At 59.2% G+C, this 226,975-nt stretch carries 217 protein-coding genes, 3 tRNA genes and 1 riboswitch (2 of these 221 running past the window's edge); of the genes, 106 read left to right on the top strand and 114 right to left on the bottom strand.

The window, feature by feature from the left end; all coding sequences use genetic code 11:
- A protein-coding gene (locus ACR3E0_RS11210; RefSeq protein ID WP_480478851.1) for a PAS domain-containing protein crosses the window boundary here: on the bottom strand, nucleotides 1–657 show its 5' portion. The gene continues 24 nt to the left of window position 1, outside the view; the window shows 657 of its 681 coding nt (coding positions 1–657); its start codon is at nucleotides 655–657; its stop codon lies beyond the left edge, outside the window.
- 238 nt (nucleotides 658–895) lie between these two features.
- Between ACR3E0_RS11210 and ACR3E0_RS11215 the strand changes: the two genes are divergently transcribed.
- The 12 genes from ACR3E0_RS11215 to ACR3E0_RS11270 all read left to right on the top strand — a co-directional run bounded on the left by ACR3E0_RS11215 (nucleotide 896) and on the right by ACR3E0_RS11270 (nucleotide 12,643).
- Nucleotides 896–1,786 carry a YicC/YloC family endoribonuclease gene (locus tag ACR3E0_RS11215; RefSeq protein ID WP_480478853.1) on the top strand — a complete coding sequence of 297 codons (891 nt, stop codon included), beginning with the start codon at nucleotides 896–898 and terminating at the stop codon, nucleotides 1,784–1,786.
- 16 nt (nucleotides 1,787–1,802) lie between these two features.
- The gene (gmk, locus tag ACR3E0_RS11220) at nucleotides 1,803–2,444 is read left to right on the top strand and encodes a guanylate kinase (protein WP_480478854.1); all 642 of its coding nucleotides are present in this window, start codon (nucleotides 1,803–1,805) and stop codon (nucleotides 2,442–2,444) included.
- The gene (locus tag ACR3E0_RS11225; protein ID WP_480478855.1) at nucleotides 2,441–2,965 is read left to right on the top strand and encodes a gamma carbonic anhydrase family protein; all 525 of its coding nucleotides are present in this window, start codon (nucleotides 2,441–2,443) and stop codon (nucleotides 2,963–2,965) included. Before gmk ends, ACR3E0_RS11225 begins: the two co-directional genes overlap by 4 nt.
- Before the next feature lie 28 nt (nucleotides 2,966–2,993).
- Nucleotides 2,994–4,040 carry an ATP-binding protein gene (locus ACR3E0_RS11230; protein ID WP_480478856.1) on the top strand — a complete coding sequence of 349 codons (1,047 nt, stop codon included), beginning with the start codon at nucleotides 2,994–2,996 and terminating at the stop codon, nucleotides 4,038–4,040.
- Between the two features lie 193 nt (nucleotides 4,041–4,233).
- Entirely contained in the window at nucleotides 4,234–5,274 is a 1,041-nt protein-coding gene (locus ACR3E0_RS11235; RefSeq protein ID WP_480478857.1) for a substrate-binding domain-containing protein, read from the top strand.
- Nucleotides 5,275–5,363: 89 nt separating this feature from the next.
- Nucleotides 5,364–6,836, top strand: coding sequence for a phosphate ABC transporter permease subunit PstC (gene pstC / locus ACR3E0_RS11240; RefSeq protein WP_480478858.1), 1,473 nt, complete (start codon nucleotides 5,364–5,366; stop codon nucleotides 6,834–6,836).
- The gene (gene pstA / locus ACR3E0_RS11245) at nucleotides 6,833–8,164 is read left to right on the top strand and encodes a phosphate ABC transporter permease PstA (protein WP_480478859.1); all 1,332 of its coding nucleotides are present in this window, start codon (nucleotides 6,833–6,835) and stop codon (nucleotides 8,162–8,164) included. Before pstC ends, pstA begins: the two co-directional genes overlap by 4 nt.
- A 15-nt stretch (nucleotides 8,165–8,179) precedes the next feature.
- Complete coding sequence (gene pstB / locus ACR3E0_RS11250; RefSeq protein ID WP_480478860.1) at nucleotides 8,180–8,977, top strand: phosphate ABC transporter ATP-binding protein PstB; 798 nt, start codon at nucleotides 8,180–8,182, stop codon at nucleotides 8,975–8,977.
- A 16-nt stretch (nucleotides 8,978–8,993) separates the two neighbouring features.
- On the top strand, nucleotides 8,994–9,704 hold the full coding sequence (gene phoU, locus ACR3E0_RS11255) for a phosphate signaling complex protein PhoU (RefSeq protein WP_480478861.1): 711 nt from the start codon (nucleotides 8,994–8,996) through the stop codon (nucleotides 9,702–9,704).
- A gap of 12 nt (nucleotides 9,705–9,716) precedes the next feature.
- Nucleotides 9,717–10,406, top strand: a complete 690-nt coding sequence (phoB, locus tag ACR3E0_RS11260) for a phosphate regulon transcriptional regulator PhoB (protein WP_170430534.1) — start codon at nucleotides 9,717–9,719, stop codon at nucleotides 10,404–10,406.
- A gap of 133 nt (nucleotides 10,407–10,539) precedes the next feature.
- Entirely contained in the window at nucleotides 10,540–11,769 is a 1,230-nt protein-coding gene (locus ACR3E0_RS11265) for an acyl-CoA dehydrogenase (protein WP_480478862.1), read from the top strand.
- Between the two features lie 106 nt (nucleotides 11,770–11,875).
- Nucleotides 11,876–12,643 (top strand): SDR family oxidoreductase, encoded by a 768-nt coding sequence (locus tag ACR3E0_RS11270; protein WP_480478863.1) that lies wholly within the window; start codon nucleotides 11,876–11,878, stop codon nucleotides 12,641–12,643.
- Here the strand turns inward: ACR3E0_RS11270 and ACR3E0_RS11275 are convergent.
- On the bottom strand, nucleotides 12,640–13,509 hold the full coding sequence (locus ACR3E0_RS11275; protein WP_480478864.1) for an acyl-CoA thioesterase: 870 nt from the start codon (nucleotides 13,507–13,509) through the stop codon (nucleotides 12,640–12,642). The two genes, ACR3E0_RS11270 and ACR3E0_RS11275, sit on opposite strands and share 4 nt — an antisense overlap.
- A gap of 49 nt (nucleotides 13,510–13,558) precedes the next feature.
- Nucleotides 13,559–14,791, bottom strand: a complete 1,233-nt coding sequence (locus tag ACR3E0_RS11280) for a serine hydrolase domain-containing protein (protein ID WP_480478866.1) — start codon at nucleotides 14,789–14,791, stop codon at nucleotides 13,559–13,561.
- Between the two features lie 203 nt (nucleotides 14,792–14,994).
- Here ACR3E0_RS11280 and ACR3E0_RS11285 point away from each other — a divergent pair, with 203 nt between their 5' ends.
- The gene (locus ACR3E0_RS11285) at nucleotides 14,995–15,600 is read left to right on the top strand and encodes a DsbA family protein (protein WP_480478867.1); all 606 of its coding nucleotides are present in this window, start codon (nucleotides 14,995–14,997) and stop codon (nucleotides 15,598–15,600) included.
- A 45-nt stretch (nucleotides 15,601–15,645) separates the two neighbouring features.
- Here ACR3E0_RS11285 and ACR3E0_RS11290 read toward each other — a convergent pair whose 3' ends face one another.
- Together ACR3E0_RS11290 and ACR3E0_RS11295 are read right to left on the bottom strand one after the other, a co-directional pair.
- Entirely contained in the window at nucleotides 15,646–16,671 is a 1,026-nt protein-coding gene (locus ACR3E0_RS11290) for a phosphotransferase family protein (protein WP_480478868.1), read from the bottom strand.
- A gap of 14 nt (nucleotides 16,672–16,685) precedes the next feature.
- The gene (locus ACR3E0_RS11295) at nucleotides 16,686–17,504 is read right to left on the bottom strand and encodes an SDR family NAD(P)-dependent oxidoreductase (protein ID WP_480478869.1); all 819 of its coding nucleotides are present in this window, start codon (nucleotides 17,502–17,504) and stop codon (nucleotides 16,686–16,688) included.
- A gap of 167 nt (nucleotides 17,505–17,671) precedes the next feature.
- Here ACR3E0_RS11295 and ACR3E0_RS11300 point away from each other — a divergent pair, with 167 nt between their 5' ends.
- The 3 genes from ACR3E0_RS11300 (at nucleotide 17,672) to ACR3E0_RS11310 (ending at nucleotide 20,001) form a co-directional block, all read left to right on the top strand.
- Nucleotides 17,672–18,673: an NADPH:quinone oxidoreductase family protein gene (locus ACR3E0_RS11300; RefSeq protein WP_480478870.1), complete on the top strand. Its 1,002-nt coding sequence runs from the start codon at nucleotides 17,672–17,674 to the stop codon at nucleotides 18,671–18,673.
- A gap of 126 nt (nucleotides 18,674–18,799) precedes the next feature.
- Complete coding sequence (gene aroQ, locus ACR3E0_RS11305) at nucleotides 18,800–19,249, top strand: type II 3-dehydroquinate dehydratase (protein ID WP_480478871.1); 450 nt, start codon at nucleotides 18,800–18,802, stop codon at nucleotides 19,247–19,249.
- Nucleotides 19,246–20,001 carry a LuxR family transcriptional regulator gene (locus tag ACR3E0_RS11310; RefSeq protein ID WP_480478872.1) on the top strand — a complete coding sequence of 252 codons (756 nt, stop codon included), beginning with the start codon at nucleotides 19,246–19,248 and terminating at the stop codon, nucleotides 19,999–20,001. Before aroQ ends, ACR3E0_RS11310 begins: the two co-directional genes overlap by 4 nt.
- Before the next feature lie 371 nt (nucleotides 20,002–20,372).
- Here the strand turns inward: ACR3E0_RS11310 and tsf are convergent, their stop codons facing one another.
- From tsf to ACR3E0_RS11335, 5 genes are all read right to left on the bottom strand, one after another.
- Nucleotides 20,373–21,248 carry a translation elongation factor Ts gene (tsf, locus tag ACR3E0_RS11315; protein WP_480478873.1) on the bottom strand — a complete coding sequence of 292 codons (876 nt, stop codon included), beginning with the start codon at nucleotides 21,246–21,248 and terminating at the stop codon, nucleotides 20,373–20,375.
- A 77-nt stretch (nucleotides 21,249–21,325) separates the two neighbouring features.
- Complete coding sequence (gene rpsB, locus ACR3E0_RS11320) at nucleotides 21,326–22,144, bottom strand: 30S ribosomal protein S2 (protein ID WP_480478874.1); 819 nt, start codon at nucleotides 22,142–22,144, stop codon at nucleotides 21,326–21,328.
- A 168-nt stretch (nucleotides 22,145–22,312) separates the two neighbouring features.
- Entirely contained in the window at nucleotides 22,313–23,149 is an 837-nt protein-coding gene (olsA, locus tag ACR3E0_RS11325; RefSeq protein WP_480478875.1) for a lyso-ornithine lipid O-acyltransferase, read from the bottom strand.
- A 4-nt stretch (nucleotides 23,150–23,153) separates the two neighbouring features.
- On the bottom strand, nucleotides 23,154–23,909 hold the full coding sequence (gene olsB / locus ACR3E0_RS11330; protein WP_480478876.1) for an L-ornithine N(alpha)-acyltransferase: 756 nt from the start codon (nucleotides 23,907–23,909) through the stop codon (nucleotides 23,154–23,156).
- Nucleotides 23,910–24,018: 109 nt separating this feature from the next.
- A complete protein-coding gene (locus tag ACR3E0_RS11335) occupies nucleotides 24,019–24,201 on the bottom strand; it encodes a DUF3553 domain-containing protein (protein ID WP_480478877.1) in 183 nt (60 codons plus the stop codon).
- Between the two features lie 46 nt (nucleotides 24,202–24,247).
- Between ACR3E0_RS11335 and ACR3E0_RS11340 the strand changes: the two genes are divergently transcribed.
- Complete coding sequence (locus ACR3E0_RS11340) at nucleotides 24,248–24,844, top strand: histidine phosphotransferase family protein (RefSeq protein WP_480478878.1); 597 nt, start codon at nucleotides 24,248–24,250, stop codon at nucleotides 24,842–24,844.
- Here ACR3E0_RS11340 and ACR3E0_RS11345 read toward each other — a convergent pair.
- The 9 genes from ACR3E0_RS11345 to ACR3E0_RS11385 form a co-directional block, all read right to left on the bottom strand.
- The gene (locus ACR3E0_RS11345) at nucleotides 24,841–26,103 is read right to left on the bottom strand and encodes a glutamate-5-semialdehyde dehydrogenase (RefSeq protein ID WP_480478879.1); all 1,263 of its coding nucleotides are present in this window, start codon (nucleotides 26,101–26,103) and stop codon (nucleotides 24,841–24,843) included. The two genes, ACR3E0_RS11340 and ACR3E0_RS11345, sit on opposite strands and share 4 nt — an antisense overlap.
- A 45-nt stretch (nucleotides 26,104–26,148) precedes the next feature.
- Nucleotides 26,149–27,255 (bottom strand): glutamate 5-kinase, encoded by a 1,107-nt coding sequence (gene proB, locus ACR3E0_RS11350; protein ID WP_480478880.1) that lies wholly within the window; start codon nucleotides 27,253–27,255, stop codon nucleotides 26,149–26,151.
- Nucleotides 27,243–28,277 carry a GTPase ObgE gene (gene obgE / locus ACR3E0_RS11355; protein WP_480478881.1) on the bottom strand — a complete coding sequence of 345 codons (1,035 nt, stop codon included), beginning with the start codon at nucleotides 28,275–28,277 and terminating at the stop codon, nucleotides 27,243–27,245. The genes proB and obgE overlap by 13 nt, the downstream gene beginning before the upstream one ends.
- 37 nt (nucleotides 28,278–28,314) lie before the next feature.
- On the bottom strand, nucleotides 28,315–28,851 hold the full coding sequence (locus ACR3E0_RS11360) for a GNAT family N-acetyltransferase (RefSeq protein ID WP_480478882.1): 537 nt from the start codon (nucleotides 28,849–28,851) through the stop codon (nucleotides 28,315–28,317).
- Entirely contained in the window at nucleotides 28,848–29,456 is a 609-nt protein-coding gene (locus tag ACR3E0_RS11365) for a LysE family translocator (protein ID WP_480478884.1), read from the bottom strand. Before ACR3E0_RS11365 ends, ACR3E0_RS11360 begins: the two co-directional genes overlap by 4 nt.
- A 96-nt stretch (nucleotides 29,457–29,552) precedes the next feature.
- The gene (gene rpmA / locus ACR3E0_RS11370) at nucleotides 29,553–29,822 is read right to left on the bottom strand and encodes a 50S ribosomal protein L27 (RefSeq protein WP_010440093.1); all 270 of its coding nucleotides are present in this window, start codon (nucleotides 29,820–29,822) and stop codon (nucleotides 29,553–29,555) included.
- Nucleotides 29,823–29,833: 11 nt separating this feature from the next.
- Nucleotides 29,834–30,466, bottom strand: a complete 633-nt coding sequence (locus ACR3E0_RS11375) for a 50S ribosomal protein L21 (RefSeq protein WP_480478885.1) — start codon at nucleotides 30,464–30,466, stop codon at nucleotides 29,834–29,836.
- A 219-nt stretch (nucleotides 30,467–30,685) separates the two neighbouring features.
- Nucleotides 30,686–31,486, bottom strand: a complete 801-nt coding sequence (locus ACR3E0_RS11380) for a DUF2059 domain-containing protein (protein WP_480478886.1) — start codon at nucleotides 31,484–31,486, stop codon at nucleotides 30,686–30,688.
- Entirely contained in the window at nucleotides 31,486–32,328 is an 843-nt protein-coding gene (locus tag ACR3E0_RS11385; protein WP_480478887.1) for a DUF2059 domain-containing protein, read from the bottom strand. The genes ACR3E0_RS11380 and ACR3E0_RS11385 overlap by 1 nt, the downstream gene beginning before the upstream one ends.
- A 123-nt stretch (nucleotides 32,329–32,451) precedes the next feature.
- Here ACR3E0_RS11385 and ACR3E0_RS11390 point away from each other — a divergent pair.
- From ACR3E0_RS11390 to ACR3E0_RS11410, 5 genes are all read left to right on the top strand, one after another.
- Nucleotides 32,452–32,541: transfer RNA gene (locus tag ACR3E0_RS11390), tRNA-Ser, on the top strand.
- A gap of 560 nt (nucleotides 32,542–33,101) precedes the next feature.
- Nucleotides 33,102–33,431: a hypothetical protein gene (locus tag ACR3E0_RS11395; protein WP_480478888.1), complete on the top strand. Its 330-nt coding sequence runs from the start codon at nucleotides 33,102–33,104 to the stop codon at nucleotides 33,429–33,431.
- 186 nt (nucleotides 33,432–33,617) lie between these two features.
- Nucleotides 33,618–34,628, top strand: a complete 1,011-nt coding sequence (locus ACR3E0_RS11400; protein WP_480478889.1) for a branched-chain amino acid ABC transporter permease — start codon at nucleotides 33,618–33,620, stop codon at nucleotides 34,626–34,628.
- Nucleotides 34,625–35,938: a branched-chain amino acid ABC transporter permease gene (locus ACR3E0_RS11405; protein ID WP_480478890.1), complete on the top strand. Its 1,314-nt coding sequence runs from the start codon at nucleotides 34,625–34,627 to the stop codon at nucleotides 35,936–35,938. The genes ACR3E0_RS11400 and ACR3E0_RS11405 overlap by 4 nt, the downstream gene beginning before the upstream one ends.
- Nucleotides 35,939–36,129: 191 nt before the next feature.
- Nucleotides 36,130–36,381, top strand: a complete 252-nt coding sequence (locus tag ACR3E0_RS11410) for a hypothetical protein (RefSeq protein WP_480478892.1) — start codon at nucleotides 36,130–36,132, stop codon at nucleotides 36,379–36,381.
- 17 nt (nucleotides 36,382–36,398) lie between these two features.
- Here the strand turns inward: ACR3E0_RS11410 and ACR3E0_RS11415 are convergent, their stop codons facing one another.
- Nucleotides 36,399–37,946: a helicase HerA-like domain-containing protein gene (locus ACR3E0_RS11415; protein ID WP_480478894.1), complete on the bottom strand. Its 1,548-nt coding sequence runs from the start codon at nucleotides 37,944–37,946 to the stop codon at nucleotides 36,399–36,401.
- Nucleotides 37,947–38,394: 448 nt separating this feature from the next.
- Here ACR3E0_RS11415 and ACR3E0_RS11420 point away from each other — a divergent pair, with 448 nt between their 5' ends.
- Nucleotides 38,395–38,973 (top strand): invasion associated locus B family protein, encoded by a 579-nt coding sequence (locus ACR3E0_RS11420; protein WP_480478895.1) that lies wholly within the window; start codon nucleotides 38,395–38,397, stop codon nucleotides 38,971–38,973.
- 59 nt (nucleotides 38,974–39,032) lie between these two features.
- Here ACR3E0_RS11420 and ACR3E0_RS11425 read toward each other — a convergent pair whose 3' ends face one another.
- From ACR3E0_RS11425 to ACR3E0_RS11440, 4 genes are read right to left on the bottom strand one after another with little or no spacing between them, the layout of a single operon-like run.
- Nucleotides 39,033–40,241 carry a beta-ketoacyl-[acyl-carrier-protein] synthase family protein gene (locus ACR3E0_RS11425; RefSeq protein ID WP_480478896.1) on the bottom strand — a complete coding sequence of 403 codons (1,209 nt, stop codon included), beginning with the start codon at nucleotides 40,239–40,241 and terminating at the stop codon, nucleotides 39,033–39,035.
- A 9-nt stretch (nucleotides 40,242–40,250) separates the two neighbouring features.
- A complete protein-coding gene (locus ACR3E0_RS11430; RefSeq protein ID WP_480478897.1) occupies nucleotides 40,251–40,508 on the bottom strand; it encodes an acyl carrier protein in 258 nt (85 codons plus the stop codon).
- Between the two features lie 32 nt (nucleotides 40,509–40,540).
- A complete protein-coding gene (gene lpxD, locus ACR3E0_RS11435) occupies nucleotides 40,541–41,632 on the bottom strand; it encodes a UDP-3-O-(3-hydroxymyristoyl)glucosamine N-acyltransferase (protein WP_480478899.1) in 1,092 nt (363 codons plus the stop codon).
- 35 nt (nucleotides 41,633–41,667) lie between these two features.
- Nucleotides 41,668–43,278 (bottom strand): L,D-transpeptidase family protein, encoded by a 1,611-nt coding sequence (locus ACR3E0_RS11440; protein WP_480478901.1) that lies wholly within the window; start codon nucleotides 43,276–43,278, stop codon nucleotides 41,668–41,670.
- Between the two features lie 355 nt (nucleotides 43,279–43,633).
- Between ACR3E0_RS11440 and mepK the strand changes: the two genes are divergently transcribed.
- Nucleotides 43,634–44,203 (top strand): peptidoglycan L,D-endopeptidase MepK, encoded by a 570-nt coding sequence (gene mepK, locus ACR3E0_RS11445; RefSeq protein ID WP_480478902.1) that lies wholly within the window; start codon nucleotides 43,634–43,636, stop codon nucleotides 44,201–44,203.
- Between the two features lie 369 nt (nucleotides 44,204–44,572).
- On the opposite strand, the gene ACR3E0_RS11450 is transcribed toward mepK, so the two are convergent.
- From ACR3E0_RS11450 to ACR3E0_RS11460, 3 genes are read right to left on the bottom strand one after another with little or no spacing between them, the layout of a single operon-like run.
- Nucleotides 44,573–45,847: an NAD(P)/FAD-dependent oxidoreductase gene (locus tag ACR3E0_RS11450; protein WP_480478903.1), complete on the bottom strand. Its 1,275-nt coding sequence runs from the start codon at nucleotides 45,845–45,847 to the stop codon at nucleotides 44,573–44,575.
- On the bottom strand, nucleotides 45,840–46,415 hold the full coding sequence (locus ACR3E0_RS11455; protein WP_480478904.1) for a hypothetical protein: 576 nt from the start codon (nucleotides 46,413–46,415) through the stop codon (nucleotides 45,840–45,842). The genes ACR3E0_RS11450 and ACR3E0_RS11455 overlap by 8 nt, the downstream gene beginning before the upstream one ends.
- Nucleotides 46,406–46,858 (bottom strand): hypothetical protein, encoded by a 453-nt coding sequence (locus tag ACR3E0_RS11460; protein ID WP_480478905.1) that lies wholly within the window; start codon nucleotides 46,856–46,858, stop codon nucleotides 46,406–46,408. The genes ACR3E0_RS11455 and ACR3E0_RS11460 overlap by 10 nt, the downstream gene beginning before the upstream one ends.
- A 261-nt stretch (nucleotides 46,859–47,119) precedes the next feature.
- On the opposite strand from ACR3E0_RS11460, the gene ACR3E0_RS11465 reads away from it, so the two are divergent.
- Nucleotides 47,120–47,731, top strand: coding sequence for a TetR/AcrR family transcriptional regulator (locus ACR3E0_RS11465; protein ID WP_480478906.1), 612 nt, complete (start codon nucleotides 47,120–47,122; stop codon nucleotides 47,729–47,731).
- Between the two features lie 432 nt (nucleotides 47,732–48,163).
- Nucleotides 48,164–48,487 carry a DUF2834 domain-containing protein gene (locus tag ACR3E0_RS11470; protein WP_480478907.1) on the top strand — a complete coding sequence of 108 codons (324 nt, stop codon included), beginning with the start codon at nucleotides 48,164–48,166 and terminating at the stop codon, nucleotides 48,485–48,487.
- Here the strand turns inward: ACR3E0_RS11470 and ACR3E0_RS11475 are convergent.
- The 12 genes from ACR3E0_RS11475 to pyrH all read right to left on the bottom strand — a co-directional run bounded on the left by ACR3E0_RS11475 (nucleotide 48,484) and on the right by pyrH (nucleotide 60,388).
- Nucleotides 48,484–48,924, bottom strand: a complete 441-nt coding sequence (locus ACR3E0_RS11475; protein ID WP_480478908.1) for a MaoC/PaaZ C-terminal domain-containing protein — start codon at nucleotides 48,922–48,924, stop codon at nucleotides 48,484–48,486. The two genes, ACR3E0_RS11470 and ACR3E0_RS11475, sit on opposite strands and share 4 nt — an antisense overlap.
- Nucleotides 48,917–49,324, bottom strand: coding sequence for a DUF2000 family protein (locus tag ACR3E0_RS11480; protein ID WP_480478909.1), 408 nt, complete (start codon nucleotides 49,322–49,324; stop codon nucleotides 48,917–48,919). Before ACR3E0_RS11480 ends, ACR3E0_RS11475 begins: the two co-directional genes overlap by 8 nt.
- Complete coding sequence (locus tag ACR3E0_RS11485; protein WP_480478910.1) at nucleotides 49,324–49,758, bottom strand: MarR family winged helix-turn-helix transcriptional regulator; 435 nt, start codon at nucleotides 49,756–49,758, stop codon at nucleotides 49,324–49,326. Before ACR3E0_RS11485 ends, ACR3E0_RS11480 begins: the two co-directional genes overlap by 1 nt.
- A 252-nt stretch (nucleotides 49,759–50,010) precedes the next feature.
- Nucleotides 50,011–50,100, bottom strand: a tRNA-Ser gene (locus ACR3E0_RS11490).
- Between the two features lie 156 nt (nucleotides 50,101–50,256).
- Nucleotides 50,257–52,692 (bottom strand): DUF3772 domain-containing protein, encoded by a 2,436-nt coding sequence (locus tag ACR3E0_RS11495; protein WP_480478911.1) that lies wholly within the window; start codon nucleotides 52,690–52,692, stop codon nucleotides 50,257–50,259.
- Entirely contained in the window at nucleotides 52,692–53,726 is a 1,035-nt protein-coding gene (locus ACR3E0_RS11500) for a cysteine synthase A (RefSeq protein ID WP_480478913.1), read from the bottom strand. The genes ACR3E0_RS11495 and ACR3E0_RS11500 overlap by 1 nt, the downstream gene beginning before the upstream one ends.
- Nucleotides 53,727–53,794: 68 nt before the next feature.
- Nucleotides 53,795–54,910: an NUDIX domain-containing protein gene (locus ACR3E0_RS11505; RefSeq protein WP_480478915.1), complete on the bottom strand. Its 1,116-nt coding sequence runs from the start codon at nucleotides 54,908–54,910 to the stop codon at nucleotides 53,795–53,797.
- A 30-nt stretch (nucleotides 54,911–54,940) separates the two neighbouring features.
- On the bottom strand, nucleotides 54,941–55,381 hold the full coding sequence (locus ACR3E0_RS11510; RefSeq protein WP_480478917.1) for a TrgA family protein: 441 nt from the start codon (nucleotides 55,379–55,381) through the stop codon (nucleotides 54,941–54,943).
- Between the two features lie 16 nt (nucleotides 55,382–55,397).
- Entirely contained in the window at nucleotides 55,398–56,606 is a 1,209-nt protein-coding gene (locus ACR3E0_RS11515; RefSeq protein ID WP_480478918.1) for a class I SAM-dependent methyltransferase, read from the bottom strand.
- A gap of 69 nt (nucleotides 56,607–56,675) precedes the next feature.
- A complete protein-coding gene (locus ACR3E0_RS11520) occupies nucleotides 56,676–58,100 on the bottom strand; it encodes a cryptochrome/photolyase family protein (RefSeq protein ID WP_480478920.1) in 1,425 nt (474 codons plus the stop codon).
- Between the two features lie 48 nt (nucleotides 58,101–58,148).
- Complete coding sequence (locus ACR3E0_RS11525) at nucleotides 58,149–59,375, bottom strand: aminotransferase class V-fold PLP-dependent enzyme (RefSeq protein ID WP_480478922.1); 1,227 nt, start codon at nucleotides 59,373–59,375, stop codon at nucleotides 58,149–58,151.
- 260 nt (nucleotides 59,376–59,635) lie between these two features.
- Nucleotides 59,636–60,388, bottom strand: a complete 753-nt coding sequence (gene pyrH, locus ACR3E0_RS11530) for a UMP kinase (RefSeq protein WP_480478923.1) — start codon at nucleotides 60,386–60,388, stop codon at nucleotides 59,636–59,638.
- A 97-nt stretch (nucleotides 60,389–60,485) separates the two neighbouring features.
- On the opposite strand from pyrH, the gene miaA reads away from it, so the two are divergent.
- The 5 genes from miaA (at nucleotide 60,486) to ACR3E0_RS11555 (ending at nucleotide 68,224) form a co-directional block, all read left to right on the top strand.
- Nucleotides 60,486–61,379 (top strand): tRNA (adenosine(37)-N6)-dimethylallyltransferase MiaA, encoded by an 894-nt coding sequence (miaA, locus tag ACR3E0_RS11535; protein WP_480478924.1) that lies wholly within the window; start codon nucleotides 60,486–60,488, stop codon nucleotides 61,377–61,379.
- Nucleotides 61,380–61,728: 349 nt separating this feature from the next.
- Nucleotides 61,729–63,399, top strand: a complete 1,671-nt coding sequence (locus ACR3E0_RS11540) for an ABC transporter substrate-binding protein (RefSeq protein WP_480478925.1) — start codon at nucleotides 61,729–61,731, stop codon at nucleotides 63,397–63,399.
- A gap of 121 nt (nucleotides 63,400–63,520) precedes the next feature.
- Entirely contained in the window at nucleotides 63,521–64,567 is a 1,047-nt protein-coding gene (locus ACR3E0_RS11545) for an ABC transporter permease (RefSeq protein ID WP_480478927.1), read from the top strand.
- A 12-nt stretch (nucleotides 64,568–64,579) separates the two neighbouring features.
- A complete protein-coding gene (locus ACR3E0_RS11550) occupies nucleotides 64,580–66,043 on the top strand; it encodes an ABC transporter permease (RefSeq protein WP_480478929.1) in 1,464 nt (487 codons plus the stop codon).
- A 93-nt stretch (nucleotides 66,044–66,136) separates the two neighbouring features.
- Nucleotides 66,137–68,224 (top strand): dipeptide ABC transporter ATP-binding protein, encoded by a 2,088-nt coding sequence (locus ACR3E0_RS11555; RefSeq protein WP_480478930.1) that lies wholly within the window; start codon nucleotides 66,137–66,139, stop codon nucleotides 68,222–68,224.
- Between the two features lie 107 nt (nucleotides 68,225–68,331).
- Here the strand turns inward: ACR3E0_RS11555 and ACR3E0_RS11560 are convergent, their stop codons facing one another.
- Nucleotides 68,332–68,910, bottom strand: a complete 579-nt coding sequence (locus tag ACR3E0_RS11560; protein WP_480478931.1) for a lytic transglycosylase domain-containing protein — start codon at nucleotides 68,908–68,910, stop codon at nucleotides 68,332–68,334.
- Between the two features lie 205 nt (nucleotides 68,911–69,115).
- Between ACR3E0_RS11560 and ssb the strand changes: the two genes are divergently transcribed.
- Nucleotides 69,116–69,607: a single-stranded DNA-binding protein gene (gene ssb, locus ACR3E0_RS11565; RefSeq protein ID WP_480478932.1), complete on the top strand. Its 492-nt coding sequence runs from the start codon at nucleotides 69,116–69,118 to the stop codon at nucleotides 69,605–69,607.
- A gap of 18 nt (nucleotides 69,608–69,625) precedes the next feature.
- Entirely contained in the window at nucleotides 69,626–70,696 is a 1,071-nt protein-coding gene (locus ACR3E0_RS11570; protein ID WP_480478933.1) for a site-2 protease family protein, read from the top strand.
- 12 nt (nucleotides 70,697–70,708) lie between these two features.
- Here ACR3E0_RS11570 and aroB read toward each other — a convergent pair whose 3' ends face one another.
- Together aroB and ACR3E0_RS11580 are read right to left on the bottom strand one after the other, a co-directional pair.
- Nucleotides 70,709–71,821 (bottom strand): 3-dehydroquinate synthase, encoded by a 1,113-nt coding sequence (gene aroB / locus ACR3E0_RS11575; RefSeq protein ID WP_480478935.1) that lies wholly within the window; start codon nucleotides 71,819–71,821, stop codon nucleotides 70,709–70,711.
- Entirely contained in the window at nucleotides 71,822–72,409 is a 588-nt protein-coding gene (locus ACR3E0_RS11580; protein WP_480478937.1) for a shikimate kinase, read from the bottom strand.
- Nucleotides 72,410–72,488: 79 nt separating this feature from the next.
- Between ACR3E0_RS11580 and ACR3E0_RS11585 the strand changes: the two genes are divergently transcribed.
- The 9 genes from ACR3E0_RS11585 (at nucleotide 72,489) to ACR3E0_RS11625 (ending at nucleotide 84,121) form a co-directional block, all read left to right on the top strand.
- Complete coding sequence (locus ACR3E0_RS11585) at nucleotides 72,489–72,638, top strand: hypothetical protein (RefSeq protein ID WP_480478938.1); 150 nt, start codon at nucleotides 72,489–72,491, stop codon at nucleotides 72,636–72,638.
- Nucleotides 72,628–74,148, top strand: a complete 1,521-nt coding sequence (locus ACR3E0_RS11590) for a hypothetical protein (RefSeq protein ID WP_480478939.1) — start codon at nucleotides 72,628–72,630, stop codon at nucleotides 74,146–74,148. The genes ACR3E0_RS11585 and ACR3E0_RS11590 overlap by 11 nt, the downstream gene beginning before the upstream one ends.
- A gap of 2 nt (nucleotides 74,149–74,150) precedes the next feature.
- Entirely contained in the window at nucleotides 74,151–75,107 is a 957-nt protein-coding gene (locus ACR3E0_RS11595; protein ID WP_480478941.1) for a site-specific tyrosine recombinase XerD, read from the top strand.
- A gap of 63 nt (nucleotides 75,108–75,170) precedes the next feature.
- The gene (locus ACR3E0_RS11600) at nucleotides 75,171–76,478 is read left to right on the top strand and encodes an HlyC/CorC family transporter (RefSeq protein WP_480478943.1); all 1,308 of its coding nucleotides are present in this window, start codon (nucleotides 75,171–75,173) and stop codon (nucleotides 76,476–76,478) included.
- A gap of 182 nt (nucleotides 76,479–76,660) precedes the next feature.
- Nucleotides 76,661–79,078 (top strand): GcvT family protein, encoded by a 2,418-nt coding sequence (locus ACR3E0_RS11605; protein ID WP_480478945.1) that lies wholly within the window; start codon nucleotides 76,661–76,663, stop codon nucleotides 79,076–79,078.
- A 31-nt stretch (nucleotides 79,079–79,109) separates the two neighbouring features.
- Nucleotides 79,110–79,709 (top strand): nucleotidyltransferase family protein, encoded by a 600-nt coding sequence (locus ACR3E0_RS11610; protein WP_480478947.1) that lies wholly within the window; start codon nucleotides 79,110–79,112, stop codon nucleotides 79,707–79,709.
- Between the two features lie 750 nt (nucleotides 79,710–80,459).
- A complete protein-coding gene (locus tag ACR3E0_RS11615) occupies nucleotides 80,460–81,896 on the top strand; it encodes a Do family serine endopeptidase (protein WP_480478949.1) in 1,437 nt (478 codons plus the stop codon).
- 181 nt (nucleotides 81,897–82,077) lie between these two features.
- On the top strand, nucleotides 82,078–82,758 hold the full coding sequence (locus ACR3E0_RS11620) for a response regulator transcription factor (RefSeq protein WP_480478950.1): 681 nt from the start codon (nucleotides 82,078–82,080) through the stop codon (nucleotides 82,756–82,758).
- Nucleotides 82,751–84,121 carry a sensor histidine kinase gene (locus ACR3E0_RS11625; protein ID WP_480478952.1) on the top strand — a complete coding sequence of 457 codons (1,371 nt, stop codon included), beginning with the start codon at nucleotides 82,751–82,753 and terminating at the stop codon, nucleotides 84,119–84,121. Before ACR3E0_RS11620 ends, ACR3E0_RS11625 begins: the two co-directional genes overlap by 8 nt.
- Here the strand turns inward: ACR3E0_RS11625 and ACR3E0_RS11630 are convergent.
- Genes ACR3E0_RS11630 through ACR3E0_RS11645 form a run of 4 tightly spaced genes read right to left on the bottom strand, consistent with a single transcriptional unit; the run spans nucleotide 84,118 to nucleotide 87,043 of the window.
- Nucleotides 84,118–84,585, bottom strand: a complete 468-nt coding sequence (locus ACR3E0_RS11630; protein ID WP_480478954.1) for a CYTH domain-containing protein — start codon at nucleotides 84,583–84,585, stop codon at nucleotides 84,118–84,120. The two genes, ACR3E0_RS11625 and ACR3E0_RS11630, sit on opposite strands and share 4 nt — an antisense overlap.
- Entirely contained in the window at nucleotides 84,582–85,337 is a 756-nt protein-coding gene (locus ACR3E0_RS11635; RefSeq protein WP_480478955.1) for a ParA family protein, read from the bottom strand. The genes ACR3E0_RS11630 and ACR3E0_RS11635 overlap by 4 nt, the downstream gene beginning before the upstream one ends.
- Before the next feature lie 3 nt (nucleotides 85,338–85,340).
- Entirely contained in the window at nucleotides 85,341–86,861 is a 1,521-nt protein-coding gene (locus ACR3E0_RS11640) for a CHAD domain-containing protein (RefSeq protein ID WP_480478957.1), read from the bottom strand.
- Entirely contained in the window at nucleotides 86,858–87,043 is a 186-nt protein-coding gene (locus ACR3E0_RS11645) for a hypothetical protein (RefSeq protein ID WP_480478958.1), read from the bottom strand. The genes ACR3E0_RS11640 and ACR3E0_RS11645 overlap by 4 nt, the downstream gene beginning before the upstream one ends.
- A 124-nt stretch (nucleotides 87,044–87,167) precedes the next feature.
- Between ACR3E0_RS11645 and ACR3E0_RS11650 the strand changes: the two genes are divergently transcribed.
- Nucleotides 87,168–87,515, top strand: coding sequence for a TfoX/Sxy family protein (locus ACR3E0_RS11650; protein ID WP_480478959.1), 348 nt, complete (start codon nucleotides 87,168–87,170; stop codon nucleotides 87,513–87,515).
- Nucleotides 87,516–87,580: 65 nt separating this feature from the next.
- On the opposite strand, the gene ndk is transcribed toward ACR3E0_RS11650, so the two are convergent.
- Nucleotides 87,581–88,003, bottom strand: coding sequence for a nucleoside-diphosphate kinase (gene ndk / locus ACR3E0_RS11655; protein WP_008757405.1), 423 nt, complete (start codon nucleotides 88,001–88,003; stop codon nucleotides 87,581–87,583).
- Nucleotides 88,004–88,120: 117 nt separating this feature from the next.
- Nucleotides 88,121–89,323, bottom strand: coding sequence for a multidrug effflux MFS transporter (locus tag ACR3E0_RS11660; protein WP_480478960.1), 1,203 nt, complete (start codon nucleotides 89,321–89,323; stop codon nucleotides 88,121–88,123).
- A gap of 106 nt (nucleotides 89,324–89,429) precedes the next feature.
- Between ACR3E0_RS11660 and ACR3E0_RS11665 the strand changes: the two genes are divergently transcribed.
- From ACR3E0_RS11665 to ACR3E0_RS11710, 10 genes are all read left to right on the top strand, one after another.
- Complete coding sequence (locus tag ACR3E0_RS11665) at nucleotides 89,430–91,283, top strand: ABC-F family ATP-binding cassette domain-containing protein (RefSeq protein WP_480478961.1); 1,854 nt, start codon at nucleotides 89,430–89,432, stop codon at nucleotides 91,281–91,283.
- Entirely contained in the window at nucleotides 91,280–91,900 is a 621-nt protein-coding gene (locus tag ACR3E0_RS11670) for a MarC family protein (protein ID WP_480478963.1), read from the top strand. Before ACR3E0_RS11665 ends, ACR3E0_RS11670 begins: the two co-directional genes overlap by 4 nt.
- Before the next feature lie 42 nt (nucleotides 91,901–91,942).
- Nucleotides 91,943–92,524: a retropepsin-like aspartic protease family protein gene (locus ACR3E0_RS11675; protein WP_480478964.1), complete on the top strand. Its 582-nt coding sequence runs from the start codon at nucleotides 91,943–91,945 to the stop codon at nucleotides 92,522–92,524.
- 48 nt (nucleotides 92,525–92,572) lie between these two features.
- Nucleotides 92,573–93,193, top strand: a complete 621-nt coding sequence (locus tag ACR3E0_RS11680; protein ID WP_480478965.1) for an ImuA family protein — start codon at nucleotides 92,573–92,575, stop codon at nucleotides 93,191–93,193.
- Nucleotides 93,194–93,255: 62 nt separating this feature from the next.
- Nucleotides 93,256–94,470 carry an MFS transporter gene (locus ACR3E0_RS11685; RefSeq protein WP_480478966.1) on the top strand — a complete coding sequence of 405 codons (1,215 nt, stop codon included), beginning with the start codon at nucleotides 93,256–93,258 and terminating at the stop codon, nucleotides 94,468–94,470.
- A complete protein-coding gene (locus ACR3E0_RS11690; RefSeq protein ID WP_480478967.1) occupies nucleotides 94,467–95,063 on the top strand; it encodes a YceI family protein in 597 nt (198 codons plus the stop codon). The genes ACR3E0_RS11685 and ACR3E0_RS11690 overlap by 4 nt, the downstream gene beginning before the upstream one ends.
- A gap of 80 nt (nucleotides 95,064–95,143) precedes the next feature.
- Nucleotides 95,144–96,367 carry an MFS transporter gene (locus ACR3E0_RS11695; RefSeq protein ID WP_480478968.1) on the top strand — a complete coding sequence of 408 codons (1,224 nt, stop codon included), beginning with the start codon at nucleotides 95,144–95,146 and terminating at the stop codon, nucleotides 96,365–96,367.
- 117 nt (nucleotides 96,368–96,484) lie between these two features.
- Nucleotides 96,485–98,203: a methionine--tRNA ligase gene (metG, locus tag ACR3E0_RS11700; RefSeq protein WP_480478969.1), complete on the top strand. Its 1,719-nt coding sequence runs from the start codon at nucleotides 96,485–96,487 to the stop codon at nucleotides 98,201–98,203.
- A 291-nt stretch (nucleotides 98,204–98,494) separates the two neighbouring features.
- On the top strand, nucleotides 98,495–99,673 hold the full coding sequence (locus tag ACR3E0_RS11705) for an efflux RND transporter periplasmic adaptor subunit (RefSeq protein ID WP_480478970.1): 1,179 nt from the start codon (nucleotides 98,495–98,497) through the stop codon (nucleotides 99,671–99,673).
- A 3-nt stretch (nucleotides 99,674–99,676) separates the two neighbouring features.
- Nucleotides 99,677–102,814: an efflux RND transporter permease subunit gene (locus ACR3E0_RS11710; RefSeq protein WP_480478971.1), complete on the top strand. Its 3,138-nt coding sequence runs from the start codon at nucleotides 99,677–99,679 to the stop codon at nucleotides 102,812–102,814.
- Nucleotides 102,815–102,885: 71 nt separating this feature from the next.
- Here ACR3E0_RS11710 and ACR3E0_RS11715 read toward each other — a convergent pair whose 3' ends face one another.
- Both ACR3E0_RS11715 and glpD read right to left on the bottom strand, forming a co-directional pair.
- Nucleotides 102,886–103,341 (bottom strand): DUF2087 domain-containing protein, encoded by a 456-nt coding sequence (locus ACR3E0_RS11715; protein ID WP_480481021.1) that lies wholly within the window; start codon nucleotides 103,339–103,341, stop codon nucleotides 102,886–102,888.
- A gap of 300 nt (nucleotides 103,342–103,641) precedes the next feature.
- Nucleotides 103,642–105,231: a glycerol-3-phosphate dehydrogenase gene (gene glpD / locus ACR3E0_RS11720; protein ID WP_480478972.1), complete on the bottom strand. Its 1,590-nt coding sequence runs from the start codon at nucleotides 105,229–105,231 to the stop codon at nucleotides 103,642–103,644.
- A 271-nt stretch (nucleotides 105,232–105,502) separates the two neighbouring features.
- On the opposite strand from glpD, the gene ACR3E0_RS11725 reads away from it, so the two are divergent.
- The 6 genes from ACR3E0_RS11725 (at nucleotide 105,503) to ACR3E0_RS11750 (ending at nucleotide 110,248) form a co-directional block, all read left to right on the top strand.
- Nucleotides 105,503–106,264, top strand: a complete 762-nt coding sequence (locus tag ACR3E0_RS11725) for a DeoR/GlpR family DNA-binding transcription regulator (protein ID WP_480478973.1) — start codon at nucleotides 105,503–105,505, stop codon at nucleotides 106,262–106,264.
- Nucleotides 106,265–106,381: 117 nt separating this feature from the next.
- Nucleotides 106,382–106,537 (top strand): DUF5993 family protein, encoded by a 156-nt coding sequence (locus ACR3E0_RS11730; protein ID WP_480478975.1) that lies wholly within the window; start codon nucleotides 106,382–106,384, stop codon nucleotides 106,535–106,537.
- A 9-nt stretch (nucleotides 106,538–106,546) separates the two neighbouring features.
- On the top strand, nucleotides 106,547–107,116 hold the full coding sequence (locus ACR3E0_RS11735; protein ID WP_480478976.1) for a disulfide bond formation protein B: 570 nt from the start codon (nucleotides 106,547–106,549) through the stop codon (nucleotides 107,114–107,116).
- Nucleotides 107,117–107,150: 34 nt separating this feature from the next.
- Nucleotides 107,151–107,507, top strand: coding sequence for a DUF3302 domain-containing protein (locus tag ACR3E0_RS11740; RefSeq protein ID WP_480478977.1), 357 nt, complete (start codon nucleotides 107,151–107,153; stop codon nucleotides 107,505–107,507).
- A 21-nt stretch (nucleotides 107,508–107,528) separates the two neighbouring features.
- Nucleotides 107,529–108,674, top strand: a complete 1,146-nt coding sequence (locus ACR3E0_RS11745) for an HlyD family secretion protein (protein WP_480478979.1) — start codon at nucleotides 107,529–107,531, stop codon at nucleotides 108,672–108,674.
- Nucleotides 108,675–108,685: 11 nt separating this feature from the next.
- The gene (locus ACR3E0_RS11750) at nucleotides 108,686–110,248 is read left to right on the top strand and encodes an efflux transporter outer membrane subunit (RefSeq protein ID WP_480478981.1); all 1,563 of its coding nucleotides are present in this window, start codon (nucleotides 108,686–108,688) and stop codon (nucleotides 110,246–110,248) included.
- A 3-nt stretch (nucleotides 110,249–110,251) separates the two neighbouring features.
- On the opposite strand, the gene mprF is transcribed toward ACR3E0_RS11750, so the two are convergent.
- Together mprF and ACR3E0_RS11760 are read right to left on the bottom strand one after the other, a co-directional pair.
- Complete coding sequence (mprF, locus tag ACR3E0_RS11755) at nucleotides 110,252–112,861, bottom strand: bifunctional lysylphosphatidylglycerol flippase/synthetase MprF (RefSeq protein ID WP_480478983.1); 2,610 nt, start codon at nucleotides 112,859–112,861, stop codon at nucleotides 110,252–110,254.
- A 143-nt stretch (nucleotides 112,862–113,004) separates the two neighbouring features.
- Nucleotides 113,005–113,433 (bottom strand): Lrp/AsnC family transcriptional regulator, encoded by a 429-nt coding sequence (locus ACR3E0_RS11760; protein ID WP_170430034.1) that lies wholly within the window; start codon nucleotides 113,431–113,433, stop codon nucleotides 113,005–113,007.
- An 86-nt stretch (nucleotides 113,434–113,519) separates the two neighbouring features.
- On the opposite strand from ACR3E0_RS11760, the gene rocF reads away from it, so the two are divergent.
- The 3 genes from rocF to ACR3E0_RS11775 are packed head-to-tail and all read left to right on the top strand — an operon-like array spanning nucleotide 113,520 to nucleotide 116,410.
- On the top strand, nucleotides 113,520–114,440 hold the full coding sequence (gene rocF / locus ACR3E0_RS11765; RefSeq protein ID WP_480478984.1) for an arginase: 921 nt from the start codon (nucleotides 113,520–113,522) through the stop codon (nucleotides 114,438–114,440).
- On the top strand, nucleotides 114,440–115,360 hold the full coding sequence (gene ctlX / locus ACR3E0_RS11770) for a citrulline utilization hydrolase CtlX (protein ID WP_480478986.1): 921 nt from the start codon (nucleotides 114,440–114,442) through the stop codon (nucleotides 115,358–115,360). The genes rocF and ctlX overlap by 1 nt, the downstream gene beginning before the upstream one ends.
- Nucleotides 115,361–115,369: 9 nt before the next feature.
- A complete protein-coding gene (locus tag ACR3E0_RS11775) occupies nucleotides 115,370–116,410 on the top strand; it encodes an ornithine cyclodeaminase (protein WP_480478988.1) in 1,041 nt (346 codons plus the stop codon).
- Nucleotides 116,411–116,460: 50 nt separating this feature from the next.
- On the opposite strand, the gene ACR3E0_RS11780 is transcribed toward ACR3E0_RS11775, so the two are convergent.
- The 3 genes from ACR3E0_RS11780 to dctP form a co-directional block, all read right to left on the bottom strand.
- On the bottom strand, nucleotides 116,461–117,864 hold the full coding sequence (locus ACR3E0_RS11780; protein ID WP_480478989.1) for a TRAP transporter large permease: 1,404 nt from the start codon (nucleotides 117,862–117,864) through the stop codon (nucleotides 116,461–116,463).
- A gap of 3 nt (nucleotides 117,865–117,867) precedes the next feature.
- Nucleotides 117,868–118,497 (bottom strand): TRAP transporter small permease subunit, encoded by a 630-nt coding sequence (locus tag ACR3E0_RS11785; protein WP_480478990.1) that lies wholly within the window; start codon nucleotides 118,495–118,497, stop codon nucleotides 117,868–117,870.
- Between the two features lie 62 nt (nucleotides 118,498–118,559).
- Nucleotides 118,560–119,576 carry a TRAP transporter substrate-binding protein DctP gene (gene dctP / locus ACR3E0_RS11790; RefSeq protein ID WP_480478991.1) on the bottom strand — a complete coding sequence of 339 codons (1,017 nt, stop codon included), beginning with the start codon at nucleotides 119,574–119,576 and terminating at the stop codon, nucleotides 118,560–118,562.
- Nucleotides 119,577–120,002: 426 nt separating this feature from the next.
- On the opposite strand from dctP, the gene acs reads away from it, so the two are divergent.
- The 8 genes from acs (at nucleotide 120,003) to ACR3E0_RS11830 (ending at nucleotide 129,451) form a co-directional block, all read left to right on the top strand.
- A complete protein-coding gene (gene acs, locus ACR3E0_RS11795; protein ID WP_480478992.1) occupies nucleotides 120,003–121,967 on the top strand; it encodes an acetate--CoA ligase in 1,965 nt (654 codons plus the stop codon).
- 7 nt (nucleotides 121,968–121,974) lie between these two features.
- Entirely contained in the window at nucleotides 121,975–122,658 is a 684-nt protein-coding gene (locus tag ACR3E0_RS11800) for an adenylate kinase (protein ID WP_480478994.1), read from the top strand.
- 185 nt (nucleotides 122,659–122,843) lie between these two features.
- A complete protein-coding gene (locus ACR3E0_RS11805; RefSeq protein ID WP_480478995.1) occupies nucleotides 122,844–123,128 on the top strand; it encodes a DUF4212 domain-containing protein in 285 nt (94 codons plus the stop codon).
- Between the two features lie 16 nt (nucleotides 123,129–123,144).
- Nucleotides 123,145–124,929 carry a sodium:solute symporter family protein gene (locus tag ACR3E0_RS11810; RefSeq protein ID WP_480478996.1) on the top strand — a complete coding sequence of 595 codons (1,785 nt, stop codon included), beginning with the start codon at nucleotides 123,145–123,147 and terminating at the stop codon, nucleotides 124,927–124,929.
- A gap of 109 nt (nucleotides 124,930–125,038) precedes the next feature.
- On the top strand, nucleotides 125,039–126,862 hold the full coding sequence (locus tag ACR3E0_RS11815) for a DUF294 nucleotidyltransferase-like domain-containing protein (RefSeq protein ID WP_480478997.1): 1,824 nt from the start codon (nucleotides 125,039–125,041) through the stop codon (nucleotides 126,860–126,862).
- A 66-nt stretch (nucleotides 126,863–126,928) separates the two neighbouring features.
- Entirely contained in the window at nucleotides 126,929–127,447 is a 519-nt protein-coding gene (locus ACR3E0_RS11820) for a hypothetical protein (protein WP_480478999.1), read from the top strand.
- Between the two features lie 2 nt (nucleotides 127,448–127,449).
- Entirely contained in the window at nucleotides 127,450–128,862 is a 1,413-nt protein-coding gene (locus ACR3E0_RS11825; RefSeq protein ID WP_480479001.1) for a 3'-5' exonuclease, read from the top strand.
- 88 nt (nucleotides 128,863–128,950) lie between these two features.
- Entirely contained in the window at nucleotides 128,951–129,451 is a 501-nt protein-coding gene (locus ACR3E0_RS11830; protein WP_480479002.1) for a flavin reductase family protein, read from the top strand.
- A gap of 90 nt (nucleotides 129,452–129,541) precedes the next feature.
- Here the strand turns inward: ACR3E0_RS11830 and ACR3E0_RS11835 are convergent, their stop codons facing one another.
- Nucleotides 129,542–130,603 carry an Mrp/NBP35 family ATP-binding protein gene (locus tag ACR3E0_RS11835; RefSeq protein ID WP_480479003.1) on the bottom strand — a complete coding sequence of 354 codons (1,062 nt, stop codon included), beginning with the start codon at nucleotides 130,601–130,603 and terminating at the stop codon, nucleotides 129,542–129,544.
- A gap of 527 nt (nucleotides 130,604–131,130) precedes the next feature.
- Here ACR3E0_RS11835 and ACR3E0_RS11840 point away from each other — a divergent pair.
- Nucleotides 131,131–132,003: a substrate-binding domain-containing protein gene (locus ACR3E0_RS11840; RefSeq protein ID WP_480479004.1), complete on the top strand. Its 873-nt coding sequence runs from the start codon at nucleotides 131,131–131,133 to the stop codon at nucleotides 132,001–132,003.
- Nucleotides 132,004–132,017: 14 nt separating this feature from the next.
- Here the strand turns inward: ACR3E0_RS11840 and ACR3E0_RS11845 are convergent, their stop codons facing one another.
- From ACR3E0_RS11845 to ACR3E0_RS11890, 10 genes are all read right to left on the bottom strand, one after another.
- Nucleotides 132,018–132,833 (bottom strand): ABC transporter substrate-binding protein, encoded by an 816-nt coding sequence (locus ACR3E0_RS11845; RefSeq protein WP_480479005.1) that lies wholly within the window; start codon nucleotides 132,831–132,833, stop codon nucleotides 132,018–132,020.
- Between the two features lie 20 nt (nucleotides 132,834–132,853).
- Entirely contained in the window at nucleotides 132,854–133,588 is a 735-nt protein-coding gene (locus ACR3E0_RS11850) for an ATP-binding cassette domain-containing protein (protein WP_480479006.1), read from the bottom strand.
- A complete protein-coding gene (locus tag ACR3E0_RS11855) occupies nucleotides 133,581–134,294 on the bottom strand; it encodes an ABC transporter permease (protein WP_480479007.1) in 714 nt (237 codons plus the stop codon). Before ACR3E0_RS11855 ends, ACR3E0_RS11850 begins: the two co-directional genes overlap by 8 nt.
- Before the next feature lie 149 nt (nucleotides 134,295–134,443).
- The gene (locus ACR3E0_RS11860) at nucleotides 134,444–135,433 is read right to left on the bottom strand and encodes an ABC transporter substrate-binding protein (protein WP_480479008.1); all 990 of its coding nucleotides are present in this window, start codon (nucleotides 135,431–135,433) and stop codon (nucleotides 134,444–134,446) included.
- 64 nt (nucleotides 135,434–135,497) lie between these two features.
- Entirely contained in the window at nucleotides 135,498–136,343 is an 846-nt protein-coding gene (locus ACR3E0_RS11865) for an ABC transporter permease (protein ID WP_480479009.1), read from the bottom strand.
- Complete coding sequence (locus ACR3E0_RS11870) at nucleotides 136,340–137,257, bottom strand: ABC transporter permease (protein WP_480479010.1); 918 nt, start codon at nucleotides 137,255–137,257, stop codon at nucleotides 136,340–136,342. The genes ACR3E0_RS11865 and ACR3E0_RS11870 overlap by 4 nt, the downstream gene beginning before the upstream one ends.
- A complete protein-coding gene (locus tag ACR3E0_RS11875; protein ID WP_480479011.1) occupies nucleotides 137,254–137,685 on the bottom strand; it encodes a GNAT family N-acetyltransferase in 432 nt (143 codons plus the stop codon). The genes ACR3E0_RS11870 and ACR3E0_RS11875 overlap by 4 nt, the downstream gene beginning before the upstream one ends.
- Complete coding sequence (locus ACR3E0_RS11880; RefSeq protein WP_480479012.1) at nucleotides 137,685–138,482, bottom strand: ABC transporter ATP-binding protein; 798 nt, start codon at nucleotides 138,480–138,482, stop codon at nucleotides 137,685–137,687. The genes ACR3E0_RS11875 and ACR3E0_RS11880 overlap by 1 nt, the downstream gene beginning before the upstream one ends.
- A gap of 54 nt (nucleotides 138,483–138,536) precedes the next feature.
- The gene (hydA, locus tag ACR3E0_RS11885) at nucleotides 138,537–139,991 is read right to left on the bottom strand and encodes a dihydropyrimidinase (RefSeq protein ID WP_480479013.1); all 1,455 of its coding nucleotides are present in this window, start codon (nucleotides 139,989–139,991) and stop codon (nucleotides 138,537–138,539) included.
- A gap of 92 nt (nucleotides 139,992–140,083) precedes the next feature.
- Nucleotides 140,084–141,334: a Zn-dependent hydrolase gene (locus tag ACR3E0_RS11890; protein ID WP_480479015.1), complete on the bottom strand. Its 1,251-nt coding sequence runs from the start codon at nucleotides 141,332–141,334 to the stop codon at nucleotides 140,084–140,086.
- Nucleotides 141,335–141,504: 170 nt separating this feature from the next.
- Between ACR3E0_RS11890 and ACR3E0_RS11895 the strand changes: the two genes are divergently transcribed.
- Entirely contained in the window at nucleotides 141,505–142,113 is a 609-nt protein-coding gene (locus ACR3E0_RS11895; RefSeq protein ID WP_480479017.1) for a TetR family transcriptional regulator C-terminal domain-containing protein, read from the top strand.
- Between the two features lie 45 nt (nucleotides 142,114–142,158).
- Here ACR3E0_RS11895 and preA read toward each other — a convergent pair whose 3' ends face one another.
- From preA to ACR3E0_RS11915, 4 genes are all read right to left on the bottom strand, one after another.
- Nucleotides 142,159–143,463, bottom strand: a complete 1,305-nt coding sequence (gene preA, locus ACR3E0_RS11900) for an NAD-dependent dihydropyrimidine dehydrogenase subunit PreA (RefSeq protein WP_480479019.1) — start codon at nucleotides 143,461–143,463, stop codon at nucleotides 142,159–142,161.
- Nucleotides 143,464–143,480: 17 nt separating this feature from the next.
- Nucleotides 143,481–144,317, bottom strand: a complete 837-nt coding sequence (locus ACR3E0_RS11905; RefSeq protein WP_480479020.1) for a methyltransferase domain-containing protein — start codon at nucleotides 144,315–144,317, stop codon at nucleotides 143,481–143,483.
- A 43-nt stretch (nucleotides 144,318–144,360) separates the two neighbouring features.
- Entirely contained in the window at nucleotides 144,361–145,695 is a 1,335-nt protein-coding gene (locus tag ACR3E0_RS11910; RefSeq protein ID WP_480479022.1) for an NAD(P)-dependent oxidoreductase, read from the bottom strand.
- Nucleotides 145,696–145,854: 159 nt separating this feature from the next.
- On the bottom strand, nucleotides 145,855–146,487 hold the full coding sequence (locus tag ACR3E0_RS11915) for a cupin domain-containing protein (protein ID WP_480479024.1): 633 nt from the start codon (nucleotides 146,485–146,487) through the stop codon (nucleotides 145,855–145,857).
- Between the two features lie 153 nt (nucleotides 146,488–146,640).
- Here ACR3E0_RS11915 and ACR3E0_RS11920 point away from each other — a divergent pair, with 153 nt between their 5' ends.
- From ACR3E0_RS11920 to ACR3E0_RS11930, 3 genes are all read left to right on the top strand, one after another.
- Complete coding sequence (locus ACR3E0_RS11920; RefSeq protein ID WP_480479025.1) at nucleotides 146,641–147,636, top strand: hypothetical protein; 996 nt, start codon at nucleotides 146,641–146,643, stop codon at nucleotides 147,634–147,636.
- 72 nt (nucleotides 147,637–147,708) lie between these two features.
- On the top strand, nucleotides 147,709–149,001 hold the full coding sequence (locus ACR3E0_RS11925) for an O-acetylhomoserine aminocarboxypropyltransferase/cysteine synthase family protein (RefSeq protein ID WP_480479026.1): 1,293 nt from the start codon (nucleotides 147,709–147,711) through the stop codon (nucleotides 148,999–149,001).
- 2 nt (nucleotides 149,002–149,003) lie between these two features.
- Nucleotides 149,004–149,714: a GNAT family N-acetyltransferase gene (locus ACR3E0_RS11930; protein WP_480479027.1), complete on the top strand. Its 711-nt coding sequence runs from the start codon at nucleotides 149,004–149,006 to the stop codon at nucleotides 149,712–149,714.
- A 2-nt stretch (nucleotides 149,715–149,716) separates the two neighbouring features.
- Here ACR3E0_RS11930 and ACR3E0_RS11935 read toward each other — a convergent pair whose 3' ends face one another.
- Nucleotides 149,717–150,382, bottom strand: a complete 666-nt coding sequence (locus ACR3E0_RS11935) for an SIMPL domain-containing protein (protein WP_480479028.1) — start codon at nucleotides 150,380–150,382, stop codon at nucleotides 149,717–149,719.
- A gap of 194 nt (nucleotides 150,383–150,576) precedes the next feature.
- Here ACR3E0_RS11935 and ACR3E0_RS11940 point away from each other — a divergent pair, with 194 nt between their 5' ends.
- Together ACR3E0_RS11940 and ACR3E0_RS11945 are read left to right on the top strand one after the other, a co-directional pair.
- Nucleotides 150,577–152,670, top strand: a complete 2,094-nt coding sequence (locus ACR3E0_RS11940; RefSeq protein WP_480479029.1) for a hypothetical protein — start codon at nucleotides 150,577–150,579, stop codon at nucleotides 152,668–152,670.
- On the top strand, nucleotides 152,663–153,292 hold the full coding sequence (locus ACR3E0_RS11945; RefSeq protein WP_480479031.1) for a class I SAM-dependent methyltransferase: 630 nt from the start codon (nucleotides 152,663–152,665) through the stop codon (nucleotides 153,290–153,292). The genes ACR3E0_RS11940 and ACR3E0_RS11945 overlap by 8 nt, the downstream gene beginning before the upstream one ends.
- 14 nt (nucleotides 153,293–153,306) lie before the next feature.
- Here the strand turns inward: ACR3E0_RS11945 and hppD are convergent, their stop codons facing one another.
- On the bottom strand, nucleotides 153,307–154,404 hold the full coding sequence (hppD, locus tag ACR3E0_RS11950) for a 4-hydroxyphenylpyruvate dioxygenase (protein WP_480479032.1): 1,098 nt from the start codon (nucleotides 154,402–154,404) through the stop codon (nucleotides 153,307–153,309).
- Nucleotides 154,405–154,550: 146 nt separating this feature from the next.
- Here hppD and ACR3E0_RS11955 point away from each other — a divergent pair, with 146 nt between their 5' ends.
- On the top strand, nucleotides 154,551–155,006 hold the full coding sequence (locus ACR3E0_RS11955; RefSeq protein ID WP_480479033.1) for an Lrp/AsnC family transcriptional regulator: 456 nt from the start codon (nucleotides 154,551–154,553) through the stop codon (nucleotides 155,004–155,006).
- A 19-nt stretch (nucleotides 155,007–155,025) separates the two neighbouring features.
- Complete coding sequence (locus ACR3E0_RS11960; protein WP_480479034.1) at nucleotides 155,026–156,906, top strand: monovalent cation:proton antiporter-2 (CPA2) family protein; 1,881 nt, start codon at nucleotides 155,026–155,028, stop codon at nucleotides 156,904–156,906.
- Nucleotides 156,907–156,937: 31 nt separating this feature from the next.
- Here ACR3E0_RS11960 and cobT read toward each other — a convergent pair whose 3' ends face one another.
- The gene (gene cobT / locus ACR3E0_RS11965; RefSeq protein WP_480479036.1) at nucleotides 156,938–157,948 is read right to left on the bottom strand and encodes a nicotinate-nucleotide--dimethylbenzimidazole phosphoribosyltransferase; all 1,011 of its coding nucleotides are present in this window, start codon (nucleotides 157,946–157,948) and stop codon (nucleotides 156,938–156,940) included.
- Nucleotides 157,949–158,027: 79 nt separating this feature from the next.
- Here cobT and cobS point away from each other — a divergent pair, with 79 nt between their 5' ends.
- The gene (gene cobS, locus ACR3E0_RS11970) at nucleotides 158,028–158,792 is read left to right on the top strand and encodes an adenosylcobinamide-GDP ribazoletransferase (RefSeq protein ID WP_480479038.1); all 765 of its coding nucleotides are present in this window, start codon (nucleotides 158,028–158,030) and stop codon (nucleotides 158,790–158,792) included.
- A gap of 154 nt (nucleotides 158,793–158,946) precedes the next feature.
- Here cobS and ACR3E0_RS11975 read toward each other — a convergent pair whose 3' ends face one another.
- The 5 genes from ACR3E0_RS11975 to ACR3E0_RS11995 all read right to left on the bottom strand — a co-directional run bounded on the left by ACR3E0_RS11975 (nucleotide 158,947) and on the right by ACR3E0_RS11995 (nucleotide 163,957).
- The gene (locus tag ACR3E0_RS11975; protein ID WP_480479040.1) at nucleotides 158,947–159,462 is read right to left on the bottom strand and encodes a CarD family transcriptional regulator; all 516 of its coding nucleotides are present in this window, start codon (nucleotides 159,460–159,462) and stop codon (nucleotides 158,947–158,949) included.
- Nucleotides 159,463–159,746: 284 nt separating this feature from the next.
- On the bottom strand, nucleotides 159,747–160,085 hold the full coding sequence (gene fdxA, locus ACR3E0_RS11980; RefSeq protein ID WP_480479041.1) for a ferredoxin FdxA: 339 nt from the start codon (nucleotides 160,083–160,085) through the stop codon (nucleotides 159,747–159,749).
- A 65-nt stretch (nucleotides 160,086–160,150) separates the two neighbouring features.
- A complete protein-coding gene (locus ACR3E0_RS11985; RefSeq protein WP_480479042.1) occupies nucleotides 160,151–160,522 on the bottom strand; it encodes an RNA-binding S4 domain-containing protein in 372 nt (123 codons plus the stop codon).
- Nucleotides 160,523–160,528: 6 nt separating this feature from the next.
- Nucleotides 160,529–163,369: a helicase-related protein gene (locus ACR3E0_RS11990; RefSeq protein WP_480479044.1), complete on the bottom strand. Its 2,841-nt coding sequence runs from the start codon at nucleotides 163,367–163,369 to the stop codon at nucleotides 160,529–160,531.
- Between the two features lie 18 nt (nucleotides 163,370–163,387).
- Nucleotides 163,388–163,957 (bottom strand): tetratricopeptide repeat protein, encoded by a 570-nt coding sequence (locus ACR3E0_RS11995; RefSeq protein WP_480479046.1) that lies wholly within the window; start codon nucleotides 163,955–163,957, stop codon nucleotides 163,388–163,390.
- 69 nt (nucleotides 163,958–164,026) lie between these two features.
- Between ACR3E0_RS11995 and ACR3E0_RS12000 the strand changes: the two genes are divergently transcribed.
- The 5 genes from ACR3E0_RS12000 (at nucleotide 164,027) to ACR3E0_RS12020 (ending at nucleotide 169,473) form a co-directional block, all read left to right on the top strand.
- Nucleotides 164,027–164,317 (top strand): SCP2 sterol-binding domain-containing protein, encoded by a 291-nt coding sequence (locus ACR3E0_RS12000; RefSeq protein WP_480479048.1) that lies wholly within the window; start codon nucleotides 164,027–164,029, stop codon nucleotides 164,315–164,317.
- The gene (locus tag ACR3E0_RS12005) at nucleotides 164,317–165,294 is read left to right on the top strand and encodes an alpha/beta fold hydrolase (protein ID WP_480479049.1); all 978 of its coding nucleotides are present in this window, start codon (nucleotides 164,317–164,319) and stop codon (nucleotides 165,292–165,294) included. Before ACR3E0_RS12000 ends, ACR3E0_RS12005 begins: the two co-directional genes overlap by 1 nt.
- Before the next feature lie 62 nt (nucleotides 165,295–165,356).
- Complete coding sequence (locus ACR3E0_RS12010; protein ID WP_480479050.1) at nucleotides 165,357–167,177, top strand: M3 family oligoendopeptidase; 1,821 nt, start codon at nucleotides 165,357–165,359, stop codon at nucleotides 167,175–167,177.
- Nucleotides 167,178–167,355: 178 nt separating this feature from the next.
- Nucleotides 167,356–168,228: a tyrosine-type recombinase/integrase gene (locus ACR3E0_RS12015; protein WP_480479051.1), complete on the top strand. Its 873-nt coding sequence runs from the start codon at nucleotides 167,356–167,358 to the stop codon at nucleotides 168,226–168,228.
- A gap of 9 nt (nucleotides 168,229–168,237) precedes the next feature.
- On the top strand, nucleotides 168,238–169,473 hold the full coding sequence (locus ACR3E0_RS12020) for an IS91 family transposase (protein ID WP_480479052.1): 1,236 nt from the start codon (nucleotides 168,238–168,240) through the stop codon (nucleotides 169,471–169,473).
- 399 nt (nucleotides 169,474–169,872) lie between these two features.
- On the opposite strand, the gene ACR3E0_RS12025 is transcribed toward ACR3E0_RS12020, so the two are convergent.
- The 3 genes from ACR3E0_RS12025 to ACR3E0_RS12035 form a co-directional block, all read right to left on the bottom strand.
- Entirely contained in the window at nucleotides 169,873–170,859 is a 987-nt protein-coding gene (locus ACR3E0_RS12025; RefSeq protein ID WP_480479053.1) for a hypothetical protein, read from the bottom strand.
- A gap of 185 nt (nucleotides 170,860–171,044) precedes the next feature.
- Nucleotides 171,045–171,314 carry a DksA/TraR family C4-type zinc finger protein gene (locus ACR3E0_RS12030; protein ID WP_480479054.1) on the bottom strand — a complete coding sequence of 90 codons (270 nt, stop codon included), beginning with the start codon at nucleotides 171,312–171,314 and terminating at the stop codon, nucleotides 171,045–171,047.
- A 58-nt stretch (nucleotides 171,315–171,372) separates the two neighbouring features.
- Nucleotides 171,373–172,347, bottom strand: a complete 975-nt coding sequence (locus ACR3E0_RS12035) for a Gfo/Idh/MocA family protein (protein WP_480479055.1) — start codon at nucleotides 172,345–172,347, stop codon at nucleotides 171,373–171,375.
- 148 nt (nucleotides 172,348–172,495) lie between these two features.
- Between ACR3E0_RS12035 and ACR3E0_RS12040 the strand changes: the two genes are divergently transcribed.
- Complete coding sequence (locus ACR3E0_RS12040) at nucleotides 172,496–173,674, top strand: dipeptidase (protein WP_480479056.1); 1,179 nt, start codon at nucleotides 172,496–172,498, stop codon at nucleotides 173,672–173,674.
- 58 nt (nucleotides 173,675–173,732) lie between these two features.
- Here ACR3E0_RS12040 and rpoH read toward each other — a convergent pair whose 3' ends face one another.
- Together rpoH and ACR3E0_RS12050 are read right to left on the bottom strand one after the other, a co-directional pair.
- Nucleotides 173,733–174,629, bottom strand: coding sequence for an RNA polymerase sigma factor RpoH (rpoH, locus tag ACR3E0_RS12045; protein WP_480479057.1), 897 nt, complete (start codon nucleotides 174,627–174,629; stop codon nucleotides 173,733–173,735).
- A 142-nt stretch (nucleotides 174,630–174,771) separates the two neighbouring features.
- On the bottom strand, nucleotides 174,772–175,809 hold the full coding sequence (locus ACR3E0_RS12050; RefSeq protein ID WP_480479058.1) for an RluA family pseudouridine synthase: 1,038 nt from the start codon (nucleotides 175,807–175,809) through the stop codon (nucleotides 174,772–174,774).
- Here ACR3E0_RS12050 and ACR3E0_RS12055 point away from each other — a divergent pair.
- The gene (locus tag ACR3E0_RS12055) at nucleotides 175,808–176,110 is read left to right on the top strand and encodes a DUF6476 family protein (RefSeq protein ID WP_480479059.1); all 303 of its coding nucleotides are present in this window, start codon (nucleotides 175,808–175,810) and stop codon (nucleotides 176,108–176,110) included. The genes ACR3E0_RS12050 and ACR3E0_RS12055 overlap by 2 nt on opposite strands.
- Nucleotides 176,111–176,180: 70 nt before the next feature.
- Here the strand turns inward: ACR3E0_RS12055 and ACR3E0_RS12060 are convergent, their stop codons facing one another.
- The 6 genes from ACR3E0_RS12060 to ACR3E0_RS12085 all read right to left on the bottom strand — a co-directional run bounded on the left by ACR3E0_RS12060 (nucleotide 176,181) and on the right by ACR3E0_RS12085 (nucleotide 182,903).
- Nucleotides 176,181–176,747 carry a hypothetical protein gene (locus ACR3E0_RS12060; protein WP_480479060.1) on the bottom strand — a complete coding sequence of 189 codons (567 nt, stop codon included), beginning with the start codon at nucleotides 176,745–176,747 and terminating at the stop codon, nucleotides 176,181–176,183.
- 377 nt (nucleotides 176,748–177,124) lie between these two features.
- Entirely contained in the window at nucleotides 177,125–178,060 is a 936-nt protein-coding gene (locus ACR3E0_RS12065) for a glycosyltransferase family 2 protein (protein ID WP_480479061.1), read from the bottom strand.
- A 158-nt stretch (nucleotides 178,061–178,218) separates the two neighbouring features.
- The gene (locus ACR3E0_RS12070) at nucleotides 178,219–180,213 is read right to left on the bottom strand and encodes a hypothetical protein (protein ID WP_480479062.1); all 1,995 of its coding nucleotides are present in this window, start codon (nucleotides 180,211–180,213) and stop codon (nucleotides 178,219–178,221) included.
- Nucleotides 180,210–181,148 (bottom strand): hypothetical protein, encoded by a 939-nt coding sequence (locus tag ACR3E0_RS12075; RefSeq protein WP_480479063.1) that lies wholly within the window; start codon nucleotides 181,146–181,148, stop codon nucleotides 180,210–180,212. The genes ACR3E0_RS12070 and ACR3E0_RS12075 overlap by 4 nt, the downstream gene beginning before the upstream one ends.
- Before the next feature lie 8 nt (nucleotides 181,149–181,156).
- The gene (locus ACR3E0_RS12080) at nucleotides 181,157–182,140 is read right to left on the bottom strand and encodes a glycosyltransferase family 2 protein (protein ID WP_480479064.1); all 984 of its coding nucleotides are present in this window, start codon (nucleotides 182,138–182,140) and stop codon (nucleotides 181,157–181,159) included.
- Between the two features lie 553 nt (nucleotides 182,141–182,693).
- The gene (locus ACR3E0_RS12085) at nucleotides 182,694–182,903 is read right to left on the bottom strand and encodes a thermonuclease family protein (protein ID WP_480479065.1); all 210 of its coding nucleotides are present in this window, start codon (nucleotides 182,901–182,903) and stop codon (nucleotides 182,694–182,696) included.
- 154 nt (nucleotides 182,904–183,057) lie between these two features.
- Between ACR3E0_RS12085 and ACR3E0_RS12090 the strand changes: the two genes are divergently transcribed.
- Nucleotides 183,058–183,815, top strand: a protein-coding gene (locus ACR3E0_RS12090; protein ID WP_480475693.1) for an IS5 family transposase whose coding sequence is annotated in 2 segments (ribosomal slippage) — nucleotides 183,058–183,379 and nucleotides 183,379–183,815 — 759 coding nt in all. Because the reading frame shifts where the segments join, the coding sequence is not laid out codon by codon here.
- Here the strand turns inward: ACR3E0_RS12090 and ACR3E0_RS12095 are convergent.
- Both ACR3E0_RS12095 and ACR3E0_RS12100 read right to left on the bottom strand, forming a co-directional pair.
- On the bottom strand, nucleotides 183,799–184,182 hold the full coding sequence (locus ACR3E0_RS12095; protein WP_480479066.1) for an invasion associated locus B family protein: 384 nt from the start codon (nucleotides 184,180–184,182) through the stop codon (nucleotides 183,799–183,801). The two genes, ACR3E0_RS12090 and ACR3E0_RS12095, sit on opposite strands and share 17 nt — an antisense overlap.
- A gap of 494 nt (nucleotides 184,183–184,676) precedes the next feature.
- Nucleotides 184,677–185,009, bottom strand: a complete 333-nt coding sequence (locus ACR3E0_RS12100) for a Nif11-like leader peptide family RiPP precursor (protein WP_480479067.1) — start codon at nucleotides 185,007–185,009, stop codon at nucleotides 184,677–184,679.
- A 568-nt stretch (nucleotides 185,010–185,577) separates the two neighbouring features.
- Here ACR3E0_RS12100 and ACR3E0_RS12105 point away from each other — a divergent pair.
- On the top strand, nucleotides 185,578–185,931 hold the full coding sequence (locus ACR3E0_RS12105; RefSeq protein WP_480479068.1) for a hypothetical protein: 354 nt from the start codon (nucleotides 185,578–185,580) through the stop codon (nucleotides 185,929–185,931).
- Between the two features lie 156 nt (nucleotides 185,932–186,087).
- Here ACR3E0_RS12105 and ACR3E0_RS12110 read toward each other — a convergent pair.
- Nucleotides 186,088–186,174: transfer RNA gene (locus ACR3E0_RS12110), tRNA-Leu, on the bottom strand.
- Nucleotides 186,175–186,315: 141 nt separating this feature from the next.
- Between ACR3E0_RS12110 and ACR3E0_RS12115 the strand changes: the two genes are divergently transcribed.
- Complete coding sequence (locus tag ACR3E0_RS12115) at nucleotides 186,316–186,975, top strand: DsbA family oxidoreductase (RefSeq protein WP_480479069.1); 660 nt, start codon at nucleotides 186,316–186,318, stop codon at nucleotides 186,973–186,975.
- A gap of 38 nt (nucleotides 186,976–187,013) precedes the next feature.
- Nucleotides 187,014–187,685, top strand: coding sequence for a lipoyl(octanoyl) transferase LipB (gene lipB / locus ACR3E0_RS12120; RefSeq protein ID WP_480479070.1), 672 nt, complete (start codon nucleotides 187,014–187,016; stop codon nucleotides 187,683–187,685).
- Between the two features lie 302 nt (nucleotides 187,686–187,987).
- Here lipB and ACR3E0_RS12125 read toward each other — a convergent pair whose 3' ends face one another.
- Entirely contained in the window at nucleotides 187,988–188,923 is a 936-nt protein-coding gene (locus tag ACR3E0_RS12125; RefSeq protein WP_480479071.1) for a cation diffusion facilitator family transporter, read from the bottom strand.
- A 144-nt stretch (nucleotides 188,924–189,067) separates the two neighbouring features.
- Nucleotides 189,068–189,487 (bottom strand): HIT family protein, encoded by a 420-nt coding sequence (locus ACR3E0_RS12130; RefSeq protein ID WP_480479072.1) that lies wholly within the window; start codon nucleotides 189,485–189,487, stop codon nucleotides 189,068–189,070.
- A gap of 303 nt (nucleotides 189,488–189,790) precedes the next feature.
- On the opposite strand from ACR3E0_RS12130, the gene ctaD reads away from it, so the two are divergent.
- The 3 genes from ctaD (at nucleotide 189,791) to ACR3E0_RS12145 (ending at nucleotide 192,741) form a co-directional block, all read left to right on the top strand.
- Nucleotides 189,791–191,449 (top strand): cytochrome c oxidase subunit I, encoded by a 1,659-nt coding sequence (gene ctaD, locus ACR3E0_RS12135; RefSeq protein ID WP_480479073.1) that lies wholly within the window; start codon nucleotides 189,791–189,793, stop codon nucleotides 191,447–191,449.
- 157 nt (nucleotides 191,450–191,606) lie between these two features.
- Nucleotides 191,607–192,206 carry a DsbA family protein gene (locus ACR3E0_RS12140; protein WP_480479074.1) on the top strand — a complete coding sequence of 200 codons (600 nt, stop codon included), beginning with the start codon at nucleotides 191,607–191,609 and terminating at the stop codon, nucleotides 192,204–192,206.
- 43 nt (nucleotides 192,207–192,249) lie between these two features.
- Nucleotides 192,250–192,741, top strand: coding sequence for a DUF2244 domain-containing protein (locus tag ACR3E0_RS12145; protein ID WP_480479075.1), 492 nt, complete (start codon nucleotides 192,250–192,252; stop codon nucleotides 192,739–192,741).
- A gap of 25 nt (nucleotides 192,742–192,766) precedes the next feature.
- Here the strand turns inward: ACR3E0_RS12145 and ACR3E0_RS12150 are convergent, their stop codons facing one another.
- The gene (locus ACR3E0_RS12150) at nucleotides 192,767–193,252 is read right to left on the bottom strand and encodes a GatB/YqeY domain-containing protein (RefSeq protein ID WP_480479076.1); all 486 of its coding nucleotides are present in this window, start codon (nucleotides 193,250–193,252) and stop codon (nucleotides 192,767–192,769) included.
- A 183-nt stretch (nucleotides 193,253–193,435) separates the two neighbouring features.
- Here ACR3E0_RS12150 and carA point away from each other — a divergent pair, with 183 nt between their 5' ends.
- Both carA and ACR3E0_RS12160 read left to right on the top strand, forming a co-directional pair.
- The gene (gene carA, locus ACR3E0_RS12155; RefSeq protein ID WP_480481023.1) at nucleotides 193,436–194,602 is read left to right on the top strand and encodes a glutamine-hydrolyzing carbamoyl-phosphate synthase small subunit; all 1,167 of its coding nucleotides are present in this window, start codon (nucleotides 193,436–193,438) and stop codon (nucleotides 194,600–194,602) included.
- Between the two features lie 83 nt (nucleotides 194,603–194,685).
- The gene (locus ACR3E0_RS12160; RefSeq protein ID WP_480479077.1) at nucleotides 194,686–196,566 is read left to right on the top strand and encodes a glycosyltransferase; all 1,881 of its coding nucleotides are present in this window, start codon (nucleotides 194,686–194,688) and stop codon (nucleotides 196,564–196,566) included.
- 3 nt (nucleotides 196,567–196,569) lie between these two features.
- On the opposite strand, the gene ACR3E0_RS12165 is transcribed toward ACR3E0_RS12160, so the two are convergent.
- On the bottom strand, nucleotides 196,570–197,217 hold the full coding sequence (locus ACR3E0_RS12165; RefSeq protein WP_480479078.1) for a GntR family transcriptional regulator: 648 nt from the start codon (nucleotides 197,215–197,217) through the stop codon (nucleotides 196,570–196,572).
- Between the two features lie 99 nt (nucleotides 197,218–197,316).
- On the opposite strand from ACR3E0_RS12165, the gene ACR3E0_RS12170 reads away from it, so the two are divergent.
- The 3 genes from ACR3E0_RS12170 to ACR3E0_RS12180 all read left to right on the top strand — a co-directional run bounded on the left by ACR3E0_RS12170 (nucleotide 197,317) and on the right by ACR3E0_RS12180 (nucleotide 199,567).
- Complete coding sequence (locus ACR3E0_RS12170) at nucleotides 197,317–197,961, top strand: pyrimidine 5'-nucleotidase (protein WP_480479079.1); 645 nt, start codon at nucleotides 197,317–197,319, stop codon at nucleotides 197,959–197,961.
- A gap of 86 nt (nucleotides 197,962–198,047) precedes the next feature.
- A complete protein-coding gene (locus tag ACR3E0_RS12175; protein ID WP_480479080.1) occupies nucleotides 198,048–198,296 on the top strand; it encodes a hypothetical protein in 249 nt (82 codons plus the stop codon).
- Between the two features lie 74 nt (nucleotides 198,297–198,370).
- Nucleotides 198,371–199,567, top strand: a complete 1,197-nt coding sequence (locus ACR3E0_RS12180) for a UbiH/UbiF family hydroxylase (RefSeq protein WP_480479081.1) — start codon at nucleotides 198,371–198,373, stop codon at nucleotides 199,565–199,567.
- A gap of 14 nt (nucleotides 199,568–199,581) precedes the next feature.
- Here the strand turns inward: ACR3E0_RS12180 and ACR3E0_RS12185 are convergent, their stop codons facing one another.
- On the bottom strand, nucleotides 199,582–200,709 hold the full coding sequence (locus ACR3E0_RS12185; RefSeq protein ID WP_480479082.1) for an aminotransferase class V-fold PLP-dependent enzyme: 1,128 nt from the start codon (nucleotides 200,707–200,709) through the stop codon (nucleotides 199,582–199,584).
- Nucleotides 200,710–200,942: 233 nt separating this feature from the next.
- Here ACR3E0_RS12185 and ACR3E0_RS12190 point away from each other — a divergent pair, with 233 nt between their 5' ends.
- On the top strand, nucleotides 200,943–201,644 hold the full coding sequence (locus ACR3E0_RS12190) for a GntR family transcriptional regulator (RefSeq protein WP_480479083.1): 702 nt from the start codon (nucleotides 200,943–200,945) through the stop codon (nucleotides 201,642–201,644).
- 4 nt (nucleotides 201,645–201,648) lie between these two features.
- Here ACR3E0_RS12190 and ACR3E0_RS12195 read toward each other — a convergent pair whose 3' ends face one another.
- Both ACR3E0_RS12195 and ACR3E0_RS12200 read right to left on the bottom strand, forming a co-directional pair.
- Nucleotides 201,649–202,107, bottom strand: a complete 459-nt coding sequence (locus ACR3E0_RS12195) for an Lrp/AsnC family transcriptional regulator (protein WP_480479084.1) — start codon at nucleotides 202,105–202,107, stop codon at nucleotides 201,649–201,651.
- Nucleotides 202,104–202,559, bottom strand: coding sequence for an Lrp/AsnC family transcriptional regulator (locus tag ACR3E0_RS12200; RefSeq protein ID WP_480479085.1), 456 nt, complete (start codon nucleotides 202,557–202,559; stop codon nucleotides 202,104–202,106). Before ACR3E0_RS12200 ends, ACR3E0_RS12195 begins: the two co-directional genes overlap by 4 nt.
- 132 nt (nucleotides 202,560–202,691) lie before the next feature.
- Here ACR3E0_RS12200 and ilvC point away from each other — a divergent pair, with 132 nt between their 5' ends.
- Nucleotides 202,692–203,714: a ketol-acid reductoisomerase gene (gene ilvC / locus ACR3E0_RS12205; protein WP_480479086.1), complete on the top strand. Its 1,023-nt coding sequence runs from the start codon at nucleotides 202,692–202,694 to the stop codon at nucleotides 203,712–203,714.
- 46 nt (nucleotides 203,715–203,760) lie between these two features.
- Here ilvC and ACR3E0_RS12210 read toward each other — a convergent pair whose 3' ends face one another.
- Together ACR3E0_RS12210 and ACR3E0_RS12215 are read right to left on the bottom strand one after the other, a co-directional pair.
- Complete coding sequence (locus ACR3E0_RS12210; protein ID WP_480479087.1) at nucleotides 203,761–204,216, bottom strand: SRPBCC family protein; 456 nt, start codon at nucleotides 204,214–204,216, stop codon at nucleotides 203,761–203,763.
- Nucleotides 204,213–204,524 carry an ArsR/SmtB family transcription factor gene (locus ACR3E0_RS12215; protein ID WP_480479089.1) on the bottom strand — a complete coding sequence of 104 codons (312 nt, stop codon included), beginning with the start codon at nucleotides 204,522–204,524 and terminating at the stop codon, nucleotides 204,213–204,215. The genes ACR3E0_RS12210 and ACR3E0_RS12215 overlap by 4 nt, the downstream gene beginning before the upstream one ends.
- 78 nt (nucleotides 204,525–204,602) lie before the next feature.
- Here ACR3E0_RS12215 and ACR3E0_RS12220 point away from each other — a divergent pair, with 78 nt between their 5' ends.
- The gene (locus ACR3E0_RS12220) at nucleotides 204,603–205,505 is read left to right on the top strand and encodes a DMT family transporter (protein WP_480479091.1); all 903 of its coding nucleotides are present in this window, start codon (nucleotides 204,603–204,605) and stop codon (nucleotides 205,503–205,505) included.
- On the opposite strand, the gene glmM is transcribed toward ACR3E0_RS12220, so the two are convergent.
- From glmM to ACR3E0_RS12260, 8 genes are all read right to left on the bottom strand, one after another.
- Nucleotides 205,502–206,848, bottom strand: a complete 1,347-nt coding sequence (glmM, locus tag ACR3E0_RS12225; RefSeq protein ID WP_480479093.1) for a phosphoglucosamine mutase — start codon at nucleotides 206,846–206,848, stop codon at nucleotides 205,502–205,504. The two genes, ACR3E0_RS12220 and glmM, sit on opposite strands and share 4 nt — an antisense overlap.
- A 33-nt stretch (nucleotides 206,849–206,881) precedes the next feature.
- Complete coding sequence (folP, locus tag ACR3E0_RS12230; protein WP_480479094.1) at nucleotides 206,882–207,880, bottom strand: dihydropteroate synthase; 999 nt, start codon at nucleotides 207,878–207,880, stop codon at nucleotides 206,882–206,884.
- Nucleotides 207,877–208,797, bottom strand: coding sequence for a dihydroneopterin aldolase (locus ACR3E0_RS12235; RefSeq protein ID WP_480479095.1), 921 nt, complete (start codon nucleotides 208,795–208,797; stop codon nucleotides 207,877–207,879). The genes folP and ACR3E0_RS12235 overlap by 4 nt, the downstream gene beginning before the upstream one ends.
- Nucleotides 208,798–208,926: 129 nt before the next feature.
- Entirely contained in the window at nucleotides 208,927–209,568 is a 642-nt protein-coding gene (locus ACR3E0_RS12240; protein ID WP_480479096.1) for a cell wall hydrolase, read from the bottom strand.
- A 187-nt stretch (nucleotides 209,569–209,755) separates the two neighbouring features.
- On the bottom strand, nucleotides 209,756–212,317 hold the full coding sequence (locus ACR3E0_RS12245) for a putative PEP-binding protein (protein WP_480479097.1): 2,562 nt from the start codon (nucleotides 212,315–212,317) through the stop codon (nucleotides 209,756–209,758).
- Nucleotides 212,318–212,364: 47 nt separating this feature from the next.
- A complete protein-coding gene (gene glyS / locus ACR3E0_RS12250) occupies nucleotides 212,365–214,584 on the bottom strand; it encodes a glycine--tRNA ligase subunit beta (RefSeq protein WP_480479098.1) in 2,220 nt (739 codons plus the stop codon).
- Between the two features lie 9 nt (nucleotides 214,585–214,593).
- Nucleotides 214,594–215,808: a sodium/glutamate symporter gene (gene gltS / locus ACR3E0_RS12255; protein ID WP_480479099.1), complete on the bottom strand. Its 1,215-nt coding sequence runs from the start codon at nucleotides 215,806–215,808 to the stop codon at nucleotides 214,594–214,596.
- A gap of 7 nt (nucleotides 215,809–215,815) precedes the next feature.
- Complete coding sequence (locus ACR3E0_RS12260) at nucleotides 215,816–216,340, bottom strand: DUF6446 family protein (protein WP_480479100.1); 525 nt, start codon at nucleotides 216,338–216,340, stop codon at nucleotides 215,816–215,818.
- Between the two features lie 91 nt (nucleotides 216,341–216,431).
- Between ACR3E0_RS12260 and ACR3E0_RS12265 the strand changes: the two genes are divergently transcribed.
- On the top strand, nucleotides 216,432–217,064 hold the full coding sequence (locus ACR3E0_RS12265; RefSeq protein ID WP_480479101.1) for a MarC family protein: 633 nt from the start codon (nucleotides 216,432–216,434) through the stop codon (nucleotides 217,062–217,064).
- A gap of 8 nt (nucleotides 217,065–217,072) precedes the next feature.
- On the opposite strand, the gene ACR3E0_RS12270 is transcribed toward ACR3E0_RS12265, so the two are convergent.
- Nucleotides 217,073–218,002: a glycine--tRNA ligase subunit alpha gene (locus ACR3E0_RS12270; protein ID WP_480479102.1), complete on the bottom strand. Its 930-nt coding sequence runs from the start codon at nucleotides 218,000–218,002 to the stop codon at nucleotides 217,073–217,075.
- 206 nt (nucleotides 218,003–218,208) lie between these two features.
- Between ACR3E0_RS12270 and ACR3E0_RS12275 the strand changes: the two genes are divergently transcribed.
- Nucleotides 218,209–219,948, top strand: coding sequence for a serine protease (locus tag ACR3E0_RS12275; protein WP_480479103.1), 1,740 nt, complete (start codon nucleotides 218,209–218,211; stop codon nucleotides 219,946–219,948).
- A gap of 61 nt (nucleotides 219,949–220,009) precedes the next feature.
- Here ACR3E0_RS12275 and ACR3E0_RS12280 read toward each other — a convergent pair whose 3' ends face one another.
- Nucleotides 220,010–221,584 (bottom strand): thiamine pyrophosphate-binding protein, encoded by a 1,575-nt coding sequence (locus ACR3E0_RS12280; RefSeq protein WP_480479104.1) that lies wholly within the window; start codon nucleotides 221,582–221,584, stop codon nucleotides 220,010–220,012.
- Nucleotides 221,584–223,032: a TrkH family potassium uptake protein gene (locus ACR3E0_RS12285; RefSeq protein WP_480479105.1), complete on the bottom strand. Its 1,449-nt coding sequence runs from the start codon at nucleotides 223,030–223,032 to the stop codon at nucleotides 221,584–221,586. Before ACR3E0_RS12285 ends, ACR3E0_RS12280 begins: the two co-directional genes overlap by 1 nt.
- A 41-nt stretch (nucleotides 223,033–223,073) precedes the next feature.
- Between ACR3E0_RS12285 and ACR3E0_RS12290 the strand changes: the two genes are divergently transcribed.
- On the top strand, nucleotides 223,074–223,769 hold the full coding sequence (locus ACR3E0_RS12290; protein ID WP_480479106.1) for a hypothetical protein: 696 nt from the start codon (nucleotides 223,074–223,076) through the stop codon (nucleotides 223,767–223,769).
- Between the two features lie 313 nt (nucleotides 223,770–224,082).
- Here ACR3E0_RS12290 and folE2 read toward each other — a convergent pair whose 3' ends face one another.
- Both folE2 and metZ read right to left on the bottom strand, forming a co-directional pair.
- Complete coding sequence (gene folE2 / locus ACR3E0_RS12295) at nucleotides 224,083–225,186, bottom strand: GTP cyclohydrolase FolE2 (RefSeq protein WP_480479107.1); 1,104 nt, start codon at nucleotides 225,184–225,186, stop codon at nucleotides 224,083–224,085.
- Between the two features lie 282 nt (nucleotides 225,187–225,468).
- Nucleotides 225,469–226,659 (bottom strand): O-succinylhomoserine sulfhydrylase, encoded by a 1,191-nt coding sequence (gene metZ / locus ACR3E0_RS12300; protein WP_480479108.1) that lies wholly within the window; start codon nucleotides 226,657–226,659, stop codon nucleotides 225,469–225,471.
- Nucleotides 226,660–226,722: 63 nt separating this feature from the next.
- Nucleotides 226,723–226,800, bottom strand: a riboswitch (SAM riboswitch).
- Between the two features lie 136 nt (nucleotides 226,801–226,936).
- Here metZ and ACR3E0_RS12305 point away from each other — a divergent pair.
- Nucleotides 226,937–226,975 carry the start of an alpha/beta fold hydrolase gene (locus tag ACR3E0_RS12305; protein WP_480479109.1) on the top strand. The gene runs 897 nt beyond the window's last position, so 39 of the gene's 936 nt are visible here — the first part of the coding sequence; the start codon lies at nucleotides 226,937–226,939; the stop codon falls past the right edge of the window.

The raw sequence follows: 226,975 nt of genomic DNA on the forward strand, positions 1-226,975 counted from the left end.
GCGCAGATGTCGGGCGGGCCGGTTGAAGTCGCTTTGATCCTCGGCAAATCCGGCGATTTCCTGTGCGGTGGGGCGCGACGGCGTCTGAATGTCAGACACAGCCCGAACACGTTGATCCGCCAGACCAAAACGGCGCGGCGTTGCACCGATGGGACCGTCACTGACCATCACACCCAGAACACGGCTGACATCGCCCAGATCGCTTTTCAAGGGCAACAGGATCATTCGGGCCTGTAGGCGCGCACGGCTCAGACTACCGCCAGACACCAGACCCAGTTCGGCGATGGCTGGTGTGGCAAAGACCTGTTCCAGAACATCCTTCAGGTCCGACCGGGCGCTCGGATCGAAAAAGGCCGTCACGGGCATGCCCCGCACCTCCATCCCGGCGAGTTTGTTCAGATGGCTACCGGCCAGCCGAAACCGGGCCAGGCCGGGGGCGATACGCTCCAGAATGAACGTGTATTGCAGAACATTCTCAAGACCGCGCGGGTCGACCTGCGACCGTGACGGGACCCCGTCGCCTTTTAGCAAAGCGGTCCAATATGCCTCGGCCTGACGGATCGGAGAGAGGCTGCGCCCACTGTCAAAGCGATCCATTGCAACGATCTTTCCAAATCCTGACCCGGAACCAGTTCCGAAAAAGGTCTTCATCTCCATCACCCTTACGTCAATCAGCCGCGATTTTTCTAAAATTCGATCTATAGGCGCTACTTGCGGCCCGATCCCCTTTGCCGAGGCCAGATTGACACGGGTTAAGACAATTTTGGAGTAATTCTTTAACGAATGGTTAACTTCTGCGGAACAGTCGAAGCGTCAGCAAAGTCTTGCCCTGCACCGGTCAATGGCATTAGGTGCGGCAGGCGGGCAACATGAAGGCAGCGAAGAAAGGGCAGTGATGATCAGATCCATGACCGGATTCGCCTCGGGGAAGGGGTCATTTGGGCCGCACAGCTGGGCATGGGAACTGCGCAGCGTGAACGGCAAGGGCCTGGACATGCGCCTGAGGGTCCCGGAATGGCTGACCGGATTGGAAGCCGCCCTGAGAGGGACGCTGTCAAAATCCCTGAGCCGGGGCAACGTGACCCTGTCGCTGCGGCTGAGCCGCGAGGAAACCGCCGTCGAACTGGAATTGAACGAGACCGCGATGGCGGCTGCGCTGGATGCGCTGGTGCGAACACAGGAGCTGGCGGCGGCCCACGGCGTCACCCTCGCGCCGTCGCGCGCAACCGATCTGCTGGCGATGAAGGGCATTATGGATGCGGGCACAGACTCGGATGATCCGGCGCCTTTGGTTGCACAGTTGACGGCCGAGTTCGACGGGCTCCTGTCGGCGTTTCTCGACATGCGGCGATCCGAGGGCGCGGCACTGGCCGGCGTTCTGGGTGCTCAACTGGATCAGGTTGCCGTTCTGACAGCCCAAGCCGCCGATCTGGCGGAACAGCGCAAGGACAACATGGCCGAAGCCTTGCGCGTGAACCTTGCGCGGGTGCTGGACAACGCGCAGGGCGCCGATCCCGACCGGGTGGCGCAGGAACTGGCCCTGATCGCCGTCAAGGCGGATATCACCGAAGAGATCGACCGCCTGACCGCCCATGTTGCAGCCGCACGCGAGTTGCTGGCGCAGGACGGACCGGTTGGCCGCAAGCTTGATTTCCTGATGCAGGAGTTCAACCGCGAAACCAACACCTTGTGTTCGAAGGCGCAAAGCCCCGATCTGACCTCTGTCGGGCTGGACCTCAAAGCGGTGATCGATCAGATGCGCGAGCAGGTGCAAAACGTTGAATAGATATGGGAATAATAAGATGGCGGATCGCCGGGGCCTACTCATCATTTTGTCATCCCCGTCCGGGGCGGGCAAATCCACGTTGGCCCGTCGGCTGATGGACTGGGATACCGATCTGGAGTTTTCCGTGTCGGCCACCACCCGCGCGCCGCGACCGGGCGAGGAAGAGGGGCGCGAATACTACTTTTTGACGGAAGATGCGTTCAAACAGCAGGTGACTGACGGGCAGATGCTGGAACATGCACATGTTTTCGGTAACTTCTACGGTTCACCCGTCGCACCGGTGCGCGAGTCGATCAACGGCGGTCGGGATGTTCTGTTCGATGTGGACTGGCAGGGTGATCTGCAAATCCGGAACTCGGACCTTGGCAAACATGCTTTGTCGATCTTCATTTTGCCGCCCTCGATCCCGGAACTGCGCCGCCGGTTGGAAACCCGCGGTCAGGACAGTGAGGATGTAATCGCCAAGCGCATGCTCAAAAGCTGGGATGAGATCAGCCATTGGGGGTACTATGATTATGTCCTGGTCAATGACGATCTGGATGCCACCGAGGAAAAGCTGAAAACAATCGTCAGCGCCGAGCGGATGCGCCGGATCCAGCAACCGACGTTGCAGGATCACGTCCGTAAGCTGCAGAATGAATTTGAGGGATTGTCATGACCGTTTACGCCCTGGGCAACCATACACCGGAGATCCACGACGACACCTGGGTCGCGCCGGATGCCAATCTGATCGGCCGGGTCGTTCTGGAAGAAGGGGCCTCGGTCTGGTTTGGTTGCACAATCCGCGCGGATCACGAAGAAATTCGGGTGGGTGCGGGCAGCAATGTCCAGGAAAACTGCGTCATGCATATCGATCTGGGCTATCCACTGACCATCGGAGCCAATTGCACCATCGGTCACAAGGTCATGCTGCACGGGTGCACGATCGGCGAAAACTCTCTGATCGGCATGGGCGCCATTGTTCTGAATGGCGCCAGAATTGGTAAGAACTGCCTGATCGGCGCGGGGGCCCTGATCACGGAAGGCAAGGAAATTCCGGACAATTCCCTGGTCATGGGATCGCCCGGCAAGGTGGTCCGACAACTGGATGCGGCGGCGGCGCAAAAAATCACGCTCAGCGCGTTGCACTATCAGGAAAACATGCGCAAGTTTCGCGAAACTTTGACACGGGTTTCCTGACACACCCGGGCTAACAGAGTGCCAGACCATGCCAGAAGACCTGCTTGCTGAGTTTGTTTCGGCTATCCCCATGCCAGCATTGGTGGTGGACCAGACCGAGCGGATTATTTCCGCCAACACCGACGCGAAGACTCTGCTGGGTCAGAACATTCAGGGCCGTCATTTCGCCACCATACTGCGGCAACCGCAGGTGATCGAGGCGATGGAGCAGAGCCTGCGGACCAAAGGACCGTCAAAAACCCGGCACCTGTCAAACGATGGCGCGCAGGACACAACTTTTGAGGTGAATTGCCGGTACATGAGCGGCATCGGTGCCGTGTCCGGAGGCGCTGTCATCGCCATTTTTCAGGACGTCACGCAACTGGAACAGGCCGGTCAGATGCGGCGGGATTTTGTGGCCAATGTCAGCCATGAATTGCGCACGCCGCTGACTGCATTGATGGGGTTCATCGAAACCCTGCGCGGCCCGGCCCGCGATGACGCCCCTGCGCGGGAACGGTTTCTGCAGATCATGACCGAAGAGGCCAACCGGATGAATCGTCTGGTCGGCGATCTTTTGTCGCTGAACCGGGTGGAAAGCGAAGAGCGTGTGCGCCCCAAAGAGCAGCTGGAGTTGACGGGGCTGTTGCAATCAACCCTGAATTCTCTGCGGCCATTGGCCGAAGATGCGAAGGTGATCCTGTCAATGACTGCGCCGCAGGGTCCGGTCTCGTTGACCGGCGACGGCGATCAGTTGCGTCAGGTTTTCACCAATCTGATCGAGAATGCCATCAAGTACGGCGGCAGCGGCGGCGGCGTCGAGGTGCGCGTGACCTCATCGGAACGGGACACCGCGATGCGCGGACCCGCCGTCCGGGTTCAGGTTATCGACAAGGGTCCGGGCATTGATGCGGTTCATCTGCCGCGCCTCACCGAGCGATTCTATCGGGCGGACAGCCACCGCTCGCACGCGTTGGGAGGGACCGGGCTGGGATTGGCGATCGTGAAACATATCGTAAACCGGCACCGCGGGCGGTTGCGCGTCGAAAGCGACCTCGGCAAAGGGTCGGTTTTCACTGTCATTCTGCCGCGTTAGCCCCTCGGACTGCGGAGCAGGAAACGCGCCTGCCACTCCGATGGACCAAGGCTGACGGGTGGTAAACCAACCTAATTCTTCGGTTGTCATAATACTGTTACACAAGTGTCACAAAAGGCTTACGCGCAATCCATAGGGGTGCGCAGGATCATCATGGGGGTGATCAGAGTGTACTTCTTCAGGGAGACTGAAAATGTCCTTTGTAAAACTGTCGGCCTCGGCTCTTGCCATCGCTGCCGTTTCGGCCACAACCGCTGCTGCGCGTGATCAGGTTCAGGTTGCCGGTTCGTCGACCGTGCTGCCTTATGCATCGATCGTTGCGGAACTGTTCGGTGAAAACACCGATTTCCCGACACCCGTTGTTGAATCGGGCGGCTCGTCCGCCGGCCTGAAGCGTTTCTGCGAAGGCGTTGGCGAAAACACCATCGACGTCGCAAACGCGTCGCGCGCAATCCGCGAAAAAGAAATCAAGGCCTGTGCCGAAAACGGCGTGACCGACATCATGGAAGTGCGCATTGGCTATGACGGCATTGTTTTCGCAAGCCAGCAGACCGGCCCCGCCTTCACCGCGTTCGAGCCGGCAGACATTTACAATGCCATCGGCGCCAAAGTCATGAAAGATGGCGCTTTGGCCGACAACAGCTACAACAACTGGGCCGAGTTCAATGGCGACCTGCCGGATGTTGAAATCGCGATGTTCATCCCGGGCACCAAGCACGGCACCCGCGAAGTCTTTGAGGACAAGGTTCTGCTGGCCGGTTGCGAAACCACCGGTGCCATGCAAGCCATGATGGACGGCGGCATGAGCGAAGATGACGCCGAAGATGCGTGCCTGGACGTCCGTACAGATGGCAAGTCGGTCGACATCGACGGTGACTACACCGAAACCCTGGCCCGTATCGACACCAACCCGAACGGGATCGGCGTGTTTGGTCTGGCGTTCTACGAGAACAACACCGACAAGCTGAAAGTGGCCACGATGGGCGGTATCGCACCGTCGACCGAGACCATCGCATCGGGTGAGTACCCCGTTTCGCGTCCACTGTTCTTCTACGTCAAGAAAGCGCATATCGGTGTGATCCCCGGCCTGAAGGAATACGCGCAGTTCTTCGTTGCTGACGAGATTGCAGGCGGTTCGGGCCCGCTGGCCAACTATGGCCTGGTGGCCGATCCGGAACTGGCCATGACCCAGGACGCGATTGCCAACGAAAAGACCATGGGTTCGGGCAGCTGATCCGCGCACTGGTCTGACATGTCGGGGGCGGGTCACAGTTCCGCCCCCATCTCTCTTTTGAATTCCCAAACCAGACCTACGAGGGCGAAATGCCGATACTCTGGCTAGTTCTGATCGTCTTTGCGATCGCGGCAACCGGTTATCTGCTGGGGCGGTCGCGCGCGATTCAAAGTGCCGGAGGCGAAAGCCGGGACCTGCATTCCTTGCCGAATTTCTACGGTGCAAACGTGGCGCTGAAGACAATGGTGCCGGCTGTAGGTCTGCTGATCCTGTGGCTGCTCGTGCAGCCGCTTTATGTGAATTCTCAGATTTCCGACATGATCCCCGAGTCTTCCATCCAAGAAGGCTCATCCCTCAGCCTTGTCATGGCGGAGGTGCGCCGCACCGCATCGGGTCTGGACAATGCCGTCGCGCAGGGAAGCATTCCGGAAGACGTTGCACGGAGCGCGCGCGCGGACGTGACCGACATGACCCAGCGCCTCAAGGATGCCGGGCAGGTCGTCACCTCAAGCATTACACAACCGGTACTGCGTGCAGCCCAGAGCTATCGGGTCATGACTGCGACTGGCTACTCGATCATGTCGATTGCCGTGATTGTCGTGGCTTTGGCCGGTGCGGTGTTCAGCTGGTTCCAAACGCACTCGGACTACCGTGCGCGCAACGTCGTGGAGCAGGGCGTACGCATCATTCTTCTGGGCGCTGCGTCAATCGCCATCCTCACAACCGTTGGAATTATTCTGTCGCTGGTCTTCAATACGTGGGAATTCTTCAAGCTTTATCCCGCGCGCGACTTCTTTTTCGGCCTCACATGGTCACCGAGTTTCTCGGGCCGCGGCGGGTCATCCGCACTAGGTATCATCCCGCTGCTTTGGGGCACACTTTACATCTCCATCGTCGCCCTTCTTGTCGCCGTCCCGATTGGCCTGTTCGCAGCGATCTACCTGAGCGAATACGCGTCGCCCCGCGTGCGCGCCTTTGCCAAGCCGCTGCTGGAGGTGCTGGCCGGGATCCCGACCATCGTCTACGGCCTGTTTGCGCTGCTGACCGTCGGACCATTGTTGCTGGGCATATTTGGCGATGACGGGTTCGGCTGGATGAAGGCGGGCACCGCCGTGATGACGGCGGGGCTGGTGATGGGGATCATGCTCATCCCGTTTGTGTCTTCACTGTCGGACGACATTATCAATGCCGTTCCGCAGGCCATGCGCGACGGATCCTACGGTCTTGGTGCCACGCAGTCCGAAACCATCCGGCAGGTTGTCCTGCCGGCCGCCTTGCCGGGTATTGTCGGCGCGATCCTTCTGGCCGCATCGCGGGCGATAGGGGAGACTATGATCGTGGTTCTTGGGGCAGGGGCCGCCGCCCGCCTCAGCCTCAACCCGTTCGAAGCCATGACAACCGTCACCGCAAAGATCGTCAGCCAGCTGACGGGCGACGCTGATTTCGCCTCACCCGAGGCGCTTGTGGCCTTTGCGCTTGGCATGACCCTTTTCATCGTGACATTGGGCCTGAACGTCTTTGCCCTTTACATCGTGCGTAAGTACCGGGAGCAATACGAATGACCGACGCCAGTATGCAAAACCCGGAAACGGGCCGCCGTTCTGTCTCTCTCACCGCTGCTGACGCCCGCACCCGCAAGCGTGCCAAGGCTGAAAAGCGTTTTCGCGCCTATGGTGTTGTCGCGATCGCGACCGGGTTGTTCTTTCTGATCGTGCTCTTTGCGTCGATCCTGTCCGAAGGTATCCCGGCCTTTACCCGAACTGTGGTGAGCGTTGAATTCACCCTGACGGAACCGCAACAGGAAGAAGCCGAAGGACAGTTGTTCAAGACCAAAGCCTACTCCGATATGTTTATCACGGCGCTCAAGCAGGAACTGGGCGAGCGGGGACTTAATGTTGAGTTCGATGAGGCCGCCATCGAGCGTCTCTTGGGCAAGGTCGGCGGGACCATTCGGACATTCTACAGCCAAAACCCGCAAATGCTGGGGCAACCCGTGGAATTCGATCTGGCAGCTTCCAGCCGGGTGGACGGGTATTTCAAGGGTCGCGTGACCCGCGACACCATGCAGGACAGCAGATTCCTGCAAAAAAGCGATCTGGATCTTGTTGACGCGCTGAAAGAAGCCGGGGTGATCAAGCAGGAGTTCAACTGGCCCTTTATCACAGGCACCGATTCCGGCGTGGACAATCCGGGTGGCGCGGGCATCGGGGCCTCGGTCATCGGATCGTTCTTCATGATGCTGGTTGTCCTCGGCCTGTCGCTGCCAATCGGCGTAGCCGCTTCGATCTACCTTGAAGAGTTCGCCCCGCAGAACCGCTTTACCGATCTGATCGAAGTGAATATTTCGAACCTGGCAGCCGTGCCGTCCATCGTGTTCGGCATCCTTGGCCTGGCGGTCTTCATCCAGTTCATGCACCTGCCGCAATCCGCACCGCTGGTCGGGGGTCTGGTTCTGACACTGATGACCCTGCCGACAATCATTATTTCGACCCGTGCCTCGCTCAAGGCCGTCCCGCCGTCGATCCGCGACGCGGCGCTTGGGGTAGGGGCCTCGAAAATGCAGGCGGTGTTCCATCATGTCTTGCCGCTGGCCGCACCGGGCATTCTGACCGGTACGATCATCGGTCTGGCCCAGGCCCTGGGTGAAACGGCGCCCTTGCTGCTGATCGGTATGGTCGGGTTTGTCGCCCGGGGCTATCCGGACGGCTTTCTGGCGGGATTCACCGAACCCAACTCGGCCATGCCCGCACAGATCTATACATGGGCATCACGCGCCGATGTCGGATTCTATGAAAAAGCGTGGGGCGGGATCATCATTCTTTTGATCTTCCTGCTCACCATGAACATTATTGCAATCATCCTACGCCGCCGCTTTGAGCGCCGCTGGTAACAGGAGGGCATACAAATGAACGTCATGTCGCGAGTGGAGAGAGAAGTGGACACCAACGAAATAAAGCTGGAATGCCGTGACTGCCAAGTCTACTACGGCGACACTCACGCCATCAAAGATGTGAATGTCGACATCGAAGACAAGACAGTCACCGCATTCATCGGCCCGTCCGGCTGCGGCAAGTCCACATTTTTGCGTTGTCTGAACCGCATGAACGACACGATTGACGTCGCTCGTGTCGAAGGCTCGTTCAAACTGGATGGCGAGAACATCTACGATAAACGGGTCGACCCTGTGCAACTGCGCGCCAAGGTCGGCATGGTGTTTCAAAAACCCAACCCGTTCCCGAAATCGATCTATGACAACGTCGCCTATGGCCCGCGCATTCACGGTCTGGCGCGGAACAAGGCGGAACTTGACGAGATCGTCGAGAAATCTCTGCGACGCGGGGCGATTTGGGATGAGGTCAAGGATCGCATGGATTCGCCGGGAACCGGCCTGTCGGGCGGACAGCAGCAGCGCTTGTGCATCGCCCGCGCGGTTGCAACCGAACCAGAGGTTCTGTTGATGGACGAACCCTGTTCGGCGCTCGACCCGATCGCAACGGCGCAGGTCGAAGAACTGATCGACGAATTGCGCGCCCGGTACTCGGTCGTGATCGTCACACACTCGATGCAGCAAGCCGCACGTGTCAGTCAGAAAACCGCGTTCTTTCACCTTGGCAACCTTGTCGAGTTCGGGGAGACGGGGCAGATTTTCACCAACCCTTCGGACCCTCGTACGGAAAGCTACATCACCGGCCGGATCGGCTGAGCACAGGTATCCAGATATGACCGACAAAAGCGAACAACATATTGCATCCGTTTTCGATCGCGATCTCGAAGCGATTCAGGCCCATATCATGAAGATGGGTGGTTTGGTCGAAGCCGCCATCATGTCCGCCGCGCGTTCGCTTGAAACGCGCGACGAAGAACTGGCGCAAGAGGTACGTCAGGGTGACAAGGCCATCGACGCGCTTGAGGACGTCATCAATGAAGAAACCGCGCGTCTGATCGCTCTGCGCGCGCCGACGGCAAGCGACCTTCGCCTTGTGCTTACGGTTCTTAAGGTCTCAGCAAACCTGGAACGGATTGGCGACTATTCCAAGAACATCGCAAAGCGGACCACGGTTCTGGTGAACGCCGGTGAAATCACCGGCAGCGCAGCAGCCCTGCGCCGCATGGCGCGTGAGGTTGAGATCATGCTGCGCGACGCTCTGGACGCTTACATCCAGCGTGACGCGGAACTGGCCGCCGATGTGATTGAACGCGACGAAGAAGTTGACCAGATGTACAATGGTCTGTTCCGGGAATTCCTGACCTTCATGGCCGAGGATCCGCGCAACATCTCCGCCTGTATGCACCTGCATTTCATCGCCAAGAACATCGAGCGCATGGGGGACCATGTGACGGCGATTGCCGAGCAGGTGGTGTACTTGGTCACCGGCGAACGGCCCAGCGACCCGAGACCCAAAGCCGACAGCACGTCGCAAACCGTCTAGGAGGCAACGACCATGTCCGCAGATCAGCCGACTGTACTGGTTGTCGAGGATGAACTGGCCCAACGCGAAGTGCTGGCCTACAATCTGGAAGCCGAGGGGTTCCGCGTATCCAAGGCCGGCAGCGGCGATGAGGCGATGTTGCTAGTGGACGAAGACAGCCCCGACATCATCGTTCTGGACTGGATGATGCCCAATCTCAGCGGTATCGAAGTCTGCCGGCGACTGAAAACCCGCCCCGATACCCGCTCGATTCCGATCATCATGTTATCTGCTCGTTCGGAAGAGGTCGACAAGGTGCGCGGGCTGGAAACCGGGGCGGATGACTATGTGGTCAAGCCGTACTCGGTGGTTGAACTGATGGCACGGGTGCGGACCCAGTTACGCCGCGTGCGCCCGGCCACGGTCGGTCTGCGTCTGGAGTTTGACGACATCATCCTGGACTCCGAAACCCACAAGGTCAGCCGTGACAGCAAACCCTTGAAGCTCGGCCCAACCGAATTCCGGCTGCTGAGCACGTTCATGGAAAAGCCCGGTCGGGTCTGGAGCCGCGAGCAGTTGCTGGATCGGGTCTGGGGCCGCGACATTTATGTTGATACGCGCACCGTCGACGTGCATATCGGGCGTTTGCGCAAGGCTCTGACGCAGCATGGCGGCGAAGACCCGGTGCGCACCGTCCGCGGCGCCGGATACGCATTGGGGTGATGTCCACAGGGTAGGGCGCTTGCGCCAGTACCCACCCTATGAGCTTTACTCATAGTCCGGTGCCAAACTCTTGCTGTTCATCGTCGGCGGCCCACATTAGGTTGCAGCAACGCTGACAGCCCGGAGATGTCCCATGAATGCCCCCGAGACCAAGCCGACATTGCGCGCCAAGGATGCACCCGATCTGGGCAAGTTCGCGTGGGAGGATCCGTTCCGCCTGTCCGACCAGCTGAGCGAAGACGAACGCATGATTGCCGACAGCGCCCGGGCCTATGCGCAGGAAAAGCTGCAGCCGCGTGTTACCGAAGCGTTCCAGAACGAGGAAACCGACCCGGACATCTTTCGCGAGATGGGCGATATGGGGCTGCTGGGCACGACAATCCCCGAGGCCTATGGGGGAATCGGCGCGGGCTATGTCGCTTATGGTCTGGTAGCACGCGAAGTTGAGCGTGTGGATTCCGGCTATCGATCGATGATGTCGGTCCAAAGCTCTCTGGTCATGTATCCGATCTATGCCTATGGCAGCGAGGAACAGCGCCGCAAGTATCTGCCCAAACTGGCCAGCGGTGAATGGATCGGATGTTTTGGCCTGACTGAACCGGATGCAGGCTCGGACCCCGCCGGCATGAAGACCCGGGCCGAAAAGATCGACGGCGGGTACCGGTTGACCGGCAGCAAGATGTGGATCTCGAATTCACCGATTGCCGATGTGTTCGTGGTTTGGGCCAAATCGGACGCCCATGACGGCAAAATCCGAGGCTTTGTACTGGACAAAGGCCTCAAGGGTCTGAGTGCGCCGAAAATCGAGAACAAACTGAGCCTGCGCGCCTCGATCACAGGTGAGATCGTGCTGGACGGAGTTGAAGTGGGCGAGGGTGCCTTGCTGCCGCATGTGCAGGGCCTCAAGGGACCGTTCGGGTGCCTGAACCGCGCACGATACGGGATCAGTTGGGGTGTTATGGGCGCAGCGGAATGCTGTTGGCATGCATCGCGTCAATATGGGTTGGATCGCAAGCAGTTTGATCGGCCACTGGCGCAGACACAGCTGTTTCAGCGCAAACTGGCCGATATGCAGACCGAGATCGCTCTGGGCCTGCAAGGCAGCCTGCGTGTTGGCCGTCTGATGGACCAGGCCGAGGCCGCACCGGAAATGGTTTCCATCGTCAAACGCAACAATTGCGGTAAGGCGCTGGATATCGCGCGCATGGCCCGCGACATGCATGGCGGCAATGGTATCTCGCTCGAATTTCAGGTGATCCGCCATATGGTCAACCTGGAGACCGTCAACACTTATGAAGGTACGCATGACGTACACGCGTTGATCCTGGGACGGGCGCAGACCGGGTTGCAGGCCTTCTACTGATTAACGCGTAATTGGTATTATGGTAATTAAATAGTAACTCAAGGCGTTTCACATTTGAAGCCAATGGCTTACCGTGTGTAGCTGGGATAGCGATTTGGAACGATAAATGGACCTGAAAGACAAAACTGTCGTCGTCACCGGTGCAGCCCATGGTATTGGTCAGGGTTTGGCAGAACGATTTGCACGTGAAGGCGCGCGTGTCGTATGTGCTGATATTGATGACGCCCGTGCGTCCGCCGTGGCCGATGCGATTGGCGGACAGGTCACGCATTGTGACGTCTCCAGCGAAAATGACATCAAGGCTCTGATCGACCATGTCGAAGGGTCTATCGGTCCGATCGATCTGTTTTGCGCAAATGCCGGAATTCTCACCTTGGGCGGTCTGGATGTGCCCGATGCAGATTGGGATCGTATCTGGAAGATCAACGTAATGTCGCATGTCTGGACTGCGCGACATCTAGTGCCTCGAATGATTGCACGCGGCGGCGGCTATATCCTGACGACTGCATCGGCTGCCGGATTGCTGAACCAACCCGGCGCGGCGCCTTACGGCGTGACCAAGCATGCCGCCGTTGGATTTGCCGAGTGGCTGTCCCTGACATACGGGCATCACGGGCTGCGCGTTTCGGTTTTGTGCCCGCAAGCGGTGCGCTCGGAAATGACCCGTGGGCATGAGACATCTGTAGCCGCAATTGACGGAATGCTGGAGCCAGAAGACGTGGCGCAAGCCTGCGTGGATGCGATCCGCGAGGAACGATTTCTCGTTCTGCCGCATCCACAGGTCCTGGACTATATGCGGCTGAAGTCGGAAGATTACGACCGCTGGTTGGGCGGAATGCGTAAGCTAAATCAAATATTTGTCGAAGGCAGCTAAAGTCGTTTCTGCGCCTTTCGCATCAGACCTTCCTGTGCGACGGATGCAACAAGAAGACCGTCTTGGGTATAGATCGATCCGCGATTGAAATTGCGTCCCTGCCCCGTCCACGGCGAATCCATTGCGTAAAGATGCCAATTCTCAAAATGAACCGGTGCGTGAAACCAGATTGCGTGATCCAGACTCGCGCCGTTGACCTGACCGGTAAACCAGCTCAGTCCGTGCGGGCGCATCCCGGAACTCATGAGGTTCATGTCCGAGGCATAGGCCAGCAGCAAGTGTTGGGTCTTGGCGTCGGCGGATGCAGCGGCCCCCATCCGAAACCAGATCTTGTTGCGATCATCAGAAATGGCCGGATTGAACGGGTCGAGGTGATCGACTTCACGCACTTCGATCGGGCGTTCACGGACCAGTTCAGGGCGCATCTTTTCGGGAACACGCTCCAGATACGTCTTCCTCAGCTCCGCGCGTGCCGGATAGTGTTCTGGCGCTTTCAATTCCGGCATCGGATGTTGATGCTCCCAGCCTTCGTCCTGAACGTGAAAGGATGCGGACATGTTCAGGATCTGTTTTCCGTGCTGGATTGCAACCACTCGGCGCGTTGTGAAAGAACCTCCATCCCGGGCTCTATCAACTTGATAAATAACGGGAATAGTAGGGTCTCCTGGGCGAATGAAATAGGCATGCAGGGAATGGCACAGCCTGTCGTCCACCGTTCGGTAAGCCGCCGCCAGCGCCTGCGCAATGACCTGCCCGCCGAAGATGCGCGTGGGCGTTTCGCCCCCCGATCCGGTACCCCGAAACAAGTCAACCTCCAGACGCTCTATGTCCAGAAGATCAAGAAGAATGCGTTCGGCGTCAGTCATAGGTCGCTCTCCGGATGGGCTCATATACGGGGTATCAGCGGCGCCGGGATCATTCAATCAGTGCACCCAGAACAAGGGCCTTGAGTTCGGCCCGCGACGGATAGGAACTGGACGGCGACAACTGCGTGAAGAACACCGCACTCAGGTCGTTTTGGTGATCGATCCAGAAAAAGGTCGAGGCCATGCCGCCCCAACTGAAATCTCCCACCGACCCCGGAACACGCACCCTGCCCGGGTTCAGCACGACCGACCCGCCCAGTCCAAAACCAACACCTTCCATCGGTTGTTCCGCAAAACTTTGCGGGCCCATCGATGCAATGTCGCCGGGTAAGTGATTGATCATCATGAAATCTACGGTCCTAGTGCCCAGCAGGCGATGGCCGTTTCCGAGGCCGCGATTGCGCAGCATCTCGGCAAACTTCGCGTAATCGTCGATTGTGCTGATCAGGCCTCCACCGCCCGAAAATGTCGTGGCGGTTTCAAACGGAGAGGCTCCGGCATAATCCACAAGGCGCAACGTATCGGAGCCCAATTGCGCTGAATTCAGATCCATCGCGTCGCCTGCAAGTGGTGTGTACAAAGAGGCGAACCGATCCCCTGCCCCGGCTGGAACTCTGAACCCGGTTTCCTGCAGACCCAGCGGCGAAAAGATTTCTTGCTGAAAAAACCGGTCCAGTGTTTGACCGGACACAACCTCGATCACACGTCCCAGAACATCGGTGCTGACCGAGTATTCCCAGCGGGTTCCAGGTTGGAAGGCCAGTGGTAGCCGTGCCAATTCGTCGACACGATCCGCCAGAAGCCCCTGATTTGGCTTGAATAACACATCACGCTCGTCCATCGCCTCGGGCAAGAGGCCCGGATTGAACGGATAGCTGAACCCGCTGGTATGCGTCAGCAATTGGTGCAGCGTCGGCGACGGGGCGTCTTCGGTCTGCTCAAGATGTTCGGCATCGGGGATCAGGGCCTGCATGGTCTGAAAGGCAGGCAGGAACTCGGACAGGGGCGCATCCAGATGAAACAGGCCGCGTTCGGCCAGCATCATCAGGGCAACAGATGTGACCGGTTTGGTCATCGAGTAGATTCGAACAAGCGTATCCCGCTCAAACGGCAGGTTGTTTTCGATGCTGCGCTGGCCACACGCGTAGAAGAACGGCTCTTTGCCCTTGTGTTTCACCAACAGCGCACTGCCCGCATACTTCCTCTGTTCCACATACCGGTCCATCCAGGGACGGATGCGGTTCAGTCGTGCGCGGTCCAGTGTCAGCTCACTTTGGAACATTGCTTGTCAAACCTCCTGTGACCCTTGGCAATTTTGGTGGCTTGATCGCTGAAACAAAAGAGAAAACTGCGCATGTCTGCCGGTATTTCCTGTAGGGCGATTACCGTCGGCACAGATGTCTTCGGGCTGTTAGACTGTGTGTGTTACAGATTCGCTGTTTGTCAGTTGCCGCACATCCATTGTTATCTCGCCCGGAGGACCCCATGGCGCAAAGCATCGAGTTTGTTTACGACTTTTGCAGCCCGAACGCCTTTCTGGCCTACAAGGTGCTGCCCGACCTTGCCGCGCGCCACAAGGCGCCGATCAATTTCGTGCCGGTCTTGCTGCCAGTGGTGTTTAAGGCGACCAACAATCAAAGCCCGTTTCAGGCGTTTTCCGAAAACCGACAGAAGACAGCCTATCTGACCCACGATCTCCATCGCTTTGCGCGTCGACGGGGCGTGAGCTTTCACATGAGCCCGCATTTCCCGGTGAATACGAAATTTGCCATGCGAGGCGCTTTGTTTGCGTCAGGAAAACCATGGGAAAGCAAGTATATAAACGCCGTATTTGATGCGATCTGGGTGCATGGACAAAAGGTGGATGAGTTGAGCATTCTGTCAGACATTTTGCATGAAAACGAATTGCCGGTTCGAAAAATACGCGAAGCTATTGGCAACGCGGACACAAAACAAAAGCTCAAGGAACAGACCAAGGCTGCCGTGAGGCGCGGTGTCTTTGGGGTTCCGAGCCTGTTTCTGGGCAACGAAATGTTCTTTGGCAAGAACAGCATGACGAACCTGGAGCTTGAACTGGCCAGCGCCTCGTGACAGAGAAAACTGTTCAAAGACAAATGAATACCGGCTGTGGCTGAACTATCCTTTCAGCGCAGCCAGCCCGTATTGCGCAAAGACGGGAACATAGGCGCCGAAGGCCTGCGCCCGTTTTGGATCGGACGCGTTACCATCCAGGGCGCGCTTGTAGACGCCTTGCAAAATCCCGGCCATCCGGAAGAAGTTGAACGCCAGATAGAACCCGAAATTGTCGATTCCTGACAGACCACGCCGGTCGCAATACTGATCGATAAAAGCCTGATCGCTGGGCAGGCCCAGGCTTTGCCGGTCTATTCCGGCCAACCCGCGCCCCTCTTTTCCCGGTGGCATTTGCCACTGCATGATTACTGCGGCCAAATCCGCATATGGATGCCCGATTGTGGACAGTTCCCAGTCCAGCACGCCGATGCAATTGGCTCCGTCCGGTTCGAACATCAGGTTGTCGATACGGTAATCGCCATGCACCAGCGTTCTCTGACCGTCGTCGGCCGGAATCGACGTTTCGAGCGCTGCGATCAACGCGTCCATATCCCCGATTTTTGCAGTTTCTGACGCCCTGTATTGCTTGGTCCAACGCGAAATTTGACGCTCAAAGTAGTTTCCAGTGGGTCCGTAATCTGACAAGCCAACCGCGTCGATATCCACCATATGCAGCTCAGCCAGCACCCGGTTCATCTCGTCCAGTACGGCGGTGCGGACTTCGTTGGTTTCACCTTTCATGGTGGGTTCCATAAAAACCCGACCCCTCAAGTGCTCCATCACGTAAAAGGCGGACCCTATGACATCGTCATCCTCGCACAGCAGCAGCATTTCCGGAACCGGAACACTGCTGCCCGCAAGCGCGTGTTGGACGCGGAACTCGCGATCAACCGCGTGGGCCGATTTCAACAACACCCCGGCGGGTTTGCGGCGCAGGACATAGGACTTACTGGGCGTGCGCAGTTCGAATGTCGGGTTGGATTGGCCGATCGCGAACTTGGTCGCCGCCAACGGCCCCTGATAACCGCTCAAATGCGCGCTGAGATAAGCGTCTATGGCAGCCACGTCCAAAGAGGTCTTGTCGGTCATGCGCCCAGTTCCGCTCAGAAGGCTTCGGCAAAGATATTGCCAGCCGTCACAACATTGATACCACCGGACACCGGGATGACGGCCCCGGTCACGTAGGCTCCGCCCTGTCCGCATAGAAACAGCATGCACCCGGCAATATCCTCGTCTCGCCCGACGCGCCCCAACGGCACTGATTTCCCGACCTTGTCGCGCGTGCCCTCGTCTGCCGTGGCAAACGCCGTCATGCGCGAGACGAACGGCCCCGGGGCCAGTGCATTGACCGTAACGTGGTACGGCGCCAGTTCCTGGGCCATGATCTTGGTCAGGTGCAAAACCGCCGCTTTGGAGGCGGAATAGCTGTAGGCGCCATCACCCATCGGGACCTCGCCCATGACCGAGCCGACATTGACCACGCGTGCCGGGTCTTCCAGCGTGCCGGATTTCATCAGCAATGGCAGCAGCCGCTGGGTCAATTCGAATATCCCGGCGACATTAACGGACATCACTTTTTCCCAGGCTTCATAAGGAAACTGACCCATCGGCGCGCCCCAGGTCACGCCCGAGTTGTTCATAAGGATATCCAGCCGCTCGGTACGCGCGTTGATCTCAACGACCAGTGCCTCGATCCCGTCTTTGTTTCCGATATCTCCAGCGAACCCTTCTGCGTGTCCCGGTGCATCCAGCGCGTTCAATTCGGCAGCGACGGCTGCGCAGGCGTCGCCCTTGCGCGACGCGATCAGAACATGCGCGCCGGCCCGGACCAGAGCTTCGGCCGCCATCCGGCCGATCCCTGTGGCACCACCCGTCACCAGCGCGGTTTTTCCCTCAAGCGAAAAGAGAGTGTCGGGTGTCATGATCTGCTCCTCATACGTTGTGCGGGTTCCGGTGCGACTGACTGGCGTGGATCGCCTGTCTGATCTGAAACCTGCCGTTGCGGGACTTTCCCGTCCCCGCCGTTGACATCGCACGATCCTGCACCAAGAGTTCCTCCTTACCGAATAACAGGGACAACAGGCTCAACATGCAAGCGTTACTCAGCGTCGCCCCGGGTGGGCCGGAAACACTGGAACTGACCACCCTGCCCGATCCTGAGCCCGGCAAGGGTGAGCTGCTGATCGGCGTTAAGGCAGCAGGCGTCAATTTCCCCGACACATTGATCATCCGGGACCTCTACCAGATGAAACCTCCCCGGCCTTTTGCGCCCGGCGGTGAAATCGCCGGAGAAGTGCTGGCCCTTGGTGAAGGGGTCAGCGGTTTTGAAATCGGTGATCGCATCTTGGCTCTGACAGGCTCCGGAGGGTTTGCAACCCATCTCAAGATCCCCGCAGCGACAGCCATCAAATTCCCTGACACGATGCCGTTCGAAGACGCGGCGTGTTTCCTGTTCACCTATGGGACATCCTACCACGCGCTCAAGGATCGTGCGGCCCTTCAACCGGGCGAGACCCTGCTGGTTTTGGGCGCAGCCGGTGGCGTGGGGTCTGCCGCCATCGAATTGGGCAAGGCCATGGGCGCACGTGTCATTGCCGCGGTCTCTTCCGCTGAAAAGGCCGAGTTTTGCCGTAATATCGGTGCGGATGACACCATCCTCTATCCCCGGGATTTGGACAAGGACGCGCAAAAGGCTTTCGCCAGCGAAATCAAAGCCATCGCAGGTCGAAATGGCGTGGATGTGGTTTATGATGCTGTTGGCGGTCCGTGCGCGGAACCTGCCCTGCGCAGCATGGCGTGGAAGGGGCGCTATCTGGTCGTCGGGTTTCCGGCGGGCATTCCCAATATCCCGCTTAACCTGCCTCTGCTCAAAGGATGTCAGATCGTGGGTGTTTTCTGGGGCGCGTCTGTCTTCAGGGATCCGAAGGGACACGCCGAAAACGTCGGGGAATTGTTCGATTTGTACGAAACAGCACAAATCAAACCGCGCGTTTCCGTGCGCTATCCATTGCACCGGGCACCCGAGGCGCTTGAGCTTTTGTCCCAACGCTCTGCTCTCGGTAAGGTTGTATTGATCATGGAAGAGCACTAAACAGCCTGTCGAGGCGCCGGGCGAGGTTCAGAAGCGCACGGGAAACGCCCCAATATATAGTGGCAATGTCAGGTGGACAGAGCCGCCGAATCGCGTCTATGAACCTGTGATGGGGATTGTAAAGATATGCGCAACGTACTGGTATTGAATGGACCCAACCTGAATCTGCTTGGTACGCGGCAACCCGACGTCTATGGCGCCACCACCTTGCAGATGATCGAGGACATGTGCGTCGAGCACGGCGCGTCGATCGGGCTGCAGGTGTCTCATCTTCAGTCCAATCACGAGGGCGCGCTGGTGGATGCGATTCACGCGGCGCGTGGTGCTCAGGACGGCCTGGTTCTGAATGCCGGTGCCTTTACCCACACCTCCGTTGCCCTCATGGACGCCATCGCCTCGGTGGAGTTGCCGGTTGTCGAGGTTCACCTGTCCAACATCCATGCGCGAGAGGAATTCCGCCACAAGTCCTTTGTTGCGCCTGTTGCACTGGGTCAGATTTGCGGGTTTGGCGCGCAGGGCTATGTTCTGGCCCTCGGCGCGCTGGCCGCGCATTTCAAGGCGGGAGATGCGGCATGAAGCTAAAGGAATACCTGCATTTCGTAGGCTACGCCAAGTCGCTGGAAGAACTCTGGGATGCGCATTGCCGCCAGATGGCGACGTTTGGCTTTGACCGGCTGCTCTATGGCTACACGCAGTATCGGACCGCCACTTCGCTGGGTGATCCCGAGGACTTCGTGATTCTGACCAATCATTCCCGCGCCTATATGGACGGGTTTCTTGGCGATGGCCTTTATTTTCATGCGCCCATGCTGAAATGGGCGCTCGAGCACGAAGGCGCCGCCAGCTGGAAAATGATCCAGGATATGCGGGCCAGTGGAACCCTGACCGCACAGGAACAGAGAGTTCGCGATTTCAACGAATCCAAGGGGGTCGTGGCGGGTTACACGATCAGCTTCAACTCCGTTTCCATGCGGTCCAAGGGCGCAATTTCCCTGTCGGCCAAGAACAACCGCAGCCAGGATGACGTGGATGCCATCTGGGACAAGCATGGCGAAGACATTCTGTTGATGAACAATGTCGCGCATCTGAAGATTCTCACGCTGCCCTATCACCCGCCCAACCGCGCGCTGACGAAACGGCAGCGGGAGGCGCTGGAATGGGTTGGAGATGGCAAAACCACACAGGACATCGCCGTGCTGATGGGGCTGACATCGGCGACCGTGGAAAAACATCTCAGGCTCGCCCGCGAGGCCTTGTCGGTTGAGACCACGGCGCAGGCCGTTCTGAAGGCGTCCCTACAAAACCAGATGTTTGTCATGGAAGCCTGATGCGCAGGAGTTGACGCTAAACTGCGCCACTTTACCTAGGGTAAGGAATACATGACTTTCCAAATCCGGGGTGAAAATTGCAGAGTGGTTACGTTCCGTGAGTGGTGGCTTTAGCCAGGGAACATACGGTTGGATCTTTGCAATAACAGAGCTCTCCAATCACTCTGACACTGGGGCGCCTATTCGTCCGCGTCCCTTGGTCGGAAATTTGGGGGGCCTCGACCATCCCCATCATGCGGGGCCCTCCATCCTATCCACGTTTGTCGGAAAGCAGCGCTTTCACCCTTGGCACGACGTGAAAAAACCGGCCACGCGTCGCGCAGCCGGTTTGACTTGGTTGGTCTGAAATTCTAGCGAAGCCGATTCTGGCCTTAGCCCTGAGCGGCCTTTGCTACTTCGGCGGCGAAGTCTTCTTTTTCGACCACGATGCCTTCACCAACTTCGAGACGGACAAAGCCAGTGATCGTTGCGCCCGCTTCTTTGGCTGCCGCTTCGACAGTCAGGTCCGGGTTCACGACAAAAGCCTGGTTCAGAAGGGTCGATTCGGCGACGAATTTCTTCATGCGGCCTTCGATCATCTTTTCGATCACCTGCTCCGGCTTGCCGGATTCGCGGGCGATGTCCATCTGAACCTGCTTTTCCTTTTCGACAACAGCCGGATCCATGTCGGCTTCGGACAAGGCCGCCGGGTTCACAGCGGCGATGTGCATCGCGACCTGCTTGCCGATGGCCTCATCGCCGCCCGACAGAGCAACCAGAACGCCGATTTTGCCCATGCCGTTGGTGGCTGCGTTGTGGACATAGGACACAACGGTATCGCCCGACAGTTTCGACATGCGGCGCACCGACATGTTCTCGCCAATCGTGGCGATCTTGTCGGTCAGAGTGTCTGCAACGGTCTTGCCACCCAAATCGGCGGCCAGCAGAGCGTCAACATCGGCGACGCCTTCGGCTGCGTAAGCGATCTTACCAACCATTTCCTGGAATTCGGCGTTTTTCGCGACAAAATCGGTTTCCGAGTTCACCTCGACAGCCACGCCGTTGCCGCCGTCAACGTGGACCGCGACCAGACCTTCGGCCGCGGTACGGCCTGATTTCTTGGCCGCTTTGGCCAGTCCTTTGGTGCGCAGCCAGTCAACGGCTTCGTCCATGTTTCCGCCGGTTTCGGTCAACGCTTTTTTCGCGTCCATCATGCCTGCGCCGGTTGTGTCGCGCAGTTCTTTCACCATTGCTGCTGTGATTGCCATCTTTTGGCTCTCCTCAATTCAAACGGATTTGGGGCAGGTCATACCCTGCCCCATATGTCATTTACGTGACGGGCAGCTTACGCTTCGGCTTTGACTTCCGGCGCAGCTTCGGCTTCCGGCGCGGCGTCTTCTGCGGGTGCTTCTTCGGCCACGGCCTCTTCAACCGGAGCTTCTTCGAATTCACCCAGATCGACACCTGCCGCACCCAGTTGCGCGGTCATACCGTCCAGAGCGGCACGCGCTGCCAGATCGCAGTAGAGCGAGATCGCACGGGCTGCGTCGTCGTTGCCCGGGATGATGTAATCCACACCATCGGGCGAGCAATTGGTGTCGACAACGGCCACAACCGGGATGCCCAGCTTGTTGGCTTCAGCGATGGCCAGTGCTTCTTTCTTGACGTCGATGACGAACAGCAGGTCCGGAACGCCGCCCATTTCGCGGATACCGCCCAGCGATGCCTGAAGCTTACCCTGGTCCCGTTCCATGCCCAGACGCTCTTTCTTGGTCAGGCCTTCGGCACCCGATTCCATCGCTTCGTCGATCTGGTTCAGACGATTGATCGACTGGGAAACGGTTTTCCAGTTGGTCAGCGTGCCACCCAGCCAGCGGTGGTTCATGTAGTACTGAGCCGACTTTTCAGCCGCTTCCGCGATCGGCTGAGCCGCCTGACGCTTGGTACCGACGAACAGAATGCGGCCACCTTTTGCGACGGTGTCACGAACGGCCTGCAGCGCCTGATCCAGCATAGGAACGGTCTGGGTCAGGTCCATGATGTGGATGCCATTGCGCGAGCCGTAGATGAACGGGCCCATGCGGGGATTCCAACGCTGTGTCTGGTGACCAAAGTGAACGCCAGCTTCCAGCAGCTGACGCATGGTGAACTCGGGAAGAGCCATGCTATGTTTTCCTTTTCCGGTTTACGCCTCGGCGGGGGTGAAAGAAGCGGATGCTCCAACCGGTGGTCCTGATGAGGATGTCTCCCTCAAAAAGCCCAAACCCCGCCTGCGGGTTTGAATGGCGCGCGTATACGGCAGGATTTGGGGACGCGCAAGGGCGAAACGCCCTTAAATTTCAAGCTTTGCCAAGGCATGCGCATGGCGCACGGCTGCTTCACAATGTTCCGCCAGAGCCTTGCGGCTGTCAAAGTCGCTGACCTTGGCGGGTTCGTGATAAATCAGCTCCACCCAGCCTTGCCGGCTTGCGCCGAGTGTCTTGAGCAAATGCGGTCCGAATTCCATGTCCCCCCACCAGCCATAGAACCTGTCCGGCTGTCCCTTGGGGGCGTGAAAGACCACCGAGACGGGCTGGACATACATGAACTCGCGCAGCTCATCTGCGAAGAACGCGGCAAAGAGGCTTGTTTTAAAAGGTAAAACACGCAGGCCGTCTGTTGATGTCCCCTCGGGAAAGAACAGCAGTTTGTGGCCCGCCTTCAGGCGTTCTTCAAAGACCTCTGTCTGCTCCTTGGCCTTTTTGCGATCCCGTTCGATAAACACGGTCCCGGTTGCACGCGCCAACCAGCCGATTCCGGGCCAGCCTGCGACCTCGGCTTTGGATACGAAATAGATGCGTTTCCGGGCATTCAGGGCAAAGATATCCAGCCAGGAAGAGTGATTGGCAACAACAGCACCGCGTTCGTGCATCAAAGTGCCTGAGGTGCGATAACCCATTCCGAGTATTCTGAATGCATTGCGGCAGACAAACTGCGTGATGAACGGCGTGACGGGCCTGCGCACACCGAAAAGCGGCAACTCGACCAGCCGAACTGTCAGCAGCAAAACCAGACCGCCAAAGACCAGAAGAGCCAGCGGCAGGCCGCGCACCACAGTCAGGACCCAGCCCCAAACGCCTAGCTCAAGCGGGTCAGGTGCATCCTCACTGTTCCAAAGCGGGTCACTCACAGGATCAGGCCCCACTGTATATTCGTTTTTGGCGGTCGTTCATGCGGGCTGTATCCAGGATCAGGCAGATATCCGTTGTGTTAAACGCATGATCGATGAACGCCCCCTCACCCACGAAACCGCCCAGACGCAGATACGCCTTGATCAAAGCGGGCACCTGCACCATAGCGGCGCGGCGGTCTAACGCGTCGGGGGCAACAAGGTTCATCGACTGAAACACATCGGGTTGCGCCTGGACCCGCAAGTCCGGCGGCGCAAGGTGATTGTGATGCAGCATCGACAAGGGCTGTGCCAACGCCTGTACATCTGTTCCATGAAAACTGGCGACACCGAACAATACTTCGATGTCGCGCTCGGCAACATAGGCCGCCAGACCATTCCAGAGATGATACATCGCCGTGCCGCCGCGATAGTTGCGGTGTAGACAGGATCGTCCCAACTCCAACAGCTTGCGACCGCTGGTTTTGAGGACGGTCAGATCGTACTCGTCTTCGGAATAAAACTGGCCGAGTTCGGCGGCACGATCGCCTGGCAACAGCCTGTAAACGCCCACAGCTTCGCCGGTTGCATCGTCATAGGCCAGCATGTGGTCGAAATACGGATCGAACCTGTCCTGTTCCAGACCGGCCTCATGATCCACCATATCCCCGCCGCCGCCCAACTCCTTGACGAACACCTCGTAACGCAGCCGCTGGGCGGCGCGCAGGTCATCCTCGGTTTCGGCGAGTCGGATTGTGAACGAAGGGCCAGCGTCTGCCATGTCCGGAATGTCGTTCCTTTTGTTTTGTGGGCGGCAGATATCGCAGTTCTTCTGCCATTGGCAACATCATCTCCTGAGGTCGGATCCGTTAACCTTTCCTAAACCAGTTTCACGGATCAAAGACCGGCATCAGGGCGATGCGCGTCCCGTCAATCACCACTTTTCCCTGCTCGCGAAAGTTCACGGTGATTTTGCCTGCGATGTTGGACTGAACCTGTCCGACACCCCAATCGGGGAAATCCGGGTGACGGACAAGCATCCCCGGTGCAAGAATGGCATTCAGGTCTGTCATACGGTGGCTCCGGTCCTACATTTGGCAGATACATCAGGAGGTACGCATGGGCGCATCAGACGTCAACCTGGCCGAGTTGATCGGTTCCCGGATCTGCCACGATCTGATCAGCCCGATCGGTGCCATCACCAACGGGCTGGAGCTGCTGGACATGGTCGGTGCCGTGCAGGGCCCCGAGATGGAACTGATCTCGGGCAGTGTGGGCAGCGCCGGTGCGCGCATACGCTTTTTCCGCGTTGCGTTCGGCTCGTCCAGCGACCAACCTCTGGGCCGGTCCGAAGTGGCCGAACTGCTGAAAGATATCGAATGTGCGGGACGGGTGCGGGTCAACTGGAACCTGACCGAGGCTGTTCCGCGCAATCAGGTGAAACTGGCGTTTCTGGCACTGATGTGCTGCGAAAGCGCAATGCCCTTGGGGGGCGAAGTGGACATCGCGGCGCAGGGCGACAAGTGGATCGTGACGGGCCGGGCCGACAGACTGAACCTGGACAGCGATCTTTGGAAACACGTGGCCACAGGCCGGTTTCCCAAAAAGATATCTCCGGCACAGGTGCAATTTGCACTGTTGCCTGACACGGCCAGCGCGATGGGGCGGCGTGTTGCGGTAGAGACCAACTCGACCCGCGTCACCCTTCGGTTCTAGGCGCGGGTCGTACCGTCTCCGCGTACGAGGTATTTGAAACTGGTCAGTTGCGCCGCGCCAACCGGCCCGCGCGCGTGCATTTTGCCAGTGGCAATCCCGATTTCAGCGCCCATGCCAAATTCCCCGCCATCCGCGAACTGGGTTGACGCGTTGTGCATCAGAATGGCGCTGTCCAACCGTTCAAAGAACCGGGCCGCAGCCGTTGCATCCTCGGTCATAATGCAATCGGTGTGGTTCGAGCCGTAGCGCTGAATATGGGCAATAGCCGCGTCGATATCGGCGACGGGTTTTGCCGCGATGACGCTGTCTAGGAATTCCTTGCCCCAGTCCTCGTCACTGGCAGAGACCGTGCCATCGACCGCCAGAGGACCCAGGGCGTGAACCTCGACACCGGCGGCCAACAAGGCAGAGACCACATCGCGCCCGAGCGTTTCCGCCACCTCCTGATGGACCAAAAGGCATTCGGCGGCGCCGCAGATGCCGGTGCGGCGGGTCTTGGCGTTCAGGACAACGTCCAGCGTTTTCTGCGGATCGGCTGCCTTGTCGATGTAGATGTGAACGATGCCTTCGAGATGTGCAAACACCGGCACCCGTGCCTCGCGCTGCACCAGACCCACCAGCCCTTTTCCCCCGCGCGGAACGATCACATCGACCGAGTCCGTCATGGTCAGCAATTCCTGTACGGCGGCCCGGTCACGGGTCGGTACTAGCTGGATGGCATCTTCGGGCAGGTTCGCCGCCTTCAGGCCTTCGACCAGGCAGGCGTGAATGGCGGTTGAGGAATGAAAGCTCTCTGACCCGCCCCGCAGGATTACCGCGTTGCCGGACTTCAGGCAAAGCGCACCCGCATCCGCGGTCACATTGGGGCGGCTCTCATAGATCACACCGATGACGCCCAAGGGGGTCCGGACGCGTTGAATGTGCAACCCGGTCGGCATGTCCCACTCCGCAAGCACCTCTCCCACCGGATCGGGCTGATCCGCGACAGTCCGCAACCCGTCGACCATGCCCTGTACGCGCGTCTCGTCCAACATCAGACGGTCCATCATCGCAGGGTTCAGACCCTTTTCCCGACCGAAGTCCAGATCCTTTTTGTTGGCGTCAACGATCCGGGATCGATTGTCCCAGACCGCGTCGGCCGCCGCAATCAGGGCGGCATGCTTACGCTCGGCACTCGCAAAGGCCAGATCGCGCGACGCTGCTTTGGCACGGGTCCCGATATCCGCCATCAGGGCGGGGATGTTATTAAAGTCCTTCATGTCACGTGCCTTCCAGATCGGTATGTTGTCCTATGACAGCCACAGTTATAGCGCCAGATCGTCCCGATGGACCAGCGCGGCCCGTCCAGGATAGCCCAACGTCGCCTCGATTTCCGAGGATTTGCGGCCCTTGATGGCATCCGCCTCCTGCGCGGTATACCGGCTGAGCCCCTGCGCAAGACGCCGGGCACTCGGGTCCAGGATCGCGACCGGATCCCCCCGACCGAAGTCACCGCTTACCTCGACGATACCCGCAGGCAGCAGGCTTTTGCCGTTGGCAAGGGCCCGTGCGGCGCCTTCGTCCACCGTGATTTCACCCCTGGGTTTCATGGCCGAGATCCAGCGTTTGCGCGCCGCATGTGGATCAAGCGTGGCCGTGAACCAGGTGCAGTTTCCACCATTTTCAAGCATTTTCAGGGGATTGTCTGGCGATCCTTCGGTGATCGCCATGGCGCAACCCGCCGCCGTGGCCATCTTGGCCGCCAGCAACTTGGTCTTCATGCCACCTTTGGACAGACCCGAACCGGCGTCGCCCGCCATGGCCTCGATCTCGGGCGTGATGCGGTCGATGACTTCATATCGTTTCGCGGACGCATCCTCGTTGGGGTTTCCCGAATAGAACCCGTCCACATCCGACAGCAGGATCAGTTGATCTGCCCCGACAGTCACCGCGATCTGGGCGGCCAGCCGGTCATTATCCCCATACCGGATTTCGTCTGTTGCCACCGTGTCGTTCTCGTTCACGATGGGAACAACCTTCAGCGACAACAAGGTTTCCAGCGTCGAGCGGGAGTTCAGATATCGCCGCCGATCCGCGCTGTCCTCCAACGTGACCAGCACCTGCGCGGTGGTGATGTCATGCGGTGTCAGCGCTTCCTCATAGGCGCGCGCCAGCCGGATCTGACCGACGGCAGCAGCGGCCTGCGATTGTTCGAGCGGCAGGGTGTCCGTGGGCAGGTTCAGAACACCGCGCCCGAGCGCAATGGAACCGGACGAGACAAGGATGACATCCGTTCCCTGCCCTTTCAGCCAGGCGACGTCCTGCGCCAGAGATTGCAGCCATTTGGACCGCAGCAACCCGGTCTCTCGATCGACCAACAGCGCCGATCCGATTTTGACAACCAGTCGCCGCGCTGTGGTCAGGGTTGCCACGAGGTTGCCTCCGCAGCGGGTTTCTGGCGCAGCCGGTCTTCGTCGATCCGGGTACGCAGGGCACGCAGAACCTCGGTCACACCCTGATGTGACACGCCGGACATGGTCATGACAGGGTCGCCGGCGGCCTCTTGCAACTCGGCCCTGGCGAGTTCCAATTCGTCCGCATCCAGCGCGTCGGCCTTGTTCAGCACGGTTATCCGCGGCTTTTCGGCCAATGCGCCGCCATAGGCTTCCAACTCGTGAATGATCGTACGGTAGTCTTCGGCGACGGTCTGGGAGGTCCCATCAACCAGATGCAGAAGCACGGCGCACCGTTCCACGTGACCCAGAAACCGGTCCCCGATTCCGCGCCCTTCATGTGCGCCTTCGATCAATCCGGGGATGTCGGCCACGACGAATTCAACATTGTCGACGCCAACAACACCAAGATTGGGATGCAGCGTTGTAAAGGGGTAGTCCGCAATCTTGGGGCGTGCGTTGGATGTCGCCGCCAGAAACGTGGATTTGCCCGCATTCGGCATGCCCAACAGTCCGACATCCGCGATCAGCTTCAGCCGCAACCAGATCGTGCGGTCTATGCCTGCCTGTCCCGGATTGGCGCGGCGCGGCGCCTGGTTGGTCGGAGATTTGAAATGCAGGTTTCCAAACCCGCCATTGCCGCCCCTGGCCAGCAGAACACGTTCGCCCACCTGCGTCAGGTCGGCGATCACCGTCTCTTCGTCTTCGTCCAGAATTTCCGTGCCCACGGGCACACGCAGGATGATGTCGTCGCCATCCTTGCCCGTGCGTTGCTGGCCGCGCCCGGGCTGGCCGTTCTTGGCAAAGAAATGCTGCTGATAGCGAAAGTCGATCAGGGTGTTCAGCCCGTCCACGACCTCGGCCCAGACGGACCCGCCCTTGCCACCATCCCCGCCATCGGGGCCGCCATATTCGATGTATTTTTCGCGCCGAAAGCTGACGCAGCCGCTACCGCCGGCCCCGGACCGGATGTAGACCTTTGCAAGATCGAGAAATTTCATGTCTGTCCCCTACTGCAAAGGTCCCATCGGCCACAAGTCAGAGTTTCTTACTATAGGTCCAGGTGGGCACATTCGCATCGCGCGCCACCGAATAGCTCTCGGCGTCACCCAGATATTCGAACCCGCAATGGGTCAGGACCCGGGCCGAGGCCGGGTTGTCCTGAAACACGCTGGCAAACATGGTCGCGTTTTCCAGCGGGTTCGCCTTGACCAGCATCTCCACAGCCAACGACGCGATCCCCGTGTTCCAGTAAAGCGGAGCGACCCAATAGCCGACCTCGGACTGGTTGCGATCCAGCCGTTTGAGCGAGATCAGGCCTATCAGTTCCGGGCCACCGTCCTTGGTGGCGTCCATGACCCAAACGTCCTCGTCCCGCTCGTCCGCCATCGACCGGGTGACAAACGCCTCGGTCGAACCTGGTGGCAGGGGGTGCGCAATACTTGTCGTCATGCGCGCAACGCGCTCATCGCCTGCATAATGTTCGATGAGACCCAAATCCGACCGGCGCAACGGGCGCAGGTCGAACCGCTCGGTTTCAATGACCGGCTGGTTTATTATTGTCTCAAGTTTCATGAATGCGTTCCTCCTCCGAACAACACAAAAAGTACGGATGCAACAGTGAGACTCGCTAACGTCCACATCAGATATTTTTCCACCGGCCGTCCTTCAACCGCATGGGCGATTCTATCGCCTGCAAATGTCCAGATCGGGTGAAGAACCACCTGACAAATCAACAAACATGCAGCGATTGTGATCGTCGCCTCAAACGACGGCGTTCCCGCTGCGACAAAGCCGGTGAACCCGGCAATGATCATCGCCCAGGCCTTGGGATTGAGGGGGTGAACAACCAATCCGGCCCAAAAGCCCGGCGCCTCCCCCTGGTCCTGTTGCCGGGACAAGCGCGTATTGGCGATTTTCCACGCCAACCACATGATATAGGCCGCCGAGGCATATTTCAGCACCGCGAACACCGCAGGTGCCTGCTCCGCCAGCTGCAACAAGCCAAAGCCCACGGGCCAGATGATCAGTTGCTTTCCCAGAATAACCCCGCCGACAAACGGCAATGCCGCCCGGAACCCGTAACGCGCACCGGTTCCCAGCAGGACCATGTTCGCCGGTCCCGGCGTACCGACCTGAGAGGCGGCAAAGATCAGGAAACTTGTGGTTGCGACTGTCATCTGAACGTTCGATCAAAACTGCGTTAAAACGAGAAAGGGGACCGGCACTTTGTGCCGGTCCCCCATGAATTTTTCTTAAACCTTCTGGGTTTCGGCTTACTCTGCGGCCTCCGCCACTGGCAGGACCGAAATAAAGGTGCGGTTCTTAAGTCCCTTGTGGAACTTCACGGCGCCATCGACAGTTGCAAAGATGGTGTGATCCTTGCCCATGCCCACGCCTTCGCCCGGCCAGAACTTGGTGCCGCGCTGACGCACGATGATGTTGCCTGCGATGGCCGCCTGACCACCATAGAGTTTCACGCCAAGGCGGCGACCTGCTGAGTCGCGACCGTTACGGGAGGAACCGCCAGCTTTCTTATGTGCCATTCTCTCTCTCCTTAGCCTTTGGCCAGCTCTTTGGCCTGCTCAACCCATTCGGGTTTCACTTTGACCGTTTCGATAGCAGCAATCTGCTCGTCCGACAAGGCGGCCAGAGCGGCAAAGCTCTCGATACCAGCCTCGGCCAGCTTCTTGGCAGCGGCAGGGCCGACGCCTGTCAGCGCCGTCAGATCGTCAGCAGCCGCCGCGGCGGGTGCTGCTGCTTTTGGTTCCGCTTTTGCCTTGGGTTCCGCTGCCTTGGCAGGCTTTTTTGCCGCCGGAGCAGCTTCGCCAGCCGGAGCCGAACCGGTTGCAGCCTTGATGCCCGACTTGTCAGCGCCAGACGACAGGATGTCGGTGATCTTGACCAGAGTCAGCTTCTGACGGTGGCCAACGGTGCGCTTCGAGCTGTGCTTACGACGACGCTTGACGAACTTGATGACCTTGTCACCTTTGATCTGTTCGATCACTTCGGCCTGAACGCCGGCGCCTTCGACGAACGGTGCACCAACAACCGGAGCGTCCCCGCCCAGCATCAGAACATCGTTGAATTGAACTGTTTCACCTGCGTCGGCAGCCAGCTTTTCAACACGGAGCATATCGCCCGCCTGAACCTTGTACTGCTTGCCGCCAGTCTTGAGGACCGCAAACATGCGTCTTTCCTTTTCATACCCGCGTTCTGTGGTCCCCTTACGGGTGTTTTGGCCCCAACAAATAGGGAAGCCACCTCGAACAGCGCGCCCTTTTCGGGCTGTGTGACTGACCCCTGACTATTCCTCTGGGGTCAAATAATAACGAGACCCGGCGCGGAAAACCGGCCGGGATGGGCGCTTATCCATAGATTGCGGGGGAAAGTCAACAGCAAAGCCGCGCTAAAGTTCGGACCCGTTCAGAACCATTGCCACCGCCTCGCCCAGCCGGAAAGAAATGCCGTCAAACATCCGGTCAAACCCGTCAAACAGGGCCGCGTTCAGAGCCTTGCCCGTCTCGGTGCGGGAAAACGCGATATTCTCGCGCATCTGCGCCTCTTCCAGAGGACGATAAGCCATCAGCAGAAAGGAATAGAGCCATGAGGTCGTCTCGGCAGTCATGTCGTCCTTGCGCGACAACAGCTCGGCCAGCAAGGCGCCCTCATCCGTCATCGCCTCGTGATCCAATCCCCGAAAAAAGTTGTAATCCGCGCTCAGCGCGCCCTGCACATTCTGTTCGATCAGGTTGTTGACCTGAATGTACTCGTCGACCAGTTCATACAGAACGGAATCGCGCGCGAGACCGGCATAGGCATCCCGTGCCATCTCTTCGATGGCCTCATCCGAAATCGCCTGACGCGCCGAGTTTTCCAGCTCGATAATCGTCTGGCCCAGTTCACTTTCAAAGAACAGGATGGCCTGATCCAGTTGCGCTTCTGTCAGACCTTGTTGAAACGCCTCTGTGACCCGCTCGCGCATCCAGAACGTGTCGTAGATATCCTCCACCTGCGCCTCGAAAAAGGCACCGCCGGTGTTGCTGAGCATCGTTTCGTCCAGTTCGAGGCGCTGATCCTGACCTTCGTTTGCCAGGATATCCATCACCTCGGACAGGCGCATCGCCTGCGCCAGCTGCTCTACCTTTTCATTGGCAAAAAGCGGCGATCCAAAAATCAAAAACGCTGATAAGAGCGCAACCAGACGCATCATATATCCTGCGCCGGGTGCAGTTCAGCCATTCGGGCCGCCAGAACCTCGAACCGCATCGCCATGATCTCGTACTGAATGGCGTTCAGCAACTCGTAGACCTCTTGCATCAAGGGTTGTTCCAGCGCCTCGGTATAGGCGTCGATATCCGCATCCGAAAAGTCCTGATACGTATAGGCCGCCCCAGCCAGTGCCGACAGTTGCAGCGACTGGCGCATGCCCGCTTCGTTGCGCTTCATCATCATGCGTATATCGTCTGCCTCAAGCTGCAGGTCGATCACCCCGGACGCGCTGGCGGCCAGCAGAAACCGCAACTGGATCTCCTGCAGTGCACGCAGCGCGGTGTCGCTGGAATCGATCGCGCGGTTCATCCGCTTGAAACTCTCGACCCGCTGCGATCCATCCTGAATCAGGCCGGCGATGATCTCCTGCCCTTCCCGTTGCTTTGCCTCATCATCTTCGATCATGTGGGACGCGTTTTCCGCCACAACCAGACGTTGCCCCAGATCCGAGGCGTAGAAATCGACGGCATGTGTGAGGGCCTCTTCGCTCAGCGTCTGTTCCAGAATCGAAACGGCTGTTTCATGCATGCCTTCGGTGTCGAAAACCTCTTCGGTCAGGCGGGTCCAGTCTGATCCGAACCCGTCCGGGTCGATGCCCAGCATCTGCGGGGCTGAGCCCGAGGCAAGCGCGATGCTTTCCAGGGCCACGTCAAATCCCGTTGTGGTCAAAAACGCCTCGATCCTGTCCCGGTTGGCCGCGGCAGGCTGTGACGGGATCAGGACAAGCGCCAAAACCGGCACCAGAAACGAAAGGGCGAAACGCTGAGCAAAATGGGTCATACATATCAGCCTAGGTGTTTTGTGCCCGCAGGCAATGGAAAATCCGGGCTTTCTGCCATTCGGGAATTTTCTGCTTGCGCCCCTGCCCGTTCATCACTAAATCCCGCCTGCACAGACCCCCGCGGAGAGGTGCCGGAGTGGTCGAACGGGGCGGTCTCGAAAACCGTTGTGGGTGCAAGCCCACCCAGGGTTCGAATCCCTGTCTCTCCGCCATCAAATATACGCCGGTAAGCGCCTGCCCCAACTCCTGGAACAATAGCGACAACTATAGGGCCGGAAAACGGATTCCCCGCATACATCCTAGCATCGAGGAAGGCCGCTTGAGCGCAAGGGTTCTGTAGCTCGAGGTATCCTTCATCGCAAATTTGATCAGGGCTTGAGCAGAGCGCGCCGGTGACCTTTTCATCGAAGTTGATTGTCCAACTCCAATCGCAGGATGATAAACGTCTCAACAGTGTGCATGGTCCCCTACAGGTGCCCTCATCAACTTTGTCGACATTGTGTCGGCTCAAACACTGCATGCAATGAGCGCCATGTCAGTTTGCAGGCTTAATTATATGTTTTTTATATACAACTTTGACTTTGGCGCGGGGCAAACGCGCAAGACCGTCAAGCTAAAGAATGACATTGCTCGGCTGTAATGCCGTCACATTGAACCCCTATCGGCTGATCTCAGGAAGATGACCGCAACTGGGTGTCCGTCACAAAAAATACATGGCGCTCCGGTTGATCCTCCGCCCCAAAAAACCAAGACAGAGATCAGGACAAAACCGATGAAAAAATGGATGTGCGCGGCCGTCGCCACCTTATGTGCCACGGCTGCAATCGCAGAAGGACGCCACTTCGTCTGCATCTCCGATCAGGACGGCAGCGAGGTCCGCCTCAGTCGCGCGCCGGTCGGCGATACCGGCAGCATCGCGACCAAGGATATCTCGGGCGATGCAATTGTTCTCAACGGCCTCGGGAACATGACTTTTGTGCACATCAAAGACCAGAATGTCATGACCTTTGTCGTTCATATCGAGGACATGACCTATGACCTGTCGATCAAGGGTCCTCATGCGGGAACGGATCACGGAAAATGCACAGAAGTTGACGTTTGATCGGCTGCTCTGTCCGGTGGATCCGCCCGCCGGGCAGCTTTCATGTCTCACTAAGTGACCGGTAGGCGGACCGGACCGCGAAGCGGCTGTTTTTCTGTGCAGATGCCCCAAAAAAGACGGCGCAAAATGTTGTGTCTTCTCACGCCGCTATGCCATAAAGCCGCACCCGGACAGTGAGAAGAATTCATGGATCTACTGAACGCGCTTGTTGCGCTTGCGAATTTTGTGATCGTGCCTGCGGTGGCCTATGGCAGTCAGCTGGCCTTGGGGGCGCTGGGCGTCACGCTGATCTATGGCATCCTGCGGTTTTCCAACTTTGCCCATGGCGACACGATGGCCTTCGGCGCGATGATCGCGGTTCTTGTCACTTGGGGGCTGCAAGCCGCCGGGATCGGCTTTGGTCCACTGCCCACCGCCCTGCTCGCCCTGCCCTTTGCGATCCTGGGATGCATCATCCTGGTTCTGATCACCGACCGGTTCGTCTATCGGTTCTACCGCGAACAAAAGGCCAAACCCGTCATTCTGGTGATCGTGTCGATGGGCGTCATGTTCATCATGAACGGCCTCGTCCGGTTCATCATCGGACCGGATGACCAAAGGTTTTCGGACGGCGCACGATTTCTGATTTCGGCACGTGATTTCAGGGCCCTGACCGGTCTGAGCGAAGGGCTCGCCATCCGCACGTCGCAGGTCATCACCGTGGTTGTTGCCGTGGCCGCGGTGGCGCTGCTGTTCTGGTTTCTCAACAAGACGCGCACCGGGAAATCGATGCGGGCTTATTCCGACAATGAGGATCTGGCCCTGCTGTCCGGGATCAACCCGGAACGTGTGGTGATGATCACCTGGATCATCGTGGCAGCCTTGGCAACGACTGCGGGCGTACTGTACGGGTTGGACAAAAGCTTTAAACCCTTCGTATATTTCCAGCTGCTGCTGCCCATCTTCGCCTCAGCCATTGTGGGCGGTCTTGGCAACCCGATAGGTGCCATTGCCGGCGGCTTCATCATCGCCTTTTCCGAGGTCACGATCACCTATGCCTGGAAGAAGGTTCTGACCTATGTCGCGCCGGAAAACCTCGCGCCGTCGGGGCTGGTTCAGTTCCTGTCCACCGATTACAAATTTGCCGTCAGCTTTGTCATCCTGCTGATCGTGCTTCTGTTCAAGCCCACGGGACTGTTCAAAGGGAAAGTGATATGAGCGAGCCCGTCAAGAATACGCTGCTGTTCGGTGTCGTTGGCTGCCTGATCCTCCTGACAGGTTTCACACAAAGCTGGAATGCCGCCATCCTGATCCTCAACATGGGGCTGATATCGGCGATCATGGCCATCGGTGTGAACCTGCAATGGGGCTTTGCGGGTCTCTTCAACGTGGGTGTGATGGGATTTGTCGCGCTGGGCGGTCTGGCGGTTGTTCTGGTGTCCACGCCGCCTACGCAGGGTGCCTGGGCTGCGGGCGGATATGGTGTTGTTCTGGCGCTGTTGCTGGGCGCAGCAACCGTGGTAGCGGCCGTGCTGGTCACGCAAAAGATGCCCAAAGGGCGCCTGCGCTCCTTTTCCACGATTGGTGTTCTGATCGCCGGGTTTTTTATCTATCGCGCAATTTTTGACCCAAGCGTCGCCGCGGTCGAGGCGATCAACCCTGCGGTCGAGGGCAACCTTGGTGGCCTGAACCTGCCAGTCTTACTGGCCTGGCCAGCAGGCGGCTTGCTTGCGGCTGGTGCCGCATGGCTGATCGGTAAAACCGCACTGGGTCTGCGCTCGGACTATCTGGCCATTGCCACGCTGGGCATTGCAGAGATCATCATCGCCGTTCTCAAGAACGAAGATTGGCTCGCGCGTGGGGTTAAAAACGTCTACGGCATACCGCGCCCTGCCCCCGTGGTTGGGTATGAGATCGAGTTGCAGAACGATCCGGGCTTTATTGCCCGCGCGGACTGGCTGGGCCTTGATCCGATCACCGCCTCGACCCTTTCGGTCAAGCTGGGCTATTCGGTGCTGTTCCTGGCCGTTTTGCTGATCCTGCTGTGGATGGCACAAAAAGCACTCAAGAGCCCGTGGGGCAGGATGATGCGCGCCATTCGCGACAACGAGGTCGCAGCCGAGGCGATGGGCAAGGACGTCACCCGCCGTCACTTGCAAATCTTCGTACTGGGCTCTGCCATCTGCGGGATCGCAGGCGCGATGATGACCACGCTGGACGGGCAATTGACCCCCAGCGCCTATCAGCCCTTGCGCTTTACCTTCCTTGTCTGGGTCATGGTGATCGTGGGCGGATCCGGCAATAATTTCGGAGCGGTTCTGGGGGCTTTTGTGATCTGGTTCTTGTGGGTTCAGGTCGAGCCCATTGGCCTGTGGTTGATGAACCTGATTACCATTGGAATGCCGGATGGCAGTGCGCTCAAGGCGCATCTGATCGACAGCGCCGCGCATATGCGCCTGTTCACGATGGGTCTGATCCTGCTGATTGTCCTCAGATTCAGCCCAAGAGGGCTAATCCCGGAGAAATAGGCAGAAATCTTCTCAAATCTTGGAGCCACGCGCAGGTAATGGCGTGGTTTCTTGATTCAAAAGTGCATTCTGAATACACGGATTCACCGCCCTGACGTTTCGGGCGGTGTGTTGTCGGCTGTACGTCACCAACTCTGCAGCCGTTTTGTAACGATTTTTCGCACTCACCAGTAAGAGTACTTGTAGAAACTATGAAAACACCACTCGCCAAAGCAATCGTCTTGCTGCCAGCTTTTGCCGCGTTGTCAGCTTGTATTCCGACACCGGAAGAACTGGAAACCACACCCGTGAAGGTTCAGACGCCTCAAGGCGTCGTCACCTGCCAGCTCTACCGACAGGATCGCGTCAGCTGGGACCGCGCCATCGATTTCCCGGCCACCAAGATGTCAGTGCCGCAGGCCGACCGGTATTGTCAGGAAGAAGGCCGACGCCGTCTCAAGTAACCGGATGGGGTGCTTGTCTAGCGCGCGCGGAACAGTCCACCGAGAATACCGCGCACGATCCGGCGCCCCGTGGTGCCTTTCAGTTCCTTGATGACGGCAGCGCTCATCGCGGTGGCAAACGTGTCCTTTTTCCGCACGGCACGTGCCGATGATCGCCCAACCCGACCGCCGGAGTACCTGCGGGCAGAGGCATATTCGCGCTCCATCGGTGTTTGCTGTTCCAGCACGTCTTCCGCCTCGGCGGCTTCGGCCTCTTTGGCGGCGGCCTCTGCACGGGCCTGCAGGATCTCGAAAGCTGATTTCCGATCTGTCAGTGTGTTGTATTTTGCGGCCATTGGCGACGCGTTCAGAACCGCCTGCCGCTCTGTATCGGTGATTGGCCCCAGCTGAGACCCCGGTGGTCTGATCAACGTCCGTTCGACGATACCGGGCACACCCTTTTTCTGCAGCATCGAGGTAACGGCCTCGCCAACACCGACCTCCCGGATTGCAACCTCGGTGTCGAAGGCGGGGTTTTCGCGATAGGTTTCCGCCGCCAGACGCAGGTTCTTGCGGTCCCGGGCGGTGAAGGCGCGCAGGGCATGCTGAACGCGATTGCCCAGTTGGCCCAGGATGTCCTCGGGAATATCCGCCGGGTTCTGGGTGATGAAGTAAACCCCGACACCTTTTGACCGGATCAGGCGGGCAACCTGCTCGACCTTGTCAACCAGCACCTTGGGCGCGTCCTCGAACAGAAGATGGGCCTCGTCAAAAAAGAACACAAGCTTGGGTTTTTCCGGATCGCCAACCTCCGGCAGTTCCTCGAACAGCTCGCTGAGCAACCACAACAGGAACGTCGCGTAGAGGCGCGGCGAGCCCATCAGCCTGTCCGACGCGAGGATGTTGATCATACCCTGCCCGGCCGCGTCGGTTCGCATCAGATCGCCCAGATCCAGCGCCGGCTCTCCGAACAGCTTGGTACCACCCTGGTTTTCCAGAACCAACAACCGCCGCTGAATAGCGCCGATCGACGCCGTGGACACGTTGCCATATCGCAGCGACAATTGCGTCCGGTTCTCACCGATCCAGACCAGTAGGGCCTGAAGATCCTTGAGATCCAGCAGCGGCATCCCCTCTTCATCGGCCACGCGGAAGGCAATGTTCAGAATACCCTCCTGCGCTTCGCTCAGCTCCATCAAACGCGACAGAAGCAAGGGGCCCATTTCGGTCACGGTGGTGCGCACCGGATGCCCCTGCTCGCCGAACAGATCCCAGAACGTGACCGGCGCGGCCGCGTAGGCGAAATCGGAAAATCCGATGCGGTTTGCCCTGTCCAGAAAGGCGTCGTGTAATTTGTGTGTTTCGCTGCCTGCCAGCGCCAGCCCGGACAGATCCCCTTTGACATCCGACAGGAACACCGGAACACCGGCCTTGGAAAATCCTTCTGCCAGGATTTGCAGCGTGACGGTTTTACCCGTGCCCGTGGCACCGGCGATGAGCCCGTGGCGGTTTGCGTATTTCAAGCTCAAAGACTGGGGCTGACCGTAACCTTCGCCACCACCGCCCAGGAAAACACCGTTACTCATCTATGACCTGCCTCTTTTTCACCGATCCGCTGCAAGCATACAAAGTTAACCTTTGATTGCGATAGTCTATTCGCTTCGGCGCGGTTCCGGCTGTGACGGAGCTGACTTCCTCCCTGTCGACTGGCCGTGCCTTCGGGCACGGCTTTTTTCCGGTTTTCATGTGTGAAAACGAACTGATGAGTACATTAATAATTCAGGTTAGCAGTTGACCGCTGCGCCCCCCTCTCGTAACGTTTGCGCACAAATAAGTCGGCCGGTCCGACGGGGAGAAAAATTTGGGAAAGGGAGCTGCTCCACCAGCTCCCTTTTTCTTGTCTCAAACCGCTTGAAATCAGCCTTGGCGGCAACAATCCGTTCACTTTCGAAACCGCATACCGCTTAGTGCCTGACAGCGGGCGCGAAGGGTGGTAGACGAAGCAAAAAGATCAATCACCAGACCGAGGCATTCATGATCAAGAAACTCCTCTCGTTAAACACGCTGGCTGCCGTGCTGATGTGCGGCGCTGTCAGCGCCCAGGAAACTCAGACACCCGAGGCAGACACCGGGCTCGACCTTGGTGAGACTGGCCCCCGTGTCGGAGAACAGTTTGTCAAAGACACGTCCGGCGACTGGGAAGTATCCTGCATCAAGGCCGAAGACGGCGAAGACCCCTGCGCGATTGTTCAGATCCTGAACGGAGAACAGGGGGATCCGATTGCCGAAGTGTCGATCGGCAAACTGCCAGCAGGTGGCGCTGCAGTCGCATGGGCAAATGTGATCGTTCCACTGGAGACGCTGTTGCAGGCACAACTGGCCCTGTCCATCGATGGCGCGCCGCGCAAACTGTACAATTACCACCACTGCGTTCCCGTCGGATGCGTGGCTCAGCTGGGTTTGAGCCAGGGCGATATCGACGCCATGAAGGGTGGATCAAAGGCGGTGTTTTCGCTGGTTCCGGCCCGCTTTCCCGACCAGGTTCTGGAAATGGAAATGTCTTTGTCGGGGTTCACCGCAGGATTTGACGCGCTCTCCGTTAACGTGAACTAAGACCTACTTACCGGTGCGATTGGCCGCCGCGACGGCGCGGTGGCCAACACCCTGTCCCCTTATACCTTTTTCAATGCCAAAACGGCATTCAAGCCGCCAAACGCAAAGGCGTTGCTGAGCGCGACATCGACCTTGGCCTCGCGCGCTTCGTTGGGAACCACGTCCAATGCGCATTCGGGATCGGGTTCTTCATACCCGATGGTCGGCGCTATGACCCCGTCCCGCAGCGCCATGAGGCAGGCCAGCAGCTCAACAGCACCGGTCCCACCGATCAAGTGGCCATGCATGGACTTGGTCGAGGAGATCATAAGGTCATCGGCATGTGGCCCAAAGACATCCGCAACCGCTGCACATTCCGTTTTGTCATTGGCGGCCGTGCCGGTGCCGTGCGCGTTGATATAGCACACGTCGCTGGCATTCAGCCTGGCATCGGCCAAAGCCCCTGACATGGCGCGGGCGGCCCCCTGCTTGCTGGGCATGACGATGTCCGCGGCATCCGATGACATGGCGAATCCGACAACCTCGCACAGAATCTCGGCACCGCGAGCCCGGGCACGTTCGTATTCTTCGAACACAAAGATCCCGGCCCCTTCGCCCTGCACCATACCATTGCGGTTGGCGCTGAACGGGCGGCAGGCATCCTTGGACATGACCCGCAAGCCTTCCCAGGCCTTGACGCCGCCAAAGCACAGCATGGATTCTGCCCCACCCGTGATCATGGCCGGCGCAGCGCCGCTGCGCACCATCTGAAAAGCCAGCGCCATGGCGTGGTTTGATGAAGCACAAGCAGTCGAGACCGTAAAGCTGGGGCCTTTGAGATTGTGTTCCATCGACACATGGCTGGCGGCGGCATTGTTCATCAGCTTTGGCACAACAAAGGGATGCACCCTGTTTTTGCCGTCCTCGTAGACCGAACGGTAATTGTCGTCCCAAGTGGACACACCACCGCCCGCCGTGCCCAGGACAACACCCGACCGCGCGGCCATATCGCCGTGAAACTCGATCCCGGATTGTTCGATCGCTTCCTTAGCGGCTGTTAGCGTGAATTGGGTAAACCGGTCATAAAGCGTCATCTGCTGGCGGTTGAACCTGCCTTCCGCCTCGAACCCCCGCACCTGGCCGCCGATCTTGATTGTCAGACGGTCGACATCGCGAAACTCCAACTCGGAAATGCCGCAACGACCCTCACGCATGGCCTCGAGCGTATCGGGAACCGAATGGCCCAGCGAGTTGATGGTGCCGGCCCCGGTAATGACAACACGTTTCATGAGCGCGGGTCAGACCTTTTCCGACACAAGCTTTTCGATACCGGCGATGATCGCGGCCACATTGGAAATGTCGAAATCATTGGCCTGCGGTTCGTTTGCGTTGAAGGGGACTGTGATGTCGAACTCTTCTTCGATGGCAAAGATGCTCTCGACCAGACCCAGGCTGTCGATGCCCAGATCCTCCAGTGTGCTGTCCGGTGTCACATCTGATGGCTCCAGCACGGCCTGCTCTGCAATGATTGCGATGACGCGGTCGCTGATGCTCATATCGATCCCCTGATTGTCGGTTTGCGGATGATTTAATCACTCGGAGGCTGTTTGAAAACAGCCTTTTTCAACGCCTCGACGTCACGCGCCAGACGCGGCAGACGGCGTTGTGCCTTGTAGATATCCGTGTGGCTGTCCATTTTGATACCGGGATAGCCCATGATGACACGGCCGGCAGGTACGTTGGACAGAATCTTGGTGCCGCCACCTGAAATCACGCCGTCGCCGATAAAGATATTGTCCACCACGCCGGTCTGGCCACCCAGCACCACGTTGTTGCCAATCTCGACGGACCCGGACACGCCGGTTTGACCGCACAGCAGACAATCCTGTCCGACGCGGGTGTTGTGCCCCACATGCACAAGGTTATCCAGTTTGGACCCGTTGCCGATACAGGTGTTGCGGATCGTGCCGTTGTCGACCGTGCAATTCGAGCCGACCTCGACATCATCGCCGATTTCAACGGCACCCAGAGAGTGAATACGCAACCAGCTTTGCGCCTTGGCCTCGCCCTGGTCACCCAAAGTCTTGCGGGCGTTTTCCGCCCCCGAGACCTCGGGGGTGACATAGCTGAAACCATCGCCACCGATGCGCGCCCCCGGCTGCGCGATAAAGCGCGCGCCGATCTGGGCACGTGCGCCGATACTCACCATCTCCCGCAGGACGGCGTTTCCTCCCAGAACTGCGTCCATGCCGATCACACAATGTGCCCCGATTGTCGAACCGGCGCTGATGCGGACCCGCGCCCCGACAACGGCCAACGGCCCGATGGATACGTCCGCCCCGATCTCAGCGGTCGGATCAACGATGGCAGAAGGATGGATGCCCGGCTCGACCCCCTGCCCGCGATCCAGCATCGCAGTGATCCCGGCCATGGCCATGCGCGGACGCTGAACAAAAATGGCAGCGCGCAGCCCCAGAGCCTGCCAATCCGCGCCGTCCCACAAAACCGCAGCCCGCGCGTCACCCGCTGAAAGCGCTTCGGCGTATTTCGGAGACATCGCCATCGCCAGATCCGTTGGCCCGGCATCGGCGGGCTCGGCCGCACGCACGATTGTCAGATCGGCCTCGCCCTGGCACTCAGCGCCCAGAGCGTCGGCGATCTGCTGTAATGTATACTGCATGGCGGGCTTCCTTTTGGCAGGATTTGCCCCCGTGATTACCCCTGAACGTCGGGCAGGACCACCCCCGCCTTTTGCAGGGCCTCCCAAATCTTGCGGTCCCGGTCATAGACGTCACGGCGGTACTGCACATCACCCTTGGGTCCGATATAGGCTGTCCGGTAAATCAGGTGCACCGGAACCGGCTGATCAAGATTGACCTTGGTTTCCTTGCCGGTTTTCAGAACACGATGGAAGAACGCCTTGGGGTCCTCTTCCTGCTTGGCCAGCAGCGCATAAGCAAAGTCAAACGGATCCGCCAGCCGAATACACCCGTGCGAGAATGCCCGGACTTCGCGCGCGAACAGGTTTTTCTGCGGTGTATCATGCAGATAGATGTTGTACTTGTTTGGGAACATGAACTTTACCAGACCCAGCGCATTGCGGCTGCTGGGCGGTTGGCGCATCGCAAATGGGAAGTTGCGCGCGGTGAACTGGGTAAAATCCACGGCCCCGCGATTGACCTGTCGGCCGGTGCGATCCGTGATCTGGATGTGCCCGACCGCGTTGGGGTTGGCCTGCAGCTGGGGCAGATATTCCTTGGTGATGATCGAGCGTGGCACATACCAGCTGGGATTGATCACCATATGCTCCATCTCATCCGAGAATTCCGGGCTGCGACGATCATGTGTGTTTTTCCCGATCACGGCGCGGGTCTCGAACGTCACCAGACCGTCATCGACGATCTTGGCCGAGAAATCGGCCTGGTTGACCAGGACATGACGTTCACCCCGGTCCCGCGGCAACCAGCGCTCGCGCTCGAGCGCGACATAGACAGCTTTCAACCGATCTGAGGCAGGCCGATTGAGCTCTGCAATGGTTCCTTGCCCGGCCACGCCGTCGGGTTCCAGCCCGTGATCTGTCTGAAACGCCTGCACGGCTGCCAGCAAGGTTTCATCAAACTCGGGGCTGGCCGTTGGTCTGAGGTAACCCATCGAAACCAGCCGGTTGCGTAGTTTGATGACATTGGACCCGGCATCGCCATATTCCAGCTTCGCCACGGGGACGGTCGACCCCCAGCCGCCTTGCGCGACCAGTGCTTCCAGCGCCAGTTTCTGCTTCATCAGCGCGCGGTACTGCCGGGTCTGGGGCGCGATCTGATCGAGATATGTCGCCCCCTCACCGGTCACAAGCGCCTGCAAATGCGCGGCATCACTGCGGCGCTCGACAGCTCTTACCAGACCTTTGTCAATGCTGGCCGGACGCAATGTGCCGGAATACAGATCGTCGGCGTATTGCACGAACACACGGCTCAACTCTGCCTCAACCACGCCCATATCCCGCACGGACCGCGCCTGCTGCATCTGATCGACAAGCGCCTGAACATCATAGCGGGTCGCCGGCAAACCGTGCCGATGGGTGTTGGATATGGCCGCGATCAGAGCGGCGCGTCGTTGCTTATGCTCTGGCGTGGACCCCACCCAGATCGGCGAAAATCCGTTTGTTCGGTAGAATTCGGCAATTTCGGACGAGGCCGGAATGGTTTCCGCGACGGCCATCTGAAAGGCTGTGCTGGGGGACGCGTCGGACGTGGTGTTCGCAATTGCGCTTGTTGCCGCGAAACAGGCGGCAAACAGGATACTGGTACTGGTCCGAAAAACAGAGAGCATGGGATGACCTTGGTTAATCAATGACTTGCGCAGATGGGGTTGCGTTGAACAAATATGGAATTAGCGCTATGCCCTTGTCTATTCACAAATTCCTTACCTGTTCCCTAAAATCGAAGGCTGATGCGCGATTGCATCGACGCGGTGACACAAAAACCGCAATTTCCGAAAAACATGCATTGCTGCATCAGTTGCGCAAAAAACTGCCGAAAATTCCCCCTTGAAAACATGAATACGAAAGACTTCTTGGCCGCCGAATCCGTTTGTGCCATAAATTCGCCATCTGGGATGGGAAATAATTAAGACAGTGCACGTAACATCGTGTGCAGGCAGGATACAGTACGGGACGAAACACGAAATGACCAAGAGCAGTACTTCGGGGTTGACCCGGCGTGCCCTATTGGGGGCATTTGCAGCAACAGCGGTGACAGCGGCACCGACCTATTCCAAAGCAGCAGGATTCCTTCGCGGCGGCGGCGACATCCGCCGTATTCGCATGTATTCCGGTCGGACCGGCGAGCGGATCGATATGATCTACTGGGTCGATGGCAAGTACATCAAGGATGCCGTCAAAGAAGTTAACCATTTCATGCGCGACTGGCGGACGGATCAGGTCAAATCCATGGATCTGCGGGCGGTCGACATCATGGCGGCGGCACACAACATGCTGGACGTGAGCGAGCCCTACATGCTGCTGTCCGGTTACCGGTCCCCCCAGACAAACGCGATGCTGCGATCGAGATCCCGTCGCGTCGCCAGAAACTCTCTGCACATGCAAGGTCAGGCGGCTGATCTGCGTCTGTCTTCCAGGTCAGTGTCACAGGTGGCCAAAGCGGCCATGGCGTGCCGCGCTGGCGGCGTCGGTCAGTATTACCGCTCAAACTTTGTGCACATGGATTGCGGCGTCATCCGCTCATGGCGCGGCTGAGGCCTGCCCTTCACCCTGAACTGCCCTTGCCTCCAGGTCCTGAAAGTACTCGGGACCGTATGTGATTTGCGATCGGTCTCTTAAACGTTCGAATATAACACAGCCCACACACAATCCCGCGCTTCAGGCTGCCGCTGACGACGCACTCCAATTGCAGATCAAACCCACCTGCGCCGGGATGCAGATAACGCCAAGTCAGTGCCGTACGAACGATGCAGGGAGCAGACTCAGCAGAAAAACTGCTTCGCCTGTTGTTCTCCTCTGTTCAGACCATAAAGGCGGAATCCGTGACGCCCCGCCGGTTTGATAGGGTTGACGCACCCATGATAATGGCGGTCGCGACCATCGGATCCGCCCCTGGATCGGTCTTCAAAGGCTCTTGAATAGCTGGTTGGCCGCCAAGGCGGCTTGCATGGCACCGCGCCGCACCCCGCGTGCGAATACCGGCTTCATTTCGGTGACCGGCACCGGTAGCATCTCTTCATCGGCCCCGGTCAAAAGCTCTGCCATGGCGCGGCCGAACATAACGCCGGCCGTGATGCCCAGGCCATTGTAGCCCGTGGGCACATAAAGCCCCGATGCCGGCCGATGGATGCGATAAATATGGTCGGGCGTGAGCGCGAGTTGCCCGGACCAGATTTCCTCCATCCGGACCTTTCCAAGTTGTGGAAACAGACGTTGGATCGTGCGCTGCGCCCAGCGGCTTGACACCCCCGACAGGCCGCCAATGGCCGGACCAACCGACCCTATGATAAGCCTGTCGTGATCATCCCGGCGTACTGAAAACAGAAGGAACCCCACAACCACAAGGGCCTGCCGTCCCGGCAGAACCACATCGGCATCAGGGCCCAGCGGAACGGTTGCGACCTGGAAATAGTCGACCGTGCTGAAGGTCTGCTTCAACCCCGGCAACAGATCGTCGGTGTAGGCGTTGGTGCCGATGACAACATGTTTTGCGGTCAAAACGCCCCTGCCGGTTTCCACCTTCCAGACATCGCCGTGACGGTGCAGCTTATGGGCGGTCACGCCGGTCGAGATCGTTGCTCCGGCGCTGACGGCAACACGGGCAAGCCCGCGGGCAAACCCCATAGGATTGATGGTACCACCCCGGCGGTCGAGCAGCGCGCCACGATACGTGCCTCCACCGATCATCTGCGCTGTCTGCTCTTTCGTCAGCAATTCAACGGGTGCCCCAAGCCTGTCCCAATCGCCAAATCTACGTTTGATTTCCGCAAAGGCAGTGGACGAGCTGGTTGTGGTCAACAGACCATTTCTGTGCGGTTCACAGCGGATCTGGTGCTTTTCGATCAGGTTGAACACATAGTCGGGCATATCCGCCATTTGCCTGGACAGGGCGGCCCCCTTGGCATTGCCAAGCCGACCCTGCAGTTGTTTCAACGGCAGCGGAGATTCTGGGGTGACCTGACCGCCATTTCTGCCAGACCCGCCATAGCCGATTTGCTGCGCTTCCAGCAGGTGACAGTCCAGTCCCTTTTCAGCGGCATGCAATGCCGTTGACAGGCCCGTGTAGCCACCGCCAATAATCACAAGGTCGCAGGTACGATCACCCTGCATTTCGCTCTCATACGGGCTTTCGGCCGACGATTTATCCCACAGAGAGATGTTTTCTCGCTGGTCAGTCACTGGCATCACCAAGGGTAACCGGCAGCGCGGTTGGCGCATGCAGCCCGGGCGCGAGGGCCCCAAGTGTCGTTATAGCTTGAACCATCCGCGCGGCGGTCGCCGGATAGGGATCGGGCGGCGGGGTGATCAGCACCTCCATCTCGCTTTCGTCACCGCCGGTTAGGCGCAGCTCCAGCGGCTTGGCCTCACTGGATGCCAACTGGCGCGACACGATGTTCGCCATCACCAACCAATCCAACCTTACACGCTCTTCTCCGTCAGCGATGACGGCGACCTCCATCCGAGCGCCTTCGATCTGGCCGGGGCGCACCCCGATGTCGCCTACCATTATGGCCTCTTCTGCCAGCAGGTATTTGCTGCGCGATTCAAGAGCGTAGCCTGTCAGGCCGAGCGCTTGGGCGAGCATGCACGCGCACTCCGCAAGCGGCCGATCACCGCCGGGTGCGCCCGTCCGCGTGGTGCCGACTCCCAGCTCGTCACGCAGGACACCACGGCCCCAGCCGGAGATATCCATCAACTGCCGACCCCGCACCGAGACGGGTGCCGCGATCCCGGTGCTTAAAAGCAAGGGCAGAACATCGAACCACAGACCCGGGAACGCCCCCGCGCTGACGATGCGTGCCCGGCCGCGGCCGCGCGCCCGGCAAGACGCTGCTGAATATCCTCCTTGAGCCCCTCCTGAAGCGCGAGATGCGCATGGGTAAAGAAACAGGGGTCAACGATGTCGACGCCCGCCTCGATACAGGCGTCCATCACCTCAATATGGCGCTCATCCGCCATGCCGACATAGGCAACCAGATCGAACGCCCCGGAACTGACAGCGGATTCGAAATCGTCCCTCACGGTCACCCCGATCGGATCACCGCTCGTCAGGGTTCCCAGGTCTTGGCCGACCCGTGCGGGAACGTGATCGAACGCAGCCGCTATCACGTGCGGGCTGTACTGAAGCTCCCTGACAAGGCACCCCGCCGTGCGACCGGTTCCGTATATAGCGACTAGTCTTTTGTGCATGTTGTCCTCCTTCCTCAGATTGCTTCCTCGTTCAGACGGGCGGCATCGCGACGCCATGCCGATGGGCTGGTGGCATCGGTCAGCCAAGCCCAGGGAGATCTCTTTGGGCGCCGTGACGGGTGCTGTTCTCGTCATCCTCGCGGGCGCAGTTGGCCAGCACCGTTCCGTGATTGTCACGACTTCGAGAAATACTCTGGCTGCCTCACCAGCTGTCCATAGAGACAGTGTTGATTTATTGAGCGAGAGTCAATAAGATTCCTCATGGCTAAACCCAAGGGACGTAACCAGGATCTGTTTGACGCCACGCATGAGGCATTGCTGCGCGCGGCGCGCACCTTGTTCATCGAACATGGCTTCGACGCGGTCACGACGCAGATGATCGCCGCCAAAGCCAAGGTTTCGCAGGGCACGATCTTTCACCATTTCAAGACCAAGCGAGACCTCTTCATCGCCGTCTACAACCCGTTTCAGTTGGAATTCCTTGCGCAGATCGAAACCGCCGCTGCACAAGCCCACTCTCTCGAAGATCGCTTTGATCGGATTTGGCGCGCTTATCTTGCTTCGACCGACGACGAGGGCCTGCGCCGCATGGTGCTTCTGGACGGTCCACGGGTTATCGGCCTTGAGAATGTACGGGCCCATGATCGCGAAACTGTCTTCGCCTTCTTCACGAAAGAGATTGTCTCTTTGAAGGAGGCCGGCGTCATCGCGACGACGTCGCCGCGCGCCACCGCTGTTCTTTTTATTGGCGCTCTTGATCAGGCCGCGTTCGAGATCGCAGACTTTCCCGAAGACCTTGAACTGAGGCAACAGCTTATTGACGCGATCACCTCTCTCGTTGAGCGGCTGAAGATCAAGGCGGCTGCGTCATAAGCGCCATACGAATCCCATAGATTTGGCAGCTTCCCGGACCCGTGTTGCTTAGCAACATAAGTGCGAAGGTTATTCGCCCCCGTTGCTACGATGACATGATCACCCAGTGCACCGCGCTCGCCTGTGTTTCAGGATATTGCGCAGATGTACTGCGGCGGGTGACGGCCAAGACCGCGGAACGACTGTTGGCGATGGCGGGGTTGAAACTGCCAATGAGTTCGACGGCACCTGTATGCCTTTCAGTTCATCTTGTTCTGCCTAAGTGGGATCACTTCGGCCACGTTCCAGAACTCACAATGCGCTGCTTTCAGGTGCCCATAATGAGACCCGTCAACCTGGGCCGGCTCCGGCAAACAGTGGCATTGGTTCCATGCGATCAGTATACCCGACGTGAGGATTGGCTCAAAGGCAGTACGCGGGAAGGAAAGATCAATGAGGACCTTTTATCTGGCGATGTGCGCGATTGGGACGGTCCTACCATGGACGTTCTTCGGAGCGTTCTTCATCGGTCAAGGCTTTGACATCCCGTTGTTTGTCCGATCGCTGTTCGCGAATGGTCCTGCAGCCGGTTTCTCAATCGATGTGATGCTCTCCATCGGCGTCTTCTGGGTCTGGTCGTTCCTTGACGCGCGCGAGACCGGTACGCGGCCTTGGTGGGTTATGCTGCCGGCGGGGTGTTTCGTTGGCCTCTCGCTGGCGCTCCCGCTCTATCTCTACCTGCGCGTCAATGCGCGACGGGCGACACAGTCGGCTTAGGGCAGCAGCATCCGCCATTGCTGCCTGACGAGGATGTCGCCAGAGGCGGCATCCATGGTCTCCACAGTGGCAAGGCCATATTGCCCGCCTGCGCTGCGGTTTCGTGTCTCGTCAAGCGTGATACGCGCGGCGATCTCCGTATCCGGGCGGGTTGGCTTCAGGAAACGTATGTTGCTGATCTCGACACCGATAAGCGGCGTGTCCCCAAAGGGCTGGGCCTCGACCACAAGGCGCATGGTCAGCGACAGCACATGCCAGCCGCTTGCGGCCAGACCGCCAAAGACCGATGCCTGCGCAGCGGTCGCATCGAGATGCATGGGCTGTGGGTCATATTGGCGTGCAAAGGCAGTGATGTCGGCTTCGCTGATATGCGCCCTGCCCGTCACGCGCGACGTGCCCGGCGCAAGCGCGCCCGTCTGACGCACCTTATCAGCCATGCATCTTCGCGCCCTTGGTGATCTTGTCGACGATCTTCCTGTCCGCTCTCAGCGCGACACCAACCGTGTTATCTTCATCCGCGCCGTGTTCGGCGAACACCGCGCGGTTGGCCGTGTCATGGCCGGTCGCGAACATCTCTTCAATGTAGACGGCCGTTTCGACGCCCCGCTCATTGGCCCGATTGCGGACATTTTTCAGCACATTCGCCGCACCGGACAACACGATGACCGGCTGAACCGACAATGCACAATGGGTCCGGCCGCCCTGGTCACGATAGGGTGCACCGATGATGTCGGGATGGGTCGCGGCGATGCCGCTCATCAGAAAGGCCGTGACATTCAGCTTCTGCCACATCTCCATATCGTCGCGCAGGATAATGGCGATTTTCGTCTCAAACATCAGAGCGTCCTGTGATCGAGTGTCAGCTTGGAGAGGTCTGACAGGCTTTGGCGCACATCTTCGGCTGTCGCGGCCAGCCTTGCATCGACCTCGGTGTTGAAGGCATCCATCGCCGCCTGCATCTCCGGCAGGCGCACCCGGCCAAGATCGGTCAGGACCAGGCGGTAGGCGCGCCGGTCGCCCGGAACGGGCGTGCGCCGCAACAGATCCAGCTTTTCAAGGCGGTCGATCACACCGACGATGGTCGCGCTGTCAATGGACAGACCCGCGCCGATCTCACTGGCGGTGGCGTCCTTGGTTTCAAACGCCATCTGCAAGACGGCGAACTGGATTGGTGTGACGCCAAACTCCACCAAACGCTCTCGCGACAGCCTCGCGATTGTCTTGCCGGCACTGCTGGCCAGAAAGCTTATACATGTCCGTATCGTATCCATTCCCACAAGTTACTTGTATACGAGTTATTTGTAAACATGAGATAATGAAGCCAGAACCGACCCAGCTGATCAGCGACCGCGCCAGCAGCACCACGTTGCGGGGACTTTCGCCGATGCGGCGCACGGCATGGCACAGCCAGTCCAGGTTGCTGGCAGCGAAGTCCGCACATGGGGCATGACGAGATGGTCGGGGCGCCAGCCGCTTCGAATGGCGTGGCAACGGCGAATAACGTTCGCACTTATGTTGCAAAGTGGCGGAGAGACAGGGATTCGAACCCTGGAGACGGTTTCCCGCCTACACACTTTCCAGGCGTGCGCCTTCGACCACTCGGCCACCTCTCCGTGCCGGCGATACTTGGACCAACACAACCGGATTTGCAAGGCCTCAATGCAGGGATTTCAACCGGCCGTCACCAAATCGGAGCACCAACCAAACCCACGAAACAGATCGGAGTTTTTCAGTTGCAGATATCGTCAAGAAATCCTGCGACGGATGGATCAGACTTCGTCGCCACCGTCCGCATCCAGATCTTTTTCAGTCAAAGTGGCAGGCCTTGACGATGCGCTTTTTTCTGACACTTTCGCTGCATCAGACGCATCCGGTGACGCAGGCTGAGGCGTATGCAGAACTTCGGGATTGCGCAGCCACAGGTCCCGCTGGGCAAAGGGAATCTCGATACCCTCTTCGGCAAAGCGCCGGTTGATCTGGTGGTTCATATCGGATTTCACCGACAGAACCCAGTTTACGTCCCGCAGGATCGCGCGGATCTCGAAATCCAGTGAATCCGCGCCGAACCCCTGGAACACCACGCTGGGCGCAGGGTTCGCCAATACCATTGGATGGCCATTGGCGATTTCACCCAGAATGGACTCGACCTTGCTGGTGTCGGTGCCATAGGCCACGCCAACAGGCACAATCACGCGGCCGATCGTGTTGCCGCGCGTGTAGTTTGTTACAACGCCGCTGATCAGGTCCGAGTTGGGGACAATCACATCCGTCCGGTCAAAGGTTTCGATTCTGGTGGACCGCACCGAAATGTCCCGGACATAGCCCATCATCCCGTTCACATCGATCCAGTCCCCTTTGGAAATCGGGCGCTCGACCAACAGGATGATGCCTGACACAAAGTTCGACACGATGGTTTGCAGGCCAAAGCCAATCCCGACAGACAGGGCACCGGCGACAATGGCAAGTGACGACAGGTCGAACCCTGCGACCATGATCGCAACCAGGGCCGCAAGGAAGATGCCGACATATCCCGAACCGGCCACAATGGCGTTTTGCCCGCCAGGATCAATGCTGGTCTTGGGCAGCAGCGAGTTTCTAAGCCCGCTTTGCAACAACCGCGTCAGCGCGTAACCGATCACAAACACGGCAACAAAGGTCAGGAAATTGCTGGGTGAGACCGTAATCCCGCCGACATCGAACCCCTGCAGAAGCCGCGACCAGACTTCCAGCAAGTCCGCTTCGCGCGCGCCCCAGTAAATCGCCAGGATGGGCAGCGCCAGGATCGAAAGGGCAAAACCTACCAACACCGCGAACAGAGAATCCCGCGCTGCATCGCCCTGCCCGGTGATCCAGCCATAAACCTGGCTGATAAAGCGCTGGAAAATGACCAGCGCGGCGATCAGGACCAGTGTTTTGACGGCCGGGAACACAATGGCTTCGGCGGCGTTGATATAGCCAAAAACCGCCAGCAGAGGTGTCGTGATACCTAACAGAAACACGGCACGGCGCAGAAACTCGACGACTTGGGAAAACCCGGCGGCGCGCACGGTGGTGGCCTGATCGGACCCGTCCTGTTGCATGTCGTTGGTGCGAATGTGCCGGACCCGCAGCAACAAGAGCGCGGTCACCACAATAACCGGAAAATTGACCACAGCCCGCGTCGCATCCGAGATGTTCTCGATCTGCTCGAACAGCAGCGCGAGTTCGTGCAGGATCAGCATGACAGCCAGAAGATCGATATAGATGCGAAGTTCCGTGATCCGAGCCGGGGAAATGCGTTTGAAATCGTTCGCGGCGCTCATCAGATAAATCTGCCGGCCGATCCAGTCATAAAAGAGAATGATCGCCGCCCAATAGGGAACCTCATCCAGCAGCAATGTCCCGCGCAGCCCGAGCACATCTGTCAGGTCAATTGCAGCTACGGCAGCCACGACGCCGATCCATGGCAAAATGATCCGAAGCAGCGAAATCACAAAGGTCCACGCGCCTGCACCCGAACCACCGAACCTGCGCAGATACTCTCCGCCCTTTTCTGACCAGTATTTGCCAAAGATCAGCAGAACGGCGGACAACACCAGCAATACGAAAATACCCAACCCGCGATCCGTCACCTGCTCGCGCACGACATCCGTCCGCATGTTCTTGATCGTTTCATTGACGAGACTGCGGACGGCCTCTTTCACATCCACCCAGGCCGGAGCCCAGTAAATCGGATTGATCGGCGACGGCCCTTTTTCCAGCAGCTCTTTTTTCTGGCGGTCGCGGAGAATCTGGTCGATCTCGCTGATCAACCCATTGGCGCGGCTAAAGGCTTCTTCGGATATGATCCGCGGAACCCTCAGACTGTTGAGCTGATTTTCAAGATGCTCGCGCAGCGCGGCGATGTCTTCCGGTTCTGGGACATCACCTTCGGGCTTTGGACCAAGGGCCGTCAGCTGGCTTTCCAGGGTTTGGATCCGTTCCGTATTGGCACCGCGCGCTTGATTAAAGTCTTCGCGATAACCATTTATTTCCGAGCGCAAATTCTCCATTGCAGCATTCGACGCGCGGTTCGTGTCGATCACCGCCTCGGCCCGGTCCGCCGTTCTGATCCAGCCCAGGTAGTATTCGCTTTGCCGATCCGACAGCTGCGCCTCTGCGGCGCCGCTGAAACCGATCAGGCACAGGGTGACAAGAACAAGGAACAGGCGGACCTGCCGCAGCATCACACGTCCTCGAAGACGCCGGGAATGCTGCGCGGGGCTTCCGTCATCCAGTCGGGCACTGGCAGTTCTTTTTCGCGCAGAAACTCTGGATTGAACAGTTTGGACTGATAGCGGGTGCCATAATCGCACAGAATAGTCACGATGGTGTGGCCCGGCCCCAGATCCTTGGCCAGACGCACCGCACCGGCCATGTTGATCGCGGTGGACCCGCCCATGACCAGACCTTCTTCGCGCAGCAGATTGAAGATGTAAGGCAACGCCTCATTGTCCGTCATCTGGTAGGAGTAATCCGGCGTGAACCCCTCAAGATTCTTGGTGATCCGGACCTGACCAATGCCTTCTGCAATGGAGCTGCCCTCCATCGCGATCTCACCGGTTGTATAGTAGGAATACAGCCCCGCGCCCATCGGATCGACCAGACCGATCTTGACGCCTTTGGGCTGTAGCGCGTCGGCCACGCCGGCCAAAGTGCCGCCCGATCCCACCGCGCAGATGAACCCGTCCACCTTGCCGTCGGTCTGTTCCCAGATTTCGGGGCCGGTGGTTTCCACATGCGCCTGACGGTTTGCCACATTGTCGAACTGGTTGGCCCAGATGGCGCCATTGGGCTCGCTGCGCGCCAGTTCCTCCGCCAGACGGCGGGAATAATGAACGAAGTTGTTGGGGTTGCGATACGGCGCTGCCGGAACCTGAACAAGCTGGGCACCCGCCAGACGCAGCATGTCTTTTTTTTCTTCCGATTGCGTTTCCGGGATGACGATCACGGTCTTGAACCCCATCGAGGCGCCAACCAGCGCCAGGCCGATACCGGTGTTGCCTGCTGTCCCTTCGACAATGGTGCCGCCGGGTTTCAACTCGCCCCGCGCGATGGCGTCGCGAATGATATAGAGTGCTGCGCGGTCCTTTACGGACTGGCCCGGGTTCATGAACTCGGCTTTTCCGAGGATTTCGCACCCGGTCTCGTCACTGATGCGGCGCAGCCGGATCAACGGTGTTTTGCCGACTGCGTCAGCGAGGTCTCGTGCAATGCGCATGGCACCCTCTTGTCATTTGGTATCATGGAAGATTTACAGGCGCACTGCCTCGACCACAAGCGCGTTAGTCACCCGCGCAAACGGCCCCGGTTGCGGGCCAGCCAATGGGCCAGCGACAACAGCGGCAAATCCTTGAAAACGTGGCCATCCACGCGATCCATGAACTCTTCGAACGGCAGAATCTGGCTGCGGATATCTTCGCCCTCGGTGGCCAGACCGCCGTTGATCGTGGTGTCCGTCAGGTCCGCCAACCCGACATAGAGATAGATGAACTCAGTGGACGATCCGCTCGATGAATAGGCCCCGCCCGCATATTCAAGGCTGTCGAGGGTGACATGCGCCTCTTCCATCGCCTCGCGATACGCGGCCTGTTCGGGCGTTTCGCCGGGGTCGATCATTCCGGCGATCGGCTCCCACATCCAGGGTTCAGGATCTTCGATCAGAAAGACCACGGGTCGGAACTGTTCCACCAGCAGGACCGTGTCCCGGACCGGGTCGTAGGGCAGAACAACCACCGCGCTGCCCTGCAACAACCCGCTGCGGTTCAACACAGGCCCCATCGACCCGTCATGTTGACGGTGCTGCAGGTCGATCTCTTCCATGCCAAAGTAGTTTACGTAGGCCCGGGTGTGATTGTGCACGATGACGTCTGTGGCGGTATCCCGGGGATCGCCTGATCTGCGCTTGCGCGCAAACAACTTGGCCCAGGCCCGGGTTTGCATCGGCGGCATACGACTGGCCATTGCGCGCGCCTCGATCCTGCCGAAATACGCCATCTCTTCTTCGGCGGCCAGAACGGTGACCTCGCCCAGAGCGTCAACCCAGCCCTGCAGCGACCAGAGCGGCCCCGGCTGCCAGGCGCCGGGTGCAGGGAAAAAGACCTGCGCCGATGCGTCCGACCCATCGTCCAGCCTTACGGTCACGGGTGCGAGATCATAGTCGAACCCACCTTCGTAGAAAGCCAGCCTCTGAAGATCCACAGTCGTAAGCCCGCGCACAAGGATGCCCTCGGCCTGCGCGCCTGGTTGCCGGAGGATCATGGGAAAGGCCTCACCCTGAACGGCGTGGACCGCGTGGTCCAAAAGCACCGCAGACGCTGTGTCCAACGCCGGCTCGGCGCGATCCAGCACGCATTCCAGCAGGGGAAGATGCCTTAGAGTGCCATAAAGGAACAGATCAGACACGTGGCGTTCTCTTGCGTTGGTTTCTTGGGATCAACGCCAGCGACGGCTTGCTTCTTCGGTCAAGAGGCCGGCGAGGACCGCTCCGACCCCCAATGTGATCAGGATCTCTGGAACCAGCAATAGCTGCCCGTAGTCGACACCGATTTTGAAGATGGCCAGCAATGCTTCGAATGGACCGTCATAGCGATGGCGCATTGCAAGGCGAAACATCTCGTAACAGCCCTGAACAAACAGGGCCCAGAACACCAGAGACGCAACACCGGTCAGTCCGTTGTTGACACCTGCTGTCCAGCCGCGACCAGCGCGTTTGCCCATGATCCACCAACCGCAAACCCAGCCCAGAGCCACGTTGACATAGGTGAAATAGCCGTAATCCTTGCCCTCTTCACCGTTGTCGATGATCATGCTCGAGACCAGAAAGGCGACGACCATCAGACAAACAGCGGCAACGAGACGCGAGGCACTGGGCATTTCCGATTTCCGTTCCTTAACTGGGCTTTGCTATGGTGATCTGTGTCACATCGCAATTGCCCGTGTCAAAGGCCGCGCCACATGCGGTCAAATAATAATTCCACATGCGGCGAAAACGCTCATCAAACCCCATGTCCGAGACCTGATCCCACTTGGCATTGAACGTTTCGTACCAGCGCCGCAGCGTCAGGTCATAGCTTTTGCCAAACTCCTTGGACCGCACCAGATCCAGACCGGCCTGCTCAATCTGTTGCCGCAGCACACTCGGAGACGGCAGCATGCCGCCGGGAAAGATGTATTTCTGAATGAAATCAACACCATTCTTGTAGAAATCCCACCTGTGATCGCCCACGGTGATGATCTGTAACGTCGCCTGTGCACCGGGTTTCAGGCGGTCCCGAACCGTTTCGAAATACACCGGCCAATATTTCTGGCCAACAGCTTCGAACATCTCGATGGACGCGATGCCGTCATATTGGCCCCGCTCATCCCGATAGTCCTGCAACTTGAAGTTTACCAGATCGGAAAGGCCCGCATTATCAATGCGCTGCTGAGCATACTTCAACTGTTCCTTACTGATAGTCAAACCGGTCACACGCAACCCGCGTTCCTTGGCGGCATATTCGGCGAACCCGCCCCAGCCGCATCCGATCTCAAGTACATGATCACCGGGTTTGGCCCCCATCTCGTCCACCAGACTGGCATATTTGGCAGTCTGCGCCTTTTCCAGACTCTCCTGCCCGCTTTCGAACAGGGCGCTGGAATAGGTCATCGTGTCGTCCAGCCAGAGCGCGTAGAAATCGTTGCCCAGATCGTAATGGTACGAGATGTTCTTTTTCGCCTGTGTCCGGTTGTTTCGATGCAGCCAGAACCGAAGACGCTCGTACGCCTGCACCAGAAACTTTCCGGTGAACCCGTCATAGACGGTCTCGGTGCCCAGATGCACCAGATCCATGAAAGACCGCAGATCGGGCGTGCTCCAATGGCCTTCGAGATAGGCATCGGAAAACCCAAGCTCTCCTTCGCGGATCAGCCGGGCAAATACGTCGGGATCATGAATATTGACCTGTGCAACCGGACCCGGCTTGGCCCCTTCGGTACGAAATGTGCGGCCATCCGGCAGCACAATGTCCAGCCGCCCGGACTCCATTCTGCCCAACATCTTGAAGACCTGCGTAAAGTATCTGGGCAGGTTTTTTTGCCCATCGGTCGTCGTCAGGATCATCCGCTCTCCCCTCTGCGGTGGTTTGTGCAGGCTAGGCCGCGATTTTGTTTCTGGCAAGTTTTCAGTTCCTTACTGGTTTTTTCTGCGCCCATACGCCGCCAAAGCCCGACTGCGACCCTCGGATAATTCGACCACAGGCGACGGGTATTCTGCGTCAGGCCGCACCCCCCAAGACCGGGGCACGGCGTCAAAATAGGACAAGGCTGTTTGGCTTGGGCTGGAGTATCCTTCGGCAATCCAACGACGTACAAAGGCTGCCTCCGGATCGAACCGCTCCTGCTGGGTATTCGGGTTGAAGATCCGAAAGAAGGGCGACGCGTCCGGACCGGACCCTGCAACCCATTGCCAACCCATGGCATTGGCGGCCGGGTCCCAGTCGATCAGGCAGTCCTCAAACCAGGCCATCCCGAGTTTCCAGTGTGTCATCAGATGCTTGGTCAGATAACTTGCCACGATCATCCGGGCACGGTTATGCATGCGACCGGTCACATACATCTGCCGAAGCCCGGCATCAACCACCGGAATACCGGTTCTGGCCTGACGCCAAGCGATCATGTGCGGATGATCCGGGTTCGTGTTCCATGGAAAGCCATCCCATTCCGGTTTCCAATTGCCGGTCAGAATATGTGGGCTGTGATACATCAGATGGTAGGCAAATTCGCGCCAGACAAGCTGGCGCAGATATGCCTCGGTCCCCGGAACACCCGTCAAAGCCGCGCGCTGCACCCGGTGCCAGATGTCGCGCGGCCCGATCTCGCCGAGCGACAGGTATTCCGACAGGTTCGATGTACCGTCCCGGTCCAGCCGGTCCCTGTCACCGGAATAGTCGCTGATATGGTCCAGAAATGTGCCCAGCCGATCCTGCGCCGCCTGTTCACCGGGCCGAACACAGGGGCGCACGATGTCCCTGCCGCGTTGCATGGCATCAGCCAGTCCCCAGTCGGACAGAGCATCGGACGGCGGCCAATGTGCCGGTGCCGCAAGCCGGTCCGGCGGCGCGTTCGGGGGTGGCACCTCAAGGCCTTGCACCGCCCGCCACATCGGGGTGAAAACGCGAAACGGCTGCCCGGCTTTTGTTGCGACGGTCCAGGGCTCAAACAGCAAATGCCCGGCGAAGGACTTGGCTCGAACACCTTGCGCGGTCAACGCCGCCTTGATCCGGGTATCCCGTGCGATCGCCTCAGGGTCATACGCGCGGGACCAGAAGACCGCCCCCGCCCCGGTTTCGGCCACCAGGCGCTGCAACTGCGTTAGGGCGTCGCCCCGACGCAGGATCAGTTGACTGCCAATCCGGGTCAGGGATTGCGAAAACACCTCCAGCCCCAAACCCAGGCGCCACTTGGGCGCTGCACCCAGCACTTCAACCAGATCGTCACAGACAAACACGGGAATGATCGGACGACCGGTTTCAATCGCCGCCCTCAGCGCAGGATGGTCCGACAGGCGCAAATCCCGTCGGAACCACAAAATAACCGGAGATTGCGCCTGCGCCATCTTTGCCCTGTTGTTTTTCTCGGAATACGAAACAGAGCAGACACCGGATCACAAAACGCGATCAAGTGCCTTTAAAAGCTGATCAACTTCCTGTTCCGAGGTATAGTGCGTAAAGCTGACACGCAGCACGCCCCGGGTCGTGTCCACGCCCATGGCCTGCAAGGGTCGCACGGCGTAAAAGTCGCCGCCTCCCGCCATCACACCATGCTGCGCCAACTCTGCCGCCACCGGTTCCGCCACGCGGTTCAACGCCAGCGCAACCGTCGGTGCCCGCCGCTCGGCGTCAGACGTGCCAATCAGGCGTACCGCGTTCCGATCCTTGACCGCGTCCAGCACGGGTTGCAGCAGCGCCACCTCATGCGCCCGCATCAGGTCATGCACATAGGCGCCCTGCTCGGCTGCGCCCGACGACGGTCCGCCATGATGCGCACACAGCAGGTCCACATAATCCGCCATCCCCGCACTTGCCGCGATCTGTGCGTGGTCCGGCCCGGCGGGCGTGAAGCGTTTGTACAAGATGTCGCCGTTGAAATAGTGCGCTTGGTTGGGCAGCAGCTCTGCCAGAGTGCGACGCACAACCATGCAGCCCTGGTGGGGTCCATAGGTCTTGTAGGACGAAAACAGGTAGATGTCGGGGCCCAGATCCCCAACATTTGGAAACCCGTGCGGGGCATAAGACACGCCATCCACACAGACAAAGGCACCTGCCGCATGCGCAATCGCGGTGATCTCGGTCACCGGGTTGATCTCGCCGATCACGTTCGAGCAATGCGGAAAACAAACCAGCCGCACCTTGTCGTCCAAGATGTTTTCTAGGTCCTGCGGCGAGAGAGACCCCGTGTCCGGGTCGATCTGCCATTCCCGTATCTCGATCCCTGCCTCGGATAGCCGCCGCCACGGTCCGGAATTGGCCTCGTGATCCTGATTGGTGACGACGATGGCCTCGCCCGGCTTCATCCACTGTCGAAACGCCTGTGCCAAAACATAGGTGTTTTGCGTGGTCGACGGCCCAAAGCTCAACTCATCCGTATCCACACCGAGGATGGCGGCCATCCGCATCCGCGCCTCGTCCATCTCTTCGCCCGCCAACCGGCTGGCATCATAAGGTCCGTAGGGCTGAACCTTGCGCTGGGTGTAAAACCGCATCAGCCGGTCGATGACGGGTTTGCACGTGTAAGACCCGCCTGCGTTTTCAAAAAAGGCCTGTCCCTGCAGGCCGGGTTCGGAAAAGGCCGGGAACTGTGCCCGAACGAAATCGATGTCCAGAGTGCTCATCGCATCTCACTCCTCAGTCATGCTGCACATTCCAAAGAGAGGCCCGCGCATGTTTCCGGACATCTCAGAAATCATGGCAGGTCTTCCAGCCTCGCCGCAGTCAGGGTCCTTTGCATGACCCTCCGGCAGTTCCGTGAACTGATTGTGAATTCACCGGAACGGCGCCACGTTGCCGACAGATACCGCCGGCGTCAAGCACTCCGCGCGCAAGGAAACCGCACCATCCGGAGCGGTTTTGTTCAGCCTGAGGAAAGCTTCGATCAGCCCTGAACCTTGGTGTACGTTCCCTCACCCGAGAGGATGCCGCGAAACCCGCCGGGTTCATCCAAACCGAATACGATCAGGGGAAGATTGTTGTCGCGGGCAAGCGCGATGGCCGATGCGTCCATAACCCGCAGACGTTTGGCAAGAACATCGTCATAGGACACGGTGTCGTACCGCACGGCATCCGCATGGGTCTTGGGATCCTTGTCATAAACCCCGTCGACGCCGTTTTTGCCCATGAATATCGCCTCGCAGGCCATCTCGTTGGCACGCAGGGTCGCCGCCGTATCCGTCGTGAAGTACGGGTTGCCCGTCCCGGCGGCAAATATGCAGACCCGTTTCTTTTCCAGGTGCCGGACAGCACGGCGGCGGATGTAGGGTTCGCAGACCTCATCCATGCGAATGGCCGAGATCACCCGGGTAAAGACACCAACCTCCTCCAGCGCGGATTGCATCCCCAGCGCGTTCATCACGGTGGCCAGCATGCCCATGTAGTCCGCCGTGGTCCGCTCCATCCCCTGCGCCGAGCCGCTGAGCCCGCGGAATATGTTGCCGCCGCCGATCACCATGCAGATCTCAACCCCAAGGTCGTGAACCGACTTCACCTCCTCGGCGATGCGCTGAACGGTTGGCGGGTGCAGACCGAATCCCTGATCTCCCATCAGCGCCTCGCCCGAAATCTTCAACATAACGCGTTTGTACTTTGGTTTGGGGGCTTCAGCGGTGTCGGTGGATGGGGAAAGGCTCATATTGCGCTCCGGGCTGGCACGGGTTTATTTTCCGGCGCAAAATGAAGCAAAAGCTCCGCAGGTTCAATGCGGATGGTAAGGAACGATTTAACCCCCGATGACCGACCCCTCCGCAGCACAGGTCTGGAGCAGATTGCCCGCCATACCAGACGGCAAACCGGTGCTGATTGCCGGGCCAACCGCCTCGGGCAAATCAGAACTTGCACTGCGGATCGCTGAGACCTTTGGCGGCGTGGTTGTGAACGCCGATGCCAGCCAGGTGTATGAGTGCTGGCGCGTGATCTCGGCCCGTCCCTCGGTCGAAGACGAAAACCGCGCGCCACATCTGCTCTACGGACATGTGGCGTATGATCAGGACTATTCCACCGGTCACTGGCTGCGCGAGGTTGTTCCTGTGTTGAGAGGCGATCAGCGCCCGATCATCGTGGGTGGCACCGGCCTCTACTTTTCTGCGCTGACCGAGGGGATGGCCGATATTCCGGCAACCCCGTCTCCGGTCCGGTCCACGGCGGATCACATGTCGCTGACGGAGCTGATGCACGGCATCGATGCCCAAACTTTAGGGCGTATCGACACAAACAACCGTGCCCGGGTTCAGCGCGCTTGGGAGGTTCAGCAGGCCACCGGACGCAGCCTGGCGGCGTGGCAGGCAGAAACACCGCCCCCTGCCCTCGCGCTGAACCAGTGCGTCCCCATTGTCTTTGATGTCGACAAGAAATGGTTGCTGGACAGGATCACCCGCCGCTTTGACCTGATGCTGGATTCCGGCGCGCTGGACGAGGTTGCGACGATGCGCGAGCGGTATGACCCGTCGCTGCCAGCCTTCAAAGCCATCGGTGTGCCGGAATTGATGGCCTATCTGGACGGCCGTATGACGCTTGATCAGGCCCGGGACCGGGCGACGATCTCCACGCGGCAGTTCGCCAAACGCCAGCGCACGTGGTTTCGGGCGCGGATGAAGAACTGGAATCAAGTCGACTTCTCAAAATGATACGTCGCAAATACCTGTTTGGGTCCAAAGGCCAGCAGAAAAGAACGACAAAATACGAACACAGAGGCAAACGACTGCCGCGCTCGTCGGGAGCGTGCAACCATTCAACCTGAAAACGACAGCCATCCGACCGGATTTAAGATCGTTGGCTGACGGGAAGATGTCGTTTTTGTACCCTGAATGACGATTTCGAACATTGACCTCACCCGGATTCTCGTGCGGAATGCCGCCATGGGGATTGTGAGTATCCAGAAAAGAAAACCCATCAACCTACCTTTCGGCACCGGTTGTGCCGGGTAGCTCTGATAATCACTTCAAAAAGATACCTTGTCACAGGGAGAGACTTTTTATGACAGATCACGCAACAACCGGAGCATCGGTTCACTGGGCGGCTGAAATGCATGCCCAGGAGTATCGCGATGGTAAACTGAGCCGCCGGGAGTTTCTGGCACGCGCAACGGCGTTGGGGATTGCGGCACCCGCAGCTTACGGCCTGATCGGTCTGCAATCGCCCACAGCGGCTGCGGAGCCCGAGCGCGGCGGCACAATTCGATACCAGATGGAAGTCCGTGCGCTCAAAGACCCGCGCACTTATGACTGGACTCAGATCGCCACCTTCACCGCCGGCTGGCTCGAATATCTCGTTGAGTACAACAATGATGGCTCATTCAAGCCGATGTTGCTGGAAAGCTGGGAAACTAATGACGACGCGACCGAACATACGCTGAATGTCCGCAAGGGCGTGAAGTGGAACAATGGCGACGATTTCACGGCGGCAGATGTGGCCCGCAACATCGAGATGTGGTGCGACACGGCGGTCGAAGGGAACTCGATGGCGTCGCGCATGGCGTCGCTGATCGACGAAGGCACTCAGAAAGCTGCAGATGGTGCGATTACCGTTGTGGACGATCATACCGTCAAGCTGAAGTGTAACGCCCCCGACATAACGATCATTCCGGGCATGGCAGACTATCCGGCGGCCATCGTGCACAGCAGCCACGACCCCAACAACATGCTGGCAAACCCGGTTGGCACGGGCTTCATGCTGCCCGAGAGCCACGAAGTGGGCGTCAAGGGCGTGCTTGTGCGCAACGAAGACCACGAGTGGTGGGGGTATGCGGCTGGCAAGGGCGGCTATATCGACCGGATCGAGTTCATCGACTACGGCACCGACCCTGCGGCATTCCTTGCGGCCTATGAGGCCGAAGAGATCGACATGAACTGGGAGTCGGTCGGCGAGTTCGTCGATATCTTTGACGGGATCGGTCTGGTCCGTTCGGAAATTCCGTCCGGATTCACCATCGTCATCCGTCCGAACCAGTTGGCCGAAGACTCCGATGGCAACAAAATCTACGGCGACAAACGCGTGCGGCAGGCTTTGGCCATGGCCGTCGACAACGAAGTCTGCCTGGAACTTGGCATGTCGGGATATGGTATTCCTGCCGACAACTGCCATGTCGGCCCGATGCATCCCGAGTTTGACTCGGCCGTGACCCGTATTCCTTATGATCCTGCCGGGGCAAAGGCCCTGATGGATGAGGCGGGCATGGGCGACTTTGTGCATGAAGTGCAGTCGATCGACGATGACTGGCGCCGGAACACCACGGCTGCGGTTGTGGCACAGTTGAACGATGCCGGCATTCAGGCGACACACACCGTTCTGCCGGGGTCGACCTTCTGGAACGACTGGACGAAATACGCGTTTTCGTCGACCAACTGGAACCATCGTCCGTTGGGGACGCAGGTGCTGGCATTGGCCTATAAATCGGGCGTTGCCTGGAACGAAAGCGGTTTTGCCAATGAAGAGTTCGACGCGCTTCTGGCTGAGGCCAACTCCATCGCGGATGTTGACCAGCGCCGTGAAGTGATGGCCAAGCTACAGGGCATCATGATCGATGAGGGCGTGACCATACAACCGTATTGGCGAACCGCCATGCGTCACCATCGCGACAATATGGTGGGCGTTGAAAAGCACATTGCGGATCTGCCGCAGCTTTACAAGTTCGGTCTCGTTTCCTGACCTGACAAATAATGGGCCGCGCCGTTCTGGCGTGGCCCTTTCGTCCTGAACGCGGCGACCATAAAAACAGCGAGGCGTGGGGAACAACCGTATTCACGCTGGCCTACCAACAGGGGCTAACATGGGACTCTTCATATTAAGGCGTGTCGGCATCATGCTTGTGACGGCCTTGTGCCTGACATTCCTGGTATTTTTTCTGACCAACCTGTATCCGAACCTCGAAAAGCTTGCGAAAACGCAGGGCAACTTCCGGATGTCGGATGAACAAGTCGCCAGTTTCCTAGAGAAAGGCGGATACCTCCAGCCGACGCCCGTGAAATACGGAGAGTGGCTGGGTGTCCTGCCCTCGTACCGGCACACCAACGACGACGGCACTGTTCAGGGCAGATGCATTCTGCCCGGCAAAACGGCCGAAGAGTCCCCCAATTTCTGCGGCATCCTGCAGGGGTACTGGGGATACTCGACCGTATTCAAGGAAGAGGTTTCGACCGTTGTCGGCAACCGGCTCGCTCTGACCGGGCGGCTGATGCTCTGGGTGATGCTGCTGATGGTCCCCTCGGCGCTGATCCTCGGGATACTCGCGGGTATGAAAGAGGGATCGGCCACCGATCGTACACTGTCCACCTTTGCCATTACGACAACTGCGACCCCCGAATACGTCTCGGGCGTGATTTTCATTGCCATTTTCACGTCGTCCGCCGTGGGCCTGAAATGGTTCAAAGGGACGGCGACGCAGGCGATGGAGAACCCGACCTTTGAGAACTTTTTCCTGCCGGTTCTGACCATCGCGCTGTATGGCATGGGCTATATCGCACGTATGACCCGTGCCTCGATGACCGAGGTTATGACCGCGCAGTATATCCGGACGGCCCGTCTGAAGGGGGTGTCCTTCCCCAACATCGTCATGAAACACGCGCTGCGCAACGCGCTGATCGCGCCTTTCACCGTCATCATGCTGCAGTTCCCATGGCTGCTGAACGGCGTGGTGATCGTCGAGACCCTGTTCAACTACAAGGGCTTTGGCTGGGCGCTGGTTCAGGCTGCGGGCAACAACGACATCCAGCTGCTGCTGGCGATTTCGGTCGTGTCGGTCTTTGTGGTGCTGGTGACCCAGCTGATATCGGATATCGGCTATGTCTACCTCAACCCGCGCATCCGCATTTCGTAAGGGAGATAGATCATGGAACCTCTTAGCTGGACCGGCTCTATCGCCTTTCTCAACCCTCTGCTGGCAATTGCACTGAGCCTGATGGTCCTGTCGGTCGTGGTCTGGATGTTGGCGAGCATCGTATTGCCCGAAGACCAGATGACCGTGAACCCGGATGGCACCTTGAGCTCGACTTCGAGTACCAGGAACCTCATCCAAGCGGCGCTCCGCTACAGCTTTTTGGCAAGCGTGGCCCTTGTGGTGGCCTATATCGTGCTCGGCGTGCTGATGGGGACAGGCGCAGGCATCATCGGCGCGATCTCTCAGCAATTTCTGCCGGTTTGGGTCTCGCTGATCATCGTCTATGCAATGTCCATCGCCTTCAAACGCAAGCTGGGTCTGTACGGCAAGCTTTTTGACAGCCCGATTGGCATGATCGGGTTTGGTTTGGTGATGTTCTGGGTGTTCACCGGTGTCTTTGGCGCACTCGATCTGATCGTGACCCATGATCCGTTGGCGCAGGTCTCGGGTATGAAGAACAAGGTACCCGGCACACCCGTACCAAATCTGCAGGACGGGGAATACGCGTGGTACCTGCTGGGTGGCGACAACCTGGCCCGGGACGTCTTCAGCCGTATGGTCAAAGGCGCCTGGATCGTCGTGCAGATTGCACCGCTGGCCACCATGTTTGCCTTTATGGTTGGGATCACCCTGGGTCTGCCCGCCGGATACTATGGGGGTCGTCTCGACACGTTCCTGTCATTCCTCGCCAACCTGATCCTGGCCTTCCCCGTGATCCTGCTGTTCTACCTTCTGGTGACACCGGAAATCGTTGCAACAGGTGTGCCGAACTACATGGCGGCGGTGCTGTTTGTCTTTCCCATCGCCTTCATCGGAGTTCTGCTGAACTCGCGCTATTATACCCGTCCGAACTTCCGCACGCCGTTGCTGATCGGTGTGCTGGGCGTCGCGATCTGGCTGTACCTGTCGCTGATCTCAACAGGTGGATATATCGTGAACACCGAGACCTACCGGATCTGGGGTCTGCCGACCTATCTGGATCTGTTCGATATCCCCGGAGGCATTCTGGTGGTCTTTGTTTCGGTGGTCTTCGTGAACTCCCCCACGGTGTTCCGGATCGTGCGCGGCCTGGCGCTGGACATCAAGACCCGCGACTATGTGGCCGCCGCCCAAACGCGTGGCGAAGGGCCGTGGTACATCATGCTGTGGGAAATCCTGCCCAATGCGCGGGGGCCGCTGATCGTCGATTTCTGTCTGCGGATTGGCTACACCACGATCCTGTTGGGCACCTTGGGTTTCTTCGGACTGGGCCTGCCACCGGAAAGCCCGGACTGGGGTTCGACGATCAACGAAGGGCGCAAGCTTTTGTCGATCTACCTGCACCCTGCCCTTCCACCTGCCTTGGCCCTGTTGTCGCTGGTTCTGGGCCTGAACCTGCTGGCGGACGGTCTGCGTGAGGAAAGCCTGAAGGACTGATGTGATCAAGGCCGGGGGCTCTGCCCCCGGACCCCCGAGGTATTTTTAGCCAGATGAAGGGGATCCCCCGGACTCTCGCGAGGAGTAAACAAGATGAACAAACTGGCGGATTATGACGGGCCTATTCTGGAGATCGACAAACTGTCGATTTCATTCTTCACCCGCCTGCGGGAAATCCCCGCCGTGATGGATTTTTCGGTCAGCGTTCAACCCGGTGAAGCCGTTGGTCTTGTGGGTGAATCCGGGTGCGGAAAGTCCACTGTGGCGCTGGGCGTCATGCAGGATCTGGGCAAAAACGGACGCATTGTTGGCGGGACCATCAAGTTCAAGGGCCGTGACCTCAGCGAAATGACCGCCGATGAGCTGCGCGATATTCGCGGCAATGAAATCGCGATGATTTATCAGGAGCCCATGGCCTCGCTGAACCCGGCCATGAAGATCGGCAAACAGCTGATGGAAGTGCCGATGATCCACGAAGGCGTGGGCCAGGAAGAAGCCTATGCCCGGGCCCTGGAGGTCGTCACTGACGTCCGCCTGCCCGACCCCGAACGGATGCTGAACAGTTTCCCGCACCAATTGTCCGGCGGCCAGCAGCAGCGCATCGTCATCGCCATGGCGCTGATGTCGAAACCGTCCCTGTTGATCCTCGATGAACCGACCACGGCGCTGGATGTGACGGTCGAAGCAGCCGTCGTCGAACTGGTCAAGGATCTGGGCAAGAAATACGGCACCTCGATGCTGTTCATTTCCCACAATCTGGGACTGGTTCTGGAAACTTGCGACCGGCTCTGCGTGATGTATTCCGGTGAGGCGGTGGAACGTGGATCGATCCACGACGTCTTTGACGAGATGCAGCACCCTTACACGCAAGCGCTGTTCCGCTCGATCCCGCTGCCGGGGGCGGACAAAAACGCACGGCCGCTGGTGGCCATTCCGGGCAACTTTCCCCTGCCCCACGAACGGCCCCCGGGGTGCAACTTCGGTCCGCGCTGCGATTACTTTGAGGAAGGCCGCTGTGACGCCCAGAATATCCTGATGGAGGCTGTTCCCGGCAATGACCGGCATCACACGCGCTGTTTGAAGTTCAAGGAAATCGACTGGAATGCGCCCATCACCGTCGGAGAACAGAAGGAAAAAGGTGAGATCGGGCGCACCGTCCTGAAAATGGACAACCTCAAGAAATACTACGAAGTGGCTGCCAATGCCCTGTTTGGCGGCGGCGAGAAGAAGGTGGTCAAGGCCAATGAAACCTTAAGTTTCGAGGCTCACGAATCTGAAACTCTGGCCATTGTTGGGGAATCGGGGTGCGGCAAGTCGACCTTTGCGAAGGTTCTGATGGGCTTGGAAACTGCGACAGACGGTCAAATCCTTCTGGACAATCGCAATATCGAAGATGTGCCCATCGAGGACCGGGACGCCAAGACAGTCGGCGAGGTTCAGATGGTGTTCCAGAACCCCTTTGACACGCTGAACCCATCGATGACCGTTGGGCGTCAGATCATTCGCGCGCTTGAGATCTTTGGTGTTGGCAATTCGGAAGCCGACCGCAAGAAACGCATGCTGGAACTGCTGGATCTGGTCAAACTGCCGCGCGCCTTTGCGGATCGCATGCCACGGCAATTGTCAGGTGGGCAAAAACAGCGCGTCGGGATCGCCCGGGCCTTTGCCGGAGACGCCAGGATCGTAGTGGCGGATGAACCCGTCTCGGCCCTTGATGTGTCGGTGCAGGCGGCGGTGACCGACCTGCTGATGGAGATTCAGCGCGAACACAAGACGACGCTATTGTTCATCAGTCACGACCTGTCGATCGTGCGCTATCTCAGCGATCGGGTGATGGTGATGTATCTGGGCCATGTGGTGGAGTTGGGGACAACCGATCAGGTGTTCTCGCCCCCCTATCATCCCTATACCGAGGCGTTGCTGAGCGCGGTGCCGATTGCCGACACGTCTGTTGAGAAGCAGCATATCGTGCTGGAAGGTGACATCCCGTCGGCGATGAGCCCGCCACCGGGCTGTCCGTTCCAGACGCGCTGCCGTTGGAAATCCGAGGTGCCGGACGGTCGGTGCGAATCCGATGTGCCGCCGGTGCAGACGCTTGCCGACGGTCACCAGGTCAAGTGTCATCTGGCCACAGACATATTGGCAAGGATGGAACCGGTCATCAAAATTGCCGCCGAATGACCGTGACAACCAAAAAAGGCCGGTCCCTGACCGGTCTTTTCATTTCTTCGCGATGATTTTTGTTTGCGGGAACTGTGCCTGTACCGCTGTCGTGAGCGGCGAGAACGTCAACCGCCCCAGATGACTTTCACGTAGTTCTGCGTCTCTTTGTAAGGCGGAACACCGCCATGTCTTTCGACAGCCTGGGGGCCGGCATTGTAGGCTGCCAGAGCCAGACGCCAGGACTTGAACTTGCGGTATTGCCAGGACAGGTAGCGCGCACCACCTTCGAGGTTCTGCTGCGGGTCATGCGGGTTCACGCCCAACTGCCTTGCGGTCTGCGGCATAAGCTGCGCCAGCCCCAACGCCCCCTTGTGCGACTTTGCATGCGGGTTCCAGCCGCTTTCCTGCTGGACCAACCTCAGAAACAGCTCCTCAGGCACACTGTGCAGACGCGCCGCCTGACGCGCCATGGCCAGATACTGACCGCGATAATTACCGGTATAGCGTTTACTGAACTGACCCTGCTGAGTTTTCGGCTTCAGGCGCTCTGAATCACGGTATTGGGTCGCCGCGCGCGAATCCAAGACCTTGGCTTGCTTAAGGAAAATATCCATCCGGCTTTTGGTGGAAAGCGTGTCAGCCTGCGCCGGACCTGAAACCAACGCAACGCACAGCAAAGAAAAACCAACAACCAGAGAACGCATCAACGCCTGTCCCGCTCGTTCAGAAATCAGTCGGAGTATAGGTATTCCAGTCAAAAATGAAAGCTTGGTAAAGACGGTCGAAAGATTTCTTGCCGAGTGTTGTGGACATCAACTGTGTTTTAACCATGACGCAGGCCGTATAGGGTCGCACTGATACGCAGCGCCAGATTCGGTGCACTCAAGTCAGAATAACACGGGGAAAGACATGGCCGGTTCAGTCAACAAGGTTATAATAGTCGGCAATCTCGGCCGCGATCCCGAGGTCCGGTCGTTCCAGAACGGCGGCAAGGTCTGCAATCTGCGCATTGCCACGTCGGAAACCTGGAAAGACCGCAACACCGGTGAACGCCGCGAGCGCACCGAATGGCACTCGGTCGCGATTTTCTCGGAACCGCTGGCCCGCATTGCCGAGCAGTATCTGCGCAAAGGCAGCAAGGTGTATATCGAGGGTCAGTTGGAAACCCGAAAGTGGCAGGATCAGTCGGGGCAGGACAGATACTCGACCGAGGTTGTCCTGCGCCCCTATCGTGGCGAACTGACCCTGTTGGACAGCCGCGGAGGTGACGGCGGCGGCGGCCAGTCGGGTGGCTATGGCGGCGGTCAGGCCGGTGGCGGCTATGGCGATCCGTATGGCGGACCGTCCAGCGCACCGGCCCCTGCATCTGGCGGAATCGACGACGACGAAATTCCGTTCTAAGCACAACGGAGGCACATCATGACATGGTCCTTCTCTCTCGGCCGATTGCTCGGTTCCGAACTGAGGGTGCATGTCACGTTTTTTCTGCTTCTGGCCTGGGTTGGCTTCGCGGCCTATTCCAGTGGCGGCTGGCCGGCAGCGGTTGAGAACCTTGTTTTTGTTCTGGCGCTTTTTGCCTGCGTCGTAGCACATGAATTCGGCCACGCCCTTATGGCCCGGCGCTATGGCATCAAGACACCTGACATCACCCTGTTACCAATCGGAGGATTGGCCCGGTTGGAGCGGATGCCGGAAAAACCGATGCAGGAGGTCTGGGTGGCGCTGGCGGGACCGGCGGTCAACATCGTCATCTGGCTTGTTTTGATCACGTTCGGCGCCGGTATGCCTTATGAGGCGATCACCCAGATTGACTCGGCCAATGTCGGCCTGCTGAACCGTTTGGCGTATGTCAATCTGCTGCTCGCGGTGTTTAACATGATCCCCGCCTTCCCGATGGATGGCGGCCGCGTGTTCCGGGCGTTACTGTGCCTCAGGATGGACCGCGTCAAAGCCACCCGCGTGGCGGCCGTGGGCGGCCAGATCGTGGCGGTCGGGTTTGGATTTCTGGGTCTGAGCACAGGCAACCCCATTCTCGTGCTGATCGCCGTCTTTGTCTTCATCGCGGCCAATGCGGAAAGCCAGGATGTTGCCCTGCGATCCGTCGCCCGCAGCGTTCTGGCCCGTGACGCCATGATCACAGAGTTTCGCGCCCTGTCGCCTGACGATACGCTCGGCACAGCGGCGCAAGCCGTCATTCATACGACACAGCACGAATTCCCGGTGGTGAATGACGATGGGACCTTGTTGGGATTCGTGACCCGGGACCGTCTGTTCACGGCCTTGGCGGGCGACCATCCACGGTCCGACAAAGCCACGTCGATCATGGTTTCCGACATACCGCAGGTCGGGTTGACGGCTGGTCTCGAAACGGTTCTGGACGGGCTGCACAAAGGGGCCCCGGCCATTGCCGTTCTCAGCCGGTCCGGTCATATGATGGGTTACATCACACTTGAAAACGTCGGCGAACTGATGGTGATCCGCGGGCGCTGAAATCCTGTTCTGTCAAGCTGTTGCGAGCGCCTCTTCCAGCACGGAAAGCACCGCGTCGCGCGGCACGTCCGACGTGCCAAAAGCCTGCCCGATCCCACGCGCCAGAATGAACCGCAACTGTCCATCCACAACTTTCTTGTCCTGCGCCATCAGATCGACCAGAGCCTCGGCACCAGGCAATTCTCCCGGAATATCGGCCAGATCGGTTTTCATGCCCATCGCGCGCAGATGTGCCCGAACCCGGCTGGGATCTTCCTGCGAACACAGACCCAGCCGCGACGACAGCTCGAAGGCCAGTGCACAGCCGATTGCGACACCCTCTCCGTGCAACAACCGGTCGGAGTACCCGGTCGCCGCCTCAAGCGCATGACAAAAGGTGTGACCGAGATTCAACAGCGCGCGGTCGCCCTGCTCGGTCTCGTCCCGCGCAACGATGTCGGCCTTCATCTGGACGGACCGCGTTACGGCGTGCACACGCGCGGCCATGTCACCGGCGGAAACATCAGGGCCGTTCGTCTCCAGCCATTCAAAGAACCCGGCATCGCCCAGAAGACCGTATTTCACCACCTCGCCGTAGCCGGACAGAAAATCCCGCTGTGTCATCGTTCCCAGAACAGATGTGTCCGCCAGCACCAGCGAGGGCTGATGAAACGCACCGATCAGGTTCTTGCCCTGCGGCGCGTTGATCCCGGTCTTGCCGCCCACCGAACTGTCCACCTGTGCCAAAAGCGACGTCGGGATTTGCACAAACCGCACGCCGCGCCGAAGAACCGCTGCCGCGAAACCGGCCAGATCACCGATCACACCGCCGCCCAAGGCCACAACGACGTCCCGGCGTTCTATTTTCTCGGCCAGCAGCCATTCGACGGCGCGCTCGAACTGCGGCCAACTCTTGGTGGCCTCGCCGGCCGGCAAAGCCAGGGCCGTCATTTCTATTCCAGCTTTTCCCAACCCGTCGCGCAACCCATCGAGATGCAGGGACGCCACGTTTTCATCCGTCAGAACCGCCACTTTTGGACGATGAAGCAGGGGCGCAATGCGCGCACCGGACTGGGCCAGCAGGTCCGGGCCGATCTCGACATCATACGAGCGGTCGCCAAGGTCTACATGTACGGTCTGATGCATCTAATTCTGTTCCAAAACATCCTTGCGGGTCAGCAAAACGGTGACGACCCGGTCCACCATGTTGTCGATAGCGGTTTCTCCGTCCGAGTCCACGATCAGATCAGCCTCGGAATAGAGCGGTACACGCGCCTCGTACAAGGCCCGCAAGGTCGCATGTGGATCAGCGGTGCGAAGCAAGGGTCGCGTGTCCTTGTGGCGCACGCGGTTCCACAAAACATCAAGGCTGGCCCGCAGCCAGACGGACGCCCCGCGCTGCGAGATCATCCGCCGGTTTTCCTGCGACAGAAACGCGCCGCCGCCTGTCGACAGAATGCCTTTTTTCTCATCCAGCAGCCGTCCTATCACCTGACTTTCCTTGGCGCGAAAAAACGCCTCACCATCGCGTTCAAATATCTCGGGAATGGTCATATTGGCCGCTGATTCGATCTCGGCGTCGCTGTCGAGGAACGCGACCCCCAACCGCGCGGCCAGAGCACGCCCGACGGCCGTCTTTCCTGCTCCCATCATGCCTACAAGCACCACCGTTTTGTGCAGATCAAAGCGCTGCCCGGTGTCCGCATCCCGCGTATTATGCTTAATTTCGCTCATTTCACCGTGAATGACGTGATCTTGCAAAAAATGCCAGTTATAACTTGGCCAAAATCAAAAATTGAGGCAGCGTTGCGCAATGAGCAGACTGATCAAGTTCCTGATATATATTATATGCCTGACATTTATCGGGTTGGTTGGCTATGCCTATCTCGGTCCGTTCTTTGGTGCGGATTTTTCCGCCCCGCAAAGCGAAATCCGTGAACCGGTCATTCTGAATGTTGACTAAGCACACGCTGCTGGCGCTGGTTCTGGCCGGAACCGCCCAGGCGCAGGAGCCGCTCTCGGTGATCGAGTGGCTCTCGGTGCCGACCGAGAACCTTCCGGGCACCGTTTTACTGGAGCCGCCGGTGGCACAAAACGGCAATCAGCCGGATGTCGAGGTCACATCGCTTGAGGCTTTGTCACAGCCATTGGGACTGGTCGCCGCCTCGGTCACCGGGCTGCCGGTTGATTTGTGGCAAGGCAGCGATCCCGCCCGATTGGCCGAGCTGCTGGAGCGTGTCCCGGTCAAAGACAACCCGGCCCTGCAGCGGTTGCTGTTTACCTTGCTCTTGTCCGAAGCGCGCGCGCCGGGCGGACCATCGGCCGAAGAGACCCTTTTGCTGGCACGGCTGGACAGGCTCATGCAGCTTGGCGCAGCGGACCCTGCGCAATCTTTGGTCCAACTGGCGGGGCCCACCAACAGTCAGGCTCGTTTTCAGCGCTGGTTTGATGCAACGTTGCTGACCGGTGACGAAGACCGCAGTTGCACATCGCTCACCGCAAAACCGCATCTGTCACAGGACTATGCCGCGCAGATTTTCTGCAAAGCCCGCCGCGGCGATTGGGCCTCTGCGGCCCTCACGCTCGAAGCGGCTCATGCCTTGCAGATTTTGCCAGCGCAGGAACTCGCCCTGCTGGACCGGTTCCTGAGCCCCGAATTGTTCGAGGGGGCGGCCTATCTGCCCCAACCGGACAATCCCGACCCGCTGGGCTTTCGCCTGTTCGAAGCTATCGGAGAACGTCTGCCATCCGCCCCCTTGCCACGCGCTTTTGCCAATGCCGATCTGCGCGACGTAGCAGGCTGGAAGGCGCAGATCGAAGCGGCTGAACGTTTGACGCGGATTGGGGCCCTGACGCCGAACCAGTTGCTGGGCCTCTATACCGAGCGTGACCCGGCAGCCTCGGGCGCTGTGTGGGACCGGGTCGCCGCCATTCAACGCTTTGAAAGCGCGTTGGACACCGGCAACGCCGAGGCCATCGGGAAAACCCTGCCCGCCGTGTGGAAACAAATGCGAAACGTGGGGCTGGAAGTCCCGTTTGCAGAGCTTTTTGCCGAACGCCTCGCGGACGTTTCATTACCAGCGCCATCGACCGAAAGCCTGCGTTGGCACATCCTGTTGCTCTCGGAACTCTACGAAGAAGCCGCCTTGGACACTCCGGATTCAACGGAGGACACGCAGTTTCTGGCGGCTCTGGCCCAGGGCGATCCCGGTCGTGCACCCTCCCCGTCTCCCTGGACGGATGCCGTGGCCGAAGGGTTTGCATGGGCCGCACCTGTCCCCTCGGATATCGATGCGATGCTGGAAAAAGGCCAACTGGGCGAGGCGATTTTGGAATCGATGCAGCTGTTCGATCACGGTGCGCGCGGCAATCTGGTCGACCTGACTGCAGCAATTGCTGCATTTCGCCGCGTTGGGCTGGAAGACACCGCGCGCCGGGCCGCATTGAACCTTCTGATTTTGCAGGGTGCCTGACCATGGCGGCCCCCGCCTCGCAGGACCTGTGGATATCCACTTTTTTGCAAGCTCAGGCTGCGGAACTGGGGGCTGCCACAAACACGCTGCTGGCCTATGGCCGCGACCTGAAGGATTTTGCAGCCTGGCTGGAGCACCGCAAATTCGGGTTTGCACATGTGGAGCGGGATCAGATCGAAGCGTATCTGATTGCCTGCGATGCACAGGGCCTGTCACGCTCGACTCGGGCGCGTCGCCTGTCGGCCATCAGGCAACTCTATCGGTTTGCGTTTGAGGAAGGCTGGAGAGAAACCAATCCGGCCTTACAGATCAAAGGACCGGGCCGGCAGAAACGTCTGCCCAAGACGCTGGATGTTGCCGAAGTCGACCGTTTGCTGGCGGCCGCACGCCAAACGGGCCGCAGCATAGCCGATCGCGTGCGCAATACCTGCCTGATGGAAGTGCTCTACGCGACGGGGATGCGGGTGACCGAACTGGTATCGCTGCCGGTTTCCTCCGCCCGTGGCGATCCAAGAATGCTTCTTGTACTGGGCAAAGGCGGCAAGGAGCGAATGGTGCCCCTGTCACCGCCCGCCCGCGATGCGCTGGCGGCCTGGCTGACCCTGCGTGACGAGGTTGAGGATCAAACCGTAGCGGATGGCGGACAGCGCTCGCGCTTTCTGTTTCCGTCACGCGGCAAATCGGGACATCTGACCCGGCACAGGTTTTTTCTGCTGGTCAAAGAGCTGGCAAATCAGGGCGGGGTTGCGGCCGACAAGGTCACCCCCCACACGCTGCGCCATGCGTTTGCGACCCACTTGCTGGCCAACGGCGCGGATCTGCGCTCGATCCAGACCCTGTTGGGTCATGCTGATGTTGCCACGACCGAGATATACACCCATGTTCTGGACGAAAGACTGGCGGAATTGGTGTTGCAGCATCACCCGCTGGCCAAAGACCCCGAAGATGATCAGGGCTAAGCCCTTGATTGGGCGAGGCCGCATCCCCATAACGGATGCACCAACACGAACCAACAAGGACAGATGGAACCTAATTCTACCCTGATCGATAGCGCCTTCTGGATAACGGCAGGCTCTATCATTTTTTTGCTTTTCCTGTCGGGCTTTTTCTCGGGATCTGAAACGGCGTTGACCGCGTCTTCGCGCGGTAAGTTGCGGGCGCAGGCCGACAAGGGCTCGCGCGGCGCGCAAAAGGCGCTGGATTTGACCGACGACAACGAACGTCTCATCGGGTCGGTATTGCTGGGCAACAACCTGGTAAACATTCTGGCCGCAGCACTGGCCACTGCGCTCTTCACCCGCCTGTTCGGGGAAAGCGGTGTGGCTTTGGCAACATTGGTCATGACCCTTCTGGTTCTGATCTTCGCGGAAGTTCTGCCCAAGACATACGCCATTACCAACTCGGAAAAGGCGGCATCTGCCGTTGCACCGATCATCAGTATTGTCGTCACTGTCTTTTCACCAATCGTGGCGGCCGTCCGCCTGCTTGTGCGCGGTGTCCTGCGCATATTCGGCGTGCGGATCGATCCGGACAGCCACATTCTGGCCGTGCGCGAAGAAATTGCCGGGGCGCTGCAGTTGGGCCATTCGGAGGGTGTGGTCGAAAAGGAAGATCGAGACCGTATTCTGGGCGCTCTGGACCTGGGGGACCGGGCGGTCGAGGAAATCATGCTGCACCGTTCGAACATTGAAATGATTGATGCCGAGGCGGCGCCCGAGGCCATCCTGAAGCAATGTCTGGAAAGCCCGCACACCCGCCTGCCCGTATTCCGGAACGAGCCCGAGAACATTGTCGGTGTCGTTCATGCCAAGGACCTGTTTCGCGCCATGTACGCTCAGGCCGGTGGCGCAGATGGCGATGCCGAGCGGCTTAAATCCTTCGACATCTCGAAGGTGGCGAATGATCCGTATTTCGTTCCTGAAACCACCACTTTGGATGACCAGATGCGGGAATTCCTGCGCATGCACAGCCATTTTGCGCTGGTCGTCGACGAATACGGATCGCTGCGCGGATTGATCACGCTGGAGGACATTCTCGAAGAGATCGTCGGAGAAATCGCCGATGAGTTTGATATCGAGGAAGAAGTTCCGGTAACCCGCACAGACGACGGTCAGTTTTTGGTCGAAGGCGCCATGACCATCCGCGACGCAAACCGCGCAATGGACTGGTCGCTGCCGGATGAAGAGGCCAATACCTTAGCCGGTCTGGTCATTCACGAGGCGCAGATGATCCCGGTTGTGGGGCAGGTTTTCGCCTTCCACGGCTTCCGGTTCGAGGTTACGGCACGCGAAGGCAACCGGCTGACCGCCTTGAAAATCCGGCCGCTCTGAGAGCCGCCATCTAAGATCGGCAGACCGGTATCCGACAGATGCTGGTCTGCCCGCGAGGCTTCGGTCTCGTCGCGGCCCCGTCATTGCCTACTGGAACGTGTCTTGCGACATGTTTTGTCGTATTTGGTGTTGCGCATACCGCCTGCCCAACCAGACTGGCCAAAATTCGAACGGAGGCCTTCATGAAACTGGAAACCCGTGTGGCGGTGATCGGCGGCGGTGTCGTTGGCTGTTCCGTGCTCTACCACCTGACAAAACTGGGATGGTCCGATGTTCTGCTGTTAGAACGCTCGGAACTGACGTCAGGCTCAACCTGGCACGCGGCGGGCGGGTTTCACACGTTGAACGGCGACACCAACATGGCAGCGCTGCAGGGCTACACGATCCGCCTGTATAAAGAGCTGGAGGAGATCACCGGCATGTCCTGCGGTCTGCATCATGTGGGTGGTGTGACGCTTGCTGACAATCAGGACCGGTTTGACATGCTGCTGGCCGAGCGGGCCAAGCACCGGTTCATGGGGCTGGAAACCGAAATTGTGGGTTCCGAAGACATCCGAAAGATCGCTCCGATCACCAACACCGACGGGATCATCGGCGCGCTCTACGATCCGCTGGACGGCCATCTTGACCCTTCTGGCACGACACATGCTTATGCCAAGGCCGCGCGGCTGGGTGGTGCCACAATCGAAACCCACTGCATGGTGCGCGAAACCAATCAACGCCCGGACGGAACGTGGGATGTGGTGACCGACAAAGGCACCATACACGCCGAGCATGTCGTCAACGCAGGCGGGCTGTGGGCCCGCGAGGTCGGGGCCATGGCGGGCATCTATTTCCCCCTGCACCCGATGGAGCACCAGTATCTTGTGACCGACTCGATCCCCGAGATCGAGGCCATCATTGATGCAGGCGGTGAACATCCGCACGTGATGGACCCCGCCGGCGAAAGCTATCTGCGGCAGGAAGGTCGCGGGCTGTGCATCGGCTTCTATGAACAACCCTGCAAGCCTTGGGCGGTTGACGGCACACCATGGAGCTTTGGGCATGAGTTGTTGCCCGATGACTATGACAAGATCACCGACAGCATCGAGTTTGCCTATCAGCGCTTCCCGGTTCTGGCTGAAGCAGGCGTCAAGTCGGTCATCCACGGCCCGTTTACCTTTGCGCCTGACGGGAACCCTCTGGTCGGGCCGGTGCCGGGCATGCGGAACTATTGGTCGGCCTGCGGTGTTATGGCCGGGTTCAGCCAGGGCGGCGGCGTTGGCCTGACGCTGGCACAATGGATGATCGAAGGCGAGCCCGAACGCGACGTGTTTGCCATGGATGTGGCCCGTTTCGGCGACTGGATCAGCCCGGGCTACACCCGCCCCAAGGTGATCGAAAACTATCAGAAACGCTTTAGCGTCGCTTATCCAAACGAGGAACTTCCAGCTGCGCGGCCCAACCGGACCACGCCAATGTATGACATTTTCAGCGACATGGGCGCGGTCTGGGGTCAGCAATACGGGTTGGAAGTGCCCAACTACTTTGCCCAGGATGGGGAACCCGGCTACGAAACGCCTTCTTTCCGCCGCTCTGACGCTTTCGAGGCGACCGGTCGCGAGGTGCGCGCTGTTCGCGAAGCGGTCGGCATCAACGAGGTGCACAATTTCGGCAAGTACCGGATCACCGGGTCAGGCGCGCGCGGCTGGCTGGACCGGATCATGGCAGGCCGTATTCCGCAACCGGGCCGCCTGTCCCTGACCCCGATGCTGTCTTACAAGGGAAAGCTGATCGGGGATTTCACCGTCTCATGCCTGAACGAGACGACGTTCCAACTGACCGCATCCTATGGCAGCCAGGCTTTTCACATGCGCTGGTTCCTGCAACACAGGGAATACGGCGTGGACATTGAAAACGTCAGCGACCGGCTGAACGGGTTTCAGATCGCCGGGCCAAACGCCGCACAGGTTCTGGCGGCGTGCACGCGGGACCCGGTCTCGGATCTCAGGTTTCTGGATGTGCGCCCGATGACCATTGGCATGACCGACTGCATCGTGCAAAGGGTCAGCTACACCGGAGATCTCGGTTATGAAATCTACTGCGATCCAATGGCGCAACGGCAGTTGTGGTGGACGCTGTGGCAGGCCGGTCAAGCGCATGGCATGGTACCGTTTGGCATGCGTGCGATGATGTCGCTGCGACTGGACAAGTTCTTTGGGTCGTGGATGCGTGAATTCTCACCCGATTACACCGCCGCTGAAACCGGTCTGGACCGGTTCATCTCGTTCTCGAAAAACACCGATTTCATCGGCCGCTCGGCCGCCGAGGCGGAACGGTCGACCGGAACCGCCCGCAAGCTGGTGGCACTTGAAGTCGACGCGAAGGATGCGGACGTCAACGCCTATGAACCCATATGGCTGGACGGGTCGGTAGCGGGGTTTTGCACTTCGGGCGGCTATTCCCACTTTGCGCAGAAATCCATAGCGATGGGCTTTCTTCCGACAGAGCGTGTGACCGATGGCCTGAACGTCGAGATCGAAATTCTGGGCCAGATGCGGAGGGCACGCGTCATCTCAACCCCCTTGTTCGACGCGGATGGAGCGCGGATGCGGGGATGACTTATCGCTCTGCCATTGGCATGGTGGCGGAATGACAGAGATACCCATCATTTTGCTGGCCGCTGGTGGCTCCCGCCGTATGGGTGGGGCAGACAAACTGATGCAAGAGATTGATGGCACACCACTTTTGCGGCGCTCGACCCTGACCGCGCGTGCCGCGGGGCCGGTTATTGTCGCCCTCCCCGTTGCGCCGCATCCGCGTTACGGGGCATTGGACGGGCTGGATGTACTCGCTGTACCGATCCCGGACGCGGCCGAGGGCATGAATGCCAGCCTGCGCGGTGCGATGACCCGGGTTCCTGCGGATGCTCCTGCGGTAATGGTATTGCTTGCCGATTTGCCAGACATCACGACGTCTGATCTGACCGGCGTCCTGCATTCGCGCCTGACGCATCCGGATCACCTGATCTGGCGCGGGGCGACCCGGACGGGTAAACCCGGACATCCTGTCCTGTTTGACCGTGGGCTGTTTGACGACCTGGCCCAGTTGAAGGGTGATGAAGGGGCGCAGAGCGTCGTACGTGCGCACAAAGACCACGTTCACTTGCACCCGCTTCCCGGGCAAAACGCTCTGTTGGATCTGGATACGCCCGACGACTGGACCGGCTGGCGCGCGAACCGGTCCCTATAAACGAACGCGGCCCGGTCGAAATCGACCGGGCCAGTTGCCCAAAAAGGACTACCACTTTCACCAATCTCAATAGCGCAACCAAACTGCTTTTACCGCACCATGGTTATTCCGCCGCCAAACCTAAACAAGACCCCCTCGTTAACATGCCGCTAGCGCTTTTGATGACTGAGCTTGCCGTTGGCACCCCCTAGTGCCATTGGCTCCCCCTCACTTGGGCACGATCATCCTCCCCGATCCGACCCTTCTAAACAACTTAAAATTCGAAGAAACGGTTAACTTTGGACGTATCAGAATGGTTTTTGCGCAACATCCCGCCAACTTCATTTCTACCTAAAGGGGAGTGAGCCGTCTGGCGAGTTCAGGTTGCCTGCCGTTAAGCTCAAACTTAATTGGCCGTCGGACAACACTGATAAGACGTTATGGGGATTTCTCCGATGTTATTGAGAAACGACCACAACCAAAAGAAGATCGGTCGAGTCTTCGAAACATGAACGGCCCGTTTGTTCACAAAACGGATTTAATTCAACTTTTTTGAAAATTTGACACCGGATTCGGCAACAATCTTCCGATTCGCGCGCCGGATTCAGAGCGGGAACCGCGAATCCCCCGGGCAAGATCGCACACACAAAACCGCCCCTTTGTGGCGAAATTAAGATTTCTTAATGCATCAATCAGGAAAGACACAGATTAACACGGCACCTCTTGTCGCAACGCGCGGCTGCAATCGCGCGATACAAACAGGAGACCAAAATGAGCATCCGTAAATCCTCGCTGCTTTTACCGCGCACATCCGGCTGGGTCGGCGTCGGCGCGTTGGGCGCCGCCATGCTGGCCACGACCGCCCTGCCCTCGATAGCCGATGAAGCCCTGGCCGATCTGGTCGAAACCGTATCACCCTCGGTTGTCACCATCATCGCCGAACAGACCGCCGCCCCGGCACCGGCCCGAGGGCAGGACTTTGATTTCGAAGGACATCCGTTTGAAGAGTTCTTCAAGCGATTTGGCGGGCCCGAGGGGTTCAACCTCCCTGACCGCGGACCGGCACAAGGGCTGGGATCGGGTTTCGTTCTGGATGAGGCAGGCTATATCATCACCAATCACCATGTGGTCGACAACGCATCGACTGTGACAGTGCGCCTGAGCGACGACCGTACCTTTGAGGCAGAGGTGATCGGAACCGACCCGCTGACCGATATCGCCGTGTTGAAAATCGACGCCGGAGAATCTCTGCAAGCCGTCGAACTGGGTGACAGTGACGTCATCCGCGTCGGCGAGGACGTGGTTGCAATCGGCAACCCCTTTGGGCTCAGTTCTACCGTGACCACCGGCATCGTGTCGGCCAAAGGCCGCAACATCGCGCAGGGCCCCTATGCCGAGTTCATCCAGACGGATGCAGCCATCAACAAAGGCAACTCGGGCGGTCCGCTGTTCAACATGGATGGCGAAGTGGTCGGCGTGAACTCGGTCATCTATTCGCCCAGCGGCGGCTCGGTCGGGCTTGGATTCGCGGTCACATCGAACATCGTCGAGCATATCGCGGCAGATCTGAGAGACGATGGCGAGGTCAGCCGTGGCTGGCTGGGCGTGTCGATCCAGAATGTCAGCCCGGAACTGGCGGCTGCTCTGGGCATTGACGCATCCACAGGCGCGCTGGTGTCTGATGTCGTAGATGGCAGCCCGGCGGACGGGGTGCTGCAACAGGGCGACGTGATCCTCTCCTTCAACAACGAAGCCGTCGACTCCAGCAGCGATCTGCCAATCCTTGTGGGCACGACCAAAGTCGGCACCGACAGCGTTCTGACCGTTCTGCGCGATGGCACGGAAGAGCAATTGGAACTCAAGATCGGGCAGTACCAGACCGCATCGGCAGAAGTTGACACCATTGTCGATGGTGATGCCTCGGGCACGTCGCTCGGCGTAACCGTTGCTCCCCTGACCGAAACGGCCCGCGCTGAAATGGGGGTTGGCGAAGGCGTGGAAGGTGTGGTTGTGACCGACCTGAAACCCGATAGCCCGGCTGCGGATGCCGGTCTTCAGCGTGGCGACGTTATCGTCAAGCTGGGCAATCAGGACACCTTCACGCCGGACGCGCTGAAAGCAGCCCTGGACACCGAAAAGACCGATCCGGCTCTGGTGCTGATCAATCGCGGTGGAAACCAGATCTTTGTTGCGGTTGAGATTGCCTGATCCAACACCGGTATGCGCCACTTGATGGGGAAAAATGGCGCATGCATCCCTGGCGGATCAGAATTGTCCGCGATCTGCCGGGACGGCCGGGTGCGCAAGGCGCACCCGGCACGTATATTACCCAAAATCTGTGCTAACGACAAAAATTGTGTTTAAATACCAATAGAAAGGAACCCCGATCATGAGCCGACGCCTGCTGATCGTCGAGGATGACGATGACACACGGGACTTCATCGCCAAAGGATTTGGCGAAGAAGGATATGTGGTCGAGGTTGCCGCAGATGGCCGGGAAGGCCTGTTTCACGCGACCGATGGGGGGTTCGACGCCGTTGTTCTGGATCGCATGCTGCCAGGTCTGGACGGGCTGTCCCTGATCAAATCGATGCGGGCCGCCGGGCTCAAAACCCCGGTCCTGATGCTGACCGCGATGAGCGCGGTTGACGAACGCGTCAAGGGGCTGCGCTCGGGCGCCGATGACTATCTCGTCAAACCGTTTTCCTTTCAGGAGCTGCACGCCCGGATCGAGGCGCTGTTGCGGCGCCCGCAGGAGGCCGAGGAAACACCAACGCTGACCTGCAAGGATCTTGAGATGGATCTGCTGACCCGCAAGGTCACGCGGGGCGGGCATGAGATCACGCTGACCCCGCGCGAGTTTCAGATTCTGGAGTATTTTCTGCGCCGGAAGAACCGCGTTGTGTCGCGGACGATGCTGTTGGAAGGGGTTTGGGACTATCACTTTGACCCGAATACAAACGTGGTCGACGTGCATATCTCAAAGCTGCGGCGCCAATTGGACGAAGGCGGCGGTGAGCCGTTGATTGAAACCGTTCGGGGTGCCGGTTACATGATATCTGATGGATAACCTGCGACTTTCCATCAACAATTCCCGAACCAGACTGGTCGTCGCCGGCATGGTGCTGAGCACGTTCCTGACCGCAACGGTGCTGGCACTGGTCTATGTGACCGCCAACCGCAGTATCGAAGCAGAGACGCGGTCCGTCGTTTCTGCGGAACTGACCGGTTTGGCGGACGAATATGAAAGACGCGGCCTCATCGGTTTAATGACGGCAATTGAAAGACGGCTGCCAAGCGCGTCGGAACGGGACGCGTTGTACCTGCTCACCGATCGCTTCGGCGCAAATCTGGTCGGGAATCTCAAACACTGGCCCGAAAACATCGCGGCGGGCAGCGGCTGGGTCGATCTGGAACTGCGCCGGGCGGACAACGACCAGCTTGTCCCGGTCTCTGCGGCTTCGGTGCGGCTGCCCGGTGGCGAACGCCTGCTGGTCGGACGCGATGCCGTCGCCAGAGAGCAGTTCGACCGCGTGCTGCTGCGATCTGTCGGGCTGGCGCTCGGCATTGCGCTGGTGCTGAGCATGGTGACCGGCTGGCTGTTCACCAGGCTGGTTTTTTCGCGCCTGTCGGATATCGCAAGCACAGCTGAGAACATCGTCTCGGGCGACCTGTCCCGCCGCATGCCCCTGCGCGGGACGGGCGATGAATTCGACCAAGTCGCAGGGACGCTGAACAACATGCTCGACAAGATCGAGGAGCTGATCAGCAACCTGCGCACCACGTCGAATTCGATTGCGCACGATCTGCGTTCGCCGCTTTCCCGGTTGCGTCAAAGGGTCGAGGCGCTGTCCGATCCGGGCAAAAGCGATCTGGACCGCGAGGTGGACATTGCCCGCGCCACAGGTGAAATCGATCACGTCCTGCATGTGCTGGGTCAGCTAACCGAGATTTCACGGGCCGAGGCCGGTCTTGGCCGCGAACAGTTTGAACCGGTGGATTTGCAGCAACTGGTTGGCGATGTTGTGGAGTTATATGAGCCTGTCGCCATGGATCAGGGTATCCAACTTGAGATTTCGGGACAGGCCGAACCTATTCCGGGCCACCGCCCGCTGTTGTCGCAAGCGCTCTCCAATCTGTTGGAAAACGCTATGCGCTATGCCCCGCAAGACACGACCATCACGATCACGATCTCGGATGACGGTCCGTATGCCTGCCTGAGTGTCCGCGACCGCGGTCCGGGCGTGCCCGATGAGGAGCTGCCGCGGCTGCAAATGCCCTTTGTCACGCTTGATCCGGCCCGAAGCGAGCGAAACGCCGGGCTGGGCTTGGCCCTTGTCGCCGCCATTTCCCATATGCACGGCGGTGGATTTGTTGCGCGCAACTGCGACCCGGGATTGGAGACAACGCTTAAGCTGGCGCGCCGCCCCTAGCGCGGAATTCCGTCGATCGCCAGCGTCTTGTTTTTGTAGCGTTTATCTTCGGTCACATCCGGTCCAAACCATGCGGGCGGGACATAGCTCACAGCGTCAGACTCTGATGCAAACTCGACTTCCACCAGACGCAAAGGCGCCAGAGCGCCCAGAAACACATCCAGTTCAAAAACACGCCCGTCTGGCAGGCGTCCGGTATAGCGTTGTTTTTCGACACGGCGTCCGTCCGTTTCCGGCCAGAACGTATCGAACTGCCCGGCACTGATCTCGGCCTCTCGCTCGACACGTACCAGCCCGCCGCCGCCCTTGAGCGTCAGGTAGTAGCTGTCGTTTTTTTGCCGCAGCCGCAATTCGGTCGAGTCGTCCGGAGCGGTCAGATAACCCTGACGCACAACCGCCTTTTGCGCAGCACTCAGATCCGGCAGGTCGGCAACGAGAAACTTGCGCTCGATTTCCTTGCTCATGTGTTTGAAACCACTCCGTTTTCCAACTCGTCATACAGCGCCTGATAGGCGCCGCTGGCGGCACTGCGACCCGCATAGATACTGACCGGGGCACGGCTCAGACCCATTTTTTCCACATCTGCCGCGAACGGGATCACGGTCTGCAGGAACCGCTTGCGATAGGAACTGCGCATCGCCGCCATCGTGTCCTGATGCAGGGTCTTGCGCCGCTGAACCATGGAAAAGAACGCCCGAAGCTTTTTCTTGCGCAGTTTATGCTCATCAAAAAAGCGCACCAATTGTTCAAAGGTCCGTTCAGAGAGTGTCGTTGGGATCACCGGGACCACGATTTCGTCGGCGGCCTTAAAGATGTTCTCTGACAGGGTCGAAAAGTTCGGAGGACAGTCCAGGATGATAAAGTCATAGTCGCTGCCCGCCGCGATCAACGCCTTTTTCAGCCGCGAGCGTTTGTTGCGCATCCGGGACAGAAACACATCGAAGTCCCGAAACGTCAGGTTTGCCGGCAGCACATCCAGACCTTCGAAATCGCTGGCGCGGATGGCGTTGGTGAACCGTTTGACGTCTTCAAAGAACCGCGCCTCGGTCAGTTTCTTGGACGGCTTGACGCGCATGTAGAATCCGGATGCCCCCTGCGGGTCGAGGTCACACAAAAGAACCTGCTTGCCCGCCTGTGCATAGGCATAGGCCAAATTTACCGAGGTTGCAGTTTTACCGACACCGCCCTTGTTGCTGTAACAGGCAATGATTTTCATTCCTCACTCCCCCGTGCGGTGAAACAAGTTGCGGAACAATTGGCGGATGTCAGGGCCGTCGAATTGCTGGAAATTGGCGATCACGCGATCCCGTTCCGCCCGTTGCCGTTGATCCAGAACTGCGATCAGCCCACCTGCGGCCATTCCGATCCGGGCATCAACCCGCCCCTGCGTGTTGCTTTGCTGAGATACAAAGCTCAGCAATGCCTCTTGCTGGACGGAATAATCATTGAACAGGCCAAGGTTATCCTGCAGCTTTTTCAATGGCTTGATGATCGTCTTAAAGGATTTGGCATCAAAGAGAGGTGCAAAGAACTCCATCAGATAGCGCAATTTCTTGCAGTCGATCCGCAGGTCGTGAACGGTTTCATCCTCGGTGTCCTCGGAAATACTGCGCGCCAGTTTGCAGACCTTGCGATATCGCTTCCAGATAAGCGCGCAGGCGTATTCATACGCGCCACGGCTGCCATTGGGTCCCGCCTGTATCGTCACCGGAGTATCAAAAACCGCAGCCAGTTCGGTCATCGATTTGTCATAGGCAGAGCTACGGAGCCTGCGCGACAGGCGGGTCAGTTCCTGCGCGCGCTCTTTTTCAAACCGCTCAAACATTGAATGAAGTCCAGCATGAAGGTTGGGCGGCACAAGACTGAAATACACATCTTTTTCCAGAAGATATACGTCCAGGTCCCGAAGCCTCCCGGTCGGTTCCATAAGATCCGAGAAGACCCGTTTGAATTCGGCGGTCTGCTCAGCCCCGAACGCCCCTTTGAACAGGCTCAGGACCGAACGGACACGCCGCAGCGCGACGCGGTAATCATGCAGAAATTCCGTGTCGATATCCGCCAGAACACCGGCTTCGTTCTGTCGCGCAACGGCCAGAAAGGTCCGGATGATATCTGTTGCCACCTGTATCGACGGCTCGGTTTTACTCAGCTTGATTTCCGGCTTGGCCTGATATGGTGTGACACCGGGAAAGAGGCCCCGGAACACCGCTTCGATCCCACCCGATGAGACTGCCATCCCGTCCAGCGCCTTACAAACCGCGTCAAATGCCCGGTCGTACCCTCGCAAGCGCTGAACGTGCACAAGCGTCACGTTTCCGGTTGCGGAAGACATCGACAAAACAGTTCCCCGGACTTGCGTTTTCTGCAGATCGTCCAGGGCAGCAAGGCTCTGGGTTGAGGTCTCGCCCGAGCCAATGGCCATCAGCGCTCGCAGCTTTGGGAAACCAATCAAACCATCCCGCACCGGGCCATCTGGCAGGTCCTGCGCGAACCGGCCGTTGCCTTTTGTTGTCTGCACCCGAAGCTGACCGTTGTTCTGCAGCAACTGCAGCGTTCCGCTGACCTCCATCAACAGCTTTCCCGAGGTCCTGAGAGACTGGTCGTGACAATCCAGCACCGCGAACGGTTTCGGCGCGCCGGACGCCGTGATCTGTGTCGTCAGAGGTTTGACTGCCTGCGCAACAGCAATCTCATCCAACGCGCCATCGATGACAAAAAATCCGTCAGCCCTGGACGTCATGAACCACCTTTTCGAGATGTTTCGAGATAGTCATTGACCAGCGTTTCCACAATCTTCTGAACACTCGTCCCCTCTTCGATCGCCCGAATTTTCAACGCTTTCAGGGTCTTGCCGTCCAACCTCAGGGAGGTGTTCTTCTTGCCTTTGCCGGGCTTTTCGCCGGCATCCTTGGTTTTGGGCATTCGCGCCTCCGTGACAGCATGACGTCATGAAATCGGAGTTCATTGCCGCCTGCAAGAAGAACTTTCCGCCGACCCGGTGCAATGCGCGGGTGACAGCCGAAACAGGCGCGACTATGACAGGACAATGTCCGATCCGGTATCGTCGATCAGAAATCTTGGTCCGGCCTTTGAACAGGCCTGTGCCCGCGCTGGAATCCACTCAGCCCAGGAACTGCGCGATCTGGGGGCCGATGCGGCCTATGCCAAACTGCTGCAGGCCGGAACCCGGGCGCATTTCATCGGCTATTACGTCTTGGTGATGGGCTTGCAGGGTCGTCCATGGAATGACTGCAAGGGTGATGAGAAAAAAGCGCTGCGCCAGAGGTTCGATGCGTTGAAGGCCGGTGTCTCCTCGGCACCGGAAACCCAGATGATCTCGGATCTGGACATTATTGGCGTGCGCGTTGCACCAAAGGATCTCAAGCAGATTTGATCCGGGCAAGAAAAAGGCCGCACCCGGCTTCGGATACGGCCAGATTATTTAAAACTGTCAGTAGCTTAGCCAACCAGTTCGATGCCTGAGAAGAAATACGCGATCTCAACTGCGGCGGTTTCCGGCGCGTCCGAGCCGTGAACCGAGTTTTCGCCAACCGATTCAGCGAACTCGGCGCGGATGGTGCCGGGGGCCGCGTCGGCGGGGTTGGTTGCGCCCATGACTTCGCGGTTCTTTGCGATGGCGCCTTCGCCTTCCAGAACCTGAACAACGACCGGAGCCGACGACATGAATTCGCACAGTTCGTCATAGAACGGACGCTCGGCATGCACATCGTAGAACTTGCCGGCTTGGGCTTTGGTCATGTGGATGCGCTTTTGTGCGACGATGCGCAGGCCTGCCTCTTCAAACTTGGCATTGATCTTGCCAGTCAGGTTGCGGCGGGTTGCATCGGGTTTGATGATCGAGAATGTGCGTTCCAGTGCCATGTCGGCCTCTCCTTAAGTGACAGCGCGAAGGGGCCGCGCCGAAATCCATCGCGCGCCGCCTAACATGGTATGTGGTCCATGAAAAGTGGAATGATGGGGCGCCTTGCCGATTGATGATCAGATTGCGTCCGGCAGCGGATCAATCCGGTCTACCCAACGCACGTAGAGCACCGCCAGCAATCCTGCGAAACTACTAGCGCACATCATCCCCAGCACCAGAAACGGGCCATTCCCGGGGTTGGCCAACGCACCGGTGAGCGATGTGAGAACCGCCCCCAAGGCGACGATCATCGCACCCGACAGCCCGGCCGCACTTCCCGCCAGTTTCGGTCGGACGGACATCAACCCGGCCGAGGCGTTGGCGTTTGTCAATCCGTTGCCGAAGCCAACCAAGATGGCAGACCCGAAAAACACCCAGACCGAGCCCATGTCAGCCAGAAACAGCAGCAGCCCGACAAAAGGGCCCAAGGAGGCAAAAACCCGGCCGATCAGGATCATCGTGGTCAGGCGCGTCCGGGCCGCGATCCGACCGGTTATGAAATTCCCGACCATGAAGCCGCCGGTAATGATCCCGATCCCCAAACCCAGCATCGCTGGGCTGAGGTCAAACCAGGCCGCGGCCACCAGCGGGGCTCCGGTGATAAAGCTGAAAAACGCACCAATCGAAAACGCGGCACACAAGGCGTAGCCCCAAAACCGGCGGGCCCGGAACAGATGCGGGTATTCTTGCAGCTGCGCTGCAAAGGTCGATGTCCGGTCCGTATTGGTTTCCCCCATATCCACCCACAACAGCGCCAGCAACCCGGCCCCCAGCGCAGAGTACAGGACGAACCCGGCCCGCCACCCGAACAGGGAATCCAATGCGCCACCCAGCATGGGCCCCAGCATCGGGGCCAGAGCCATGGCCATCGCAACGTAGCCCAGCTTGCTGGCAGCTTCGTTGGGCGGGTACATGTCCCGGATCGATGCGCTGGACAGAACATGCGCCGCGACAACGGCGGCTTGCAACAACCGAAATCCAAGAAACAGCCAGATCGACTCGGCCAGCACGCACCCGATGGACGCCGCAAGAAAGATTGCCATACAGATCAGCAGGATGGGTCTGCGTCCAAAGCGGTCGGACAACGGACCTATGACCAATTGCAGGACCGCAGAAACCGCCAGATATCCGGCCACCGACAGGTTCACCAGGGCATAGTCGACCTGAAAATCCACACCCATACGCGCCAGTGATGGCAGGAACATGTTCAGCGACAGCACCGACAGGGCCGTCGCCAAGACAAGTGTCACCAGAGATGGGGGCGAATGAGCCGCGCGCATGATCAAAACCGATGGAGAAACCAACCGGCACAGCGCTAGCACATCAACTGCGCTTTGAACATGCCGGGCTCTGGCGGCGTCATTCAGGCTCTGCTAAGAGCGGCCCATGCTGCGGATCGAAAACATAACATATGCCGTTGAAGGCCGTCCCTTGTTTGATGGGGCCAGTGCGACCATTCCGGACGGGCACAAGGTCGGGCTTGTTGGTCGAAACGGAACCGGAAAGACGACGCTGTTCCGCCTCATCCGGGGCGAATTGGCGTTGGAATCGGGCAATCTCTCAGTCCCACGGCGGGCGCGCATCGGTGGCGTCGCGCAAGAGGCCCCCGCGTCCGACGTCTCGCTGATCAACACGGTTCTGGCGGCGGATACCGAACGCAGCGCCCTGATGGCCGAGGCCGACAGTGCCACCGATCCGGATCGCATTGCCGAGATACAAACGCGGCTGGCTGATATCGACGCCTGGTCGGCCGAGGCCCGGGCGGCGTCTATCCTCAAGGGTCTTGGGTTCGATGACGAAGACCAGCTCAAACCCTGTTCCGATTTCTCCGGCGGGTGGCGGATGCGCGTCGCGCTTGCGGCTGTGCTGTTTTCGCAGCCCGACCTGCTGCTGCTGGACGAACCGACCAACTATCTCGATCTCGAAGGCGCCTTGTGGCTGGAAAGCTATCTCGCCAGATATCCCCACACCGTGATCATCATCAGCCACGATCGCGGGTTGCTGAACCGTGCCGTCGGATCGATCCTGCATCTCGAAGACCGCAAACTGACCTATTACGCAGTGCCCTATGACAAGTTCGCGGAACGCCGGGCCGAAAGGCTGGCCCAGGCTGAATCCGAGAACGCCAAGGCCAAGGCTCGGATTGCGCATTTGCAAAGCTTTGTGGACCGGTTCCGGTACAAGGCCTCCAAGGCCGTTCAGGCCCAGTCGCGCCTGAAGATGATCGAACGGATACAGTTGATCTCGACCCCGCAGGAAGCGGCATTGCGCGCCTTTTCCTTTCCGGAACCCGAAGAATTGTCGCCGCCGATCATTCAGTTGGAAGGCGGTGTGACAGGCTATGGCGAAACCGAAGTGCTGCGCCGCCTGAACCTGCGGATCGATCAGGATGACCGCATCGCCCTGCTGGGCAAGAACGGCCAGGGTAAATCCACCCTGTCCAAGCTGTTGTCCGACCGCCTGCCCCTGATGGCGGGCAAGATGACGCGCAGCACCAAACTGCGTGTCGGGTATTTCGCGCAGCATCAGGTGGATGAGCTCTATGTGGACGAAACGCCGCTGGACCATCTGCGCCGCCTGCGTCCGGACGAAGGGCCAGGCAAGTGGCGCGCGCGGCTGGCCGGGTTCGGATTGAACGCGGATCAGGCGGAGACCGTCGTAGGCCGATTGTCAGGAGGGCAAAAGGCCCGCCTGTCGCTGCTGATCGCCACGATCGACGCGCCGCATATGCTGATTTTGGACGAACCGACCAACCATCTGGATATCGAAAGCCGCGAGGCGCTGGTCGAGGCGCTGACCGCCTATTCCGGAGCCGTCATTCTGGTCAGCCACGACATGCATTTGCTGGGGCTGGTGGCCGACCGTCTTTGGCTGGTCTCGGACGGAACGGTCAAACCGTTTGAGGACGATCTGGAGACCTATCGAGGCTTGCTGCTGGCGCGCGACAAACCGGTCAGAGGCAAAGCTCAGGCCTCGAAACCCAAGCGACCGTCACGTGACGCTGTTCTGGCCCTTCGGGCCGATCTGCGCAAATGCGAGGACCGGATCGAGAAACTGACCGACATGCACGAAAAACTCTCGGCCAAGCTGGCGGACCCGGCCTTGTATGATGAAGATCGGATCAACGACCTGGAGACCTGGAACCGAAAATTCGCCGAGGTGGTCGAAGCCATGCAAAAGGCCGAGGCGCTGTGGGTGGCCGCTGCGGAGCGGCTTGAAAACGCAGAGAGAGCCGCATGATTGACGCCGCATTCCTCATCACTGCATTCACAACGCTTTTTGTGGTTATCGACCCGCCGGCACAAACGCCAATCTTTGTGGCTCTGACCCAAGATATGGACGGGCGCACGCGTCGGGCGATTGCGATCAGGGCGTGCCTGACGGCTGGCGGCATCTTGGCGATGTTTGCCGCATTCGGCGAGGCGGTTTTGGGCTTCGTTGGCATCTCGATGGAGGCGTTCCGTGTCGCGGGTGGCGTTCTTCTGTTCCTGACCGCCTTGGACATGCTGTTTGAGCGCCGCACCAAACGGCGCGAAAATGCCGCCGAAGAAGAAGAACACCCGGACCCTTCCGTATTTCCACTCGGGATTCCTCTGATCGCGGGTCCGGGCTCGATCGCGACCATGATCCTGCTGGTGGGTCAACACCCCGGCATTCAGGGGTTGGCTGTGGTCATTGGTGTCATGCTGGTTGTCGTGGCGATGGTGTTTGCGATGTATCTGTCGTCGGGTGCGGTGGCGCGGCTGCTGGGGAAAACCGGGCTGAATGTGCTGACGCGGCTTTTGGGCATGCTGCTGGCGGCCTTGTCCGTTCAGTTCATTCTCGACGGTCTCAAGGCCTTTGGTTTTGCGTCGTAAATCCCCATATTGGGATGACAAGAACATTTTCCGGGTGACGGTATGGATGGTTACGAAATCGGGCGTTTGACCTATCTGGTTCTGCTGGGCACGGCCTTGCTGATGTGGTTTTTCACCCATAACCGGCAGTCTCTGGGCAAAACCGTGCAACAGGTGATGGCCTGGGTATTCATTTTCATCGGCGTCATCGCACTGGTGGGTCTGTGGGACGATATCCGCTCGACCGTGGGCACAACGCCCCAGATGGCCGTCTCCGGCAACACGATTGAGGTCCCGCGCGCGTTTGACGGGCACTATTATCTGCCGATGCTGGTCAATGGCGAGCCGATCACCTTTCTGGTCGATACCGGCGCCAGTCAGATCGTCCTGAACGCGCGGGATGCCCAGCGGGTTGGGATTGATCTGGACCAGTTGAATTATCTGGGCCGGGCCGCGACCGCGAATGGCGTGGTGCGCACTGCGCCCGTGCAGTTGGACAGCCTCGCTTTGGGACCGATCCGGGATACCGGCGTTTCCGCCTGGATCAATGAGGGCGATCTGGACAAGTCGCTTTTGGGCATGGATTACCTGCATCGCTTTTCCAACATCCAGTTTGCCGATGGAAAGCTGATCCTGTCCCGTTAGAGGCACGCATCACTTGAGAACAAAATAAGAACATGGTAGCCTGATGCCATGTCTACACAGCTTCTGGGCCAAAAACCCGCGCGCGCCGCGCCGGGGCTGGCACTTCATGATGGGATTACCCTGCAACTGGGTCGCGTGCACGAGGCCTGCGGCCCGGCCCGGCGCAGCTTTGCCATGTGGCTGGCCGGTCAGGCGCGCGGGCCGGTCCTGTGGATCTCGCCCGCGTGGGAACCCGGCCAGATGAACCCGGACGGCATGATACCCTTTGCCGATCCCGCCCGGTTCCTGTTCGTCCGACCGACCCGTGCCGAGGATCTGCTGTGGTGCATAGAAGAGGCCCTGCGCAGCGGAGCGGTGCCGCTGATCATCGGCGACCTGCCCGGTGCGCCGGGCCTGACGCCCGTGCGCCGGATGCATCTGGCCGCTGAACAAGGGGGCACGATGGGGCGGCCTCCGCTGGGTTTATTGCTGACCCCCGGGGACGGCGGCGCACAGGGGGTCGAGACCCGCTGGCACATGGCAGCAGCCCATCAGGCAGAGGCCCGGCGCTGGACCCTGACCCGCCGCCGCGCCCGCGCCCTGCCCCCGGTCACATGGCAGGCCACGCAAACCGCGGCCCGTGTCGGTCTGCGGCTCAAGCGGATCGAGACCGAAGACATCCCCGCCTGAGCACAGTCAGATCACGCAACTTGTGACTGGTCAAAACCCGGACCGCACCCTAGCGTCACCGCATGAGCCACCCGATCCATGACAGCCGTTATTCCTGGCTTCGCCTTCTGATCACGCTCGCCATCGCGGCGGTGGCAAATGTGGGCATGTGGGCGGTGATCGTCGTAATGCCCGCTGTCGAGGCCGAATTCGGCGCCGGGCGGGCCGAAGCCTCGATGCCCTACACCCTTGCCATGATCGGCTTTGCCCTTGGCAATATGTGGTTGGGACAGCTGGTGGACCGGCTGGGCGTGACCAAGGCGCTGATCGGCGCATCGGTCCTGAGCGCCATAAGCTATTTTCTGGCCACAATGGCCCCGAACATCGCCCTGTTGTCTGTGGCGCATCTGTTGCTGGGATTGGGCACATCGGTTGGCTTTGGACCGCTGATTGCCGATATCTCGCACTGGTTCATGCGCCGACGCGGGATCGCCGTGGCGCTGGTGGCCAGCGGCAACTACCTGTCCGGGGCGATCTGGCCCATGATGCTGTCGGGCATTCTGGCGCGGGACGGCTGGCAACAGGTTTATCTGACTTTGGCGGTTCTCACGCTGGCTATCGTGATCCCCTTGTCCCTGTTGTTGCGCCGACAGTTCCCGATTGAGGCCCACAGCACCGCCGCAGCCACAGCACAGATCAACGCGCGCAGCGTGGGGATCTCGCCGCGCGCGCTCCAGTACATACTCGGACTGGCCGGGATCGGCTGCTGTGTGGCGATGTCGATGCCGCAGGTTCACATCGTGTCCTATTGCGTCGGCCTGGGCTATGGGCCGGCAGTCGGGGCCGAGATGCTGTCGCTGATGCTGTTGGGCGGCGTTGTCAGCCGCATCATTTCCGGTCTCGTGGCGGATCAGTTGGGCGGGGTATACACATTGCTGATCGGTTCCATCCTGCAATGCATCGCACTGTTCCTGTTCCTGCCCTATGACGGAATGGTCTCGCTATACGTTATCAGCCTTTTGTTTGGACTGGCTCAGGGCGGCATCGTTCCCAGCTATGCGCTGGTGGTCCGCGAGTACATGCCCCCACAAGAGGCCGGCGCACGGGTCGGTTTTGTCATGATGATGACCATTCTTGGCATGGCTCTGGGCGGCTGGATGTCGGGATGGATCTACGACGTAACCGGCAATTACCAACTGGCCTTCGTCAACGGCATTCTGTGGAACGGCCTGAACATCGCCATCGTCCTGATGCTGCTCAAACGCTCCCGACCGCGCAGGCAGGAGATGATGGCATGATCGGACTGTCCCGGCGCGATATGATAGCGGGGCTTGCTGCGCTGACGCTGGCCGGACCCGCCCAGTCTGCCCTCAGCCCGTATCGGTTGTCGGACGAAGGCACGCGTGTTGGGTTTACTTTCGACTTGTCCGGGATCGCCCAAAAAGGATCGATGCCGATCCGATCCGCCAATGTTCAGGTGGACACCCGCCGCTTGCAAAACAGCCGGGTCGATGTGAGTCTGGATGTGACGCGAGCCCGAACACGACTGCCGTTTGCCCGGATGCCCATGCTCAGCACAAGTGTTCTCAACGCCGCCGATCATCCAACCATCCGCTTTGTATCGACCAAAGTCCAATTGGGCCCCGGCGGGCGAATTTCGGATGGCGCGCGCATCACCGGAGATGTGACCGTGCGCGGCGTGACCCGTCCGATCACCCTGCAGGCCAGCCTGTACCGCCCCCCAGGGACGGCAGCGGATAACCTGGATCGCCTGTCGATCCGCCTGACCGGCGCAGTGAACCGGCACGAATTCGGCGCCTCGGGCTATCCCGATCTGGTCGCGGACACTGTTGGGCTGGATATCCGGGCCGAGATCGCGCGCGCGACCTGACCACAGAAAGGCAAAAAACGACTCGATAACGTCGAATAGACGCGTGCATCCTCCGCAGGATCGACCAATCTGTGGTCATCATGCGCACGATCATTTCTTTTGCCGCCCTGTTTCTTTCTGTCATTCTCCTGCAACTGTCGACAGGCGGCGTCGGGCCTTTGGATGCGATTTCGGGCCTGACGTTGAATTTCTCCACCGAACAGATTGGTTTGCTGGGATCTGCGCACTTCCTCGGGTTCTTCATCGGGTGCTGGTGGGCCCCGCGACTGATGGGCAGCGTCGGCCATTCCCGCGCCTTTGCCGTCTGCACCGCCCTTGGTGCGATGGGGTTGCTGGGTCACACCCTGACCGAGGACCCGTATATCTGGGCGGCCCTGCGGATAGCATCCGGGACCTGTGTGGCCGGGTGCTATACGGTGATCGAGGCGTGGCTGAACGCCAAGGTCACCAATGAAACGCGTGGACGCGCCATGGGCACCTACCGGATCGCGGACATGGGGGCATCCTTGTGTGCGCAGCTCATTATCGCGGTGCTGCCACCCGCGTCCTACGTGTCGTACAACCTGCTGGCCATCCTGTGCTGTGCAGCCTTGCTGCCACTTACACTGACCAGAGCCAGCCAGCCGAAAACACCTGACGCCCCGCGCCTGCGCCCGAAGCTGGCGTGGCGCAGTTCCCCCCTGGCGGTGGCCGGAGTGATCACGGCAGCACTCAGTTCGGCCTCGTTCCGAATGGTGGGCCCCGTCTACGGCCAGGAGGTCGGACTGGGCGTAGATCAGATCGCCTTCTTCCTGGCCTCGTTCGTGTTGGGCGGTGCCCTGGCGCAGTATCCGGTAGGATGGCTGGCAGACAAATACGACCGGCGCTGGGTGCTGATCTGGCTGTCCGCTGCCGCTGTTCTCAGTTGCGGCATCACAATGGCAGCCAGCGGCACCGGTACCTTGGGTGTTATGCTGGCGGCAGGGTTCTTTGGGCTGACGACTTTCCCGATCTTTTCGGTCTCATCTGCGCACGCCAATGATTTCGCCACCACCGAAGAACGGGTTGAACTCGCCGCTGCGCTGATGTTCTGGTTTGCGTTGGGGGCGATTGCCTCACCCTACATTTCTTCGACGCTGATACAGAAACTTGGCCCCGCAGCCCTATTTGGCTTTGTTGCAGTTGGGCATGTCGTCCTGATTGTGTTCGGTCTGGCCCGCATGCGATCCCGCCCGACGCCGGAGGAACGCACCAACTATGTCTATGCGCCGCGGACATCCTTTACCATTGGCAGGTTGCTCAAGAAATCCCGGGAAGAGCGCTGAGCCGCTGGCGGGTGCGGACGCTTTTCCCCCTTTATTCACACGCATTCAAATCCCGGGGTTTTGCTGACTGTCCACATGGGGTAGACGGGCGAACGGACAGTTACGCGGATACGGAATATGGCTCGGATTCTCATCACCTCGGCGATCCCCTATATCAACGGGATCAAGCACCTCGGCAATCTGATCGGCTCGCAACTGCCTGCCGATCTGTACGCACGCTACCAGCGTGGCCGGGGGAACGAGGTCATGTTTCTCTGCGCCACCGATGAGCACGGCACGCCGGCCGAACTGGCGGCGGCCAAGGCTGGCAAGCCCGTGGCCGAGTATTGTGCCGAGATGTACGAAATTCAGGCCGACATCGCCAAGCGCTTTGGCCTTAGCTTTGATCATTTTGGTCGTTCATCCAGCGATCAGAACAAGAGACTGACCCAGCATTTCGCGGGCAGGCTGGATGATGCGGGTCTGATCCGCGAAGTCACGGAAAAGCAGGTCTATTCAAACGCTGACGGTCGCTTTCTGCCGGATCGCTACATCGAGGGCACCTGCCCCAATTGCGGATATGAGCGCGCCCGCGGCGACCAGTGCGAAAATTGCACCAAGCAGCTAGACCCGACCGACCTGATCGAGCCGCGTTCAGCCATTTCCGGCTCGACCGATCTGGAGGTGCGCGAGACCAAGCACCTGTATCTGCGCCAGTCCGCGATGAAGGATCAGTTGGATGCGTGGATCGACAGCAAGACGGACTGGCCGATCCTGACCACATCCATTGCAAAGAAATGGCTGCATGACGGTGACGGCCTGCAGGATCGCGGCATCACCCGCGATCTGGACTGGGGTGTTCCGGTCAAGAAAGGCGATCAGGATTGGCCGGGTATGGAGGGCAAGGTTTTCTATGTCTGGTTCGACGCGCCGATCGAATACATCGCCTGCGCCAAGGAATGGGCCGACGCCAATGGCAAGACAGATGCGGATTGGGAACGCTGGTGGCGCACCGACAAAGGCGCAGATGATGTGCGCTATGTGCAGTTCATGGGCAAGGACAACGTGCCTTTCCATACCCTGTCCTTCCCGGCCACCATTCTGGGCTCGGGTGAGCCGTGGAAGATGGTCGATCACCTCAAGTCGTTCAACTACCTGAATTATGACGGCGGCCAGTTCTCGACCTCTCAAGGACGCGGCGTGTTCATGGATCAGGCTCTGGATCTGCTGCCTGCCGATTACTGGCGCTGGTGGCTGCTGAGCCATGCCCCGGAAAGCAGCGACAGCGAGTTCACGTGGGAGAACTTCCAGCAATCGGTGAACAAAGACCTTGCGGATGTACTGGGTAACTTTGTCAGCCGCATAACCAAGTTCTGCCGTTCGAAATTCGGGGAATCCGTGCCCGAAGGCGGTGCGTTCGGGGATCGCGAACAGGCCCTGATCGAGGAATTGACCCGCCGCGTACGCGCCTATGAGGCCCACATGCAGGCGATGGACGTTCGCAAATCCGCGCAGGAGTTGCGGGCGATCTGGGTGGCAGGCAACGAGTATCTGCAGGCCGCCGCGCCGTGGTCGACCTTCAAGGAAGACCCCGAACAGGCCGCCGCACAGGTGAGGTTGGGCTTGAACCTGATCCGTCTCTACGCCGTGCTCAGCGCCCCGTTCATCCCCGAAACCTCGGCCCGTATGCTGAGCGCAATGAACACGCTGGATACCAGATGGCCCGACGATGTCGGTGCCGCGGTTGCGGCATTGCCCTCCGGGCACGACTTCGCTGTTCCGGACGTCCTGTTCGCCAAGGTCACGGACGAACAGCGCGAAGACTGGCAGGTCCGTTTCGCCGGAACGCGCTCATAAGGCAGCTCCGTACGCCGCGCATCGACGGGATGCTTTCAAGGTGATCACGCCACGGTTTCACGCGTCGTTTCACGGCGTTCAAAGCCGTGTTTGCAGGCAAAAAACAGCCATTCCCCACGTTAAACCCGCTAATCCAAGGATAAATTTCTTGAGGCGCGGAGATATGCACCGCCATCAAGATGCTTGAGGTAAAAGCATAAAACAGCCATCCTCACCGACAAATCCATCGACTCGCCCGGGGCGTCCGACCTCATGGGGCGCAAAATCCATAGTTTGAACGAGGCACCTGCCATGTCCCTTGCATTTAAGAAACCGACCTTGCGCGACAGCCGCACTTTCAGGGCGACAGGCAAGCGATTGGCCCTGCTTGCGTGCCTGGGCATGGCACTCCCGGCTTTGGCCCAGGATCAGAGCGATGCACCGCCGCCCAAGGTTTCAATTGCTGCCGCCTATTCCGAGGAAATCACCGACGAGGCGGTTTTCATTGGCCGGGCCGAAGCGATTGACAAGGTTGACATTGTCGCACGCGTCAGCGGATTTCTGGACAGTCAGAATGTGGAAGACGGCGCGCTGGTGAACGAAGGGGACCTGCTGTTCACGATTGAACCGGACCTCTATCAGGCCACGCTTGAGGCGCGAAAGGCTGATCTGGACCGGGCCGAGGCCAGTCTGGAACTGGCCAAGGTCGATCTGGCCCGCAAGGAAGAACTCTACCGCCGCGACGCGACGCCGGAATCTGAACGCGATATTGCCCGCGCCAACGAATTGGTGGCCGAGGCCGAAGTCAAAGCGGCGAATGCGGCCATTCAACAGGCTGAACTGGACCTGAGCTATACAAAAATCCATGCCCCGTTCACCGGGCGCATCGGGCGGGTCACCACCAGCGTGGGGGATGTTGTGGGTCCCAACAACCCGCCCCTGGTCAATCTGGTCAGCGAAGCGCCCATTTATGTCAATTTTTCCCTGAATGAGAAACAATTTACGTCGGTTCTAGAGCAATTCGGCGAAAGCGCCGCCTCTCTTGCGGAAAGCAACAAGAGTCCAAACGTTCACGTGACCCTCCCGAACGGCACGGATTTGGACGAAACCGGCGAGATCGTCTTTGTCGACAACCGCATCGACCCCCTGACAGGCGCAATCACGATGCGCGCCCAATTCGACAATACGAAGCGGCTGATCATCGACGGTGCGTTCGTCAACGTGCATATCGAGGCGCTGGAACCCACGCTTCAGGTCCTCATCCCCCAAGCCGCGCTGCAGCGCGATCAACGGGGGGAATTTGTCCTCGTGGTGAATGACCAGCAGATGGTCGAACAGCGCTACATCACAACCGGGGATACGGTCGGCACGGCCATCATCGTTCTGGACGGTCTGCGCGAAGGGGAAAGCGTCATTGTCGAGGGCCTGCAAAGGGTTCGCCCGGGCGTCTCGGTGGATGCCGTCGTCGCCTCAGAGCAGCCGGGAGAGTAACGGATGTTCTCAGCCCTGTTCATCAGCCGGCCGAAGCTGGCGCTTGTCATTTCGCTTGTCCTGACAATCATGGGCGGCATCGGCTATCTGGTTCTGCCCGTCGCTCAGTTCCCTGACATCACACCTCCGGTGGTCAGCGTGACCGCCACATACACGGGCGCCAATGCCGAAACCGTGGAAAACACGGTTGCAGCGCCGATCGAGGCGCAGGTCAACGGCGTGGACGACATGATCTACATGACGTCAACATCGTCCGATAACGGCTCGTATTCCCTGGATATTACCTTCGAGGTCGGTACAGACCCCGATATCGCCTCGGTGAACGTGCAGAACCGCGTGGCGCAGGCGATGTCGTCGCTTCCAACCGAGGTCACATCCTCGGGCGTCGTGACGCAAAAGTCATCAACCAACATGCTGCTGCTGGTGACGCTGACCTCGCCCAACTCCACCTATGACAGCGTGTTTCTGTCCAACTACGCCTCGATCAACCTCAAGGACGCCTTGGCGCGGATTCAGGGTGTGGGCAAGGCTGACGTTCTGACCAATCTGGAATACGCCATGCGGATCTGGATGGATCCCGACCAGATGGCCGCCCTGTCGATCACACCGGGCGACGTAATTGCCGCCATCCGCGAACAGAATATCGAAGTCTCCGCCGGGTCCATCGGCGCGCCGCCGGTGCCCGAGGGGCAGACGTTTCAATACACGATCAAGACCAAGGGTCGCCTGACATCGGCTGCGGAGTTCGGCGATATCGTCATCCGGACCGGCGAGGCGGGATCGATTGTCAGGGTGCGCGACATCGCCCGCGTGGAACTGGGCGCGCAGTTCTATTCAGCGTCCGGTTACTTTCAAAGCGTCCCGGCGACGGTCATCGGCATCTATCAGGCGCCCGGCGCGAATGCTCTGGCGGTCTCCGAGCGGGTTCAGGCCGAGTTGGAGCGTCTGTCACGGTCCTTCCCTTCGGACGTGGAGTATCAGGTGCCGTTCAACACCACGGATTTTGTTGAACAGTCGCTGAACGACGTGGTCACGACCCTCATCCTGACCTTCATTCTGGTGATCTCGGTCGTGTTTGTCTTTTTGGGCAATTGGCGGGCGACGATCATTCCGGCGGTGGCCATCCCGGTCTCGCTGATCGGGACGTTTGCGTTCTTGCTGCTCTTCGGTATGTCGCTGAACACGATATCCCTGTTTGCATTGGTGCTGGCCATTGGGATCGTGGTGGATGACGCCATCGTCGTCGTGGAAAACGTCGAACGGATCATCGCCGAAGAAGGTCTGCCCCCGGCCGAGGCCACCCGCAAGGCGATGGGCCAGATTACCGGACCGGTCATCGCCACCACGTTGGTTCTGCTGGCCGTGTTCGTGCCGGTCACCTTCATGCCGGGCATCTCCGGGCGGCTTTATTCCCAGTTCGCTGTCACGATCTCGACCGCTGTGGTCATCTCGTCCATCAACGCGCTGACCCTGTCCCCGGCCTTGTGCGGGCTGGTGCTGCGGCCAAGGTCAGGCCCGCCCAAGGGCATTCTGGCCCTGTTTGAGAACTTCATCGGATCCGTGCGCAATGGCTATGTGGCGATTGTACGAAAACTGCTGATCCTGCCGGTCATCGGGCTGGGCATCATCGTAGCGCTGGCCATGGGCGCAGGCACGATCATGTCCAACACCTCGAGCGGCTTTATCCCACTGGAAGATAACGGATATCTGTTTGTCGATGTGCAACTGCCGGACGCCGCAACACTGGAGCGGACAGAGACCGTCACGCGGCGCGTCGACGACCAGATCCGTGAAATCCCCGGTGTCGCCAGCACGGTTCTGGTCAACGGTTTCTCGCTGCTGAACGGAACGATCACCAACGGGGCGGCGATCTTTGTGAACCTCGACAATTGGGACGAACGGCAGGAAGAGGACCTGAGCGCGAACGCGATTCTCGGCAAAGTGCTGGCCATCGCCAACGGTGAATCCGCCGCGTCGATCGTGGCGTTCAACCCGCCCCCCATTCAGGGCCTTGGCATGTCCGCCGGGGTCGAAATGGAGGTGCAGCAAACCGGCGGTGGAACGCCACAGGATCTGGCATCAGCGGTCGGATCATTTGTCTATGCGGCCAATCAGCGACCGGAAATTGGTCAGGCCTATACGACATTCCGGGCCAACGTTCCGCAATTGTTTGTCGATCTGGATCGGGAGAAAGCCAAGACGCTGCAGGTGTCCGTGTCGGAAATCTTCCAGACCATGCAGGCCCAGCTGGGGTCCTATTACGTCAATGATTTCAACCTGTTTGGCCGGGTGTATCGTGTCATGATCCAGGCCGACGGGACCTACAGGGACAATGTCGAGGATATCTCGAACCTCTATGTTCGCTCGACCCAGGGCGAGATGGTTCCGCTGGGCACCTTGATCGATGTCGAAAACGTTCTTGGGCCCGTCCTGCTGAAACGCCACAACCTGTTCCGATCCGCGACGGTGACCGCCGTGCCTGCCCCGGGATTGTCCAGCGGGGATGCAATCACGGTGATGACCGAAGAGTCCTCTACGGCGCTCCCCCCAGGCTACGCGTTTGAATGGACAGGAACCGCACAACAGCAACTGGCCGCCGGCGGATTGGTGGTCGTGATCCTGGGGTTGGCGATCCTGTTTGGATATCTGTTCCTTGTCGGGCAATACGAAAGCTGGACCTTGCCGGTGTCGATCCTGTTGTCTGTCACGGTGGCCCTGTTCGGCGCGGTGGCCGCCGTTGCCATCGTGGGAAGTGATATCAACCTCTACACGCAGATCGGAATGATCATGCTGGTTGGTTTGGCTTCAAAAAACGGGATTCTGATCGTCGAGTTTGCGATGGAGCAACGGGCCAAAGGTCTCTCGATCAAGGAAGCAGCGGTCGAAGCGGCACATCAGCGTTTCCGCGCGGTCATGATGACGGCGCTGTCCTTCCTGCTCGGAGTTGTTCCGCTGTTGGCGGCCAGCGGCGCGGGCGCCGCCAGTCAGAGAGCCATCGGTGTTGCCGTCTTTGGCGGCATGCTGGCGGCCACGCTGGTTGGCGTTATCCTTGTGCCGGTGCTGTACGCCCTGATGCAAGGCTTCAGGGAGTGGATAAAGGGCACCAAAAACGATCCTGACCCGACGGGCGAAACCACCTGAACCGGGCGTCAGAATTCCACAAGCCCCGCACAAATCGCGGGGCTTGTTTGGTGTACGAGCAACGGCTTGCGTCAGGTAAGAACAGCCCCTGCCCGCATTCGGCGACGGGCCGTGACCGCATGGATCACAGTTTTTGCCTCAGCCGGCGGCGCCTGTTCGACACGACGGTAGTTGCTCCCATCGCTGTGTCGGGTCAGCAATCCGCATCCGATCATGGAACGTCTCAGAATCGCCGGATCGCCGAACAGATGCTCCTGCCCCAAGCGCGCGTTGATCTCTTTCTCATCGAGGCTGATGCCAGCGGGCAGGCTGGCCCACAGCGCCCAGAGCGCCAGAGTTTGCACTGATCGTTTTGACGGCCATCGCAACAACCGGCCCTCGGTGTCGAACTGAACCAGCGTCCGGTTCACGGTTCGCATGTCTATGGCCAGAGGCTCCGGTCGCGTCTCAAACTGCCGCCGAGCGGCATGGGTGGCGCGCATATGTTGCAGGTTCTGAAACCCCGCAGCGCGCGCGACCATGTTCATCAAGGTCACATGCGATGGTCTTGGGGTATCAAGTTGCCGGCTCAACATCCGGGTGAAAGAGGACAAATCCTCTACATAAAGGGGAACAGGTGTTTTCGTCATCATGCATCCATATCGGGCGTTTTGCTCGATCGTCGGTCGCTGACTTAACGATACAACGCCCTTATGGTTGCGATGTCGTGTTGTCCAAATGGCAGGTTTAGCACTCCGGGCAGGAGCAGCGACGCCTCGGTGACTGCCGACCGTTCCCGATGGCTAGCATGATCGACCGGACCGGCCAAGGGACAAAAGCGTGTCGCCTTAGGCGACTTTGTCAGCCTCGGCACGCTGCCCCATCCACTGTCCGAGCCGTGCGATCTGGTCCGCATCGAGACGCAAACCCAACTTGTTGCGGCGCCACACAACGTCCTCGGCACTGCGCGCATATTCCTTGTCCATCAGCCAGTCGACCTCGCGCGCGGTCAGGGTCGCTCCAAATGCCTCTCCCAGATCCTCGACCGATTTTGCACCGCCCAAGATCGTGCGTGCCTCGGTACCGTAGGCCCGAACAAGCCGCGCCGCCCAGACCCGGTCCAGAAAACTGTAATCCGCCAGCAGCGCATCGATCAGGTCTTGCACGCCATCCACGGGGAAATCCCCACCCGGCAATGCAACACCGGCCGTCCAGGGCCCCGGCAGATCGGGGAAATGGTTGGCGATCTTGTCCAATGCGCCTTCGGCAAGACGGCGATAGGTCGTAATCTTACCGCCAAACACATTCAGCACCGGCGCCCCGCCCTGCGCATCCACCTTCAGGGTGTAATCACGCGTGGCCGCCGTGGCACTGCTGGCCCCGTCATCATACAGGGGTCGCACGCCGGAATAGGTCCAGACAATGTCTTCGCGAGTCACAGGCTGCTTGAAATATCTGCTCGCAAAGGCGCACAGATAGTCCTGTTCCGCCTCTGTGCAGACCGGAGGGACGGACGGATCCGAATGATCCTGATCCGTGGTGCCGATCAGGGTAAAGTCCTGTTCATAGGGGATCGCAAAGATGATGCGCCCGTCTTCTCCCTGAAAGAAATAGCACTTGTCATGGTCATACAGCTTGCGCGTCACGATATGACTGCCCCGCACCAGTCGGACGCCTTCGCGCGAGTTTATGCGGATCTTCGTCTGAATGATGTCACCGACCCAGGGGCCACCCGCATTGATCAGCATTTTGGCGCGAACCGTACGGGTCTCGCCACTGTCCCGGTCCCGAATCGTGACCTGCCACAAGTCTTCAACCCGCTCTGCCGAAACAACTTCGGTGCGAACGAGGATGTTTGCGCCCCGGGATTCTGCATCGCGCGCATTGAGAACGACCAGACGTGAATCCTCGATCCAGCAGTCGGAATATTCGTACGCGGTCTGAAACTTGTCCTGCAGGGGGCGGCCCTCTGGTGCCGATTGCAGGTCAAGGGACGATGTACCCGGCAGAATCTTCCGACCGCCAAGATTGTCATAGAGAAACAGACCAAGGCGGATCAGCCAGGCCGGACGCCGCCCCCGCATCCATGGCATCACGGTGCTCAGCAAACGAGAGGTGGGCGTTTCCGAGTCGAACCGCATGTTCTTGTGATACGGCAGCACAAAACGCATCGGCCAACTGATATGCGGCATGGCCCGCAGCAAGGTTTCGCGTTCGATCAGTGCTTCGCGAACGAGCCGGATCTCAAAGTACTCCAGATACCGAAGCCCCCCATGAAACAGCTTGGTCGAGGCCGAAGACGTGGCCGACGCAAGATCATTCATTTCCGCCAGCGTCACAGACAGCCCACGGCCTGCGGCGTCACGCGCGATGCCACATCCATTGATGCCGCCACCAATGATGAACAGATCCGTGATCTGAGTATCCTGCTGGTCCATGTCCGGCTGATTCCCTGTGTCGGAAGTTCGAGCGCATTAACCCGGTGAGCCTTCGTATCGTCAAGTATATCTTTCGATTATTTTCGAAATATCGCCAATGTAAAGGCAAAACGAAAATACTGCAGCAGAGCCAGAGACGGCACCTTTTCCGGACATTTCTGTGATCTCAAGTACTAAACTGGTGACCCAACGTATGAATTTGTCATCAAGCCTCTTGCAAAACGGCAGCAAAAGAACAAAAACGAAAAAGGACCTCACACCGGAGCCGCTCATGTCCCTGTCCTTTCGCCAATCGGACATCCTGAACCTTGCCAGACAGACCGGTCGCGTGGCGGTCGACGACCTCGCCGAACAGTTTGGGGTGACCGTTCAAACCATCCGCCGGGACCTGTCCGACCTGTCCGAGTTGGGTAAACTGGATCGGGTTCATGGTGGCGCTGTGCTGCGGTCCGGTGTGTCAAACATCGGCTACGAGGATCGCCGTGCCCTGAACGAAGACGCGAAAGCCAAAATTGCTCAAACCTGTGCCTTGGATATTCCGGACGGGGCCTCGCTTTTTGTGAGTATCGGGACATCGACCGAAGCAGTCGCGCGTCAATTGCGCAGTCATAAGAACCTGATGGTGGTGACCAACAACATGAACGTTGCCAATATTCTGGTTGAGAACCCGGATTGCGAAATCGTCGTGGCCGGAGGTGTTCTGCGACGGTCGGATGGCGGGTTGATTGGCAATCTCACCGTTTCGACCATCCAACAGTTCAAGTTTGATTATGCGATCATCGGGTGTTCCGCGCTGGACGCCGACGGGGACCTGCTGGATTTCGACTTTCAGGAAGTGCATGTCAGCCAAACAATCATCGCGCAGGCGCGACGGACATTTCTTGTGGCCGACCATTCCAAGTTCCAGCGCTCGGCCCCGGCGCGTATCACCTCGCTCGCTGACATAGATACGTTCTACACAGATCAGCCCCTGCCGAAGGCCCTCATCCGAACATGCGCGGATTGGGAAACCACGTTGAAAGTGTGTGTCTAGGCCTCTGCGTCACTCGCTTTCAGGATGAGTTGCCCGGTTCGCGTTCTTGCCAGATCGCAAACAGCCTGACAGTATCCCGGTTATTGCGATCGTCGCACGGATAAGGAGACCCGGGCCATGATAGCGCTTTTGTTTGCGTTACTTACCGCCGTGATGGGGCTGAATTATTTCAAACTGACAACAGCCGCCAACGCGCTTTTCTTTATCACACTGGCCTTGAGCGTGTACTGGCTGAAGTTTCACGCGACCAGCCAACTCACCATTCAGCTTTGAGGGACCGCCATGACACCTGAACTGTCCCGAAACCTGAACGCAATCGGACTGCTGGCGGTGAGCCTCGTGCTTGTTCTTGCCTATGTCTATCAGCTGACCCTCTACGAACTGCCCTGCCCGCTATGTCTTTTACAACGGGTCGGATTTGTCGCTGTGGGCGTTGGGCTGGGTCTGAACCTTCTCTATGGCCCGCGCCCACGTCATTATGCGTTGATGCTGATCGCTGCCTTGTATGGCGGCAGCGTGTCGGTGCGCCAGATCCTGCTGCATATCGTGCCCGGCACCGGACATTATGGCTCGCCCGTCCTTGGCCTGCACTATTATACTTGGGCGGCGATCTGCTTTTTCCTGATCCTTTTGGGTACAGCGATCATGCTGCTGTTTGATCGCCAGTACGCAGACGGCTCAGCCGCCGAACCCCGGTTCGGTGGCAGCACGCTTGCCAAGGTCGCCTTTTTCATCATGCTGGGATTGGCGGCGTTGAATGCCGTCTCGACCCTGATCGAATGTGGCCCCGGTATCTGCGCAGATCCCCCGACCAGCTACAAATTGATTGACGAGATGGGCACCAACAACTGAGGATGGGACAACCTTCCCAACAGGAGGCACGAGCATGGGACTACTGGGGCAGCCTTTAGGCTATTACGACTACCTGACATTCGTGGCATTGATCCTGCTTCTGGCCGCCGTGATGGCGTTGTTTCTGTTCATAATGGGCCTGCCGGGCCGCATCGCGATCAAGCGCAACCACCCGCATGCCGAAGCGGTCAAGATCATGGGTTGGATGGGATTTCTGGCCGTTGTTCCTTGGGTGCATGCCTTTATCTGGGCTTTCCATGACGGCGTAACCGTGGATATGCGCCGTGGTCCCGACGAAGAGAAAAAAGCCATCCGTGACGAGATCGAACGTTTGGGCGGTGCTGTAAAAGAAGAGTATCAGGACGCGTCCGACGAGACGCAGAAGAGCTGAGGCTGAAGGAATCTTACTACTATGTTCGTCGCCCTGGGCATCACGCTCTTTTACATCATTTTCGTCTGGTTCATTTTCTTCAAGGCGCAATGGCTGAAGTTCAACATCACCTGGGGCATTGTTTCGTTCTGGGTCGGCGCGCACCTGCTGTTGATATTTCTGGTTGCCCTGCGGTTCTTCCAGCCGTTTTCGGTAGACAGTCATGTGGTCCGCTCGACCATTCAGATCGTGCCAAGGCTGACGCAGCCCACGATCCTGACCGAAGTTCTGGTTGAACCGAACACCCAGATCACCAAGGGTGAACCGCTTTATCGCTTTGATGATACAGTGTTTTCTTTGGCTGTCGACAACGCGCAGGCGCAGCTGGTTGCTGCCGAGCAGAATGCCAAGATCCTGGAACAGGATGTCATCGCCAAGACCGAAGCGGTCGAACGCGCCAATGCGCAGCTGGCCTATGCCCTGACCGAACAGGCGCGCTATGAAAATCTCGTGCCCGCCGGTGGCGCCCGGCAGGACGAACTGGACCGCTGGAACGAACAGGTCGTCGAGGACGGGGCGTCGGTCAAACAGGCTGAAGCGAATCTTCAAAAGGCCCGGCTGGCGCTGGAGTCGCAAATCGACGGGGTCAACACAGGCATTCTGCAAGCTCAGGCGCAATTGGCCGAGGCCGAGTATTTTCTGGAGAACACGACCATCTACGCGCCTGAAAACGGGATGATCGTCTCGCAACAGGCGCGACCGGGTCTGGTGGTCGGCGATATCCGTCTGGGCGCGATCGCCAGTTTTGTAACCGAGGATAGCCCCTATGTTCTGGCAACTTTCCGGCAGCAGAACCTGAAATTTGTTGAACCGGGTCAAGAAGTCGAGGTGGCGCTGGATCTGTATCCCGGCGAGATTCTGACCGGCAAGGTCGAAGCGATCTGGTGGGCCACGCGTCAGGGGCAGTACCTGCCATCGGGCCGCCTGCCCGGTTTTGAACTGCCCAAGCTTCCGGGTCGGATTGCGGTTCAGATCACGGTGGATCTGCCCGAGGGGCACACTCTGCCCGCCGGCGGCCACGCAGCTGTCGCGATCTATACGGGTCAGGGCAAGAGTTTCGAGTTTCTGCGGCGCATCAATATCCGCCTGTACTCGTTTGCCAATTTCATCCGACCCCTGGACATTTGAGGACGCACAGCATGACACCGGCCAAATCCTTTCGCAGACTGATGGGACCGGCCCTGTGTTCGGCAATGCTGGCCGCGTGCACCCCGGTTGGCCCCGATTTTGTGACGCCGAACTCGCCGGTTGTGAAACAATGGATCGAAGTGAACAGCCCCAGCGCCGGCCAAAGCGGTCTGACCTCGCGCAGCGCCCCGGTGGTAAAATGGTGGGAAACGTTTAACGACCCAACCCTGAACAAGCTGATTGCCGAAGCTTATGCGCAGAACCTGACCCTGCAGGTTGCCGGTGCACGGGTGCTGCAAGCCCGCGCCCAGTTGGGCATCGCCTTTGGCGAATTGTATCCGCAGTCTCAGGCCATCGGCGGGTCACTGGAACGGCGACAGATCAGCGACAATCTGGGTCCCATCGCTGACATCAACCGGATCATTCCATTGGACACCGAGTTTTCGACCTCGCAGGTCGGATTCGATGCACAGTGGGAACTGGACGTCTGGGGCGCCCAGCGGCGTGGTGTACAGGCCGCACGGTCAAACCTGGCCCTGCAGGTTGCGAATTACGACGACGCGCTGGTGACGCTGACCGGGGATGTGGCGGCCCTCTATGTCAACATACGCGCCCTGCAGGAATCGCTGGCTGTGGCGCGCGAGAACATCACGCTGCAGCAGGAATCGGCTGACCTGACCCAACTGCGCTTTGACAACGGCGTCACGACTGAACTGGACGTGCAGGAATCCACGGCGCTTCTGAACAACACCAAGGCCCTTGTGCCCGAGTTGGAAAGCGATTTGCAGCAAACCAAAAATGCGCTGGCCGTTCTGCTGGGCGCGACGCCGTCACGGATGACCAGTTTGTTGGGAAATTCCGGCCGCATCCCATCAGCCCGTCCAAATGTAGCCGTAGGCGTCCCGGCGGAACTGTTGCGGCGGCGGCCTGATGTGCGCGCCGCCGAACTGGCGGCTGCAACGCAATCGGCGCAGGTTGGGATCGCCATGGCGGACCTGTATCCGCAGTTCGTGCTGTCCGGCTCCATTGGTCTTCAGGCCTCGGGCGGGCGCGATCTGTTCAGCTCTAACAGCAATACGGGATTGGCCAGTGCCGGCGTGGTCTGGAACGTCCTGAATTACGGTCGCATCCAGAACAATGTCCGCGCGCAGGATGCGGCGTATCAGGCATTGATTGCCAACTACCAGAACACGGTGCTGACAGCCTATTCCGAGGTGGAAAGCGCCATGGTGGCTTATGCGCAAGCGCGCAAACAGGTCGGGTTCTATCAGAACAGTGTCGATGCGTCCCGCAAAGCCGCTGACATCGCCGTCAGCCAGTATCGCGACGGCATCGCCAGCTACTCGCGCATTCTGAACACCCAAACCGCGCTGCTCCGGTCCCAGGCCAACCTGATCGAGGCGCGCCAGCAGGTGTCGAGCAATCTGGTCGCCGTGTACAAGGGTCTCGGCGGGGGGTGGCAGATTCGCCAAAATCAAGAGTTTCTGCCCGAAACCGTTCTGGCCGAGATGGCCTATCGCACCGATTGGGGCGATTTGCTGGAGCAGACACCAACCCGGGCCAGCCTGAACTGATTCCTATTTCGTGAGGCCCCGCAGACCGCCGGATATGAGGATGTTCACCTCGTACAGAATGCGCGGCGCTGCCAGCCCGCCGGGGCTGGCCAGGTAATTCGGGCTCCATTCCGGCTCGAATTTTTGCTTGAACGCGCGCAGTCCCTCAAAGTGATAGAACTGTTCGCCATGCTCATAGACAAATCCGCCGATCCGGTTCCACAGCGAGGCAAGTTCCCGGTTCTCAATTCCGGAAAAGGGTGCCGCCCCGAGTGAGAACCAATGGAAGCCCTGCTCGGACCCCCAGACCATCATTTCGGCAAACAGTGCGTCCATCACAAAGCTTGGGCTGTCCGGTTCATACCGCATCAGGTCCAGTGACAGTTCAGATTTATGCCCGCCCTGAAACAGGTTGGCGAATGCCATGATCTTGCCCGTCTCACCGTTTTTCAGCACCGCGTGATCGAAATAGGACAGGTAGTCCTCGTCAAACCCGCCCAGAGCGAACCCCTTTTCCGCGCCTGCCTTCCCCGCCAACCAGTGATCAGAAATCTCGCGCAACTCCGGCAACACGGGTTTCAGCTTTTCCTTTGGGATAATCTCAAACACGTACCCCTCGCGTTCAGCGCGGTTCTTGGCTTGGCGGAACCGCTTGCGGGACTTGCCATCCAGCGAAAACCCTTGCAGCGGTACGCGCGCCACCTCACCGATCTTCAGGATGGACAGGCCAAGATCCAGAAATGTCGGAAGGTACTTGGTAGACACGCTATAAAAGGCACAGAGTTTGCCTTCGCGATCTGCCATCTCTCGCAACTGCCAGACCAGCTGCTGACCGGCTTTTTCATCCCCCACCGGTTCCCCTTTTGAGATAATGGCGTTGCCGGTATCCGCATAAGCAATAAAGGCTGTCTCATCCGGCGAAATCAGGAATTGCTTGTCACCGGTCAGCGAAATCTGCGACTCGGTATCCTGGCTGTCCATCACAAGCCGTTCCACGGCTTCTGGAATCTCGGTACGAACCGGTGCCGGAATCTCTCGCCCAAACAGGGAGTTGACGGCCACCACGCCCAGGATCACCGCCACGACAAGGCTGGATCGCAGGAAACGCGAGGCATCGCCATTCCACGCAAACTCCCACCACAGGGCGTTTTGGTATTGGACATGGGAATAGGCAAACAGGCCGATCCAGAAGATCACCGCCAACAGCGCAACAACGCTGACCAGCCAGGGAATGTTCAGCCGAAAGATGGATGCCCCGCTGACACGGTAAAACGCACCGCGGAACATGGCCAGAACCGCAATCGTGCCCAGCATGCTGATCGCTTCATGCGTGTCGAGCCCCTTGGTGAGCGAGGCGACGAACCCCGCCACCATCAGCAGCATGGCAACAACCCAGGCGCGGTAAAGCTTGCGGAACAGCCCACGCGAGATCAAGATCAGCAACACGCCGACCGCACTTCCTAAAAGATGTGAGGCTTCGACAAAAGACAGGGGCAGAAACGCACGCAGGACGCCCAGATTTTGGCTGTCCGACGGCAACGCCCCTGAGACCAGCAGGATCACCCCGGCCACCGCCGCCACACCTGCAGCGACCATGGGCACGATCGGGCGGATCACGCGATAGACCCAAGTCGCCGCCCCGCCGATCCGATGGCGCTGGGTCAGTGCCGAGGCAACAGCAATCGACAGGCTGGCGATGACAAAGGGCGTGAATGTGTAGACAACCCGGTACAGCAGCAGCGCGGCGATCACATCGGACCGGCCCGAGGCGCCGAGACCCGCGATCAGCGTCGCCTCGAACACGCCGATTCCGCCCGGCGCGTGGCTCAGAATACCGACTGCAATCGCAGCGATGTAGATCGTAAAGAAATAGGGATACCCAACACCCAGATCGTCCGGCATGAGGACATAGAGAACCATGGATGCCCCAAACAGGTCCCCAAGCGCCGCCAGTGTCAGCAGGCCCGCGAGTTTGCCGCCCGGCAGGTTGAACCCCATACCCGCCAGCTCAAGCCTGCGCCCGCCACTCGACAGCCAGACAAACAGGGCCACCAGCCCGGCAAGCAGGCACAATCCGATAATGGTTTCCGTGGTTTCTCCGATCGGCATGACCTTGGACACACCGTCCGGGTGAAAGGTCAGCAACAGGCCCAGGATCAGAACCAAACCCATCCAGAACGCCACCCAGGATGTGGCAATCACCCCGGCGACCCGGCCCAGATCCAGACCGAGGGACGCATAAATCCGGTACCGGATCGCGGTTCCCGTGATGTACGAAAATCCCAGACAGTTCGACACTGCGTACCCGCTTGCCCCTGCCATTCCGGCCACCGGCAACGGCACCTTGCCATCCGCCACGCTCTGCACGGCGAACACATCGTAAAACGACAGCGACAGAAAGCTGACCGCTGTCCAGCACAGCGCAAAAAACAACAGCTTCCAGGACGTGGACGCGACATCCGACTGCACATCGGACCATTTCACATGTGATGACAACTCGTGCAAAACGGTCAGGGCAATCAGCGTCACCAGAACCGGGATCACGATCCGCACCCAGGGCTTTTCCAGCAGGCCCGTCACCTTTTCAATCCAAAGCACGGCCCGGGGTTCATCGCCTGTCTGTTGAGTGGTCATCGGGAAGGTCCCTGCCCTTTCGCCTTGGATGGCATTTCCTGTGTGCACTTTGGACGACGGGAAACGCCGACAGGGTCCACCTCAAAACTCTGACACATTTCCCATGCTGATCAAAGCACTACGCGGTGACCGCAGGATGTGGCTCAAAACCGTCCCTTGCGCGTGGACAGCAACAGGTTTGTCTCGGACCGGTTGATGCCCTCCATCCGACGGATCTGAAACAGAACCTCGTCCAGTTCGGCCAATGTCTCGGTGCTGATCTCTGCGATCAGGTCCCAGCTTCCGTTGGTGGAGTGCACCGCCCGCACTTGCCGCATGGCCGCGATTCGGGCCATGGTCCGTTCCGTTCCGCGACCTTCGATTTCCAGCATCATCAATCCGCGAACCGGGCTTTGCGCCACATCGCGCCGGGTCAGTACAGTAAATCCGACGATCTCGCCGGATTGTTTCAGCCGCTGCAGCCTGCTGCGCACCGTTGTACGCGTAACACCCAGCGTTTCGGCCAGTTCGGACAGCGACGCCCGTGCATCGCGGTGAAGAGCGCTGAGCAAGCGGCTGTCCAGATCGTCCATGTTTCTGTCCCATTTTGGATTTCTTTGTTCCATTTTGAGCAATTTGATCTCTTCCCGCAAGGCATAATGACGGTCTAAATGATCACATGGAGACAAAAGATATAATTTTGGTCGGTGCGCCGATGGATGACGGCAAACACCGGCAGGGCTGCCGCATGGGTCCCGACGCCTACCGTGTGGCTGGTCTGGAACAGGCCCTGGCCGATCTGGGGCACACCGTAACCGACTGGGGTGATGTACAGCCCGACAAGGTGGACATCCCCGCGCATCCGCATCTCTTCGCCCTGCCCGAATGCGTTGGCTGGACCCACGCCCTGAGCCGAACCGCACAAGAGGCCGCTCAAAACGGTATGCCGGTGTTTATGGGCGGCGACCATGCCCTGTCGATGGGCACAGTTGCCGGCATGGCGGCACATGCGCGGGCGGCAGAACGACCCTTGTTTGTACTCTGGCTCGACGCGCATAGCGATTTCCACACGCCGGACAGCACCGGCAGCGGCAATCTGCACGGCACACCGGTGGCCTATTTCACCGGCCAGCCCGGATTTGACGCCTTTCCGCGCTTGCCTGCCGTTGTGCCAACGAACCGTGTCGGCATGATCGGGCTGCGCTCGGTCGATCCGGCGGAACGCGCCGCGCTGGAGGAGGACCACGCGATGCTGGTCGACATGCGCAGTATCGATGAACACGGCATCAAAACGCCCCTCTTGGCCTTTCTGGGTCGCGTCCGCAGTGAAAACGGCATCCTGCACGTCTCGCTGGACGTGGATTTCCTCGATCCGGCCATCGCGCCCGCGGTCGGAACAACAGTGCCCGGCGGCGCAACCGAGCGTGAGGCGCATCTGGCCATGGAATTGCTGCATGAGAGCGGTCTGGTCTGCTCGCTGGACCTGGTCGAACTGAACCCGTTTCTTGACGAACGCGGACGTACCACGAAACTGATGGTCGATCTGGCCGCGTCTCTGATGGGGCGCCGTATCTTTGATCGCCCGACGCGGAGCTTCTGATGCTGTCCCTTCAAGCCCCGTCCGCCGTTGTCATGATCCGTCCGCATGCCTTTGCGTCCAATCCGGAAACCCGCGACGACAATGCGTTTCAAACACTGGCCAACCGATCGGCCGCGGCCACGTCGGTCGCCGCGCGCGACGAGCACGACAAGGCCGTCGAACACCTGCGTTCTGCAGGCGTCACAGTTCACGTCTTTGATGACCATGGTGACCTGGACACGCCAGACAGCGTTTTTCCGAACAACTGGTTTTCCACCCATCCTGGCGGTCACATCGCGATCTATCCGATGTTCGTGCCGTCCCGTCGGCGCGAACGGCGCACGGACGTCATCGAATTGCTGAAACAGGACTATCGGGTGCAGGATGTCATCGACTATTCCGGCCTTGAACGGGACGATCTTGCGCTTGAAGGGACCGGGGCGATGGTGCTCGATCACGTGGCCCGCATTGCGTACACGGTGAAATCGAACCGCGCGGACCCGGTTTTACTGGAACGGTTCTGTACTCACTTCAACTATGAGCCCATCGCTTTCGAGGCCCGCGACGCCGCAGGCCGCGACGTGTATCATACCAACGTGTTAATGGGGATCGGGACGCATTATGCGCTGATCTGTCTGGACATGATCCCGGACACCGAACGGCGGGAAACAGTCCGGGCCCGGTTAGAGGAATCCGGTCGGACGGTCATTGATCTATCCCATGACCAGATCGCCGAATTCGCCGGGAACGCAATTGAACTGACTGGGGACGACGGTTTGGTGCTGGCCCTGTCCAGCCGGGCGCTGGCAGCGCTGAAGCCTGACCAGATCGCCGTCATCGAGGCCAGCGCAACACCGCTGCCGCTCTCGGTTCCGACAATTGAAACTGCCGGTGGATCGGTGCGCTGCATGATCGCAGGCATCCACCTGTCCCGCCGATAGGAGCGCACTATGCAACCATCTGAAAAGGCCCTTGTCCCTTTTGTATCCGTCGACAACATGATGCGGCTTGTTCACCATATCGGTGTCGAAGAGATGATCTCCCAGATCGCCGCGCAGATCGAGGCGGATTTCAAACGGTGGGAAAGCTTTGACAAAACCCCGCGCATTCCGGCCCATTCGCCCCATGGCGTGATCGAACTGATGCCAACCTCGGATGGCGAAGCCTACGGGTTCAAATATGTGAACGGACACCCCAAGAACACCTCCGAAGGGCTGCAGACCGTGACCGCGTTCGGCCTGTTGGCGGATGTCTATACGGGCTACCCCACCCTTTTGACCGAAATGACGATGCTGACGGCCTTGCGGACGGCGGCGACGTCCGCCCTTGTCGGCAAGTATCTTGCCCCGAAGAACTCGACCACAATGGCGATGATCGGCAACGGGGCGCAATCCGAGTTTCAGTGCCTCGCGTTCAAGGCGATGTGCGGGATTGACACGGTTCGGTTGTATGACAGCGATCTCAACGCCACCGCGAAATGCGCATCCAACCTGCAAGGCAAGGGTTTGACTGTTGTCACCTGCAAAACAGCCGAGGACGCCATCGAGGGCGCTCAGATCATCACGACATGCACAGCGGACAAGAAATACGCGACGATCCTGACCGACAACATGGTTGGCCCCGGCGTGCATATCAACGCAATCGGGGGCGACTGCCCCGGCAAAACGGAACTGCATCGGGATATCCTGCTGCGGTCCGAGATTTTCGTGGAATATCCGGAACAAACGCGGATCGAAGGCGAGATTCAGGCGCTGGATCAGGATCACCCGGTCACCGAGATGTGGCAGGTGATCACCGGTCAAGCCGCAGGGCGCACGGACGACCGGCAGATTACGCTTTTTGACAGTGTGGGGTTTGCAATCGAAGATTTCTCAGCGCTTCGCTACATCAAGCGCGCGATCGAAGACACTGATTTCTTTGAGCCTTTAGATATGCTGGCCGACCCGGATGACCCGCGTGACCTGTACGGAATGCTGATGCGGGCACAATAGAGAACCTGCAACAGTACTGAACCTGCCCCGGCCTCTGGCCGGGGATTTTTTCATCCGGCCAGCGATGGCAGGTAAAGAACGATCCCCGGAAAGGCGACAAGAAGCGCGATGGTGACACCATCCGCGATGAAGAAAGGCGTCACGCCCTTGAACACGTCCTGAACGCTGAGATCCGGCCGCACGCCGGCCACCACGAAACAGTTCAGACCGATAGGCGGTGTGATCAAACAGAATTCGGCCATTTTCACCACCAGAATGCCGAACCAGATCGCACACATCGGGCCGGACATACCAAAGGCGCTGTCTGCGGCGCTGACCGTCTCGCCTCCGTTCAGTGCCATGACGGCGGGGTATACAACCGGCAGGGTCAGCAGCAGCATCCCGATGGCGTCCATGAACATGCCCAGCACCGCATAAGCCAGCAAAATGCAGATCAGGATCAGCATGGGTGACATTTCCAGCGAGGTGATCCAGTCCGAAAACGCACCCGGAAGGTCGGCAAACCCCAGGAAACGCACGTAAATCAGGACACCCCAGATGATGGAAAAGATCATCGCGGTCAGTTTCGCGGTTTCCAGCAGGGCGGATTTGAACTCCGCCCACCGCATGCCGTGGAACAAGGCAAAACAGAACACGATAAAGGCCCCGATTGCGCCGCCTTCGGTCGGCGTCCCCCAGGCCTTGTCGCCGAACGGGTTGTAGACGAAACAGATGATGATCAGGATTACCGCGACAATCGGGATCGCGCCGGGCAGCGCCGCAAAGCGTTGTTTCCAGGAAAAGCCTGTCACGGGCGGGCCGACTGTTTTGAAGACGACAGCAATGCTCACGATCAACAGGCCATAGACAACAGCCGAAAAAGCCCCCGGGATAAATCCGGCCAGTAGCAGCTTACCCACGTCCTGTTCGACGATGATGGCGTAGATCACAAGGATAGCCGAGGGCGGGATCAGCGATGCCAGTGTCCCCCCGGCCGCCACGACACCTGCTGCAAAACGTTTGTTATAGCCGACGCTCAGCATTTCCGGGATGGCGATGCGGGCAAAAACAGCTGACGTGGCCACGGACGCGCCCGACACGGCGGCAAAACCTGCCGTTGCAAAGACGGTGGACACCGCCAACCCTCCGGGCACCCACGCGATCCAACGCTTCGCCGCCTCGAACAGAGCACGGGTCAGACCAGCATAATATGCGAGATAACCGATCAGGATGAATGTCGGGATCAGGCTGAGTGTGTGAGAGGCAACCTTGGAATGCGGCACCTGCCCAGCCGTTTTGACCGCAACCGTGACAGCCCGCCCAAAGCGGTCCGGGTCGTAGCCGAACTTCGCCCAGAAAATCCAGATCAGGCCGACAAGCCCAGCCAGGCCGGCCGCAAAGGCCACACGCATACCCGTCACCACAAGAACCAGTAAGCCACCCGTGACCCACAGGCCGATGTCAATCGTGTCCATGCGTCAGTCCTGCCCCTCGAACTTCTCGGCCTCAGCCGCAGCCTGAGCGGCCGCGTCCTGTATCAGCGGGACGGCCACAGGCGTGTCCAGCCCCAACACAAAGGCCCGGCCATACCCCCAGACCTGCAGGATCAGCCGCAGGCACAGCACGGAAAAGGCAACCGGTGCCAACAGTTTGGCCGGCCAGAGCGGAATGCCGATATCAATGGAACTGTCCCGGCTCCACAGCGGCGCACCAAAATCAAAAGACCGGTCGAAATGGGACCAACTGCCCCAGACCAGCGCCAGCATCAGAACGAGGATGAGGATCACCGAGATCAGCTCAAACAACCAAAGAGCGCGACCGTGTAAGCGGGCGATGACAATATCCATGCGGATATGCCCGCCCGAACGCTGGACAAAAGAGATGCCCAGAAACGCGATCAAAGGCATCGCCTGTTCGATCCAGTCCACATATCCGGGCAATGGGGCGTTAAAGGCGTTGCGCCCACTGACGGACACCACTGCCATAACCATCAACCCAAAGACGGCAAAGCCGCTGATCAACGCCAAAAACCGTTCCAATTTCAGCAAATGCTGATCCAGCTGGCTCAGGCGGCTGCCATCCTCCAGCACCGTGGCATGTCCTGCCATTCCGGCGATCCCCTAGCTTGTGAAGAAACGGGCGCCGTGTAGCAGGCGCCCGGTCAAAGTGATCAGTTGCCGCCGCGCTGTTGTTTCAGCGTCGTCTGAACCAGATCATACAGGTCCTGTGCCGGAAGCCCCTGCGCCGACATGTCGGCAATCCACTGCTCGCGGATCGGGTCAGCGGCCTTGGTGCGGAATTCTTCAATAACCGCATCCTCGATCATGACCTTTTGCACACCCTTTTCATCAAGCACGCTGTCCCATTGCTCCAGCAATCCGCCGTAGTTGGCGAGGTAGTGGTCAATGGCTTCGTCAATTGAACTGTCCAGGGCCTCGCGATGTTCGGCGGGCAGCGCCTCATAGGCATCGATATTGACGACCACCGGACAATTCACCGTTCCGGGGTTCAGGTTGGCTGTCCACCAGTCCGCTTCGTTTATCGTGCCAAAGGACAGGTGCGCGTGCTGGGCGAAGGCAACGGTGTCAACCACACCGGACTCCATCGCATTGTAGGCTTCGGTCGCAGGTACCGAGGTCGGAACTCCGCCAACCGCTTCGAAGGCTTGTCCGAGACCACCGGTCGCGCGGACCCGCATGCCATCAAATTCGGCCAGTTCATCGCGCGGCTCGCCGGTGCCCACGATGTTGTACTGTGGCATCGGGGACGTCATGATGATGCGTGCATTCCATTGCGCCATCTCATCCTTAACCGCCGGATGATCATAGACCGCGTGGCTGACCGCCACTTCTTCGTCCAGGTTGTTCACACCGAGAAACGGCAGCTCCAGCACCGTGATCGCGCGGTTCTTGTCCCGGTGGTACCCGGCGCAGAACTGGGCCATTTCAAAGGCACCAATTTCGATTCCATCCAGATTCTCACGCGGTTTGGACAGACCGCCGTAGCTGACATTGATGGTGAAATCTCCGCCGGTCTTTTCGCTGACCAGCTCGGCAAGCTTTTCGACATGTTCGGTAAAGGCGCGGCGCTTGCCCCAAACGGACGCATTCCATTCGGTTGCCGCAGCTTCGGTGACAAAGGCAACGCCAAGGGCGGCGACAGCGGCACCGCTCAACATCTTTCTCATAGTGAATTCTCCCATTGGTGCGCCCCCTACCGGGGCGCTTGGAGTTGAAGCTAGCGCCAACATGGAGGTGTGCCAACCCCCGCAAGGGGCTCGCCGCTCTTGGTTGAGCAGATCGCCTGTTACAAAGGCAACCCCGACAAGCGGCAGCTTTTGTGCTGTGGTCAACCTGCATGCGAGGTTCGGCACGCCACGACACAACAACTAATTCATTGTTGTGTATATGATATTTTACTATCTTTTACATTTTGTTGACTCAATTCTTCGGCCTCTAGAAATTTCTTTACAAACTAATCCAAGGATTACCGTTATTTATTTATTTGTTTTCAGAACCCGGTAATACTGCAGCCGGGGAGGAACAGGATCGAAGGGTCCCGTTCAGCGGGCGAACTGATCCACGTAGACCAATCCAGAGGGAGGAGCCTCAGAATGACCACCGCTGCCCAGGCAGATTCCAACGTATATCCGCCATCCGCTGAAACCGTCGCCCGTGCGCATGTCGACTCGGACAAGTATGCCGACATGTATGCCGCTTCGGTCTCTGACCCCGACGCGTTCTGGGGCGAGCACGGCAAGCGCATCGACTGGATCAAACCCTTTACCCAGGTCAAGGACGTCAACTACGATTTCGGTTCGGTCAAGATCAACTGGTACGCGGACGGCACGCTGAACGTATCCGCCAACTGTCTGGACCGTCATCTCAAGACACGTGGCGATCAGACCGCGATCATCTGGGAACCGGACGATCCAAACGACCCGGCACAGCACATCACCTATGCTGAGCTCCACCGACGCACCTGCCGGATGGCCAACATTCTGGAATCCATGGGCGTGCGCAAGGGCGACCGCGTTGTCATCTATCTGCCGATGATCCCCGAGGCGGCCTATGCCATGCTGGCCTGTGCACGGATCGGTGCCATTCATTCGATTGTCTTTGCCGGTTTTTCGCCCGATGCGCTGTCTGCGCGCGTCAACGGCTGCGATGCCAAGGTCATTATCACGGCAGACGAAGCGCCGCGCGGCGGACGCAAGACACCCCTGAAGTCCAACGCAGACGCAGCGCTGTTACACTGCAAGGACACCGTCAAATGCCTTGTGGTCAAGCGGACCGGCGGGCAGACGACATGGATCGACGGGCGCGACTACGATTACAACGAAATGGCACTGGAGGCTGACGATTACAGTGCGCCTGCGGAAATGAGCGCCGAGGATCCGCTGTTCATTCTTTACACCTCTGGTTCAACGGGCCAGCCAAAAGGCGTTGTTCACACCACCGGCGGATATCTGGTGTATGCGTCGCTGACGCATGAAATCACGTTCGACTATCACGAGGGCGATGTGTACTGGTGCACCGCAGACGTGGGCTGGGTCACCGGTCACAGCTATATCGTCTACGGCCCGCTGGCCAACGGCGCGACCACCCTAATGTTCGAAGGCGTGCCGACCTATCCGGATGCCTCGCGCTTCTGGCAGGTCTGCGAAAAGCACAAGGTGAACCAGTTCTACACCGCCCCGACTGCCCTGCGCGCCCTGATGGGACAAGGCAACGAGTGGGTCGAGAAATGCGATCTGAGCGATCTGCGCGTGCTGGGCACCGTGGGTGAGCCGATCAACCCCGAGGCCTGGAACTGGTACAACGATGTTGTTGGCGGCGGACGCTGCCCCATCGTCGATACATGGTGGCAAACGGAGACCGGTGGTCACCTGATGACCCCCCTGCCCGGCGCACATGCCATGAAGCCAGGGTCCGCCATGAAGCCGTTCTTTGGCATCGAACCTGTCGTTCTGGACCCGCAATCCGGCGTTGAGATCAATGGGAATGGCGTCGAGGGCGTTCTGTGCATCAAGGACAGCTGGCCCGGACAGATGCGCACCGTCTGGGGCGACCATGAGCGGTTCGAAAAGACCTATTTCTCGGATTACAAAGGCTATTACTTCACTGGCGATGGCTGTCGTCGGGATGAAGACGGTGACTACTGGATCACCGGGCGCGTCGATGACGTGATCAACGTGTCGGGTCACCGTATGGGCACCGCTGAGGTGGAAAGTGCGCTGGTGGCACATGCCGCAGTGGCCGAGGCAGCTGTGGTGGGTTATCCCCATGAAATCAAAGGGCAAGGCATCTATTGCTACGTCACTTTGATGAATGACCGCGAGCCCAGCGACGATCTGCTGAAAGAACTGCGCACATGGGTGCGGACAGAAATCGGTCCGATAGCCTCACCCGATGTGATCCAATGGGCCCCGGGCCTGCCCAAGACCCGGTCGGGCAAAATCATGCGTCGGATTCTGCGCAAGATTGCCGAGAACGACTTTGGCGCGCTGGGTGATACGTCGACTCTGGCTGATCCGTCCGTGGTCGAAGACCTGATCGAAAACCGGGCAAACAAGTGAGGATGTGATGGACGCTGCCACGATCACCACACCCACCGTTCTGATCCTTCTCGGCCCTCCGGGCGCCGGGAAGGGCACGCAGGCGCGCATGCTCGAAGACAAGTTCGGTCTGGTCCAGCTCAGCACCGGCGACCTGTTGCGCGCCGCCGTTGCGGCCGGGACCGAGGCGGGACAGGCCGCCAAAGCCGTCATGGAAGCTGGCGATCTGGTCAGCGACGATATCGTTATCGCGATCCTGCGCGACCGTATCGCCGAGCCGGATTGCGCCAAGGGCGTCATTCTGGACGGCTTCCCACGCACCACGGTTCAGGCCGAGGCGCTGGACGGATTGCTGTCTGAAAACGACCAGAAGATCAGCGCGGCCATCAGCCTCGAGGTCGAAGACGCCGAAATGGTGATCCGCATCTCGGGCCGCTACACCTGCGCCGGCTGCGGCGAAGGATACCACGATCAGTACAAAACGCCTGCCGTGGCGGGCACCTGTGACAAATGCGGTCACACGGAGTTCAAGCGCCGGGCGGATGACAACGCGGAAACGGTCGCCTCGCGCCTCAAGGCGTATCACGCGCAAACCGCGCCGCTGATCACCTATTACGAAACCCACGGTGTGCTGAAATGCACCAACGCCATGGGTGGGATTGAAGACATCGCCGGCGATCTGGAACGGATCGTCGGTGACGCGATGAGTTAAGGGGAGGAGACAAGCCCGGACCGGGCTTAGCTCCGATAACAGAATACTTCAAAGGACCCGCCTTGGCGGACCGGAGGAGTTTTGCCCGACGCTGACCCGGCGTTTGGCATGTCCGAGACGCGGCCCAATGCGCTGGAGGAGTTAAGCAGCGGGCCGCTCAACGAGCAAGCAAGGAGGAACCCGCAATGGCGGATCAATCTACAGACTCCGCGCAGACTGCCGAGGCCGACAAGGGCTATTGGCAGGCCAACCTGCGTCTTATCTACATCAGCCTCGCGATCTGGGCGCTGGTGTCGTTTGGATTCGGCATCCTGCTGCGTCCGCTTCTGTCCGGGATCGCCATTGGCGGCACCGATCTGGGCTTTTGGTTCGCTCAGCAGGGATCGATTCTGGTCTTTCTGGTGCTGATCTTCAACTACGCCTGGCGCATGAACAAGCTAGACGCCGAATACGGCGTAGACGAAGAATAACGGGAGAGCGGGGACAATGGATCAGTTTACCATCAACCTGCTGTTTGTTGGCGCGTCATTTGCGCTCTACATCGGCATCGCGATCTGGGCCCGTGCGGGTTCCACATCTGAATTTTACGCCGCCGGTCGCGGCGTTCACCCGGTCACCAACGGTATGGCGACAGCGGCGGACTGGATGTCCGCGGCCTCGTTCATCTCGATGGCCGGCCTCATCGCCTTCACCGGCTATGATAACTCGACCTTCCTGATGGGTTGGACCGGTGGCTATGTGCTGCTGGCTCTGCTGCTTGCGCCCTACCTGCGCAAGTTCGGCAAGTACACCGTCTCGGAATTCATCGGCGACCGGTTCTACAGCCAGACGGCACGTGTTGTTGCGGTTGTCTGTCTGATCGTTGCGTCGGTGACTTACGTGATCGGTCAGATGACCGGCGTGGGCGTGGCCTTTGGCCGCTTCCTTGAGGTCGACAACACGACCGGTCTGTTGATCGGTGCTGCTGTTGTGTTTGCCTACGCCGTGTTTGGTGGGATGAAGGGCGTGACCTACACTCAGGTCGCTCAGTACTGCGTGCTGATCACAGCCTATACCATCCCGGCGATCTTCATCTCGCTGCAGCTGACGGGCACACCGATCCCGGCGCTGGGTCTGTTCGGTGACACCGCAAGCGGTGAGCCTCTGCTGACCAAGCTGGACGCGATCGTGACCGAGCTGGGCTTTGCTGAATACACAGCGCACCACTCGAACACGTTGAACATGGTGCTGTTCACGCTGTCGCTGATGATCGGCACCGCCGGTCTGCCGCACGTGATCATGCGCTTTTTCACCGTGCCGAAAGTGTCTGACGCCCGCTGGTCCGCCGGCTGGACGCTGGTCTTCATCGCCCTGCTGTACCTGACCGCCCCTGCGGTTGGTGCGATGGCGCGTTTGAACATCAGTGACATGATGTGGCCCAATGGCGGCATCGAAGGTGGCGCTGTCTCGGTCGAGGAAATCAACAATGATCCCCGTTATGACTGGATGGCCACATGGCAGAAAACCGGTCTGCTGGACTGGGAAGACAAGAACGGCGACGGCAAGATCCAGTACTATAACGATGCCAATGCAGACATGCAGGCACTCGCTGAAGAAAAAGGCTGGGTCGGAAACGAGCTGACCAAGTTCAACCGCGACATCCTGGTTCTGGCGAACCCGGAGATTGCCAACCTGCCAGGTTGGGTTGTGGGTCTGGTTGCTGCCGGTGGTCTGGCTGCTGCCTTGTCCACGGCTGCGGGTCTGCTGCTGGCAATCTCGTCAGCGGTGTCCCACGACCTTGTCAAAGGCGCCATCAACCCGTCGATCTCTGAAAAGGGTGAACTGCTGGCGGCGCGGATTGCAATGGCTGTGGCCATCGTGGTTGCAACTTGGCTGGGTCTGAACCCACCGGGCTTTGCGGCTCAAACCGTGGCCCTGGCCTTTGGTCTTGCAGCAGCCTCGATCTTCCCGGCGCTGATGATGGGGATCTTCTCGACCCGCATCAACAACACCGGCGCGGTCGCTGGCATGATGGCTGGTCTGGTCGTAACCCTGGTCTACATCTTCCTGCACAAGGGCTGGCTGTTCATTCCGGGCACCAACTCGTTCACCGATGCTGACCCGCTGCTGGGTCCGATCAAGTCGACCTCGTTCGGCGCCATCGGTGCGATGATCAACTTCGGCGTTGCTTACGTCGTTGCCGGCATGACCAAAGAGACTCCGCAGGAGATCAAAGATCTGGTCGAGAGCGTTCGCATTCCCCGTGGTGCTGGCGCAGCTCAGAATAAATGAGCATGATGCGGCGCATGGATAGCTTCTGTGTTCCGCGTCTTTCGACTTACTGTTCCCGCCCGGCACTTCACCGGGCGGGATATTTGTTTAGGAAACCCGGAGACATCTGATGCCCCTGTCCCATGACGAGATCACCCGGTTTCTGAAATCCGTTCACCCTTATGACGCTCTGCCCGCCGAGGTGCTGGACGATCTGGCAAAGCAGATCGAAGTCTGGGAGGTCGAAGAGGACTTTCCGGTGTACGAACTGGGGCATGATTTGCCCGGTGTATTCGTCATCTACGAAGGACAGGTCGAAATCACCGACGAGAACGGCGCGGTGGTGTCGCATCTCGGTCTGCGCAACTCATTCGGCGAGCGCGGGTTGTTGAAAGACGGCAAGGCCGCGACGCACGCGCGGGCGCATACCCCATCCGTTCTGATGGTTTTACCCTCGCATATCGTGCGCGATCTGATTGAGGGGCATGAGGTGGTCTCGAAATTCTTCAACCGAACGAGAGGGGACCGTACCGGACCGCAAAGCCTGGCAACCAGTGCAATCGATGTTCTGATGGCGCATGACCCGGCCACCTGCCCCCCGAACACACCGGTTCAGGAGGCCGCACGAATGATGCGGGACAAAGGAATTTCGTCGCTCTGCGTGACCGAAGCCGACACGTTACGTGGCATTGCGACACTGCGGGACATCTCGGGCAAGTTCGTGGCCGGAGCCATGCCGGACAGCACGCCAATCTCGTCGATCATGACGCCCGATCCGGTGACCTTGTCGCCAAGCGACATTGGGTCGGATGTCCTGCACGTGATGATGGAACGCGGTATCGGTCACATCCCGATTTCCGAGGCCGGACGCCTGGTCGGGATCGTGACACAGACTGATCTGACGCATTATCAGGCGGTCAATTCGGCCGAGTTGGTGCGCCGGATCGCCCGCGCACAGTCCGCAGAGGACATGGCCGTCGTGACAGCTGAAATTCCGCAGCTTCTTGTACAGCTGGTCGCCGGCGGCAACCGGCACGAGATCGTCACGCGCCTGATCACCGACATTGCCGATACGGCCACCCGGCGACTGCTGGCACTTGCGGAGCAGACGCTGGGACCGCCACCGGTTCCCTACCTCTGGCTGGCCTGCGGCTCTCAGGGACGGCAGGAACAGACCGGTGTGTCGGATCAGGACAACTGCCTGATGCTGGACGACCGTGTCGCAAACGCCGATATGCCCTATTTCGAGCAGCTGGCGAAATTTGTCTCGGACGGGTTGGATACCTGCGGGTATTTCTACTGCCCAGGCGACATGATGGCGACCAACCCGCGCTGGTGCCAGCCGGTTCAGGTCTGGCGCGACTATTTCAAGGGCTGGATTGCCAAACCAAACCCCGAGGCGCAAATGCTCGCGTCGGTCATGTTCGACCTGCGTCCGATTGGCGGTCAGTTCGATCTGTTCGCCGATTTGCAAAGCGATACGCTGAGCGCAGCCAGCGCGAACTCGATCTTCGTGGCGCACATGATTTCCAACTCCCTGAAACACACGCCGCCGCTGGGGCTGTTGCGCGGGTTCGCCACCATCCGGTCGGGTGAGCACCGCAACACGCTGGACCTCAAGCATAACGGCGTTGTGCCAGTGGTCGATCTGGCCCGGATCTACAGCCTGCAAGGGCAACTGACCGAGGCAAACACCCGCGCCCGGCTCAAGGCGGCAGAAGCCAGCGGCGTGCTCAGCCCGTCCGGCGCACGCGATCTTCTGGATGCTTACGACCTGATTGCGGAAACCCGGTTGCAGCATCAGGTCAGGTTGGTCAAATCCGGTGAAGAGCCGGATAACTATCTGCCGCCCTCGGAATTGTCCGACTTTGAGCGAAGTCATCTGCGGGATGCGTTTGTGGTTGTAAAAACCATGCAGTCCGCAGTTGGTCACGGCAAAGGCATGCTGGGCTGATCGCACGGCGATCGGTTACCGGCTGGAATAAAGCGGGCGACACGGCCCAAGGAACGGAGAGACAAGATGTTTCTGGAATTGATCGGCACCATCTTTGCAGGCTTTGCATTTGCCGGTGTCGTGATGGGGCTGAACAAACTGACAGGTGGCCGCCTGCCCCGCTGGTCTGCGCCGGTCGCCGCCGGGCTTGGAATGATCGGCGTCACCATTGCCAGTGAATATTCCTGGTACGACCGGACCCGGGAAAACCTGCCCGATGGATTGGCCATTATCCAGGAGGTCGAAAGCCGTGCCTTTTACCGTCCCTGGACCTATGCCGTGCCCTTTGTGGATCGCTTTGCCGCCATCGACACCATCTCCGTGCGCACCAATGATCAGGTGCCCGACGAACGCCTTGTCGATCTTTATTTTTTTGGCCGCTGGGCACCTGTATCCAAACTGCCCGTCGCGGTGGACTGTGCCGGAAACCGCCGCGCCAATCTCGCAGATGGTGCCGAATTTGCTGATGATGGCCGCCTTCTGAACGCCGATTGGATCACAGCTGGAAGGAACGACCCGATTATCGAGGCCACCTGCGAGGTATAGCGATGCTGACCAAACTGAGCCTGCGTCTGAGAATCTTCCTGTTCTTCTGCCTGTTGGCAGTCGGAGGGCTTGCCGTCAGCTCCATTGCGCTGTGGGTCAGTTTTGCACGCGCCGGCGACCCCGAACTGCTGGACGACTTCATTTTCGCGGAAATCCTGATCGGCTTTGGGTTCCTGGCCATGATCGCCGGGGTTTGGCTGCTGTTCGATGACAATGTGGCCAAGCCGATTGAACGCCTGTCCGCTGAGCTGCGCGCCCGCGCCCATGCCGGGGTCAGCACCGAGATGGATCTGCAGGCGGCCCGGTATCTCGGCGATCTGGCGCCGGCCGCCGCCGGCCTTGCTGATCAGCTTTCGGAAAAGACCATGAGTATTGCCGAGGTGGTCGCCGCCGAAACCGCAAGCCTGGCAGCCGAGAAACAAAGACTGACCGCTCTGTTGACCGAAATTCCGGTGGCCATGGTTCTGGCCAGTCCGACGCACAAAATCGTGCTGTATGACGCACAGGCGGCAGAGGTTCTGGCCCAGATCGCGCATCCCCGCCTGAACGCCTCGTTGCTGGAGTATCTGCAATCCGGCCCAATGGAAAAAGCTTATGCGCAGCTGATCAGGTCCGGGATGGATGTGAACTGCACGCTGATCAGCATCGACGGCAACCAGAGTTACGCAGCGCGGATGAAACCCTTGGGCGACGCACCGGGATACATGCTGATTTTTGAGGACAGCGCGGCCCGCATTTCTCCGGACGCCGCACGCCCGCTGGTCTACGATTTTGACCTGCTGCACACCGCTGCGGAAGAAGAGTTCGAAAGCCGGGCCCTGTCAGACCTGTGTTTCGTGGTGTTCGACACGGAAACAACGGGGCTGCTGCCTCACAAGGATGAAATCGTTCAGATCGGCGCCGTGCGGGTTGTCAAAGGTCGGATCGTGCAGGGCGAGCAACTGGACATGCTGGTGAACCCGGGTATTCCGATCCCACCCGCGTCCACCAAGGTGCACAAGATCAGCGATCCCATGGTGCAGGGCGCGCCGGACATCTCCGAGGCGGGCCGGGTCTTTCACCAGTTTTCACGCGACGCGGTGATCGTTGCCCACAATGCCCCCTTCGACATGGCCTTTCTGCGTCGTCACGCGAAACGGATGAATGTTGATTGGAACCATCCGATCCTGGATACGGTTCTGCTGTCTGCGGTGCTGTTCGGACCCAGTGACACGCATACGCTGGATGCCGTTTGCGAGCGTCTGGACATCACGATACCCGAAAACCTGCGCCATACCGCGCTGGGGGATGCCGTTGCCACGGCAGAGGCTCTGGTCAAGATGCTGCCGGTGCTTCAGGCCCGGGGCATGACCACTTTTGGCGACGTGATTGTCGAAACGCGCAAACATGGCCGGTTGCTCGAAGACCTGAACTGAGCGTTTGTTTTGCGCGCGGCACTCAGCTTTTCATGGACAATCCCGGGCGGTCGTGGCACCTGATGACCGACCTGAGAACGAGCGTACGATGTCGAAAAAGACCTTCACCCCCAGCGCGGATCAAAGCCTGGCCTTTCGCGAGGCCTTGGGGTGTTTTGGCACCGGCGTGACGGTCGTGACCACCACCACCCGGCGCGGCCCGCGCGCGATCACGGTGAACTCGTTTTCCTCTGTGTCACTCGACCCGCCTCTGGTCCTGTGGTGTCTGGCGAAAGAATCGAACCGGTTCGATGCGTTCAAGGACTGCCAACACTATTCCATCCACGTCATGGCGCAGGAACAGCAGGATCAGGCCTTGCGGTTCGCCCGTGACGGGGCTGATTTCACTCATGCGGATTGGTCTTTCGATGACGCAGGACGCCCGCACCTTGGCAATTGCCTTGCGCGTTTCGACTGTCACCTGCACGCCTGCCACGAGGCCGGGGATCACCTGATCCTGGTGGGGCACGTGGAAAAGGTAATGTACCGCACAGGCCAGGGCCTGATCTTCAAGCGCGGTCAGTTTGGTGGATTCATCGATCTGATCTAGGTGTCCGGGTGGCCGTTGCCTGTACCGCTCGAAGAGGTTCTCCTCCCCTGCACCCGGTGACCCGTCGGCAGAGGGGAAAGACCAGTTGGATCACGCGTAGCCTTGCGCGACCATGTCACGGGCGATCTTGCGGAACGCCTCGGCCTGCGGGCTGGCGGGTTTGCTGACCACAATGGGCACGCCCCCGTCTGCGGCCACCCGGATGTCCAGATGCAGAGGGATCTCACCCAACAGCGGAACACCCAGCGCCCGGGCCTCTGACGCAACCCCGCCATGGCCGAACACATGCTCTTCATGGCCGCAGTTCGAACAGATATGGGTTGACATGTTCTCGATCATGCCGACGATCGGCGTTTTGAGCTGATTGAACATGTCGATCCCCTTGCGCGCATCGATCAGGGCGACATCCTGCGGCGTCGAGACAACGATGGCTCCGTCCACCTTGAACTTCTGGCCCAGCGTCAGCTGAACGTCTCCGGTTCCGGGGGGAAGGTCCACGATCAGCACGTCCAAATCGCCCCACTGCACCTGGCTCATCATCTGTTGCAGCGCGCCCATCAGCATCGGACCCCGCCAGACAACGGCCTGTCCTTCGTTGGTCATCAGACCCATCGACATCATCGTGACATCATGGTTGCGCAGCGGCAGAATAGTCTTGCCGTCAGGGCTGGCCGGGCGACCCGCGACGCCCAGCATACGGGGCTGTGACGGGCCATAGACATCAGCGTCCAGCAGACCGACACGGCGTCCTTCGACCGCAAGCGCGCAGGCGAGGTTGGCCGATACGGTGGACTTACCCACACCGCCTTTACCGGATGCCACGGCGATGATCCGGTCCACGCCCGGAACCGCCTGAGGACCGGTCTGTGAAGGTTGTGGCTTGGGCTTCAGATCCGGCGGTGCCTTGTCCGAATGGGCGGTCAACATCGCCGAAACATTGGTGACGCCCTCGATCATCTGCGCGGCCTGTTCGGCGGCGGCCCGAACCGGTTCCATCCGCTCCGCCTGTTTTGGGTCGATCTCAAGCACGAAACGAACGGTGTCGCCCTCGACGTTCAAGGCGCGCACCACACCCGCGCTGACAATATCCTGACCCGACACAGGGTCCGTGATCTTTTTCAGGTTCGCCAGAACCGCGTCACGAACACTCATGCGAAGAAACCTCCGGTTTGCCCGGTTATCGGGGTGCCTTGGGTCGGCATGGACCTGTCGCCGCTCATGTCATGTGTCTCCGTCATTGCTCTGTCCGTTCTGATGCACTTGCCGCCTCGCCGCCAGGCTCGGGCAAACGCCATATCCATTTGTGCCTGAGCCAATCGCTGACTGCCAGCCCCTCTGAGGGATAAGTGGCGATCGACCAGGCGGCAGCAGGAACCACCTCCGGCTAAAGCTGGTACGAAGAAATGAAAAACGCCCTTTTCGCCAAAGTGCCGGGCCGCTACTTTCCCGGGTAACAAGTATCGATGCATGGGATCGCAGCGCCGCAAGGCCTGAATGCGGGTATTGTCCCTTGTGTCGCGAAACAGCAGTTCGAGCCTACACCGGAGGAGACCATGAAAGCCTTTCCAACTGCCAGAGTTGAGATGAGCGTTGTTGCAGTCTGTGCGCCCTCCACGCCGGTTCAGACTGGGTCCAGCGTCGCAGATGCGGACGCCTACCTACCCTTGAATCTAAGCTGAATGCCGGAGTATCTGACCACCCGTGAACTGGCCGACCTGCTGCGCATTGGCGAGCGAAAGGCCTATGATCTCGCGTCCTCCGGCGAGGTGCCCTGCGTGCGCGCCATGGGAAAACTGCTGTTTCCCAAGGCCGAAATCCTAGCCTGGCTCAACGCCTCCCGATCCGGACCGCAGGTGGCGGAACCGCCTCTGCCCCCTATTGTGGCAGGCAGCCATGACCCGTTGCTGGACTGGGCGTTGCGTGAAAGCGGATCGGGGCTGGCGACCTATTACGATGGATCATTCGATGGGCTGACCCGCTTGGGTGACCGCAGCGCACAGGCTGCTGTGCTGCATATTCACGAAGAGGATGGCTTCAACATCCGCGCGCTGCGCGACGCTCTGGGCGAAGCGCCAGTGGTTCTGTGCGAAATCGCCAAGAGACAACGCGGCTTATTGCAGGCCCCTGGTGTCAAAGGCATCTCATCTTTTGATGATCTGAAAGGACGCCGCGTCATCCTGCGTCAGGACAGCGCCGCCAGCCAACGCCTGTTTGACGCGCAACTGGAAGAACACGGGATGACGCGCGCTGATCTGGATACCCTGCCCATCTGCGCCCGCACCGAAGAGGAACTGGCCATCGCCTTGCACGACAAAAAGGCCGAGGCAGGTTTTGGATTGGGTGCCCTTGCGGGGCTTTACGACCTCGGCTTTGTGCCAACCCATTCCGAACGGCTGGATCTGGCCATCTGGCGGCGCGCCTATTTCGATCCGCCGATGCAGAAACTGTTGGCGTTTCTGCAATCGAAGCGGTTCGCCGAACGCGCCGCTGAGCTTGGGGGCTATGACCTCTCGGCCCTCGGCGCCGTCCATCGCAACGGCGCCAGTGGATAGAGTTTCAGCAGGTTTTAACCGGCATTCGGAAAGAAAACCTGCTGTCCATGCAGTTGGTAGGATTCAATCGCGGCCTGCCCGTCCGGTCCGGTCAGCCAGTCGATGAACCGCTGCCCGGCTTTGGCGCGCACCCCGGGATGTTTTTCCGGGTTCACAAGGATCACACCGTATTGGTTGAATAGGCGCGGGTCGCCTTCGACCAGAATCTCAAGATCGCCCGCATTGCCAAAGGACAGCCATGTCGCGCGGTCAGTCAGGGCATAGGCGCCCATTCCGCTGGCCACATTCAGGGTCGCGCCCATGCCCGACCCGGTCTCCCGGTACCACGTGCCCGAGGCGGCGGTCGGGTCGATGCCCGCAGTGCCCCAGTGACCCATTTCCGCCTTATGGGTTCCGCTGTCATCCCCGCGCGACGCAAAGGGGGCCTCTGCCTCGGCTACCGCCGTCAAAGCCGCCACAATATCCTCCCCGCCTTTGACCTTGGCCGGATCGGAGCTCGGGCCGACCAGCACAAAGTCGTTGTACATCAGGTCTTTCCGCTCAACGCCCCAGCCATCGGCCACGAATTTCTCTTCCGCGGGTTTGGCGTGAACCAGCAGGACATCCCCGTCGCCATTGACCGCGTTGCGGATCGCCTGCCCGGTGCCAACCGCAACGACGCGCACATCAATCCCCGATTCCGCCTCGAACCCCGGTAGGATATGATCCAACAGCCCTGAGTTTTGCGTCGATGTCGTGGATTGCACCACTATAAAGGGGTCTTCCGCCCATACCGGTCCTGCCATCAAGGCAAGCGCCGTGACTGCCGTTCGAATAAATCCGCGGATCATCAAAGTCTCCTGTTGCTGTGTTAAGTTACCAACCCACCCGCCAAATAGCGGCGTGACGCCTCGCTCTTTGGGGTATCCAAAACCTGTTTGGCAGCGCCGTGTTCGACGATCTTGCCGCCTTGCATCATCACAACGTCAGCCGCCAGTCTTCGTGCCTGCCCAATGTCATGTGTGACCATCACGATGCGCACACCCCGCGCCGAGGCCCGCAGAACCATGCGTTCGATCATCTGCGTGGCTCCGGGATCCAGCGCGCTGGTGGGTTCGTCCAGAAACAGCGTGTCCGGGATCAGCGCAAGCGCGCGCAGAATGGCGAGGCGCTGCGCCTCTCCGCCGGACAGCGATCGGGCGGATTGCCGCGCCTTGTCCTGCAAGCCCCCCTCGGCCAGCAATTCCGCAATACGGGCTTTCCGTGCGGCGCGATTCAAACCCTGACGCTTGAGCACAAAGTCCAGATTGGCCGCCACCGACCGGCGCAACAGCACAGGCCGCTGAAACACCATGGCCTGACTGGCCTTGTGATCGGCATTCAAAGGCACGCCGTCCTGCACCACATATCCAGCGTCGGGCGCGATCAGGCCGTGCAGGCAGCGCAACAGCAGACTCTTACCGGCACCGTTCGGCCCCAGGATCAAGGTGGGTCCCGGCCCGTCCAGCATCAGCGTCGGGACATCCAGCAGCGCCTTGCCTGTGCGCCGGATTTGCAGGCCGTTTATCTGCAAAACCCCCGGCCCGCCCGAAACCAGATCACGCATGGCGCAAACCCTCCTGTTCGGCCCGCAGGCTCAGTGTGCTGACCATGGCGTTCACGGCCACCGCAATCCCGATCAGGATCGCGCCCAGGGCCAGCGCCAGAGCCAGATTGCCTTTGGATGTCTCCAGCGCGATGGTCGTCGTCATCACGCGGGTGACGTGGTTGATATTGCCGCCGACAATGATCACCGCCCCGACCTCGGCGATGGCACGTCCGAATCCGGCGAGCAGCGCCGTAACCAGCGCAAGGCGCGCATCCCACAGCAACACCGGAACAGACGCCAGCCGTGACACGCCCAGCGATCTGAGCTGTTCGGAATACTCCTCGGCCAGCATTTCGACCACCTGCCGGGTCAGCGCCGCAATGATGGGCGTGACCAGAACCACCTGCGCAATGATCATGGCGGTCGGGGTATAAAGCAGTTCGAGGACGCCCAACGGTCCGGAGCGGGACAGCATGAGATAGACCAGCAACCCGACCACCACGGGCGGAAAGCCCATGAGCGCATTGGTCAGGACAATCAACGCCCGGCGACCGGGAAACCGGGCGACTGCCAGGGCGGCGCCAAATGGCATGCCGATAATCGCGGAAATCAGGACCGCAAAAAGAGAGACCTGCAAAGATAGCCCAACAATCGCCCACAGCTCTGCATCCCCGTTCAGGATCAGAGAGAAAGCCATATTGAATTCTGATGCAAAACTCTGCATTTTATTCACTTGTTCCGGCATTTCGCAGGAAATGCATTGATTCACAACGTAAACCTATGACGCGTGCGTCTCAAGTACAGATGCGTCGCACAAAAAAAACGGCCCCAAACGGGGCCGTCTCGTTTTTACTCTGAACCCGTTCTTTGGGGTCAGTTCAAAGCCGCATCGGTGATCTGATGTGTCCACGCCCCATCCGGTTGCTTGGTGATGACCGGATCGGACCCACCTGCCAGCAGCGTGGCCACGGTGCGGTCGAAATCCGCCGGGTCCAGCGCGCCGTTCGAACCGGCGGTCAGCTTGGCGATCTCACCCATCATCCGCTTTTGATGCTCTTCCGTCTGCGCACCGGTTGCGTCGTTTTCCAGAACGATCTCGGCTGCTTCATCCGGGTTCTCTTCGGCGTATTTCCAGCCCTTCATCGACGCCCGCACAAAACGCTCCATCTTGTCGGTAAAGGCCGCATCGCTCAGGTTTTCTTCCAGCACATAAAGGCCATCTTCCAGCGTCGCCACGCCTTGATCTTCGTATTTGAACGTCACCAACTCCTCGGGCGTTACACCCGCATCGATGACCTGCCAGAATTCGTTGTAGGTCATGGTGCTGATGCAATCGGCCTGACGCTGCAACAGCGGATCGACGTTGAAGCCTTGCTTAAGCACCTCCACCCCGTTTTCGCTCTTGCCGCTTGTGTCGATCCCCAGTTGGCTCATCCAGCTCATGAACGGGAATTCATTACCAAAGAACCAGACACCCAGTGTGCGGTTCTTGAGGTCCTCGGGCGAAGAAATCCCGGCATCCTTCCAGCAGGTCAGCATCATGCCCGAGCTTTTGAAGGGCTGCGCGATATTGACCAGCGGCAACCCCTTTTCCCGCGCGGCCAGCGCCGCGGGCATCCACTCGACCGTCACGTCGGCGCCACCGCCTGCGATCACCTGCGTGGGCGCGATATCCGGACCGCCGGGCAGGATGGTGACATCCAGTCCCTCTTCGTCGTAAAACCCCTTGTCCTTGGCCACATAGTAACCTGCGAACTGCGCCTGCGTGACCCACTTCAACTGCAGTGTCACCTCATCCGCCGCCAGTGCCGATCCGGCGGCCAGGCTGAAGGCGGTTACCGCCCCGCTGAGTAGCTTTTTCATCTTCATCTCTCCTAGTTGCTAGTTGCGCCCCGTTTTCGGGATCTGTTGAAGTCTTCCCTTTGTGTTATCCGCGTTGCGACGGGTGCCAGAAGGTCACCGCCTTTTCGATCATTGCGACCAGGCCATAAAACGCTGTGCCAGCCAGTGCCGCGACAACGATTTCGGCCCAGACCATGTCCAGCGACAATTGCCCAACGCTGGTCGAAATCCGGAACCCCATGCCCAGGGTCGGCGAACCAAAGAACTCTGCCACGATAGCGCCGATCAGTGCGAGCGTGGTAGAAATCTTTAGCCCGTTGAAAATGAATGGCATCGCTGCAGGCAGGCGCAGCTTCAGGAAACTCTGCCAATAGGTCGCTGCATAGGTTTCCATCAGGTCGCGCTGCATGGCCGTGGCTTCGCGCAAACCTGCCACGGTGTTCACCAGCATGGGAAAGAACACCATGACCACCACAACGGCCGCTTTTGAGTGCCAGTCGAACCCGAACCACATCACCAGAATTGGGGCCGTGCCGACGATGGGCAGCGCCGCCACAAAATTGCCGACCGGCAGCAACCCGAGGCGCAGAAAGTCCCAGCGATCAACGGCGATTGCCATCAGGAATGCGGCCCCGCAACCGATGACATAGCCACTGAGCGCGCCCTTGATGATGGTCTGAACGAAGTCTGCCCACAGGATCGGCAGGCTGTCGGCAAACCGCACGGCAATGACGGAAGGTGCGGGAAGGATAACCAGAGGCACCTCGAGCCCTCGCACCAGCAACTCCCAGATACCGATCACGGTCAGCCCAAAGATCAAGGGCGCCAGAAACCGAACCATGCGCGTGTCGGATTGCGGCCCGCTGGCCAGGCGGCTGTTCAACCACCATCCCAGCAACCAGAGACCGAATGCAAACAGCACCAACGTCATTGCGCCATCCCCATCCGTTTCAGCACTGATCGCTCCATCAGGCCGAGCAGACCAACAAGACACGCTGCCAGAATGGCCGCCGCGAACAGCGCGGACCAGATCTGGACCGTTTGGCCGTAGTAGCTGCCCGCCAGCAGACGTGCTCCCAGACCAGCGACGGCGCCGGTCGGCAGTTCACCCACAATTGCACCCACCAGAGACGCTGCGATGCCGATCTTCAGCGACGTGAACAGATACGGCATCGACGCAGGCAGGCGCAGTTTCCAGAATCCCTGGGACTTGGTCGCGCTGTATGTCCGCAACAGATCGAGCTGCATCGCATCGGGGCTGCGCAGGCCTTTGACCATACCGACAACCACCGGGAAAAAACTCAGATAAGCCGAGATGATCGCTTTGGGGATAATCCCCTGAATGCCAATCGAATACAGAACCACGATGATCATGGGGGCCAGTGCAATAATCGGGATTGTCTGGCTGACGATGGCCCAGGGCATGACCGAAAGATCCATGACCCGGCTGTGCACAATGCCGACAGCCAGCAAAATGCCCAACCCGGTCCCGATCGCAAACCCCAGCATTGTCGCGCTGAGCGTGACCCAGGCGTGATAGATCAATGAGCGTTTCGAGGTGATCTTTTTCTCTACGGTCGTCTCCCACAACTCCACGGCCACCTGATGCGGTGCCGGCAGGCGGGGACGTTCCTGCGCCCATGTGGCCGGGATGGCAAAACTGTTGCTCAGCGTCAGGCCGATCTCGCTCATATCCCGCCGATCTTTGGCCGACGGCGGCCGCACTTCGGCCCCGGCACGTTCCTGCTCGGTCAGAACGCCCTTGATGTTCATCGGGATGCAGGCCGCGTACCAGAGCGCAACAATGGCAGCAATCACAGTCAATACCGCGAGTACCGACTTCATGCCCGCCACTCCATCCGAACGACCGGCAGGGTTTCGGGGGGTGTCGGAGGCTCCGTTCCCGTTGCTTCAAACCCTTCTCGTCTGTAGAATTTTTGCGCAGCCTTGTTTGGTTCGTGCGCCGTCAACCACAGGTAGTCGCGTCCGGCTTTTGCCTGATCCAGCAACTGCTTACCGATACCTTCACCGGTCCGCAGACAGTACAGCGCGCCGACCTTGCAGTCTTTTGGGTCCAGCGACATGTAACAGTCCACCGGATCCCCGGCGACCCAGATCTCACGGTTCGGGAATGCCTCCCGGATCAGCGCCTCAAGTTCGTTTTCCGGCAGTTCCTCGGGCATCCAGTCCGTTCTGGACATCCATGTCGCAATGATATGTGCACAGGCCGAAATATCGTCCGGCATCGCCCGTCTGAGATCGTCAGCCGCCATCAGACCTCCTCTCCGTGCCCGGCCCGCAACCCTTCGCGCACCCGATGCGCCACCTCTATGAACTCCGGCGTGTCGCGGATATCCAGCGGTCTCTCCTTGGGCAACGGGCTGTCGATCACATCGGTGATCCGCCCCGGACGCGGGCTCATGACCACGATCTTTGTGCTGAGATAGACGGCCTCGGGGATGGAATGCGTCACAAACCCGATGGTCTTTTCCGTCCGCGCCCAAAGCGCCAAAAGCTGCTCGTTCAGGTGATCACGCACAATCTCGTCCAGCGCGCCAAACGGTTCATCCATCAGCAGTATATCGGCATCGAAGGCAAGCGCCCGTGCGATGCTGGCCCGTTGCTGCATCCCACCGGACAACTGCCATGGAAATTTCCCGCCAAACCCTTCCAGATCAACGAGTTCCAGAACCTTCCTGACCCGCTCTTCCTGCTCGGTCGCCGCGTATCCCATGATCTCAAGCGGCAGCTTGATATTCTTGGCAATGGTGCGCCACGGATAGAGGCCAGCGGCCTGAAAGACATACCCGTAGGCCCGGTTCCGCCGTGCCTCGTCCGGGGTCATACCATTGACGGTCAATGATCCGCCGGTTGGCGTTTCGAGCGCCGCAATACAGCGCAGAAAGGTGGTTTTACCGCATCCGGACGGGCCGATAAAACTGACGAATTCGCCTTTGCCAACCGTCAGGTTCACATCTTTGAGCGCGTGGATGGGCCCGTCATTTGTCTGGAAGGTAAGATCCAGCTGCCTTGCCTCGATAACGGGCTGGGTCATTGATTCAGTATTCATTCCATTGCCTTGAAAACCTTGGCTTTGGGCCACCCGACAGGCGGCCCATCGCGATCATACCCCCGTCGCCGGTATTCCTGTCCGTTCGACCGGCCGGGGCGCAGTCAGCTCCTTCCAGGTACTCAGGGCCTTATTCACATGGCTGTTCGGCTCTCGCGCGATAAAATCGCCATGCCCTTCCTCCGTGCGAATGTCACCGTCATGAACCGCAACCTGTCCGCGTGTGAGCGTAAAGCGCGGCAATCCTTTGACCTCTTTGCCCTCAAAGACGTTGTAGTCGATGGCAGATTGTTGACTGTCGGCGCTGATGGTCTTGGTTTTCTCCGGGTCCCAGACAACAATGTCGGCATCCGCACCCACCAGGATGGCACCCTTTTTCGGATAGCAATTCAATATCTTGGCGATATTTGTTGAAGTTACGGCCACAAACTCGTTCGGGGTCAGACGCCCGGTTCCCACGCCATGGGTCCACAGCATTGGCATCCGGTCTTCCAACCCGCCCGTCCCGTTCGGAATCTTGGTGAAATCACCCACACCGTACCTTTTCTGCTCGGTCGTAAAGGCGCAATGGTCGGTGGCCACAACGCTGAGCGAGCCCGATTGCAGACCGGCCCACAGGCTGTCCTGATGTTGCTTGTTGCGGAACGGCGGGCTCATGACCCGGCGTGCAGCATGATCCCAATCGTGATGGAAATACTCGCTTTCATCCAATGTCAGGTGCTGAATCAAGGGCTCGCCCCAGACCCGTTTGCCCAGCATCTTGGCCCGGCGAATGGCCTCGTGGGCTTCCTCGCAAGAGGTGTGAACGACATAAAGCGGCACACCGGCCATATCGGCGATCATGATCGCGCGGTTGGTTGCCTCGCCTTCCACCTGCGGCGGGCGGGAATAGGCATGCGCCTCGGGCCCGGTGTTGCCTTCGGCCATCAGCTTGGCCTGCAATTCAGCGACCACATCGCCGTTTTCGGCATGCACCATGGCCACACCGCCAAGCTCGGCCAGACGCTTGAACGAGGCAAACAACTCATCGTCATTCACCATCAACGCGCCCTTATAGGCCATGAAATGCTTGAAGGTGTTGATGCCGCGCGTCTCGATCACCGTCTTGATGTCATCAAAAACCTGTTCGCCCCACCAGGTCACCGCCATGTGGAACGAGTAATCGCAATTCGCGCGTGTCGACTTGTTGTCCCAGCGTTTCAGAGCGTCCAGCAGGCTCTCTCCCGGATTCGGCAGGGCAAAATCGACCACCATCGTCGTCCCGCCAGCCAAGGCAGCCCGCGTGCCGCTTTCGAAGTCATCACTGGAATAGGTGCCCATAAACGGCATCTCCAGATGCGTATGCGGATCAATCCCACCCGGCATCACGTAACAGCCGGTTGCATCCAGTTCTATATCACCCTTCAGATCCAGCCCGATCTCGGTAATCACGCCGCCTTCAACCAACACATCCGCCTTATAGGTCAGGTCGGCGGTCACAACGGTTCCGTTCTTGATCACAGTACTCATTTTGAACTCCCTCATGCGGTCTGCGCCGCTTGCTTCATCTGGCCAAAAATACCTCGGGGGAATCGCCCAACGGGCGACGGGGGCAGAGCCCCCTATTCCACGATCCCCGCAGTTTCGACAACCGCGTGAAACAGAACATCCGCCCCGGCAGCAGCCCAGTCCTTGCTGATTTCTTCGGCCTCGTTATGGCTCAGCCCGTCCACGCAGGGGCACATGACCATGGCGGTTGGCGCCACCCGGTTGATCCAGCAGGCATCATGACCTGCGCCCGAGATGATATCGGTATGCGAATAGCCCAACCGCTCAGCCGCACTGCGCACCGCGGCCACACAGGTGTCATCGAACTTCACCGGATCAAAACCGCCAACTTTTTCGAACTCGATCTGCAACCCCATCTCATCAACGATATCCTCGGCCGCGACCCGCAGACGATTTTCCATATCCGTGATCACGTCCAGTTCGGGTGAGCGGAAGTCGACCGTAAACACCGCCTTCCCGGGGATTACGTTGCGCGAGTTCGGATAAACGTCGATATGACCCGCCGCACCCACCGCGTGCGGTGCATGGGACCAGGCGATCTCATCCACTTTCTCCAGAATACGCGCCATCGCCAGCCCGGCATTCTTGCGCATCGGCATCGGGGTCGAACCGGTATGGGCGTCCTTGCCGGTGATGGTGATCTGGGTCCAGCTCAGCCCCTGCCCATGGGTGACAACACCGATATCCTTCTCTTCAGCTTCCAGAATGGGTCCCTGTTCGATGTGCAGTTCAAAAAACGCATGCATCTTGCGGGCGCCTACCTCTTCGTCGCCGCGCCAGCCGATCCGATTCAGTTCGTCCCCGAACTTCTTTCCTTCGGCATCTTCCCGGTCATAGGCCCAATCCTGCGTGTGCATACCCGCAAACACACCCGAAGAAAGCATCGCCGGGGCATAGCGTGTGCCCTCTTCGTTGGTCCAGTTGGTCGCGACGATCGGATGTCGGGTCTTGATCCCCAGATCGTTGAGCGTTCGGATGATCTCCAGACCACCCAGAACCCCCAGAACCCCGTCATACTTCCCGCCGGTGGGTTGCGTATCCAGATGCGATCCCACGTAGACCGGCAGTGCCTCGGGCTCGGTTCCTTCGCGCCGGGCGAACATGTTGCCCATCTGGTCCAGACCCATCGTGCAACCGGCATCCTCGCACCATTTCTGAAACAGGGCGCGCCCTTCGGCATCTTCGTCAGTCAGGGTTTGCCGGTTGTTGCCACCCGCAACGCCGGGTCCGATCTTGGCCATCTCCATCAGGCTGTCCCAAAGCCTGTCCCCATTGATCCTGAGATTTTGCGCTGGAGCTGCCATGTTCTTTTCCCCGTTGCTTGCGATTTGGCCCGCTTTTGGTGTCTTGATTTGACCATCTGGTCAAACTCACGCTATCACGGGTGCGACATCAGTCAAGAAATTGCAGGGCAAAGCCGGATTTTTCGGCATATTCCGCACCTGCTTGTCGGAAAAAGAGACACGCTGGAAACATGCCCAAGGATCGCGCCCCGACCCGAATTCAGAAAAAGAACCGCGCCGCGATTCTCGAGGCTGCGCTGAACGTGTTTTCGGCTCATGGGTTTCGGGGGGCCACAGTCGATCAGATCGCTGCCGAGGCCGGCCTGAGCAAACCGAACCTGCTGTATTATTTTCCCTCGAAAGAGGCGATCCACACCGCCCTTCTCTCAGGGCTGCTGGAGACGTGGCTTGCCCCTTTGCACGACCTTGACGAGGACGGTGATCCGATGGAGGAGATCCCGTCCTACATTCATCGCAAGCTACAGATGAGCCGGGAATTGCCGCGCGAAAGCCGACTGTTTGCCAATGAGTTGGTACAGGGTGCACCGCGGATTCATGACGCGTTGTCAAACGACCTGAAGGCCTTGGTTGATGACAAAACGAAAATCCTGACGCGCTGGATGGACGAGGGCAAGATCGCCCGGCTTCATCCCTACCATCTGATTTTTTCGATCTGGGCGTTGACACAGCACTACGCGGATTTCGATGTGCAGGTGCGTGCCATTCTTGGGGACGAAGACCCGTTTGAAGGGGCCGAGCCATTTATTGATACTCTGTATCGAAAGCTGCTAGCGCCATAGAAAAAGGGCTGCCACGCAGCCCTTTTTAAGTTCACGGGGTGTTTCTTACTCGGCGGCCTTGGCCATCGGGTTGTTCGGGTGCGTTGTCCAGTTGGCATATTCTTTCTCCACCACGTTGCCTGTGCGCGGGTCAACTTCACCCGCTTCCATCGGCTCCATCGAAATACATCCTTCAACCGGGCACACATCCACGCAGAGATTGCAGGCCACACATTCCTCGTCGATCACTTCGAACACGCGGTCGGGTGACATCGAGATTGCCTGATGGCTGGTATCTTCGCAGGCCGCGTAGCATCGGCCACACTTGATGCACTGATCCTGATCGATCTTGGCCTTCGCGACGTAATTCAGGTTCAAATACTGCCAGTCGGTCACGTTCGGCACCGCACGGCCAACGACCTCTGACACGTTTGAATAGCCTTTTTCATCCATCCATTCGGACAGTCCTGCGGTCAGTTCATCGATGATCTTGAAGCCATAGGTCATGGCCGCCGTACATACCTGAACGTTTCCGCAACCCAGCGATATGAACTCTGCCGCATCGCGCCATGTGGTCACGCCGCCGATGCCGGAAATCGGCAATCCATGGGTGGCTTCGGCCCGAGAAATCTCGGACACCATCGACAAGGCAATGGGCTTCACCGCCGGGCCGCAATAACCACCGTGGCTGCCCTTGCCGTCAATCGAAGGCTCGGGGCTGAACGTGTCCAGGTTGACACTGGTGATCGAGTTGATGGTGTTGATCAAAGAGACCGCATCCGCGCCGCCATTCCGCGCCGCTTCGGCCGGTTTGCGGATGTCGGTGATATTCGGCGTCAGTTTCACGATCACCGGGCGGTCATAGTACATCTTGCACCAGCGGGTGACCATTTCGATATATTCGGGCACCTGCCCGACCGCCGAGCCCATGCCGCGCTCGCTCATCCCGTGCGGGCAGCCGAAGTTCAGTTCGATCCCGTCCGCACCGGTTTCTTCGACGCGCGGCAGGATGGCTTTCCACGCTTCTTCTTCGCACGGCACCATGATCGAGGCGATCAGCGCGCGGTCCGGGTAGTCCGCCTTGACCCGCGCCATTTCCTCAAGGTTCACTTCCAATGGCCGGTCGGTGATCAGTTCGATATTGTTCAGACCCAGCAGCCGACGATCTGCACCGTAAATAGCCCCGTAACGCGGGCCGTTGACGTTGACGACGGGCGGCCCCTCGGATCCGATTGTTTTCCAGACGACGCCACCCCATCCCGCTTCGAACGCGCGGCGCACGTTGTATTCCTTGTCGGTCGGTGGCGCCGATGCCAGCCAGTACGGGTTGGGGCTGGAAATTCCCAGAAAGTCGGTTGTCAGGTTCGCCATGGGGTCTCCTTCCCGGCTCAGCCGGATTTCGTGAATATCATTTCGGTCGGGCGAATGCGCCCGGCCTCGAGGTTTGTGACGTAGTTCTTGAATTTCTCGGGTGCCGTTTCGCCCATCATCAAATGAATGCCGAGCGGAGGCGGACCGCTTTCGGCGGTGCGCGCAAACACCTCTTCAAAAAACGCAATCGCGAAGCCGGTCCGATCATTTTCCGCAATCAGGCCCAGACCCGCGGCCTGCGCCGCGTTCTTGTACGTCTCGGGTGCATCCACAAAGGACGTCTCTGGATGTGTCGACCAAGGCAGCGGGAAGGCCAGCGGTTCCGCGACTTCGCCCTCCATCACGTCAAAGAGGGCGAATGTTCCGCCTGTGGACAGCGTGCGCGACACTTCGCCAAACAACCCCGCCTTGTCTTCGATGTTCATCCCGACATGCAGCATCACCGCCAGGTCAAAGGACGCATCCGCAACCGGCAGGTCCAACGCGCTGCCGACCAGAAAGGTCAGCTTGTCCGACAGGCCGACGATGTCACTGAGTGCGGTTGCCGTCTCGACAAATTCAGGTGTCAGGTCGACGCCGGTTACGGTCGAGTCATAACGATCCACGATGTACCGGGACGTCCCGCCTATGCCGCACCCGACATCCAGAACCCGTGTCGCATGGGTTGGGGCCAGTTGGGCAAACAGGTTGTCCGTCGCGGCGACCCCGCCCGTGTGGAATTCGTCTCCGGCCTTGAGGTCAGCAACCGTGGCCGCATCCGGGTCAACGCCAGTGGCGATCAGGGCATCGCGCACCCGCTGTGTCAGGGCACCTGTCGTGTAATGTTCTGCAACTGCGTTTTCGATCTGGGACATGAGGATACCTCAGCGAACAGGGAGAGTTGACGGTCTCACCCTATCACGAAACAAGCGTCGCGTGGATGTCCATCGCCGCATCCCGCCCCTCGGCAACCGCGGTGACGGTCAGGTCTTCCCCACCTGCGGCGCAGTCTCCGCCAGCCCAGACACCGGCCATCGAGGTGCGTCCCGCACCGCTGACGGCGATTTTGTTTCCATCCAGCTTCAGTCCCTCCGGCGCACCTTCCAGTGTCTGACCGATGGCCTTAAGAACCTGATCTGCCGGCAGACGGATCGTTTCACCTGTGCCGCTCAAACGGCCATTCAGACTGGTTGTGTATTCCAGCTCAATCTCCGACGCCGCACCGTTTCCATGGACAGCAACCGGTTGGACGTTGCACATGATCCGAACACCGTGAGACGCGGCGAGGTCCTGTTCGTACCGGCTGGCCCCCATCGCATCGCGACCGCGCCGATAGGCAATCGTCACATGTTCCGCCCCCAGCAGTTTGGACTTCACGGCCGCGTCCACGGCGGTCATGCCGCCGCCGATCACCACCACGTTTCGTCCAACCGGTAAATTCGCAAGGTCAGAGGCCTGCCGGACGTCCGAGATGAAATCGACCGCGTATCGCACGCCGTCTTTTTCGGCACCATCTGCGCGCAAGGCGTTTACCCCGGCCAGACCGATGGACAGGAACACAGCGTCGTAGTTCCCGCTCAATCCGTCCAGAGAAATCGTCTCTCCCAGAATCGAGCCAGTTTCAATTGCGATCCCGCCGATCTTCAGCAGCCAGTCGACTTCGGCCTGCGCAAAGTCGTTCGTCGATTTGTAGGCCGCGATACCGTATTCATTCAGACCGCCCGGCTTGGGCTTGGTTTCGTGGATCACGACATCATGACCCAGCATCGCCAACCGATGCGCACAGGCCAGACCCGCTGGCCCTGCCCCAACCACCGCAACGGTCTTTCCGGTAACGGCGGCGCGTTCGAAAGGATGCGCGCCGGATGCCATCAGGTCATCGGTGGCAAACCGTTGCAGACGCCCGATCTCGACCGGCTTGCCTTCGGCGGCTTCGCGCACGCAGGCCTCTTCGCACAGGGTCTCGGTCGGACACACGCGGGCGCACATGCCGCCCAGAATGTTCTGCTCCAGAATGGTGCGTCCGGCGGCCTGCGGCTGGCCCGCCTGAATCTGACGAATGAACAGCGGAATATCGATTTCCGTTGGACAGGCCGTGATGCATGGCGCGTCATAGCAGAAGTAGCATCGATCTGCCGCAACCGCCGCCTCGTGCGGGGCCAGAGGCGGATGCAGATCGGCAAAATTCGTGGTCAGTTCATCGCTGGAAAGCCGCCCGGCGACTATGCCGGGTGCCATCTGGCCCTTTGCCATCACTCTACTCCCTGTAGATATGTTTGTTATGCCATCCAGATTGCCACAATCTGATTTTTTATCAATTGGTAAAATTTGCCAAATGGTCAAAAAATGAAAAATCCGGGCTTTTCACCTGGATTTGGCCAAAATTTGACTGTTTTTACGGCAGTTTTGGGGTCACAGCATCGGTGTCAGATGACCGGACTTGATCCAAACACGCGCCCCGCCCTTCCCAACCTGAGCCTGTGACTGCGTTCCGGGTGGCAGACGCAGCCAGTCCCAGGTCGAGAACTCTTCGTCCCCTTCCGAGAAACTGCCTTCAAGAACGAACACCTCCAGACCTTCGTGCGCATCCAGATTCACGGTCTCCCCCGCTGACCAGTTCCGGACCCGCACGTCTTCGTGATCGTCCTTGAACAATTGCAGGTTGGCCTCGCCCGTGATCGACCGGCGGATCTCGGTTCTGTCCTGCGGATCGAACTGATGCAGCTTGACCAGGATCGTCGCGCCATCTGCGGCGGATGGGGTGTGCGAGGATGTCGGCGGGTTGCGGACGTAACTGCCGACCGGAAAATCACCGGTTTCATCCTGAAAGACCCCGTCGAGCACCAGATACTCTTCGCCGCCATCATGGGTATGCGCGTCAAAGGCGCTGCCCGGGGCAAAGCGCACGATGGTCGTGGCCCGGGCAACCTCCTCCCCGATCCGGTCCAGCATCTTGCGCTCGACGCCGGTCGCCGGGGACGCGACCCAATCGGTCTGGTCGAAATGAACCGCCGCACGTTTGGTGAAGTCTGCATTGATCCGCATGATCACACTCCTGAACATTTGCAGATTTAAGAATGGGGTGACTTGTGCAAAATTCCAACCATGCACCACATCCGGCTTTTGACGCTGTGCGCGGCTTGCTGTAATCCCGGGACAGGGGCGCAAGGCACAAGCGCCCGACAGGAACAGGCAAAGATGCAGGCACCCTCCGGCAAGTTCAACATCCTCATCATCGGGCAGAACAATCGTCTGCAATACGAGGCTGTGCTGTTTGCCGCGTCGCTGCGCCAGTCCTCACCCAATTTCGACGGCAGGCTGTTTGTTGCGACACCGAACCCCGGACCCCGTTGGGCACAAAATCCAAGTCTTCAAAATGAAGAGGTGCTGAAAGCACTGGGTCAACTGGGGGCGGAAATCCTGCCCTTTGATTCTGCCGTGTTTGGTGAAAGCTATCCCCACGGCAACAAGATCGAAGCCCTTCTGGCCATGCCCGAAGGTGAGCCGTTTGTGTTCTTCGACACCGACACATTGATCACCGGTGAACTGACCGATGTGCCATTTGACTTTGACCGCCCCGGCGCGTCCTTGAAGGTTGAAGGCACCTGGCCGAAACCAACGCTGTACGGGCCCGGTTTCGATGGCATCTGGCGCGCGCTCTATCAGCGCTTTGGGCTGGATTTCGAAAGCTCTTTGGACACCAGTCAGCCGCAGAATTACTGGCGCCGCTACCTGTATTTCAACGCAGGCTATTTCTTCTACAAATGCCCCCGCCAATTCGGCGAGCGGTTTCTGAGTTATGCCCGGACGATGCGCGACGAGGATATCCCCGAACTGACTGGGCAGAACCTCGATCCCTGGCTGGACCAGGTCGCCCTTCCGCTGGTCATTCACGCGTTCGGCGGCGGTCGGGACGCGCTGCCCAGCGGATTGCTCGACGGTTCGGTCAGTTGCCACTATCGCCTGTTTCCATTGCTCTATGCGCGCGAAAGCGACCATGTGATCGACGTTCTCGAAACCGTCAGTGCACCAAACCGGGTCAAGAAGGTTCTCAAGAACTACGAACCGCTGAAAAAGCTGGTCATTCAGGGCAAGGGCGCAAAAATCCGGGACCTGTTCGATCAGGACAACCTGCCGCAGCGCGAACAGGTCATCCGTAAAACGATCAAAAGCAAAGGTCTGTGGCTGCGCTGACAGGATCGTTGTGCCCAGCCGGGCAATGTCCTACAGATTCGCCAACACACAATCCAACGGGAGATATTCAAGATGTCTGACGGCCCCACCTACGGTTTTGACACGCTGCAAATTCACGCGGGCGCACGCCCCGACCCGGCCACCGGCGCGCGCCAGACACCGATCTATCAGACAACCGCCTATGTGTTTCGGGACGCGGATCACGCTGCAGCCCTGTTCAACCTGCAAGAGGTCGGTTTCATCTATTCCCGTCTGACCAACCCGACGGTTGCAGTGCTGCAGGAGCGGGTCGCGACCCTCGAAGGTGGCGTGGGCGCGGTTTGCTGTTCCTCGGGACACGCAGCGCAGATCATGGCGCTGTTCCCGCTGATGGGTCCGGGCTGCAATGTCGTGGCATCGACCCGGCTCTATGGCGGGACGGTCACGCAATTCAGCCAGACCATCAAACGCTTTGGCTGGTCGGCCACGTTTGTGGACACCGATGATCTGGATGCGGTCAAAGCGGCCATCGACGACAACACCCGCGCGGTGTTCTGCGAATCCATCGCCAATCCCGGCGGATATGTCACCGACATTCGGGCGCTGGCCGACGTGGCAGACGCAGCGGGCATACCTTTGATCGTCGACAACACCTCGGCCACGCCGTACCTGTGCCGCCCCATCGAACACGGCGCGACGCTGGTGGTGCATTCGACCACCAAGTACCTGACCGGCAATGGCACTGTCACCGGGGGCTGCATCGTGGATTCGGGCAAATTCGACTGGTCGGCGAATGACAAGTTCCCGTCGCTGAGCGAACCGGAACCGGCCTATCACGGGTTGAAGTTTCACGAGACCTTCGGGCCGCTGGCCTTCACCTTCCATGGCATCGCCATCGGACTGCGCGATCTGGGCATGACGATGAACCCGCAGGCCGCGCATTACACGCTGATGGGGATCGAGACGCTGTCGCTGCGGATGGAACGCCATGTTGAGAACGCGCAAAAGGTTGCCGCATGGCTCGAAGCCGACGACCGCGTGGAATACGTCACTTATGCGGGCCTGCCCTCATCGCCCTATCATGATCGGGTCAAAGCCCACTATCCCAAGGGTGCGGGTGCGCTGTTCACCTTTGCGGTCAAGGGCGGGTACGATGCTTGTATCAAACTGGTCAACGCGCTGGAAATCTTTAGCCACGTCGCCAATCTGGGCGACGCGCGGTCCTTGATCATCCACTCGGCCTCGACCACCCACCGGCAGCTGACACCGGAACAGCAAGAGGCTGCGGGCGCCGGACAAAACGTGGTCCGCGTGTCCATCGGCATCGAGGACGCAAACGACTTGATTGCCGATCTCGACCAGGCGCTCAGCAAAGCCAGCGCCTGACAATGGGCGGGCACGACACAAACGACCTTGGCCAGCCAATCGGGCTGCCGGTTGCGGGCGACTTTCCGCGCCCGGCACCGCCCTACACCCCGATGGAGGGTCGGTTCTGTTCGGTCGTGCCGCTGGACGTCAACCGCCATGCGCCCGGCCTGTTCCGGGCATTTGCCAAAGATGCCGACGGGCGGAACTGGACGTACCTGCCCTATGGGCCGTTTGACCGCGAACATGACTTTGTCGCGTGGGCGCGGGCAAACTGTATGGATGCTGATCCCATGTTTCATACGGTTCTGGACACGGATGAGGTACCTGTCGGAATGGCCTCATTCCTCAGGATCGAACCCGCAGCGGGAGCGATCGAGGTTGGACATATCCATTTCTCGCCGCTCCTGCAGCGCAAGCCGCAATCCACGGAAGTCATGTATCTGATGATGCGCCGGGTGTTCGATGAACTCGGCTATCGCCGCTATGAATGGAAATGTGATGCGCTGAACGCATCGTCGCGTCGTGCGGCCGAGCGGTTGGGGTTCACTTACGAAGGCATTTTTCGTCAGGCCACCCACTACAAAGGGCGCAATCGGGATACGGCTTGGTTTGCGATTATCGACAAGGACTGGCCGCGCATTCGCGATGCATTCGAGGCATGGCTGTCGCCCGACAACTTCGACGCGACGGGCCAGCAACGGCAACCATTGATGGCCCGCATAGACACCTGAGACTATTCGGAAATCGCGAAGTCCATCGACACATTGATGGAGACCGCTATTTCGCCGCCTGCCACCGGCACGCCGCCCGCGTCCGCCATCGCCATTTCGCGCATTTGCGCCATGGGACGCACGCCACCGCCATGTTCCGTGATCGATTGCACCGGCCCAAGGGTGACCTCAGCGGCCTGCGCCAGTTGCGCGGCCTTGGCCATTGCCTCGGCGACTGCTTTGTCCCGTGCCTCGGCTTCAACGGGTTTCGGATCCTGAACGCCAAAGCTCAGCCCGCCGAAATCATTGGCACCGTCCTGAATGACCGCATCCATGATCTGGCCGAGCTTGGCCAGATCGCGCACCCGCACAAAAACGCGGTTCGAAGCAACAAAGCCAGTGATCTCGGGCTTGTCGCCGACCTGACCGGTACGGCCCGACCAGACAGGCGACAGCGACAGATCGCGGGTCTGAACATCCCGGTCTTCGATGCCCATCTCATCAAGCCTCGCCAAAACCTGCGAAACAGCATCCGACGTGGCCTGCATTGCGGCCGACGCTTCCGTGTCCTCATTCGTCACGCCCAAGGTGATTGTTGCCATATCCGGTGCAACCTGCACCGTTCCGGTCGCGTCGACGGTGATGCGACGTTCTTCCGCATGGGCCATTCCAGCCACCGTTGCGGCCATGATTGCAGCTAAAAAAGCAAACGTCTTCAAGGTGATCCCTCCAAATTGCTTGGTTTCAACATGGGTCGCCAGGACATGGATCGGCAAGGGGAGAGTTTGCCTTTTTCTTTCCCTCGGCGGGTTCCTGCTTTAATGTCGGTCTGCAGACGCGAAGTCGTTTGCATTGATGCTGACAAGTATGGTTCCTCGGGATTATGAAACCCGCATTTGCGCTGTCTTTTTCTGATACAGGAATTTCCCTGGACCATCATTCGGATGGCGACTGGTTCAGCATTGGTACGGTTTCTCTGGATGCGCCCGACCTTGAGACACAGATCAAAGCGCTGCAGGAAAAAGGGTTTGCGCTTGAAAACGACCTGAGTTGCAAGGTGATCCTGCCACCGGATCAGATCCGCTATCTGTCGGTTCGGACCGAGGGGTTGAGCGCTGATGAGCGGGATCAGAAGATTTATGATGCTCTGTCACAGGCGACGCCTTATGATGTGTCCGAACTGACATTTGATACCAGCACCCTTGGGTCCGACACCTGTATCGCAGCAGTCGCGCGCGAAACGCTGCAAGAGGCGCGGGATTTTGCCACGCAATACGGCTTTATCCCGGTTTTGTTCAGTGCGGATGCCAGAGCACAGGAATTTCCGCGGGAACCGGGATTTGATCTGGCCGCTCCACCCCTGTCCGTTTCACCCTCCTCCGCCCCTGCTGCCGATGAGATCGCACCGGGCGAGGTTACCGCGTCGGACGAACCGGACATTCCGGAAGAGCCTGGTACCCGCGAAGAGCCTGACATTCCGGACATCTCCGCCATTCCGGACGTGCCTGACACTCCGAGCGAACCGAACGCCTCGGAAGAATCAGACACCCGTGAAGACACACAGACAACCGGTCCGGCTGTCCACGCCATTGCAGACACCGCCGCACCCGATGCGTTCCGATCACCGGTGCCTCTGACCATCCCCGGAGCAGCAAGCGAACGCCCACCGCTGCACGGCGCCAAGCGCTATGCGATACCAGCCGTTGCGGCGGTGGTGTGTATCGGCCTGGCCATCGCGGTTTGGTCGGTCCTTGGCCCTGAGCCGGACATCGCCGACATCGAACCGGCCCCGCCCCACGTTCAGCAGCCGGGACCTGACACCCAGGTTGCCGGTCTTGAGGAAGCGGAAGAAGCTGAACCAGCCCTCGCAGCCAACGAAAATCCCCTTGAGACCCCGTCTGAGGACACCACCCAGACACCGGATGAAGATCAGCCTGAGCTCACTCCGACCGACGCCGCCATTCTGGAGGCTTTGCAGGTTCCGCCCACACCGGTTGAGCAGGTCGCCCGCGAGTCTGAGGCTCTGGAAGATATAGAAGCCGTCGCAGGATTAAGCGTCACGCCCCCAATCACCCCGGATGCGCCGGTTCCGGCAGAGCCCGAAGACCAGTATTTGGCCTCCATAGACAGATTCGATCTGTCGACTGATGCAGTCGCCCTGCCCCCGGTTGCCAGTTTCGAAACCGATCCGCCTTTCGTACAACCCGCGTCCCCCGGCGATGCCGGTGCCGGTTTTGATCTGGATGAACGCGGCCTGGTGACGCCCACGCCAGAGGGCGCTCTGAACCCCGATGGCGTTCTGGTATTCCTGGGTCCACCACCCTCGGTTCCACCCGAAGCGCCGGTACGTTTTGAAGAAGCACCGGTGATCGAAGAAGAGGACAATCAGAGGCTTGCCCAACTACGCCCACGCCCGCGTCCGGAAAACCTGATTGAACAATTCGAACGCCAGCAACTGGGCGGTCGGTCACTGGAAGAGCTATCGATTCTGCGACCAAAGCTGCGCCCCGAGTCTCTGCAGGCGAGTCCGCAGATCGACGAAACACCAACCGCATTGGCCGTTGTGCGGGTCCCGCGCCCCAAGGTCCGTCCAGCCGGGTTGGCAGCCGCAGCCGCCGCCGCACGCGTGGCCAGTGCCAGCACCGCTAATCTGGGGTCGACAGCGGCCGTGGATCAGACCAGCGACGAGGCAGGCTCATTCCAGGCCAAGGCGGTCGCGCCCAAGATCCCGTCCAGCGCATCCGTCGCGCGTCAGGCCACGATAGACAATGCCATCAATCTGCGCAGGCTGAACCTGATTGGCGTCTATGGCACACCGGCCAACCGGCGGGCGCTGGTCCGGCTACCCAGCGGACGGTACAAGAAGCTCAAGGTCGGGGACAGGATCGACGGCGGTCGGGTCATCGCCATCAGCGAAAGCGAATTGCGGTACGAAAAACGCGGGCGGAACCTGACCTTGAAGATGCCGCGTGGCTGACACTGTGGACAGCGTACAACGTGTCATTTCGGCATATGACACGGCCGCGCCGGAGCTCATCCCGCTATATGATGGGTTGGATCCTGCCAGTATTCTTGCCCCGGTGATGGGCGACCTGCCCACCTTTAGCCAAACTGTATTGGATGTTGGCGCCGGATCTGGTGTGACCGCCTCTTGGCTCGCTGCCCGAGGGTGCATCGTCACTGCGGTCGAGCCTGCAGCGGCCTTTCGGCACCATGCACGGCAACGGCACCGGTCAAACAGAATTACATGGAAGGATGACCGGCTACCAGAACTGGCGACCCTCCGCCCGGACGTCTGGGCTTTTGATGCGGTACTGGTCATAGGCGTGTTGCATCACCTGCCTCCCAAGGATCAGGAGCAGGCGATCGCTACAATGTCGTCGTTGCTTGGAACAGGTGGGCGGATGATCGTGTCACTGCGACATGGGCCCAGCCCCGCCGACCGGCCCGGATTCCCCATTTCCGCCGAGGATCTGATGCAGCGCGCGGAACGTGAAGGCCTTCGAATTCTGCGGATGTTGAAGGCGGACTCCCTTCAAGATCACAACCGGCGCGCGGGGGTCACATGGACCTGGCTGGTATTGGGCGCGCCGGACTAAAAAGTGAAACGCCGTCAGGCTGCTGAAATTTCGCCGCTTTCGATCTGTTCGCGTTCGATGGATTCAAACAGGGCCTGAAAGTTTCCTTCCCCAAACCCATCGTCGCCCTTGCGCTGAATGAATTCAAAGAAGATCGGGCCAATCACGGTTTTCGAGAAGATCTGCAGCAAGATCCTTGTTTCGCCGCCATCCACGACACCTTCGCCATCGATCAGAATGCCGTGCTTCATCATCCGGTCCAGCGGCTCTGCATGGTCAGTCACCCGGGTCGTCGACATGTCGTAATAGGCCTCGTTCGGCCCCGGCATGAATTTCAGCCCTTTTTCGGCAATCGCGTCGGTCGAGGCATAGATATCCTCGCTGCCGACAGCGATGTGCTGAATGCCCTCGCCCTTGTACTTCTTGAGGTAAGAAACGATCTGGCCTGTTTCGCCGCGATCTTCGTTGATCGGAATGCGAATCCGACCACAGGGAGAGGTCAGCGCGCGGCTGTACAACCCGGTGAATTTGCCCTGGATGTCAAAGAACCGGATTTCCCGGAAGTTGAACAGGTCGCCATAAAACCTGAACCATTTGTCCATGTTGCCCTTGTAGACATTGTGGGTCAGGTGATCGAGATAGTAGAACCCGTCGCCGCGCGGCTTGGACTGCCTGATCCACTCAAATTCCTGATTGTAGGGCGACGTATCATAGTACTGGTCGATGAAGTACAGCAGAGAGCCACCGATGCCCTTGATCGCCGGAACATCCATCGTCTTGTCTGCGGCGTCATAAGGTTCGGCGCCCTTTGAGATAGCGTGCTCATAGGCCTGTTTCGCATCCACGACCCGCCAGCCCATTGCCGGGGCACATGGCCCGTGCTCTTCGACGAATTTTGCGGCAAAGCTTTCTGGGTCGGCATTCAGAATGTAGGTGACGTCACCCTGCTGCCAGAGTTCGACCGCCGGCTTGGTCTTGTGGCGCGCAACAAGGTCAAAGCCCATCTTTGCGAACAGGTCGCGCAACTCCTGCGGCTCGGGATGGGCGAACTCGACAAACTCGAACCCGTCCGTGCCAGCCGGGTTGTCTTTGCTGATGACAGATTTCGGGGCGTTGTGGGGGAAAGGACCCATGGCGCGTCTCCTCAAAAACAGGAATTTCTTTGCTGATTCAAAAATATGCCTTTCGAGGCGCTGTTTCTGCGCATTGTTTTCGTGTAAACTGATAAAGAACGCGTAAATTTCGCATCATATGGCGAAAAAATGAGGAAACGCCGCGCATGCTTGATCGGACTGATATCGGATTGCTTGCAGCCCTACAGCGCGATGCGCATCTGACCGCACAACAGCTGGGCGACGTGCTGAACCTGTCCGCCAGCCAGGCGGGCCGTCGCCGACAAAGACTGGAGGCCGAAGGCTACATCACCGGCTATACCGCCCGGCTGGACCCATTGAAGCTGGGATTGCAGGTGCAGGGCTTCATTCAGGTGCACCTGGGCACCCATGGCCCCGAACAATCAGCAAGTTTCGCGCGTATGGTCGACACAAGACCCGAGATCACCAGCGCCTGGACGATGACAGGAGAGGCAGATTACCTGCTGCATGTCTATTGCGACGATCTTTCCGCGCTCAATCGCTTGCTTCATCAGGTTATCCTGCCGCATCCTGCAGTGGCACGGGTTCAAAGCCAGATCGTGATGGATCAACTCAAACGCGACGCACCCCTGCCGACCTGAGCGGGACAAGAGGATAAACATGGACGATTTCCTATATCAGGCTTCGATATACCTGGCAGCGGCAGTGATTGCCGTGCCCCTGTCGGCGCGCCTGGGACTGGGATCGGTTCTGGGATATCTGGCGGCCGGGATCATCATCGGTCCGATCCTGGGACTGGTCGGCGCAGAAACCGAAGACCTGCAGCATGTGGCCGAATTCGGTGTTGTGATGATGCTGTTCCTCATCGGTCTGGAACTGGAACCGCGCGCCCTGTGGGACATGCGGGACAGGTTGCTGGGGCTCGGGGGCCTGCAAGTTTTATTGTCTACCGCCGTGATCGCAGGGGTCGCTATCTATGCGAACCATCCCTGGTCGGTCGCCTTGGCGGTTGGATTGACGTTGTCCTTGTCTTCGACAGCCATCGTGCTGCAAACCCTGTCAGAGAAAGGGTTGATGCAAACCAATGGCGGGCGCGCCACGTTCTCGGTGCTGTTGACGCAGGATATCGCGGTCATTCCCATTCTGGCGATGCTGCCCCTGCTGGCACTGCCCGCCATGCCGCATATCGAGAATGACGGATCGATAGACCGCGGCGCGGACGATCTGCACGGAGCGGGCCATCACAGCCTGTCGCTGGTCGAAGGGTTGCCGGGCTGGGCTGTCACGCTGGTCACCATCGGCGCCGTGGCCTTTGTGATTTTGGCCGGTATCTACCTGACCCGGCCTTTGTTCCGGTTTATCCACGCCAGCCGTTTGCGGGAAATGTACACGGCATTGGCCCTGATGATCGTGGTCGGGATATCGTTCTTGATGACTTTGGTGGGCCTGTCCCCGGCCCTTGGTGCCTTTCTGGCCGGCGTGGTTCTGGCCAGTTCGGAGTTCCGGCATGAGATGGAAAGCGATCTGGAGCCGTTCAAAGGCCTGTTCCTCGGTCTCTTCTTCATCACCGTCGGGGCCGGGATTGATGTGGGGTATTTCTTCAACGATCCGCTGGACCTGATCGGCCTCGCCTTACTGGTGATCGTTGCAAAGGGCGTCATCCTGTTCCTTGTTGGCAAGGCCTTTAAACTGCGCGGGCGGGATCACTGGTTGTTCACACTCGGTCTGGCACAGGCCGGCGAGTTTGGCTTTGTCTTGCTGGCCTTTTCCACGCAACAGAACGTCATCCCACCCGACCTGTCCCAGAAATTGCTGATGATCATCGCGTTGACGATGCTGATCACGCCGCTGCTGTTCATCATCTATGACGTGTTGTCCCGAAAAATCGGCGATGCGGCGCTGGAATTCGAGCCGGACGAGATCGACGAAAAAGGACCCGTCATCATCGCAGGGATCGGGCGGTTCGGTCAGATCGTCAACCGGCTGGTTCGGGCCAGCGGGTTCAAGACGATTGTTCTGGATCATGACATCGAAACGATCCAGTTGATGCGCCGTTTTGGCGTCAAAGGGTTTCTGGGTGACCCGACACGGCCCGAATTGCTGCGGGCCGCGGGATTGGAAAAAGCCTCTGTTCTGGTGGCGGCGATGGATGACCGCAAACAGGTCACCCGGCTGGTTGGCTTTGCACGGCGTCAGCGCCCGGATCTGCATATTATTGCGCGTGCGCATGACCGGACCCATGTCTACGAGCTCTATCAGGCCGGGGCGAGCGACATTGTGCGCGAGATGTTTGACAGCTCTCTGCGGGCCGGGCGCTATGTTCTGGAGAATATTGGTCTCAGCGAATACGAGGCCGCGCAGGCCGAGCAGACCTTCTATCATCACGACCGGGCATCGGTGCGCGATCTGGCGGAATTGTGGATTCCCGGCATGCCAACGGCAGAGAACAAGAAATATATCGAGCGGGCCCAGAAGCTTGAAAAGGATCTGGAAACCGCACTGCTGGAACTGGCCGAGGAACACGCCAAGAAATCGGCCTGACCCGAGCATCTGCCCCGATCAGGAGGCTTTATCAGCCGTCAGACACACCCGCCTCGGCAAAGGTGGCCATTCCCGAATGGCAGGCCACGGCGCTTTTGAGGATGTTGATCGCCAACGCTCCGCCGGATCCTTCGCCCAGTCTCAGGCCCAGATCGAGCAACGGCTCTTTGCCCAGCTTGGCAAGCACAGCGCCATGGGCCCCTTCCGAGCTCAGGTGCCCAGCGACCGTATGGTCCAAGGCTCCGGTCGAAATATCCGCCAAACAGGCAGCAGCAGAGGAGCAGATAAAGCCGTCCAGAATGACCGGGATGCTTAACACACGCGCCGCCGCGATCGCGCCCGCCATCGCCGCAATTTCACGCCCTCCAAGGCACCGCAGGGTCTCCAGCCCGTCCGCACCGCCGTGACGCGCCACGCCTTCGGCGACGACCCGGGTCTTGTTGGCCAACCCAGCGTCATCAACACCCGTCCCGCGTCCCGTCCAGTCGGCGGCATCGCCCCCAAAAAGTGCGCAGGCGATCGCGGCCGCAGGGGTTGTGTTGCCAATGCCCATCTCACCCACCACAAGCAGATCGGCCTGTGGATCGACCGCTGCCCAACCGCTTCGCAGAGCTTGCAGAAACTCCTGTTCGGTCATTGCCGGGCCTTGGGTGAAATCTGCGGTCGGCTGGTCCAGGTTCAGCGCGTGCACATCCATTTTCGCACCTGCGGCCTTTGCCAACTGGTTGATCGCGGCGCCGCCATGCTGAAAATTCATCACCATCTGCACAGTGACCTCCGGCGGGAAGGCCGAAACCCCCTGCGCCGTAACCCCATGATTTCCGGCAAACACGATCACCTGTGGCGCGGTAATTTCCGGGCGCGGGGTCCCACGCCACCCCGCGTACCAGATCGCCAGGTCTTCAAGACGCCCCAGGGCACCCGGCGGTTTTGTCAGTTGCCCGTTACGTTCGGCAGCACCATGCGCAGCCTCGTCATCAGGACCCGGAGCGCTGGTCAGCGCGTCGCGGAAAGCATTCAAATCATTCAGTTCGGGCAGCATCCAAAGCCTCATTGCATCCGAGTGGTTCTGTGTGTTTAACCGAAGCGTTCAGAGCAACAAGACCCCGAAAGGCGCAGGAGTGCACAAAAACGACACCAGACCCTTTTCCCCGTGGGATGTGCCTCTGGCTTTGGTCCTGCTGACTCGCCTGCCCTTGCCACGCCTACCGGACGCGGTCTTTGCAAGACAGGCACAGGCCGCTTGGGCTTTCCCTCTGGCGGGTCTGGTTGTTGGCGGGGTGGCCTGCGTTATCGGATGGGTCGCGATGGCTGCAAACCTGCCGGCCTTAGCGTGTGCCGGGCTTGTCGTCGCAGTTCTGATCTGCACAACCGGTGCAATGCACGAGGATGGTCTGGCAGATACGTGTGACGGGTTATGGGGCGGGTTCAACGCCGAGCGCCGGCTGGAAATCATGAAAGACAGCCATATCGGCACATATGGCGTGCTGGCATTGCTGATCTGTCAAATTGTTCGTGTCGCAGCCGTCGCAGCATTGGTGGCGGCAGGAGAGCTGTGGTCACTTGTTGCCGCATGCATTGTGTCCCGCGCGCTGATTCCGGTGGTGATGGCCGTTCTTCCGAACGCCCGCACATCAGGTCTCAGTCATTCCGTTGGAACGCCCGGCATCGCGCCCGTCGTGGCCGGTCTGGTTCTGGCAGCGGGTCTTGCCATGCTGATCACCGGCTCACAGATTTTCCTGGCCGCACTGAGCGCCGCATTGGCCGTGAGTGTGCTGGCCTACATAGCCAAGGCAAAGATCGGCGGCCAAACCGGAGACATACTGGGTGCATCACAACAACTGGGTGAGATTGCGTTCCTACTGGCACTGACAGCGCAAATCTAAGCGCTTGGCTAAAGTTGTCCAGAAAACTTTTTTCTCGAATTATTTCTCATAGGGCTTTGAAATTAAAATTATTTCTCAGAGTGTCCGTTGACACCTGTGGCACAAAAAAGCCGCCCCAATCAGGAGCGGCCTTCAGGAATTATTGTGCCACGGTTCAGGCTGCAGCGGCGCGTGATGTCAGAACATCATCGACCTGTTTTGCCGCGGAAATCTCTCCGGCACCCGACACGGCAGCGACTTCGCGGGTCAGACGCTCCAGCGCCGCCTCATACAACTGCCGCTCGGAATAGCTCTGCTCGCGCTGATCGTCGGTGCGATGCAGGTCACGGACCACTTCGGCAATCGAGATCAGATCGCCCGAATTGATCTTTTGTTCGTATTCCTGCGCCCGGCGGGACCACATGGCGCGCTTGACCTTGGCCTTGCCTTTCAGGGTCCGCATGGCCTGGCTGATCACATCCGGCGAACTGAGCGACCGCAGACCGGACTCGGTGACCTTGTTGGTCGGTACCCGCAGGGTCATTTTGTCTTTCTCAAATGAGATGACGAACAGCTCGAGCGTGAATCCCGCGACATCCTGTTCTTCGATCGAAATGATCTGTCCAACCCCATGGGCGGGATAGACAACATAGTCGTTCGGGCGGAACTCAAGCTTTTTCGACTTTGTCATTCAGTGTATTCCTTGGTTGCAGAGTGGAACGCAGGCGACAAAAACACCGCTTACGGGGACTGTTTCAGCCCCGTCAGGCGGCAAAGTTGTCACAAATTCAGAACTCCAAAGCGAGCATACTTACGGAGTGCATCCCATTCTCGGTCATCATGTAAGGAGGAATTATATCACAAAAATGAGACATCCGAAAGCTTACGCTACGGAACTCATAGATATGATGCGCTTTTTCAACGCTCTAAGCCAGGTTCCTGCCCGACTTGAGTTCAAAAACCCTGCCGAATCGCTCAGCCGCCTTCGCCTGGCGCTTCGGAGAAGTATTTCTCCATCTTACCCTCTTCGCCGTCGCGCTCTTCTGCTTCCGGCATCGGATCCTTTTTGGTGATAATCACCGGCCACTGTTCCGAGTATTTGCGGTTGAACTCAACCCAGGGCTCCATTCCCGGCTCGGTATCCGGCCGGATGGCATCTGCGGGGCACTCGGGCTCGCACACGCCGCAATCGATGCACTCATCGGGATGAATGACCAGGGCGTTTTCACCTTCGTAAAAACAGTCCACCGGACACACCTCGACACAGTCGGTGTATTTGCAGGCGATGCAATTCTCGGTGACAACGTAGGTCATGGTCGACTTTCTGCTTATGGCTTGGGCTGTAGCTAATTCAGTCTGCGCCTGTCTTCAAGATCAGATCAGTCGTCCGGGATACGAGAAAGATCAATCGCCCGTCTGTCTTTCTTGGTTGGGCGACCTTTTCCTTCGAACCCGGAATTTCTGGGCGGAACGTCCTGCTTTTCCGTCAAATCCGCATACAGCTGTTGAGCCTCGGGGGCCGGTCCGCGCCGCTGGCCCAGTGCCTGGATTCGGACGACACGCACCATTCGGCCCTGAGGGAAGGTCAAGACGTCCCCAGGTCCAACCCCTTGCGCCGGTTTCAGGACCCGGTTGCCGTTCACACGAACATGGCCGCCGCTGACCTGTTTCGCGGCAAGGCTGCGGGTCTTGAAGAACCGCGCCCGCCACAGCCACTTGTCAATCCTCAGCTTGGCCTGTGTTTCGGCCATGGCGCCTCAGTTGTTTTCTTTCAAACCCATGAGCGCTGCAGCAAACGGGTTGTCGGGATCGATGGCCTTTTCCTTTTTGGGCGGCCGGGACGAGAAGGTTTTGCTGCCTTGCGGCTTGCCACCCTTCTTGCCCTGTGGCTTGCCACGCCCGTCCTGTGGTTTCCCGCGCGGCTTGCCTTTGCCCGGACCCTGCCTTTGGTCGCGGCGCGGCGCCCGGTTGGTCTGGCGTTGGCGGCCCCAGGTGAACGTATAGAACACTTCGACCTCAGGGTCGTCCGGCGTTGACTCAGGGACCTGAGCCTCGGCGACCGCCTCGGTGCTTTCGGTGGCCTCGGCTGCCGCCTCGGCGGGTTTGGCGACCTCTTCCGCAGGTGCCTCGGTCACCGGGGATTCTTCGGCGGCAGGTTGCTCCATCGCCTCAGTCACAGACGGCTCCGTGTGCGCGGTCGTCTCAGCCGGCACTTGTCTGACCTTTTCACGTTCACCGCGCTCGGCCTTGTAACCCAGCCCCTGCATCAGATCGGCAAACTGGTCCAGCGTCATACCGGTGATCGACAGCATGTCGGGCTTCGCCTCGAACCCGCTGCGGCTATCCTCCGCGCGCAGCATATCCGCCAGGCGTTCCAGCATGTCGATACGAATCGAGCGCTCGCCCGCATTCCGGTAGCCGCACATCGTGTCATATCCATCGGGCGCACCTTTTGCGACCGGTACAGTGACAAGGCCCGGCGGCGGTGCCTCGGGGAATTCCTGCAAACCGCTGTTGAGCGCCCAAAGCACCAGACGCAGACGCGTCGGCGCGGGTTTCAGCAGAAGCGGCATGAAGATGGTAAACTGGCCAAACCGGATACCGTGTTTGCGCAAGGCGCCACGTGCATCCTGATCCAGATCCTTCACCTCCTGAGCGACACCGGCGCGCGGCAGCACACCCAGCGCTTCGACCATGCGGAATGCGAACCCCTTGGCCAGCCCCGAGAGCTCTTCGTCGCGCGACAGGTTCAGAAGCGGCTCAAACAGAGCCGCCACCTTGCGGTCGATGAAATGCTGCAAGCGGCGCTGAACCTTTTGCGCGACATCCGGCCCGGCGGCCTCGTCCACAAACACGTCTACCATCGGCTTGAGCGGTTCCGCCCCGGCAACCAGCTTGCCAATGGCGTATTCGCCCCACATCAGGCCGCCCTGATCGGTGAAATCAATTTCGGTATCGGGTGCATTGTAGAAGCGGTCGGCACGCAGATGGAATTGCGGCGCGAGAGCCTGCAGGGACGCCGATTTCAGGGCTTTTGCCTCGGTGCCCTGCGCGCTCTTGTCCGGGCTGAACCGGAACCCTTCCAGACGACCGACGAATTCGCCTTCGACGGTCACTTCACCCTTGTCGTTCACTTCGGCCAAAAGGGCCTCCTTCTGTTTGAGCCGACGCAATAATACAGAGGTGCGGCGGTCTACAAATCTCTGTGTCAAACGGTCGTGCAACGCGTCCGATACCCTGTCTTCTACAGCGCGGGTTTCGGCGCGCCAATGGGATTCGTCACGCACCCAGCCGTTTCGTTGCGCAACATATGTCCAGGTGCGAATATACGCCAACCTTTTGGACAGCGCATCTATATCACCGTCGGTCCGGTCAATCCGGCGGATTTGCCGCGCCATGAACTCATCAGGCACCGTTCCGCCTTCATGCAGATATCCGTAGATCACCTCGAGCAGGCCGGCGTGTTCCGCGTGGCTTATGCCTCGGAAATCAGGAATTCGGCATACATCCCAGAGCAAACGGATCGATGCGCCATCGCTGGCACGGGCCGCAACCTCACTCACTTGCGACAGTGATTTCAACACGTTCAGGTCATCAGCAGGCCGGGCCTTGCTCAGATGTTCGCTGTCGGGCGACACCTCCAGCGACGCGATCAACGCCTCGACAGAGCCAAAACGCAGAGCGGAGTTCCGCCAGTTCAGTTTCTTGATCGGCGTAAACCGGCTGTCCATAATGGCTTGGGCAACGCCATCGTCCAGCGGCGGAGCCTCACCGGTCACCCCGAATGTTCCGTCCGACATGCCCCGCCCGGCCCGCCCGGCGATCTGAGCCAGTTCGTTGGGTGCCAGAGGCCGCATCCGGCGCCCGTCAAACTTGCTGAGCGCCGAGAACGCCACATGGTCGACGTCGAGGTTCAGCCCCATTCCGATCGCATCGGTCGCAACCAGAAAATCGACCTCGCCATTCTGGTAGAGATCGACCTGGGCATTGCGCGTTCGCGGACTGAGCGCGCCCATGACCACGGCAGCTCCGCCCTTTTGGCGGCGCAGCAGTTCGGCGATGGCGTAGACGTTTTCAACCGAGAAACCCACGATGGCGCTGCGCGCAGGCATCCGGCTGATCTTTTTCGAGCCGGAATAGACAAGCTGCGACATCCGTTCGCGGCGCACAAACTGAGCCTCGGGGACCAGCGCCGATATCGGGCCGCGCATGGTGTCTGATCCCAGAAACAACGTCTCGCTTGTCCCCCGCGCACGCAGCAGGCGATCGGTGAACACATGGCCCCGTTCCGGGTCAGCGCAGAGCTGGATTTCGTCAATTGCCACGAAATCGGCCCCCATGCCTTCGGGCATCGCCTCAACCGTGCACACCCAGTACTGCGTCCGAGGCGGAACAATGCGTTCTTCGCCAGTGACCAGTGCAACTACGGACGGCCCGCGGATCGCGACAATCTTGTCGTAAATCTCACGCGCCAGCAGACGCAAAGGCAGGCCGATCACACCGGTCCGGTGCCCCAGCATGCGTTCGATTGCGTAATGGGTTTTACCTGTGTTCGTCGGACCCAGAACGGCCACAATTCGGGATGACCCGTTCACCATTGCCCCCTGCCCCGGACCTTAGAGTGCCGCGCCTTCGATCCGAGGCTTCAGCCGATTCACGGCATTGGTTACTTCCTCGTGATGGGGATGTATAGCCAGCGCACGGGAATAGGCTTTGTAGGCCTGTTCCGGCTGGTCCAGAACTTCAAAGATCAGGCCCAGCCCGTAGATGGCTTCGTAATGGTTGGGATTGAGCGTCAGTGCATATTCCAGATCAGCCGCGGCCATGCCGTAGCGATCTATGCCAAAAAACGCCGATGCGCGCAGATGCCAGCCCTCGGCAAAACCCGGAGCGTGATCGGTGAGCGCCGTCAGATGATCCAGCGCGGCATCGATGTCGCCATCGTCCAGCGCCTCGCGCCCCCGTTCCAGCAGCAGATCAGCAGAGGCAGACCCGGACTGGGACCACAGCGCTTTGAGCTGCCGGTCGATGCCGATAGCCTGCTCGGGCGAGGCCTGAACCAGACGTTGCAGCAATTCTGATTCGTCCTGAGAGTCCGCCTGTTGCGCAAAAGAACTGGTGGAATACATGACTAGGACGACAAGTGCCGCGACGATACCTTTGAGAATGTCGTTTGCAATGGCCATAACAATATTCAGTGTAGCGTTGCGACCGGGGATGTCCATTCACGGCGCACAAACAAAGTGAGGAAGATCATGAGCGACACTCTGGAAAAAGCTGCAGCCGCGCTGAACGAAAAACTTGCAGGCGGCGCGTTTGACGCTTCGGCCAAATTTGCCATCGCCGATCTGGGCGCTATCGTTCTGGACGCAGACGGTGCACGGGTCAGCGACGACGATGCCGACGTGACCCTGAGCGCGGATGTGGATACGTTCGAACAAATCCTCAGCGGCGACCTGAACCCGACAGGCGCGTTCATGTCCGGCAAGCTGAGCGTGGATGGAGACATGGGTATCGCCATGAAACTTGCTTCGGTGCTGGCCTGATGGAGTATTCGCCGGCCCCCTTTTTTGAAGACGTGGCCGGCGGTCCTGCCGGTGGTGCGGCACATTGGCTGAATACTTCGGACGGCAAGCGCATTCGCATGGCCCACTGGCTGCCCGAAGGTGAAGCCAGCGGAACGGTGATGCTGTTTCCCGGTCGTACGGAATACATTGAGAAATACGGCGACACGGCCGGTGAATTCGTACGTCGCGGGTTTGCCGCGCTGGCCGTGGACTGGCGTGGTCAGGGGCTGGCGGATCGTCTGCTCGACAATCCGAGGATCGGCCATGTCGACCATTTCCCCGACTATCAAAACGACGTGATGGCGATTCTGGATCTGGTCACACTGCTGAACCTGCCGCAGCCGTGGTATGTGATCGGTCACTCCATGGGAGGGGCCATTGGGCTTCGCGCGGTTATCGAACAGAAGTGTTTCGCGGCCTGCGCCTTCACCGGACCGATGTGGGGCATCTACTTTACGCCGATCATGAAGCCACTCAGCCGGGTGACCGCCTATTGGGGCACACGGCTTGGCCTGGGTGAAAAGACACCGCCCACGACCACTTTGGAAAGCTACGTTCTGGCCCAGCCGTTCGAAGGCAATGTGCTGACCCGCGATCCGGCCACGTACAAGATGATGCAGGACCAGTTGACCGCACATCCCGAGTTGGCGCTCGGCGCGCCATCAAATCGCTGGTTGCGTGAGGCCCTGGACGAATGTGCCTGGCTGATGGAGCGTCCCGCCCCGGAAACGCCCTGCCTGACGTTTCTTGGCAGCCACGAGCAGATCGTTGACCGGGACGCAATCCGCGCGCGTATAGCCAACTGGCCAAGCGGAACGCTGGTTGAGATCCCGGATGGCGAACATGAGGTGCTGATGGAAGGGCCGGATGTGCGTGGGCCTGTTTTTGAACAACTGGCCGCTCATTTCCTTGCTGCACAGTCGCTGGATACACCCGAGGCAGCCGTGTCGCGCTAAGCGCTTGTGGTCCCAGCCTCGCGCGCCTAGATGTTTGCGACAGAGATTCATCGAGGTGACATATGCGCGACCTGCCCTTTCCCGTTCGTGACGCAAACGCCATTGGCGGTTCAGACAATCTGGGTGACCTTCCGGAATGGGATCTGAGCGATCTCTACACCTCGGACGAGGCACCTGAACTGGCGCGCGATCTGGAGTGGCTGGAAAAAGAATGCGCTGCGTTTGCCTCGGACTACGAAGGCAAGCTCGCGGATCTGAACGCGGAAAGCCTGCTGACCTGTGTACAGCGCAATGAAAAGATCAACGCTGTTGCCGGCCGGATCATGTCCTTTGCAGGCCTGCGCTATTACCAACTGACCACGGATGCCGAACGCGCCAAATTCCTGTCGGACATGCAGGAAAAGGTCACGATCTTCACCACGCCGCTGGTCTTCTTCACGCTCGAAATCAACCGGATCGATGACAATGTGCTGAAATCCCATTTTACAGCGAATGCGGACCTCGCCCGTTACGAACCCGTCTTCCGGCGCATCCGGGCGATGAAACCGTACCAGCTGTCGGATGAGTTGGAAAAATTCCTCCATGATCTGGGTGTTGTCGGCGACGCGTGGGAGCGTCTGTTTGACGAAACCATCGCCGGTCTTACCTTCACGGTCGATGGCGACAAACTGAACATCGAAGGCACTCTGAACCTGCTGACCGAACAGGACCGCAGCAAGCGCGAGGCGGCCGCCCGGGAACTGGCTTCGGTCTTTCAGGACAACATCAAAACCTTTGCCCGCGTCCACAACACGCAGGCCAAGGAAAAGGAAATCCTCGATCGCTGGCGCAAAATGCCGACTGCGCAAACGGGCCGCCACCTGTCGAACGATGTCGAACCCGAAGTGGTCGAGGCGTTGCGGGAGGCCGTCGTCGCGGCCTACCCCAAGCTCAGCCACCGCTATTACGAACTCAAACGCAAATGGCTGGGGCTGGATGTCATGCAGGTCTGGGATCGCAACGCGCCGCTGCCAATGGAAGACACACGGATCGTCAATTGGGCCGAGGCGGAAAAGACAGTGATGGACGCCTACACCGCCTTTGACCCACGCATGGCGGACATCGCGGCCCCGTTTTTCTCGAAAGGCTGGATCGATGCGGCCGTGAAGCCCGGCAAGGCACCCGGCGCATTTGCGCATCCGACCGTCACCGAAGTGCACCCTTATGTCATGCTCAACTATCTGGGCAAGCCGCGCGATGTGATGACGCTGGCACATGAATTGGGTCATGGCGTCCATCAGGTTCTGGCCGCCGATCAGGGTGAAATGCTGTCATCCACCCCTCTGACACTGGCCGAGACGGCGTCGGTATTCGGCGAGATGCTGACTTTCCGCAAAATGCTGGATCACGCCGAAACACCTGAACAGCGCAAGGTTCTTCTGGCCGGCAAAGTCGAGGACATGATCAACACGGTGGTCCGCCAGATCGCCTTCTACGACTTTGAGTGCAAACTGCACGCGGCCCGCCGCGAGGGCGAGTTGACCCCGGATGACATCAACGCGCTGTGGATGAGCGTTCAGGCCGAAAGCCTTGGTCCGGCGTTCGAATTCATGGACGGGTACGAGACCTTCTGGGCGTATATCCCGCACTTCGTGCATTCGCCCTTCTACGTTTACGCCTATGCATTCGGGGACGGCCTGGTAAACGCGCTCTACTCGGTCTACGAGAGCGGCGCGGACGGCTTCGAGGACAAATACTTCGAAATGCTGCGCGCCGGTGGGTCCAAACATCACAAGGAGTTGCTGGAACCGTTTGGTCTGGACGCCAGCGACCCAAAGTTCTGGGATAAGGGCCTGTCGATGATCTCCGGCCTGATCGACGAGTTGGAAGCGATGGAAGGGTGAGGATTGCCCAGGTCGTTAAAGGCCTGGGAGATTGTCCGCTTTGCGGACATGGACGAAACCGCTCTCGCGGTATTGGCGCTTGGGGCAATGACTGCGCATTAATTCAACAGTGGATTTGGCGAACTGACGCGCCTGTCTGACGATTTGGACCTTCTCAATCTGATGACAGGAGGTTCCGATGACGGACCAATATGTGCCGAAGCTACGCCAGCGTTTTCTTGAAGACATGCGGATCAAGGGGCTGCAGCCCAAGACGCAGACGATGTATCTGCGGGCGATGCACGATTTCACGCGGTTTCTGGGGCATGCGCCAGACAGTGCGACACCGGAGGAGTTGCGGGGGTTCCAGCTCGACATGAAGGCGCGCGGCGTTGGTGCGCCGACCTTCAACAACCGGCTGACCGTGCTGAGCTTCTTCTTCGCCACGACCTGCCCGCGCCCTGAGATGAAGCGGCATATGCGCTATCAGCGGGCGGCCAAGAAGATCCCGGTGGTGCTGAGCGCCGAGGAAGTCGCGCGTATTCTCGAAGCTGCGCCGGGACCGGGGCTCAGATATCGTGCTGCCTTCAGTGTTGCCTATGGTGGCGGGCTGCGCGCCAGCGAGGTCACGCATCTGAAGGTCGGCGATATCGATAGCGACCGGATGCTGATCCGGGTCGACCAGGGCAAGGGCCGCAAGGATCGTCACGTGATGCTGTCGCCCAGTTTGCTCGAACTGCTGCGCGACTATTATCGCGAGGCGCGCCCGAGGGGGTGGATGTTCCCCGGCCGCAGCCGGATCGACCCGATCTCGACACGGCAGTTCAACCGGGCGTTCGGGGTGGCCTGCGACTTCGCCGAGATCAGGAAGAATGTCTCGCCCCATACGCTGCGGCACAGCTTTGCCACGCATCTTCTGGAGGGCGGGACGGATATCCGGGTGATCCAGGTCCTGCTCGGTCACGCCAAACTGGAGACCACAACGATCTACACGAAGGTGGCGACCAAGATGATTCAGGATGTGACCAGTCCGCTCGATCTGTTGGTGAGACGAGAGGCGGCACCCGGCTAATCCCGGTCCATGCCCCCTCATCGCTGCAAGCAGCGACTGTCGGGCAATGGACCAAAGCTGGAGGTCGCGGATATCTTCCGCGCCCATGGGCCTGCGTATCGCCGCGAACATGCAGGACATCTGAACCTGCAGCAGTTGAAGGTGATGTCCGCGATCGAGAGTTGCCGCACCGCCGCGCTTGGCGGGCACGTGGCGTCTTGCACAAAGTGCGATCACCAGCACATCGCTTACAACTCCTGTCGCAATCGACACTGCCCAAAGTGCCAGGGGGCAACCGCCCGCGACTGGATGCAGGCGCGGATGGAAGACCTGTTGCCGGTCGAATACTTCCATGTGGTGTTCACGCTGCCTGCGCCAATCGCGGACATGGCGTACCAGAACAAGGCGGCGGTCTATGGACTGTTGTTCAGAGCCTCAGCCCAGACGCTCCTGACCATCGCCGCCGATCCGAAGCATCTGGGCGCGCGGATAGGCATGACCAGCGTGCTGCACACATGGGGATCAGCGATGACGCATCACCCGCATGTCCACGTCGTGGTCCCCGGCGGCGGAGTGTCAACGGATGGCACCAGCTGGATCGGCTGCCGCCCAGGGTTCTTCCTGCCGGTGAAAGTCCTGTCGCGGCTGTTCCGGCGTTTGTTCCTGGAAGGGCTGCTCCGGTTGCACAAGGCAGGCAGGTTGCGCTTCTTTGGCAATCTGGTGGGGCTGGCAGACCCGAATATCTTCGCTGCGCACCTCGCCCCGCTGCGCGAAGCCGACTGGGTTGTCTATGCCAAGCCGCCCTTCGGAGGGCCCGAACAGGTGCTTGCCTATCTCAGCCGATACACCCATCGTGTGGCAATCTCGAACCACCGCCTGGTCACTGCCGACGCGGACACGGTTACCTTCCGGTGGAAAGACTATCGCATCAAGCGCGGGGATCGGATGAAGGTCATGCGCCTGCCCACAGGTGAGTTCATCCGCCGCTTCCTGATCCATGTCCTGCCTCCCGGCTTCCACCGCATCCGCCACGCGGGCTTCCTCGCTAACGGTATCCGCCGCGACAGGATCGAGAAGATCAGGCGTTTGTTGGATCAAACAGGCGAACCTGACCCAATGGCCGACAAAGAAGCGCACGCCGAAGCACTGGAACAAGACCTGAAACACACATGCCCAAAATGCGGCAGCACGATGCGTGTGGTCGAGATCTTCACCCGTGGCCAAACCCCAAAATCCCGCGCCCCGCCATGGGAGGATGCCGCATGAGCCAAAAATCAAACCCGGCCCCACCATCCGGAGGCACCGGACCAGTCTGTGCGCTCAAATTCCTGAAAAGCGTGCCAAAACGGCGTGCGAAGATCAAAATCGAGACCGATCAATGACATGCGCTGCCGAATCCGATCGGCCAGCACTACACGTCGCCAAAGGCGATACTGTGCTGCGCTTCAATTGCAGAAGCCCGTAACGCACAATCCCCATAGCACCAAAATCCTCCCGCGCTTTCTTCCTTGTCAGGTTTGTCGCCGCTGCAGCTCACGCTGACAGCAGCCACAAACCTTGGACAAAGCTGCCATTCTCCCGAAGAAAATGAACGACCGCTCTGTTAAGGAACACATTGTAGGGTTGTTCAAACGATCCTATCCAGTGGATCGAAATGCAAACACCCTATTGCAATTTCGGAAGCGGTGGCCGTCGTGCCTCGTCCACAGCCTGATCTAAAAAGCGAATGAAGTTTGCCATGGAGTCGAGGTGCTCCTCCATCGGGGGGCCGCACTTCCATAGTTCGGTGAACGCGCCATTGGTGAAGAGTTTGCAATCCCAACCACGCAAAGAGAATTGAATCAGCTGTTTGAAATGGAGCGTATTCAAGCCTTCATCCTCCGCAAAGCTGACGGTTTGCATGTCGCACCTGTCATTACAGAACAGCACGACATATCGACCCTGAAACATACGGGATTTTGACAAGTAAACACGGCGCTGGTTCTCAAGTGAGCTGTGGTCAATAATATCGAAGTTTTGCGAAGCGGGACGCAAGAACGCGCGCAGCGAGGCATATGTGGGTTTGGGGTCACCCTTCCAAAACTGCGCCGGGCCCAAAACCTCAAGAAATACGTTATTGCGGTTAGGTTCTTCAGCCCTAAATTGCCCTCTGTAGACAATAATATAGTCTTCCCATCGGGCAAAGGGCATGGTGGGCTCTGCACATTGAACAATATAGGGGTTCGCGCGATGATCCAAAGCCGCCCCACGAAGCACCTTACCGTCCAAGTATTCGGTTTCATCATAGCTATCAGTCGTTAACCGACAGGTGTCCCCCGCAAACGGCTGGGCATAATGGATTAGGTTTAGGGTCTCCTGCCCGATGTTCTTGACGACATATCCTTCTGGTATGTCATCGCAGTCGTACTGCGCGCAGAAATTCGTCCATTCCTCGGCTTTCCTGCGGATTTTCTCTGCCCGCTCAGCCTCGACCCTCTCACTGTGCGTCGGAGCGGTAAACACCAAATACGCAAAATAGCCAATCCAGACCACCGCGATGAGAATTGCCACGGCGATAAATGCGACTATCGCGGAAAGGAGATAGCGAAAGAAGCGTTTCAGAATCATAGAGTTTCGGCCCAGAACCACATCGTTGACAGCTTGTGTCAGCATTCGGGCGAAACTTTGACCCATTTCCGGGTCACAGGGGTTACTTTCCCAGTGTGGCGAACAGGGCTTTCTAACGACCTTCGAACCAAAGCCGTCGGTGTGAGTCTTGGCAATTAGAGATAACTAAAGCCGACATTGGCACCATGCGCAGCTTCTGCACTTTGGGCTCAAAGCTGACACCTAAGACCTCACTTCAACTGACTGTCCTTTGACCCCCGGCGATTGATCCCGGAGCGGGATTTAAACGAACTGTCGCGCTCCTGCTGACAATCGAGACAAAGTTTAACGCCGGGCAACGCGAGGCGGCGCTTTTCCGGGATCGGTTCCTCGCACTCCGCACAATGGGTGAGGCTGTCGCCAACAGGTCGCTTTTGCGCCTGCATTCGTGCCAGTTCATCCGAAATTGACGCTTCGATCTGTTCGCTGACCGCGCCGTCCCGCGCCCATCCTCCGGCCATGGCTCATCTCCTGATCAGGGGACTGTCAGGATAGGCCGGTCCGGGCAGGTCTGGCAAGCTACAGCGAAACCGCGCCCTCAAATACACGGTCAATCATCTCTTGCGTTCCGCGTGAAAATTCCAGCGGACAGGGGTAATCGGCACCATCGCGGACGGACCGGCAGAAGGCTTCCACCTGCAGCTTATAGTGATCGTCGCCTGGGAACCGGGTCACCTGCACTTCCAGCCCCGGTCGGTGCACCTCCACCCGCGCCTCGCCAAACACGCGGGCATTGAAGGGTGCGGTCAACCGGATCACGCCGCCTTCACCATGAAATACTATTTCCTGATGCGGATGCATCCGGATGGAGACATAGCTGGAATAGGTGAAATCGGGAAACTGCGCCCGAATTTCGGTGAAAATATCGATGTCATTCTGCCAGCGGATCGCGGATTGAACCGACACCGGCTCTTGCCCGGTGGCGAACCGGGCGCCACCGATCACGTAGACACCGATATCCCGCAAACCGCCGCCACCGGTTTCCGCCCGGTTGCGAATGTTGCCTGTGTCCTGACGGTTGTCGAAACTGAACGCCCCGGTCACATGTACCAATTGACCGATTGCCCCGTCGGCGATCAGTTTTCGCGTCAATTGCCACTGCGGATGGTGAACGATCATATAGGCTTCGGCGGCCAGCAAACCGGTCTGATCCCGTTTTGCGATCAGAGCATCAAACTCATCCGCGTGCATGGTCATGGGTTTTTCACACAGCACATGCTTGCCTGCGTCCAGCGCTTTCAGGCTCCAATCGACATGCAGATGGTTGGGCAAAGGAATATACAGCACATCAATCTCGGGGTCCGCAAGCATCGCGTCATAGTCGTCATAAACATTGAGGTCGGGACAAAACGTGAGAAACGGATCGGCCTTGGCCGGGTCCGAGGTCGCAAGTCCCGCCAACCGGGCCCCGTCGGCCGCATGTATGGCCGGTGCCATGTATTGCCGGGCAAACTTGGCAGCCCCCAACACGCCCCACTGAACCGGTTTCGGCATCATACTCTCCCTGATTTCGACGCGCCGGCCAATTGATCGCACGGCATCTGCCCAATCCGGGCCTTTTACCAATCAACCGACGCCAAGTCAGGCTTTTCTCTTGGGCCGTCATCCGCAATCTTCTGGTCCAGGGACGGAGGATTCAAAGATGCGCAGGTTTCTGAAATGGGTTGGTGGCATTCTGGTGCTGGCGGTGGTTGCGGGGGCGGTTGTTTTCTTTGTCTTCCTGCCGCCATATGTGGAACGCTCGCGCAACAATGTGATCGATCACGCGCCCTATCCGGTGTCCGACGGGGCGGCGGCGTTACATGAAACCCTGATCATCGGCGACCTGCATGCCGACCCTCTGTTATGGAGCCGGGATCTGACCGAACGTGGCACGCGCGGACAGGTCGATATCCCGCGCCTGATCGGGGGCAACGTCGCGCTGCAGGTGTTTACCGCCGTGACCAAGTCACCGGCCGGACAGAACTATGAGGCCAATTCAGCCGAGGCCTTCGACAACATAACGCTTTTGGCGGTCGGGCAGTTGTGGCCGTTGCGAACATGGGACAGCCTGAAAGAACGGGCGATTTATCAGGCACAGAAGCTGCACCAGTTCGAGGCAGCATCAGATGGTCGCCTGAAGGTCATCAAAACACGCGCCGACCTCGAGGAGGTTCTGACCAAACGCGCGCAGGGAGAGCCGATTGTTGGTGGCATTCTGGGGATCGAAGGCGCGCATCCTCTTGAGGGGGATATGGCCAATCTGGATCCGATATACGAGGCCGGGCACCGCGTCTTTGGCCTGCACCATTTCTTTGACAATGAACTCGGCGGATCGCTGCACGGTCAGGGGAATGCCGGTCTGTCCGACTTTGGCCGGCAGGTTGTTGAAGAACTGGCCCGGCGCCCGGTGGTCATCGATCTGGCCCATTCCAGCCCGCAGGTTGCACGCGACGTGATCGAAATGACGGATGTCCCCCTGATCGTCAGCCATGGCGGGTTGCACGGGTTTTGTCCGGTCAAGCGGAACTACCCCGATGACCTGATGATGGAGATTGCCGCCACCGGTGGCGTTATCGGAATGGGGTATTGGGCGGATGTCACATGCGGAGATATTGCGCCCTCGGGTATCGCCAAAATGATCAAAGCGGCAATCGATACAGTGGGCGAAGATCACGTTTCACTCGGTTCGGATTATGACGGATCGGTCGAAACGGCCTTCGATACATCGGAACTGGCAGCTTTGACCTCAGCATTGGTCGCCGAGGGGCTGACCGAAGAGCAGATCCGCAAGGTCATGGGCGAAAACATGGTTCGCGTGTTCCGAACCCAGTTGAAATAGGACAGAAAAAAACCGGCCCGATCATCGTCGGGCCGGTTTCAATGTCCTTAGAGTTGTCTCAGACCGTGCTGAGCATGCCTTTTTCACGCGCAAGTTCGCGCATCTTTTTCTGCAGCTTTTCAAAGGCGCGCACTTCGATCTGGCGAATGCGTTCCCGGCTGACATTGTATTGCGTGCTCAACTCTTCCAGCGTGACCGGCTGATCCATCAGACGGCGTTGTGTCAGAATGTCCTTTTCACGATCGTTCAGCACGTCCAGCGCGGCTGCCAGCAACTCACGACGCGCATCCAACTCGTCCCGCGCCTCGTAATCACCGGCCTGATCGGCATCTTCGTCTTCCAGCCAGTCCTGCCATTGCATGGTGCCTTCGCCTTCGGAACCGACGGTCGCATTCAGCGAGGCATCGCCACCAGACATGCGGCGGTTCATGCTGATCACTTCTTCTTCGGTCACACCCAGATCGGTTGCGATCCGTGTGACGTTTTCCGGGCGCAGATCACCTTCTTCCAGCGCACCAATGCGTGCCTTGGCCTTGCGCAGGTTGAAGAACAGCTTTTTCTGGGCCGATGTCGTGCCGAGTTTGACCAGTGACCACGACCGCAGGATGTATTCCTGAATCGAGGCCCGAATCCACCACATCGCATAGGTTGCCAGGCGGAAACCCTTTTCCGGGTCAAACCGCTTGACGGCCTGCATCAGGCCCACATTGGCTTCCGAGATCACTTCGGCCTGGGGCAAACCATAACCTCGGTACCCCATGGCGATCTTGGCCGCCAAGCGCAGGTGCGAGGTGACCATTTTATGCGCGGCTTCCGTATCTTGCTCTTCCACCCAGCGCTTGGCCAGCATGTACTCTTCTTCCGGCTCCAGCAGGGGAAACTTGCGAATTTCCTGCATATAGCGGTTCAGGCCGCCCTCAGGCGTCGGCGCGGGGAGATTTGCGTAATTTGCCATTTTGATGTCCCTCCGACAAATGTTTAAGTCTTTAACATACGATATGGGTAAGAAACCCAACCTGTTCAAGAGGTGTTGTTACCAGTCTGAAATTAAGCTTGTGTAAAGGAAAGCTAAGAAACTCTTATTCACAGGACTTTGCTTATTGTGTCAGCGGTTTTTGCAATTGTGCAATCAGAGTCCCCATGTCAGACGGCAAACCGGCCTCAAATCTCAGGTTTTGACCTGAAACCGGATGCACGAAGCCCAATACAGCGGCATGCAGTGCCTGACGCGGAAAACCGCGCACAGCCTCGGCTGTTGCATCGCTGAACGCCCGTGCTGCAAGTTTGCGCTTGCCCCCATAGACCGGGTCGCCGACCAATCCGTGTCCGGCATGCGCCAAATGCACGCGAATCTGATGCGTACGCCCTGTCTCCAACCAGCACTCGATCAGCGCCAGCCCAGCGGGGTTGCCAAACGTCTCGACCACGCGCGCACGGGTCACAGCGTGGCGGCCACCGTGAAACAGAACCGCCTGTTTCTGGCGATCCACCTTGTGACGGGCCAGTTGGGTGGTGATCCGCATGATGTTGCCGGGCTCAAAGCTCACGCCTTTGACGCCACGCAGGCGGGGGTCATTGGCGTCCGGCACTCCGTAGCAAAGGGCCCGATAATAGCGTTCGACGCTATGTGCCTCGAATTGTGCGGCCAACCCGTGATGCGCAATGTCGGATTTGGCAACCACCAGGAGCCCACTGGTGTCCTTATCGATACGGTGCACGATTCCGGGGCGTTTGACGCCCCCCACCCCGGACAGATCCTCGCCGCAGTGATGCAACAGGGCGTTCACAAGCGTCCCGTTGGGTGAACCAGGCGCGGGATGCACCACCATGCCAACCGGCTTGTTGACCACGATCAGGTCGTCATCCTCATGGATGATCTCAAGCGGAATATCCTCGGGGCCGATATGGCTGTCCTCGGCCTCGGCCACCGCAATGACCACCGTCGCGCCTTCCGTGACTTTCGATTTGGGGTCGCGTGCAACGGTGCCATCAACCTGCACCGCTCCGTCTTCGATCAACCGGACCAAACGGGTGCGCGAGAGGGCCTCCGCCGCTGGCACATCCCGTGAAAGCGCCTTATCAAGGCGGGGCGGCGGAGCAGCCGCGATCTGAAACTCAATCTGGCGGGTGCCCATGACTGTCCCTTCCGAACCCCAGGAACCGCAGGAAACGCCGCAGCTTCGTCTGCTGCGGCGCATGGTCATGCTGCTGACCGCGGTGATGATTGGCGGGGTTCTAGTGACATTCGCGCTGATTGTCATCCGGCTATCGGACCGAACCCCCACCCTGCCCGATCAGATCGAACTGCCCGACGGCGCGCGCGCGCAGGCCCTGACCATCGGCAATAACTGGTATGCGGTGGTGACGGACGACAACCGCGTTCTGATCTTTGACAAGACGACAGGCAAACTGCGCCAGGACATTCCGGTTGAATAACAGCCAGCGTAGAGTTTTGGACCGGGTCCAAAGCTAGCCCGCCTTCGGTCCACACTTCCGCTCCGCGGGCTTAGCTCAGAGGGGCCTTTTCAGGTTCGACATCGTGCTTTTTGCAAAGGTCATCCAGCATGGAACCTTTCGGTGGCAACCCTCCATGCTCATCGACCAGCAGTTGGCGCAAACCCGACGCATACAAGTGGATGGAAACTGTGTCTTTATGAAACTTGTGTTGAGACGGCTGGCAGAAAACGCGCCTGTCACCGGCGCGGAACGGGTACAGAATCCTCGTCGGAAGCGCCTTTGACACTTCCCCGCTTTGCGCCAGGAAATAGCTGAGCGCAGCGGGTCCCAGAGTGCCCCATCGCATGTATCGAAAATCCATCGGCAGCCCTGAGTTTTCGAACTCGGTTTTCCATTTTTCGCTCCACCAAGGTGGAATCGCCCCTGTCTGTTCGACAAACTCAATCAGAGCGCCGAGCGCGGGACTGGTTTTTGGCAGCGACAGAACCCCGTTGGGGACATAGTCACCCCGTCTGGAAAAGAAATATCCGTCGACGGGCACAAATGGCTTGAGAGCGTAGGCATCCGTATCGACCCAAAAGAAGTCGGTGTTGTTCAAAAGCCAAATCCGAAACACGTCAGAGTGAATTGCCGGACTGCCGATCAAATGTCGACGACCCGCCAATTGTCTCATGATTTCAGATGGATCAAAGATGTTCCGCGCGTCGGCCTGAATGACATAGTCCGGAGCATTCTGAACCCGTTCGTATGTAAACTATGTTACCGGTTGGCCGAGATCCGCAAACGACTTCAGACACAGAAGGTCCAAATAGCTCAACCGCTCACCGATCCAAAGCGATGCAGGCTGGCTTCGAACGGGCTGTTCCGTCATCTTTCAGGGTCCTTTAAGTCAATCACGTCGGACCAGAGCCAGCGAAATGCGGGAGCGTTGAGTTCGACATGCAACAAGTCATCCAGTGAGTTGGTGCAGGAGCGGGGAATGGAGTTCCTCTTCTAAGCGATCATCTTGCCCCATAGGTCTTCGATGTCCGGCATGCCCCGCAGTTTTTCTATCTGCCTCCGATGCTCCTGACAGCAAGCCTGATGAAGTGATGCGGTTTCTGGATCCGACATCAGTACTTCGTAACATGCCCTCTTTCGATCCGCGATGACGTCAATCGAATAGTCGGTCACCGCGTTCTGATTCATGTTGTTCCAGTATTCCATGCCGAGGCTGCCACCCAAGTGGTGTGCCCGACCCCGCAGTTTCTTAACAAGGTAGCTTTCGCAGGATTTCAGCGCATAGTGGTTGATCTGAACGAAATCATATCCGATGGAATCCCGTGCCGAGCGCCAGCTTTGCGTGAAATACCGCTCTGGCATCAGTTCACCTGAGCCGTTGTACCAATGGCACTCGGCCATGGTTTCGGCGGTTGGTTGCTTTGGTCTGTGAACGCCCAATGCATCCCAAAGCTCGCGTTGGAACATTGTTTTAAAGCCCCACGCCTGCGGCGGACGCGGTTTGAACTCGGGTGCCGCCTGGCGAAACTGTTCGGACAGAAACTCGTCTTTGTAGGCAACGATGCCACCATTCCCGAACAGTCGCCAGGTCATAGATATCGTTCGGGCATCAGGGATGGCATGTGTCAGGGCGCGCAAGGAGTTATCGCCCGCCCGCACATTGATCAACTCATCGGCATCGATCGGAACAACCCAGTCCCTGGGTCCGGCCAAATCCATCCTGAGAAACGCTTTGTACGCCCGCTTCTGCGGGCTGGTCTGGCGGCGGGAGTTGTTGTCGACATGGATCAACACACCAAGCACATCAAGCCGCTGCAGCAACTCATCCGTTCCATCCGAGCAGTCGTTTGTCATCACGACCATCTGATCAATGCCGATAGCTTGATTGTGTGCGACCCACTCCAGAATGAACGGACCTTCGTTCTTCATAGGAGTTATGCTCACGAAACGAGGATCTTGTTCAGCCATATCTGCGCGCCTCTTCATATTGGCATTCACTCGCTTTCTTCTCTGAGACGGCATACCAACAAATTGACAAAACAGCCGGACAGATGACGATTGAGGTGCACCAAATGTGAGTCATTGGTTCAACCCTCTGCCCTTTCCAACTGGTTGGCAAACCGTTTGAACGGCGGAAACAACTCATGTGCTTTGCGCAGGTACTTCTGTGCCTTGCCTTTGTTGCCTCGTCTCAGATGGATTTGTCCGGCCGCTCCTTGGATAGATGGTGTTGTATCATCCAAATCGGCAGCCTGAAGTACCTGTTTTTCGCCCTGACCGTCTGACCCGCTTCGGATTAGGTATTGACCCATCGCAAACACCAGGAACGCGTTGTCAGGATCACATGCAATGGCCTCTGCCATTTCCAGGCGCGCTTTGGCGAAATCCCCCTCTGCTTCATAAAGCTCAGACAAGCGCTTGCGGTAGAGAGGATTGTCGGGGCTCTGGGATACAACCTGCCGGGCAACGTCGATGGCCTTTGAATTGCTCATAGCCCCTGTCCGCACATTCAGCGCGACATAGAGTGATTTGACACGTGCATCATCTTCGGGAGCGTTTTTTATCCCACTCAAACTTTCGATCAGTGATGTCAGGCGGGATCTATTTCCTTGCAGTCGCCGCGCCTTTTGATCCAAGGCGAGATCCGACCAGTCCAACAGGATCATATCGAGATTGCAAGGTTGACGCACAATCACCTTGTTTTGAACGAGATACAGGCTGTTGAACGGTGGAAATCGACGCTGCCTTATTTCTTTCTGCAGTCCCCAATCGATCGGAGGGAACAAACGGTAAGGTAACTGATCGCGATATACCATCCGCGACCCCAGAACGATGACATCTGGGCGCAAAGGCTTGGCCCAGAACGCCTGTGCAAAGAACCGACCGGCTGACCACCTCTTTTTCTGCGCCCCCAGAATTGCGCCGAGCAAGGCACACAACACCGCATAGTCCTCGGGCCACAAATTAGGGTTCTCTAACCCGGTTCGCGCCAGTTTTTCGCCTTCCTTCCACTTTGACAGGTAGAAACAATTCAGCGCCTGAAGCAACGGCATAAAGGCGTTGTCCGATCCAGCATCCAAGATCGGTTTCGCCAGATCGTAAGCTTTTTCGCATTGATCAGAGGCACAAAGGTACTGAGTCGCTTTGGCATATACATGAGCAGCCTCTGATATGTTCAGAAATGCACGAGGTCCGGTCGCGACTCGTCTGATGACGCGATCATTTGCCATTTTGATCTCCTGTTCGCACAGGGCATCCCGAAAAACCTTGCGCTGCCGCCCAGATACGCGCGCCGCAGCCATTGAGAAAGCTGAAATGAACGGGGCGATCACCTGGTCCGCCCGAGACATCGTGTAAAGCTCCAGAAAATCCCTTTGGGCCCGCGTCAGATCCGACAGATCCGCGATATCCGACATCTGCAGCAAATCCGGAAACCGCGCCTGAAAGCCCCGGATCAGTTCGGGCTGATCCGAAAACATAATGGCGGGACGGCCCGCATTCTGTTCGAGATGTGCGTCGTAGAGCTCTTCGGGTTCGATTTTCGCAGGCCAGGTCGTGTGTTTCCAAGGGGCCTCGTTCAGAATGTCACCACGCCGGATATGATAGGCCGACACACCCTGCCCTGACAGCTTTTTGTCTGCCCGGTTCATGATGGCCCGAACCTGCGGAATGAATCCGATCCGGTGGATAAAATCCCGGTATCGCGGTCGGATGGCCTCGACGTCCTCCCACGGGAACGCAAGAACCTCGAACCCTTCGTCAACCAATACCGACCGCCCTTGTTCGAGATGTGCAACCAGACGGTCAGGACTGGCGTCGTTCAAAAAGCTCCAGATTGGCAGTGCCTTCTTACTCAACGCGTCGCACGCGTCATCGGCTAGAAAGTGGTCGCTCATCCACTCCCGGGTGAACAACTCTTCCGGACGATCAAGCTCCGGCGCGTCAGCCCCCTTGGGAAACCAGTTGACCTTGTATTCGGTTTCGAAGTCTTCGGCCAGCCGAATGCAGGTCAGCATCATGAGCAACCGGGCGCCCATGCGATCCTTGCGCTGACCTATGAAAACCCCTTTTGGGGTCGTCATGACGACTCCCCTGCCATGGCTGCAGCCTCGCGGCGAAGGGTACGGAATCTCTGGCGTGCCGCGTGCACGAGTTTCGGATGCCGCTCGGCGCTGATCGCCTCGATCCCCCGCATGTACATCGGCAGACCGCGCCGCGCCCGCATCGCCTCGTAGTACTCTCGCGAATTCAGGCTACCCGCCATCGCTTCCTGCATGACGGGCTTCAGTAGGTTAAGTTTTCGCAGCATCGGCGCAGCAAAGTGGTTTGAGCACCATGTCTTGAGCAGATGCACATTCGATCCCGTCAGACGTTCTGCATGCCGCCGATCCAGATCGAAGAACGGATCAAAGAACACATAGACATGCCGGGCGGTTCCAACGGCCTCGGCCGAATCCCCCAGCGGCAGATCCCAATCCTGAACCCGGCCAAACCGGTACCGGGTCTCCCACGGTACGATCCGTTCATCCAGTGTGGTTTGCGGATTGAAGGCAATCGCAATCGAACCGGGCGCAACAGATGAGAACACCAGCGCACCGAATCCCCCCATGGACGCGCCTGCAAAAACAACGCGTTCAAACCGCTCAAAAAAACCTTCGCTGGCTTTTCCTTGTATGTAGGAAATGATCTCGGGATCGCGGTACCACGCTTTGGTGCGCGCAACGACTCCGAGATGCGACCAGCCCTCATCCCGGAAGAACTTCCAGCCCCACGGCTCTCTCGCAAAGGACAGGTCGTTTACGTTGGCGATATTGTCAAAGCTCACAACCAGGCGCGACGAGTCCCTTTGATGGAAAACGATGGCGTGGCGGTCCAGTTTTTCCAGGTATCCCCGTCCGTCGCCGCCGGGGTAAAGCTCAACAAACCAGGGCGGCGCAGGATCGGTCAGAATCCGTTCATAGCCCGTTTTGCGGTCGGGATGCTCTGGCTTTAACTGTTCGTTGGAAAGCTCTTTCATCGTGACTGTCAGACCAGGTTGTCCGCCAGCCAGGCGCGAAAATCCACCCAGTCCGGCCGTAGCTTGATTTCCGAAGCTTTGGCGCGATGCCAGTCACAGGCCGCGGCATGCAGTTGCCCAAGGGTCGGATCGCTTTTCAACTCGGCAAGCAAATCGGCCGCGCGCCGCGACGCCGGGAGGATCGATTGATCGGCCTCCTTGTTGGCGTTCATGTCCAGCCAATAACTCTGCCCCTGATCCACGCGAATATGATTGGTCCTTCCCCGGTCACGCTTGATCAGAAATCCGTCCAGCGACCGCACAGAGTAGTGATGCAACCGCCCCAGCGAGTGGTCGAACCCCTTCCAGGCACGCCACCCGACATCGCCGGCGGGGAACAGGTTCCCACCCGCATCCGACCAGGAAATCTCATCCTCCTTGCCTTCCTCAATGCCTTTCGGGCGATGCGGCCCGAACCGGGTGAACTTACCGTTGTTTCGAAACAGGGTTTTTAACCCATATGCGCGACCCGAGTGATAGGGGAACTCCTGATCCGCCATCGAGAAGGCCTCGGTCACCGGTTTGTCCTCGAAACTGATGTTTCCGGAGCTTCCAAACAGCTTCCAGGCAAACGAAATCGCGTCAACAGACCGGCCCGCGCGCAGCTCGACTTCGGAAATCAACGCCTCAAAGCCGTGATCACCGCAGCGGATGTTCCAGAACTCATCGACATCCAGGCACATCAGCCATTGGGCCTCTTTGACCTTGGGTTGGTGCCTGGCACGCCTCAGCATCTGGTGCTGTGGGTTGCCGCCCTCTTTCACCTCGTTCGAGACATGTGTGGCCAGCCCCAGATGTTGCAGCCTTTGAGCGATTTCTTCGGTACCGTCATCGCAATCATTGGTAAAAATGACGAAATGATCGACCCCCAGCGTTCGATGAAAGGCGACCCATTCCAACATGTACGGGCCTTCGTTCTTCATCGTTGTGAACACGGTTATGGGGTGAGGCATTCTGGACGATCCGATGTTTCTGCATATCCTTTAATATACAAGCCCAAAGGCACCGGCGAGACAGGAAATGCAATGGCAGGAAATCCAGCTGATCAATGATGCACAGATGCACCCAGGAACGGGAAGTGTTTTTGGGTGTTGTGAGTTTGGTACAGTCGAGACGCATCAAACTCGTGTCCATGGGCGTTGACCCGCGCCCAGTTCCTTCGTTCTTTTCCCAATAACCTATGAGTTGGCTGTCCAAGCGTGTCCAACCACGTGCAGGAGCAGCAAGGCCCAAAATGGGGGACTGGAATGAAGGATGCCTTGACGCAGCTGCAGATTAAGAACGCCGGAGATGGCAAGTATCAGGACGTTGGAGGTCTGATCCTCAGAAAGGAGGACGGGGCCGGAAAATGGATCTACCGATACTCTCATCCAGGCAAGCGCTGGGAGATGGCATGTTCAATCAACCCCGATGTAGTGGCATCCGCGCAGGAATTGTTGGGTATTGTGAACCACGAAACAAAGCCCATGCCCTCGGTCCCCTGTTCATCGCGCCTGTCAGTTCACATCATACAGTTTTGCCTTCGAGGTAGTCCATCATCCACTGCTTGCTTTCCAGGCCCTCTTGGGTTCCCAGTTCGGGCGCCTCGACACCTTCAAAGCGCACTGGTGGGCCTTTCCGTCCATTGAGGACAATCGTATCCGCGTCTCGGACATAGATGTTGGAAGACACAATGCCGCCGGAGTCGGGCACGCAGGCGGCCAGCACGGCAATCAAACAATTCGCTTCCTCAGTCGGAAATACCCCAAAAGTAGCCGATCAGGCTGTCGCCTTATGGCAGCACAGAAATGGCCTGATGCTTCTCTAGGGTCAGGACCCATTGATTTCCGCACGGCAGCATGATTCACAGTTGTAAAAACGAGCGGTGAATATGTCTGATCTATTCTGGCTGACAGATGCGCAGATGGCGCGTCTTGAGCCCTTCTTCCCCAAGTCCCACGGCAAACCCCGCGTCGATGATCGGCGTGTGTTGAGTGGGATTATCTTCATCAATCGCAATGGTTTACGGTGGCGTGATGCGCCGAGGGAGTACGGTCCTCACAAGACGCTCTACAATCGTTGGAAGCGCTGGAGCGATAAAGGCATCTTTGCGCAGATGATGACCGGTCTGGCGGCCAACCACGGCGAAGAGAAGACCGTGATGATCGACGCAACCTATCTCAAGGCCCACCGAACAGCGACCAGCATGGGCGTCAAAAAGGGGGGCGTGGGCGCCTAATCGGTCGGACCAAAGGCGGCATGAACACCAAGTTGCACGCCATCTGCGACAGTCAGGGGCGGCCACTCAACTTGTTCGTCACCGCCGGACAGGTCAGCGACTACATCGGAGCACGGGCGTTGCTGAGCAGCTTGCCCAAGGTCGAGTGGTTGCTTGGGGATCGAGGCTATGACGCCGACTGGTTCAGAGAAGCGTTGAAAGACAAAGGGGTAAGATCCTGCATCCCAGGTCGGAAACAGCGCAAGAAAGCCGTAAAATACGACAAGCGCCGCTACAAACGCCGCAACCGGATTGAGATCATGTTCGGCAGGCTGAAGGATTGGCGGCGTGTTGCCACACGATACGACAGATGTCCCAAGGTCTTCCTCTCCGCAATCGCACTCGCCGCTCTGGTCATCTATTGGCTATGAGTCCTGACCCTAGCATATCGCGAGTCAGCCCAATGCTTACTTGGCAAAACTGTAGAGCGCAAAACTGATAGGTGTACTTTCGGCTGTACAGGCCATCAATTCTGACAACCAAACCTTTGTTCAAGTCCATTGTTATGGGCAATTGAAGAGCCACTCCAGCTACAGCCTCGTTGTCGTCTACCGGTCGAACAATTAGGTTGGCAATGTTGTTACCAAGATATTTAACGTTTTGGATCGCTGTACACTCTGACTTGGTTGAGTCGCAGTAGATTTCCCAATCACCTGCTTTCGCGACTTTCTTTGCTCTTGCTTCCGCCTGAAAGGCGGTCAAGAAAATGGATGCAGCAATAAAAAATACTCTAAGCATTAGGTTCCTCGAAAATGGAGTGAACTAGTTTCTTTGAATAATGCTAAGGTCGTGTTTCGACCAGCTTTTCTTGTTCAAATCGAGGGTAAAAGTGGACGTTGATCATTTTGATAAGAGTACACTTCCGAAAAGCAAGGGCTCGCCGGAGCGGGGCCGTATTCAGCACTGGCCGGATACTTGCTTGCGTCTTAGTGGCCAGTGGCCCTTGTTAGGGTCGTAGTGCGGATGCGTTGTAGCAGTGCGGCCACGGCGATTACTACTACTCTCATGGAAAACCTCATGGGGTTGGCTGCACGCTTTGCCGGTGTGCAGCCGACCGGTCAGAAAATCAGCGCGCCAGGTGCAAGCACCGGCGCATGAGAAAAGGGGATCAGTGAAATCAGGCCGTACCCTATCCACCTGTCATGGTTGGTGAGTTCGTATCTATCTCGATAAAAGGTGGTGATGGCTCGGACACCTACCCTGCCCTCCCAAAGAAACCTTGCGTAAATTTGCTACCAACCACTACCAGATGTTGTACTGGTAACGGCAGTCACAGTTCCAGCCACCGATGCAGCAGCCGTCCCCACTGCAACAGCCGCTGCGGCAGCGGTGGTTGTTACGATACCGCCAGCAACTTTTTCAAGGTCATCCTCGCCAAGCTCTCCATCGGCTTGCATCTCTTCTTGGAAAGCAACCATGTCTTCCTTGGTCCAATTCAGACCCATGGACGCCGCATGTGCCATCTGACCGTCCAGATCAGTAGCGCCGATTTCCTTGGCCTTGGCGCGCAGGTCCGGATCTGCGGCACAACGACGGGCATATTCCTTTAGGTTTTCAACACTCATGCTCAAGCTCCCAATGAATTCACAGCCACGATATCATTGGATTCAGAGTATTAGTAATTTAATTTCAACAGCGGGTGCGTACCTCACCAGCAGATAGCGGTAAGCCTTGTGTCCACACGCGCGACCCACTTGAGCCAATCGCCGGACAGCATCTCCAAGTCGGGCATTTGCTGGCGTCCTTCCGCGCAACCAGCGCATGCCGGCGCACCCCAGATCACCATTGACCGTCGTTTCGGCGCACGCGGTCAATAAGCTCATCGCGGTCAGCGCCGCGCAAATCCTGTGCAGCATCATGGTCTTTCTCCTGTCGCTTTGCAGAGTCCTTGAGGACGTCAAGATCTGCTCGAGAGCGCCCTTCCCTCTTTCCAGCCCCACCTAGCCAGACCCTCACCACCTGCCGCCAGAGCAGCGGAGAGCGACACGCACGATTGCTCCACTCATTTGGATGCCCCCCTGAAAGTGGATAGGATTGCTTCGATCAGCACAGTGAACCGGTGCTTGCCGCTGCGATATGACCCGTTTCGCCCCCAATCGCACTCGTCGCATCACTTGCAGGATGGGCAAAGCAATGATCGACACGATTGATCTGAGCGAAGAGCGTAAAAAGCGCCAACCCGAGTATGTCGATATCGACCGCATCGAGGTCGCTCTTGCCGAACGGGAAGGCGTCGTTATTGGCTTCACATTCGGGTCTGTCGAACAGGGCGGCGCTGTTGAAGTTCTTGCGCACGAAATCAGCGCGTACATCAACGCGATCCGCAGAGCCACGACGGCGCCGGAGGATCCCAATGGCCAACCTCCACCAAGACCGCTTTGCCCTGTTCCGGTATCTATTGGGAGGAAATCCATGACCCCACAAGCAGAATGCTTCCGCCCTGCAGATGCAAAGGCTGTTGTCAGTGTGTCCCGATCAACGATCTAAAAGCGGGCAAGTTTAATATCTGCAACGTCGGCAGCATGTCGTTCGTTCGGATGTCTGAAGTGCGGAAGATCATTGAACCCCTGAGGGGCCAACTGGGGGACTGAAAAGCCCTCAGAGTATCTTAGTGCATAAAAACAATTGCATGAGTTGTGTTTCTGGTGCGGTCGAGAAGACTCGAACTTCCACGGGTGTTACCCCACAGCGACCTCAACGCTGCGCGTCTACCAATTCCGCCACGACCGCACTGCCAGTGACTTGGTAGAGGGGCGTATAGACGCTGTGGCTTGCGTTGTGAAGGGGCAAAAACGAGGCGGTTTGAATTCTCGCCAACCGCGCTTATTTTGTGGCTCAACCACTGCCTCTTTTGAACCTCAGGAACCGCTGATGACAACACCGGATCCCCGCCCCGTTGTACAGATCGACATCGTCTCGGATGTCGTTTGTCCCTGGTGCATTGTGGGGTTTCTTCAACTCGATCAGGCCCTGCAAGAGCGCGGCGTGCCGGCCCAGCTGAGATGGCATCCGTTTGAGCTGAATCCGGCGATGCCGCCCGAAGGTCAGAACCTGCGCGAGCACATTACCGAAAAGTACGGCTCGACCGCCGAGCAGAGCCGACAGGCGCGGGATCATTTGACCTCGTTGGGCGCCGAATTGGGATTCACATTCGCTTTCAGCGATGACAGCCGGATCGTGAATACCTTTGCCGCGCATCAACTGCTGGACTGGGCCGAGACACAGGGACGCCAGCATCCATTGAAACTGGCGCTGTTCAACGCGTATTTCACCCGGCAGCAAGACATCTCGAACCCTGAGGTTCTGATGGGCGTGGTCAAGGAAGCCGGACTGGACCCGGACGCCGCGCGTGCGGCGCTGGACTCCGGTCAACATGCGGGATCGGTACGCGAAAAACAGCAATTCTGGACCAGCCGGGGTATTTCGGGCGTTCCGTCCATGGTGTTTGGCGGCAAGTACCTTTTGACGGGCGCGCAAGGCACAGACACCTACGCTCAGATACTGGACCGGTGTCTGGCCGAGGCCGCCTGACCCTTTTCCTGCGACCCATCGCAGAGTAAGAGGCTCCTATGGAATGGAAAATCACCGATGGTCTGACGGGCTATGACGCGGCCGTCGCCTTTATGGAGGCGCGCGTGGCCGCCATTGCGGCAGGTGACGCCGAAGAATGCGTGTGGCTGCTGGAGCATCCCCCCCTCTATACGGCAGGCACGTCCGCCAAAATCGAAGACCTGACAGACCCGGATCGGTTTCCGGTGCATGACAGCCAGCGGGGTGGCGAATACACTTATCATGGGCCCGGACAACGGGTGGCCTATGTGATGCTGGACCTGAACAAACGGGGCCGCGACCTGCGCCGGTTTGTGAAACAGCTGGAAACCTGGGTCATTTCAGCGCTGGCAGAGTTCAACGTGCAGGGTGAAATCCGGGACGGGCGGGTTGGCGTGTGGGTGCGGCGGGACGACAAGCCGCTGACCATGGCAGGCAACCCCGCCGAGGACAAGATCGCCGCGATTGGACTGCGCCTGCGGAAATGGGTCAGCTTTCACGGCATTTCCATCAATGTCGAACCGGATCTGGAGCATTTTTCCGGGATCGTTCCCTGTGGCATCAGCGAGTATGGCGTGACCTCACTGATCGATCTGGGCTTGCCTGTGACGATGGCGGATATGGACACCGCTTTGCAAAAAACCTTTGCCGAGGTGTTTGAATCCCAACCTGCGGAAAGCGCCGACAGCTGAAACCCGTCCCGAATCGCGATTGGCCGGTCGGTATCGGAACAATCCCTCACACGGATAACTTCTGTTTCCGATGCGCGCCTCAAATCACAGTTGGTTGATGGGTTTTATTAAAATATTTAACCAATATTCATGTTCGCTGGACACAACAGACGGGTTAGCGAGTAGTATGACACGACCAGTCTAGAGTGAGTGGTATGTTAAACCGGTGATCACGGGTTCGCCCGGGTAATCCGATAAGTGTTTGGTTACGAGTCTGCCGTTCCGACCCCAAATCGGAACGGCAATTCTCTTCCCCCACCCCCTCAGTCCTCCATGTGCCCGAACCGCACCGAGCCGGTACAGGCGTGTTCCGCCTGTTCAAGCTCCAGTGTTGCATGACCGATCCCGAAACGATGCTGCAGGGATCGTCTGACACTGGTTCGGATGTCTTCGGCCTGTGGCCAGGCGTCGGGGGCGATCACCAGATGTGCGGTCAGGGCAGCCTGATGTTCCTGCATGCTCCACAGGTGTGCGTGATGTACCTCGGACACGCCTTCTTCGTTTTCGATCGCCGTCAAAACCTCTTCCGGGTCAAGGTCCGGAGGCGCGCCCAGCATCAAAACACGAATTGTCCCGCCAATCTCGGACCGGACATGCCACAGGATGTAGACCGAGATCATGATGGTGACGGCCGGATCAACCCAGGTCCAGTCGAACCAGATCACCGCGGCACCCGCGACGATCACCGCAACCGACCCCAGCGCATCGGCCACATTATGCACAAAGGCCGCGCGGATGTTCATGCTCTCCTTGGACATGGAATATGTCAGCGCCGCCGTAATGAGGTCGACGACCAAGGCCAGCGCGGCGATCCAGACCACCATCCAGCCGTTGATGGGTTCAGGGTCAAAAAACCGCATGACCCCTTCGTAAAACAGGAAAACCGACAACACGACCAGAGTCGTGTAATTGACCAGTGCGGCAACCACTTCGGCCCGGCCATACCCGAAACTCATGCGGGCATCGGCAGGGCGGCGGGCAATCTTGCGGGCAAAAAAGGCAATGATCAGCGCGATTGCGTCCGAGAAATTGTGCAGTGCGTCCGCGATCAGCGCCAGTGACCCCGAAAGGATCCCCCCAACGACCTGCGCCAGCGTCAGCAGGATATTTACGCCAATCGCGCCGGCCACGCGCGCATCCCCCGCGTTCGGATCAATGGAACTGTGCTGATGTCCTTTGTGAGAATGCGGATGCGCCATTTGTCCCGTCCAATGCTGCTGTTACTGGGTGCCCGAGCTTGATCCATTCACGCGAGACGAACCAACGTACTCTTCAAAGACCGGGCTGTTTGAAGTTGCGGACCGCCATGCACGGCCCTGAAACCAGACGCAATACTCCCCCAATCAGGTCAATGCCGCCTTTATCTTTTCGGCATGTTGAGCAATCACGTCGAAATCCCCCATCGTCCCAGGGGGACGAATGGACACATCTTCGTGCCGTGGCAGGACATGGAAATGCAGGTGAAAGACCTCCTGCCCTCCGGCGGCCTCGTTGAACTGCTGAATAGTGACGCCATCGGCTTCGAAAGCTGCCTTCACCGCGTGTGACATCTTCTGCACAGTCGCCATCACCGCGGCCAGTTGCTCTGGCGTGGCGTCCAGCACATTGCGGCACGGTGTTTTTGGGATGACCAGCAAATGCCCGTCTGCGCGCGGCATGATGTCCATAAAGGCCAGCGTGTCCTCATCTTCGTAAACGCGGTTTGAGGGGATCTCGCCGCGCAAAATCTTGGCGAAGATGTTGTCAGGATCGTAGCTGTCCATTTCAGGTCTCCGATTCAGGGCGTTGGGTCCGTTCTGCGACCCTCTCAGGCAGGGGTCAAGGCGGAACTGCATCCTTGGGCGCAATACGGGACTGCAGCCCCTTGAATTTCCTTTGACAATGACCAGATAGCTGCCGTCAAAGGCCGAGATTTCGCGTGGCAACCTCCTGCCCGCGACAATTATTCTTGATCCAGATCAAACTCGACCATTGAAGGTGCTGTCTTCACATTCTAAAACCAGCAGGAATCCCGCGCGTTGGAGAGGTCCGGCTGCGCGGTGCAGTTGCAACAGGAGGCACCTATAATGGCGGACGCAGCCATTCATGGCCACGATCATGAAGACCAGCGCAGCTTTTTCACGCGCTGGTTCATGTCGACCAACCACAAGGACATCGGGATTCTCTACCTGATCTTCTCGGCCATTGCCGGGTTTATCTCGGTCGCGATGACCATCTACATGCGGCTCGAACTGATGCACCCCGGTGTTCAGTATATGTGCCTCGAAGGCTTTATGGCCGACCCGTGTACCCCGAACGGACATCTTTGGAACGTGATGATCACCTACCATGGTGTTCTTATGATGTTCTTCGTGGTCATTCCCGCCCTGTTCGGCGGTTTTGGCAACTATTTCATGCCGTTGCAGATCGGTGCGCCGGACATGGCGTTCCCGCGGATGAACAACCTGTCCTTCTGGCTTTACGTCGCAGGTACCTCGCTGGGCGTCGCCTCGCTGCTCAGTCCCGGTGGCAATGACCAGCTTGGGTCGGGCGTCGGATGGGTCTTGTACCCGCCGCTGTCCACGACCGAAGGCGGCATGTCCATGGACCTTGCGATCTTTGCCGTGCACGTATCGGGCGCCTCCTCGATCCTCGGCGCGATCAACATGATCACCACCTTTCTGAACATGCGTGCCCCGGGCATGACGCTGTTCAAGGTGCCGCTGTTCAGCTGGTCGATCTTCATCACCTCGTGGCTGATATTGCTGTCGCTGCCGGTTCTGGCGGGCGCGATCACCATGCTGCTGATGGACCGCAACTTTGGCTTCACCTTCTTTGACCCGGCCGGTGGCGGGGATCCGATCCTGTATCAGCACATCCTGTGGTTCTTCGGCCACCCGGAAGTGTACATCGTGATCCTGCCCGGCTTCGGCATCATCAGCCACGTGATCGCGACCTTCTCGCGCAAGCCGATCTTCGGATATCTGCCGATGGTCTGGGCGATCATTGCAATCGGTGTTCTGGGCTTTGTCGTGTGGGCACACCATATGTACACCGTTGGCATGTCACTGCGTCAGCAGGCCTACTTCATGCTGGCCACGATGGTCATCGCGGTTCCGACCGGTGTTAAGGTCTTCTCGTGGATTGCAACGATGTGGGGCGGCTCGATCGAGTTCAAAACCCCGATGCTGTTTGCCTTCGGCTTCCTGTTCCTGTTCACCGTTGGCGGTGTGACCGGTGTGGTTCTGTCGCAGGCCGGTATCGACCGCGCCTATCACGACACCTACTATGTTGTGGCGCACTTCCACTACGTGATGTCACTGGGTGCCGTCTTTGCGATCTTCGCGGGCGTGTATTTCTACTTCTCGAAAATGACGGGCCGTCAGTACTCGGAATTCTGGGGCAAGGTTCACTTCTGGATGTTCTTCATCGGTGCAAACCTGACCTTCTTCCCACAGCACTTCCTGGGCCGTCAGGGCATGCCGCGCCGGTACATCGACTATCCGGAGGCGTTCGCCCTGTGGAACTTTGTGTCGTCGATTGGTGCGTTCATCTCTTTCGCCTCGTTCCTGCTGTTCTTCGGCATCGTGTTCTACGCCCTGTTCCGCGGCGCGCGCGAGACCCGACCGAACCCGTGGAATGAATACGCGGACACGCTGGAATGGACCCTGCCCTCGCCGCCGCCCGAGCACACGTTCGAGCAGCTGCCCAAGCAGGAGGACTGGGACAAGGGCCACGCGCACTAGCCCGATCCGGTTACCGAGAAAACCCCACCCATCGCGGTGGGGTTTTTTCTTTGCGGCACCCGATCCTCTGCACCTCGACTTGGCGAACCGGTCGCCAGACGGTCAAAAATACGCTATTCTGGATCGGGCAAATTGTCCGACAAATCGGAGACTCCAGATGCCAGAAATCGATTTTTGGTTCTCCATCGGCAGCACGTACAGCTTCCTTACTGTCATGCGTCTGGATGACTGGTGCGCCGAACACGATGCCACGGTGCATTGGCGTCCATTCAATGTACGCCGGGTCATGATCGCTCAGCAGAACAATCCGTTTGGGGGCAAGCCCGAGAAGTCGGCCTATATGTGGCGGGACGTGGAACGCCGGGCCGCCAAGTATCATATTCACGCCAACCTGCCGGCACCCTACCCGATCTCGGACTTGGCGCTGGCCAATCAGGTGGCCCTGCTGGGAATGAATGAGGGATGGGGCAAGGACTTCACACAAAACCTCTACCGTATCTGGTTTGAAGAAGGTGTCGAGGCTGGCAGCGAAGCCGCGCTGTCCGAGGCATTGCTCCGGTGCCAACAGGATCCGCGCCTGAGCCTTGCCCGTGCGCGCAACCCGGACGCAACCGAAGCTTTGGAGGCCGAAACGACCCATGCAACCAGACTGGGCGTATTCGGTGCCCCCAGCTTTGTCGTGCGCGGCGAGGTGTTCTGGGGCGACGACAGGCTGGATGATGCCCTGTCCTGGGCCCGGGTCGGCCACGTTGTCTAGGTTTTGACATCGACAGACCAAGCCAAACCGCTATTTTTCTGCCATGCCCTATCGATGGAATCAGACCTCTGCAACGGAACAGGAACTGCGCCTCTGGCCGCATAACTCCCTGCCCCCGCGCGGGGCGATGGTGGTCATACTGTCCGTTTTTCTGTTTGGTCTGATCCCATTGCTTGCCATGCTGGGATCGGTCGTGCTGTGGGGCCTGTTGCCGTTCCTGTTGCTCACGGTTCTGGGTCTGTGGCTGGCCATTCACACGAATTACCGCGCCCGCAGCGTTTTCGAGGTCCTGACCCTCAGCGGCACGCAGGCCCGCTTGGTCCATCACAACCCGGGCAAAGGTGCGCAGGAGTGGACCTGCAACCGGTATTGGGCCCGACCGGAAATGCACGAAAAAGGCGGCCCGGTCCCGCATTACGTCACACTGGTCGGCGACGGGCGCGAAGTCGAAATAGGTGCGTTTCTGTCCGAGGACGAGCGCATCACGCTATATGACGATCTCGTCGAAAAACTGCGCGATCCAGCCGCGCAGTAGCCGATACCAAACGGATTTTGAGTATTCAGCAGGCGCCGTTGGAGGCGGCGCATAAATGGTCCTTGACCATCGGTCCGACCTTGCCGAAGTCCATTTGCCCGGTATAGCGCGTTTTCAGCTCGCCCATGACCTTGCCCATATCCCGGATTGATCCGGCACCGGTGGCGGTGATGGCGGTTTGGATCGCTTTGGCGACCTCGTCGTCGTCCATTTGTCGCGGCAGAAACTCCTCGATCACGGCGACTTCGCGCAATTCGCGTTCGGCCAGGTCCAGACGCCCGCCCTCTTCATAGGCGCGCGCGCTTTCCTTGCGCTGCTTGGTCATTTTACCAAGGATTTCAAGAACCTCGGTATCGCCGCACCCTTTGGCTTCTTCGTTGCCGGGCGCGCGCGTGGCGATATCCCGGTCTTTGATGGCCGCGTTGATCAGCCGCAACGTCGACAGACGCTCGGCTTCTTTGTCTTTCATTGCTTGCTTCAGGGCGGTGTTCACCCTTGATCGCATATCCATTTGCTGTGTCCATTCCCATGGCAACGGAACCCCGACCATATCGAAACAAAAAGCGGGAGACAACAGCCGAACAACATGGCTAACTCATTGAAATTGTTAAATAGCCCAAAAATTGAACAGACTTGACCCAGCGGCCCAACCCCCTTAGGTATGCGCCGATTTACCTTGCAGGAGAGTCGCGCCATGGCCCTGAACGTTCCCTCAAAGCCGACCGCATGTCTGGCCCTGGCCGATGGGACCCTGTTTTACGGCATGGGGTTCGGCGCGACCGGCCAGACAGTGGCAGAGCTTTGCTTCAACACAGCCATGACCGGGTATCAGGAAATCATGACTGATCCATCCTATGCCGGGCAGATTGTGACCTTTACCTTTCCCCATATCGGCAATGTCGGAGTGAATCCGGATGACGACGAAACCGCCGACCCTGTTGCAGCGGGAATGGTCGTAAAATGGGACCCGACAGAGCCGTCCAACTGGCGCTCCGCCGAGGAGTTGAAAGACTGGCTGGCGCGGCGGAACCGGATCGCGATCGGCGGCGTCGATACCCGGCGGCTGACACGCGCCATACGGCAGCAAGGCGCCCCGCACGTCGCTCTGGCACATGATCCGGACGGACAGTTTGACGTCGAAGCCTTGATCGCAGCGGCACGCGGGTTTGCCGGTCTGGAAGGTATGGACCTGGCCAAGGATGTGACCTGTGCACAAAGCTATCGCTGGGACGAGATGCGTTGGGCCTGGCCGGACGGGTTCGAGCGGCAGGAGGCCCCCGTGCACAAGGTGGTCGCGGTGGACTATGGCGCCAAGCGCAACATTCTGCGCTGTCTTGCGTCTGCCGGGTGCGAAGTGACCGTGTTGCCCGCCACGGCCACCGCGGCTGAGGTATTGGCGCACGAACCCGATGGTGTGTTCCTGTCCAATGGACCCGGTGACCCCGCAGCAACCGGCGAGTACGCCGTTCCGATGATCCAAGAGATTCTGGACACAACGGAACTGCCCGTCTTCGGGATTTGCCTGGGTCATCAGATGCTGGCCTTGGCCCTCGGCGGCCAGACCGTGAAAATGAACCACGGACACCACGGAGCAAACCACCCCGTCAAGGATCTGGAAACCGGCAAGGTCGAGATCACCTCGATGAACCACGGGTTCGCGGTTGACGGGCAATCGCTGCCGGACGGAGTTGTCGAAACACACCGATCCTTGTTTGATGGATCAAACTGCGGAATTCGCATGACCGGCCGACCGGTCTATTCCGTGCAATACCATCCCGAAGCATCACCCGGACCGCAGGACAGTTTCTATCTGTTCGAACGCTTTGCCGCAGCGATGGCTGAGAACAAGACGCAGGCATAAAGCGCTCACTGTTCAGTGTTAACCGGGCGTTAACCCTGATCAGTCGACCCTGACCGCAAGTTGTTGCGTCAGGGTTGTCCTACATGGCCGAATTGAATCTTCAGAAATTTGCCACGGCCAGACCGATCCCGGCGCCAGATGCCCGTAAACCCCTAGGCACGTGCCTGATCGAACACGGCGTCATCACGCAGGACCAGTTGATCCGGGCGCTGCATCTGCAAACCCGGCAAAAGGCGCCTCTGGGTGAAATCCTTGTTGGGGAGGGCTGGGCCAGCCGCGCCGATGTACTGTCCGCCCTGTCCGCGCAAACGGGTTTGCAGATCGCCGATCTGGAAGATCATCCGCCCACGCGTGCACTGTGCAGTCTGGAATCGCCGGGTTTCTGGCTGGAGCACAACATCATACCCTGGATGCAGTTGGGGCCGATTATCCTTGTCGCCACCGCCCGGCCGGATCGGTTTGCCGCGGTCCGGGCAAAGATGCGGGATCGCAGAAAGACCATTGTTCCGGTACTGGCCGCTGCGGACCAGATCGATAAATCGATCGCGCGGGTCTATTCCAAACCGCTGGCGAGACTGGCCGAAACACGTGTTGACGAAAAACAAAGCTGCCGCAGCTGGACGGCCCGGTCCCGTATGGGTCCCGCAGCCGCAGTGCTTTTGTTTCTGGCAGCCTGTGTGGCCATTCCACAAGCCGCTGCAATTCTGCTGGTCGCTGTGACTGTGGCCTCCCTGGTTTTCTTTTTGATCCTGCGCTTTTCGGGATTTCTGGCCTTTTTGTCATTGGACCAAAACCGCGGGTCCAGGCCGGCCGAAACCCCAACCCCTATTCTGCGCCAACCCTGCGTATCGATTATGGTGCCGCTGTACAAAGAGAGAGAGATCGCAGATGCGTTAATCCGCAGGCTGCAGCGGCTGACCTACCCCAAGGCGCTGCTGGATGTGATTCTGGTTCTGGAGGAGAAAGACGAGGTCACCCGCGACACGCTGGCCAAGGTGGCCCTGCCCAGTTGGATACGCACGATCGAAGTGCCGGAACTGAATGGCCTGACCACAAAGCCCCGCGCAATGAACTATGCGCTCGATTTCTGTCGGGGTGACATTCTGGGCGTCTGGGACGCCGAGGACGCTCCGCAACCCGATCAGATACAGCGAGTCGTTCGTCATTTTGCGCGGGCCGCGCCGGATGTGGTGTGCCTGCAGGGGGTTCTGGACTACTACAACCCGCGCACCAACTGGCGCTCGCGTTGCTTCACCATCGAATACAACAGCTGGTTCCGTGTTATCCTGCCCGGCATCGCGCGTCTGGGTCTGGTGGTCCCGTTGGGCGGCACCACGTTTTTCTTCCAGCGCGACAAGCTGTTGGAGCTTGGAGGGTGGGACGCCCACAATGTCACCGAAGATGCCGATCTGGGCGTCCGCCTTAGCCGAGCGGGATACCGGACCGAGATGGTGGATACGACCACTTTTGAAGAGGCGAATTTCAGGGCCTGGCCCTGGGTCAAGCAACGCTCACGCTGGCTCAAGGGCTTTATGGTCACCTATCTTGTCCACATGCGTGACCCCCTGCGGCTGCTCAGGGATCTGGGAACGCTCAAGTTTCTGGGTCTGCAGGCCTTCTTTTTGGGCACGGCCGGCCAGTTTCTGCTGGCCCCGGTTCTCTGGATGTTCTGGCTGACGATGCTGGGGTTCTACAATCCTTTTCTTGAGGTCATCCCCCACCAGGCGCTGACATCGCTCGTTTGGGTGTTTCTGGCTGCGGAAGCCTTGAATTTTGCAGTTGGGGTGCTTGCCGTTTCCGCGCGCGAACGTCGATTTCTTGTACCCTGGGTGCCGGCCATGGTGCTGTATTTCCCTTTGGGCGTTGTGGCGGCATACAAAGCACTGTGGGAACTGGCTGTGAAACCCTTCTTCTGGGACAAGACCCAGCATGGACAGGCGGTTGAGGACCAGCCCCTGTTCTGAGGGTCAGCTCTCGCGCCGAACGGCGTCCTGTTTCAACCGGGTCATGAAGGCTATCGAGATGTGGTCTTTCAGGGCACGTGAGGCCCCTTCTTCATCACGGGCGGCAATCGCCTCGACAATGCCTTTGTGCTCGCTTTGCGCGATCTCGCCCCTGCCCCGCACGGCCAAGGAGGTGGTGGCCATCAACGCCATCGTGCGATGCACAAGATCAAGCTGCTGAACCAGATAGCGGTTGTGCGAGGCCAGATGGATCTGTTCGTGAAACCGCCGGTTGGCGCGGGACAGCGCCGAGGGATCATCGACCAGGGCATCATCCGCTGCGACCATATCCTGCAGCACCTTGATCTCTTCTTCGGTGGCATGTTTGGCGGCCAGACTTGCGGCCAAGCCCTCCAATTCGCGACGCACGATGTAAAGTTCTGCCATCTGGTTGTGGTCCAGCGACGCCACAATCAGCGACCGCCCGTCCCGTTCCAGCAGCGATTGGGTTTCCAGTCGCTGCAACGCCTCCCTGATCGGGGTGCGGGACACGCCAAAGCGTTCTGCCAGCTCACTTTCGACCAGACGGTCACCCGGCTTGTAGACACCAACGTCGATGGCTTCGAGAATCAGGCTGTAGGCGTCCCTGGACGGGTGTCGGGTCTGGCTCATGTCGTGGTGTTCTCCTCGTTCGGACATGTCTATCCGTCACACGGGTCCGCAATCAAGAGCGGCATTGAAAACCGCGACTCTGCGCCCTAAACCGCTGTCATGGTCAAGCCTGCCTTTTATCACGTCACCCAATGGGTGTTCGATCTGGATAACACGCTTTATCCGCCGCATATGCGCCTGTTCGACCAGATCGAGGTCTTGATGACGGATTATGTGGTGCAGACCATCGGCGTTGACCGGGCCGAGGCCGACCGGTTGCGATCCGCGTACTGGCGGCAATACGGGACAACGCTCGCCGGCCTGATGGCGGAACATGATCTGGACCCCGAGCCCTATCTGCACGCCGTGCATCAGGTGGATATGAGCCACATGGATCCCGACGCGGAACTGGCTGCACACATCCGGTCGCTGCCGGGTCGGCGCATCGTCTACACCAATGGCAGCGCGCCTTATGCGGAACGGGTGTTAGAGGCGCGGGGCCTGTCCGGTTTGTTCGATGCCATCTATGGCGTCGAACATGCGGGCTATCGTCCCAAGCCAGAACAAGCGGCCTTTGAAGCCATATTCGACCTGGATGGTATCGAGGCCGAAAAGGCGGCCATGTTCGAGGACGACCCGCGCAATCTGGCTGCTCCGCACGCGATGGGCATGCGGACCGTGCACGTGGCGCCCGAGCCGCACGAGGCCGATCACATTCACCACCATACAGATGACCTGACCGCCTTTCTCTCCCTCTTGCGGTAGCCTGTCACACTGCGACGATCTGCACATTCTGCACCTGCAGCATCAGCTCTATATCCCATTCTGCGACGAACAGAACGGAGACCTCCATGAGCGCGATCGAAATGCCGCAGCGCCAGCCGATTTGGCAACGCCTGCTTTTTGCAATCCCTTTGTTTGGCTGGATGGCCCGCGATGCGGCCGACGGCGAGCCCGACGATCTGGGATACACCGCGCTGGCTATCTTTAGCATGTGGGGTTGCTCGGCATTGCTGTTTGGCCTGCCCGGTCTTTACATTCCCGCCGTGGCGATGGTCCCGGTGATGTTCCTGATCCTCATCCTGATCTCCCGGGGCTGAGACACGGGACAGGATGTCACTTGGCGTGTGCAGCGGTTCCGGATTAGGGTCCGCCCAGAACGGAGACATGCGCCATGACAGACAGCTGCGACATCCTGATTTCCGGTGGCGGCATTGCCGGACTGACCGCCGCAGCCGTGTTTGGTTCAGCCGGGTTCGATGTGGTCTGCGTCGACCCCACCCCACCCATTACCGAGCGCGACGTCGACGGCTCTGATCTGCGGACGACAGCATTCCTGCAACCTGCGCACGGGTTGTTGGAGCAATGCGGATTATGGTCCAAACTGGATGCCCATGCCGCGCCCCTGCAGATCATGCGGATTGTCGATGCGGGCGGAGAGGTGCCCGAGCCGCGCGTGATCCGGGATTTCAATGCATCGGAGCTTTCCGACCAGCCATTCGGGTGGAACCTGCCCAACTGGCTGCTGCGCCGCGAGATGGTGGCGCGTCTGGCGGAGTTGCCAAACGTCGAGTTCCGCCCCGGCACAGGGACCTTCAGCCTGTTCACCCGCACCGCCGAAGCGCGCGTGGGGCTCAGCGACGGCAGCCGCATAAGCTGTAAACTGGTGATCGCTGCAGACGGGCGGAATTCGCCCATGCGCGAGGCGGCGGGCATTCGCGTTCACACCACACGTTATGGGCAGAAAGCCCTGGCCTTTGCGGTCACACACCCGATCGCACACGAGAATGTCTCGACGGAAATTCACCGGTCAGGCGGGCCGTTTACCCTTGTGCCTCTGCCCGACTGGCAAGATCAGCCCTCATCTGCAATCGTCTGGATGGAACGCGGTCCACGCGCAGTCGAACTGCTGAACATGCCGCCTGACGCGTTCGAGGCCGCGATGACAGAACGGTCCTGTGGGTTGTTCGGGCCGCTGAAACTGGCGTCACGCCGCACGATCTGGCCAATCATCAGCCAGTCAGCCGAGCGCCTGACCGGCGAGCGCATTGCCCTGATGGCCGAGGCGGCACATGTGGTGCCCCCAATCGGCGCGCAGGGGCTGAACATGTCACTGGGCGATCTGCGTTGCCTGCTTGATCTGGCCCGGACACGCCCCGATGGTTTGGGCGACATGGACATGCTGGATGCCTATCACAAGGCCCGACACACCGAGATAGAGCTGCGTGTCAAAGGGATTGACCTGCTCAACCGGGCCTCGATGATCGAAGCCCGCCCTTTGCGAGACGCCCGCGCCATGGGACTGAACGCGCTTTACTCTCTGCCTGCCGTGCGCCGGACCCTGATGCAGATGGGCCTTGGGGTGCGATAGGGCCAGTCGCGCGTTCAGAGCACCTGATCCAACACCCGCTTCAATCGCGAAATTGTACCGTCCACGTCGTAGAGTTTGTCCAGCCCGAACAGTCCAAGGCGGAAGGTACTGAACCCTTCGGGCTCGTCACATTGCAACGGCACACCGGCGGCAATCTGCATGCCAAGCGCGGCAAATTTCTTGCCGTTTTGAACCTCGGGGTCGGATGTATAACTGACAACCACACCCGGGGCGCCAAATCCTTCGGCAGCCACTGAAAGGACACCCTTGTCCTTCAACATGGATCGGACACCATTGCCAAGCGCCCATTGTGCGTCCTGAAGCTTGTCAAATCCGTGGTCCCGGGTTTCGGCCATGGTGTCACGGAAATCTCTCAGCGCGTCTGTCGGCATGGTCGCGTGGTAGGCATGACCGCCGTTTTCATAGGCCCGCATGATCTGCCGCCACTTTTTCAGGTCGATGGCAAAACTGTCCGATTCCGTCTGTTCCAGCCGGGCCTCGGCCCGGTCCGACATCATAACCAGACCCGCACAGGGCGATGCGCTCCACCCTTTTTGCGGGGCAGAGATCAGGACGTCGACACCGGTCGCCTTCATATCGACCCAGACGCACCCCGACGCAATGCAATCCAGAACCATCAAGGCCCCGGCCTCATGCGCAGCAGTGGCCATGGCGGTGATGTAGTCATCCGGCAAAATGACACCCGCCGATGTTTCGACATGGGGCGCAAACACAACGTCAGGACGCTGTTCGCGGATCGCCGCCACAACCTCGTCAATAGGCGCAGGCGCAAACGGCGACGGGCTGGAATTCCCGGTTTCCCGCGCCTTGAGAACCGTTGTTGACGCCGTCAACGACCCGCTTTCGATGATCTGGCTCCAGCGATAGGAAAACCACCCGTTGCGCACGACCAAAACACTCGCATCGCGCGCAAACTGGCGGGCGACGGCCTCCATCCCATAGGTTCCGCCGCCGGGGATCACGGCAACGCCGTCGGCGTTATAGACCTGCCGCAGCATGTCTGAAATGTCGCGCATCACCTGTTGAAATGGCGCCGACATGTGATTGAGCGAACGATCGGTAAAGACAACCGAGAACTCTTCGAGGCCATCGGGATCGACGGTGTCCAACAAGGCAGGCATTGGGGCGTCCTTTCTTTGGGTTTGCCACAGTCATGACCCGATTGGCCCGAAGGGTAAAGGCCTAATCCCGAACCAGAGACAAGCTGGCAAACTTCGCCTGATCGCACGCAAAACGACTGGTAGATCACTGAAATTGCATAAATTGACGCCAAATAGTGTCACCTACCCCTTTACACTTCTGCGTGCTTCTGAACAGATACATACAATTTTTACATGAAGGGATTTTCGTCATCGTGACTGCACGCAAGCGGATCAGTTTTCAGGTCGTTCGGGACGAGGTCAAACGCCGGATTGAAAGCCGCGTCTGGCCGCAAGGTTCATTGCTGCCCACGGAAACGCAGCTTGCCGAAGAATTCAATTGCGCCCGGGCCACCGTGAACCGTGCGTTGCGGGAATTGGCAGAACACGGATTTGTCGAGCGCAAGCGCAAAAGCGGCACACGGGTGAAGAAAGAGCCCAGCAAACATGCCAAGCTCGAATTCTGCCTGCCGCGGCAGGCTGTCGAAAACCAGAATTCCACTTATCGCTATGCACTTGTCGAGCGGACCATCGCGACCAGTCCCGGTTGGCTCGCCTCACAGCTCGCTGTCCCCCTTGATGCCAGGGTTCTGCATGTCGTGTGCATGCACTATGCCGATAACAGCCCGTTTCAGCTTGAAGAACGCTGGATCAATATCGAGGCCATTCCCGATATCGAACAGGCCAATCTGCGAGACCAGGGGCCTTACGAGTGGCTGCTGAAAGCAGCGCCTTTCACGGATGCCGAGGTGGCATTCCGGGCGGTGTCCGCAGACCATCGGCTGGCAGAGTTCATGGGAACCACTGCAGGTGCCTCGATGATTCAGCTGGAGCGGACCACATGGAAAGACCAACAACCGGTCACGTTTGCCCGCATGACCCACCATCCGGGGTATTGCATCCGAACACGGTACTAGACGTCTACCCGATTGGACCGGCCAGACGCTCTTCGCTCAGCAGGACGTTGGCTTCGACATCACCGGCGCCGGGCAACGTCATGATCCGGCGCCGAAGAACGCGTTCAAAGTCCGACAGGTCGCGCGCAACCACCCGCAGGCGGTAGTCATAAAGCCCAAGCACGTGCTCGACGGTCTGCACCTCGGGGATCGCGCTGACGGCGCGTTCAAAATCTTCCAGACTAACCTGCCCCTTGCGTGCAAGTTTCACACCCAAAAATACCGTGACCCCGAACCCCAGCGCTTCTGCATTCAGCCGCAGCCGCCGTCCTTTCAGGATTCCAGCCTCCTCAAGCCGTCGAATACGTCGCCAGGTCGCGGGTTGCGACAGGCCAAACCGGCGCCCCAAAGCACCGGCACTTTGGGTCGCGTCCAATCGCAGAGCGCGCAGAATGCTTCGGTCGATCTCGTCCAACTCAATCATACCGGCAGAGCCTCGTCGCGTTTGACCCGTGCGATATGCATCAGGGCCTCGATATCGGCGATATGCGGCAGGGTCAGGATGCGGTCGCGGTAAAGCTGCTGGTAATGCGCCATATCGCGCGCCAACACCGACAAGCGCACATCTACCCGCCCCAGAAAGGTCTGGATCTCGATCACCTCGGGCACTTTACGGGCCGCCACTGTAAACTCGTCAAACGCCCGGGCCTGCGTCTTGTCCAAACTCACCCGCAGGGATACTTCGACAGCGTAGCCCAATGCCGCCCAGTCGATCACAGCCTCCTGCCCTTCGATAATACCCGCCGCCTGCATTTTTTCGATCCGGCGCCAGCATACACCCGAACTGATCCGACACAGGTCAGCCAATTCGGCGGTCGACAGGCTCGGCTCGGCCTGAAAATGGCGCAGGATTCGGCGATCTACGTCATCAAGCATGATTTCTCCGGTTTTTTATCTATCTGCGAATTATTCTTCATCTTTTTCTCAAATATCCAATCCGAACGCTATCGCCAACACCAAACCCTCAAGATAGAAAGCGCGGCAACCGAAACAGAAAGGACCGGCAAAATGCGCGTCTATTATGATCGCGATTGCGACATCAACCTGATCAAAGACAAGAAAGTGGCCATTCTGGGCTATGGCTCGCAAGGACACGCCCATGCGCTGAACCTGCGCGACAGTGGTGCAAAGAACCTTGTCGTCGCCCTGCGCGAAGGCTCGGCATCAGCCAAGAAAGCCGAAGCCGAAGGCCTGCAGGTGATGGGCATCGCCGAAGCGGCTGCATGGTGCGACGTCATCATGTTCACCATGCCCGACGAATTGCAGGCCGAAACCTACAAGAAATACGTACATGACAACATCAAGCCGGGCGCGGCCATAGCCTTTGCCCATGGCCTGAACGTACATTTCGGGCTGATCGAACCGAAAGAAGGCGTCGACGTCATCATGATGGCCCCCAAAGGCCCCGGCCACACGGTTCGTGGCGAATATGTCAAAGGCGGCGGCGTGCCGTGCCTGGTGGCGGTTGACACTGACGCGACCGGCAAAGCGTTGGAAATCGGCCTGTCCTATTGCTCGGCCATCGGTGGCGGCCGTTCGGGCATCATCGAGACCAACTTCCGCGAAGAGTGCGAAACCGACCTGTTCGGCGAGCAGGCCGTTCTGTGCGGTGGTCTGGTCGAACTGATCCGCTGCGGGTTCGAGACACTGGTGGAGGCCGGTTACGCGCCCGAGATGGCTTATTTCGAGTGTCTGCACGAGGTGAAGCTGATCGTCGACCTGATCTACGAAGGCGGCATCGCCAACATGAACTACTCGATCTCAAACACCGCCGAGTATGGTGAATATGTTTCCGGCCCGCGCGTGTTGCCGTACGAACAGACCAAGAAAGAGATGAAGGCCATCCTGACCGACATCCAGACAGGTAAGTTCGTGCGTGACTTCATGCAGGAAAACGCCGTTGGTCAGCCCTTCTTCAAAGGCACCCGCCGTCTGAATGACGAGCATCAGATCGAGGAAGTCGGCAAGAAACTGCGCGGCATGATGCCGTGGATTTCGGCTGGCAAACTGGTCGATCAAGAAAAGAACTGAGACGGATATCCGTTGGTGACGGGGCGGCCTTTTCGGGCCGCCTCAACTATTTGAGGAATGCGTTCACAAAGCACTCTGCAAGCACATAGTCCCAACCCGTGTCATAGCCTCCTCTTTTGTCCGGGGCCTCGTCCGCCCAAACCTCCCACCCCGAATGGATCAGGGTCACCCGCGTGTGATCCGCGCCGTCGGCTTCAAACGTCACGTCGACCCGGGTGGGTTTGTCCCTGTTGGTCCCGGGATGCCAGGTGAAGGCCAGACGGCGCCCGTCCTCATACTCCAATACCTTTCCCCAATCCGCCCGTCCGCCGTCATGCATCGTTTCAAAAATTGAACCGCCGACCCTGGGTTCGATTGTGACGGCAAGCGCCGGTTTTCCCCCTGACGCTGAAACCGCGTGCCCATCGAGCGGCCACCATTTTGCGATCCGGTGGACAAACACATCAAACGCCCGGTCCGGCGTCGCATTGACAGTCACGGTTTTGACAATCGGGTCCGTCATACATCGGCTCCTTCCTCGTTGATCTCCGCAGCGAAGCTATCCAATACGTCTGACCAATATCGGTCCAGCCATGCACGCAGGTCCGCCAGACCTTCGGGGCGGGCAAAGTAAATCCTGCGCGTCCCTTTCGAATGACATCCCACCAGCCCCGCATCCGACAGAACCTTGAGATGCTGCGACACGGCCGGACGGCTGACCGGCAGTGTGTCAGCCAAGGCGCCGACCGCGCGTGGCCGGGTTGCGAGGGCTTCGAACACCTGTCGCCGTGTCGGGTCGCCCAAGGCGGAAAATGCATCTCTGTAAGCCATTACTTACCGTAAGTAGATACTAACGCTTTGTCAATATCAGGCACGTGACATCGGCTGAGCCACAGGATAAGGGGGGCTATGGTCCAACAACCCGATTACCGCGACTGGAGCGGCGTCATTTCACTTGGCCTCATATGGGGCGGCACGTTCATGGTCGTGGCCATGGCGCTGGAAGGCTATGGCCCGGTCACGGTGGCAACCGCGCGCACAACGCTGGGCGCGTTGATGTTGCTGTTTCTGATGGCCGTAACCGGGCGTCGGTTTCCAGGCCCGAGCCGCGCGTTGTGGGGATACATCTTTATCATCGGCATCCTGTCGACCGCGCTGCCATTCATCCTGCTCAGTTGGGGGCAGCAATACGTGGCATCGGCCTTTGCCGGACTGTCGATGGCGGCGATTCCCCTAATGGTGTTGCCGCTGGCGCATTTCTTTTCCGACGAGCCGATGAACGCGCGTCGTTTGTTTGGTGTCACACTGGGATTCTCGGGTGCGCTGGTCCTGATTGGTCCCGGGCTTGCCCAGATTGGACAAGGGGCCGAACCCTTGGCACAGTTGGCGTGTATCGGCGCCGCACTCTGTTATTCGGTCGCGTCGATCTTTACCCGTCGCTGCCCGCCGATCGATCCCGTCACACTGGCGGCGCTGACACTGGTGGTGGGCGCCGTGATCCTGTTGCCGCTCATGTTTGCGACAGAGGGGGTGCCACAGTGGCAAGGCAACCGGTCCGGGCTTGCCATCATCATACTCGGCCTTGTTCCGACCGCCTTTGCCACGCTCCTGCGGGTCTCGATCATTCGCAGCGCAGGGTCGGTGTTTCTGACGCTGGTGAATTATCAGGTTCCGATCTGGTCGATGGTGTTCGGCGCATGGATTCTGTCAGAGGCCCTGCCCCTGCGGTTCTACATCGCCCTTACGCTGATCCTGACAGGTCTGGCCATCAGTCAGTGGTTCAGCCTCAGAAAGCTGCTGATCGGCCGCTAACCATCGACCGCTTCCATAACGGCGTCCACGACCGAATCCACCGCGCGTTCCAAAAGCGCCGCGTCTTCGCATTCTGCCATGACGCGGATCAGGGGTTCGGTTCCGGATTTGCGGATCAGCAAACGCCCCTGCCCGTTCAGGCGCGCCTCGGCATCGGCAATGGCGGCCTGAACGTTCTGGGCATCCAATGGCACCTGGCCCGCCTGATACCGGACGTTTTTCAACAACTGCGGCACCGTTTCGAACTGTTTTGACAGTTCTGACGCCTTGCGACCGGAATGGACCATTTCCGCCAGAAAATGCAGCCCGGCCATCAGCCCGTCACCCGTGGTGGCATAGTCACTCATCACGATATGCCCGGACTGCTCGCCCCCCAAGTTAAAGCCACCGTCCCGCATCCGTTCAACCACATAGCGGTCACCAACGGCCGTCCGCTCCAATCGCAGGCCTTGCGCGGACAAATGCCGCTCCAGCCCGAGGTTGGACATGACCGTCGCGACCAGTGCGCCGCCTTTTAACTGACCAGATGCGGCCCAAGCCGAGGCCAACAGGGCCATCAACTGATCGCCATCGGCCACTTGTCCGGTTTCATCAATCATCACCACCCGGTCGGCATCGCCGTCCAGACAGATACCGACATCGGCCCCATGGGCCACAACGGTTTCCGCAGCCAACTGAGGCTGCGTGGAGCCGCAATTGAGGTTGATGTTCTTGCCGTTGGGCGCAATGCCCACCGGTATGACATCGGCCCCCAACTCCCACAGCACTTCGGGCGCCGTGCGATGCGCGGCCCCGTTGGCGCAGTCGATGACCACCTTCAGCCCATCCAGCCGCAACTCGCGAGGCAGCGAGGATTTGATACGCTCTCCGTACCGAAACCGGGCATCGTCAACCCGGCGGGCCCGTCCGATGTTCTGAGCCTGGGCGGGTTTGACTCCTTCCTCGATCAGCCTCTCGATCTCAATTTCGGCCTGATCGGACAGCTTGAACCCATCCGGGCCGAAGAACTTGATCCCGTTGTCGATCGCAGGGTTATGGCTGGCTGAGATCATCACGCCCAGATCCGCCCGCATCGACCGGGTCATGAGCCCGACCGCCGGAGTCGGAACCGGACCCAGCAGCAACACGTTCATTCCTGTCGAGGTCAGACCCGCCGTCAATGCGTTTTCCAGCATATAACCCGACAAACGCGTATCTTTACCAATCACCACCCGGTGCACTCCGCTGGCATCGCGGCGGAAGTACCGCCCGACCGCGGCTCCGATGCGCAATGCCATTTCCGCCGTCATCGGATGCGTATTGGCGGTGCCCCGCACCCCGTCGGTTCCGAACAGCTTGCGCATTGGTGTCACTCCATCACTCTGGTTGCGACCGAATTAACGGACAGCGGCCCACAGACGCAAGGCCTGAGCGGTCTCGGCCACATCATGCACACGCAGGATCTGCACACCCTGGGACAATCCGGCCAGAGCCACCGCAATTGATCCCGGTGCACGCGCCGTCTTGTCTGGCTCCTGCCCGATCGTGCCGATTAACCCTTTTCGCGACACCCCCAGTAGAATGGGACACCCCAGACCGTGAAACAGGCTGAGATTGCGCAGCAAAGCCAGATTGTGATCTTGGGTTTTGCCAAACCCGATACCGGGATCAATCACGATATGATCGCGGTTCAGGCCCAGGTCCTGCAAATACCCGATCTGACCTTCGAGAAGGTCATAAACGTCCAGCAACACGTTTTCGTAGTGCGGGTTGTCCTGCATCGTCGCGGGATCTCCCTGCATATGCATGACACAGACCGGAACGTTGGCTTGCGCGCAAAACGGGGCCAGATCCGGATCAAATGTGAACCCCGAGACGTCATTGACCAGCCCTGCCCCGGCCGCGCAGGCCGCCCTGGCAACGCGGGCTTTGCGGGTGTCGATAGAAATCAGTGCATCCGTTTCCGCCCGAATGACCTCGATCACCGGGCGGGTTCGGGCGATTTCTGTATCCTCGTCGACAAACGCCGCACCCGGACGCGTCGATTCCCCGCCAACATCCAGAATACTGGCCCCATGTCCAACCATGCTGATGGCCGCACGGCGCGCATCATCGACCGAATGGTGCAATCCGCCATCCGAAAAACTGTCAGGCGTTGTATTGAGAATACCCATGATCTGCGAATGCGCCATGTCCAGACCAGCTATAGACCCGCGCGCGCGGGTCAGTCGATCCAACACGTCTGTGGGAAGGTCGTCAGCCGCCAGAACTTCGGGCACAGAACCCCGCGCCAAGGCTTCGGCATGCGTGAACCACAGCGCCTGACCCGCCAGCGGCACTGCACCTTTTGGCCGGTTCGGTCCATGTTGCACCAGCGGTCTGAAATAGGTTGTCACAGCTTCGCTTGATCCACAGGCACGGCACGCAAGGGCGTTTTCGGTGCTTCGGGCAGGTCACCACCGATCACCAGCATCTCGCTGGCCTCAAAGGTTGCGGCAAACCACGCAGCCAAGGCCACAGCGTCCGAGGGCGCCGCCGATGGTCCATCCACCGCATCCAAAACGATCTTGGACGGGGCCCACACGCAGATCTGGCCGTTTTTCATCGCCCAATCCAGCTCGGTCCGGGTTGCAACAACCACGCAGCGGTGATCCCGCGCGGCCAGCACCCACGCGTTCTGTTCAATGGCCAGCAAATCGATCCGGCGCTGTGTCATCGCATGTCCCGTCTGCGGGACTGACATCTCCGATGCACCAACACACAAGATCAACGGGCGCTGCCGGTTTTCAAGCTGATCGATCCATCCGGTCAGGTTTTCGGATACAATCGCCTCGTTTGACAGGAATACCAGACGCGGATGCGGGCGCTCTTCTTCGACGATATCGTGGTGATGGGCGTCCCGTCCCCGCACGATCTCAACGCCGAGCGCCCCTGGACCTCGATCCAGTTTTTCAATGCGAACAAAGGCTCTTACGGCCTGAGGCTCAAGTAAAATACGCTCCGCCACACGCTCCGCCAGCGTTTCCAGCAGGTTCAAGCGTTCCGCCGACAATTCATAGGCGATGGCCTCGGTCACGCGATCATAGGACAAGATGCGATCCACATCATCATCGATCGGATCGGTCAGCGGGCGCACTTCGACCACGATGTTGAAGCAGATGCGCTGGGTTGTCCCCCGCTCGGCCTGAAAGGCGCCGATTTCAACTTCGACGATATGATCCCGCAGCGAAATGCGATCCAGAGGTCCCCGGGTCGAGGTCGCTTCGGACCGTTCGGACGGGTGTGCAAATGCCAGGCGGATTTCAGAACTCATGGAACAGGCCTATTCGGGCTTGGATTTGACGTTCGCCCAGTTTAGGCGCTGCGAGGCCCTATAACATTCAAACAAACGCCATTCCAACCACCGAATGCGGCGTTCAGGCTGCCGAGGCAGCCGAACCCATCAGTTGCTCGCAGTGCGGTAGTTGTGCCGATAAAAGATATGCACACCGATACGAGCGGTCTCCCGATAGACACGAGACCATGCAGGGCGCACTGCCGAGGTATGGTAGTGCGTGGCCCCCTCGGTCAGTTCCTTGGCGACCCCGTCGATTGCGGCACGCGCAACCTTGGACACCCGTTCAAACGCCTTTTTCTCGTGGATCACTTCCTTTTGCCCGTCACAGGTATACGTGAACTGGCATTGGTATTTCTTACCGGTGCCCTGACGGATCACGCCGCACAGCGAATCCGGAAAGCGGCTGCTTTTGACCCTGTTCAGGATAACCTCGGCCACGGCGAACTGACCGCGAACGCTTTCGCCGCGCGCCTCGAAGTACAGCGCCTCGGACAGGCATTTCCAGTTCTCGTCACCGGTCGCAACGGGTTGTTGATCCAGCCAGCCCTTGGAATAAGACACTGTGATCGGCTCAGCCGCCTTTCGCGGCTGGAACAGTTTGAAATAGTCGCGAAAGCTTTGCCCCGGCAATTCGTTGCGGGCGACAAGCTCTTGCTTGGCAGTATCGGTCGCTTCCCTCTCGGCGAAGGACGCAACAGGCAGCACGGTTGCTGCCACAGCGGCAACAGCCATTATGTAACGTAGCATCAGATAACCTCGCACAGGCACTTCACGCGCCATACCCTCCCCCGGCGGGCGCGACGAGGCTCTTACCCCACTCAGGGGCAAACGTCCAGTTCTGAAAAAAAAGCAAGAGGAAAATCGCCCGCGGGGTCGAAAAAATTCGACCACAGGTCCATCCCTGCCCCACTAATCCTTGGGCAAAAGCCCTATGTCAACCCCCAAGTCTGGACGAAATCGCCAGTTGAGCGGCAGCCAGCCGAGCGACCGGCACCCGGAAGGGTGAACAAGACACGTAGTCAAACCCCAGATCCCGGCAAATGGCGATTGATTCGGGGTTTCCGCCATGCTCGCCGCAGACCGACAGGGTGACATCGGGTTTTGCGGCGCGCCCACGTTCGGACCCAAGCCTCAGCAATTCGCCCACCCCGTCCGGGTCCAGCACGTGAAAGGGATCTTCGGTGAACACGCCCTGCCGGACATAGGCAGACATGAACCGCCCTGCGTCGTCTCGGGACAGCCCATAGGTCATCTGAGTCAGGTCGTTGGTCCCAAAGCTCAAAAAGGCCGTGTGGGGCGCAATGTCTTCGGCGCGCAGACAGGCGCGCGGCGTTTCCACCATCACGCCCAGCCGGTATTCAAAGTCCTGGCCCTGCTCGGCAGCAACGGCGGCTGCGACGGAATCGATGCGGGATTTGACCAGTTCGACCTCGCGCTTGGCAGAGACCAGTGGGATCATCACCTCCGGCACAACAGGGGCACCGTTTTCGCGGGCCTCCAGCGTCGCCTCGAAAATCGCACGGGCCTGCATGTCGTAAATTTCCGGCACGGTGACGCCCAGCCGGACGCCGCGCAACCCCAGCATCGGATTGTATTCGCTCATCGCATCGACCCGGCGTTCCACATCCGAGACCGGCAGATCCAGCGCCTCGGCCAGTTCTCTCTGCCCGCTGCGATTGGTGGGCAGGAACTCGTGCAAGGGCGGATCAAACAAGCGGATACAAACCGGCTGCCCTTCCATGATCCGGAACAGTTGCACAAAGTCGTCGCGTTGCATGGGCAACAGGCGTTCCAACACAGCCGCGCGACCCGACGGTGTCTGCGCAAAGATCATTTCGCGCATCACGATCAAACGGCCGGGATCAAAGAACATGTGCTCGGTTCGGCACAAACCAATGCCTTGCGCCTGAAAATTGCGCGCGGTTTGCGCATCCGCAGGTGTATCGGCATTCGCGCGGACTTCGATATCCCGTTCGGCATCCGCCCAGGCCATCAATGTCTGAAAACTGTCATCCAGGGCCGCCTCCAGCATGGCAGGCTGGCCGGCCAGAACCTGCCCGGAACTGCCGTCGATTGTCAGGGTATCGCCGGTTTTGAACACCCGGCCATCCGGCGCAGTCAGCAGCCTCTTTTTGGTCTGAAACCGCATGTCGGACGCACCCACGATGCATGGCAGGCCGAGCCCTCGGCCAATCACCGCCGCATGACTGGTCATTCCGCCCTTTTCGGTCAGAACCGCAACCGCCGCGTGCATCCCGCGCACGTCCTCGGGCGAGGTTTCGCGGCGCACGAGAATACAGGCCTCGCCGCGCGCGGCGCTGGCCTGCGCCTCGGCGGCGGTAAAGACGATCTTGCCGGTCGACGCCCCGGGGCTGGCCCCAATACCGGTGGTCAAAACATCGCGGCGTGCCTCGGGGTGGACCTGACGGTGCAGCAGCTCGTTCAGCGCATGGGGATCGACGCGCATGACCGCCTCTTGCGGCGGTATGATCCCGTCTTCGGCCAGGCGGACCGCAATGCGCATCGCAGCGCGTGCATTGCGCTGAACCCGCACCCCGTCCAGAATGTGGACCTGACCGTTTTCCACCACAAATTCGACCTGCATCTCTTCGCGCAGCTTTTCACGCATCAGAGCGGCCTGCGCCTTGAGGTCCGCAAATGCCTTGGGAGCAACTTCTGCGAGCGATTGGCCGCGCGGATCCTTTTCCAGAAACAGCGCGGCAACCCCTTCGCCCAAGGCGTCCCGGCCCTGACTCTGGCTCAGATAGCGCCCGGTGATCTGCGGCATGCCGGTGGTCGAATCCACCAGTTGCAGCACGCCAGACCCACACTCACCCTGCCCTACGCCCGGAATCATCTCTTGTATCACCAGCCCAAGCCCCGCATCCGCCGGGGCGCCCTTGGCCTGCCGCAGCAAGCGGGCCGAGGTGCCATCCCATGCGCGCGCCATTGAGCGCAGAACGGCCACCAACTGCTCGCCCCGGTCCTGAGGAAACGCCTCGTCCGTCTCATCCTCATAGGCGCGCAGCGACAGGCGCAACCCTTCGCTGCCATCGGCCTCGATATCGTCGAAGACATCCGCGTCCAGCCGCGCCACGTGGATTGCGTAGCTTTGCACGAACCGCAGATACAGCGCGGCGGCGGCCTCGGCACCCATCGTATCCGACAGGTCGACATAGCGCGCATCGTTCATGCCGATGTTCAGCACAGCCCCCGGGCCACCCCAATCGGGGTCTTCGGAACTGGGCCGCACACACAGCAGTGTGGCAGTGTCAAACAGTTCGAGGATCGCTGCAAGATCGGGTACACGCCCTTCGGCGATCCGATGAACCGCATTGAAGGACAAAGCCACCGTGCGGGGCACCGGCAGGTCCAACCGGACCAGTCGTTGCAGGCATTTTGCCCGTCCGCCATGGGTATGCGCAGCAACGGGCGCATTCGATGTAATGAGCGTGGTATGCGGATTATTCTGCACTGCGGCACCTTTTGGTTTCACCGCAGCATAGGCAGATGCGCCCTTCGCGCAAGGGCGCGCGGAATCCTTTAACCTTCGATCTTGCTCAAATCGGCAACACTCGAACACACCTGCCGGATTTGGCTGAGCAGGTTCAATCGGTTACGGCGCAGGATGTCGTTATCCGTATTAACCTGAACATCCTCAAAGAACGCATCCACAGGCCCACGCAGCGCCGCCATGGCGGACATCGCGACCGCGAAGTCCTCGGCCTTCAGTGCAGGGTCGATCTTTGCCTGCGCCGCATCCAGCGCACCGAACAAGGCCTTCTCGCTGTCCGTTTCGGCAAATTTCGCATCCGCGCCATAGGAGTATTCGACCCCGTCCTTCTCTTCGGCTTGCGTCAGGATATTGTTGGCGCGCTTGAAGCCCTGCACGAGGTTTTCACCATCTTCGGTCGCGACCACGGTGTTCAGCGCGCGCGCGCGTTTGACCAGCAGATAGAGATCATCATTGGCGTCCATCACGATACAGGCGTCGATCACGTCATGGCGGATGCCCTCGTCGCGAAGGAAGACCTTGAGGCGGTCGTGGAAGAAGGACAGCAGGTCGTCGGACGCGTCCGGAACCTTCTGTTCCAGTTTCAGAAAATCGGCTGTTGAGCGATCGCCGAGTTTTTCCTTGACCGTGCGAAAGGCGGCTCCGAATACGCCATGATCCGCAATCTCTTCGAGCAGATCGTTTATGTCTTCGCGCGGTAGCGCGTCATGGATGGCGCTTTCGGCCCGAACAAGCTGACTGTCGAAAAAGCGGTCCAGACGCATGCGCAAACCGTTTTCAAGGACCAGCCGGATAACACCCAAGGCGGCCCGACGCAGCGCAAACGGGTCTTTCGATCCGGTTGGTTTCTCATCGATCGCCCAGAACCCGGTCAGCGTGTCCAGCTTGTCGGCCAGCGCCACGGTCACCGAGAGCGGCGCGGTCGGTACGTCATCCGACGGACCCAGCGGCGAGTAATGCTCTTGCGCCACAGCAGCCACGGCGGCGTCCTCGCTTGCCGCTTTGATGTAATACCGCCCCATAAGTCCTTGAAGTTCCGGGAATTCATAGACCATCTCGGAACTTAGATCAGCCTTGGCAAGACGCGCGGCTTTCTCTGCCTGATCTGCATCCGCGCCAACAAGCGGGGCCAGTTCGCGGGCCAGTGCGGCAATGCGGTCGATCCGTTCGGCCTGTGTGCCCAGCTTGTTGTGGAAGGTCACATTCTCCAGTGCACGGGTCCATTGCGTGATATCCGATCTGGCAATGCGCAGGTCGTTCTCCCAAAAGAACTTTGCATCCGCCAGACGCGCCGACAGCACCTTCTGGTTTCCGGCCAGAATGGTTTTGCCGTTATCCGTCGTTTCGCGGTTTGCAACCGTTATAAACCGTTCGATCCGACCCGTTTTTGGATTGCGCACGGAAAAGAACTTCTGATGCTCTTTCATCGACGTCTGTAGCACCTCGGGCGGCAGGTCGAGAAACTGGTCGTCGATCTGCCCCATCAGCACCACGGGCCATTCAACCAGCCCGGCAACCTCGGCCAGCAAACCCTTGTCCTCGACCACGTCCAGACCAGCGGCAAATGCCATGTTCTGGGCGTCGTTCCAGATATGCTCGGCACGTTCTTCAGGCGACAGCACCACAAAAGCACGCTTTAGCTTTGCGGCGTAATCCTCGAAAGAGGATACAGAAAACCGACCCGGTGCCATGATACGATGGCCTTCGGTTTTGTCACTGGACCGGAGCCCGTCAATCTCAAGCGGCACCACTTGCGCGCCGGTTTCGTCCGTCAGGATGCACAGGATCGAATGCAACGGGCGGACCCAGCGCAGGTTGCCGCTGCCCCAGCGCATCGACTTCGGCCACGGGAAGTTTCGGATGGTGGCTTCGAGCACCTCAGCGACGATCTCGGCTGCCGGACGCCCGGCTTTCTCGACGGTGGCGAAATAGGTCGCACCCTTGGGCGTGTCGCGCTCTTCAAGCTGATCGCGGGTCAGGCCTGCGCCGCGCAGAAACCCCTCGATGGCCTTGTCCGGCGCGCCGACCTTGGGCCCCTTGCGCTCTTCGCGGATGGTCGGGCTGTCTGCCAGCAGCCCCTGGACCGCCAGCGTCAGGCGGCGTGGCGTTGTCTGAGCAGCAGCAGAGGCGTAGGTCAGACCGCCTTCGACCAGACCGTCCGTCATCCGCTTTTTCAGGTCCTCACCGGCGCGGGTCTGCATACGCGCGGGAATCTCCTCGGAAAACAGTTCGATCAGCAGGTCGGGCATGTTCGGTCCTTAGAAATTGACGATCGTCTGGATGACGATGGCATTGGCGATATCCACAAAGAAAGCGGATACAAGGGGGAGCACGATAAAGGCAATAGGCGACGGGCCGTATCTCTTGGTCACAGCCGTCATATTGGCGATTGCGGTTGGTGTTGCCCCCAAGGCAAAACCGCCGAACCCGGCGGAGAGCACCGCAGCGCGGTAATTTCCACCCATGACCGGAAACAACACCCAGATCACGAAACCGACGGCGAACAGGGTCTGAGCCGACATGATCACGACGATGGCCAAACCAAGCTCGGCAATCGTCCACAACTGCAGGCTCATCAGGGACATGGCCAGAAACGCACCCAGCGAAAACTCGGAAATCAGGGCCAGGGACGGCGTGCGCGCAACAGGCTGCGCGCGCGGGGCCAGATAGGATCGCAGATTGGCAATGACGATACCCATGACAAGGCAAGGCACGAAAAGCGGCAATTTGAGGCCGGCTGCGGCGATGCTCTCACTCAGCATGTACCCGGTTATGATGGCGAGGTTCAGATACAGCAGAACGCGCATGACCGACAGGTGATCGATCCTGGACGCTGTGTCCTCCTCGGTGTCAGACAAACCGATGGTGTGTTCTTCGTCGGGCCGGGCCGGTGTCAGGCCCCGCCCTTCGACCAAAAGGCGGGCGATCGGCCCACCGACCAACGCCGCCAGAACAAGCCCCAGAGTGGCCACGGCGACACCCAGTTCGGTCGCGCCCGCCAGACCGGTGACCTCGGCCACCTCGGGTGCCCACGCGATGGCGGTCCCGTGCCCACCGATCAGAGCGGCCGAGCCGAACAGCACGCCCGCTTGCGCCGGGTAGCCGAAAGCCGCCGCACCCGCAGCGCCGATAACGTTCTGAAAGACAATCGTTGCCAGTGTCAAAATCAAGAGCAACAGCAACGGCTTACCGCCTGCAATCAAGTCAGACACCCGTGCGTTCAGACCAATTCCGGCGAAGAAGACAACCAACAGAAAGTCCCGGGCGTCCAATCCAAAGGAGAGCTCAAGACCAAACAGCAGGTACAACGCCAGAACCACCAGCGAGGCCAACAATCCACCGGTGACAGGTTCGGGAATATTGAACTCCCGCAGGACCGCGACCCGCCCATTGATCTCGGCGCCGATCAGATAGACTGCGAAACCCAGAGTGGCCGTAAGAAAATCCGGGATCTCGATTACCTGTTCGACCATCCGTGCCTCAGCTTTCCGGTCTGCGCGGGCATTCCTCGCCCACGATCGTGCCGTCATAGGCCTTTTCGCCGCAGTTGTTGAGCACGTGCCAGACGTATCCCCGGCCATCCTGAGTGACCGCCACAATACGATCCACCCCGAAATGCACGTTCTTGATGCCGACGAAGGCCTCGGCCCCGCCTGATTTCAGCGCGTCGGCCAGAATTTCCGCGTCATAGCAGTCAAACCAGCCCGGTGCCGTGAGCGGCGTTGCCTCGTCAGCCCGGCGGTATGTCTGTCGCAGTTCGTCCAGCGTCAGGTCGGTTTCAAAGCAGGCCCGGTACCGGATCGGAGAACTGTCCGCATCAATCGCCTGAAACGCGGTATACGGGATCGGAGCGGGCACGTCGGCGTCTGCCGCCAACAAGACCACATCCTGTCCGGGGCGCGGTTCGACCTCGTAGTAATACCCGTAAACCTGCAGGTAATACATGCCCGCACCGGCCAAAACGCCGGACAGGATCAGGATGAGTGCAAGGGCCTTTCCAGTCATCTTTTGGCTTTTCCTTTTATGCTGCCTCTTTCAAGTGCATCAAAAATAGGACAGGTTCCATCGCGGAACAGACAGACCCGAGGCGTTTTGAATGGACACGACACTTACCGTTGGATTTTTCGGTGCGCTTTTCGCGATCATGAACCCGGTGACCAACCTGCCGGTCTTTCTGAGCGTGACACAAAGCCTGTCGGCTGCAGAGCAACGGAAGATAGCGGTCAAGACGGCCCTGTACTGCCTGATCCTTGGCGGTGCCTTTGCGTCTGTAGGCAGTCAGGTGCTGGGATTGTTCGGGATCACGGTGGACCACCTGCGTGTGGCCGGTGGTCTGGTGGTGATGATGATCGGGTTGAATATGCTCAACGGCAGCGAAAGCAGTTCGCATCATGGAACCGAAGGCGAAAAGCAATCCTATCCGGCGCCGGAAACCGTAGCCTTTTACCCACTGGCGTTTCCGATACTGGTGGGTCCCGGAACGATAACCACGTTGATCCTGTATGCGCATCACGTCAGCAAACCCATCGAAGCCATTTATTTTGCGGGCGTTTTCGTAGGTGTTGTTTTGTTGTTGTTGGTCACGTTCTGGAACGCCGCGTGGTTGGCTGAACGGTTGTCGGACAACGCCCGGGTGATCATGAGCCGGTTCATGGGCATGATCCTGTCGGCCATCGCAATCAGCATGATTGCCGACGGCCTCAAGGCGCTGCTGCCGGGGCTGGCCTGATAGCCCCATCAGGCCGCCTGCCCGGCAGCCTCGGTCTGAACAAACGCGTCGGCGCATTGCTTGGCCAGTGCCCGCACGCGACCGATGTAAGCCTGCCGTTCCGTCACCGAGATCACGCCGCGCGCGTCCAGCAGGTTGAAGATATGGCTGGCCTTGATGCACTGGTCATAGGCGGGATGCGCCATGATGATCCGCTTACCGGTTTTCGGATCGTCGTGGGCCTGCGCCAGAATGGTGGCGCATTCCGTCTCGGCCTCTTCGAACTGACGCAGCAGGACCTCGGTATTGGCGACGTCAAAGTTCCAGCGGGCATATTCCTCTTCGGTCTGTTTGAAAATATCGCCGTAGGTGAGCGGGCTAGGCGACTGCGGGTCGTTGAACGGCATGTCCATGACGTGGTCGACACCAAGGACGTACATGGCCAGACGTTCCAGACCATAGGTCAGTTCGCCGGAGACAGGCGCGCAGTCATGGCCGCCGACCTGTTGGAAATAGGTGAACTGGCTGACTTCCATTCCGTCGCACCAGACCTCCCAGCCCAGGCCCCAGGCACCCAGCGTGGGGCTTTCCCAGTCATCCTCGACAAAACGGATGTCGTGCAGGTCCATGTCGATACCGATGGCCTCCAGGCTGCCCAGATACAGCTCTTGCAGGTCAGGCGGGCTGGGTTTGATCAGCACCTGATACTGGTAATAATGCTGCAGCCGGTTCGGGTTCTCGCCATAGCGCCCATCGGTCGGGCGGCGCGAAGGTTGAACATACGCTGCGGCCCAGGCCTTGGACCCCAATGCCCGCAGTGTGGTCGCCGGGTGAAACGTCCCGGCCCCGACCTCCATGTCATAGGGCTGCAGGATGGCGCAGCCTTTGGACGCCCAATAGGTCTGAAGACGCAGGAGAATCTCCTGAAAAGAACGAGGTGCGCTGGACGGTTCGGTCATGACATTCCCTTTGGGCGCACAGGCGCCGGGTTCCGGTCGGTTCTGCCCTTCCTATGCAAGGGGCCAAGGGGCGTCAACGGGCCAGTGGTGCGATCCTGTAACTGCACGGCCACACCGGAAATTCCCCGTATTCCAAGCATGGCTTTCGCTGTCTGAAATCGCGTACTGTGCGCCCAAGCACCAACACTGCATAAAACGGGCAGAATATGACACGCGTATTTACAGCAATTCTTTTGTTTCTCTTGTTCGGCCTGCACGCCGCGACCGCTCAGCAAGATCAGGGCGTCTGGGTCCAGGTCGAGGCGCAACCCTCGCTGCGGGAAGCGCAGGACCGCGCTCAGGCCTACGCAAACTCACTTCCTGACGTGAACGGGTTCCGGCTGAACAGCGGTTGGTATGCGATTGTCATCGGGCCTTACCTGCGCAGCGACGCCGAGCAGGTTTTGCGGGTTTACCGAACCGAACGGCAGATCCCGGCAGACAGTTTCATCACCTTTTCCAGCGGTCTGGGACAGCAGTTCTGGCCCATCGGCGCGAACATTCTGAACCGGGGCGTCATTGCGCCCCCGGTAGAGCCCCAGCCGCAAGAGGAACAGCCTCTGGCCGAGGTGGCGCCGCAGGCGGCCGATGAGTCCCGCTCTGAAGCCTTGCAGAACGAACGTTTGCTGAGCGCGCAAGAACGCAAGGACCTGCAGACCGCGCTGCAGGCTGCCGGGTTCTACAACTCGACGATCGACGGGGCCTTTGGTCAGGGTACGCGTCGGTCCATGGGCGAGTGGCAACGTTTCAACGGCTATGAGCCAACCGGTGTCCTGACCACCTTGCAGCGTAAGGCTCTGATGGACGAGTATAACGCGCCCCTGATCAGTGTCGGACTGCAGCCCTATATCGACGACAGGGCCGGAATCGCAATGGATATGCCACTGGGTGTTGTCGCGTTTGACCGGTACGAGGCTCCGTTTGTGCACTTCAAAAGCTCCGCCGATCAGGGTGCCCAGGCCTTGCTGATCAGCCAGAAAGGCACCAAAGCGACCCTGCGGGCGCTGTTCGAAGTGATGCAGTCGCTGGAAATCGTGCCGCTGGATGGCCCGCGCGAGCTGCGCGGTGATCGCTTTACCCTTGAAGGACGCGGCAACGGCATCGTCTCATACACACAAGCGGAATTGGCTGGCGAACAGATCAAGGGGTTCACTCTGGTCTGGCCGGAAGGTGATGACGCCCGCCGGGCCCGTGTTCTGGCGGCGATGAAGAACAGCTTTTCCACCACCGATGCCGCGCTCGACGCAACCGCCGGAGCAGATGCCGAGCAGAGGATCGACCTCGTATCCGGCCTACAGGTGCGCAAACCCCGCCTGTCGCGATCCGGCTTTTTTGCCGATGAGAGCGGCGCCGTCCTGACCGTATCCGAAGCCGCAGACAGCTGCACGCGCGTCACTCTGGACGGCGATCAGGAAGTTCAGGTCGCGTGGACCGACGCCGATCTGGGTATCTCGGTCCTGCGCCCCAGCCAAACGCTGGCGCCCATGAGCGTGGCGGCGTTCAGTGCGGAACAGCCCCGGATTCAATCCGAGGTGGCCGTCTCCGGATTCTCGTATCAGGGCGTGCTGGGGGCTCCGACCCTGACCTATGGGCAAATCGCGGATATCCGGGGCCTGGACGGTGAAACCGGCGTAAAACGTCTTGCTCTGAATGCACAGCCCGGCGACGCTGGTGGGCCTGTTTTCGACGACAGCGGCAATGTGGTTGGCATGCTTCTGCCCGCGCCCTCAGATGGCCGCACCCTGCCCGCCTCTGTCAGCCTGTCCGCCACCGTGGATCGCCTGACCGATATCCTGACCAAGGCCGGCGTCACAGGTCAGCCGGGGCAGGAAACAGCGCAGATATCGCCCAATGAGCTGAACCGCCGGGCGAGCGGTATGACCGTTCTTGTGCACTGCTGGGATTGAACCGGGCTTGAACACGGATTGAGCGCCGCACACAGACGCGGCGCTTTTTCTGCAAAGCTGCCTAAAGTATCTCCGGCGTCACGTGGATCAGCGTTGGAACCGGTGCATCAAACGCGGCTTTTACCGCAGCCTGCATCTCTTCCAGAGTCGACGGCGCAGCTGACAAGGCGCCGAACGCCTCTGCCAGTTTGCAGAAATCGGGATTGCGGGCCACCACGGCGTTCGGGGCGATCTGGCTGCGCACCATGCTGTCTTCGATCTCTTTGAGTTTCCCGTTGTCCCAAAGGATGATCGGAAGCGACAGACCCAGTTCAACCGCAACGCCCAATTCCTGCAGCGTGTAGTGGAACCCATAGTCACCGGCAATCACGGCAGTCGGCTTGCCGCGGCGCGCAACCGCGCCCCCGATACCCGCCGGCAGTGCATATCCCAGCGTGCCAAACCCGGTCGGGTGGTGCCAGTGATACGGGAAGGCCATATCCCACACCTCTTTCGCGGCGTAGGCGAACTGCGTCATGTCGGAATAGATCATCGCATCGGCAGGGATGGCAGCGCGCAACGCATCGGCAACCGGCACAATGCCCGGGCGTTCCGCATCCACTTCGGCGCGCCATCGGATACGAGCCTCAGAGACCTCCTCAACCGTCCAACCCGTCGCGGGTCTGGCGTTTTCCGTGGCTGCCCACAGAGCTTTGGCAAAGCTCTCGCCATCAGCCTGCAGTTTCACTGCGGCGCGGTGATGATCCGACAAAACCGCGGGGTCCAGATCGACCCGGACCAGATTGGCAGTATGCCCCAGGTGACTGCGCCAGAGATCAACCTCGGCCAGTTCTGTCCCGACCGCAACCATCAGATCCGCCGAGGCGATCACGTCAGCGCTGCCCGGTCGCGGCAGCATGGACCCAAAATCCAGCTCGTAGCCCAGACCGGCCATGCCCCGCCCTGCATACGTCGTAAAACAGGCGGCCCCCAGTTGGGTCAGGATCTGCCGCCAGGCATTGGACCTGCACCCGCCACCCAGAATAAACAAAGGCCTGCGGGCGATGTTCAGCAGCGACACAACCGGTGCAACGTCCGGCGGCAGGACCTGCGTGCGCAAGGCCGCCTGATTGGGAAACGGTGCCGGGTCCGCGTCGGCCTCCAGTTGCGCAATCGGCACCTGTATGTGCTTAGGGCGCGGGCGCGACAGTTCGAATTCCTCAAAAGCGCGCTCGACGAGACCATAGGCTGCCGCGGCGGTTTCTGCCTGGCAGGACCAGTCCGCCACAGTCTCGGCTGCTGCACGCTGATCCTTCATTTGATGCAACTGCCCGCGAAACGCCTGCGTTTCGTCGAGACAGGAGGACAGAACCAGCATCGGCACCGAGTCGCTGTAGGCCTGGCCCATCGGAGTCATGATATTGCACAGGCCCGGCCCGGTGATCACATAGGCCACCCCCGGTTTGCCCGTTGCCCGTGCATACCCGTCGGCCATAAACCCGGCGCCCTGCTCATGCCGGGCCAGCACATGCGTGATCCCGGCGTCTTCGATGCCCCGGTACATCTCTTGATTGTGCACACCGGGGATGCCGAAAATCACGTCTACACCCCGATCCCTGAGCATGTGCGAGATTTGCGCACCAAGGGGTCTTTTCATCAGCCTCTCCAGAATTGAACGGTAAAGATTGCGTAGACGGCCAGCAGTTCCAGGCGTCCGACAAGCATTCCGATCGACAACAGCCACTTGGCGGTGTCGTTCAACCCGGCAAAGTTGCCGGCCGGGCCAATGTGATCGCCCAGACCCGGACCGACATTGGCCAGCGCGGTGGCCGCACCGGAGACCGAGGTGATGAAATCCAGGCCCGTCAACGCAAGGGCCCAGGACAGAACACCCATAGACAGCACGAAAAACATGAAAAAGCTCATGACCGAGGTCAGAACGTCCCGGCCAACCGGTCGCCCGTCATATTGGGGCATAAAGACCCCATGCGGGGATCGAATGCGCCGAATCTGCGTCTTTATCGACGCAAAGAGCAACTGATACCGGAACACCTTGATCGAACAGGCGGTCGATCCGGCGCAACCGCCAATGAGGCCGATCAGGAAAAACAGCATGACCGGAAAGCTGCCCCAGGTCATGTAGTTCACGCTGGCATATCCGGTCCCTGATATGATCGACGTGATGTTGAACAGCGACTCGCGAAACGCCTGCTCCCAGTGATGCGGGAAAACCGACGTCAGGAAAACCGACATGATTGCGACCAGCACGAGGATTGTCGCCAGAAAGGCCCGGATCTGGCTGTCCTCCCACAACGACGTCGTATGGCCATTGGCCAGCTGCACATAGCGCACAAAGGGCAAAGCTGCGAGAATCATGAAGACCGAAGCGGCGTATTCCACCGGGCCCTGAAAGGTCGCAAAAGACGCGTCGTAGTTGGAAAACCCACCCGTCGCAATCGTCGTCATGGAATGCACGAGCGCATCAAAAAAACTCATTCCCAGGCCCGCGTAGACCAGACAGCAGACCAAGGTCAGGAACACGTAGATCAGGGAAATCTGCCCGGCGATCTCCTGCGCGCGAGGCAGTATTTTCCCCATGGTTTCAAACCCTTCCGAGCGGAAGATCTGCATCCCGCCAACACGCAACTCGGGCAGGAACACCATTGCGACCACGATGATGCCGATGCCGCCCAGCCATTGCAGAATACCGCGCCAGAGCAACAATCCCTGCGGCAGATCGTCCAGACCGGTCAGAACCGTCGAGCCGGTGGTGGTCAGACCCGACATCGCCTCGAAATAGGCATCGACAAATCGCAGTTCGGATTCCCCGAATAAAAAGGGAATCGCCCCAAAAACCGGCAAAGCCACCCAGACACCAGAGGTCAGAAGAAAGGTCTGGCGAATGGTCAGACCCTCACCCACCCCGTTCGCGCAACTCAATGCCAGCACGGTGCCCGTCAAAACCGTCAGGATCGCGCTTTCAAGAAAGACGTGCCACTCGCCCCGGCTTTCGATCATGTCCGCAAGCATAGGCAGCAGCATGGTCGCGCCCAGAATGGCGACCAGCAAGCCAATCACATATCCGACCGGGCGAAGATCCATCATGACGGGCAGCGTTGGCGCGGCGACCCGACCGTGTCAAGCGGATGATCCGGGTTTACTCTTCGGTTTTGACCGTTGTCTCGGGCATCACGGGTGGTTTGGACGGCGCGCGCGTCCGGCGCGGCTGTGGTGCCGGCTTTTCAGCCGCAGGTGTGGATGGCGTTTCCGCTGCCTTGGGTGCCGCTTTTGCAGCCGTTGCAGGAGCTGTTCGCGTGGCCGGCTTTGGTTCGGCTACAACCGGCTTGGGCGCTGGCGTGGTTTTTGCCTTGGCTGCAGCAGGTTTTGATTCAGCAACCTTTGTCGCCTTTGGTTTTGAAGCGGCCGTTCTGGGTGTCACTGGTTTCGCTGCCGGTTTAGGCGCTGCGGGGTCTGCCTTGGCCCTGGTTGCCGCAGCCGGCTTGGCTTCGGGTTTTGCCGGCGTCGGCTTGGCAGCAATGCGTGGCTTTGCGGAAAACTCGGCGACGGGTGTTGCTTTGGACACCGGCGTGGCTGGTTTGGCATTGGTTTTTGCTTTTGCAGGCGCAGCCTTGGCAGCGACAGGCTTTGCCTTTTTGGCGGCAGGCGCAACCCGTTTGGGCGCGGCAGCGCGTTTCGCAACCGGCTTGGCAGCGGCTGGTTTCGCGGGTGCATGGGCAGGGGCTGACGATGTCGCATACAATGCGTTGACCGGGGCCATGGGCAGTTCAATGGCAGACCGGGCCATGATCTGCATGATTTTCATCTGGTTTACCATCGCATAGCCGGCGATGCGGAACGCCGCAGCCTGAAGCTCCAGCGGTTGGGTAATCGGGTTCATTACATGTCTCTCCTGTGAATGCGATGCAGACTGAAATCTGGAGGTGTGTCGCCCTGCCCGCTCCGATTGGTCGAGCGGATGTCAAGGTCTTGCAGTCCAAGGCGTCGCACGTCTCGGCGTCCTTCCAGGGCGGTATACCATCATGGGCGCAGGCGACCGCAGCTGCGCTCTGGGTCACGTTACCGCAAAAAACATCGCGCATGCAGCAATTTTTGCTGCATTGCGGCAAAAAAGCGCTGATTAGACATTTTTGTAACTCAACCGACGTGAAACAGCGTTGTGAACAGGCGCGGATCCAGGCTTGTGGTTTCAAAGGTTGGGCCTTCCGTCAGGATCGACACCGCATCGTGGCTGTGCAGGCTCTCCTGATGGCTGGCGATCACACGAAAATCACCCACATGGTGGTCGGCCAGCAATTCGGCGCAGAACAGGCGGGCAGCATCCTCGACAAAAATCGGGTTGGACGCATTCAACTCGGCAAACGCCTGCTCATCCTCGCGTTTCACCATCACCTGGGTTTCCGTCGGCACCGCACGGCGGCACAGGCCGATCAGATCCTCGAACCACAGGCAATCGGCGTCGCAATCCACAACAACCGATATCCGGGCCACCGAACGCTGCGAATGCGGGGTCGCCAGCTGTCCGCGCATCGAGCGTGCGTGTTCGCTCAGTTCAAGCGAACACGGACATGTCGACGAATACACATAGTCCAGATGCATGATCTTCTGGCGCACACCGTTTTGTTCGACCAGTTCCAGCGCGATGTCGTAATACTGATACCCTTCCAGACCCGAACGCAGGCTTTGCACCTTGTCGGGATAGGAAAAGCGCATCTGGATACGGGCATCGAAACTGTCCAGATCGGCCATATAGTCGCTCAGCGCGGCTTCGATGACTTCAAAGCTGAAGGTGCGTTCTGCGTGCTTGTAGAACGACCGCATGATCCGCGACATGTTGATGCCCTTCTTTTCCGCATCAAGGCTGACCGTGCCCGTCACCGATGTTTCCAGCGTCAGGTCGTCGCCCTCTTTGCGATGAAACCGGATCGGCAGGCGGAAGTTCGAGATACCTACATGCTGGATCTGCTGCTTCGCCCCACGGATCAGACTGGAGGGTCCATTTTGCAGATCGGGCAGTGACGCCCTGTACGCGGCATCTACACTAAATTCTTCAGGGTAGTCGCGAGACAGCGACGGGTAATTCACCGGCGCGAGCCCGGGCACCAGACGCGCAACCGCCGGGTCCAACTGGCTGATCTCGGACGCGGACGCCGATTGCGCCCAATCCCTCAGAGTCTTGAGAGCGGCAGCGGCTTTTTCACGGTCAGGGGTTTCGTCAATGTCGCGCGGGTGAACGTTCATTGGCTGGGGTTCCTTGGTTGGACGTCGACAAATATAAACGACTGCGGATCATATTCCAGTCTAGACCTATACGCGTAACATAGCAGTCCGGATCGAAAACGGCAGAACAAAACCGTCATTTTTCAAGGGAATACGGCCTGCGAGGCGCTACAAGTGGCATTCAATTGCCTAATTTTAGGGTCCGACGGGGTATGTCGTCGCAATCAGAGCAGCGCCAAACGTGTTTGGGGCTGGGCTAAAAGCCCTGTCTAGAAGACGGCGTCAACGCACCACGCCTTCCGGTCACGTCTGTGATGCGTCCAACGCCTGCCGTAGATCAGCAAGGAGATCGCCGGCCTCCTCCAAACCCACCGACAGACGAATCAGACCGGGCGTGATCCCCAGTTCATCTTTTTGATCCTCGCTGAGTCGCTGGTGCGTTGTCGTGGCTGGGTGGGTTGCGATGGATTTGGCGTCACCAAGGTTGTTGGAGATCACGGGAATGGTCAGTGCGTTCAGAAAGGCAAACGCCGCGTCCTTGCCGCCTTTGATATCCAGTGACAGCACCGTACCGCCCTTGCCGCCCAGTTGAGATTGCACCAGCGTGTTCTGCGCATGGGTTTTCAGGCCCGGGTACAGCGTACGCTCCAATGCCGGATGTCCTTCCAGCGCTTCGGCGATGATCTGGGCAGTTTCGGCCTGGGCATTGACGCGCAGCGCCATGGTTTCCAGACCCTTGAGCATGATCCAGGCGCTGAACGGGCTCAATGCGCCACCTGTGTGCTTCATATAGGGTTCAACCGTGCCGCGGATAAACTCCTGCGTTCCGATGATCACGCCCCCCAGCGCGCGCCCCTGCCCGTCGATATGTTTGGTCGCCGAATAAACGACAACATCCGCCCCTTGCTCGATGGCCCGTGAAAACACCGGGGTCGAGAAGACGTTATCCACAATCACAACCGCACCTACGGCATGGGCCAGCCTGGACACGGCGCTGATATCAATCACTTCAAGCGTCGGGTTTGACATGGATTCGAAGAACACCGCCTTGGTATCGGGTCGGATCGCGGCCTCCCACTGGGCCAGATCGGTGCCGTCGACAAATGTCACTTCGACCCCAAAACGGGTCAGAACGGTTTCAAGGATATACAGACAGGACCCGAACAGCGCCTTGGCCGAAACAACGTGATCCCCCGCCTTGAACATCGAGGTCAGAGCGCCGTTGACAGCGGCCATACCCGATGCGGTTGCAAACGCGTCCTCGCCCCCTTCCAGCGCAGCAACGCGCTGTTCGAACATGGAAACGGTAGGGTTGCCGTAGCGGGCATAGATGAACTCATCCGGGCCGCATTCCAGAAACCGCGCCTCGGCCTGTTCGGCACTGTCATAAACGAAGCCCTGCGTCAGAAAGATCGCCTCGCTGACCTCGTTGTATTGGCTGCGGCGGATGCCGCCATGCACGGCTTGGGTGCGCTTGTTCCAGCTCTTGCTCATGTCGATCCTTTCAGCCCCTGATCAAGAGGCAAACAAAAAACCCCAGACGCGGCCAAGCGAAAGGGGTCTTTCATCCTGACCTTTTAGCGGTGGTATTTAGCGTGGCCCGCAATCCGGTAACAAATCGCCACGTGGTTCAGATGTTGCCCTTACGCCGCGCTTGCAAACAGGTCAAGCCCGACAGGTGCATCGTCACGGTTCTGTAACCGTCCGTTCATCGAAGCGTCATAGCGTTATGACAAAGCGGCACCACAACATCTTGTGTGAGGCACAGCCAATGCCAATAATCAGGATCAACGCTCTCGACGGTCGCGCC

It is taken from the genome of Ruegeria sp. AJ12, from assembly GCF_056536245.1.

Coding starts and splice junctions, on each gene's coding strand:
- ACR3E0_RS11215 (WP_480478853.1), top strand. CDS start 896: ATGATCAGATCCATGACCGGATTCGCCTCGGGGAAGGGGTCATTTGGG.
- gmk (WP_480478854.1), top strand. CDS start 1,803: ATGGCGGATCGCCGGGGCCTACTCATCATTTTGTCATCCCCGTCCGGG.
- ACR3E0_RS11225 (WP_480478855.1), top strand. CDS start 2,441: ATGACCGTTTACGCCCTGGGCAACCATACACCGGAGATCCACGACGAC.
- ACR3E0_RS11230 (WP_480478856.1), top strand. CDS start 2,994: ATGCCAGAAGACCTGCTTGCTGAGTTTGTTTCGGCTATCCCCATGCCA.
- ACR3E0_RS11235 (WP_480478857.1), top strand. CDS start 4,234: ATGTCCTTTGTAAAACTGTCGGCCTCGGCTCTTGCCATCGCTGCCGTT.
- pstC (WP_480478858.1), top strand. CDS start 5,364: ATGCCGATACTCTGGCTAGTTCTGATCGTCTTTGCGATCGCGGCAACC.
- pstA (WP_480478859.1), top strand. CDS start 6,833: ATGACCGACGCCAGTATGCAAAACCCGGAAACGGGCCGCCGTTCTGTC.
- pstB (WP_480478860.1), top strand. CDS start 8,180: ATGAACGTCATGTCGCGAGTGGAGAGAGAAGTGGACACCAACGAAATA.
- phoU (WP_480478861.1), top strand. CDS start 8,994: ATGACCGACAAAAGCGAACAACATATTGCATCCGTTTTCGATCGCGAT.
- phoB (WP_170430534.1), top strand. CDS start 9,717: ATGTCCGCAGATCAGCCGACTGTACTGGTTGTCGAGGATGAACTGGCC.
- ACR3E0_RS11265 (WP_480478862.1), top strand. CDS start 10,540: ATGAATGCCCCCGAGACCAAGCCGACATTGCGCGCCAAGGATGCACCC.
- ACR3E0_RS11270 (WP_480478863.1), top strand. CDS start 11,876: ATGGACCTGAAAGACAAAACTGTCGTCGTCACCGGTGCAGCCCATGGT.
- ACR3E0_RS11275 (WP_480478864.1), bottom strand. CDS start 13,509: ATGACTGACGCCGAACGCATTCTTCTTGATCTTCTGGACATAGAGCGT.
- ACR3E0_RS11280 (WP_480478866.1), bottom strand. CDS start 14,791: ATGTTCCAAAGTGAGCTGACACTGGACCGCGCACGACTGAACCGCATC.
- ACR3E0_RS11285 (WP_480478867.1), top strand. CDS start 14,995: ATGGCGCAAAGCATCGAGTTTGTTTACGACTTTTGCAGCCCGAACGCC.
- ACR3E0_RS11290 (WP_480478868.1), bottom strand. CDS start 16,671: ATGACCGACAAGACCTCTTTGGACGTGGCTGCCATAGACGCTTATCTC.
- ACR3E0_RS11295 (WP_480478869.1), bottom strand. CDS start 17,504: ATGACACCCGACACTCTCTTTTCGCTTGAGGGAAAAACCGCGCTGGTG.
- ACR3E0_RS11300 (WP_480478870.1), top strand. CDS start 17,672: ATGCAAGCGTTACTCAGCGTCGCCCCGGGTGGGCCGGAAACACTGGAA.
- aroQ (WP_480478871.1), top strand. CDS start 18,800: ATGCGCAACGTACTGGTATTGAATGGACCCAACCTGAATCTGCTTGGT.
- ACR3E0_RS11310 (WP_480478872.1), top strand. CDS start 19,246: ATGAAGCTAAAGGAATACCTGCATTTCGTAGGCTACGCCAAGTCGCTG.
- tsf (WP_480478873.1), bottom strand. CDS start 21,248: ATGGCAATCACAGCAGCAATGGTGAAAGAACTGCGCGACACAACCGGC.
- rpsB (WP_480478874.1), bottom strand. CDS start 22,144: ATGGCTCTTCCCGAGTTCACCATGCGTCAGCTGCTGGAAGCTGGCGTT.
- olsB (WP_480478876.1), bottom strand. CDS start 23,909: ATGGCAGACGCTGGCCCTTCGTTCACAATCCGACTCGCCGAAACCGAG.
- ACR3E0_RS11335 (WP_480478877.1), bottom strand. CDS start 24,201: ATGACAGACCTGAATGCCATTCTTGCACCGGGGATGCTTGTCCGTCAC.
- ACR3E0_RS11340 (WP_480478878.1), top strand. CDS start 24,248: ATGGGCGCATCAGACGTCAACCTGGCCGAGTTGATCGGTTCCCGGATC.
- ACR3E0_RS11345 (WP_480478879.1), bottom strand. CDS start 26,103: ATGAAGGACTTTAATAACATCCCCGCCCTGATGGCGGATATCGGGACC.
- obgE (WP_480478881.1), bottom strand. CDS start 28,277: ATGAAATTTCTCGATCTTGCAAAGGTCTACATCCGGTCCGGGGCCGGC.
- ACR3E0_RS11360 (WP_480478882.1), bottom strand. CDS start 28,851: ATGAAACTTGAGACAATAATAAACCAGCCGGTCATTGAAACCGAGCGG.
- ACR3E0_RS11365 (WP_480478884.1), bottom strand. CDS start 29,456: ATGACAGTCGCAACCACAAGTTTCCTGATCTTTGCCGCCTCTCAGGTC.
- rpmA (WP_010440093.1), bottom strand. CDS start 29,822: ATGGCACATAAGAAAGCTGGCGGTTCCTCCCGTAACGGTCGCGACTCA.
- ACR3E0_RS11375 (WP_480478885.1), bottom strand. CDS start 30,466: ATGTTTGCGGTCCTCAAGACTGGCGGCAAGCAGTACAAGGTTCAGGCG.
- ACR3E0_RS11380 (WP_480478886.1), bottom strand. CDS start 31,486: ATGCGTCTGGTTGCGCTCTTATCAGCGTTTTTGATTTTTGGATCGCCG.
- ACR3E0_RS11385 (WP_480478887.1), bottom strand. CDS start 32,328: ATGACCCATTTTGCTCAGCGTTTCGCCCTTTCGTTTCTGGTGCCGGTT.
- ACR3E0_RS11395 (WP_480478888.1), top strand. CDS start 33,102: ATGAAAAAATGGATGTGCGCGGCCGTCGCCACCTTATGTGCCACGGCT.
- ACR3E0_RS11400 (WP_480478889.1), top strand. CDS start 33,618: ATGGATCTACTGAACGCGCTTGTTGCGCTTGCGAATTTTGTGATCGTG.
- ACR3E0_RS11405 (WP_480478890.1), top strand. CDS start 34,625: ATGAGCGAGCCCGTCAAGAATACGCTGCTGTTCGGTGTCGTTGGCTGC.
- ACR3E0_RS11410 (WP_480478892.1), top strand. CDS start 36,130: ATGAAAACACCACTCGCCAAAGCAATCGTCTTGCTGCCAGCTTTTGCC.
- ACR3E0_RS11415 (WP_480478894.1), bottom strand. CDS start 37,946: ATGAGTAACGGTGTTTTCCTGGGCGGTGGTGGCGAAGGTTACGGTCAG.
- ACR3E0_RS11420 (WP_480478895.1), top strand. CDS start 38,395: ATGATCAAGAAACTCCTCTCGTTAAACACGCTGGCTGCCGTGCTGATG.
- ACR3E0_RS11425 (WP_480478896.1), bottom strand. CDS start 40,241: ATGAAACGTGTTGTCATTACCGGGGCCGGCACCATCAACTCGCTGGGC.
- ACR3E0_RS11430 (WP_480478897.1), bottom strand. CDS start 40,508: ATGAGCATCAGCGACCGCGTCATCGCAATCATTGCAGAGCAGGCCGTG.
- lpxD (WP_480478899.1), bottom strand. CDS start 41,632: ATGCAGTATACATTACAGCAGATCGCCGACGCTCTGGGCGCTGAGTGC.
- ACR3E0_RS11440 (WP_480478901.1), bottom strand. CDS start 43,278: ATGCTCTCTGTTTTTCGGACCAGTACCAGTATCCTGTTTGCCGCCTGT.
- mepK (WP_480478902.1), top strand. CDS start 43,634: ATGACCAAGAGCAGTACTTCGGGGTTGACCCGGCGTGCCCTATTGGGG.
- ACR3E0_RS11460 (WP_480478905.1), bottom strand. CDS start 46,858: ATGCACAAAAGACTAGTCGCTATATACGGAACCGGTCGCACGGCGGGG.
- ACR3E0_RS11465 (WP_480478906.1), top strand. CDS start 47,120: ATGGCTAAACCCAAGGGACGTAACCAGGATCTGTTTGACGCCACGCAT.
- ACR3E0_RS11470 (WP_480478907.1), top strand. CDS start 48,164: ATGAGGACCTTTTATCTGGCGATGTGCGCGATTGGGACGGTCCTACCA.
- ACR3E0_RS11475 (WP_480478908.1), bottom strand. CDS start 48,924: ATGGCTGATAAGGTGCGTCAGACGGGCGCGCTTGCGCCGGGCACGTCG.
- ACR3E0_RS11480 (WP_480478909.1), bottom strand. CDS start 49,324: ATGTTTGAGACGAAAATCGCCATTATCCTGCGCGACGATATGGAGATG.
- ACR3E0_RS11485 (WP_480478910.1), bottom strand. CDS start 49,758: ATGGATACGATACGGACATGTATAAGCTTTCTGGCCAGCAGTGCCGGC.
- ACR3E0_RS11495 (WP_480478911.1), bottom strand. CDS start 52,692: ATGCTGCGGCAGGTCCGCCTGTTCCTTGTTCTTGTCACCCTGTGCCTG.
- ACR3E0_RS11500 (WP_480478913.1), bottom strand. CDS start 53,726: ATGCGCATTGCACGAGACCTCGCTGACGCAGTCGGCAAAACACCGTTG.
- ACR3E0_RS11510 (WP_480478917.1), bottom strand. CDS start 55,381: ATGCCCAGTGCCTCGCGTCTCGTTGCCGCTGTTTGTCTGATGGTCGTC.
- ACR3E0_RS11515 (WP_480478918.1), bottom strand. CDS start 56,606: ATGATCCTGACGACGACCGATGGGCAAAAAAACCTGCCCAGATACTTT.
- ACR3E0_RS11520 (WP_480478920.1), bottom strand. CDS start 58,100: ATGGCGCAGGCGCAATCTCCGGTTATTTTGTGGTTCCGACGGGATTTG.
- ACR3E0_RS11525 (WP_480478922.1), bottom strand. CDS start 59,375: ATGAGCACTCTGGACATCGATTTCGTTCGGGCACAGTTCCCGGCCTTT.
- pyrH (WP_480478923.1), bottom strand. CDS start 60,388: ATGAGCCTTTCCCCATCCACCGACACCGCTGAAGCCCCCAAACCAAAG.
- miaA (WP_480478924.1), top strand. CDS start 60,486: ATGACCGACCCCTCCGCAGCACAGGTCTGGAGCAGATTGCCCGCCATA.
- ACR3E0_RS11540 (WP_480478925.1), top strand. CDS start 61,729: ATGACAGATCACGCAACAACCGGAGCATCGGTTCACTGGGCGGCTGAA.
- ACR3E0_RS11545 (WP_480478927.1), top strand. CDS start 63,521: ATGGGACTCTTCATATTAAGGCGTGTCGGCATCATGCTTGTGACGGCC.
- ACR3E0_RS11550 (WP_480478929.1), top strand. CDS start 64,580: ATGGAACCTCTTAGCTGGACCGGCTCTATCGCCTTTCTCAACCCTCTG.
- ACR3E0_RS11555 (WP_480478930.1), top strand. CDS start 66,137: ATGAACAAACTGGCGGATTATGACGGGCCTATTCTGGAGATCGACAAA.
- ACR3E0_RS11560 (WP_480478931.1), bottom strand. CDS start 68,910: ATGCGTTCTCTGGTTGTTGGTTTTTCTTTGCTGTGCGTTGCGTTGGTT.
- ssb (WP_480478932.1), top strand. CDS start 69,116: ATGGCCGGTTCAGTCAACAAGGTTATAATAGTCGGCAATCTCGGCCGC.
- ACR3E0_RS11570 (WP_480478933.1), top strand. CDS start 69,626: ATGACATGGTCCTTCTCTCTCGGCCGATTGCTCGGTTCCGAACTGAGG.
- aroB (WP_480478935.1), bottom strand. CDS start 71,821: ATGCATCAGACCGTACATGTAGACCTTGGCGACCGCTCGTATGATGTC.
- ACR3E0_RS11580 (WP_480478937.1), bottom strand. CDS start 72,409: ATGAGCGAAATTAAGCATAATACGCGGGATGCGGACACCGGGCAGCGC.
- ACR3E0_RS11585 (WP_480478938.1), top strand. CDS start 72,489: ATGAGCAGACTGATCAAGTTCCTGATATATATTATATGCCTGACATTT.
- ACR3E0_RS11590 (WP_480478939.1), top strand. CDS start 72,628: ATGTTGACTAAGCACACGCTGCTGGCGCTGGTTCTGGCCGGAACCGCC.
- ACR3E0_RS11595 (WP_480478941.1), top strand. CDS start 74,151: ATGGCGGCCCCCGCCTCGCAGGACCTGTGGATATCCACTTTTTTGCAA.
- ACR3E0_RS11600 (WP_480478943.1), top strand. CDS start 75,171: ATGGAACCTAATTCTACCCTGATCGATAGCGCCTTCTGGATAACGGCA.
- ACR3E0_RS11605 (WP_480478945.1), top strand. CDS start 76,661: ATGAAACTGGAAACCCGTGTGGCGGTGATCGGCGGCGGTGTCGTTGGC.
- ACR3E0_RS11610 (WP_480478947.1), top strand. CDS start 79,110: ATGACAGAGATACCCATCATTTTGCTGGCCGCTGGTGGCTCCCGCCGT.
- ACR3E0_RS11615 (WP_480478949.1), top strand. CDS start 80,460: ATGAGCATCCGTAAATCCTCGCTGCTTTTACCGCGCACATCCGGCTGG.
- ACR3E0_RS11620 (WP_480478950.1), top strand. CDS start 82,078: ATGAGCCGACGCCTGCTGATCGTCGAGGATGACGATGACACACGGGAC.
- ACR3E0_RS11625 (WP_480478952.1), top strand. CDS start 82,751: ATGGATAACCTGCGACTTTCCATCAACAATTCCCGAACCAGACTGGTC.
- ACR3E0_RS11630 (WP_480478954.1), bottom strand. CDS start 84,585: ATGAGCAAGGAAATCGAGCGCAAGTTTCTCGTTGCCGACCTGCCGGAT.
- ACR3E0_RS11635 (WP_480478955.1), bottom strand. CDS start 85,337: ATGAAAATCATTGCCTGTTACAGCAACAAGGGCGGTGTCGGTAAAACT.
- ACR3E0_RS11640 (WP_480478957.1), bottom strand. CDS start 86,861: ATGACGTCCAGGGCTGACGGATTTTTTGTCATCGATGGCGCGTTGGAT.
- ACR3E0_RS11645 (WP_480478958.1), bottom strand. CDS start 87,043: ATGCCCAAAACCAAGGATGCCGGCGAAAAGCCCGGCAAAGGCAAGAAG.
- ACR3E0_RS11650 (WP_480478959.1), top strand. CDS start 87,168: ATGTCCGATCCGGTATCGTCGATCAGAAATCTTGGTCCGGCCTTTGAA.
- ndk (WP_008757405.1), bottom strand. CDS start 88,003: ATGGCACTGGAACGCACATTCTCGATCATCAAACCCGATGCAACCCGC.
- ACR3E0_RS11660 (WP_480478960.1), bottom strand. CDS start 89,323: ATGCGCGCGGCTCATTCGCCCCCATCTCTGGTGACACTTGTCTTGGCG.
- ACR3E0_RS11665 (WP_480478961.1), top strand. CDS start 89,430: ATGCTGCGGATCGAAAACATAACATATGCCGTTGAAGGCCGTCCCTTG.
- ACR3E0_RS11670 (WP_480478963.1), top strand. CDS start 91,280: ATGATTGACGCCGCATTCCTCATCACTGCATTCACAACGCTTTTTGTG.
- ACR3E0_RS11675 (WP_480478964.1), top strand. CDS start 91,943: ATGGATGGTTACGAAATCGGGCGTTTGACCTATCTGGTTCTGCTGGGC.
- ACR3E0_RS11680 (WP_480478965.1), top strand. CDS start 92,573: ATGTCTACACAGCTTCTGGGCCAAAAACCCGCGCGCGCCGCGCCGGGG.
- ACR3E0_RS11685 (WP_480478966.1), top strand. CDS start 93,256: ATGAGCCACCCGATCCATGACAGCCGTTATTCCTGGCTTCGCCTTCTG.
- ACR3E0_RS11690 (WP_480478967.1), top strand. CDS start 94,467: ATGATCGGACTGTCCCGGCGCGATATGATAGCGGGGCTTGCTGCGCTG.
- ACR3E0_RS11695 (WP_480478968.1), top strand. CDS start 95,144: ATGCGCACGATCATTTCTTTTGCCGCCCTGTTTCTTTCTGTCATTCTC.
- metG (WP_480478969.1), top strand. CDS start 96,485: ATGGCTCGGATTCTCATCACCTCGGCGATCCCCTATATCAACGGGATC.
- ACR3E0_RS11705 (WP_480478970.1), top strand. CDS start 98,495: ATGTCCCTTGCATTTAAGAAACCGACCTTGCGCGACAGCCGCACTTTC.
- ACR3E0_RS11710 (WP_480478971.1), top strand. CDS start 99,677: ATGTTCTCAGCCCTGTTCATCAGCCGGCCGAAGCTGGCGCTTGTCATT.
- ACR3E0_RS11715 (WP_480481021.1), bottom strand. CDS start 103,341: ATGAACATGGTCGCGCGCGCTGCGGGGTTTCAGAACCTGCAACATATG.
- glpD (WP_480478972.1), bottom strand. CDS start 105,231: ATGGACCAGCAGGATACTCAGATCACGGATCTGTTCATCATTGGTGGC.
- ACR3E0_RS11725 (WP_480478973.1), top strand. CDS start 105,503: ATGTCCCTGTCCTTTCGCCAATCGGACATCCTGAACCTTGCCAGACAG.
- ACR3E0_RS11730 (WP_480478975.1), top strand. CDS start 106,382: ATGATAGCGCTTTTGTTTGCGTTACTTACCGCCGTGATGGGGCTGAAT.
- ACR3E0_RS11735 (WP_480478976.1), top strand. CDS start 106,547: ATGACACCTGAACTGTCCCGAAACCTGAACGCAATCGGACTGCTGGCG.
- ACR3E0_RS11740 (WP_480478977.1), top strand. CDS start 107,151: ATGGGACTACTGGGGCAGCCTTTAGGCTATTACGACTACCTGACATTC.
- ACR3E0_RS11745 (WP_480478979.1), top strand. CDS start 107,529: ATGTTCGTCGCCCTGGGCATCACGCTCTTTTACATCATTTTCGTCTGG.
- ACR3E0_RS11750 (WP_480478981.1), top strand. CDS start 108,686: ATGACACCGGCCAAATCCTTTCGCAGACTGATGGGACCGGCCCTGTGT.
- mprF (WP_480478983.1), bottom strand. CDS start 112,861: ATGACCACTCAACAGACAGGCGATGAACCCCGGGCCGTGCTTTGGATT.
- ACR3E0_RS11760 (WP_170430034.1), bottom strand. CDS start 113,433: ATGGACGATCTGGACAGCCGCTTGCTCAGCGCTCTTCACCGCGATGCA.
- rocF (WP_480478984.1), top strand. CDS start 113,520: ATGGAGACAAAAGATATAATTTTGGTCGGTGCGCCGATGGATGACGGC.
- ctlX (WP_480478986.1), top strand. CDS start 114,440: ATGCTGTCCCTTCAAGCCCCGTCCGCCGTTGTCATGATCCGTCCGCAT.
- ACR3E0_RS11775 (WP_480478988.1), top strand. CDS start 115,370: ATGCAACCATCTGAAAAGGCCCTTGTCCCTTTTGTATCCGTCGACAAC.
- ACR3E0_RS11780 (WP_480478989.1), bottom strand. CDS start 117,864: ATGGACACGATTGACATCGGCCTGTGGGTCACGGGTGGCTTACTGGTT.
- ACR3E0_RS11785 (WP_480478990.1), bottom strand. CDS start 118,497: ATGGCAGGACATGCCACGGTGCTGGAGGATGGCAGCCGCCTGAGCCAG.
- dctP (WP_480478991.1), bottom strand. CDS start 119,576: ATGAGAAAGATGTTGAGCGGTGCCGCTGTCGCCGCCCTTGGCGTTGCC.
- acs (WP_480478992.1), top strand. CDS start 120,003: ATGACCACCGCTGCCCAGGCAGATTCCAACGTATATCCGCCATCCGCT.
- ACR3E0_RS11800 (WP_480478994.1), top strand. CDS start 121,975: ATGGACGCTGCCACGATCACCACACCCACCGTTCTGATCCTTCTCGGC.
- ACR3E0_RS11805 (WP_480478995.1), top strand. CDS start 122,844: ATGGCGGATCAATCTACAGACTCCGCGCAGACTGCCGAGGCCGACAAG.
- ACR3E0_RS11810 (WP_480478996.1), top strand. CDS start 123,145: ATGGATCAGTTTACCATCAACCTGCTGTTTGTTGGCGCGTCATTTGCG.
- ACR3E0_RS11815 (WP_480478997.1), top strand. CDS start 125,039: ATGCCCCTGTCCCATGACGAGATCACCCGGTTTCTGAAATCCGTTCAC.
- ACR3E0_RS11820 (WP_480478999.1), top strand. CDS start 126,929: ATGTTTCTGGAATTGATCGGCACCATCTTTGCAGGCTTTGCATTTGCC.
- ACR3E0_RS11825 (WP_480479001.1), top strand. CDS start 127,450: ATGCTGACCAAACTGAGCCTGCGTCTGAGAATCTTCCTGTTCTTCTGC.
- ACR3E0_RS11830 (WP_480479002.1), top strand. CDS start 128,951: ATGTCGAAAAAGACCTTCACCCCCAGCGCGGATCAAAGCCTGGCCTTT.
- ACR3E0_RS11835 (WP_480479003.1), bottom strand. CDS start 130,603: ATGAGTGTTCGTGACGCGGTTCTGGCGAACCTGAAAAAGATCACGGAC.
- ACR3E0_RS11840 (WP_480479004.1), top strand. CDS start 131,131: ATGCCGGAGTATCTGACCACCCGTGAACTGGCCGACCTGCTGCGCATT.
- ACR3E0_RS11845 (WP_480479005.1), bottom strand. CDS start 132,833: ATGATCCGCGGATTTATTCGAACGGCAGTCACGGCGCTTGCCTTGATG.
- ACR3E0_RS11850 (WP_480479006.1), bottom strand. CDS start 133,588: ATGCGTGATCTGGTTTCGGGCGGGCCGGGGGTTTTGCAGATAAACGGC.
- ACR3E0_RS11855 (WP_480479007.1), bottom strand. CDS start 134,294: ATGCAGAGTTTTGCATCAGAATTCAATATGGCTTTCTCTCTGATCCTG.
- ACR3E0_RS11860 (WP_480479008.1), bottom strand. CDS start 135,433: ATGAAAAAGCTACTCAGCGGGGCGGTAACCGCCTTCAGCCTGGCCGCC.
- ACR3E0_RS11865 (WP_480479009.1), bottom strand. CDS start 136,343: ATGACGTTGGTGCTGTTTGCATTCGGTCTCTGGTTGCTGGGATGGTGG.
- ACR3E0_RS11870 (WP_480479010.1), bottom strand. CDS start 137,257: ATGAAGTCGGTACTCGCGGTATTGACTGTGATTGCTGCCATTGTTGCG.
- ACR3E0_RS11875 (WP_480479011.1), bottom strand. CDS start 137,685: ATGGCGGCTGACGATCTCAGACGGGCGATGCCGGACGATATTTCGGCC.
- ACR3E0_RS11880 (WP_480479012.1), bottom strand. CDS start 138,482: ATGAATACTGAATCAATGACCCAGCCCGTTATCGAGGCAAGGCAGCTG.
- hydA (WP_480479013.1), bottom strand. CDS start 139,991: ATGAGTACTGTGATCAAGAACGGAACCGTTGTGACCGCCGACCTGACC.
- ACR3E0_RS11890 (WP_480479015.1), bottom strand. CDS start 141,334: ATGGCAGCTCCAGCGCAAAATCTCAGGATCAATGGGGACAGGCTTTGG.
- ACR3E0_RS11895 (WP_480479017.1), top strand. CDS start 141,505: ATGCCCAAGGATCGCGCCCCGACCCGAATTCAGAAAAAGAACCGCGCC.
- preA (WP_480479019.1), bottom strand. CDS start 143,463: ATGGCGAACCTGACAACCGACTTTCTGGGAATTTCCAGCCCCAACCCG.
- ACR3E0_RS11905 (WP_480479020.1), bottom strand. CDS start 144,317: ATGTCCCAGATCGAAAACGCAGTTGCAGAACATTACACGACAGGTGCC.
- ACR3E0_RS11910 (WP_480479022.1), bottom strand. CDS start 145,695: ATGGCAAAGGGCCAGATGGCACCCGGCATAGTCGCCGGGCGGCTTTCC.
- ACR3E0_RS11915 (WP_480479024.1), bottom strand. CDS start 146,487: ATGCGGATCAATGCAGACTTCACCAAACGTGCGGCGGTTCATTTCGAC.
- ACR3E0_RS11920 (WP_480479025.1), top strand. CDS start 146,641: ATGCAGGCACCCTCCGGCAAGTTCAACATCCTCATCATCGGGCAGAAC.
- ACR3E0_RS11925 (WP_480479026.1), top strand. CDS start 147,709: ATGTCTGACGGCCCCACCTACGGTTTTGACACGCTGCAAATTCACGCG.
- ACR3E0_RS11930 (WP_480479027.1), top strand. CDS start 149,004: ATGGGCGGGCACGACACAAACGACCTTGGCCAGCCAATCGGGCTGCCG.
- ACR3E0_RS11935 (WP_480479028.1), bottom strand. CDS start 150,382: ATGGCCGCAACGGTGGCTGGAATGGCCCATGCGGAAGAACGTCGCATC.
- ACR3E0_RS11940 (WP_480479029.1), top strand. CDS start 150,577: ATGAAACCCGCATTTGCGCTGTCTTTTTCTGATACAGGAATTTCCCTG.
- hppD (WP_480479032.1), bottom strand. CDS start 154,404: ATGGGTCCTTTCCCCCACAACGCCCCGAAATCTGTCATCAGCAAAGAC.
- ACR3E0_RS11955 (WP_480479033.1), top strand. CDS start 154,551: ATGCTTGATCGGACTGATATCGGATTGCTTGCAGCCCTACAGCGCGAT.
- ACR3E0_RS11960 (WP_480479034.1), top strand. CDS start 155,026: ATGGACGATTTCCTATATCAGGCTTCGATATACCTGGCAGCGGCAGTG.
- cobT (WP_480479036.1), bottom strand. CDS start 157,948: ATGCTGCCCGAACTGAATGATTTGAATGCTTTCCGCGACGCGCTGACC.
- ACR3E0_RS11975 (WP_480479040.1), bottom strand. CDS start 159,462: ATGACAAAGTCGAAAAAGCTTGAGTTCCGCCCGAACGACTATGTTGTC.
- fdxA (WP_480479041.1), bottom strand. CDS start 160,085: ATGACCTACGTTGTCACCGAGAATTGCATCGCCTGCAAATACACCGAC.
- ACR3E0_RS11985 (WP_480479042.1), bottom strand. CDS start 160,522: ATGGCCGAAACACAGGCCAAGCTGAGGATTGACAAGTGGCTGTGGCGG.
- ACR3E0_RS11990 (WP_480479044.1), bottom strand. CDS start 163,369: ATGGTGAACGGGTCATCCCGAATTGTGGCCGTTCTGGGTCCGACGAAC.
- ACR3E0_RS11995 (WP_480479046.1), bottom strand. CDS start 163,957: ATGGCCATTGCAAACGACATTCTCAAAGGTATCGTCGCGGCACTTGTC.
- ACR3E0_RS12000 (WP_480479048.1), top strand. CDS start 164,027: ATGAGCGACACTCTGGAAAAAGCTGCAGCCGCGCTGAACGAAAAACTT.
- ACR3E0_RS12005 (WP_480479049.1), top strand. CDS start 164,317: ATGGAGTATTCGCCGGCCCCCTTTTTTGAAGACGTGGCCGGCGGTCCT.
- ACR3E0_RS12010 (WP_480479050.1), top strand. CDS start 165,357: ATGCGCGACCTGCCCTTTCCCGTTCGTGACGCAAACGCCATTGGCGGT.
- ACR3E0_RS12015 (WP_480479051.1), top strand. CDS start 167,356: ATGACGGACCAATATGTGCCGAAGCTACGCCAGCGTTTTCTTGAAGAC.
- ACR3E0_RS12020 (WP_480479052.1), top strand. CDS start 168,238: ATGCCCCCTCATCGCTGCAAGCAGCGACTGTCGGGCAATGGACCAAAG.
- ACR3E0_RS12025 (WP_480479053.1), bottom strand. CDS start 170,859: ATGCTGACACAAGCTGTCAACGATGTGGTTCTGGGCCGAAACTCTATG.
- ACR3E0_RS12030 (WP_480479054.1), bottom strand. CDS start 171,314: ATGGCCGGAGGATGGGCGCGGGACGGCGCGGTCAGCGAACAGATCGAA.
- ACR3E0_RS12035 (WP_480479055.1), bottom strand. CDS start 172,347: ATGCCGAAACCGGTTCAGTGGGGCGTGTTGGGGGCTGCCAAGTTTGCC.
- ACR3E0_RS12040 (WP_480479056.1), top strand. CDS start 172,496: ATGCGCAGGTTTCTGAAATGGGTTGGTGGCATTCTGGTGCTGGCGGTG.
- rpoH (WP_480479057.1), bottom strand. CDS start 174,629: ATGGCAAATTACGCAAATCTCCCCGCGCCGACGCCTGAGGGCGGCCTG.
- ACR3E0_RS12055 (WP_480479059.1), top strand. CDS start 175,808: ATGACTGTCCCTTCCGAACCCCAGGAACCGCAGGAAACGCCGCAGCTT.
- ACR3E0_RS12050 (WP_480479058.1), bottom strand. CDS start 175,809: ATGGGCACCCGCCAGATTGAGTTTCAGATCGCGGCTGCTCCGCCGCCC.
- ACR3E0_RS12065 (WP_480479061.1), bottom strand. CDS start 178,060: ATGAAGAACGAAGGTCCGTTCATTCTGGAGTGGGTCGCACACAATCAA.
- ACR3E0_RS12070 (WP_480479062.1), bottom strand. CDS start 180,213: ATGACGACCCCAAAAGGGGTTTTCATAGGTCAGCGCAAGGATCGCATG.
- ACR3E0_RS12075 (WP_480479063.1), bottom strand. CDS start 181,148: ATGAAAGAGCTTTCCAACGAACAGTTAAAGCCAGAGCATCCCGACCGC.
- ACR3E0_RS12080 (WP_480479064.1), bottom strand. CDS start 182,140: ATGCCTCACCCCATAACCGTGTTCACAACGATGAAGAACGAAGGCCCG.
- ACR3E0_RS12095 (WP_480479066.1), bottom strand. CDS start 184,182: ATGCTTAGAGTATTTTTTATTGCTGCATCCATTTTCTTGACCGCCTTT.
- ACR3E0_RS12100 (WP_480479067.1), bottom strand. CDS start 185,009: ATGAGTGTTGAAAACCTAAAGGAATATGCCCGTCGTTGTGCCGCAGAT.
- ACR3E0_RS12105 (WP_480479068.1), top strand. CDS start 185,578: ATGATCGACACGATTGATCTGAGCGAAGAGCGTAAAAAGCGCCAACCC.
- ACR3E0_RS12115 (WP_480479069.1), top strand. CDS start 186,316: ATGACAACACCGGATCCCCGCCCCGTTGTACAGATCGACATCGTCTCG.
- lipB (WP_480479070.1), top strand. CDS start 187,014: ATGGAATGGAAAATCACCGATGGTCTGACGGGCTATGACGCGGCCGTC.
- ACR3E0_RS12125 (WP_480479071.1), bottom strand. CDS start 188,923: ATGGCGCATCCGCATTCTCACAAAGGACATCAGCACAGTTCCATTGAT.
- ACR3E0_RS12130 (WP_480479072.1), bottom strand. CDS start 189,487: ATGGACAGCTACGATCCTGACAACATCTTCGCCAAGATTTTGCGCGGC.
- ctaD (WP_480479073.1), top strand. CDS start 189,791: ATGGCGGACGCAGCCATTCATGGCCACGATCATGAAGACCAGCGCAGC.
- ACR3E0_RS12140 (WP_480479074.1), top strand. CDS start 191,607: ATGCCAGAAATCGATTTTTGGTTCTCCATCGGCAGCACGTACAGCTTC.
- ACR3E0_RS12145 (WP_480479075.1), top strand. CDS start 192,250: ATGCCCTATCGATGGAATCAGACCTCTGCAACGGAACAGGAACTGCGC.
- ACR3E0_RS12150 (WP_480479076.1), bottom strand. CDS start 193,252: ATGGATATGCGATCAAGGGTGAACACCGCCCTGAAGCAAGCAATGAAA.
- carA (WP_480481023.1), top strand. CDS start 193,436: ATGGCCCTGAACGTTCCCTCAAAGCCGACCGCATGTCTGGCCCTGGCC.
- ACR3E0_RS12160 (WP_480479077.1), top strand. CDS start 194,686: ATGGCCGAATTGAATCTTCAGAAATTTGCCACGGCCAGACCGATCCCG.
- ACR3E0_RS12165 (WP_480479078.1), bottom strand. CDS start 197,217: ATGAGCCAGACCCGACACCCGTCCAGGGACGCCTACAGCCTGATTCTC.
- ACR3E0_RS12170 (WP_480479079.1), top strand. CDS start 197,317: ATGGTCAAGCCTGCCTTTTATCACGTCACCCAATGGGTGTTCGATCTG.
- ACR3E0_RS12175 (WP_480479080.1), top strand. CDS start 198,048: ATGAGCGCGATCGAAATGCCGCAGCGCCAGCCGATTTGGCAACGCCTG.
- ACR3E0_RS12180 (WP_480479081.1), top strand. CDS start 198,371: ATGACAGACAGCTGCGACATCCTGATTTCCGGTGGCGGCATTGCCGGA.
- ACR3E0_RS12185 (WP_480479082.1), bottom strand. CDS start 200,709: ATGCCTGCCTTGTTGGACACCGTCGATCCCGATGGCCTCGAAGAGTTC.
- ACR3E0_RS12195 (WP_480479084.1), bottom strand. CDS start 202,107: ATGATTGAGTTGGACGAGATCGACCGAAGCATTCTGCGCGCTCTGCGA.
- ACR3E0_RS12200 (WP_480479085.1), bottom strand. CDS start 202,559: ATGCTTGATGACGTAGATCGCCGAATCCTGCGCCATTTTCAGGCCGAG.
- ilvC (WP_480479086.1), top strand. CDS start 202,692: ATGCGCGTCTATTATGATCGCGATTGCGACATCAACCTGATCAAAGAC.
- ACR3E0_RS12210 (WP_480479087.1), bottom strand. CDS start 204,216: ATGACGGACCCGATTGTCAAAACCGTGACTGTCAATGCGACGCCGGAC.
- ACR3E0_RS12215 (WP_480479089.1), bottom strand. CDS start 204,524: ATGGCTTACAGAGATGCATTTTCCGCCTTGGGCGACCCGACACGGCGA.
- ACR3E0_RS12220 (WP_480479091.1), top strand. CDS start 204,603: ATGGTCCAACAACCCGATTACCGCGACTGGAGCGGCGTCATTTCACTT.
- glmM (WP_480479093.1), bottom strand. CDS start 206,848: ATGCGCAAGCTGTTCGGAACCGACGGGGTGCGGGGCACCGCCAATACG.
- ACR3E0_RS12235 (WP_480479095.1), bottom strand. CDS start 208,797: ATGAGTTCTGAAATCCGCCTGGCATTTGCACACCCGTCCGAACGGTCC.
- ACR3E0_RS12240 (WP_480479096.1), bottom strand. CDS start 209,568: ATGCTACGTTACATAATGGCTGTTGCCGCTGTGGCAGCAACCGTGCTG.
- glyS (WP_480479098.1), bottom strand. CDS start 214,584: ATGCCCGACCTGCTGATCGAACTGTTTTCCGAGGAGATTCCCGCGCGT.
- gltS (WP_480479099.1), bottom strand. CDS start 215,808: ATGGTCGAACAGGTAATCGAGATCCCGGATTTTCTTACGGCCACTCTG.
- ACR3E0_RS12260 (WP_480479100.1), bottom strand. CDS start 216,340: ATGACTGGAAAGGCCCTTGCACTCATCCTGATCCTGTCCGGCGTTTTG.
- ACR3E0_RS12265 (WP_480479101.1), top strand. CDS start 216,432: ATGGACACGACACTTACCGTTGGATTTTTCGGTGCGCTTTTCGCGATC.
- ACR3E0_RS12270 (WP_480479102.1), bottom strand. CDS start 218,002: ATGACCGAACCGTCCAGCGCACCTCGTTCTTTTCAGGAGATTCTCCTG.
- ACR3E0_RS12275 (WP_480479103.1), top strand. CDS start 218,209: ATGACACGCGTATTTACAGCAATTCTTTTGTTTCTCTTGTTCGGCCTG.
- ACR3E0_RS12280 (WP_480479104.1), bottom strand. CDS start 221,584: ATGAAAAGACCCCTTGGTGCGCAAATCTCGCACATGCTCAGGGATCGG.
- ACR3E0_RS12285 (WP_480479105.1), bottom strand. CDS start 223,032: ATGATGGATCTTCGCCCGGTCGGATATGTGATTGGCTTGCTGGTCGCC.
- ACR3E0_RS12290 (WP_480479106.1), top strand. CDS start 223,074: ATGATCCGGGTTTACTCTTCGGTTTTGACCGTTGTCTCGGGCATCACG.
- folE2 (WP_480479107.1), bottom strand. CDS start 225,186: ATGAACGTTCACCCGCGCGACATTGACGAAACCCCTGACCGTGAAAAA.
- metZ (WP_480479108.1), bottom strand. CDS start 226,659: ATGAGCAAGAGCTGGAACAAGCGCACCCAAGCCGTGCATGGCGGCATC.